The 230686-nt window shown below is 73.3% G+C and carries 179 protein-coding genes, 10 tRNA genes and 7 pseudogenes (2 of these 196 cut by a window edge); 99 read left to right on the forward strand and 97 right to left on the reverse strand.

Features of this window, described 5'->3' with window-relative positions:
* Together ACW14Y_RS21240 and ACW14Y_RS21245 are read left to right on the forward strand one after the other, a co-directional pair.
* Nucleotides 1-191: the end of a response regulator gene (locus ACW14Y_RS21240; protein WP_266271776.1), read on the forward strand. 460 nt of this gene lie to the left of the window's left edge; only the last 191 of its 651 coding nucleotides appear in the window; its start codon lies beyond the left edge, outside the window; its stop codon occupies nucleotides 189-191.
* Nucleotides 188-1327 (forward strand): sensor histidine kinase, encoded by a 1140-nt coding sequence (locus tag ACW14Y_RS21245; protein ID WP_327073762.1) that lies wholly within the window; start codon nucleotides 188-190, stop codon nucleotides 1325-1327. The genes ACW14Y_RS21240 and ACW14Y_RS21245 overlap by 4 nt, the downstream gene beginning before the upstream one ends.
* 108 nt (nucleotides 1328-1435) lie before the next feature.
* On the opposite strand, the gene ACW14Y_RS21250 is transcribed toward ACW14Y_RS21245, so the two are convergent.
* Nucleotides 1436-1519 (reverse strand) — tRNA-Leu (locus ACW14Y_RS21250).
* A gap of 417 nt (nucleotides 1520-1936) precedes the next feature.
* Here ACW14Y_RS21250 and ACW14Y_RS21255 point away from each other — a divergent pair.
* The 6 genes from ACW14Y_RS21255 to pknB all read left to right on the forward strand — a co-directional run bounded on the left by ACW14Y_RS21255 (nucleotide 1937) and on the right by pknB (nucleotide 10608).
* Entirely contained in the window at nucleotides 1937-2812 is an 876-nt protein-coding gene (locus ACW14Y_RS21255) for an FhaA domain-containing protein (RefSeq protein WP_266270597.1), read from the forward strand.
* Nucleotides 2813-2825: 13 nt separating this feature from the next.
* Complete coding sequence (locus ACW14Y_RS21260; protein WP_266270599.1) at nucleotides 2826-3362, forward strand: FHA domain-containing protein FhaB/FipA; 537 nt, start codon at nucleotides 2826-2828, stop codon at nucleotides 3360-3362.
* 53 nt (nucleotides 3363-3415) lie between these two features.
* Nucleotides 3416-5104: a PP2C family protein-serine/threonine phosphatase gene (locus ACW14Y_RS21265; protein ID WP_456982945.1), complete on the forward strand. Its 1689-nt coding sequence runs from the start codon at nucleotides 3416-3418 to the stop codon at nucleotides 5102-5104.
* Nucleotides 5105-5231: 127 nt separating this feature from the next.
* Nucleotides 5232-6701, forward strand: coding sequence for an FtsW/RodA/SpoVE family cell cycle protein (locus ACW14Y_RS21270; RefSeq protein WP_380312168.1), 1470 nt, complete (start codon nucleotides 5232-5234; stop codon nucleotides 6699-6701).
* Nucleotides 6698-8155, forward strand: a complete 1458-nt coding sequence (locus tag ACW14Y_RS21275) for a peptidoglycan D,D-transpeptidase FtsI family protein (protein WP_380312166.1) — start codon at nucleotides 6698-6700, stop codon at nucleotides 8153-8155. The genes ACW14Y_RS21270 and ACW14Y_RS21275 overlap by 4 nt, the downstream gene beginning before the upstream one ends.
* A 287-nt stretch (nucleotides 8156-8442) precedes the next feature.
* Entirely contained in the window at nucleotides 8443-10608 is a 2166-nt protein-coding gene (pknB, locus tag ACW14Y_RS21280) for a Stk1 family PASTA domain-containing Ser/Thr kinase (protein ID WP_380312164.1), read from the forward strand.
* A gap of 247 nt (nucleotides 10609-10855) precedes the next feature.
* Here the strand turns inward: pknB and ACW14Y_RS21285 are convergent, their stop codons facing one another.
* From ACW14Y_RS21285 to ACW14Y_RS21305, 5 genes are all read right to left on the reverse strand, one after another.
* Nucleotides 10856-11680, reverse strand: a complete 825-nt coding sequence (locus tag ACW14Y_RS21285; RefSeq protein WP_380392946.1) for a class E sortase — start codon at nucleotides 11678-11680, stop codon at nucleotides 10856-10858.
* Between the two features lie 35 nt (nucleotides 11681-11715).
* Nucleotides 11716-13095: a class E sortase gene (locus ACW14Y_RS21290; RefSeq protein WP_456982949.1), complete on the reverse strand. Its 1380-nt coding sequence runs from the start codon at nucleotides 13093-13095 to the stop codon at nucleotides 11716-11718.
* Between the two features lie 5 nt (nucleotides 13096-13100).
* Nucleotides 13101-13763, reverse strand: a complete 663-nt coding sequence (locus ACW14Y_RS21295) for an aminodeoxychorismate/anthranilate synthase component II (RefSeq protein ID WP_380312403.1) — start codon at nucleotides 13761-13763, stop codon at nucleotides 13101-13103.
* 57 nt (nucleotides 13764-13820) lie between these two features.
* Nucleotides 13821-14000, reverse strand: a complete 180-nt coding sequence (locus ACW14Y_RS21300; protein WP_266312095.1) for a hypothetical protein — start codon at nucleotides 13998-14000, stop codon at nucleotides 13821-13823.
* A gap of 61 nt (nucleotides 14001-14061) precedes the next feature.
* The gene (locus tag ACW14Y_RS21305; protein ID WP_340631511.1) at nucleotides 14062-14817 is read right to left on the reverse strand and encodes a DUF881 domain-containing protein; all 756 of its coding nucleotides are present in this window, start codon (nucleotides 14815-14817) and stop codon (nucleotides 14062-14064) included.
* Nucleotides 14818-14937: 120 nt separating this feature from the next.
* On the opposite strand from ACW14Y_RS21305, the gene crgA reads away from it, so the two are divergent.
* Nucleotides 14938-15186 (forward strand): cell division protein CrgA, encoded by a 249-nt coding sequence (gene crgA, locus ACW14Y_RS21310; protein WP_030392407.1) that lies wholly within the window; start codon nucleotides 14938-14940, stop codon nucleotides 15184-15186.
* 386 nt (nucleotides 15187-15572) lie between these two features.
* Here crgA and ACW14Y_RS21315 read toward each other — a convergent pair whose 3' ends face one another.
* On the reverse strand, nucleotides 15573-16481 hold the full coding sequence (locus tag ACW14Y_RS21315; RefSeq protein ID WP_456982952.1) for a rhomboid family intramembrane serine protease: 909 nt from the start codon (nucleotides 16479-16481) through the stop codon (nucleotides 15573-15575).
* 275 nt (nucleotides 16482-16756) lie between these two features.
* Between ACW14Y_RS21315 and ACW14Y_RS21320 the strand changes: the two genes are divergently transcribed.
* Nucleotides 16757-17485, forward strand: a complete 729-nt coding sequence (locus ACW14Y_RS21320; protein WP_456982954.1) for a DUF5324 family protein — start codon at nucleotides 16757-16759, stop codon at nucleotides 17483-17485.
* Nucleotides 17486-17557: 72 nt separating this feature from the next.
* Here ACW14Y_RS21320 and ACW14Y_RS21325 read toward each other — a convergent pair.
* The 13 genes and pseudogenes from ACW14Y_RS21325 to dnaA form a co-directional block, all read right to left on the reverse strand.
* Nucleotides 17558-17630 (reverse strand) — tRNA-Ala (locus tag ACW14Y_RS21325).
* A 191-nt stretch (nucleotides 17631-17821) separates the two neighbouring features.
* The gene (locus tag ACW14Y_RS21330) at nucleotides 17822-17950 is read right to left on the reverse strand and encodes a DLW-39 family protein (protein WP_014137031.1); all 129 of its coding nucleotides are present in this window, start codon (nucleotides 17948-17950) and stop codon (nucleotides 17822-17824) included.
* 256 nt (nucleotides 17951-18206) lie between these two features.
* Entirely contained in the window at nucleotides 18207-18584 is a 378-nt protein-coding gene (locus ACW14Y_RS21335; protein WP_456982957.1) for a DUF6191 domain-containing protein, read from the reverse strand.
* A gap of 159 nt (nucleotides 18585-18743) precedes the next feature.
* Nucleotides 18744-18820 (reverse strand) — tRNA-Ile (locus ACW14Y_RS21340).
* 16 nt (nucleotides 18821-18836) lie between these two features.
* Nucleotides 18837-20231 (reverse strand): class I SAM-dependent methyltransferase, encoded by a 1395-nt coding sequence (locus ACW14Y_RS21345; RefSeq protein ID WP_380303718.1) that lies wholly within the window; start codon nucleotides 20229-20231, stop codon nucleotides 18837-18839.
* Between the two features lie 284 nt (nucleotides 20232-20515).
* Nucleotides 20516-21175: a DUF3566 domain-containing protein gene (locus ACW14Y_RS21350; protein WP_456982960.1), complete on the reverse strand. Its 660-nt coding sequence runs from the start codon at nucleotides 21173-21175 to the stop codon at nucleotides 20516-20518.
* Between the two features lie 236 nt (nucleotides 21176-21411).
* Nucleotides 21412-23958 carry a DNA gyrase subunit A gene (gene gyrA / locus ACW14Y_RS21355; protein ID WP_266271779.1) on the reverse strand — a complete coding sequence of 849 codons (2547 nt, stop codon included), beginning with the start codon at nucleotides 23956-23958 and terminating at the stop codon, nucleotides 21412-21414.
* A gap of 121 nt (nucleotides 23959-24079) precedes the next feature.
* The gene (gene gyrB, locus ACW14Y_RS21360; protein ID WP_380303722.1) at nucleotides 24080-26101 is read right to left on the reverse strand and encodes a DNA topoisomerase (ATP-hydrolyzing) subunit B; all 2022 of its coding nucleotides are present in this window, start codon (nucleotides 26099-26101) and stop codon (nucleotides 24080-24082) included.
* A 259-nt stretch (nucleotides 26102-26360) separates the two neighbouring features.
* On the reverse strand, nucleotides 26361-26882 hold the full coding sequence (locus ACW14Y_RS21365) for a DUF721 domain-containing protein (RefSeq protein WP_328955859.1): 522 nt from the start codon (nucleotides 26880-26882) through the stop codon (nucleotides 26361-26363).
* 179 nt (nucleotides 26883-27061) lie between these two features.
* The gene (gene recF / locus ACW14Y_RS21370; protein ID WP_266270617.1) at nucleotides 27062-28195 is read right to left on the reverse strand and encodes a DNA replication/repair protein RecF; all 1134 of its coding nucleotides are present in this window, start codon (nucleotides 28193-28195) and stop codon (nucleotides 27062-27064) included.
* Nucleotides 28196-28256: 61 nt separating this feature from the next.
* Nucleotides 28257-29153 (reverse strand): annotated as a pseudogene (gene gnd / locus ACW14Y_RS21375) (phosphogluconate dehydrogenase (NAD(+)-dependent, decarboxylating)); the annotation flags it as partial.
* 195 nt (nucleotides 29154-29348) lie between these two features.
* A complete protein-coding gene (dnaN, locus tag ACW14Y_RS21380) occupies nucleotides 29349-30479 on the reverse strand; it encodes a DNA polymerase III subunit beta (protein ID WP_093861215.1) in 1131 nt (376 codons plus the stop codon).
* Between the two features lie 954 nt (nucleotides 30480-31433).
* Complete coding sequence (gene dnaA / locus ACW14Y_RS21385) at nucleotides 31434-33347, reverse strand: chromosomal replication initiator protein DnaA (RefSeq protein WP_380303725.1); 1914 nt, start codon at nucleotides 33345-33347, stop codon at nucleotides 31434-31436.
* A 353-nt stretch (nucleotides 33348-33700) separates the two neighbouring features.
* Between dnaA and rpmH the strand changes: the two genes are divergently transcribed.
* From rpmH to ACW14Y_RS21430, 9 genes are all read left to right on the forward strand, one after another.
* The gene (gene rpmH, locus ACW14Y_RS21390) at nucleotides 33701-33838 is read left to right on the forward strand and encodes a 50S ribosomal protein L34 (protein ID WP_030392420.1); all 138 of its coding nucleotides are present in this window, start codon (nucleotides 33701-33703) and stop codon (nucleotides 33836-33838) included.
* 18 nt (nucleotides 33839-33856) lie between these two features.
* On the forward strand, nucleotides 33857-34285 hold the full coding sequence (gene rnpA / locus ACW14Y_RS21395; RefSeq protein WP_093861213.1) for a ribonuclease P protein component: 429 nt from the start codon (nucleotides 33857-33859) through the stop codon (nucleotides 34283-34285).
* Entirely contained in the window at nucleotides 34282-34653 is a 372-nt protein-coding gene (yidD, locus tag ACW14Y_RS21400) for a membrane protein insertion efficiency factor YidD (protein WP_380303728.1), read from the forward strand. The genes rnpA and yidD overlap by 4 nt, the downstream gene beginning before the upstream one ends.
* The gene (gene yidC, locus ACW14Y_RS21405; protein ID WP_380386588.1) at nucleotides 34650-35831 is read left to right on the forward strand and encodes a membrane protein insertase YidC; all 1182 of its coding nucleotides are present in this window, start codon (nucleotides 34650-34652) and stop codon (nucleotides 35829-35831) included. Before yidD ends, yidC begins: the two co-directional genes overlap by 4 nt.
* Nucleotides 35832-35915: 84 nt before the next feature.
* Nucleotides 35916-36452, forward strand: coding sequence for a Jag family protein (locus ACW14Y_RS21410; protein ID WP_266270620.1), 537 nt, complete (start codon nucleotides 35916-35918; stop codon nucleotides 36450-36452).
* Between the two features lie 175 nt (nucleotides 36453-36627).
* A complete protein-coding gene (rsmG, locus tag ACW14Y_RS21415) occupies nucleotides 36628-37473 on the forward strand; it encodes a 16S rRNA (guanine(527)-N(7))-methyltransferase RsmG (RefSeq protein WP_380303733.1) in 846 nt (281 codons plus the stop codon).
* Nucleotides 37474-37741: 268 nt separating this feature from the next.
* Entirely contained in the window at nucleotides 37742-38719 is a 978-nt protein-coding gene (locus ACW14Y_RS21420; RefSeq protein ID WP_107084124.1) for a ParA family protein, read from the forward strand.
* Nucleotides 38716-39786 (forward strand): ParB/RepB/Spo0J family partition protein, encoded by a 1071-nt coding sequence (locus tag ACW14Y_RS21425; protein ID WP_380303737.1) that lies wholly within the window; start codon nucleotides 38716-38718, stop codon nucleotides 39784-39786. The genes ACW14Y_RS21420 and ACW14Y_RS21425 overlap by 4 nt, the downstream gene beginning before the upstream one ends.
* Before the next feature lie 123 nt (nucleotides 39787-39909).
* Entirely contained in the window at nucleotides 39910-40527 is a 618-nt protein-coding gene (locus ACW14Y_RS21430; RefSeq protein ID WP_456982968.1) for a GNAT family N-acetyltransferase, read from the forward strand.
* 106 nt (nucleotides 40528-40633) lie between these two features.
* On the opposite strand, the gene trxA is transcribed toward ACW14Y_RS21430, so the two are convergent.
* From trxA to ACW14Y_RS21465, 7 genes are all read right to left on the reverse strand, one after another.
* Nucleotides 40634-40960 carry a thioredoxin gene (gene trxA, locus ACW14Y_RS21435; protein WP_045938899.1) on the reverse strand — a complete coding sequence of 109 codons (327 nt, stop codon included), beginning with the start codon at nucleotides 40958-40960 and terminating at the stop codon, nucleotides 40634-40636.
* A gap of 134 nt (nucleotides 40961-41094) precedes the next feature.
* Nucleotides 41095-42060 carry a thioredoxin-disulfide reductase gene (gene trxB, locus ACW14Y_RS21440; protein ID WP_380303740.1) on the reverse strand — a complete coding sequence of 322 codons (966 nt, stop codon included), beginning with the start codon at nucleotides 42058-42060 and terminating at the stop codon, nucleotides 41095-41097.
* A gap of 173 nt (nucleotides 42061-42233) precedes the next feature.
* The gene (locus tag ACW14Y_RS21445; protein ID WP_456982971.1) at nucleotides 42234-43226 is read right to left on the reverse strand and encodes an anti-sigma factor family protein; all 993 of its coding nucleotides are present in this window, start codon (nucleotides 43224-43226) and stop codon (nucleotides 42234-42236) included.
* The gene (sigM, locus tag ACW14Y_RS21450; protein WP_380303744.1) at nucleotides 43223-43960 is read right to left on the reverse strand and encodes an RNA polymerase sigma factor SigM; all 738 of its coding nucleotides are present in this window, start codon (nucleotides 43958-43960) and stop codon (nucleotides 43223-43225) included. The genes ACW14Y_RS21445 and sigM overlap by 4 nt, the downstream gene beginning before the upstream one ends.
* A gap of 43 nt (nucleotides 43961-44003) precedes the next feature.
* Nucleotides 44004-46055 (reverse strand): serine/threonine protein kinase, encoded by a 2052-nt coding sequence (locus tag ACW14Y_RS21455; protein WP_456982973.1) that lies wholly within the window; start codon nucleotides 46053-46055, stop codon nucleotides 44004-44006.
* Nucleotides 46056-46286: 231 nt separating this feature from the next.
* Nucleotides 46287-48821 (reverse strand): murein biosynthesis integral membrane protein MurJ, encoded by a 2535-nt coding sequence (gene murJ / locus ACW14Y_RS21460; RefSeq protein WP_456982975.1) that lies wholly within the window; start codon nucleotides 48819-48821, stop codon nucleotides 46287-46289.
* 56 nt (nucleotides 48822-48877) lie between these two features.
* Nucleotides 48878-51367: a DUF6049 family protein gene (locus ACW14Y_RS21465; RefSeq protein WP_456982977.1), complete on the reverse strand. Its 2490-nt coding sequence runs from the start codon at nucleotides 51365-51367 to the stop codon at nucleotides 48878-48880.
* A 380-nt stretch (nucleotides 51368-51747) separates the two neighbouring features.
* Here ACW14Y_RS21465 and ACW14Y_RS21470 point away from each other — a divergent pair, with 380 nt between their 5' ends.
* Entirely contained in the window at nucleotides 51748-53169 is a 1422-nt protein-coding gene (locus tag ACW14Y_RS21470) for a CCA tRNA nucleotidyltransferase (protein ID WP_380303765.1), read from the forward strand.
* Between the two features lie 103 nt (nucleotides 53170-53272).
* Here the strand turns inward: ACW14Y_RS21470 and ACW14Y_RS21475 are convergent, their stop codons facing one another.
* From ACW14Y_RS21475 to ACW14Y_RS21495, 5 genes are all read right to left on the reverse strand, one after another.
* The gene (locus tag ACW14Y_RS21475; RefSeq protein WP_456982979.1) at nucleotides 53273-54358 is read right to left on the reverse strand and encodes an LppU/SCO3897 family protein; all 1086 of its coding nucleotides are present in this window, start codon (nucleotides 54356-54358) and stop codon (nucleotides 53273-53275) included.
* A 34-nt stretch (nucleotides 54359-54392) separates the two neighbouring features.
* Complete coding sequence (locus ACW14Y_RS21480; RefSeq protein ID WP_380303754.1) at nucleotides 54393-55064, reverse strand: LppU/SCO3897 family protein; 672 nt, start codon at nucleotides 55062-55064, stop codon at nucleotides 54393-54395.
* Between the two features lie 109 nt (nucleotides 55065-55173).
* Nucleotides 55174-56511 (reverse strand): MFS transporter, encoded by a 1338-nt coding sequence (locus ACW14Y_RS21485; protein ID WP_380303756.1) that lies wholly within the window; start codon nucleotides 56509-56511, stop codon nucleotides 55174-55176.
* Between the two features lie 129 nt (nucleotides 56512-56640).
* Nucleotides 56641-57723, reverse strand: a complete 1083-nt coding sequence (locus tag ACW14Y_RS21490; RefSeq protein WP_380386572.1) for an inositol-3-phosphate synthase — start codon at nucleotides 57721-57723, stop codon at nucleotides 56641-56643.
* 127 nt (nucleotides 57724-57850) lie between these two features.
* The gene (locus tag ACW14Y_RS21495) at nucleotides 57851-58549 is read right to left on the reverse strand and encodes a PadR family transcriptional regulator (protein WP_340631109.1); all 699 of its coding nucleotides are present in this window, start codon (nucleotides 58547-58549) and stop codon (nucleotides 57851-57853) included.
* Nucleotides 58550-58901: 352 nt separating this feature from the next.
* On the opposite strand from ACW14Y_RS21495, the gene ACW14Y_RS21500 reads away from it, so the two are divergent.
* Both ACW14Y_RS21500 and ACW14Y_RS21505 read left to right on the forward strand, forming a co-directional pair.
* Nucleotides 58902-61703: a transglycosylase domain-containing protein gene (locus ACW14Y_RS21500; protein ID WP_456982983.1), complete on the forward strand. Its 2802-nt coding sequence runs from the start codon at nucleotides 58902-58904 to the stop codon at nucleotides 61701-61703.
* A gap of 191 nt (nucleotides 61704-61894) precedes the next feature.
* Nucleotides 61895-63433, forward strand: coding sequence for a glycosyltransferase family 87 protein (locus tag ACW14Y_RS21505; protein ID WP_380308111.1), 1539 nt, complete (start codon nucleotides 61895-61897; stop codon nucleotides 63431-63433).
* A gap of 33 nt (nucleotides 63434-63466) precedes the next feature.
* On the opposite strand, the gene ACW14Y_RS21510 is transcribed toward ACW14Y_RS21505, so the two are convergent.
* From ACW14Y_RS21510 to ACW14Y_RS21520, 3 genes are all read right to left on the reverse strand, one after another.
* The gene (locus ACW14Y_RS21510) at nucleotides 63467-64501 is read right to left on the reverse strand and encodes an alanine racemase (protein WP_380308113.1); all 1035 of its coding nucleotides are present in this window, start codon (nucleotides 64499-64501) and stop codon (nucleotides 63467-63469) included.
* Between the two features lie 58 nt (nucleotides 64502-64559).
* Nucleotides 64560-65678: a lipid II:glycine glycyltransferase FemX gene (locus tag ACW14Y_RS21515; protein ID WP_045938884.1), complete on the reverse strand. Its 1119-nt coding sequence runs from the start codon at nucleotides 65676-65678 to the stop codon at nucleotides 64560-64562.
* A gap of 265 nt (nucleotides 65679-65943) precedes the next feature.
* Nucleotides 65944-66243, reverse strand: coding sequence for a hypothetical protein (locus tag ACW14Y_RS21520; protein ID WP_380308115.1), 300 nt, complete (start codon nucleotides 66241-66243; stop codon nucleotides 65944-65946).
* A 299-nt stretch (nucleotides 66244-66542) separates the two neighbouring features.
* On the opposite strand from ACW14Y_RS21520, the gene rpsF reads away from it, so the two are divergent.
* From rpsF to rplI, 4 genes are all read left to right on the forward strand, one after another.
* Complete coding sequence (gene rpsF, locus ACW14Y_RS21525) at nucleotides 66543-66833, forward strand: 30S ribosomal protein S6 (protein ID WP_030304539.1); 291 nt, start codon at nucleotides 66543-66545, stop codon at nucleotides 66831-66833.
* Nucleotides 66834-66928: 95 nt separating this feature from the next.
* Complete coding sequence (locus ACW14Y_RS21530) at nucleotides 66929-67543, forward strand: single-stranded DNA-binding protein (RefSeq protein WP_380308117.1); 615 nt, start codon at nucleotides 66929-66931, stop codon at nucleotides 67541-67543.
* A 77-nt stretch (nucleotides 67544-67620) separates the two neighbouring features.
* Nucleotides 67621-67857 carry a 30S ribosomal protein S18 gene (gene rpsR, locus ACW14Y_RS21535; protein WP_030304537.1) on the forward strand — a complete coding sequence of 79 codons (237 nt, stop codon included), beginning with the start codon at nucleotides 67621-67623 and terminating at the stop codon, nucleotides 67855-67857.
* 17 nt (nucleotides 67858-67874) lie between these two features.
* Complete coding sequence (gene rplI, locus ACW14Y_RS21540) at nucleotides 67875-68321, forward strand: 50S ribosomal protein L9 (RefSeq protein WP_030392448.1); 447 nt, start codon at nucleotides 67875-67877, stop codon at nucleotides 68319-68321.
* Between the two features lie 154 nt (nucleotides 68322-68475).
* Here the strand turns inward: rplI and ACW14Y_RS21545 are convergent, their stop codons facing one another.
* Nucleotides 68476-69801 (reverse strand): MATE family efflux transporter, encoded by a 1326-nt coding sequence (locus ACW14Y_RS21545; RefSeq protein WP_380308120.1) that lies wholly within the window; start codon nucleotides 69799-69801, stop codon nucleotides 68476-68478.
* Between the two features lie 596 nt (nucleotides 69802-70397).
* Between ACW14Y_RS21545 and dnaB the strand changes: the two genes are divergently transcribed.
* Nucleotides 70398-71885, forward strand: a complete 1488-nt coding sequence (dnaB, locus tag ACW14Y_RS21550) for a replicative DNA helicase (RefSeq protein ID WP_266315679.1) — start codon at nucleotides 70398-70400, stop codon at nucleotides 71883-71885.
* A 52-nt stretch (nucleotides 71886-71937) separates the two neighbouring features.
* Here the strand turns inward: dnaB and manA are convergent, their stop codons facing one another.
* Nucleotides 71938-73137, reverse strand: a complete 1200-nt coding sequence (gene manA, locus ACW14Y_RS21555) for a mannose-6-phosphate isomerase, class I (RefSeq protein ID WP_402723135.1) — start codon at nucleotides 73135-73137, stop codon at nucleotides 71938-71940.
* 321 nt (nucleotides 73138-73458) lie between these two features.
* On the opposite strand from manA, the gene ACW14Y_RS21560 reads away from it, so the two are divergent.
* The 11 genes and pseudogenes from ACW14Y_RS21560 (at nucleotide 73459) to ACW14Y_RS21610 (ending at nucleotide 85586) form a co-directional block, all read left to right on the forward strand.
* Nucleotides 73459-74220 carry a polyprenol monophosphomannose synthase gene (locus tag ACW14Y_RS21560; protein WP_266270643.1) on the forward strand — a complete coding sequence of 254 codons (762 nt, stop codon included), beginning with the start codon at nucleotides 73459-73461 and terminating at the stop codon, nucleotides 74218-74220.
* Between the two features lie 224 nt (nucleotides 74221-74444).
* A complete protein-coding gene (locus ACW14Y_RS21565) occupies nucleotides 74445-75467 on the forward strand; it encodes an MBL fold metallo-hydrolase (protein WP_456982990.1) in 1023 nt (340 codons plus the stop codon).
* Between the two features lie 22 nt (nucleotides 75468-75489).
* A pseudogene (gene mobA, locus ACW14Y_RS21570) lies at nucleotides 75490-76059 on the forward strand (molybdenum cofactor guanylyltransferase); the annotation flags it as partial.
* Nucleotides 76060-76165: 106 nt separating this feature from the next.
* Nucleotides 76166-76450: pseudogene (locus ACW14Y_RS21575) on the forward strand (DUF6457 domain-containing protein); the annotation flags it as partial.
* 5 nt (nucleotides 76451-76455) lie between these two features.
* The gene (locus ACW14Y_RS21580; RefSeq protein ID WP_380386591.1) at nucleotides 76456-77658 is read left to right on the forward strand and encodes a molybdopterin molybdotransferase MoeA; all 1203 of its coding nucleotides are present in this window, start codon (nucleotides 76456-76458) and stop codon (nucleotides 77656-77658) included.
* Between the two features lie 77 nt (nucleotides 77659-77735).
* Nucleotides 77736-78731 (forward strand): potassium channel family protein, encoded by a 996-nt coding sequence (locus ACW14Y_RS21585; RefSeq protein ID WP_266315681.1) that lies wholly within the window; start codon nucleotides 77736-77738, stop codon nucleotides 78729-78731.
* An 86-nt stretch (nucleotides 78732-78817) separates the two neighbouring features.
* Nucleotides 78818-79795, forward strand: a complete 978-nt coding sequence (locus ACW14Y_RS21590) for an NAD(P)H-quinone oxidoreductase (protein ID WP_456982992.1) — start codon at nucleotides 78818-78820, stop codon at nucleotides 79793-79795.
* Nucleotides 79796-79945: 150 nt separating this feature from the next.
* Nucleotides 79946-80932, forward strand: a complete 987-nt coding sequence (locus ACW14Y_RS21595) for a hypothetical protein (protein ID WP_456982994.1) — start codon at nucleotides 79946-79948, stop codon at nucleotides 80930-80932.
* 386 nt (nucleotides 80933-81318) lie between these two features.
* Nucleotides 81319-81876, forward strand: coding sequence for a bacterial proteasome activator family protein (locus ACW14Y_RS21600; protein WP_380308136.1), 558 nt, complete (start codon nucleotides 81319-81321; stop codon nucleotides 81874-81876).
* Nucleotides 81877-82206: 330 nt separating this feature from the next.
* A complete protein-coding gene (locus ACW14Y_RS21605) occupies nucleotides 82207-83637 on the forward strand; it encodes a protein kinase domain-containing protein (protein ID WP_380308129.1) in 1431 nt (476 codons plus the stop codon).
* A gap of 110 nt (nucleotides 83638-83747) precedes the next feature.
* Nucleotides 83748-85586, forward strand: a complete 1839-nt coding sequence (locus ACW14Y_RS21610) for a protein kinase domain-containing protein (RefSeq protein ID WP_456982996.1) — start codon at nucleotides 83748-83750, stop codon at nucleotides 85584-85586.
* Between the two features lie 106 nt (nucleotides 85587-85692).
* Here ACW14Y_RS21610 and ACW14Y_RS21615 read toward each other — a convergent pair whose 3' ends face one another.
* Nucleotides 85693-86781, reverse strand: a complete 1089-nt coding sequence (locus ACW14Y_RS21615) for a phosphotransferase enzyme family protein (protein WP_380305829.1) — start codon at nucleotides 86779-86781, stop codon at nucleotides 85693-85695.
* 64 nt (nucleotides 86782-86845) lie between these two features.
* On the reverse strand, nucleotides 86846-87505 hold the full coding sequence (locus ACW14Y_RS21620) for a response regulator (protein ID WP_380305831.1): 660 nt from the start codon (nucleotides 87503-87505) through the stop codon (nucleotides 86846-86848).
* Nucleotides 87506-87885: 380 nt separating this feature from the next.
* On the opposite strand from ACW14Y_RS21620, the gene pdhA reads away from it, so the two are divergent.
* The 3 genes from pdhA to ACW14Y_RS21635 are packed head-to-tail and all read left to right on the forward strand — an operon-like array spanning nucleotide 87886 to nucleotide 91460.
* Nucleotides 87886-89028 carry a pyruvate dehydrogenase (acetyl-transferring) E1 component subunit alpha gene (gene pdhA / locus ACW14Y_RS21625; protein WP_030392469.1) on the forward strand — a complete coding sequence of 381 codons (1143 nt, stop codon included), beginning with the start codon at nucleotides 87886-87888 and terminating at the stop codon, nucleotides 89026-89028.
* Nucleotides 89028-90002, forward strand: a complete 975-nt coding sequence (locus tag ACW14Y_RS21630) for an alpha-ketoacid dehydrogenase subunit beta (protein WP_380305834.1) — start codon at nucleotides 89028-89030, stop codon at nucleotides 90000-90002. Before pdhA ends, ACW14Y_RS21630 begins: the two co-directional genes overlap by 1 nt.
* A 15-nt stretch (nucleotides 90003-90017) precedes the next feature.
* The gene (locus ACW14Y_RS21635) at nucleotides 90018-91460 is read left to right on the forward strand and encodes a dihydrolipoamide acetyltransferase family protein (RefSeq protein ID WP_402723139.1); all 1443 of its coding nucleotides are present in this window, start codon (nucleotides 90018-90020) and stop codon (nucleotides 91458-91460) included.
* A gap of 338 nt (nucleotides 91461-91798) precedes the next feature.
* Here ACW14Y_RS21635 and ACW14Y_RS21640 read toward each other — a convergent pair whose 3' ends face one another.
* Nucleotides 91799-92761, reverse strand: coding sequence for a hypothetical protein (locus ACW14Y_RS21640; protein ID WP_456983000.1), 963 nt, complete (start codon nucleotides 92759-92761; stop codon nucleotides 91799-91801).
* A 384-nt stretch (nucleotides 92762-93145) separates the two neighbouring features.
* Here ACW14Y_RS21640 and ACW14Y_RS21645 point away from each other — a divergent pair, with 384 nt between their 5' ends.
* Entirely contained in the window at nucleotides 93146-94381 is a 1236-nt protein-coding gene (locus ACW14Y_RS21645; RefSeq protein WP_380305838.1) for a M64 family metallopeptidase, read from the forward strand.
* A gap of 75 nt (nucleotides 94382-94456) precedes the next feature.
* Nucleotides 94457-95801, forward strand: a pseudogene (locus ACW14Y_RS21650) (MFS transporter).
* A 62-nt stretch (nucleotides 95802-95863) separates the two neighbouring features.
* Here the strand turns inward: ACW14Y_RS21650 and ACW14Y_RS21655 are convergent.
* Both ACW14Y_RS21655 and ACW14Y_RS21660 read right to left on the reverse strand, forming a co-directional pair.
* Nucleotides 95864-96700: a BRO-N domain-containing protein gene (locus tag ACW14Y_RS21655; RefSeq protein WP_456983002.1), complete on the reverse strand. Its 837-nt coding sequence runs from the start codon at nucleotides 96698-96700 to the stop codon at nucleotides 95864-95866.
* A gap of 150 nt (nucleotides 96701-96850) precedes the next feature.
* The gene (locus ACW14Y_RS21660) at nucleotides 96851-97672 is read right to left on the reverse strand and encodes a maleylpyruvate isomerase family mycothiol-dependent enzyme (RefSeq protein ID WP_380305845.1); all 822 of its coding nucleotides are present in this window, start codon (nucleotides 97670-97672) and stop codon (nucleotides 96851-96853) included.
* Between the two features lie 175 nt (nucleotides 97673-97847).
* On the opposite strand from ACW14Y_RS21660, the gene ACW14Y_RS21665 reads away from it, so the two are divergent.
* The 3 genes from ACW14Y_RS21665 to ACW14Y_RS21675 all read left to right on the forward strand — a co-directional run bounded on the left by ACW14Y_RS21665 (nucleotide 97848) and on the right by ACW14Y_RS21675 (nucleotide 100713).
* Nucleotides 97848-98645, forward strand: a complete 798-nt coding sequence (locus tag ACW14Y_RS21665; protein ID WP_380305847.1) for a carbon-nitrogen family hydrolase — start codon at nucleotides 97848-97850, stop codon at nucleotides 98643-98645.
* A 199-nt stretch (nucleotides 98646-98844) separates the two neighbouring features.
* Nucleotides 98845-99945, forward strand: coding sequence for a GntR family transcriptional regulator (locus ACW14Y_RS21670; RefSeq protein ID WP_380440199.1), 1101 nt, complete (start codon nucleotides 98845-98847; stop codon nucleotides 99943-99945).
* A 120-nt stretch (nucleotides 99946-100065) separates the two neighbouring features.
* On the forward strand, nucleotides 100066-100713 hold the full coding sequence (locus ACW14Y_RS21675) for a hypothetical protein (RefSeq protein WP_456983006.1): 648 nt from the start codon (nucleotides 100066-100068) through the stop codon (nucleotides 100711-100713).
* Nucleotides 100714-100849: 136 nt separating this feature from the next.
* Here ACW14Y_RS21675 and ACW14Y_RS21680 read toward each other — a convergent pair whose 3' ends face one another.
* Nucleotides 100850-101635, reverse strand: a complete 786-nt coding sequence (locus ACW14Y_RS21680; protein WP_375968995.1) for an SLATT domain-containing protein — start codon at nucleotides 101633-101635, stop codon at nucleotides 100850-100852.
* Between the two features lie 470 nt (nucleotides 101636-102105).
* Between ACW14Y_RS21680 and purD the strand changes: the two genes are divergently transcribed.
* From purD to ACW14Y_RS21700, 4 genes are all read left to right on the forward strand, one after another.
* Complete coding sequence (gene purD / locus ACW14Y_RS21685; RefSeq protein WP_456983008.1) at nucleotides 102106-103350, forward strand: phosphoribosylamine--glycine ligase; 1245 nt, start codon at nucleotides 102106-102108, stop codon at nucleotides 103348-103350.
* Nucleotides 103351-104049: 699 nt separating this feature from the next.
* Entirely contained in the window at nucleotides 104050-105627 is a 1578-nt protein-coding gene (locus ACW14Y_RS21690; RefSeq protein ID WP_380386551.1) for a hypothetical protein, read from the forward strand.
* A 235-nt stretch (nucleotides 105628-105862) separates the two neighbouring features.
* Nucleotides 105863-107404, forward strand: coding sequence for a N,N-dimethylformamidase beta subunit family domain-containing protein (locus ACW14Y_RS21695; protein WP_380440197.1), 1542 nt, complete (start codon nucleotides 105863-105865; stop codon nucleotides 107402-107404).
* A 118-nt stretch (nucleotides 107405-107522) separates the two neighbouring features.
* Nucleotides 107523-108422, forward strand: a complete 900-nt coding sequence (locus ACW14Y_RS21700; protein WP_380305859.1) for a phosphoribosylaminoimidazolesuccinocarboxamide synthase — start codon at nucleotides 107523-107525, stop codon at nucleotides 108420-108422.
* A 28-nt stretch (nucleotides 108423-108450) separates the two neighbouring features.
* On the opposite strand, the gene ACW14Y_RS21705 is transcribed toward ACW14Y_RS21700, so the two are convergent.
* From ACW14Y_RS21705 to ACW14Y_RS21735, 7 genes are all read right to left on the reverse strand, one after another.
* Entirely contained in the window at nucleotides 108451-109071 is a 621-nt protein-coding gene (locus tag ACW14Y_RS21705) for a response regulator transcription factor (RefSeq protein WP_266312191.1), read from the reverse strand.
* A 25-nt stretch (nucleotides 109072-109096) separates the two neighbouring features.
* Nucleotides 109097-110323, reverse strand: coding sequence for a sensor histidine kinase (locus tag ACW14Y_RS21710; protein WP_456983012.1), 1227 nt, complete (start codon nucleotides 110321-110323; stop codon nucleotides 109097-109099).
* Between the two features lie 98 nt (nucleotides 110324-110421).
* Entirely contained in the window at nucleotides 110422-111276 is an 855-nt protein-coding gene (locus tag ACW14Y_RS21715; protein WP_380386543.1) for an ABC transporter permease, read from the reverse strand.
* Complete coding sequence (locus tag ACW14Y_RS21720; RefSeq protein ID WP_456983014.1) at nucleotides 111273-112277, reverse strand: ATP-binding cassette domain-containing protein; 1005 nt, start codon at nucleotides 112275-112277, stop codon at nucleotides 111273-111275. Before ACW14Y_RS21720 ends, ACW14Y_RS21715 begins: the two co-directional genes overlap by 4 nt.
* A 164-nt stretch (nucleotides 112278-112441) precedes the next feature.
* Nucleotides 112442-112517, reverse strand: a tRNA-Gly gene (locus ACW14Y_RS21725).
* Nucleotides 112518-112556: 39 nt separating this feature from the next.
* Nucleotides 112557-112629 (reverse strand) — tRNA-Gly (locus ACW14Y_RS21730).
* Nucleotides 112630-112755: 126 nt separating this feature from the next.
* Nucleotides 112756-113073, reverse strand: coding sequence for a histone-like nucleoid-structuring protein Lsr2 (locus tag ACW14Y_RS21735; protein WP_266270671.1), 318 nt, complete (start codon nucleotides 113071-113073; stop codon nucleotides 112756-112758).
* Between the two features lie 460 nt (nucleotides 113074-113533).
* Here ACW14Y_RS21735 and purS point away from each other — a divergent pair, with 460 nt between their 5' ends.
* From purS to ACW14Y_RS21755, 4 genes are all read left to right on the forward strand, one after another.
* Entirely contained in the window at nucleotides 113534-113794 is a 261-nt protein-coding gene (gene purS / locus ACW14Y_RS21740; RefSeq protein ID WP_078879748.1) for a phosphoribosylformylglycinamidine synthase subunit PurS, read from the forward strand.
* Nucleotides 113791-114468: a phosphoribosylformylglycinamidine synthase subunit PurQ gene (gene purQ, locus ACW14Y_RS21745; protein WP_266270672.1), complete on the forward strand. Its 678-nt coding sequence runs from the start codon at nucleotides 113791-113793 to the stop codon at nucleotides 114466-114468. Before purS ends, purQ begins: the two co-directional genes overlap by 4 nt.
* Nucleotides 114468-116723 (forward strand): phosphoribosylformylglycinamidine synthase subunit PurL, encoded by a 2256-nt coding sequence (gene purL / locus ACW14Y_RS21750; RefSeq protein WP_380305869.1) that lies wholly within the window; start codon nucleotides 114468-114470, stop codon nucleotides 116721-116723. The genes purQ and purL overlap by 1 nt, the downstream gene beginning before the upstream one ends.
* 72 nt (nucleotides 116724-116795) lie before the next feature.
* Entirely contained in the window at nucleotides 116796-117623 is an 828-nt protein-coding gene (locus ACW14Y_RS21755) for a sterol carrier family protein (RefSeq protein ID WP_456983018.1), read from the forward strand.
* A 110-nt stretch (nucleotides 117624-117733) separates the two neighbouring features.
* Here the strand turns inward: ACW14Y_RS21755 and ACW14Y_RS21760 are convergent, their stop codons facing one another.
* The 3 genes from ACW14Y_RS21760 to fbaA form a co-directional block, all read right to left on the reverse strand.
* Nucleotides 117734-118591 (reverse strand): DUF3152 domain-containing protein, encoded by an 858-nt coding sequence (locus ACW14Y_RS21760; protein WP_456983020.1) that lies wholly within the window; start codon nucleotides 118589-118591, stop codon nucleotides 117734-117736.
* Between the two features lie 350 nt (nucleotides 118592-118941).
* Complete coding sequence (locus ACW14Y_RS21765; protein ID WP_266270676.1) at nucleotides 118942-119355, reverse strand: DUF3151 domain-containing protein; 414 nt, start codon at nucleotides 119353-119355, stop codon at nucleotides 118942-118944.
* 56 nt (nucleotides 119356-119411) lie between these two features.
* Nucleotides 119412-120440: a class II fructose-bisphosphate aldolase gene (gene fbaA / locus ACW14Y_RS21770; protein WP_279617254.1), complete on the reverse strand. Its 1029-nt coding sequence runs from the start codon at nucleotides 120438-120440 to the stop codon at nucleotides 119412-119414.
* 363 nt (nucleotides 120441-120803) lie between these two features.
* On the opposite strand from fbaA, the gene ACW14Y_RS21775 reads away from it, so the two are divergent.
* Nucleotides 120804-121529 carry a DedA family protein gene (locus ACW14Y_RS21775; RefSeq protein ID WP_030392495.1) on the forward strand — a complete coding sequence of 242 codons (726 nt, stop codon included), beginning with the start codon at nucleotides 120804-120806 and terminating at the stop codon, nucleotides 121527-121529.
* 92 nt (nucleotides 121530-121621) lie between these two features.
* Here ACW14Y_RS21775 and pyrE read toward each other — a convergent pair whose 3' ends face one another.
* The 8 genes from pyrE to ACW14Y_RS21815 form a co-directional block, all read right to left on the reverse strand.
* On the reverse strand, nucleotides 121622-122158 hold the full coding sequence (gene pyrE, locus ACW14Y_RS21780; protein WP_266312201.1) for an orotate phosphoribosyltransferase: 537 nt from the start codon (nucleotides 122156-122158) through the stop codon (nucleotides 121622-121624).
* Nucleotides 122159-122334: 176 nt separating this feature from the next.
* Entirely contained in the window at nucleotides 122335-123534 is a 1200-nt protein-coding gene (locus tag ACW14Y_RS21785; protein WP_456983023.1) for a hypothetical protein, read from the reverse strand.
* Nucleotides 123535-123673: 139 nt separating this feature from the next.
* Nucleotides 123674-125323, reverse strand: coding sequence for a spermine/spermidine synthase domain-containing protein (locus tag ACW14Y_RS21790; RefSeq protein WP_380438692.1), 1650 nt, complete (start codon nucleotides 125321-125323; stop codon nucleotides 123674-123676).
* Nucleotides 125324-125465: 142 nt separating this feature from the next.
* Nucleotides 125466-126002 (reverse strand): DUF2617 family protein, encoded by a 537-nt coding sequence (locus tag ACW14Y_RS21795; protein ID WP_456983025.1) that lies wholly within the window; start codon nucleotides 126000-126002, stop codon nucleotides 125466-125468.
* 444 nt (nucleotides 126003-126446) lie between these two features.
* Entirely contained in the window at nucleotides 126447-127637 is a 1191-nt protein-coding gene (locus ACW14Y_RS21800) for a pyridoxal phosphate-dependent aminotransferase (protein WP_380302190.1), read from the reverse strand.
* Between the two features lie 148 nt (nucleotides 127638-127785).
* Complete coding sequence (locus ACW14Y_RS21805) at nucleotides 127786-128352, reverse strand: type III secretion system chaperone family protein (protein WP_266270682.1); 567 nt, start codon at nucleotides 128350-128352, stop codon at nucleotides 127786-127788.
* A gap of 182 nt (nucleotides 128353-128534) precedes the next feature.
* On the reverse strand, nucleotides 128535-131141 hold the full coding sequence (gene clpB, locus ACW14Y_RS21810) for an ATP-dependent chaperone ClpB (protein ID WP_380302192.1): 2607 nt from the start codon (nucleotides 131139-131141) through the stop codon (nucleotides 128535-128537).
* A 71-nt stretch (nucleotides 131142-131212) separates the two neighbouring features.
* Nucleotides 131213-132280: a LysR family transcriptional regulator gene (locus tag ACW14Y_RS21815; RefSeq protein ID WP_380302194.1), complete on the reverse strand. Its 1068-nt coding sequence runs from the start codon at nucleotides 132278-132280 to the stop codon at nucleotides 131213-131215.
* 71 nt (nucleotides 132281-132351) lie between these two features.
* Between ACW14Y_RS21815 and ACW14Y_RS21820 the strand changes: the two genes are divergently transcribed.
* The 3 genes from ACW14Y_RS21820 (at nucleotide 132352) to ACW14Y_RS21830 (ending at nucleotide 135567) form a co-directional block, all read left to right on the forward strand.
* The gene (locus tag ACW14Y_RS21820; protein ID WP_380438694.1) at nucleotides 132352-133476 is read left to right on the forward strand and encodes an SLAC1 family transporter; all 1125 of its coding nucleotides are present in this window, start codon (nucleotides 132352-132354) and stop codon (nucleotides 133474-133476) included.
* A 608-nt stretch (nucleotides 133477-134084) separates the two neighbouring features.
* Nucleotides 134085-135119 carry a LuxR C-terminal-related transcriptional regulator gene (locus tag ACW14Y_RS21825; RefSeq protein ID WP_380302198.1) on the forward strand — a complete coding sequence of 345 codons (1035 nt, stop codon included), beginning with the start codon at nucleotides 134085-134087 and terminating at the stop codon, nucleotides 135117-135119.
* Nucleotides 135106-135567: a hypothetical protein gene (locus tag ACW14Y_RS21830; protein WP_456983029.1), complete on the forward strand. Its 462-nt coding sequence runs from the start codon at nucleotides 135106-135108 to the stop codon at nucleotides 135565-135567. Before ACW14Y_RS21825 ends, ACW14Y_RS21830 begins: the two co-directional genes overlap by 14 nt.
* 7 nt (nucleotides 135568-135574) lie before the next feature.
* Here the strand turns inward: ACW14Y_RS21830 and ACW14Y_RS21835 are convergent, their stop codons facing one another.
* From ACW14Y_RS21835 to dnaK, 6 genes are all read right to left on the reverse strand, one after another.
* Nucleotides 135575-136201, reverse strand: a complete 627-nt coding sequence (locus ACW14Y_RS21835) for a TIR domain-containing protein (protein WP_266270687.1) — start codon at nucleotides 136199-136201, stop codon at nucleotides 135575-135577.
* A 562-nt stretch (nucleotides 136202-136763) separates the two neighbouring features.
* Nucleotides 136764-137795, reverse strand: a complete 1032-nt coding sequence (locus ACW14Y_RS21840) for a TrmB family transcriptional regulator (RefSeq protein ID WP_380302202.1) — start codon at nucleotides 137793-137795, stop codon at nucleotides 136764-136766.
* Between the two features lie 203 nt (nucleotides 137796-137998).
* Nucleotides 137999-138526 carry a heat shock protein transcriptional repressor HspR gene (locus ACW14Y_RS21845; RefSeq protein ID WP_323184986.1) on the reverse strand — a complete coding sequence of 176 codons (528 nt, stop codon included), beginning with the start codon at nucleotides 138524-138526 and terminating at the stop codon, nucleotides 137999-138001.
* Between the two features lie 7 nt (nucleotides 138527-138533).
* The gene (dnaJ, locus tag ACW14Y_RS21850) at nucleotides 138534-139688 is read right to left on the reverse strand and encodes a molecular chaperone DnaJ (protein WP_380389994.1); all 1155 of its coding nucleotides are present in this window, start codon (nucleotides 139686-139688) and stop codon (nucleotides 138534-138536) included.
* Between the two features lie 158 nt (nucleotides 139689-139846).
* Nucleotides 139847-140482: a nucleotide exchange factor GrpE gene (gene grpE / locus ACW14Y_RS21855; RefSeq protein WP_456983033.1), complete on the reverse strand. Its 636-nt coding sequence runs from the start codon at nucleotides 140480-140482 to the stop codon at nucleotides 139847-139849.
* Nucleotides 140479-142326, reverse strand: coding sequence for a molecular chaperone DnaK (dnaK, locus tag ACW14Y_RS21860; RefSeq protein ID WP_380302209.1), 1848 nt, complete (start codon nucleotides 142324-142326; stop codon nucleotides 140479-140481). The genes grpE and dnaK overlap by 4 nt, the downstream gene beginning before the upstream one ends.
* 311 nt (nucleotides 142327-142637) lie before the next feature.
* Between dnaK and ACW14Y_RS21865 the strand changes: the two genes are divergently transcribed.
* The 4 genes and pseudogenes from ACW14Y_RS21865 (at nucleotide 142638) to ACW14Y_RS21880 (ending at nucleotide 148738) form a co-directional block, all read left to right on the forward strand.
* On the forward strand, nucleotides 142638-144860 hold the full coding sequence (locus ACW14Y_RS21865) for a (Fe-S)-binding protein (protein ID WP_456983036.1): 2223 nt from the start codon (nucleotides 142638-142640) through the stop codon (nucleotides 144858-144860).
* 375 nt (nucleotides 144861-145235) lie between these two features.
* A pseudogene (gene manB / locus ACW14Y_RS21870) lies at nucleotides 145236-146309 on the forward strand (mannose-1-phosphate guanylyltransferase); the annotation flags it as partial.
* Between the two features lie 281 nt (nucleotides 146310-146590).
* Nucleotides 146591-147697: a YIP1 family protein gene (locus ACW14Y_RS21875; RefSeq protein ID WP_456983038.1), complete on the forward strand. Its 1107-nt coding sequence runs from the start codon at nucleotides 146591-146593 to the stop codon at nucleotides 147695-147697.
* Nucleotides 147698-147847: 150 nt separating this feature from the next.
* A complete protein-coding gene (locus ACW14Y_RS21880) occupies nucleotides 147848-148738 on the forward strand; it encodes an alanyl-tRNA editing protein (protein ID WP_380302215.1) in 891 nt (296 codons plus the stop codon).
* Nucleotides 148739-148847: 109 nt separating this feature from the next.
* On the opposite strand, the gene dcd is transcribed toward ACW14Y_RS21880, so the two are convergent.
* Both dcd and ACW14Y_RS21890 read right to left on the reverse strand, forming a co-directional pair.
* Nucleotides 148848-149423, reverse strand: a complete 576-nt coding sequence (gene dcd, locus ACW14Y_RS21885; RefSeq protein ID WP_030392516.1) for a dCTP deaminase — start codon at nucleotides 149421-149423, stop codon at nucleotides 148848-148850.
* An 82-nt stretch (nucleotides 149424-149505) separates the two neighbouring features.
* A complete protein-coding gene (locus ACW14Y_RS21890; RefSeq protein ID WP_030392517.1) occupies nucleotides 149506-149727 on the reverse strand; it encodes a hypothetical protein in 222 nt (73 codons plus the stop codon).
* 273 nt (nucleotides 149728-150000) lie between these two features.
* Between ACW14Y_RS21890 and ACW14Y_RS21895 the strand changes: the two genes are divergently transcribed.
* Together ACW14Y_RS21895 and ACW14Y_RS21900 are read left to right on the forward strand one after the other, a co-directional pair.
* A tRNA-Gly gene (locus ACW14Y_RS21895) sits at nucleotides 150001-150074 on the forward strand.
* Between the two features lie 930 nt (nucleotides 150075-151004).
* Entirely contained in the window at nucleotides 151005-151388 is a 384-nt protein-coding gene (locus ACW14Y_RS21900) for a hypothetical protein (protein WP_456983041.1), read from the forward strand.
* 94 nt (nucleotides 151389-151482) lie between these two features.
* Here ACW14Y_RS21900 and ACW14Y_RS21905 read toward each other — a convergent pair whose 3' ends face one another.
* Complete coding sequence (locus ACW14Y_RS21905) at nucleotides 151483-155280, reverse strand: hypothetical protein (RefSeq protein ID WP_456983043.1); 3798 nt, start codon at nucleotides 155278-155280, stop codon at nucleotides 151483-151485.
* A 186-nt stretch (nucleotides 155281-155466) separates the two neighbouring features.
* On the opposite strand from ACW14Y_RS21905, the gene ACW14Y_RS21910 reads away from it, so the two are divergent.
* From ACW14Y_RS21910 to ACW14Y_RS21940, 7 genes are all read left to right on the forward strand, one after another.
* Nucleotides 155467-155655 carry a hypothetical protein gene (locus tag ACW14Y_RS21910; RefSeq protein WP_456983045.1) on the forward strand — a complete coding sequence of 63 codons (189 nt, stop codon included), beginning with the start codon at nucleotides 155467-155469 and terminating at the stop codon, nucleotides 155653-155655.
* A gap of 779 nt (nucleotides 155656-156434) precedes the next feature.
* Entirely contained in the window at nucleotides 156435-158051 is a 1617-nt protein-coding gene (locus ACW14Y_RS21915; protein ID WP_456983047.1) for a type I-E CRISPR-associated protein Cse1/CasA, read from the forward strand.
* Complete coding sequence (gene casB / locus ACW14Y_RS21920; protein WP_456983049.1) at nucleotides 158044-158607, forward strand: type I-E CRISPR-associated protein Cse2/CasB; 564 nt, start codon at nucleotides 158044-158046, stop codon at nucleotides 158605-158607. Before ACW14Y_RS21915 ends, casB begins: the two co-directional genes overlap by 8 nt.
* Before the next feature lie 74 nt (nucleotides 158608-158681).
* Complete coding sequence (locus ACW14Y_RS21925) at nucleotides 158682-160028, forward strand: type I-E CRISPR-associated protein Cas7/Cse4/CasC (protein WP_456983051.1); 1347 nt, start codon at nucleotides 158682-158684, stop codon at nucleotides 160026-160028.
* A complete protein-coding gene (cas5e, locus tag ACW14Y_RS21930; RefSeq protein ID WP_456983053.1) occupies nucleotides 160025-160945 on the forward strand; it encodes a type I-E CRISPR-associated protein Cas5/CasD in 921 nt (306 codons plus the stop codon). The genes ACW14Y_RS21925 and cas5e overlap by 4 nt, the downstream gene beginning before the upstream one ends.
* Nucleotides 160942-161697 carry a type I-E CRISPR-associated protein Cas6/Cse3/CasE gene (locus ACW14Y_RS21935; RefSeq protein WP_456983055.1) on the forward strand — a complete coding sequence of 252 codons (756 nt, stop codon included), beginning with the start codon at nucleotides 160942-160944 and terminating at the stop codon, nucleotides 161695-161697. Before cas5e ends, ACW14Y_RS21935 begins: the two co-directional genes overlap by 4 nt.
* 194 nt (nucleotides 161698-161891) lie before the next feature.
* A complete protein-coding gene (locus tag ACW14Y_RS21940; protein WP_456983057.1) occupies nucleotides 161892-164033 on the forward strand; it encodes a tetratricopeptide repeat protein in 2142 nt (713 codons plus the stop codon).
* Here ACW14Y_RS21940 and ACW14Y_RS21945 read toward each other — a convergent pair.
* The 4 genes from ACW14Y_RS21945 to ACW14Y_RS21960 form a co-directional block, all read right to left on the reverse strand.
* A complete protein-coding gene (locus ACW14Y_RS21945) occupies nucleotides 163984-165351 on the reverse strand; it encodes a hypothetical protein (protein WP_456983059.1) in 1368 nt (455 codons plus the stop codon). The two genes, ACW14Y_RS21940 and ACW14Y_RS21945, sit on opposite strands and share 50 nt — an antisense overlap.
* Nucleotides 165352-165915: 564 nt before the next feature.
* Entirely contained in the window at nucleotides 165916-166566 is a 651-nt protein-coding gene (locus ACW14Y_RS21950) for a TetR/AcrR family transcriptional regulator (protein WP_380302225.1), read from the reverse strand.
* Between the two features lie 599 nt (nucleotides 166567-167165).
* Nucleotides 167166-167810 (reverse strand): response regulator, encoded by a 645-nt coding sequence (locus ACW14Y_RS21955; protein WP_456983061.1) that lies wholly within the window; start codon nucleotides 167808-167810, stop codon nucleotides 167166-167168.
* On the reverse strand, nucleotides 167807-169129 hold the full coding sequence (locus ACW14Y_RS21960) for a sensor histidine kinase (protein WP_456983063.1): 1323 nt from the start codon (nucleotides 169127-169129) through the stop codon (nucleotides 167807-167809). The genes ACW14Y_RS21955 and ACW14Y_RS21960 overlap by 4 nt, the downstream gene beginning before the upstream one ends.
* A gap of 288 nt (nucleotides 169130-169417) precedes the next feature.
* Between ACW14Y_RS21960 and ACW14Y_RS21965 the strand changes: the two genes are divergently transcribed.
* From ACW14Y_RS21965 to ACW14Y_RS21985, 5 genes and pseudogenes are all read left to right on the forward strand, one after another.
* Nucleotides 169418-169981, forward strand: coding sequence for a GlcG/HbpS family heme-binding protein (locus tag ACW14Y_RS21965; protein WP_380302231.1), 564 nt, complete (start codon nucleotides 169418-169420; stop codon nucleotides 169979-169981).
* Nucleotides 169982-170302: 321 nt separating this feature from the next.
* A complete protein-coding gene (locus ACW14Y_RS21970; RefSeq protein WP_380302233.1) occupies nucleotides 170303-170716 on the forward strand; it encodes a YunG family protein in 414 nt (137 codons plus the stop codon).
* Between the two features lie 149 nt (nucleotides 170717-170865).
* Nucleotides 170866-171756 (forward strand): annotated as a pseudogene (locus tag ACW14Y_RS21975) (NAD(P)-dependent oxidoreductase); the annotation flags it as partial.
* A gap of 273 nt (nucleotides 171757-172029) precedes the next feature.
* Complete coding sequence (locus ACW14Y_RS21980) at nucleotides 172030-173313, forward strand: LPXTG cell wall anchor domain-containing protein (protein WP_380302235.1); 1284 nt, start codon at nucleotides 172030-172032, stop codon at nucleotides 173311-173313.
* 235 nt (nucleotides 173314-173548) lie between these two features.
* Entirely contained in the window at nucleotides 173549-174778 is a 1230-nt protein-coding gene (locus tag ACW14Y_RS21985) for a hypothetical protein (RefSeq protein ID WP_456988224.1), read from the forward strand.
* Here ACW14Y_RS21985 and ACW14Y_RS21990 read toward each other — a convergent pair.
* Nucleotides 174775-175623, reverse strand: coding sequence for an aquaporin (locus ACW14Y_RS21990; RefSeq protein ID WP_402723155.1), 849 nt, complete (start codon nucleotides 175621-175623; stop codon nucleotides 174775-174777). The genes ACW14Y_RS21985 and ACW14Y_RS21990 overlap by 4 nt on opposite strands.
* Before the next feature lie 171 nt (nucleotides 175624-175794).
* Here ACW14Y_RS21990 and ACW14Y_RS21995 point away from each other — a divergent pair, with 171 nt between their 5' ends.
* The gene (locus ACW14Y_RS21995; protein WP_380389026.1) at nucleotides 175795-176592 is read left to right on the forward strand and encodes a MerR family transcriptional regulator; all 798 of its coding nucleotides are present in this window, start codon (nucleotides 175795-175797) and stop codon (nucleotides 176590-176592) included.
* A gap of 88 nt (nucleotides 176593-176680) precedes the next feature.
* Here the strand turns inward: ACW14Y_RS21995 and ACW14Y_RS22000 are convergent, their stop codons facing one another.
* Both ACW14Y_RS22000 and ACW14Y_RS22005 read right to left on the reverse strand, forming a co-directional pair.
* Entirely contained in the window at nucleotides 176681-177799 is a 1119-nt protein-coding gene (locus ACW14Y_RS22000) for a DJ-1/PfpI family protein (RefSeq protein ID WP_456983067.1), read from the reverse strand.
* Nucleotides 177800-178070: 271 nt separating this feature from the next.
* Complete coding sequence (locus ACW14Y_RS22005) at nucleotides 178071-178379, reverse strand: hypothetical protein (RefSeq protein WP_402723157.1); 309 nt, start codon at nucleotides 178377-178379, stop codon at nucleotides 178071-178073.
* Between the two features lie 10 nt (nucleotides 178380-178389).
* Between ACW14Y_RS22005 and ACW14Y_RS22010 the strand changes: the two genes are divergently transcribed.
* The 3 genes from ACW14Y_RS22010 (at nucleotide 178390) to ACW14Y_RS22020 (ending at nucleotide 181991) form a co-directional block, all read left to right on the forward strand.
* Nucleotides 178390-179421: a hypothetical protein gene (locus tag ACW14Y_RS22010; RefSeq protein ID WP_402723158.1), complete on the forward strand. Its 1032-nt coding sequence runs from the start codon at nucleotides 178390-178392 to the stop codon at nucleotides 179419-179421.
* A gap of 216 nt (nucleotides 179422-179637) precedes the next feature.
* A complete protein-coding gene (locus tag ACW14Y_RS22015) occupies nucleotides 179638-180324 on the forward strand; it encodes a SigE family RNA polymerase sigma factor (protein ID WP_380308720.1) in 687 nt (228 codons plus the stop codon).
* The gene (locus tag ACW14Y_RS22020) at nucleotides 180321-181991 is read left to right on the forward strand and encodes a hypothetical protein (protein ID WP_456983070.1); all 1671 of its coding nucleotides are present in this window, start codon (nucleotides 180321-180323) and stop codon (nucleotides 181989-181991) included. The genes ACW14Y_RS22015 and ACW14Y_RS22020 overlap by 4 nt, the downstream gene beginning before the upstream one ends.
* A 144-nt stretch (nucleotides 181992-182135) precedes the next feature.
* Here the strand turns inward: ACW14Y_RS22020 and ACW14Y_RS22025 are convergent, their stop codons facing one another.
* Both ACW14Y_RS22025 and ACW14Y_RS22030 read right to left on the reverse strand, forming a co-directional pair.
* Entirely contained in the window at nucleotides 182136-183641 is a 1506-nt protein-coding gene (locus ACW14Y_RS22025) for an aminopeptidase P family protein (protein ID WP_380393432.1), read from the reverse strand.
* Nucleotides 183642-183851: 210 nt separating this feature from the next.
* Nucleotides 183852-185462 (reverse strand): PP2C family protein-serine/threonine phosphatase, encoded by a 1611-nt coding sequence (locus tag ACW14Y_RS22030; protein WP_456983073.1) that lies wholly within the window; start codon nucleotides 185460-185462, stop codon nucleotides 183852-183854.
* Between the two features lie 713 nt (nucleotides 185463-186175).
* On the opposite strand from ACW14Y_RS22030, the gene ACW14Y_RS22035 reads away from it, so the two are divergent.
* Nucleotides 186176-186832 (forward strand): bifunctional DNA primase/polymerase, encoded by a 657-nt coding sequence (locus tag ACW14Y_RS22035; protein ID WP_380308728.1) that lies wholly within the window; start codon nucleotides 186176-186178, stop codon nucleotides 186830-186832.
* Nucleotides 186833-187113: 281 nt separating this feature from the next.
* Here ACW14Y_RS22035 and ACW14Y_RS22040 read toward each other — a convergent pair whose 3' ends face one another.
* The 4 genes from ACW14Y_RS22040 to ACW14Y_RS22055 form a co-directional block, all read right to left on the reverse strand.
* Entirely contained in the window at nucleotides 187114-188100 is a 987-nt protein-coding gene (locus ACW14Y_RS22040) for a DUF5926 family protein (RefSeq protein WP_456983075.1), read from the reverse strand.
* A 191-nt stretch (nucleotides 188101-188291) separates the two neighbouring features.
* Nucleotides 188292-188711: a hypothetical protein gene (locus ACW14Y_RS22045; protein ID WP_380308730.1), complete on the reverse strand. Its 420-nt coding sequence runs from the start codon at nucleotides 188709-188711 to the stop codon at nucleotides 188292-188294.
* Between the two features lie 487 nt (nucleotides 188712-189198).
* Nucleotides 189199-190062: a glycerophosphodiester phosphodiesterase gene (locus ACW14Y_RS22050; protein ID WP_380308732.1), complete on the reverse strand. Its 864-nt coding sequence runs from the start codon at nucleotides 190060-190062 to the stop codon at nucleotides 189199-189201.
* Between the two features lie 305 nt (nucleotides 190063-190367).
* On the reverse strand, nucleotides 190368-191759 hold the full coding sequence (locus tag ACW14Y_RS22055; RefSeq protein WP_380438717.1) for a purine-cytosine permease family protein: 1392 nt from the start codon (nucleotides 191757-191759) through the stop codon (nucleotides 190368-190370).
* Nucleotides 191760-192085: 326 nt separating this feature from the next.
* Between ACW14Y_RS22055 and ACW14Y_RS22060 the strand changes: the two genes are divergently transcribed.
* The 8 genes from ACW14Y_RS22060 to ACW14Y_RS22095 all read left to right on the forward strand — a co-directional run bounded on the left by ACW14Y_RS22060 (nucleotide 192086) and on the right by ACW14Y_RS22095 (nucleotide 201194).
* Nucleotides 192086-193891: a S1C family serine protease gene (locus ACW14Y_RS22060; RefSeq protein WP_456983078.1), complete on the forward strand. Its 1806-nt coding sequence runs from the start codon at nucleotides 192086-192088 to the stop codon at nucleotides 193889-193891.
* A gap of 61 nt (nucleotides 193892-193952) precedes the next feature.
* Nucleotides 193953-194040 (forward strand) — tRNA-Ser (locus ACW14Y_RS22065).
* Nucleotides 194041-194250: 210 nt separating this feature from the next.
* Nucleotides 194251-195378, forward strand: a complete 1128-nt coding sequence (locus tag ACW14Y_RS22070; RefSeq protein ID WP_380308738.1) for a peptidoglycan-binding protein — start codon at nucleotides 194251-194253, stop codon at nucleotides 195376-195378.
* Between the two features lie 97 nt (nucleotides 195379-195475).
* Complete coding sequence (locus ACW14Y_RS22075; RefSeq protein ID WP_380308740.1) at nucleotides 195476-196312, forward strand: MerR family transcriptional regulator; 837 nt, start codon at nucleotides 195476-195478, stop codon at nucleotides 196310-196312.
* 61 nt (nucleotides 196313-196373) lie between these two features.
* Complete coding sequence (locus tag ACW14Y_RS22080; RefSeq protein WP_456983080.1) at nucleotides 196374-197690, forward strand: MFS transporter; 1317 nt, start codon at nucleotides 196374-196376, stop codon at nucleotides 197688-197690.
* 122 nt (nucleotides 197691-197812) lie between these two features.
* Entirely contained in the window at nucleotides 197813-199177 is a 1365-nt protein-coding gene (locus ACW14Y_RS22085; RefSeq protein ID WP_380308744.1) for an FAD-binding oxidoreductase, read from the forward strand.
* A 426-nt stretch (nucleotides 199178-199603) separates the two neighbouring features.
* Nucleotides 199604-199933: a hypothetical protein gene (locus tag ACW14Y_RS22090; protein ID WP_030392549.1), complete on the forward strand. Its 330-nt coding sequence runs from the start codon at nucleotides 199604-199606 to the stop codon at nucleotides 199931-199933.
* Between the two features lie 490 nt (nucleotides 199934-200423).
* Entirely contained in the window at nucleotides 200424-201194 is a 771-nt protein-coding gene (locus tag ACW14Y_RS22095; RefSeq protein ID WP_375983511.1) for a pyridoxine/pyridoxamine 5'-phosphate oxidase, read from the forward strand.
* Between the two features lie 135 nt (nucleotides 201195-201329).
* Here ACW14Y_RS22095 and ACW14Y_RS22100 read toward each other — a convergent pair whose 3' ends face one another.
* Nucleotides 201330-202400 (reverse strand): EamA family transporter, encoded by a 1071-nt coding sequence (locus ACW14Y_RS22100; RefSeq protein WP_380312676.1) that lies wholly within the window; start codon nucleotides 202398-202400, stop codon nucleotides 201330-201332.
* A 152-nt stretch (nucleotides 202401-202552) separates the two neighbouring features.
* On the opposite strand from ACW14Y_RS22100, the gene ACW14Y_RS22105 reads away from it, so the two are divergent.
* The gene (locus ACW14Y_RS22105) at nucleotides 202553-203431 is read left to right on the forward strand and encodes a DUF1906 domain-containing protein (RefSeq protein WP_380312678.1); all 879 of its coding nucleotides are present in this window, start codon (nucleotides 202553-202555) and stop codon (nucleotides 203429-203431) included.
* A gap of 7 nt (nucleotides 203432-203438) precedes the next feature.
* Here ACW14Y_RS22105 and ACW14Y_RS22110 read toward each other — a convergent pair whose 3' ends face one another.
* Entirely contained in the window at nucleotides 203439-203636 is a 198-nt protein-coding gene (locus ACW14Y_RS22110) for a hypothetical protein (RefSeq protein ID WP_380312680.1), read from the reverse strand.
* Nucleotides 203637-203842: 206 nt separating this feature from the next.
* Between ACW14Y_RS22110 and ACW14Y_RS22115 the strand changes: the two genes are divergently transcribed.
* Nucleotides 203843-205504, forward strand: a complete 1662-nt coding sequence (locus ACW14Y_RS22115) for a long-chain fatty acid--CoA ligase (protein ID WP_380312682.1) — start codon at nucleotides 203843-203845, stop codon at nucleotides 205502-205504.
* An 89-nt stretch (nucleotides 205505-205593) separates the two neighbouring features.
* Here the strand turns inward: ACW14Y_RS22115 and ACW14Y_RS22120 are convergent, their stop codons facing one another.
* On the reverse strand, nucleotides 205594-209349 hold the full coding sequence (locus tag ACW14Y_RS22120; protein WP_456983085.1) for a PAS domain-containing protein: 3756 nt from the start codon (nucleotides 209347-209349) through the stop codon (nucleotides 205594-205596).
* 180 nt (nucleotides 209350-209529) lie between these two features.
* Here ACW14Y_RS22120 and ACW14Y_RS22125 point away from each other — a divergent pair.
* From ACW14Y_RS22125 to ACW14Y_RS22150, 6 genes are all read left to right on the forward strand, one after another.
* Nucleotides 209530-209620, forward strand: a tRNA-Ser gene (locus tag ACW14Y_RS22125).
* Between the two features lie 164 nt (nucleotides 209621-209784).
* Nucleotides 209785-209860: transfer RNA gene (locus ACW14Y_RS22130), tRNA-Arg, on the forward strand.
* A gap of 31 nt (nucleotides 209861-209891) precedes the next feature.
* Nucleotides 209892-209967 (forward strand) — tRNA-Arg (locus tag ACW14Y_RS22135).
* Between the two features lie 319 nt (nucleotides 209968-210286).
* The gene (locus tag ACW14Y_RS22140) at nucleotides 210287-213763 is read left to right on the forward strand and encodes an Ig-like domain-containing protein (protein WP_456983087.1); all 3477 of its coding nucleotides are present in this window, start codon (nucleotides 210287-210289) and stop codon (nucleotides 213761-213763) included.
* A 185-nt stretch (nucleotides 213764-213948) separates the two neighbouring features.
* Nucleotides 213949-215250, forward strand: a complete 1302-nt coding sequence (locus ACW14Y_RS22145; protein ID WP_456983089.1) for an SPFH domain-containing protein — start codon at nucleotides 213949-213951, stop codon at nucleotides 215248-215250.
* Nucleotides 215247-216350 (forward strand): C40 family peptidase, encoded by a 1104-nt coding sequence (locus tag ACW14Y_RS22150; protein ID WP_456983091.1) that lies wholly within the window; start codon nucleotides 215247-215249, stop codon nucleotides 216348-216350. The genes ACW14Y_RS22145 and ACW14Y_RS22150 overlap by 4 nt, the downstream gene beginning before the upstream one ends.
* 57 nt (nucleotides 216351-216407) lie before the next feature.
* Here the strand turns inward: ACW14Y_RS22150 and ACW14Y_RS22155 are convergent, their stop codons facing one another.
* Nucleotides 216408-217373 carry an aldo/keto reductase gene (locus ACW14Y_RS22155; protein ID WP_380310069.1) on the reverse strand — a complete coding sequence of 322 codons (966 nt, stop codon included), beginning with the start codon at nucleotides 217371-217373 and terminating at the stop codon, nucleotides 216408-216410.
* A gap of 127 nt (nucleotides 217374-217500) precedes the next feature.
* Between ACW14Y_RS22155 and ACW14Y_RS22160 the strand changes: the two genes are divergently transcribed.
* On the forward strand, nucleotides 217501-217695 hold the full coding sequence (locus ACW14Y_RS22160; protein ID WP_380310068.1) for a hypothetical protein: 195 nt from the start codon (nucleotides 217501-217503) through the stop codon (nucleotides 217693-217695).
* Nucleotides 217696-217749: 54 nt separating this feature from the next.
* On the opposite strand, the gene ACW14Y_RS22165 is transcribed toward ACW14Y_RS22160, so the two are convergent.
* The 8 genes and pseudogenes from ACW14Y_RS22165 to ACW14Y_RS22200 form a co-directional block, all read right to left on the reverse strand.
* Nucleotides 217750-218859, reverse strand: coding sequence for an endo alpha-1,4 polygalactosaminidase (locus ACW14Y_RS22165; RefSeq protein WP_380310066.1), 1110 nt, complete (start codon nucleotides 218857-218859; stop codon nucleotides 217750-217752).
* 22 nt (nucleotides 218860-218881) lie between these two features.
* The gene (locus ACW14Y_RS22170) at nucleotides 218882-219586 is read right to left on the reverse strand and encodes a spherulation-specific family 4 protein (RefSeq protein WP_380310064.1); all 705 of its coding nucleotides are present in this window, start codon (nucleotides 219584-219586) and stop codon (nucleotides 218882-218884) included.
* On the reverse strand, nucleotides 219583-220488 hold the full coding sequence (locus tag ACW14Y_RS22175; protein ID WP_380391013.1) for an NAD-dependent epimerase/dehydratase family protein: 906 nt from the start codon (nucleotides 220486-220488) through the stop codon (nucleotides 219583-219585). Before ACW14Y_RS22175 ends, ACW14Y_RS22170 begins: the two co-directional genes overlap by 4 nt.
* Nucleotides 220489-220652: 164 nt before the next feature.
* A pseudogene (locus tag ACW14Y_RS22180) lies at nucleotides 220653-221354 on the reverse strand (nucleotidyltransferase family protein); the annotation flags it as partial.
* A gap of 72 nt (nucleotides 221355-221426) precedes the next feature.
* The gene (locus ACW14Y_RS22185) at nucleotides 221427-222419 is read right to left on the reverse strand and encodes an SDR family NAD(P)-dependent oxidoreductase (RefSeq protein ID WP_380310060.1); all 993 of its coding nucleotides are present in this window, start codon (nucleotides 222417-222419) and stop codon (nucleotides 221427-221429) included.
* A gap of 153 nt (nucleotides 222420-222572) precedes the next feature.
* Nucleotides 222573-224087, reverse strand: a complete 1515-nt coding sequence (locus ACW14Y_RS22190; protein ID WP_380310058.1) for a hypothetical protein — start codon at nucleotides 224085-224087, stop codon at nucleotides 222573-222575.
* A gap of 52 nt (nucleotides 224088-224139) precedes the next feature.
* Nucleotides 224140-225645 carry a GT4 family glycosyltransferase PelF gene (gene pelF, locus ACW14Y_RS22195; RefSeq protein ID WP_380310056.1) on the reverse strand — a complete coding sequence of 502 codons (1506 nt, stop codon included), beginning with the start codon at nucleotides 225643-225645 and terminating at the stop codon, nucleotides 224140-224142.
* Between the two features lie 104 nt (nucleotides 225646-225749).
* A complete protein-coding gene (locus ACW14Y_RS22200; protein ID WP_456983096.1) occupies nucleotides 225750-228128 on the reverse strand; it encodes a hypothetical protein in 2379 nt (792 codons plus the stop codon).
* 411 nt (nucleotides 228129-228539) lie between these two features.
* On the opposite strand from ACW14Y_RS22200, the gene ACW14Y_RS22205 reads away from it, so the two are divergent.
* Nucleotides 228540-229466, forward strand: a complete 927-nt coding sequence (locus ACW14Y_RS22205; RefSeq protein ID WP_456983098.1) for a tyrosine-protein phosphatase — start codon at nucleotides 228540-228542, stop codon at nucleotides 229464-229466.
* Between the two features lie 37 nt (nucleotides 229467-229503).
* Here ACW14Y_RS22205 and ACW14Y_RS22210 read toward each other — a convergent pair whose 3' ends face one another.
* Entirely contained in the window at nucleotides 229504-230445 is a 942-nt protein-coding gene (locus ACW14Y_RS22210; protein ID WP_380310050.1) for an RNA polymerase sigma factor SigF, read from the reverse strand.
* 176 nt (nucleotides 230446-230621) lie between these two features.
* Nucleotides 230622-230686: the 3' end of an RNA polymerase sigma factor SigF gene (locus ACW14Y_RS22215; RefSeq protein WP_380391018.1), read on the reverse strand. Its footprint extends 805 nt past the window's final position; only the last 65 of its 870 coding nucleotides appear in the window; its start codon lies off the right edge, out of view; it ends in the stop codon at nucleotides 230622-230624.

Here is a 230686-nt window from a genome sequence, read left to right on the forward strand (position 1 = left end):
ACGTGCTCGCGCTGCTGGGCGAGGGCCTGTCCAACGCCGAGATCGCCGACCGGCTGTTCCTCGGCACCGGCACGGTGAAGGACCACATCAGCGCGATCCTCGGCAAGCTCGGCGCCGCCAACCGGGTCCAGGCGGCCGTCGTCGCCCACCGGGCCGGGCTGGTACGGCCGAAGCCGAGCGACGGGGCATGAGCGACCCCTCTCCCGCACGACGTCTTCCGGCCGGGTTCACGGCGCCCTGGCTGATGATCCTGCTGCCCGCCGTCTACTCCCTGATGGACGCCGCCCTGGTGGCCCGCGGCGCCCCGCTCTGGCAGACCCTGCTGTCGGTCCTGGCCGCCGTGGCGCTGCTGTGGCGGCGCCGCTTCCCGGTCACCGTGCTGCTGCTGACGATGCCCGGCAGCTACCTCGACGACATCTGGCTCGCGCCGATCACCGCCGTCTACACGGTCGCGGCCGAACGCCCCCACTCCCGGGTGGTGATCCCCTGCGCCTCGCTCTTCGCGCTGGTGGAGTTCTTCCACTGGCCGCTCTCCGAGCAGTCCTTCGAGCCGACCCGGGACACCGCGCTGTACGTCATCCAGTCCGTGATGCTCGCGGCGGGCCCGGCCGCCACCGGTCTGCTGTCCCGGACCAGGCGCGAGCTGGCGGCCCGGCTGGACGAGCTCACCCGGGGCCAGGCCCGGGAGAGCCGGCTGCTGGCCGACCGGGTGCTCGCCGAGGAGCGCGGCCGGCTCGCCCGGGAGATGCACGACGTGGTCTCGCACCAGGTCAGTCTGATCAGCATCCAGGCGGGCGCGCTCCAGGTGTCCACCGCCGACCCGGCGGCCGCGGGTGCCGCGTCGACCATCCGCGAACTGTCCGTGCGCACCCTGGAGGAGCTGCGGCAGATGGTCGGCGTGCTGCGGGCCGGCGGCCCGAGGACCGGCGCCCCGCTGACCCCGCAGCCCAGGCTGGCCGACCTGCCCCGGCTGATCGAGGAGAGCGGACTGGCCGCCGACACCGAGCTCGCGCCGGGCGACCGTCCCTGGCCGGAGGCGGTCGAGCGGGCCGCCTACCGCACCGTCCAGGAGGCGCTCACCAACATCACCAAGTACGCGCCGCAGGCCGCGGTGCACGTCCGGATCCGGGCCCGGGGCCGACGGCTGCGGGTCGAGGTGCGCAACGACGCCCCGCCGGTCCGCCCCGACCGGATCCTGCCCGGCGGCGGTCACGGCCTGGTCGGCCTGCGCGAACGCGCCCAGCTGCTCGGCGGCTCGCTCGACGCCGGCCCGACCGCGGACGGCGGCTTCGAGGTCCGCGCCGACCTCCCGGCACCGTCCTCCTGAGACCGGCCCGCCCGCCGCCCGTGCGCGTCCCGGTGCCCGTGCGTGTCCGGTGGCGGCGCCGGGGAACAAAAAAGCCCCGCAGATCCGAAGATCTGCGGGGCTTCGCTGTGCGCGAGGGGGGAGTTGAACCCCCACGCCCTTTCGGGCACTGGAACCTGAATCCAGCGCGTCTGCCTATTCCGCCACCCGCGCATGGGTGTTTTCACCGCTTGCCGGTCGATCAGCCGATCCGCTCGGTACCATGTGGCCTTCGCGTTTCTTCGATCGGGCCACCCGTTGGGCGCCCCTTCCGACATGCAAAACAGTAGCACGACCTGCGGGTCACCTCCGAATCCGTTCCGGGGGAGGCGGAGCGCATCCGAACGGATGCCCGGCGAACAGGCGAGCGAGGGATGGCGGGCCCGCCGGACGGGTACCCCTGGCATGCTGCCGCCCGCATGCGTCACCCTGTGTGTCCGAGCCCACCCCCGGGCACCACGTGGTCCGGGAACCGTACGGATGGCCCCGGCGTGGATACGATCAGTACGGAAGTACCGCAAGTAGGCGCGACCGGATCCCCCCGGAAACCGGTCGGCAGGCAGGCGAACGAACCCTGGAAGGGGGTGCCCCATGGGAGTGCTGAAGAAGTTCGAGCAGCGACTTGAGGGTCTCGTCAACGGCACCTTCGCCAAGGTGTTCAAGTCCGAGGTCCAGCCCGTGGAGATCGCCGGAGCGCTGCAGCGCGAGTGCGACAACAACGCGAGCATCTGGAACCGCGAGCGGACCGTCGTGCCCAACGACTTCATCGTCGAACTCAGCCCGCACGACCACGAGCGGCTGAGCCCCTACTCCGGGCAGCTGGGCAACGAGCTCGCCGGCATGGTCCGCGAGTACGCCGAGGCCCAGCGCTACACCTTCATGGGCCCGCTCCAGGTGAACCTGGAGAAGGCCGACGACCTCGACACCGGGCTGTACCGGGTGCGCAGCCGCACGCTCGCCGCGGAGGAGCCGCAGCAGCAGGCCCCCGCGCAGCCGACCCAGCCCGGCTACGGCCGCCCGCCGGCCGCTCCGGCCCCCGGAGCGCCGTGGCAGCAGGGCGGCGCCCAGTACGCCGCGCCCCCGCCGCCCCCGGCCGCGCCCCCCGCGACCCCGCCCGCGCAGACCGCGCCGGCCGCCCCGGCCGGCGGCAATGTGCGCCCCTTCCCGGGCGCCGGCCACGGCACCTCGACGCGGCGCTGGATCGAGGTGAACGGCGCCCGCCACCAGATCTCCGGGAACGCCTGCGTGCTCGGCCGTTCCACCGAGGCGGACGTCCGCATCGACGACCCCGGAGTGTCCCGGAAGCACGCCGAGATCCGCCCCGGCACCCCCTCGATGGTGCTGGACCTGGGGTCGACGAACGGCATCGTGGTGGACGGGCAGCACACCCAGCGCGCTACGCTCCGCGACGGCTCTCGAATCGTCGTGGGCTCCACCACCATCGTCTACCGACAGGTCGAAGGGTAGAGCGGGCGCGGTTATGTCAGAACTGACCCTCACGGTCATGCGGCTGGGCTTCCTGGCCGTGCTGTGGCTGTTCGTGATCGTCGCGGTCCAGGTGATCCGCAGCGACCTCTTCGGGACCAGGGTGAACCCCAGGTCCTCCCGCCGGGGCGGCGGTGCCGCCGCGGCGGCGACCGCGGCCGGTGCGGCCGGGCGGGCCCCGCAGGGCCAGCCCCCGGCCGGCGGTCCGCCGACCCAGGGCGGCGGGCGCCGTCGCGGCGCCCCGACCCAGCTGGTCGTGGTCCAGGGCTCCCTGGCCGGGACCACCGTCGCGCTGCAGGGCCAGACCATCACGCTGGGCCGGGCGCACGACTCCACCATCGTGCTGGACGACGACTACGCGTCCTCCCGGCATGCCAGGATCTATCCCGACCAGACTGGGCAGTGGACGGTGGAGGATCTAGGCTCCACCAACGGCACCTATCTGGACCGTCAGCGCCTGACCGCGCCGACCCCGCTCCAGCCGGGCATGCCGATCCGTATCGGCAGGACCGTCATCGAACTGCGGAAGTAGTAGCGCATGAGGGACAGCATCCCGTCCATGACCCAGAGGGGGGCACAGGTCGCATGACCCTGGTGCTGCGCTTCGCCGCCGGCTCCCACAAGGGACTGATCCGAGAGGGGAACGAGGACTCCGGCTACGCCGGCCCGCGGCTGCTGGCCGTGGCCGACGGCATGGGCGGGGCGGCGGCCGGTGAGGTCGCTTCCTCCGAGGTGCTCGGCTCGATCGTCCGCCTGGACGAGGACGTGCCGGGCGCCGACCTGCTGACCCTCCTCGGCGACGCGGTCCAGGGCGCCAACGACCGGCTCCGGCAGATGGTCGACGAGGACCCTCAGCTCGAGGGCATGGGCTGCACCCTCACCGCGATGCTGTGGACCGGTCAGCGGATGGGCCTGGTCCACGTCGGGGACTCCCGCGCCTACCTGCTGCGGGACGGCTCGCTGGTGCAGATCACCCAGGACCACACCTGGGTGCAGCGGCTGGTCGACGAGGGCCGGATCACTCCGGAGGAGGCCGAGACCCACCCGCAGCGCTCGCTGCTGATGCGCGCGCTCGACGGCCGGGGCCAGGTCGAACCGGACCTCTCGATCCGCGAGGTGCGGGCCGGCGACCGCTATCTGATCTGCTCCGACGGCCTCTCCGGCCCGGTCAGCCACCAGACCCTCCAGGACACCCTGGGCAGCTACTACTCGCCCGAGCAGACCGTGCAGGAGCTGATCCAGCTCGCGCTGCGCGGCGGCGGCCCGGACAACATCACCTGCATCGTCGCGGACGTCCTCGACGTCGGCGCCACGGACACCCTGAGCGGCCGGTTCAACGACGTGCCGGTGGTGGTCGGCGCGGTCGCCGAGACCCCGCCGTCCTCGGCCGCCGCGGACCAGTCGATCCGCGACACCCCGGCCGGCCGCGCCGCCGGTCTCGGCCGCGGCCCGCAGGGCGCATTCGGCCCCGCCGAGGGCTACGGCGCCGGGCACCCCGACGCCGGGTTCGGCCCGGCCGGCGGCTACGAGGGCGGCTACCCGGAGGGCGGCTCCGCCGAGTCCTCGGTCCACGGGACCGAGGACTACGACGACGACGCGCCCCGGCGGCCCCGGCGCAAGAACCGGGCGCTGGCGTTCTCGCTGGTCGGCCTGGTCACCGTGGGCCTGCTGGGCGCGGGCGGCTTCTTCGGCTACCAGTGGACCCAGAGCCAGTACTACGTCGGCGCCGAGGGCGACCACGTCGCGGTCTTCCAAGGCGTGAACCAGAGCCTGGCCGGACTGAGCCTGTCCTCGGTGCACACCCCGTACAAGGACATCGAACTCAAGTTCCTGCCGCAGGACCAGCGCACCCATGTCACCAACACCATCTCGGCGAGCAGCCTCGGCGACGCCGACGACAAGGTGAAGAAGCTGGGCGAGCAGGCGGCGTTCTGCCGCCGGGTCTCCGACGTCCGGGCCACCGCCGGCAGCCTGTCCACCCCGGGCGGCACCCCGGCGACCGGTCAGCCGACCCAGCAGGCCGCCGCCGGGACCGTGGCCACGCACGCCGGGTTCCTGGCGGCGACCACCGCGCCCAGCCCGTCCGGGAGCGGACGCGCCCCGGCGGCCGGCGTCCCCACCACGACCACCCCGAGTCCGAGCACGCCGAGCACCACCGCCCCGGCCCCCGTCGTACCCAGCCAGGGTGCCGCGGCGCCGGCGGCCCCGCAGAGCGACCTGCCCGGCCTGAGCGACGAGGAGCGGCAGCGCGCCGACTCCTGCCCGAAGCCGTGACGGACGCGACCCGACATAGGCCCGGCCGGTCGTCCGAGGGCGGCCGGCACCTGAGCGAGCGAAGCGACAGAGCCATCGAGAAGCGCGTGTGGGCGGATGCCCCGGCCGAGCGGAGCGAGGCGGGAGCATGAGTACCTTCGATGTGAGCAGCGATCCGAACAGCCGGTCCGCCGGCGTTCCGGCCGACCGCGCGTCCTCGCGGCGCCGCCGCAACACCACCATCTCGCCGCAGGCGACGCCGAACCGGCGCAACACCGAGCTGGCGATGCTGGCGTTCGCGGTGCTGCTGCCGGTCCTGGCGTACGCCAACGTGGGCCTGGCGATGGACGACAAGCTGCCCGCCGGGATGCTCGGCTACGGCCTGGGCATGGGCGCGCTCGCCCTGATCGCGCACCTGCTGATGCGGAAGTTCGCGCCGTACGCGGACCCGCTGATGCTGCCGATCGCCACCCTGCTGAACGGGCTGGGCGTGGTGATGATCTGGCGCCTGGACAAGGCCGGGCCGCTGCTGCACAACAACTTCCCGGCCGCCTCCAACCAGCTGATGTGGTCGGGTCTGGGCATCGCGTTCTTCATCGTGGTGATGGTGTTCCTGAAGGACCACCGGGTCCTGCAGCGCTACACCTACATCTCGATGGCGGTGGCCCTGGTGCTGCTCGCCGCGCCGGCGTTCTTCCCGGAGCGCAAGGAGGACCTCGGCGCCAAGATCTGGATCCGGATGGGCGCCTTCTCGATCCAGCCCGGTGAGTTCGCCAAGATCATCCTGACGGTGTTCTTCGCCGGCTACCTGATGGTCAAGCGCGACGCCCTGGCGCTGGCCAGCCGCCGCTTCATGGGCCTGTACCTGCCGCGCGGCCGCGACCTCGGCCCGATCATCGTGATCTGGCTGCTCAGCCTGCTGATCCTGATCTTCGAGAACGACCTGGGCTCGTCCTTCCTGTACTTCGGCCTCTTCGTGGTGATGCTCTACGTCGCCACCGAGCGGACCAGCTGGATCGTCGTCGGCCTGCTGATGTCGGTCGGCGGCGCGGTCGCGGTGGCCTCCACCGCCAGCCACGTCAAGACCCGCATCGACGCCTGGCTCGACCCGATGGCCGCCTTCGAGCCGAAGCACCCGCCGGGGGCCACCGAGCAGATCGGCCAGGCGCTGATGTCCTTCGGCTCCGGCGGGGTGACCGGCTCCGGCCTCGGCCAGGGCCGCTCCTGGCTGATCGACTTCGCCGCCAAGAGCGACTTCATCCTCGGTTCCTTCGGCGAGGAGCTCGGGCTCACCGGCATGATGGCGATCTTCATGCTCTACGCCCTGCTGATCCAGCGCGGTCTGCGCACCGCGGTCGCCGCCCGCGACCCCTTCGGCAAGCTCTTCGCGGTCGGGCTCTCCTCCGCGATGGCGCTGCAGGTGTTCGTGGTCGCCGGCGGTGTCACCGGCCTGATCCCGCTGACCGGTATGACCATGCCGTTCCTCGCCCAGGGCGGGTCCTCGGTGGTCGCCAACTGGGCCCTGGTCGCGATCCTGCTGAAGATCAGCGACAACGCCCGCCGTCCCGGGGTGGAGCCCACCCCGACGCCCGAGATCCAGGGGGGCACCGCCTCGTGAACAAGCCGATCCGCCGGGTCTCGATCTTCTGCCTCGTGCTGATCCTGGCCCTCATGGTGCGCACCAACTGGGTCCAGGGCGTGCAGGCCGACGCCTGGGCGGGCAACAAGTACAACAAGCGGCAGGTCTACGACCGCTACGCCTACCCGCGCGGCAACATCATCGTCGACGGCCAGCCGATCACCCAGTCCACCTTCGTGGACGGCCTGCGCTACAAGTACAAGCGGTCCTGGACGGACCCGCAGATGTACGCCCCGGTCACCGGCTACTCCTCGCAGGCCTTCGGTGCCAGCCAGCTGGAGCAGCTGGAGGACGGCGTCCTCTCCGGCAGCGACGACCGGCTGTTCTTCCGCAACACCCTGGACATGCTGACCGGGGAGCAGAAGCGCGGCGGCGACGTCGTCACCACGATCAACTCCAAGGCCCAGAAGGCGGCCTTCGACGGGCTCGGCAACAAGAAGGGCGCGGTCGTCGCGCTCGACCCGAAGACCGGCGCGATCCTGGCCCTGGTCTCCACGCCGTCCTACGACCCGGCGAGCTTCGCGGGCAACGAGTCCACCGACTCCAAGGCCTGGACCGACCTCAACGCCGACCCGAACAAGCCGATGCTCAACCGGGCGCTGCGCGAGACCTACCCGCCCGGCTCGACCTTCAAGCTGGTCACGGCCTCGGCGGCGTTCGAGAACGGCCTCTACCAGAACATCGACGACCAGACCGCGACCCCGGACCCGTACACCCTGCCGGGCACCAACTTCGTGCTGAAGAACGAGTCCGACCGGGAGCAGTGCGGCAACGCCACGATCAAGTCCGGCATGGACCAGTCCTGCAACACCGTCTTCGCCAAGATCGGCGCCGACCTCGGCAAGGACAAGATGCGGGTGCAGGCCGAGAAGTTCGGCTTCAACAGCACCGTGGACACCCCGATCCGGTCCGAGAAGAGCGTCTACCCGTCCAACTCCACCCCGGACGGCACCGCCCAGGACTCGATCGGCCAGCACGACACCCAGGCCACCCCGCTGCAGATGGCGATGGTCTCCGCGGCGATCGCCAACAACGGCTCGCTGATGCAGCCGTACCTGGTCGCCGAGGAGCGCTCCGCCTCGCTGACCACCATCTCCAAGCACAGCGAGAAGCAGTTCTCGCAGCCGATCAGCCCGGCCACCGCGCAGAAGATGCAGGACCTGATGGTCTCGGTGGTCGAGAACGGCACCGGCAAGAACGCCAAGATCCCGGGCGTCACCGTCGGCGGCAAGACCGGTACCGCCCAGCACGGCGAGGGCAACGCGGGCCTGCCGTTCGCCTGGTTCACCTCCTACGCCAAGGCCTCCGACGGCCGCACGGTCGCGGTCGCGGTGGTCGTCGAGGACGGCTCCAACAACCGCGACGGCATCAGCGGCGGCCGGCTGGCCGCTCCGATCGCGAAGTCCGTGATGCAGGCCGTCCTCGGCAAGTGACGGGAACCGTGGCAGGAGCCGCGGCGGGAGCCCGCGGCGGGTGAGGGAAATGTCACGATCGGCACCCCCGGTCCGGATACCGGTCTGATATCGGCCTGCGGCCGACTCGGGTCCGGTACGGTCCGACCGGTAGCGTGTCCGCAGCAGCGGGTGTACCCGTTGCCGTCCGTGCGGTGCCGAACCGGTCCTGACCGCAGAACCATCCGGGGCCCGGGCGGCGTCACAGGGAGCGTGCGGGGACACCTACGTCACAACCTCACCGGCGGGTGAGGGAGAGGGTCGCAACTATGGAAGAGCCTCGTCGCCTCGGCGGCAGGTACGAGCTCGGCGGCGTCCTCGGGCGCGGCGGCATGGCCGAGGTGTACCTCGGCCATGACACCAGGCTCGGCCGCTCCGTCGCCGTGAAGACGCTCCGGGCCGACATGGCCCGCGATCCGTCCTTCCAAGCCCGATTCCGCCGCGAGGCACAGTCCGCGGCCTCGCTGAACCACCCCGCCATCGTCGCCGTGTACGACACCGGCGAGGACTACATCGACGGCATCTCCATCCCGTACATCGTGATGGAGTACGTCGAGGGGTCCACGCTGCGGGAGCTGCTGCACTCCGGCCGCCGGCTGCTGCCGGAGCGCGCGCTGGAGATGACCATCGGCATCCTCCAGGCCCTGGAGTACTCGCACCGGGCCGGCATCGTGCACCGCGACATCAAGCCCGCCAACGTCATGCTCACCCGCCAGGGCAACGTCAAGGTGATGGACTTCGGCATCGCCCGGGCGATGGGCGACGCCGGCATGACGATGACGCAGACCTCCGCCGTCATCGGCACCGCCCAGTACCTCTCCCCGGAGCAGGCCAAGGGCGAGCAGGTGGACGCCCGCTCCGACCTCTACTCCACCGGCTGCCTGCTCTACGAGCTGCTCACGGTGCGCCCGCCGTTCGTCGGCGACTCCCCCGTCGCGGTCGCCTACCAGCACGTCCGGGAAGAGGCGCAGCCGCCGTCCGTCTTCGACCCCGAGGTGCGCCCCGAGGTCGACGCGATCGTGCTCAAGGCGCTCGCCAAGGACCGCGACTACCGCTACCAGAGCGCCGACGAGATGCGCGACGACATCGAGCGCTTCCTCGACGGCCTGCCGGTGGCCGCCGCCCAGCAGGCCGCCGCGTACGGCATGGGCGCGGCCGGGTACGGCTACGACCAGAACGGCTACCCGCAGCACGACCCGTACGGCCAGACCAACCTGCTGCCGCAGCAGGTCCCCGGCGGTCCGACCACCGTGCTGCCGCAGGCCGCTCCGGCGGGTTACGCCGCCCAGCCCCAGCCCGGTTACGACGACGGCTACGGCCAGACCTACGCCGGCGCCCCCGGGGCCGGTGGCAGCGACGGCTACGACGACGGCTACGGCCGGGCCGGCCGGCGCGGCGAGGAGCCGCCGAAGAAGAGCAACACCTCCTGGATCGTGCTGGCGGTCGCCGCCGTGCTGGTCCTGGTCGGCACCTTCTTCGTCGCCCAGGCGATGTTCGGCAACAAGAAGGGCGGCGAGGACAAGAAGGAGGCGCCGAAGATCGCGGCGCCGGGCCTCGTCGGCAAGACCCTGGCCGAGGCCAAGGCGCTCGTCACCCAGGCCGGTCCCAAGCTGGTGCTCGCCGAGGGCGACCGGATCGCCTGCCCGGACGCCAACGTGAAGAAGGACCAGGTCTGCACGCAGAACCCGACGGCCGGCAACCAGGTCGCCGAGGCCGCCACGATCACCGTGCAGCTGTCCTCGGGTCCGGCGAAGGCCACCGTGCCCAACGTGGTCGGCAAGTCCAAGGAGCAGGCGACCAAGGCGCTCACCGACGCCGGCTTCACCAATGTGACGACGGACTACAAGGACGACGACAACGCCCCGCTGGACCAGGTGCTCACCCAGGACCCGGCCAGTGGCGCCGCCGACCCGACCGCCCCGGTCAAGCTGATCGTGTCGCAGGGCAAGGCCAAGATCAACGTGCCCAGCGTGGTCGGCCAGCAGAAGGAGGCCGCGGAGGCCGCGCTGACCGGCGCCGGCTTCCAGGTGGACTCCTCGAAGACCCAGACGACCACCGATCCCGCCAAGGTCAACACGGTCGCCTCGCAGAACCCGGCCGGCGGCAAGCAGCCGGCCAACACCAAGATCACTCTGACCATCTTCAAGGCGCCGGAGAAGGTCTCGGTCCCGCCGCTGCAGAACGTGCAGCTCAAGGAGGCCATCAAGACCCTCCAGGGGATGGGCCTCCAGTACACCGTCGTCCAGGGCCCGCAGGACCCCAACGCCACGGTGATCGCCTCCAACCCGGCGGCCGGGACCCAGGTGGACCCGAACACCTCGATCGGGCTGATGACCAAGGCGGTGGATCCGCCCAAAGGGGGCGACACACCGACCCTCCCCGGGATCCCCGGCCTCCCCACCCCCAGCAACACCAAAGGGGGACCCAACAACTAAGCCCTGGTTCCCCTGGTTCTGAGCCCCTCGGGGCCGGACCGACCGGCTGAGTTGTTCCCGGCAGTGAACGCCCGAGGGCCCGTCGACACCGCGTCGACGGGCCCTCGGGCGTTCACCGGGGCCTTGCGGGCCGCTCCCCGGCCCCGTCCAGGGCCGCCAGTGGCCCGCAGAAGCCCACGGAGGGCCTGCCGGGCCCCGGAGACGCGCGAAGGCCCCCGGGGCGTCCCCGGGGGCCTTCGCGCGGGCCTCAGCGCTGCCGCAGCTCGGCGGGCGGAGTGCGCGCGGCGTCCATGTCGTCCACCCGCACCAGGCTCCCCCAGACCGCCATCCGGTAGCGCGAGGTGTAGACCGGGGTGCAGGTGGTCAGCGTGATGTACCGGCCCGGACCGGTGTAGCCGGAGCCCTTCGGCACCGGGGCGACGATGCCGGTGTCGTACTTGGACGTCTCCGGCAGGGTGCTGTCGACCCGGTAGACGTACCACTTGTCGCGGGTCTCGACCACGATCGCGTCGCCCTTGCCGACGGCGTCGAGCTCGTGGAACTTCGCCCCGTGCCCGTCCCGGTGTGCGGCCAGCGCGAAGTTGCCGGACTCGTCCCAGGGCATCGCCGAACGGTACGGCTGCTCGTACACCCCGGCCACGCCCTCGGCCAGGGTCGCCGTGTCGGTGCCCATCCGGATCATCACCTGGTAGTCCCGGCCCATCGCCGGGACGTGCAGGAAGCCGACCCCGTCACCCGCCGCGTAGGACGGCGCGGCGGCGCCGGCGGCAGCGGCCGGCCCGGCCGACGGACCGCCGGACGGGGGAGCGGCCGGGGCGCCGGCCGCCCAGGACTCGCGCAGATGGTCCGAGGCCGCCGAGGCGGAACGGTCCGCCAGCACGTCGGTCCACCACAGCGAGTAGGTGACGAACAGGCCGAGCACCAGCCCCAGGGTGATCAGCAGCTCGCCGACGACGCCCAGGACGGCCAGTGCCCAGCCGCCCCGCCCGCGGCGTCGACGGGGTCCGCCACCGGGTTCCGGCTCGGACGACGGAGCGGCCTCCTCGGCCACCGGCTCGGTCCCCTGGGTCACGTCTCTCCCTCTGTCGTCGCCCGCCCGCCGGGCGGTCAGCCCCCCGCGAGGGCGGCCGGCTTGCCCTGGCTGCGCGGCCTTTCCTCGATCATCTTGCCAAACACGATCAGGCGCGCCTTGGAGCTGAACTCCGGGGTGCACGTGGTCAGCGTGATGTACCGGCCCGGACCGCTGAACCCGGAGCCGTTCGGCACCGCCTTGATCACGCTCACATTGGACGGCGGCGTCTCCGGAATGCCCCCGGTGACCTCGTAGGTGTAGTACGCGGTCGCGGTCTCCACCACGATCTTGTCGCCCTTGCCGAGCTGGTTGATCCGGCGGAACGGCTCGCCGTGCGTGTTGCGGTGCGCGGCCAGCGCGAAGTTGCCCGCCTTGTCGGCCGGCATGCCGGTGCCGGTGTAGTGCCCCACCAGGCCCTTGTCGAGCACGGGGGCCTTGGCGGTGCCCTCGGCGATCGGGAACTTCTGACCGAGCTTCGGCAGGTGGATGATCGCGAAGCCCTTGCCGGGCTCGAAGGTCTCCGGTTTGGCCGGGTCCGGGGCCGGCTGTCCCGGCGCCGGGGCGCCCTGGGCCGGGCCCGCGTCGAACTGCTGCTCCAGCTGGTTGCGGGCACCGTCGGCGGCCGCGTCGGCCTGCACATTGGTCCACCAGAGCTGGTACGAGACGAAGAGCAGCATCACCAGGCCGAGGGTGATGCACAGCTCCCCGAGGAAGCGGGCGAAGACCACCGCCGCCGATTCCTTGGCCCGGGGAGCGGTCGCGGCCCGGCCGCCCGCCCGGCGCCGGCCGTGCCCCTGCGCGGCGCGGCGGCGCTCGGCCCGGCCGCCCGGGGCGGGCTGCCGCGGTTCACCGGCCACGGCGGCCATGGTGACCGTCTCGGCGGCGGCGAGCACCGTCCCGGCCTCGTCCGGCGCGGCCGGCGCCGTCAGCGCCGCCTCGGCCGGCACCGGCGCGACGGGCGGTGCCGCCTGCTCGTAGACGCCCCAGCCGTCCTCGGCCCCGGGCTGCGCCGGCCAGGCCCGGTGCGCGCCGGGGCTCCCGTCCCGGTCCAGGCCGTGCTGGACCGGCTCGGCCTGGTACGGGTCGTAGGACTGGTACTGGCCCTGCTGGGGCTGCTGGCCGTACTGGCCCTGCTGAGGCTGCTGCTGGCCGAACTGGCCCGGCTGGGGCTGGTGGGGCTGCTGCTGGCCGTACTGGCCGTACTGGTCCTGCTGCGGGTACGCGCCCTGCTGCGGGTACGGTCCCGCGCCGCCCTGCGGGTACTGCTGCCCGTACGGATCCTGCTGCCCGTACGGGTCCTGCTGCTGCCCGTACGGGCCGGGGTGCTGCTCGAACGGCGCCCCGACGCGGTACGCGTCACCGCCCTCCGGGTCCGCCCCCGGCTGGTATCGCCCCTCCGGACGCACCGCGGTCACGCCGCTCAGCCCCGGCCGATCACCGGGGCGAGCCCGGCCGACCGGTCGACGGCCCGCGGGTCACCGCACTCGGCCAGCCAGTTGGCGAGCATCCGGTGACCGCCCTCGGTGAGCACCGACTCCGGGTGGAACTGCACGCCCTCCACCGCGAGCTCCCGGTGGCGCAGCCCCATGATGACGCCGCTGCCGGTCCGCGCGGTGACCACCAGCTCGTCCGGCACGGTGGCCGGCTCGACCGCCAGCGAGTGGTACCGGGTCGCGGTGAGCGGCGAGGGCAGGCCCGCGAACACGCCGCCGTCCTCGTGCTCGACCAGTGAGGTCTTGCCGTGCAGCAGCTCCGGCGCCCGGCCGACCACCGCGCCGTAGGCCACCGCGATCGACTGCAGGCCCAGGCAGACGCCGAACACCGGCAGGCCGGCCCGCGCGCAGTGGTGCACCATCTCGATGCAGACGCCGGCCTCCTCCGGGGCGCCCGGGCCGGGGGAGAGCAGCACCCCGTCGAAGCCCCGGTCGCCGTCGCGGCGCACCGCGTGCTCGACGGTCACCTCGTCGTTGCGGACCACCTCGCAGGTGGCGCCGAGCTGGTAGAGGTACTGGACCAGGTTGAAGACGAAGCTGTCGTAGTTGTCGACGACCAGGATGCGGGGCTGGGTCGGCCGGGAGGTCATGGGCGCGCGTTCTCCGAGGGGTGCGGGGACCGGGACGGGACGGGGCGGGTCGTCGGGTCAGCCGACGGCGCCGTCGCCGTTCCCGTCCACTGTGACGTCACCGAAGGGGAGCAGCGGTTCCGCCCACGGGAAGATGTAGGTGAAGAGGAGGTAGACCAGTCCCAGCACGACCAGCACCGAGATCGCGGCCTTGACCAGGATGTTCCCCGGCAGATGACGCCAGATCCAGCCGTACATGGTGCTCCCTCGACGTATTGGACTGGGGTCAAGAGTAGACCCGGCCCCCGGTGGCGGTCCGCTACTGGCCGGTGGCCGAGCGGAGGTCCGCCGTGCCCGAGTAGCCGGGCAGGGCGAGGTCGCCGCTCTCCTGCAGCTTCCAGCCCAGGCCGTAGGCCTGCACGTACTTCTGGTAGGTGCGGATCGAGGGGTCGGTGTCGACGGCGGCGCGCAGCGCGTCGGTCCGCCCGACCGCCCTGACCACGTAGGGCGGGGAGTAGACCCGGCCCTGGAGCAGCAGGGTGTTGCCGACGCAGCGGACGGCGCTGGTGGAGATCAGCCGCTGGTCCATCACCTGGACGCCCTCGGCGCCGCCGCGCCAGAGCGCGTTGACCACGGCCTGGATGTCCTGCTGGTGGATGACCAGGTCGTTGACGTCCGGCTCGCGCACCCCGGGGACGCGCGAGGTGGCGTTCGGCGGGGCGTCGTTGAGGGTGACGGTGAGGCCGGGGCCCTGGAGCGGCTCCAGCGCGGCGGCCTGTTCCAGGGCGCCCAGCCGGGCGGCGTCGGCCGGGCTGCCGCCCTGCTGCTCGGTGAGCCGCTGGGAGCGGTCCTGGAGGTCGGCGAGCTGGGCCTGGGACTGCTGGTTCTGGGCGCTGCGCTGCCGTATCACGTCGGAGAGGCTGAGCAGCGAGTTGTCGGTGCGCAGATCGGTGCCGCGGGCGGTCTGCGCGCTGATGTAGAAGAGCAGTCCGGCGAGCGCGAAGACGGCGCAGGTCAGGGCACGTCCGACAATTCGGGTGCCGGAGACGCGGGTACGGACGGGCCGAGGGGGAATCGACAAATTAGGCACCGTACCCTTATCTCCTTCGGACCCGCCGAGCCACTACGCTAACGGACGCCGCCACACCACCGTGAACCCCTGCGCGGTCACAGCGCATCGACAGGAGAGCTCCTCGTGCCGAAGTCCCGACTCCGCAAGAAGTCCGACTACACGCCGCCGACCACGGCGACGGTGAAGATCAGTTCGGGCCGCGGCTGGGTTGCCCCCTTGATGTTGGCGCTGTTCCTGATCGGTCTGGTCTGGATCGTCACCTATTACGTGACGAGTGGCAGCTGGCCCGTCGAGAGCTGGCGGAACTGGAACATCCTGGTGGGCTTCGGCTTCATCGCGGCGGGCTTCGGCGTCTCCACCCAGTGGAAATGACGTTCGGGCCCCGGCCCTGAGTTCCTCCACCGCCGCCCCGGCACGGTTCGACCCCGGGGCGGCTTCGTGGTGCGCCCGGACGGCCGGGCGGAGCCATGAGCCTCGCGGTTATCCGCTTATCTCGTTTATCCACATGGTTATCCACACTGGGGAAAAGTCCTGCGGGCCTGTGGATAACTTGCGCCGGGGGCGCTTTCCACACCGCCGCGCGCCCTCCCTCGAATTCGGGATACCCACAGCGGGACACGCGTAGAACGGCCGCCCGCACCCATCACCGGGCACCGCCTGTGCACAACCCCGCACCCGCTGTGGACAACCGTGCGGCCGTCGCACCCCTGCGCGTACCGTCCGGCGCACCCGTACGCGTACCGTCCGGCGCTGCCGGGTCACCCGCCGTAGGCGGCCATCCCGGCCAGGAGCATCACCAGCACCAGGCCCGCCACCCCCGCCAGCGTCAGCCCCTGCACCGCCGCCCGGTGCGCCCGCGGCGCGTACATCAGGCCGGCCGCGGTGAGCATCCCGGCGACCAGGCCACCGAGGTGGGCCCGCCAGTCGATGCCCTGCACCGAGAAGGTGACGATCAGGTTGAACACCAGCAGCGCGACGATCGGCCCGAGCGGCGCCCGCACCCGGCGGTACAGCACCACGGTCGCGCCCAGCAGGCCGAAGACCGCGCCCGAGGCACCCAGCGACCGCATCGAGTCGCCCGCCACCAGGAACGCGAAGGCGCTGCCGGCCAGCCCGGAGAGCAGGTAGAGGGCGAGGAACCGGATCCGCCCCAGGGCGGCCTCCAACTGCGGTCCGAGCACCCAGAGCACCAGCATGTTGGTGGCGATGTGCCAGGGCGCGGTGTGCAGGAAGACGGCGGTCAGCAGCCGGTACCACTGGCCCGGGCCCTCGGCGACGCCGTTGGTGAACGGGTACGAGGGGTCGGGGGCGAAGCTGCGCAGTTCGAGGTCGTAGGCCAGCCACGGCGTGAGCACGTAGGCGGCCAGGACGAACACCACCAGGTTGATGCCGATCAGCGCCTTGGTGACCAGCGGGTCGCCGCCGGCCGGGCGTCCGCCGAACCGGGTGGTCGCGCGCCGGACCTGCCGGCCGCCCTCCTGGACGCACTCGGGGCAGTGGAAGCCCACCGAGGCGTTCACCATGCACTGCGGGCAGATCGGCCGGCCGCAGCGCGAGCAGCCGATGCCGGTCTCCTGCTCGGGGTGCCGGTAGCAACGGGCCGGACCGGGCCCGCCCTCGGGCTCCGGAGTCCGGTCGATCGGCGGCCTGGGCTCGTCCGGGAGCATCGGCTATCCCCTTCTGCCACGACTTGCTGCGACGACACGTGCGCGCTCCCGACGGGGACCCGCCGGAACCGCCAGCCTACTGCGGCCCTACCCGCGTCCGACCGGCCCACGCACCCCCGCCCCGGACGGCTTCCCGCCCTGGCGTCCGGCCCCGCCGCCCCGGAGCGGTGCCCCGCGTACGGCCCACTCCGGCATGCCGTCGGACAAATAGGGATGCATGATCAGCATTCAGGTGGATATGTGCATATAGGACGCCACCAGGAGGAGAGACTCTCGTGACCCGTTTGGACTCGGCCCGTGAGACGGCCGGCAACTTCGCGGACAACGCCCGGCAGCAGGCCTCCCAGGCCGCCCACACCGCGCGCGTCCAGTACGACCGGCACATCGCCCCCCAGGTCGGTCACGCCTTCGCCAGCCTGCCACCGGAGGCCCAGCAGAACGCCCTCAAGGCCCTGCACCGCGCCCAGGAGAAGGCGCTGGCCGCCCGCCTGTCCGCCGCCCGGGCCGTCGAGGAGGCCCGCGCCACCGTCGCCCCCCGGGTCGTGCACGCCGTCGAGGAGGCCCGCGCCACCGTCGTCCCGGTGGCGCAGGAGGCCCAGATGCGCGGCGCCGCCGCCCTGACCGCGATGCGCGGCAACGTCACCTCGGCCGAGATCGGCGACCTCGCGGCCCGCAACGCCCGCCGGTCCTGCCGGAGCGGCTGGGCCACCGGGCTGGCCGTGGCCGGCGTGGTCGCGATCGGCAGCGGTCTGGTCGCCTGGCAGTGGTGGCGGCACCGCAGCAACCCGGAGTGGCTGGTCGAGCCGCCGGCCACCGCCTCCGCCGGCCCGGTCGGCGCGCACGCCTCGGGCACCGGCGGCAGCGCCGTGAACGGCTCGGCGGACACCCCGGCCGGGGTTGCCCCGGCGGAGGACCGGCCCGCGCCGGACCCGGCCCGGGACCATGCCCAGGCCCACGGCGACGACGACCGCCCCAAGCCGCACGACCCGCGCAAACCGCACTGAAAAAGCCCGGCGGCCGCCGACCCGAACTCGGGTCGGCGGCCGCCGGGCCGTCCACACGCGGTGGACACACTGTGGAGCTTAGGAGACTCGAACTCCTGACATCTGCCTTGCAAAGGCAGCGCTCTACCAACTGAGCTAAAGCCCCGAGGTGGCACCATGCGCACCACCGGGCACAAGCGTACCCGGTCCCGGTGCGAATCCGGCGCCCCGTCCCGGCTCTCCTGCCGTGCGGGGCCGGGAACGTCCGGCCGACCCGGTCGTCAGACCGGGCCGACCGGCCCTGGAGGCACCGTCCGGCACCTCCGAAGACTGTCGATCGTCAGATCGTCCGGGGCCTCAGCGACCGGCCGGGACCGGGTCGGTGGCCTCGGTCCACAGGTCCTGCTCGGCGCGGTCCGCCTGGACCTGACGGTAGACAAAGAAGCCGCCGAGGGCGACCAGGGCGACCAGGAGAAGCTTCTTCACCGCGGGACCTCGTCCTTCTTGCGTTGACGGACTCAGCAGCCGTGCGCCGATCGTTCCGATCGGGCCGACGAGTCCATGGTTTGTTACGAGCACGAACGGGCTGTCGGCTGGCCGGACTGCCCTTGCGGCCGATGATACACACCGGTGTCCCAATCGTGACCAGCCACCGCTGCCTCCAACCGACCCGTCCGGTCGGAGGATTGACGCCACACCTCCTGTCGTACGTTCCGCCCGGCGCAGACCCTCCGCAGGGCCGTCACCGTTCCTGCCCGAGCGGCCCCGGCACCGGGCCGGAAGCCCGGTCGGGAGCGGGCGCGGACGCCGGAGCGGGAGCCGGGGCGGACGCCGTCGGCGGCACCACCACCGCCACTCCGCCCGCGAGGTCCACCCTGGTGCGCGGCGGCGCACCCTCGCCCTCCTCGTCGCGCAGCATCAGACTGCTCTGCCGCTCGTCGAGCTGGTGCTGCTTGCCGGCCGCGAACTGCGCGTGCAGCTGCTCGAAGCCGGTCGCGGATATCTGTCCCTCCCGGCCGGTCCCCCGCCAGGGCACCAGCCGCGACCGGCGCGCCCGCAGGGCCAGCTGGTCGACGAAGGACAGCGCCACCAGCACGCAGACCAGCCCCGGAATGGTCATCGCGAAGACCATCGCCATGTGCGCCACCGCCTCGTCCGTCGGAAGCCACCGGGGGAGTCCCGGCCCCGCCCGGTACAACACCCGGGCGGGGCAGGTGGTTCCGGCTCCGGGCCGGGAAAACGCCGAAGGGCCCGGAGCATCGCTCCGGGCCCTTCGCGGTGGTGGGGCTAACAGGACTTGAACCTGTGGCCTCTTCCTTATCAGGGAAGCGCTCTAACCGTCTGAGCTATAGCCCCTTGCCGCACTGAAAGATTAGCGGACCGATCGCCGATCCCCCAAATCCGATACGCCCGGCCCTCCACCGGCGCCCTCCGGGAGCGGCAGGTCGGAGGCGGTGCCCGCGGCGGACAGCCATTCGGCGCGGGTGGCGGGCAGCCGGGCCGCGCCGTCCGCGCCGGTGCGGACCGCGAGGACCTGGTTGACCCCGATCCGGTTCTCCTCGAAGGCCAGCGCGGAGGCCGCCATGTAGAGCCGCCAGACCCGGGCCCGGCCGAGGCCGACCAGCCGGACCGCCTCCGTCCAGTGCGCCTCGAGATTGGCCACCCACTCACGCAGGGTCAGCCCGTAGTGCTCGCGGAGCGACTCGACGTCGCGCACCTCGAAGCCCGCCGCCTCCAGCCTGGACACCGTGGACCCGAGCGGGGACAGCTCGCCGTCCGGGAAGACGTAGCGGTCGATGAACGGACTGGGGCGGTACGGCTCGCCGGGGCGGTCCGGCCGGCGGGCGATCTGGTGGTTGAGCAGCCGGCCGCCGGGCGCCAGCAGCCGGTACAGGTGCTCCGCGTACACCTGGTACTGGGCCTCGCCGACGTGCTCGGCCATGCCGACGCTGGAGATCGCGTCGAACGGGCCGTCCGGGACCTCCCGGTAGTCCTGGAGCCGGATCTCCACCCGGTCCGCGAGGCCCGCCTCCTCGACCCGACGGCGGGCCAGCGCCACCTGCTCCGCGGAGATCGAGACCCCGACCGCCGTCACCCCGTAGTTCCGGACCGCGTGCAGCACCAGCGAGCCCCAGCCGGAGCCGACGTCCAGCAGGCGCATCCCGGGCCGCAGGCCGAGCTTGCGGCAGATGAGGTCCAGCTTGGCCTCCTGGGCCGCCTCCAGACTCCTGGCGGCGGGCTCCCAGTACGCGCAGGAGTAGACCATCGACGGGCCCAGCACCAGGGCGTAGAAGTCGTTGCCGACGTCGTAGTGGTGGTGGATCGCGGCGCGGTCCCGGCTGCGGCTGTGCGCCCGGCCGCGGCCGTCCGGCGCCTCCTCGGCCGGCGGGGCCGGCTGGGGGCCGATCGCACCGGCCCGGAGCAGGGCGCCGGCGGCGCGGCGGCCCCTGGCGCCCAGCACGTCACCGGGGCCGAACCGCAGCTGACGCACCTCCGGGAGTTCGGCGACGTGCGCGACGGCGCGCAGCACCTCGTACAGGTCGCTGCCCGGGGCGACGTCGAGGTCGCCCGCGACGTAGGCACGGGCCAGGCCCAGCTCGTTCGGCCGCCAGAGCAGCCGGCGCAGCGCCCGACGGTTGCGCAGCACCAGGGTGGGTGCCCCGGGCGGGCCGGCGGCACTGCCGTCCCAGGTCTGCAGTCGCAGGGGCACCGTGACCCCCAGCAGCCCGTCCAGGGCCTCGACCAGTCGCCTTGCGAGCTCCGCCACCGCGCGCCTCCGTCCTGCTGTCCCTGTACGGCCGTACCGGTCCCGACGGGTGGGTCCGGGAGGGACCGGGAGGCCTGCGGCGGCCGGGAGACGCGGAACGGGCTGACCAAGCTAAGCCCACCACCCACCCGACCCGTCCGGGAGGCGCGCCGCGCACCGCGGCTGTCACCCGAAATGCCGACGGGCCCCACCGGCTGCAACAGCCGGTGGGGCCCGCTGATTCCGCCCCTGGACGGAAACGCCCCGTGCGGGGCGGGAACTGAGCCCGGGTCACGCCCGGACGGTCAGTCCTCCTCGGCCAGGGTGAGCTCGATGCCGCCGGTGAACCCGGCCGCCGCGTTGTAGATGAACGCCGAGAGCGTGGACAGCGCGGTCAGCAGCACCACGTCGACCACGGCGATCAGCGAGGTGAAGGTCATCACCTTGCCGAAGCCCACGTAGTCCATCAGGTTCAGGCCGCCGCCGTTGGTGTCCGAACCGGTGACGTCCTTCAGCGTCTTGGCGAGCGAGTCGAAGACGCCGAGCGAGTCCAGCGTCATCCACAGCACCGCGGCCGCCACGATGATGATGATCCCGACCGCCAGCGACAGCAGGAAGCTGACCTTCATGACCGACCACGGGTCGGCCTTGGTCACCCGCAGCCGGGCCTTCCTGGTCCGTCCCAGACCGCCCGCGGCCGCCGGCGGGGCGGCCGGACGGCGGGTACCGCCGGCGGGCGTCCCGCCGGGCGGGGTCGGGCCGCCGCCGACCCGGGTGCCCCGGGGCGGGGTCGGCTGCCCCTTGGTGTAGGTGGTCGGCTGGGAGAACCCGCTCCCGCCACCCGCCGGCGCACCCGGCGGCGGGGCCGGCTGGCCGCCGTACCCAGCACCGCCCTGGCCCACACCGCCCACCGGGGGCATCAGCGAGGTGGACGCGGCCGGGTGCTCGGCCGGCGGCTGCGGCACGCCGTACCCCCCGCCGCCCTGTGCTGCGCCCGGACGGCCGCCGGTGGCTCCTCCCGCAGCACCCGTGGCTCCACTCACTGGTCCTCCCGCACTTCCCACCAGGACGGCCGCACCGCCCTGCTTCGTCACTCGTCAGCCAGCGCCCGGCGGGATTGCCCGGTACTGGTCGTCGGCCGGTACCGGCACGTCGCGCACATGTGTACGGACGCGACGGTACCGGCCGACGCGGTACGAGGTCAGGCCTGGGCGGTCTGCTCGCCCGGCGCCGTTCCCGTACCTTCGGCCGCCTCGGTGGATCCGGTGGACTCGACGCCCACCTCGTCCTCGACCGACTCCTCGTCCTCGGCCTCCGCGTTGCGGGCCATGCCCACGACCGCATCGCGCTTACCCAGGTTGATCAGTTGGACGCCCATGGTGTCACGTCCGGTTTCACGAACCTCGGAAACCCTCGTACGGATCACCCCACCGGACAGGGTGATCGCCATGATCTCGTCGCTCTCGTCCACGACGAGGGCGCCGACCAGCGAGCCCCGGCCCTCGACGATCTTCGCCGCCTTGGTGCCGTAGCCGCCGCGTCCCTGGACACGGTACTCGTCCACCCCGGTGCGCTTGGCGTAGCCGCCGTCGGTCGCGGTGAAGACGTAGGTGTCCGGGCGGACCACGTTCATCGAGAGCAGTTCGTCGTCCTCGCGGAAGGACATGCCCTTGACGCCCGAGGTGGCGCGTCCGGTCGGGCGCAGCGCGTCGTCGGTCGCGGTGAAGCGGATCGACTGGGCCTTCTTGGAGACCAGCAGCAGGTCGTCCGCGGCGGAGACCAGTTCGGCGCCGATCAGCTCGTCGTCCCGGCCCTCGTCGTCCTGGCGCAGGTTGATCGCGATCAGACCGCCGGAGCGCGGGGAGTCGTAGTCCTTGAGCGGGGACTTCTTCACCAGGCCGGCCCGGGTGGCGAGGACGAGGTAGGGCTTGTCCTCGTAGGTGCGGACGGCCATCACCTGGGCGATGTGCTCGTCCGGCTGGAAGGCCAGCAGGTTGGCCACGTGCTGGCCGCGGGCGTCGCGCCCGGCGTCCGGGAGCTCGTAGCCCTTGGCGCGGTAGACCCGGCCCTTGTTGGTGAAGAACAGGATCCAGTTGTGGGTCGTCGTCACGAAGAAGTGGTCGACGATGTCGTCCTGCTTGAGCTGCGCGCCGCGCACGCCCTTGCCGCCGCGCTTCTGCGAGCGGTAGAGGTCGGAGCGGGTGCGCTTGACGTAGCCGCCGCGGGTGATCGTGACGACGATGTCCTCCTCGGCGATGAGGTCCTCGATCGAGAGGTCGCCGTCGGAGGGGATCAGGGTCGAGCGCCGCTCGTCGCCGTACTTCTCGACGATCGCGGTGAGTTCCTCGGAGATGATCTCGCGCTGGCGGACCGGCGAGGCGAGGATCGCGTTGTACTCGTCGATCTTGCGCTGCAGCTCGTCGTGCTCGTCCATGATCCGCTGCCGCTCCAGGGCGGCCAGCCGGCGAAGCTGCATCTCCAGGATCGCGTTGGCCTGGAGCTCGTCGATCGAGAGCAGCTGCATCAGGCCGCTGCGGGCGGCGTCGGCGCTGGCCGAGGCCCGGATGAGCGCGATGACCTCGTCGATCATGTCCAGGGCGCGGAGCAGCGCGCGCAGGATGTGGGCGCGCTCCTCGGCCTTGCGCAGCCGGAAGGTGGTGCGCCGGACGATGACCTCGACCTGGTGGTTGACCCAGTGCCGGATGAAGGCGTCGAGCGACAGGGTGCGCGGCACGCCGTCGACCAGGGCCAGCATGTTGGCGCCGAAGTTGGTCTGCAGCTCGGTGTGCTTGTACAGGTTGTTCAGCACGACCTTGGCGACCGCGTCGCGCTTGAGCACGACCACCAGGCGGGTGCCGGTGCGGGACGAGGACTCGTCGCGGACGTCCGCGATGCCGGCGACCCGGCCGTCCTTGACCAGGTCGGCGATCTTCAGCGCGAGGTTGTCCGGGTTGACCTGGTACGGCAGCTCGGTGATGACCAGGCACTGGCGGCCCTGGATCTCCTCGACCTCGACCACGGCGCGCATGGTGACCGAGCCGCGGCCGGTGCGGAAGTAGTCGTTGATGCCGCGGTGGCCGACGATCAGCGCGCCGGTGGGGAAGTCGGGGCCCTTGATCCGCTCGATCAGGGCGTCCAACAGCTCCTCGTTGGAGGCGTCCGGGTGCTCCAGCGCCCAGAGCGCGCCGGAGGCGACCTCGCGGAGGTTGTGCGGCGGGATGTTGGTGGCCATGCCGACCGCGATGCCGGTGGCGCCGTTGACCAGCAGGTTGGGGATGCGGGCCGGCAGGACGGTGGGCTCCTGCGAGCGGCCGTCGTAGTTGGCGGCGAAGTCGACGGTGTCCTCGTCGATGTCGCGCATCATCTCCATGGCCAGCGGCGCCATCTTGCACTCGGTGTAGCGCATGGCCGCGGCGGGGTCGTTGCCCGGCGAACCGAAGTTGCCGTTGCCGTCGACCAGCGGCATCCGCAGCGACCACGGCTGGGCCAGCCGGACCACGGTGTCGTAGATCGAGGTGTCACCGTGCGGGTGGTAGTTGCCCATCACGTCGCCGACGACGCGGGCGCACTTGTAGTAGCCCTTCTCGGGGCGGTAGCCCCCGTCGTACATCGCGTACAGCACCCGGCGGTGGACGGGCTTCAGGCCGTCGCGCACCTCGGGCAGCGCCCGGCTGACGATGACGCTCATCGCGTAGTCGAGGTACGAGCGCTGCATCTCGGTCTCGAGCTCGACCGGCTCGATGCGCATGGTCGCCGTGGCGGCGGCCTCGGGGGTCTCGGGCTGCTCGCCGTCGGGACGGTTGTCGTCGACCACTGGTGGTCAGTTTCCTTTCACGCGGACTGGTACGTGCGGGGCCTGCGGGCAGGCGTCACACGTCCAGGAAGCGGACGTCCTTGGCGTTGCGCTGGATGAAGGAGCGGCGGGCCTCGACGTCCTCGCCCATCAGGACCGAGAACAGTTCGTCGGCGCGGGCGGCGTCCTCCAGGGTGACCTGGAGGAGCAGGCGGTGCTCGGCGTCCATGGTGGTGACGCGGAGCTCCTCGGCGTTCATCTCGCCGAGACCCTTGAACCGCTGGATCGCGTCGTCCTTGGGCAGCCGGCGCCCGGCCTCGACGCCCGCCGCGATCACGGCGTCGCGCTCGCGGTCGGAGTAGGCGTACTCGAAGTCGTCCTTGCCCCACTTGATCTTGTACAGCGGCGGCATCGCGAGGTACACGTAGCCCGACTCGACCAGCGGCCGCATGAAGCGGAACAGCAGGGTCAGCAGCAGGGTGCGGATGTGCTGCCCGTCGACGTCGGCGTCGGCCATCAGCACGATCTTGTGGTACCGCAGCTTGGACTCGTCGTAGTCCTCCTGGATGCCGCAGCCGAAGGCCGAGATCAGCGCCTGGACCTCGGTGTTCTGCAGCACCTTGTCGATCCGGGCCTTCTCGACGTTCAGGATCTTGCCGCGGATCGGCAGGATGGCCTGGGTGCGCGGGTCGCGGCCCTGCTTGGCCGAGCCGCCGGCGGAGTCACCCTCGACGATGAAGATCTCGCACTCGGACGGGTCCTTGGACTGGCAGTCGCTCAGCTTGCCCGGCAGCGAGGCGGACTCCAGCAGGCCCTTGCGGCGGGTCAGGTCGCGGGCCTTGCGGGCGGCGACGCGCGCGGTGGCGGCCTGGATGGACTTGCGGATGATGTCCGCGGCCTCGTTGGGGTTGCGGTCCAGCCAGTCGTTCAGCTGCTCGTGGACGACCCGCTGGACGAAGGTCTTCGCCTCGGTGTTGCCGAGCTTGTCCTTGGTCTGGCCCTCGAACTGCGGCTCGCCGAGCTTGACCGAGATGATCGCGGTCAGACCCTCGCGGATGTCCTCGCCGGAGAGGTTGTCGTCCTTCTCGCGGAGCAGCTTCTTGTCCCGCGCGTAGCGGTTGACCAGGCCGGTCAGCGCGGCGCGGAAGCCCTCCTCGTGGGTACCGCCGCCGTGGGTGTGGATCGTGTTGGCGAAGGAGTAGACCCCCTCGGTGTACGAGGAGTTCCACTGCATGGCGACCTCGACCGAGATCGCCTTGTCCTTGTCCTCCGCCTCGAAGTCGATCACCGAGGGGTGGACCACGTCGCCCTTGCGGGAGTTGAGGTGGGCGACGAAGTCGGCGATGCCGCCGTCGTACTTGTAGGTGACGGAGAGCGGCTTGCCCTCCTCGTCGACGTGCTCGGGGCGCTCGTCGGTCAGGGCGATGGTGAGGCCCTTGTTGAGGAACGCCATCTCCTGGAAGCGCCGGGACAGCGTCTCGAAGGAGTAGACCGTGGTCTCGAAGATGTCCGGGTCGGCCCAGAAGGTGACGCTGGTGCCGGTGAGCTCGGTGGCCTCGTGCTGCGACAGCGGGGCGGTCGGCGCGCCGACCTTGTACTCCTGGGTCCAGCGGTGGCCGTCGGTGTGGATCTCCACCGCGAGGCGGGTGGACAGCGCGTTCACCACCGAGACGCCGACGCCGTGCAGACCGCCGGAGACCGCGTAGCCGCCGTTGCCGAACTTGCCGCCCGCGTGCAGGACCGTCAGCACGACCTCGACGGCGGGCTTGCCCTGGCCCGGCATGATGCCGACCGGGATGCCTCGGCCGTTGTCGACCACACGGACGCCGCCGTCGGCCAGGAGGGACACGTTGATGGTGTCCGCGTGTCCCGCCATCGCCTCGTCGACGGAGTTGTCCACGATCTCCTGCACCAGGTGGTGCAGGCCGCGCTCGCCGGTGGAGCCGATGTACATGCCGGGGCGCTTGCGGACGGCGTCGAGGCCCTCCAGCACCTGGATGGCGCTGGCGTCGTACGACCTCTCGGCCTGGTCGGTCTGGTCTGGGATCTGGCTGGGGTTGCCGGAATCGGCCACGAAGCGCCCTCTCTGGCACAGCACGGGCCGCATCCCCGCTCCCCTACGGGCGGGCGTGCGACCACGGCGTTTCGACTCGGTTGCCACTAGCAACAGTGTTTGCCCTTCAGTCTACCGGTACGACTGACATCGATGGGCGTTTGGCAGCCTCTGAGGGCAGAAATGCCGCCCTGAATCCCCTCGGGACATGTCCCGATACTCGACCGGGGGGCTCAGAGCGCCTGGAAGGGCCGTCAGGGGTTCCGGAGGATTACGGTCCGCTCCTTCCCGGCACCCTCCGGGGTCACCCCCAGGTGTCACCCGGCCCCTTGCTGCCGGGGGCCCGCAGCCGGCCGTAACCGCGCACCGGGGCGGCCGGGCCGAGCACCTTGATCGTGCGCACCGTGCCGTGGCCCAGCTCGTGGTTCAGTCGTGCCACCAACTGTCTTGCCAGCCAGCGCAGTTGGGTCGCCCAGGCGGTGGAGTCGCACTGCACCGTGAGCACCGCCGCCTCGTCGTCGTAGGAGGTCGGGGTGCAGTGCGCGGCGATGTCGGGCCCGACGATCTGCGGCCACCGGCCCATCACCCCGCCGACCGCCGCCGAGGACTCCCAGCCGCGTTCGGTCAGCAGCCGGTTGAGCGCCGCCCCCAGCGGCACCGGGTCACGGCCGTCCGAGCGGGCCCCGCTGCGCAGACCGGTCCGCTTCGCCTCGCGCTTCTCGCGCACCTGCTCACCGCGCTGGCGGGCCTGCGCCCGGGCCGCCCGCAGCGCCGAGCGCGCCAGATCGGCACCGGTCGGCCCGGGGTGCTCCGCCGACTCGCTCACGGCGATCTCCTTATCCCCACCCTGTGGACAACGGTGAGCCGTCCAGCGTACGGGAGCCGGACGGGCCCGGGCGGCGCGGGTGGGTGTCGTACGGAGCCGTCCGGAAGCGGCCGGAAGCGGCCGGGACCGGCCCGGGCGGCCTCCGGCGGGGCGGGTGCGGCGGACGGCGAACGGCGGGATCAGGCGGTGACGCGCTGGACCGCGCCGTCGGCGACCGTGTAACGGGCCCCGGCCAGCGCCTTCGGCACGTCCTCGGCGACCGCCGCGGTGACCAGCACCTGCTCGCCGCCGGCCACCAGCTCGGCCAGCCGGTCGCGGCGGGTGGCGTCCAGCTCGGCGAAGACGTCGTCCAGGATCAGCACCGGCTCTCCCCCGTCCGAGCGCAGCAGCTCGTACGAGGCCAGCCGCAGCGCCAGCGCGAACGACCAGGACTCGCCGTGGCTGGCGTAGCCCTTGGCGGGCAGCGGACCGAGTCTGAGCAGCAGCTCGTCCCGGTGCGGGCCGACCAGGGTGATCCCCCGGTCGACCTCCTGCTTGTGGACCGTCCGCAGCGCCTGGAGCAGCTGCTCCTCGGCCTCCTCGCGGCTGGTCGGCAGCTCGCCCTCGAAGGAGCTGCGGTACTCCAGCGCGGTGTCGCCGCCCCCCGGCGCCAGCTGCCCGTAGGCGGCCCGGACCAGTGGCTGGAGGGACGCCACGAGCTGCAGCCGGAAGGCCGTGAGCTCGGCCCCGGCCCGGGCCAGATGGCCGTCCCAGACCTCCAGGGTAGAGAGGTCGGCGCCCTTGCCGCCACCGGCCCTGCGGGCCATCGCGGCGGTCTTCAGCAGGGCGTTGCGCTGCTTGAGCACCCGCTCGTAGTCCTGCCGGACCCCGGCCAGCCGGGGCGCGCGGGCGGTCAGCAGCTCGTCCAGGAAGCGCCGGCGCTCGCCCGGGTCGCCCTTGACCAGGGCGAGGTCCTCGGGGGCGAACAGCACGGTGCGCAGCAGGCCCAGCACATCGCGCGGGCGGACGTTGTCGGAGCGGTTGATCCGGGCCCGGTTGGCCTTGCCCGGAGTGATCTCCAGCTCGACCAGGGTGGAGCGCCCCCGGTCGACCACCGAGGTGCGGACCACGGCGCTCTCGGCGCCCAGCCGGATCAGCGGGGCGTCGGTGGCGACCCGGTGGCTGCCCAGGGTGGCGACGTAGCCGACCGCCTCGACCAGATTGGTCTTGCCCTGGCCGTTGGGGCCGACGAACGCCGTCACGCCCGGGTCGAGGGGAACCTCGGCCCGGGCGTAGGAGCGGAAGTCGGCGAGCGACAGGTGCGCGACGTGCATGGCGGTGGACTGCGCTCGCCTTCTGTGGAGAAGCCTCGGATCCTGTGGAGAAGCCTCGGGACTACTTCGACTCGACCGCGTGGCCGCCGAACTGGTTGCGCAGCGCGGCGATCATCTTCATCTGCGGCGAGTCGTCCTGGCGGGAGGCGAAGCGCGCGAACAGCGAGGCGGTGATCGCCGGCAGCGGGACGGCGTGGTCGATCGCGGCCTCGACGGTCCAGCGGCCCTCGCCGGAGTCGGCGGCCCAGCCCTTGAGCTTGGCCAGGTGCTCGTCGTCGTCCAGGGCGCGGACGGCCAGGTCGAGCAGCCAGGAGCGGATCACGGTGCCCTCCTGCCAGCTGCGGAAGACCTCGCGGACGTCGGTGACCTCGGGGGCGGCCTCCAGCAGCTCCCAGCCCTCGGCGAAGGCCTGCATCATCGCGTACTCGATGCCGTTGTGGACCATCTTGGCGAAGTGGCCGGCGCCGACCGCGCCCGCGTGCACCGAGCCGAAGTCGCCCTCGGGCTTGAGCGCGTCGAAGACCGGCTTGACCAGGGCGACGTGCTCGGCGTCGCCGCCGTACATCAGCGCGTAGCCGTTCTCCAGGCCCCAGACGCCGCCGGACACGCCGCAGTCGACGAAGCCGATGCCCTTGGCGGCCAGCGCCTCGGCGTGCTTGATGTCGTCGGTCCAGCGGGAGTTGCCGCCGTCGACGACCACGTCGCCGGGGGACAGCAGCTCGGCCAGCTCGTCCACGGTGGCCTGGGTGGCGGCGCCCGCCGGGACCATGACCCAGACGACGCGCGGGCCCTTCAGCTCGGAGACCAGCGCCTGGAGGCTCTCGACGTCGGAGACGTCGGGGTTGCGGTCGTAGCCGATGACGGTGTGGCCGGCGCGGCGGATCCGCTCGCGCATGTTGCCGCCCATCTTGCCGAGACCGATGAGGCCGAGCTCCATAGCCAAATCCTTACCTGTGGTGACGTCTCTGCGGGCGGCGCCGTTGCCGCGCTTCCTTGAGCCTACGTGCTGGAGCGCGAGCGCCTCCCCGCGATCGGGGCCGACCGGGGGAGGCTTCCACAGGTTTGTTCACAGGGCTGTGGGCGAACGGCCCGGCGGACCGGGATCCGGCCGGTGCGCGGACCCGGCCGGAGCGCCCGGCCGGGTGTCCCGGGCTCAGCCGGAGAGGCGGACCGGCATGATCAGGTACTGGTACGCCTCGTCGGCCTCGGCGTCCACCGCGGCCTTGCCGCTGAGCAGCGCGGGCTTGGTCGGGGTGGTGAAGCTCAGCTGGGCGAAGGGGGAGTCGATGGCCTTGAGGCCCTCCTCCAGGTAGCCCGGGTTGAAGGCGATCGAGATGGCGTCGCCCTCCAGGGAGGCGTCGATCCGCTCGGTGGCCTGGGCGTCGTCGCCGGAGCCGGCCTCCAGGGTGAGCACGCCCTCCTCGAAGTTCAGCCGGACCGGGGTGTTGCGCTCGGCCACCAGGGAGACGCGCTTGAGCGCCTCCAGGAAGGGCTGGGTCTGGATCGCCGCGATCGCGTTGAACTCGGTCGGGAAGAGGCTGCGGTACTTGGGGAACTCGCCCTCCAGCAGCCGGGTGGTGGTGCGCCGGCCGGCTCCCTCGAAGCCGATCAGGCCCTCGCCCGCGCCGCCCGAGGAGAGCGCGATGGAGACGCTGTCGCCGCTGCCCAGGGACTTGGCGATGTCCTGCAGGGTCTTGGCCGGGACCAGCGCGACCGCCGAGATGTCGGACTGCTCGGGCTTCCACATCAGCTCGCGGACCGCGAAGCGGTAGCGGTCGGTGGCGGCCAGGGTGATCCGGTCGCCCTCGATCTCGACCCGGACGCCGGTGAGCACCGGCAGGGTGTCGTCGCGGCCGGCGGCGACGGCGGCCTGGCTGACCGCGGAGGCGAAGACGTCGCCCGGGACGGTGCCGGTCGCGGTCGGCATCGCCGGCAGGGCCGGGTACTCGTCCACCGGGAGGGTCGGCAGGGTGAACCGGGAGCTGCCGCACACCACGCTGACCCGCTGGCCGTCGGTGGAGATCTCCACCGGCCGGTTGGGCAGGTTGCGCGAGATGTCGTTCAGCAGCCGGCCGGAGACCAGCACGGTGCCGGCCTCCTCGATGTCGGCCTCCAGCCCGACCCGGGCCGAGACCTCGTAGTCGAAGCCGGACAGGGCCAGGCTGCCGTCCTGCGCCGTCAGCAGCAGGCCGGCCAGCACCGGCACCGGCGGCCGTGCCGGGAGGCTGCGAGCAGCCCAGGCCACCGCCTCCGCGAGGACGTCACGCTCCACCCGGAACTTCACCGGTAACCGCCTCCTGGATCGAGCGCTCCCGCTCGCACGTCTGGTTCTTCTGATCTTGGTCTTCGCCGCGGCTGTCCGCCGAGCTCCGCCGCTCCGCTTCCAGTCGCCGAGGACAGTCTGACGTACTCCACCGACAGACGGGGCAGACGGGCGGAAGCAACTCGAACGGATGTCGGTGCCCGGTTGTCCACAGATTTCGGGCCCACCTGCTTTTGAGCAAGTCCATGGGTCTATAGGTGTAGTGGTAGTAGTAGGGCCTGTGGAAACCGTGGATAACCCTGTTTTAGCAGGTCAGGCCCGGTTTTTTGTCCACAGGACATGTGGACGGCGGCTGTGGACGAACACGGCCCGCTGTGGACGGCGGAGCGTTACCCACAGGGCACGCTGGGTATCCACAGGTTATCCCCAGCTCCGTCCCCAGATCCGGACCCGGTTATCCACGGGCCCCGGTCAACTTTTCGTGACGCCTTTCACACCTGGGCATGAACGCCCGCAGAAGGTTGTCGAACTGTGGACACAGCTGTGGACAACCTGGGGACAACCTCCCTCTTCCTGGGGACAACCGGTGGACAACCCGGACGGCCCAGTGACGGGCCGCCAATTGTCCACAGCCTGTGGACAACGGTTGTGCACAAGTCCACAGGCACCTGACCTGCGCGGAAGAGCGTAGCGGCGGCGGCCCTGTGGAGGAATTCTGGATAACTTCCGGCCGGCGGCCCTGTGGACAGTGGAGAACCCGTCCTGCCTGTGGATTTCGGCCTCGCGCACCCCGGGCGTTCGAATCCCTGGTCAGATGTTCGGCGCGGGCCCCGGACTGGCGGAGCGTCCGTCTCCGGCATCCCTGCCCCGCCGACCGGCGCCGCACACCTGTGGATATGCCGAAAGGGCGTCAGGATCGCTCCTGACGCCCTTTTCCGGCCACCCGTCGCCCGATCCCGGGGACGGGCGACGAAGTCAGCTCTTGATGCGGTTGGTGAGCTCGGTGACCTGGTTGTAGATCGAGCGCCGCTCCGCCATCAGCGAGCGGATCTTGCGGTCCGCGTGCATCACCGTGGTGTGGTCGCGGCCGCCGAACTGCGCGCCGATCTTCGGCAGCGAGAGGTCGGTCAGCTCGCGGCAGAGGTACATGGCGATCTGACGGGCCGTCACCAGGACGCGGCTGCGCGAGGATCCGCAGAGGTCGTCCACGCCGAGGCCGAAGTAGGCCGCGGTCTGCTGCATGATCACCTGGGCGGTGATCTCCGGTCCGGCGTCCTCGTCACCGCCGGGGATGAGGTCCTTGAGGACGATCCCGGCCAGCTCCAGGTCGACCGGCGCCCGGTTGAGGTTGGCGAAGGCGGTGACCCGGATCAGGGCCCCCTCCAGCTCCCGGATGTTCCGGGTGATCCGGGACGCGATGAACTCCAGCACGTCGGCCGGGGCGTTGAGTTGCTCCTGGATCGCCTTCTTGCGCAGGATCGCGATCCGGGTCTCCAGCTCCGGCGGGGTGACGTCGGTGATCAGTCCCCACTCGAAGCGGTTGCGCAGCCGGTCCTCCAGCGTGGTCAGCAGCTTCGGCGGCCGGTCGGAGGAGAGCACGATCTGCTTGTTGGCGTTGTGCAGGGTGTTGAAGGTGTGGAAGAACTCCTCCTGCGTGGACTCCTTGCTCGCCAGGAACTGCACGTCGTCCACGAGCAGGATGTCCATGTCCCGGTAGCGCCTGCGGAAGGTGTCCGCCTTGCCGTCCCGGATCGAGTTGATGAACTCGTTGGTGAACTCCTCCGAGGACACGTACCGCACCCGGGTGCCCGGGAACAGGCTGCGCGAGTAGTGCCCGATGGCGTGCAGCAGGTGGGTCTTGCCCAGCCCGGACTCGCCGTAGATGAAGAGCGGGTTGTACGCCTTGGCCGGGGCCTCGGCGACCGCCACCGCCGCCGCGTGCGCGAAGCGGTTGCTGGCGCCGATGACGAAGGTGTCGAAGAGGTACTTGGGGTTCAGCCGCGCGGCCGGCTCGTCCTTGCGGGACCCGCCGGCGGGCGGTGCGCCGGGCGGCGGGGGAACCCCCGGCACCGCGGGCCGGTCGGTGGCGCGCTCGGCCGGGGCCTTGTCCGCGGGGCGCGCGGCGGGGCGGCCGCCCGGGCCGCGTCGGCCGGCGGCGGTCCGCGGGTGCTCGCCGGGGCCGGGGCCGTAGGCACCGCCGAAGAGGTCGCCCTGGGTGGTCGAGGACGGCGGCAGGGCCCTCGGCGCGGGCCGGTCCATCGGCTCGTCGGGCTCGCGGTAGCCGGGCTGCTGCTCCTGGTAGCCGGGCCAGACCGGGCCGGCCGCCGGGCCGCCGTAGGGCGCGGGGCGCTGCTCGTAGCCGCCGGTGTCGTAGCGGGGCCGGTCGTAGTCGGACTCGTAGGGGCGCGGGTAGCCCGGGCCGCCGTAGTGGCCCTCGTCCTGCCCGTGCCGCTCGTCCTGCCGCGCCCGGTCGTCCTGCCGGTGCCGGTCGTCGTGCCGCTGCCCGCTGTCGTGCCGCTGGCGCTCGTCGTGCCCGTGGCGCTCCTCGGGCTCGTCGTGCCCCGAGGGGCTCGGGTACGGCTCCGCGGGCGCCTGGGCGGCGGGGGCGGGCATGGTCGGCATCGCGTTGGCGTCGACCATCACGGCGATCCGCACGGGGCGGCCCAGCTCGCGGGAGAGCGCCTCGGTCAGCTGCGGCAGCAGCCGTCCCTCCAGCACCTGCTTGGCCCGCTCGTTCGGGGCCGCCAGCAGCGCGGTGTCGTGCATCATCCACATCGGCTGGGTGCGTTCCACCCACTGCTTGTCCATCTCCCCGACGTCCGGGTCGCCGACCAGCCGCTCTACGACCCTCGCCCAGACCGGGACTAGGTCGCTGTTGACATCAGCCACTGGTGCACGCTTTCCAATGAACAAACCAGACAAGTCCTGCAACGGTAGTCAGCGAACAGAGCGGGATCAAGTCGTTGTCCACAGGCTGTGGGCAAACCGCCCCCGGGCGGCTGGTTTGACCCTCGTGCCCCGTCCCGCGTACCGTAACCAGGTCGAGTTGTCGATGGCCGCTGCCGCATGTCCGCGGGTCCACCCGCTCCATAAGGCGCGCAGCACGGGCGCCGTGGATTGCCCCAAACCCCAGCCGAACTGGGGTGATGGGCCGGATTTCCGTAATCGGGGAGATCACGCGGACGCACGGTGACGGCCAAGCGATCACCCGTCATCCTACGATTCACCTCAGGAGCCCCCGAGTGAGCAAGCGCACCTTCCAGCCGAACAACCGTCGTCGCGCGAAGACCCACGGCTTCCGACTGCGTATGCGTACCCGCGCCGGCCGCGCCATCCTGGCTGCCCGCCGTGGCAAGGGCCGCACCAGCCTGTCCGCCTGATCCGCACCAGAGTCTGCTGTGCTGCCCTCCGAGAATCGGCTGCGGCGGCGCCAGGACTTCGCGACCGCGGTCAAACGCGGTCGTCGGGCCGGTAAGCCCCTGCTGGTCGTCCATCTCGCCAGAGAGGACGGTTCCGGGGAGCACACCGACCGGACCAGCGACATCCGCCCGCACGTCGCCGAGGGGACTCCTTCGGCGCGTGCGGGTTTCGTCGTGAGCAAGGCCGTCGGCCCGGCGGTCACTCGCAACCTGGTCAAGCGCCGGTTGCGGCACCTTGTGCGTGATCGTCTGTCCCGGCTGCCCGCCGGTAGCCTGATAGTGGTGCGTGCGCTGCCTCCGGCCGCGTCCGCCTCGTACCAGGAACTCGAACGTGACCTGGACGCGGCGCTCAAACGGCTGCTCAAGGCCGAGCATGCTGTTTCGGCGCCGACGGGAGCAGGTCGATGAAGTACCTGCTGATGGGTCTGATCAGGGTCTACCAGTGGACCATCAGCCCACTGCTCGGTCCGGTGTGCCGCTACTACCCCTCCTGCTCGCACTACGGCTTCGAGGCCGTGCGGACGCACGGAGCGGTGAAGGGCGGCGCACTAACCGTGTGGCGCATCCTGCGCTGCAATCCATGGACGCCCGGTGGGGTCGACCATGTCCCGCCGCGCAAGCATCCGGTGTGGCACCGCCGGCTGCGGGACCGGCTGAAGGGCCGGTCCGCCGCCGACCAGCCGGTGATCATGCCCCCCGCCGGTCCGGACCCACAGGGCCCGGCGACCATTGGCCCTGTGGGGCCGATTCCAATGTCCAAGGAGCCTGACCGGTGACCTTCTCCTTCCTCAACCCCTTGTACACAGCGGTGTCCTGGATCATCGTCCAGTTCCACTCGCTGTACAGCCACGTCTTCGATCCGAACGGTGGCTGGGCCTGGGGTCTGGCCATCGCCTCGATGGTGGTCGTCATCCGGATCTGCCTGATCCCGCTCTTCGTGAAGCAGATCAAGGCGACCCGGGCCATGCAGGCGATCCAGCCGAAGATGAAGGCCATCCAGGAGCGGTACAAGAACGACCGCCAGCGCCAGTCCGAAGAGATGATGAAGCTGTACAAGGAGGCGGGTACCAACCCGTTCTCCAGCTGCCTTCCGATCATCGTGCAGGCGCCGTTCTTCACCGCGCTCTACGGCGTGCTCGCCAAGGTCGCCGACGGCAAGCCGATCGGCGTGATCGACGGCACCCTGCTGGAGAGTGCCCAGCAGGCCCACATCTTCGGTGCCCCGCTCTCGGCGACCTTCGTCGGCAGCAGCGAGGTCAGCGTCAAGATCGTCGTCGCCGTGATGATCATCCTGATGTCGCTCTCGCAGTTCATCACCCAGCGCCAGCTGATGACGAAGAACATCGACCTCACGGTGAAGACGCCGTTCATGCAGCAGCAGAAGATGCTGATGTACGTCTTCCCGATCATGTTCGCCGTGATGGGCATCAACTTCCCCGTCGGTGTCCTGGTCTACTGGCTGACCACCAACATCTGGTCGATGGGCCAGCAGCTGATCGTCATCCGCAACAACCCGACGCCGGGCAGCAAGGCCTGGGACGAGCGTCAGGACCGGCTGAAGAAGCAGGGCCGGCTGAACCCGGACGGCTCGGTGATCCAGGGTCCGCTCTGGGGCCTGCTGCCGGCGAAGAAGTCGGCCGCCACCGCCGAGGCCGTGGTGGAGGAGTCGGTGCAGGTGCGCCGCCAGCAGCCGCGGAAGCAGACCAAGTCGCAGCGCCAGCACGGTGCCGGCCAGCCGGCGAGCCTCACCAAGGACGCCCCGGCCGAGCAGCCCGCGGACTCGGTGCCGACGGACTCGGCGTCCGCGGACCAGACCGACACCGCGAGCACCGGTGCGGCCGGTACCGCCAAGCAGACCGCGGCCCGTCCGGCGGGCGCCAAGCCGGCCGGGACCCGTCAGCAGGGCGGCCGACAGCAGCCCAAGCGCGGCGGGCAGCGGCCGAAGAAGAAGTGACCGGCCCGGTCCGAACCGCCTCCGCGGCCCCCTGAACCTCGTTACCGGCCCACCAAGCGGGCCCATCCCCGAAGGAGTCCATCAGTGACGGAAGGCACCACCTCCGCCGTCGAGGCCGAGGCCGAGGCCGCCCCCGGCGCCGACGAGAACATCGTCGTCCGCCTGGAGCAGGAGGGCGACATCGCGGCGGACTACCTGGAGGGTCTGCTCGACATCGCCGACCTCGACGGTGACATCGACATGGACGTCGAGGGCGACCGGGCCCTGGTCTCCATCGTCAGCGACGGCAACGACCGGGCCCTGCATCGGCTGGTCGGCCAGGACGGCGAGGTGCTGGAGGCGCTGCAGGAGCTGACCCGGTTGGCCGTCCACCGGGAGACCGGCGAGCGCAGCCGCCTCATGCTGGACATCGCCGGCTTCCGGGCCCGCAAGCGCACGGAGCTGGCGACCCTCGGGTCCCAGGCCGCGGAGCAGGTGAAGAGCTCCGGGGAGCAGGTCAAGCTGCGTCCGATGACCCCGTTCGAGCGCAAGGTCGTCCACGACGCGGTGGCCGCGGCCGGTCTGCGCAGTGAGTCGGAGGGCGAGGAGCCCCAGCGTTGCGTGGTCGTGCTGCCGGCCTGACGGCCGGGCGACCGCCGGCCGCCAGGGCGGCCGGCATGCGACACCAGGACCCGACCCCGTCCGCCACGCGCGGGCGGGGTCGTCGTCCCTTCGCGGGGCGCTGGCCCGGCGAGAGATGTTTCACGTGAAACGGTGCAGGAGCGGGTCGGTGGATCCGGGGAGCGGAGAGGTCGAGATGGACACGGAGAGCGTGCCTGCCGGAGAGCCGGAGTCGGGGGCCGGTGGTCCGGACGCCGGGAGCGCGCCCGCGGGCGGGCGGCCGGCGGTCGAGCCGCCGCCGGCTCCGCCGGCCGTCGCCCGGGAGGTCTTCGGCGAGCGGTTCGACGCCGCCGTCCGCTACACCGAGCTGCTGGCGACCGAGGGCGTGACCCGGGGGCTGATCGGCCCGCGCGAGGTGCCCAGGCTCTGGGACCGCCACGTGCTGAACTGCGCCGTGCTCGCCGAGCTGCTGCCGGCCGGGACGACGCTGTGCGACGTCGGCTCCGGCGCCGGGCTGCCCGGCATCCCGGTGGCGCTGGCCCGCCCGGACGTCTCGGTGACCCTGCTGGAGCCGCTGCTGCGCCGGACCACCTTCCTGGAGGAGGTGGTCCGCGAGCTCGGTCTGGAGAACGTCACCGTGCTCCGCGGCCGGGCCGAGGAGATGGTCGGCAAGGTCGCGGTGGAGGTGGTGACCGCCCGTGCGGTGGCGCCGCTGGAGCGGCTGGCCGGCTGGGGCCTCCCGCTGCTGAAGCCGTACGGCCAGATGCTGGCGCTCAAGGGCGACAGCGCGGAGCAGGAGCTCTCCGACTCGCGGGCCGGGCTGGCGAAGCTCGGCGGGGTGGAGTGGTCGGTGATCTCGGTCGGCGACGGCACCCTGGAGACCTCGACCCGGGTGATCCAGGTCAAGGTCGGCGAGAGCCCGGGCGGTGTGCGGGCGGCGACCCGTCGGGCCAAGGCCGCGGCCAGGGCCGGCCGGGCCGGTGCCGGTGGCGCGACCCGCGGCGGCGACCGCACCCGCAACCCGCGGCGGCGTCCCCGCTGACACCCGGGTGTGACCCGACACGGGCGGGTGGTCCTCGGACCACCCGCCCGTGGTCGTTCCCGGCCCTCGCCGAGCCCGTCCGACGTTCCGGTGACGGGAGGGCGGCCGGCGGGACGACCAGAGGTTCACCGGAGTGTCGCATCGTCAGAATTCCGACATTGCGGGCATGGTGTTTCACGTGAAACGTCGCTCTCTGCTCTCGGGAATCCTCGCCCGCAGCCGGGCGGTGACTGTTGCCGCTCCGGTTTCACGTGAAACACTGAGTCCCATGCAGGACTCGGAGACCATCGACCAGATCGATGACACGCCCATCGCGCGTGCCGCCCAGGCTGCGGTCCAGGCCATCGGCCGAGCGGGCGAAGGACTGCCCCGGCCGGCCACCACCCGGGTGATGGTGGTGGCCAACCAGAAGGGCGGGGTGGGCAAGACCACCACCACCGTCAACCTCGCCGCCTCGCTGGCCATGCACGGGCTGCGGGTCCTGGTGGTCGACCTCGACCCGCAGGGCAACGCCTCGACCGCGCTCGGCATCGACCACCACGCCGAGGTGCCCTCGATCTACGACGTACTGGTGGAGGGCAAGCCGCTGGCCGACGTGGTCCAGCCGGTGGTCGAGGTCGAGGGGCTGTTCTGCGTCCCCGCCACCATCGACCTGGCCGGCGCGGAGATCGAGCTGGTGTCGCTGGTCGCCCGCGAGAGCCGGCTGCAGCGCGCCATCGCCGCGTACGAGCAGCCGCTGGACTACATCCTGATCGACTGCCCGCCCTCGCTGGGCCTGCTGACGGTCAACGCCCTGGTCGCCGGCCAGGAGGTGCTGATCCCGATCCAGTGCGAGTACTACGCGCTGGAGGGCCTCGGCCAGCTGCTGCGCAACGTCGAGCTGGTCCGGGCGCACCTCAACCCGGCGCTGCACGTCTCCACGATCCTGCTCACCATGTACGACGCCCGGACCAGGCTGGCCGCCCAGGTCGCGGAGGAGGTGCGGACGCACTTCCCGCAGGAGGTCCTGCACACCGCGATCCCGCGCTCGGTCCGGATCTCGGAGGCGCCCAGCTACGGTCAGACGGTGCTCACCTACGACCCCGGCTCCACCGGTGCGCTCTCCTACCTGGAGGCCGCCCGGGAGCTGGCGCTGCGGGCGGTGTCCGCCGCGGGCGGCGGCTCGTTGGTGGGGCAGCAGCGGGACGGTTCGGGGCAGCAGGGCGCCCCGGTGGCACAGCACGGTACGACGGAGGGCAATCGGTGAGTGGTCGCAGGGGTCTGGGACGAGGGCTCGGGGCGCTGATCTCCCCGGTGGCCCCGACAGCCGGAGGAGCCGGGGGCGCGGCGCAGCCCGCGGCCCCGGTGGTCCCCGGCGCGGCATCGCCCACGGCGGTGCCGACGCTGCCCTCGGGCCGGGGCACGCTGGCGGCCAAGGCCGCCGCGGAGAGCCTGCGGGAGCAGGCCGCCGCCGAGGCGGAGCTGGCCCGGGTGGAGGGGGCCTACTTCGCCGAGCTGCCGCTGGACGCGATCACCCCCAATCCGCGTCAGCCGCGCGAGGTGTTCGACGAGGACAAGCTGGCCCAGCTGGTCGCCTCGATCAAGGAGGTGGGCCTGCTCCAGCCGGTGGTGGTGCGCCAGTCCGCCCCGGGGCGCTTCGAGCTCATCATGGGCGAGCGGCGCTGGCGGGCCTCCCGGGAGGCCGGGCTGGAGCAGATCCCGGCGATCGTCCGGGCCACCGAGGACGACAAGCTGCTGCTGGACGCCCTGCTGGAGAACCTGCACCGGGCGGAGCTCAACCCGCTGGAGGAGGCGGCCGCCTACGACCAGCTGCTGCGGGACTTCTCCTGCACCCATGACGAGCTGGCGGACCGGATCGGGCGCTCGCGTTCGCACGTGTCCAACACCCTGCGGCTGCTGAAGCTGCCGCCGGCGGTCCAGCGGCGGGTGGCCTCGGGGGTGCTCTCCGCGGGCCACGCCCGGGCACTGCTGGGGGCGCCGGACCCGGAGCGGCAGGAGGAGCTGGCCAAGCGGATCGTCGCGGAGGGCCTCTCGGTGCGGACCACCGAGGAGATCGTCGCGCTGATGGACCGGGAGGAGCGGCCCAAGCGCCAGGCGCCCAAGGCCGGGAAGATCCTCTCGCCGGCCTTCAACGATCTGGCGAGCCGGCTCTCCGACCGCTTCGAGACCCGGGTGAAGGTCGAGGTCTCGCAGCGCGCCGGCAAGCTCGGCAAGGGCAAGGTGGTGCTGGAGTTCGGCTCCGTGGAGGACCTGAACCGGATCCTGGACAGTCTCGCGCCCGGTGAGGACGGACTGCGGCTGTCGCAGGGCTGAGCCGGGCCGATCGCGGCACGCGATGGGTGCATGTTCCACGTGGGCGCTGTTTCACGTGAAACATGCACCCATCGGCATTCGGGGGGAACGCTCGACTGTGGAGTGGACGAGGAGGTGCGGGGCATGGGACGCCGGATCGTTCCGTTGACGCTGGACAACCTCGCGGACCTGCCGTCGACCTGTCGCTCCTGTGTGTTCTGGGAGCTGGACCCGGTCAGCGGCCGGGCGGCGGTGGAGTCCGGCAAGCCCGAGCTGGAGAAGGAGGGGTGGATCTCCGCGGTGCTGCTGGAGTGGGGGTCCTGCGGCCGGGTCGTCTACGTGGACGAGCAGCCGGCCGGGTTCGTGCTCTACGCCCCGCCCGCGTACGTGCCGCGTTCGCAGTCCTTCCCGACCAGCCCGGTGGCCTCGGACGCGGTCCAGCTGATGGTCAGCCGGGTGCTGCCGGGCTTCCAGCGGCAGGGGATCGGCCGGGTGCTGGTGCAGACAGTGGCCAAGGACCTGCTGGGCCGGGGGTTCCGGGCGATCGAGGCCTTCGGGGCGGTGGGACGGCAGCCGGTCAGCTGTGTGCTGCCGACCGAGCACCTGCTGGCGGTGGGCTTCAAGACGGTCCGCCCGCACCACCGCTACCCGCGGCTGCGGCTGGAGGCGCGGACCGCGCTCTCCTGGCGGGGGGACGTCGAGGGGGCGCTGGAGCGGCTGCTGGGCGGCGGTCGGAAGGAACCGGCGCTGCGGCCGTTCTGAGTGGTCGCGCGGGCCCGGAGCCGGAGGCACCGGGGGACGGGGACAACGGACGAGGGCGGGACTCCCGGTGGGGAGTCCCGCCCTCGTGGCGTTCCGGGGGACGGACCTAGATCAGGCCGTCCAGCTCGCGCAGCAGCGCGGCCTTCGGACGGGCACCGGTGATCTGCTTCACCGGCTCGCCGTTCTTGTAGAGGATCAGGGTCGGGATGGAAATCACGTTGTACGTCGCGGCGGTCTGCTGGTTCGCGTCGACGTCGAGCTTGGCGATGGTGAGCTTGTCGCCGTGCTCGGCCGCGATCTCCTCCAGGACCGGGGCGACCTGACGGCACGGGCCGCACCATTCGGCCCAGAAGTCGACGAGAACGGGCTTGTCGCTCTTGAGGACGTCCGCATCGAACGTCGCGTCGGTCACGGTGGTGGTGGCGCCGGCCACGGTCACTCCTAGGGGTCAAGCGGGCGAGGGGCTGCCAGGTCTACAACACCGCACGGGGCGGATCTGTTTCGTCCCGGCGGGGACGGGTGTGTTCCACGTGGAACACACCCGTCCGGACGGTGGATCGCTTCGGGTCAGACCGCGACGGTGGCGGCCTGGGCCTCCAGGTCGGCCAGCGAGGCCAGGTAGCGCTCGGCGTCCAGGGCGGCGGAGCAGCCGGTGCCGGAGGCGGTGATGGCCTGGCGGTAGGTGTGGTCGACGACGTCGCCGGCGGCGAAGACACCCGGGATGTTGGTGCGGGTGGAGGGGGCCTCGACCTTGAGGTAGCCCTCGGCGTCGAGCTCCAGCTGGCCCTTGAAGAGCTCGGTGCGCGGGTCGTGGCCGATCGCGATGAACAGGCCGGTCACGGGCAGCTCGCGCAGCTCGCCGGTGGTGGTGTCGCGCAGGGTGACACCGGTCAGCTTCGGGTCGCCGTGGATGGCCTCGACCGCGCTGTCCCACTCGAAGCTGATCTTCTCGTCGGCGAAGGCGCGCTCCTGCATCGCCTTGGAGGCGCGCAGGGTGTCCCGGCGGTGGATCACCTTGACGCTGCGGGCGAAGCGGGAGAGGAAGGTCGCCTCCTCCAGGGCGGTGTCGCCGCCGCCGACCACCGCGATGTCCTGGTCGCGGAAGAAGAAGCCGTCGCAGGTCGCGCACCAGGAGACGCCCCGGCCGGACAGCTTGTCCTCGTTGGGAAGCTCCAGCTTGCGGTGCTGGGAGCCGGTGGTGACGATCACCGCGCGGGCCTTGTGGACGTTGCCCTCGGAGTCGGTGACGGTCTTGATGTCGCCGGTGAGGTCGACCGAGACGATGTCGTCGGGGATCAGCTCGGCGCCGAAGCGCTCGGCCTGGGCCCGCATGTTGTCCATCAGCTCGGGACCCATGATGCCGTCCCGGAAGCCCGGGAAGTTCTCGACCTCGGTGGTGTTCATCAGCGCGCCACCGGCGGTGACGGCACCCTCGAAGACCAGGGGCTTGAGGGAGGCGCGGGCCGTGTAGAGGGCGGCGGTGTAACCGGCGGGGCCGGAACCGATGATGATCACGTTACGGACGTCGCTCACTGCATCTCCTGGTTCGCATCGCGACCCGCGTTTGCTGCGGGGAGGGCGGTCCTGCTCCGCCGCCCGGGACAACGACTGACCAGTGTCTCGCATTCCCAGGGGGATCAGTACCAGCCGACCGCACTGTGGGAGTGTCGCGCGGCCCGGGGCATGGATCGCACGGGAACCACCGGTCAGGGTCGGGGGACGGTCAGATGGCGCAGAACCGGTCCGCAGTCCGGGGCGCGGAGGTAGACGTCGAGCAGCCCGGGGCTGCCCGGCAGGGCGTACACCAGGAGGTCCGCGGCCGCGCCGGCGTAGCTGCCCCGGTCGGTGGCCAGCAGGGCGGCGGTGCTGGGCGGCGGGCAGGCCGGGGTGGAACGGTTGCCGCCGACGAGGCCCTGGTCGCCCTCCGCGGGCGGTACGGCGGTCGCCCCGGGGGCCTTCGAGGACTCGGTGGCGGGGTCCGAACCGGCCCCTGAACCGGGGACGGATCCGGGGCCCGATCCGGGGCCCGCGGAGGGCTTGACCGGGCGGGCGGTGCCGGAGGCGGCGAGCAGCTGCCCGACCTGGGCGGCGAGCAGGTCGTCCCGGTAGACCGTGCCGTCGGGGGAACGGTCGGTCCTGGCCCCGGCGGCGGAGCTCTCCGGGGCGGCCGTGCCGGCGGCGGGGGTGGCCGCCGCGTCGGCGGTGGCGCTGAGGTCCTGCCGCCCGGAGGAGGACAGGGACAGGAAGGCGCCCCCGAGGCCGAGGACGAGCAGCGCGGCGGCCGAGCCGAGCAGCAGGCCCCTCCGGCGCCCGCGCCGGGCGCGTCCCGGGCCGGTGCCGGCGGCGGGGCGGGCCGGAGGGGCCTTCGGCGGGGTGCCGGGCGCGGGTCGGGCGGCGGGCACGGCCGGCGCCGCGGCGGGCGCGGTGGCAGGCGTGGGCGCTGCGGCGGCGGCCGCCAGGGCGGCGTCGATCCGGGCGGCGACGTCGGAGGGCAGGGCCGGGGCCTCGGCCGCGCCGAGCAGGTCCCGCACCTCGGTGAGCGCGTCGACGGTCTCCCGGCAGTCGGCGCAGCCGGCCAGGTGCTCCCGGAGCGCCTCGGCCTCGGCGGGGGCGAGCAGGTCCTCGGAGAGGTCGGCCAGCTCGTCGACCGAGGGGTGCGGTCCGGCGGTGGGGTCGGGGGAGGAGGGCGGTGCCGTCATCGCGTGCTCGCGTCTCCTTCCAGAATCGGCCGGGCCGGATCGGGGGCTGTTCCTGTGACGGTGCGACGGCCGGGTGGGTTCCCCGACGGTCGGGAGGTGTCGTCCGAGGGCGGTGTTTCACGTGAAACACCGCTCCCCCGCGAACCCGGTCCCGGCTCCTCGCGCAGGTGCCGGACGAGCGGCAGCAGCCGGGCCCGGCCCCGGGCGCAGCGGCTCTTCACCGTACCCACCGGCACCCCCAGCAGCTCGGCCGCCTCGGCGACCGGATAGCCCTGCATGTCGACCAGGACCAGCGCGGCCCGCTGCTCGACCGGAAGCTCGGCGAGCGCGGCGGACAGCTCGCGGTGCACCTCGGCGCGCACCACCGGGGAGTCGGCCGGTTCGGCCGAGCCGACCAGGGCGTCCAGCCGCTGCGGATCGTCGTCCAGCGGCTTGGTCCGGCGGGTGGCCGCCCGGCGGGCGCGGTCCAGGCAGGCGTTGACCACGATCCGGTGCAGCCAGGTCGTGACGGCCGAACGGCCCTGGAAGGTGTGGGCGGAGCGGAAGGCGGAGACCAGGGCGTCCTGGAGGGCGTCGGCGGCCTCCTCGCGGTCGCCCAGGGTGCGCAGGGCGACGGCCCAGAGCCGGTCCCGGTGGCGGTTCACCAGCAGGCCGAAGGCCTCCCGGTCGCCGCCGACGTGCCGGGCGAGGAGCGCCGCGTCGTCGTCGGCCCGCTCCGGTCCGTCCTGCGCCACGTCCACCCCTCGTCGTTCGTACCCCGCCACCGCGCTCGGCGGGTCAGCCGAAGACCTTCACGTCGCCGAGGAAAGCCTGGTACTTGCCCGGGTTGGGACCGCCGTCCGGATTCTTGGACAGGTTGGTCAGCCAGATCAAGAGATAGCGGGTGGTGACCGGGCTGTCCAGGTTGTACTCGACCGCGGTGCCGGCCTTCTTCCCCAGGACGGTGAAATCACCCGGCTTGGCGGTCTGCGCGTTGCCGACGTTCTTGCCGGGCATCCGGAGCTCGGCCGTGGTGGCGGTGCTCCACTTGAGGGTCACCTTGGAGACCGTCTGCGCCGAGCCGAGGTCGAGCAGCAGCCCGGTGCCCTCCTTGGTGCCGGGCTTGGACCCGAACGCGTCGTTGTACCAGTTGGTCTGCCACTCGCTGGCCGGGTCGTCGTCGATGGCCTTGGGCAGGCTGGCCGCGCCGTCCGCCTTCTCGCCCAGCGGGTTGTAGGACACCGCATCCTTGACCGGGATCGGAGCCGGGTCGTGGGTGGCCGCGTGGGCGGTGGGGGTGGCGGAGGTGGAGCTGGCCTGGGGGGAGGCGACGGCCGTGCTCCCCGTGCGCAGGTTGTCCACCAGCTGCCAGGAGGCGACGCCGATGGCGCCGAGGGCGACCGCCGACGCGGTCACCTTGACCACCGTGCGCAGCCGTCGTCCGCTGCGCCGCACCGGGGCGGCCACCGGGGCCGGCGCGGTGCCGGGGGCGGCGACCACCCGGGTCGGGTTGGGCGCGGTCGGCAGCGCGTGGGTGTTGTGGCGCGGCGGGCTGGTGAAGGCCGGCAGCTCGGGCTGGGGCGGGCGGATGCGCGGCATCAGGGCGATCGCGCGGGCCAGTCCGTCGGGGGTGGTGATCGGTTCGGCGTGGTGCGGGGGGTGGTCGAGCAGGGCTCTGGCGGCCAGCTCGGACAGGCCCTTGTGGACGCCGGCGCGGACCTGCTCCGGCGCCACCTCGCGGAGGTTCCTGGGCAGGCCCTTGAGGTCGTAGCGGTCCTCGGGGTAGGGCCAGCGGTGGGTGAGGGCGGCGAACAGCAGGGCGCCGATGGCCCGGGTGTCGACGCGCTCGGCGTCCTCCCCGCCGCCCTCGACGCCGAGGCCGCGCAGCGCGGCGTCCACCGCGATGCCGTTGATCCGGTACTGGCCGCTGTCGGTGCGCAGCACGCAGCGCGGGGTGAGCCGCAGATGGGCCTGGCCGCGCCGGTGGGCGGCGGCCACCGCGTCGGTGACCTGGCGGACCATCTGGTAGGCCTCGTGCGGCTCCAGCGGGCCGTCGGCGAGCAGCTTGGCGAGGTCGGAGGCGTGCGGCAGCCACTCCCGCACCACGTAGACCAGCTCGCCCTCCTGGACGGCGTCCAGGACCTGGACGAAGCGCGGGTCGCCGAGCAGGGCGGCGGACTTGGCGGCGGCGAGCACCTTGCGGGCGCGCTGGTGGCCGGAGGCCATCAGGTGGACGCCGACCGCCCGGCGGAGCTTCTCGTCGACCGCGCGCCAGCTGCTGAAGGTCTCGGTGGAGGAGATGCACTCCTCCAGCCGGTAGCGGTGGCCGATCATGTCGCCGCTGCGCCGCTGCGGGGCGGGCAGGGTCTGCGGCAGGGTGGCGGTGTCCCGGGGGTCGTGGGTCGGCTGCGGGTCCCGCGGGGGGCGCTTGGCGGGTGCGGCGGCGGCCGGGGCGGGTTCGGTTCGGGTGGCGGCGGCGTCGCCCGAGGCGAGTTCGGCGGCGATCTCGGAGACCGACAGCGGGGCGGTCGTCTCCGGGGTCGGCTCGCCCGGGGCCGGAGCGGTCGTGGCGGGGGTGCTCGCGGCCGGAGCGGCCGGAGTGCTCGCGGTCGGAGCGGCCGGAGTGCTCGCGGTCGGAGCGGCCGGGCGCGCGGCCCGGGTCTCGCCGTCGGTGGTCCCGGCAGCCGCGCCGCTGTCGGTGCCGCCGCCGTCCTTCTTCGCGGGGGAGCCGGCCGAGGTGGCCCGGGCCGTGCCGTCGGCGAGTTCGTCGATCGCCGCCGCGAGCGCGGCCTCGTCCGCCGCCCCGTCAGCTGCCGATGTGTCGACGACCGCCTTGGTGCCATCAGCCACCGTGGTCCTGCCTCCCCTTGTGTCGCCCCGGGCCTGAGAGAGAGTCGTTGGAGCGCATCGGCGGGTGACTCCGGTGCTCCAGGACAATTGTGCCCACTGTTCTCCACCGGGTACGACCGCCGAAAGGTCCGCGCGGTTGCCTGATGGTGGAGAGATGTGGTGCAGATCCGACGTCGGGCCGCCCTGCCGGTCCCGGGACGACCCGGGGCCCGGTGGCGGCCCGACCCCGGTTCAGCGGCCCAGTCGGCCGCGCACCATACCCAGCATGGCGTTGAGTTCCTCGATCCGCAGCCGCTTCGCGATGATCACGAAGACGGCCAGCTGGAGTCCGCCGGCCAGGACGACCGTCAGCACCGCGCCGGCCCAGCCGCCGACGACCCTGGTGACCGCCAGGCTGACGGCCAGACCGACCACCGCGGCCGGGACGGAGGCCGTCGTGAGGCGGGAGTAGGTCTTGCCGATCCGCTTGGTGTCCAGCCCGCCGATCTTCTTCTTCAGCTTGGGCACGGCGACCGTCACTCCGATGGCGTACGCGAGGCCGTAGCCGAACGCCATCCCGGTGACCGTCCACTCCGGGGGCAGCAGCACCCAGCAGAGCAGCGAGAAGCCGGCCTGGCAGGCGGCCACCCACACGGTGTTGGAGAACGGGGTGCGGGTGTCCTCGTAGGCGTAGAAGCCGCGGAGCATCACGTACTGCGCCGAGTACGGGATCAGGCCGAGGGCGAAGGCGGAGAGCATCAGGCCGACGTTGCGCGCGTTGTCCAGGGCGGTGTCCCCGCCGCCCACCGCGTAGATGGACTGGCCGATGGCCGGACCGAGCGCCAGGAAGAGGAACGCGGCCGGGACGACCGCGACGGCGGTGGTGCGCAGTCCGTAGGAGATGTCGTCGCGGACGGCGCCGGCGTCCTCGTCGGCGGCCGCGCGGGACAGCCGGGGCAGGACCGCGCTCATGATCGAGACGGTGATGACGGCCTGCGGGAGCTGCCAGATCAGCAGCGCGTTGGAGAAGGCCGCGAGGCCGACGCCGCCGTGGCCGCCCGTTTCGGCGTCGGCGCCGGCGGCGGTGGCCAGCTGGGTGATGACCAGGTAGCCGGCCTGGTTGGCGAGGACGAAGAAGAACGTCCACTTGGCCAGCCGGGCGGCCTTGCCCAGGCCGTGCCCGCGCCAGTCGAAGCGCGGCCGGAAGGAGAAGCCGGCCGCCCGCAGGTACGGGATCATCGCCAGGGACTGCACGGCGAGGCCCACCAGGGTGCCGATGCCGAGCAGCCGGACGCCCTCGGGGCTGATCGTCTCCGGCTTGACGTGGGTGCCGTCGAAGCCGCCGTAGACCCAGATGTAGGCGCCGAAGGTGAAGATCACCACGAGGTTGTTGAGGACCGGGGTCCACATCATCGCGCCGAACCGGCCCCGGGCGTTGAGGATCTGGCCCATCACCACATGGATGCCCATGAAGAAGATGGTCGGCAGGCAGTACCGGGCCAGGGCCACGGTGGTGTCCGCGCGGGCCGGGTTCTCCATCATCGGGTGGGCGATCAGCTGGACCAGCACGGGTGCCCCGAGCACCGCCAGGAAGACCACGCCGGCCAGGCCGACCATCACCAGGGTGAGCAGCCGGTTGGCGTAGGCGGTGCCGCCGTCCGCGTCGTTCTTCATGCTGCGGACCAGCTGCGGCACGAAGACGGCGTTCAGCGCGCCGCCGCCGATCAGGATGTAGAGCAGGGTCGGCAGGGTGTTGGCGGCGTTGTAGGAGTCACCCATCACGGCGATGCCGATCGCGCCGGCGATCACCATGGTGCGCAGGAAGCCGGTGCCCCGGGAGACCAGGGTGCCGGCCGCCATGATCGCGCTGGAGCTCAGCACCGAGGCGATCTTGCCGCCGGCCGCGGGCTGCGCGGCGGGGGCGGCCGGAGCGGCGTCCGCGGGGCGGGCGTGCTCCTCGGCCGCGAGGTCGGCGAGCGGCTCCACGGCGGGCGGCAGCTGCACCGCGGCCACCTGGAGGGTGGCCTCCTCCTCGGAGAGCGGCGGGTCGAACTCGATCGGTGGGACGAACGGCCTGGCGCCGTCCTGCCCGCCGTGGCCGTACGGGGCCTGCGGCCCGTGCTGCGGCGCGTGCTGTCCCGGGTACGCGCCGGCCGGGGGGAACGGCGCGGGCGGGACGGCGGCGGCCGGCGGCTGCGCGCCGGGCTGCTGCACCGGGTGCTGCTGGGCGGAGTGCTGCTGGGGGGACGCCTGGGCCGGCGGGCGCGGGGCCTCGGCCGTGGTCCGGGCGCCGCCGAACAGCGAGTCCACCCCGACGTACTCGGTGGACTCCGAGTCCCAGGCGGAGTGCGCCGGTCCGGGCTGCCACTGCTGCTGCTGTCCGCCCCAGCCCTCGGCCGGGGGAACCGCCGCCGCGGGGGCGGCCGGAACGTGCTGCTGCTGGGGCCGGTCGTCCCGCCAGTCCGCCCCCGCGGGGGTGTCCCAGCCGGGCTGGACCGGGGGCACCGGCGGGCCGAACGGCGTCGGCGGCACCGGCGCCGGGTAGTCGCCGCCCTGCGGCGGCAGCTGCGGCGGCACGTCGTACGCGGCCACCGGCTGCTGCGGCGCGGCGGGCGGGGCGGTCCGCAGACCGTACGGGTCCGGCTCGCCCGGACCGTCGCGGTACGCGTCGGCCGCGTACGGGTCCTGGGCGTAGGTGTCGGCCACGTACCAGTCGCCGGACGGCGACTCGGCCCCGGGGCGGCCCTCTCCGCGGCCCGGAGGCCGCTCCTCGCTGCGCCCGGTCATGTCACCTCTTCGCTGTCGTGGGGAGGCCGCTCCGGAGTCGGGCGGTATCGGCGCTGTCAAGGACCAACCTTCTCATCACTGGTGGCCCGATCCCGGCCATCCGCGCTGCTGTCGCGCGGTGTCCGCGCCGCTCCGCGTGGTTCCGGCCGTTCCGGGCCGGCCGGGCGGTCCGCCTCCGCGGCGCCGGCGGCGGCCCCGGGGCCGTCCCCGCCCTCGCCCCGGCCGGGTCCGTCGGTGCCGTCCGGGCCGCTCCCGCCGTCCTGCGGGGCCAGCGGCGCGTCGCCCTCGTCGCCGTGCGCCACCCGCCGCTTGCGCTGGCGGACGAACCGCAGCGCGGCGAGCAGGAGCAGCAGCGCGCCGCCGCCGAAGACGTAGAGCACCCCGTTGGTCACGGAGGTGACCTGGACGGTGAAGGTCACCGGCTCGCCGTACTTCTGCGGGTTCGGCCCGGTGGTGTAGAGCTGGGCGGTCATGCTCACCGGCCCGTTGTTCTTCGCCTCGGCGGGGAAGCGCAGGGTGACGCTCTGCGAGGCGGGCAGCACCAGTTCCTCGGTCGGCAGCTCGACCCGGAGCCGGTTGGGCTGGGCCGGGGTGAGGACCAGCTTCAGGTTGGTGACCGTCTGGGTCAGGTCGTTGCGGACGCTGACCTGGAGCACCCCGGTGTCGCCCGCGAAGGTGATCTCCCGCTTCGGCGGCACCTTCACCGCGCCGGTCAGCTCCTTGAGGTAGCGCTTCACGCCCTCCCGGTAGTCGGCCCCGGCCGAGCCCTCGGTGCGCCACTCGGTGGACAGCGAGCGGACCATGGCCGCGCTGAACGGGCCGCGCACCCGCTGCGGCAGGGTCAGCACCCGCATCAGCGTGTCCAGGTCGGTCTGGATCCGGGTGGTGGTGGTCAGGTCGAACGCGGACAGCTCCGAGTCGCGGGCCCGGGCCGGGTAGTCGCCGGGGGCCGGGACGGTCGCGTTGGCCTTGGGGTCCGCCGGCAGCTGGGCGAGGGCGTCCAGCTTGACCGGCTCCACCCACTTGCCGTCCTGGGCCGCCTGGAGGGCGGTCGCGAGCACCTTGGCGCCGTCGGCGTCGAGCTCGCGCGGCGGCATCACCAGCAGGCCGCGCGGGTTCTGCGGCTCCTGGCGGGAGATCACGAAGGTCTCGGCGAGGAACCGCTGGACGGCCCGGGTCTGCTCCTCCTGGGTCGTGAGCCCGCCTTCGAACAGCGAGGAGATCAGCTGGTCGGCGACCAGCGCGGTCTGCCCGTTGCCGATCTGCCGGGTGGCCGAGGGGGTGTACTTCAGGGTGTCGGACTCGGGCATGCTCCCGCCGTTGACCAGCACCAGGTTGTTGCCGGTGCGCTGGGCGACGCCGGCGATCCGCTGGTCCAGGTAGCCCCGGTAGGGCCAGGCGACATCGGCCCGGGTGTCCACCGACAGCCGGCCCTCGACGGTCAGCTGCCCGGCGGTGGCCGCCTTGCCGAGCGCGGTGTCGATGCCCTCCAGCTCGGGGGCGTTGTGCGCGATCGAGGCGAGGTCGGGATCGGCGTACGGCAGCGCCACCACCTGGCTGCCCGGCTTGGCCACGGCGGCCCGCAGCTTCTCCAGCCAGGCGGTGGCGGCGGCGGTGCCGGTGCCGGGGACGGTGTTGTCCTCCTTGGCCGCGTTGCCCGAGGTGCCGGGCTTCTGCACCACGTAGCGCTTGGTCATCGCGAACGCGGTGTCCAGCAGGTCCGGGTCCACCACCCAGGTCAGCCCGGTCAGCGCGGCGCCGGTGTCGACCAGCGCGTACAGCCGGCCGCCGGGGGCGAACTCGGTGGCCAGGCTGTCGTCCCGGAGCACCGGGACGGTCTGGTCGTTCTCGGAGAGGGTCTGCGCGGCCAGGACCGGGGCGTGGACCAGCGGCCAGAGGGTGGTCACCTTGGACGGCTGGGCGTCGGCCGGGGACGGGTTGTAGGGCAGGAAGCTGCGGGCGATGCCCAGCGGCCGGTCGCGCTGGTTGTCGGCGGTCGAGCCCCAGACGTCCACCGCCAGCTCGTACACGCCCTCGCCGGAGAACTGCAGGTCGGCGACGGCGACGCTGAGGGTGTACGGCTGGCTCTGGCCGGGGCCGAGCTCGTTGAGGGCGTACTGCGGGCTGTCCATCGAGATGCCGTCCGCGTTGAGCGGGACGCTCCGGGAGGACACCGAGGCGAGCTCGCTGCGGGTGGTGAGCGGCTTGCTCGGCCAGGGGCGGCGGACGGCCGCGTGCGCGGACTTCAGCACCGACCTGCCGGCGTTGGTGACGTGCCCGGTGATCGTCACGGTGCCGCTCTGGACGGCGACCGGCTTGCTCACCGACTCGATGGTCATGGTCACCGGGAGTTCGGCGCTGACCGCCGTGTCGGCGACCGGCCTGGTCCCCCCGGCCGGGGCCGCGCCGGCGGAGCCGCCGGGCAGCGCCGAGGCGAGCACCAGCGCGGCGCCGAGCGCGCCCGCCAGCCGCCGGACGGTTCGTCCCAGGACCCGCCCGGGGCGCCGGTCCGGCTCCGGACCGGGGTGCCGTGCCGGCTCACTCACGCGGTTCGCCCTCGCTCACGGGTTCGCCCTCGCCGTTCTCGATCGCTGCTGCTGCTGCCGTGCTGCTGCGGATGTTCCGTCGGCCGTGGGATGCCGTGAGGAGCAGCCGTGAAGAAAATGTGGTGGCCCGGTGTCCCGGTGGCCGTGGCGGCGCACAGCACCGCGGCCCGTGCTCGGTGCATCCGGACTCGTTCCACCGGCATGGTAACGATGTGGTGAGGGGTGCGGTGTTGCGGGCCGGGGAGTGAGCCGGTGGAAACACGCGGGCGACGGGGCCGTCGGGCCACGTACCCTTGTGAGCCGTGTCCACTGCCAATGAGCCCACCGCCCACCCGACCGGCGCCCATCATTCCAGTTCCGCCGTCCAGGTCGTCCCCGGCCTGAGCGAGGCCCAGACCCTGGGTCTGCAGGAACTGCTGCGGGTCTCCCCGGTCGCCGACGAGATCGCCCGCCGCTTCCAGGCGGCCGGGCACCGGCTCGCGCTGGTCGGCGGCTCGGTCCGGGACGCCCTGCTGGGCCGGCTCGGCAACGACCTCGACTTCACCACCGACGCGCGTCCGCAGCAGGTGCTGAAGCTGGTCAAGGGCTGGGCCGACGCGGTCTGGGACGTCGGCATCGCCTTCGGCACGGTCGGCGCGCGCAAGGACACCCCCGAGGGCTCCTTCCTGATCGAGATCACCACCTACCGCTCCGAGGCGTACGACCGCACCTCCCGCAAGCCCGAGGTGAGCTACGGCGACACCATCGAGCAGGACCTCGTCCGCCGCGACTTCACGGTCAACGCGATGGCCGTCGACCTGCCCGGCCGGGCCTTCGTCGACCCGCACCGCGGCCTGGACGACCTGGAGGCCCGGGTGCTGCGCACCCCCGCCACGCCCGAGGAGTCCTTCTCCGACGACCCGCTGCGGATGATGCGGGCCGCCCGGTTCGCCGCCCAGCTGGACTTCGAGCCGGCCCCCGAGGTGGTCGCGGCGATGACCGCGATGGCCGAGCGGATCACCATCGTCTCCGCCGAGCGGGTGCAGGCCGAGCTGAACAAGCTGCTGCTGGCCGCGCACCCGGTCAAGGGCCTGCGGCTGCTGGTCGACACCGGCCTGGCCGACCACGTGCTCCCGGAGCTGCCGGCGCTGCGCCTGGAGCGGGACGAGCACCACCGGCACAAGGACGTCTACGAGCACTCGCTGACCGTCCTGGAGCAGGCCGTCGACCTGGAGCGGGAGGGCCCCGACCTCACCCTGCGGCTGGCCGCGCTGCTGCACGACATCGGCAAGCCGCGCACCCGCCGCTTCGAGCAGGACGGCCGGGTCTCCTTCCACCACCACGAGGTGGTGGGCGCCAAGATGACCCGCAAGCGGATGCGCGACCTGAAGTACTCCAAGGAGCTCACCGAGGACGTCTCGCGGCTGGTCGAGCTGCACCTGCGCTTCCACGGCTACGGCGGCGGCGAGTGGACCGACTCGGCGGTGCGCCGCTACGTCACCGACGCCGGCCCGCTGCTGGAGCGGCTGCACAAGCTGACCCGCTCGGACTGCACCACCCGGAACCGGAAGAAGGCGGCCGCGCTCTCCCGCACCTACGACGGGCTGGAGACCCGGATCGAGGAGCTCAAGGAGCAGGAGGAGCTGGACGCCGTCCGCCCCGCGCTGGACGGCAACCAGATCATGGAGCTGCTCGGCCTCAGGCCCGGCCCCTCGGTCGGCAAGGCGTACAAGCACATGCTGGAGCTGCGGCTGGAGCACGGCCCGATGGAGCACGACGCGGCGGTCGCCGCGCTGCGCGACTGGTGGGCCGCCCAGCAGTAGCGGGCGCGGTGCCGCGAGGGGTGGTCCCGGGTCCTCCCGGGGCCACCCCTCGTCCGTGCGCGGGCGGTCGGCGCGGCCCCGCGCCCGGGCCCGCGCGCCCGGCTCAGAGCTTCTTCAGGCAGAGCACGAAGCTGAGCGCCTCGGTGCTGGAATCACGGGTGTAGGTGCTCTCGGCACCGGTGACGTTCTCGCAGGCCTTGTCGTTGTCGCTGGTCCCGTAGACCTTCTTGAGCACCTTGTACTGGGCCTTCGGGTCGTTGCAGGGCAGCATGGTGATCCGCGGACTGGCGTCGTGGGTGGCGGTGGTGCCGTTCTCGTTGCGCAGGCAGTCGCCGGCCTTGGCGGTGTCGATGTCGCTGGCCACCTTGGTGGCGGACGGCGTCGGCAGGGTGATCGTCGGCACCGGGACCGCCGGGACCGTCGCCGCCGGGACGGACGGGGCGGTCGGCGAGGGGAAGGCCGGCGTCGGGAAGGCCGGCACGGTCACCGAGGGCATCACCAGCGGACGGTAGGGGTCGTCGTGCTTGGTGGAGGCGAAGAGCGCGCCGGTGGCGATCAGGACGATCCACGAGACGATCCCGAGCACGGGCAGCAGCAGCATGAAGATGTGCGGCCGCTTGGTGAGCGGCACGCCCGGGTCCAGCTGCGGCCCGTGGGTGCCGGGCGCCGGCGGCGGCAGGTCCTTGATCCTGTTGTGGGCGGCGAGGTTCCGCAGCAGGGTGACCACGGTGAAGATGCCGGAGAGGTAGCTCCACCAGCCCTGCACCAGGGTGCGGGCGGACATGTCGCGGACCACGGCGGTGCCGCAGGTGCGGCAGAACGGTCCCGGCTGCTTCAGGAACCGCATGATGATGATGATGCCCTGGTGGCCGCGGACGGTGGTCTCGACGGCCGGGAAGCCGCCGCAGAACCGGCAGACCGGACCGCCGTGCGGGGCGTAGCCGGCCGGTGCGGGGTAGCCCCCGGCCTGCGGCGGGTACGCGTAGCCCCCGGGCGGGGCCTGGGCGGGCGCGCCGTAGCCGGGTGCGGCCGGCGGCGGCGGTGCGGCCGGGTAGCCGTAGCCGGCCGGGGCGGGGGCTCCCGCCGGCTGCGGGGCCGGCGGGCCGGCGTACGGGTTGCCGGTGGCGTACGGGTTGGCGCCGTCGGCGGGCGGCGGCGAGCCGTACGGCATCTGGGGCGGAACGGACAAGGGGATCCCCCGGGGAAATTCAGGTGGTGGACGGTCAGGACTTCTTGACCGGCGGGACGCCGGCGAGCGGGCCGAGGCAGAGCACGTAGCGCTTCTTGTTCCAGCGGCGGCCGCTCTTGCCCGAGACGGTGCTGGTGGTGCCCGCGGTCTCGCGGCACCTGCCGGTGTCGGTGGTGGACTCGAACTTGGCGAGCACCTTGAAGTTCGCCTTGCCGTCGGTGCACTTGACCACCGAGACGTCGCGCGAGCCGGAGGCCTTGACGCAGTCTCCGGCCTTGGCGCTGCTGACGCTGGGGTCGCTGACGAAGTAGCCGACGATCAGGGCGATCACGCCCAGGACCAGGCCGACCGCCTTCAGCCGGGCCTTGCCGCGGCCCTTGGCGGCCGGCCCGGGGTGCGGCGGGGCCGGCGGGTAGCCGTGCGGCGAGGCCTGCCCGTACGGACCGGGCGCCTGCGGGGCCGGCGGGTACGGCGCGGGCGGGTAGGGGCCCTGCGGATGGACGGGCTGCGGGTGGACGGGCTGCGGGTAGGGCTGGGCCGCCTGCGGCGCACCGGGGTAGCCGTAGCCGGGCGGGGGCGGCGGGGCGCCGTAGCCCGCGGGCACCGGCTGCGGCTGGCCGTACGGCTGGGGAGCCGGGGGACCGTAGGGCTGCGGCGCGGCGCCGTAGCCGGGAGGCGGGCCGTACGGACTGGGCGGTGTGCTCATCAGATTGTCCCCCGAGACAGAGTGCTGCCACTGCGACAGATCTGACGTACCTTAGCGACTCGGAACGACGCCGCCGGGGCGCAGGGGCCGCCCGGGCGGACGGCCGTGGTCAGCGGGCCGGGTCGCCGGGGAGCGGGCCGGTACGGCGGGCCGCGCGCAGGTAGAGCGCGGCCGAGGCCGCGTACACCAGGGCGACGCCGGCCACGACCGTGACCGAGCGGCCGGAGAGCGGCAGCACCAGTGCGGTGACCAGTGCGGCGGCCACGAAGGCGACGTTGAAGAGCACGTCGTAGATGGCGAAGATCCGGCCCCGGAACTCGTCCTCGACCGACTCCTGCACCACGGTGTCGGCGCAGATCTTGGTGCCCTGGGTGACCACGCCGAGCAGCAGTGCCGCGATCAGGCAGGGCACCAGGCTGAAGCCGAGGCTGAGCACGGGCACGAAGACCACCGGGGCGGCCAGACAGAGCGTCATCCAGCCGGCCAGCCCGAGCCGGCGGCTGCACCAGGGGCTGATCACCGCCGCGATGAAGAACCCGGCGGCGGAGAGGCCGACCGCCTGCCCCAGGGTGGCCAGCCCGGCCGCGCTGTCCGCCGGGTCGTTGAAGGTGTACCGGGCGAGCATCACCACGACGACGATCAGCACGCCGTAGCAGAACCGGGCGGCGGTCACGGCGGCCAGCGCGTGCGCCGCCGGGCGGCGGTCCCGCACCAGATGGGTGACGGCGGCCCGCAGCTCGCGGGCGGCCTGGGCCAGGGCCTGGCCGATCGCGGGGCGGCCGGGGTGGTTCCCCGGGCCGAGCAGGTCCTTGTCCATCCGCAGCGCGGCCAGCGCGGCGGACAGGTAGAGCAGCGCGGCCAGGCTCACCAGGGCGGCGTCGGCCCGGGGGCCCGGCGCCATCACCTGGTGCAGCAGGAAGCCGAGGCCGCCGCCGCAGGCCGCCGCGACGGTGCCCAGGGTGGGCGAGAGCGCGTTGGCGGTCACCAGCTGCTCGGCCCGCACCACCCGGGGCAGCGCGGCGGACAGTCCGGCCAGGATGAACCGGTTGAGCGCGGTGACCAGCAGCGCGGAGGCGAAGAAGAGCCAGGTCGGCGCCTGGACCAGAAGCAGTCCGGCGGTGAGCAGGCCGAGCCCGAAGCGGGCCAGGTTGCCCAGGTAGAGCACCTGCCGGCGGCGCCAGCGGTCCAGCAGGACGCCGGCGAAGGGGCCGATCACCGAGAACGGCAGCAGCATCACGGCCAGCACCGAGGCGATGTCGGCGGGCGAGGACTGCTTCTCGGGGGAGAAGACGACGTAGGCGGCGAGCGACACCTGGAACACGCCGTCGGAGAGCTGGGACAGCACCCGGGCGGTCAGCAGCCGCCGGAAGTCGCGGCCCCGGAGCAGGCCGAAGAGCGTGGCGCGGTGCGCGGCACGGTGGGTACTGCCGTTATCGGTGATCGCCACCCGCTCAGGGTGCCATGGATCCGGGCGCTGTTTCACGTGAAACATTCCCCGGGAAAAGGTGAACGGGCCCGCGGTCGTGGACCGCGGACCCGTTCGGTGCTCAAGGACTCAGCACGGGGCGGAGCGAGCTCAGCGCTCGACCTCGCCGCTGATGAACTTCTCGACGTTCTCGCGGGCCTCGTCGTCGAAGTACTGGACCGGCGGGGACTTCATGAAGTACGAGGAGGCCGAGAGGATCGGGCCACCGATGCCGCGGTCGAGGGCGATCTTCGCGGCGCGCACGGCGTCGATGATGACACCGGCGGAGTTCGGGGAGTCCCAGACCTCGAGCTTGTACTCGAGGTTCAGCGGGACGTCGCCGAACGCGCGGCCCTCGAGGCGGACGTACGCCCACTTGCGGTCGTCCAGCCAGGCCACGTAGTCCGAGGGACCGATGTGGACGTTGTTGGCGCCCAGCTCGCGGTCGCGGATCTGCGAGGTGACGGCCTGGGTCTTGGAGATCTTCTTGGACTCCAGGCGCTCGCGCTCGAGCATGTTCTTGAAGTCCATGTTGCCGCCGACGTTCAGCTGCATGGTGCGCTCGAGGACGACACCGCGGTCCTCGAACAGCTTGGCCATCACGCGGTGCGTGATGGTGGCGCCGACCTGGGACTTGATGTCGTCACCGACGATCGGCACACCGGCCTCGGTGAACTTGTCCGCCCACTCCTTGGTGCCGGCGATGAACACCGGGAGGGCGTTCACGAAGGCGACCTTGGCGTCGATGGCGCACTGGGCGTAGAACTTGGCGGCGGCCTCGGAGCCCACCGGCAGGTAGCAGACCAGGACGTCGACCTGGGCGTCCTTGAGGGCCTGGACGACGTCGACCGGGGTCTCGTCGGACTCCTCGATGGTCTCCCGGTAGTACTTGCCGAGGCCGTCGAGGGTGTGACCGCGCTGGACCGTGATGCCGGTCGGGGGCACGTCGCAGATCTTGATGGTGTTGTTCTCGGACGCCGTGATGGCGTGCGCGAGGTCCTGGCCGACCTTCTTGGCGTCGACGTCGAAGGCGGCGACGAACTGCACGTCACTGACGTGGTAGTCACCGAACTGGACGTGCATCAGCCCGGGGACCTTGCCGGCCGGGTCGGCGTCCTTGTAGTACTCGACACCCTGCACCAGCGACGTGGCGCAGTTGCCCACACCCACGATGGCTACGCGAACCGAACCCATTCCCGGTTGCTCCCTGTGATCTCATGAGCGCCGCCGAAGGTCGGCGGTACTCGTCCTGCTTCTTCGATGACTGCAAACGGGCGCATGACGCGCCCACTCCTGCCGCGCGCACGGGGCTGACGCGGTCTCAGCGCTCCTGGGCGGAACGCCCCGGGCGGTCGTGCGGTGGCCCGGGCGGGTCCGCGGACCCGTCCTCCTGGCCTCGGCCGTCCGAAGTCTGGGGTACTGCGGAGCCGGTCCCGTCGGCGGGCGCCCCGGTCCGGCCGGAGCGGTTGGCCCGCTCGGTCTCGATCAGCTCGTTCAGCCAGCGGACCTCGCGCTCCACCGACTCCAGTCCGTGCCGCTGCAGTTCGACCGTGTAGTCGTCGAACCGCTCGCGGGCCCGGGCCAGCGAGTTGCGCATCCGCTCCAGGCGCTCCTCCAGCCGGCTGCGGCGGCCCTCCAGGACGCGCATCCGCACGGCCCGGTCGGTCTGACCGAAGAAGGCGAAGTGCACACCGAAGTGCTCGTCCTCCCAGGCGTCCGGGCCGGCGTCGGCGAGCAGCTCCTCGAAACGCTGCTTGCCCTCGGCGGACAGCCGGTAGACGATCTTGGACCGCTTGCCGTTGAGCGCGGTGGCCGGCACGTACTCGACGTCCGGGTTGTCCTCGACCAGGAAACCCTGGGCCACCAGGCTCTTCAGACAGGGGTAGAGCGTCCCGTACGAGAAGGCGCGGAACGAGCCGAGCAGGACATTGAGCCTCTTGCGCAGCTCGTAACCGTGCATCGGGGCGTCGTGGAGCAGTCCGAGAACGGCGAACTCCAGCACTCCTGAGCGTCTGCCCACTGCCTTCGTCCTCCCCTCTCCGGTCGGTCCGCGACCCGCCTCGATCGGCGTTATGCCGTTCCGATGTATCGGCTCGATATATCGAGAACAGTAAGCCTGGGTCCGCGCAGGGGCAAGGGGGACGCGCGTGAAGGTGATCACAAGACGACGCGCGGGTGTGCTTGGCAACGGGCGTGTAATGATCTGTTGCCGTTTTGCGGTTATTGGCGATTGATGCCCGATTAGTTCGGATTCGGAGCTGCGTACGCTGTCGCGTGTGCACGAGGACCACCTCCGGGGTTAGGGCGGTTACGGGCATCGGACGTGGACCCTGCCTTCAGGCTCGACCGGCCTGGCGAGGAGTAGCTGGAAGATGAGCGAACGACGGCGCAGGTCGCCCGGCGGCGACGGTCGCCCGCCGGGTGACGGCAACGGACGGTCGGAAGGAGCCGGGCGCGACGAGCTGGGCTCGGCGGGTCTGGGCCGACGGCGCCCGCCGGGTACGCGGGACACCGCCCAGCAGCCCCGGATGACCCGTGCCGAGATGCGGAAGGCCGCCCAGAAGGGCGGGCGCCGCGGGGACGGGACGGCCGCCGGTGGCGCGGCCGCCGCCGGGGGCGGCACCCCCGGCAAGAAGCGGTTCATCGACTACCCGCGCTTCGGCAAGCAGGGCGTCCGCCGCTGGCTGCCCTCCTGGCGGCAGTGGCTGAGCGCCGTGCTGCTCTTCGCCGCGGTCTGCGTGGGGGCGGTCTTCTACGTCTACCAGAGCACCAAGATCCCGCCGCTGAACGCCCTGGTGAACGACCAGAACAACATCTACTACTGGGCCGACGGCACCGAGATGGTCCGCAAGGGCGAGACCAACCGGCAGATCGTCGAACTGGGCGACATCTCGCCCAACCTCCAGAACGCGGTCATCGCGGCGGAGAACGAGACCTTCCGCACGGACAGCGGCATCGACCCCAAGGGCATGCTGCGCGCGGTGGTCAACATGGCGAAGGGCGGCCAGACCCAGGGCGCCTCGACCATCACCCAGCAGTACGTCAAGAACGCCTATCTGACCCAGGAGCAGACTCTCAGCCGCAAGGTGAAGGAGTTCTTCATCACCCTGAAGGTCAATCAGGAGTACGAGAAGCCCGACATCCTCAAGGGCTACCTCAACACCAGCTGGTTCGGCCGGGGCGCGACCGGCGCCCAGGCCGCCGCGCAGGCGTACTACGGCGTCAACGCCAAGGACCTCGACCTGTGCCAGAGCGCCATGCTGGCCGCCCTGCTCAAGGGCGCGTCGTACTACGACCCGACCATCAAGGCGAACCAGGCCCGCGCCGAGGAGCGCTGGAAGTGGATCCTCGACCGGATGGTGGAGACCAAGAACACCACCGCCGAGGAGCGGGCGAAGTGCACCGCCTTCCCCACCCCGATCAAGCAGGTCCCGTCGGCCAATATGAACGGTCAGATCAGCTACATGGTCGAGACCGCCAACAAGTACGTGATGGCCAAGGACCCGACGATCGACCAGCGGGCGATCGACAAGGGCGGCTTCAAGATCTACACGACCTTCCAGAAGGAAAAGGTCGACGCCCTGAAGAAGGCCGTGGACGACGTCAAGGCGGAGACCCTCAACGTCCAGAAGCGCCCGAACAACGACAACTTCGTCCAGTTCGGAGCCTCCAGCATCGTCCCCGGTGACGGCGCGATCGTCGCCATCTACGGCGGCGAGGGCGTGGAGAACGGGAACTTCGGCAACAACGCCGACGCCCAGGGCGTCCAGGTCGGCTCGACCTTCAAGCCCTTCGTGCTGGCCACCGCCATGCAGTCCGGCGTGCTGACCGCGACCGACGACAAGGGCAAGCCCAAGCGGATCAACGCCGACAGCCGCTACCTGTCCGACGACCTCTCGGAGATCCGCAAGCCGGACGGCTCGCTGCTGCTCGGCGACGACGGCAAGCCGTACCGGCAGAAGAACGAGGAGAAGGGCAAGCGCGGCTACGTCTCGCTGCGGATGGCCATGCAGTACTCCTACAACGTGCCCTTCGTGCAGTTGAACCAGGACGTCGGCGGCCAGAACGTGATGCAGATCGCCGAGGCGCTGGGCATCCGCAAGGAGAGCATCGAGAAGGAGTCGAAGACGGCGACCTTCCCGCTCGGCGTCTCCACCGTCAGCCCGATCCGGATGGCCGACGCCTACGCGACCTTCGCCGCCAGCGGCAAGCAGGCCGAGCCCTACTCGGTCACCAAGGTCCTGGTGGACGGCAAGGAGCGGGCCGGCTTCGGCAAGCACGAGACCAAGCAGGCGGTGGAGGCGGTGGTCGCCGACAACATCACCGACGTGCTGGTGAACGTGGCGCAGAACGGTACCGGTAAGAAGACCAACACCCTCGGCCGCCCGGTGGCCGGCAAGACCGGTACCACCGACGAGAACAAGTCGGCCTGGTGGGTCGGCTACACCCCGCAGCTGGCCACCAGCGTGGCGATGTGGCGCGAGGACCCGAACGCGCACGAGCGGCTCTCGCTGAACGGCACCGGCGGCAAGGACTCGGTGCACGGTGGTGACGTCCCCGCGGACGTCTTCACCCGGTACATGAAGGCCGCGCTGGCCAACGAGAAGAAGCTGAACTTCCCGACCCCGCAGCCGGTCGGCTCGCAGGTCGACTCCTCGGGCGCGCCGAGCACGGCGAGCGCGGTGCCGACCCCGACCACGAGCGAGACCGTGACCGCTCCCCCGGTCGACCCGAACGCCGGTCAGCCGACCCAGCCGCCGGTCACCCAGGGGCCGGCCTGCGTCCCGGGCGTCGACTGCCCGGGCACGGTGCCCACCCAGCCCGGCCCGACCAAGACCAACCCGAACCCGGGCGGCGGGACGACCGGTGGCGGCGGTACCAACGGCGGCGGTACCAACGGTGGCGGCACCAACGGCGGCACGACCGGTGGTGGCGGTACCAACGGCGGTACGACCGGCGGTGGCGGTACGACCGGCGGTGGCACCACGCCCTCGCCCAGCTGCCTGCTCGGTCCGATCGGCTGCAGCACGCCGACCCAGCCGACGACCCCGACCACCGACCCGGGCGGCGGGGCCGGCGGCGGTGCGGGCGGTGCGACCGGTGGCCCGACCACCAGGCCGCCCAAGCCGTCCACCTCGCCCTCGCCGGGCGGCGGCAGCGTCGCGGTGCCGTAGGACACGGTGACCGGAACGGCGGTGGCAGGCTCTCGGGAGCCTGCCACCGCCGTTTCGCCGTATTCGGAGCGATTCGTGCCGGTACCCGGGCCCCGGGAGGGTGGCCGGGGCCGGTCCCGGCCACCGGGGTCCGGGGAAAAGGGGCAGGGGCCTCCTCGTACGGGCGGGCGGGGTGCGGCAGGATGTCCGCCATGACGTCCAGCACTCGTGAGGAAGAGGACCGGGCCGCGCCGGCGGCCGGTCCGCAGGCCAACACCGTGGTGGTGCCGGCGGACGAGGACCCGGTCGCGGCCGCCGGCAGCGAGGTGATCGGCGGTCCGCCCGGACGGCGCGCCCTGCTCGGCGTCTCCTGGTGGATCCCGGCCCGCTTCCTGGCGCTGGTGGTGATCGTGGTCTCGGTGCTGGGCATGGCGCAGAAGCTGCCCTGCTACAACGCCGCCTGGTTCCAGCCCGGCTCGCCGCAGTACGTGCACGCCTGTTACAGCGACATCCCGCACCTGTTCTCCGGGCGCGGCTTCGCGGCCGGACTGCACCCCTACGTGGACCGGATCCCGGGCACCTCCGGGGATCTGCAGTTCCTGGAGTACCCGGTGCTGACCGGCCTGTTCATGCAGGTCTCGGCCTGGCTGACGCCCGGCGGCGGCGCCCTCCAGGACCAGGAGCGCTGGTTCTGGACCATCAACGCGGGCCTGCTGATGGCCTGCGCGGTGGTCGCCGTGGTCGCGCTCTCCCGCACCCACCGGCGCCGCCCCTGGGACGCGCTGATGTTCGCCCTGGCGCCGGTGCTGCTGCTCAACGCCACCGTCAACTGGGACCTGCTGGCGGTCGCGCTGGCCGCCGTCGCGCTCGCCTGGTGGTCCGGCTCGCGACCGCTCTGGGCCGGTGTGTTCATCGGGCTCGCCACCGCGGCCAAGCTCTACCCGTTGCTGCTGCTCGGCCCACTGGTGGTGCTCTGCTGGCGGGCCGGGCGCGGGCGCGACCTGCGGGCACTGCTCGGCGGCGCGGTCGGCGCCTGGCTGCTGGTCAACCTGCCGATCATGATGGCGAACTGGCAGGGCTGGTCGACCTTCTACGTCTTCAGCAAGCACCGCACCGAGGACTACGGCTCGCTGTGGCTGATCCTGATGCAGAACCGCGGCGTCGGACTGGCGAACCTCGACACCTTCATCGCCGTCCTGATGCTGCTGAGCTGCGCGGGGATAGCGTGGCTCGGGCTCGCGGCGCCCCGCCGGCCGAGGGTGGTCCAGCTGGCCTTCCTGGTGGTGGCCGCGTTCGTGCTCCTCAACAAGGTGTACTCGCCGCAGTACGTGCTCTGGCTGCTGCCGCTGGCGGTGCTGGCCCGGCCGCGCTGGCGGGACATCCTGATCTGGCAGGCCTGCGAGGTGCTCTACACCCTGGGCATCTGGTCCCACCTGGGCTTCGTCACCGGCGCCAAGCAGCACGGCCTCGGCGAGTCCTGGTACCACTTCGCGATCGTGCTGCACCTGCTCGGCACGCTCTACCTGGTGGGCCTGGTAATCCGCGACATCCTGCTGCCGGACCGCGACCCGGTCCGCTGGGACGGCAGTGACGACCCGTCCGGAGGGGTGCTCGACGGGGCCCCGGACGTGTTCGTGCTCGGCAGCGCCCGCCGGCTGCGCGAGGAGGAGAGCTACGCCGGGTACGCGCCGGCCGGCCCCGAGGCGTGGCTGGAGGAGCCGCCCGCCGCGGAACCGGCCGAGAAGGTCTGACCGGGTCGGCCCCCGCGGGGGCCGACCCCGGCCTCAGCGGTCGACCACGCGGTCGAAGTGCGTGGTGGTGTGCCGGACCTGGAGGCCCAGCTCGTCGCCGATCACCGGCGGCTCGCTCTCGCCGTCCAGGAGCAGCAGCGACACCTGCATGTGCGGCGGCTCGGCGAACCAGAGCTGCTTGCCCGCCCAGTGGTACGGCGACTTGGTCTTGTTCACGGTGGCCAGACCGGCCCGGGCGATGCCCTTGGCCCGCGAGGACATGCCCTGGACGTACTTGGGCGCCTCCAGGCCGATGCCGTGCGCGGTGCCGCCCGCGACCACCAGCAGGTGGCCGTCGGCCGGCGCCGGGTGCTGGCGGTAGCCGTAGCGGTCGCCCTTCTTGACCGGGGTCACGTCCAGCACCGTGGCCCTGACCTCCAGCGCGCCGTGGTCGCCCAGCCAGAGCCGGGTGCCGATCCGGGCCCGGAAGACGGTGCCGGGGAAGCGCTGGGCCAGCTGCTCCATGCCCGCCGCGCCGAGGTGGCTGACGAAGACGGTGTGCACCGGGAGACCGGCGGCCCGGGCGGTCTCCACCCAGTACGCGACCTCGTCGACCGGGCTGGAGCCGTCCGGCCGGTCCATCGGCAGGTGCAGCGCCAGGCCCTCGAAGGCGATGCCGTCCAGCTCGGCGGCGACCGCCGGGAGGTCGGCCGCCGAGACGCCGTGCCGGCGCATGGTGGTCATGCACTCCAGCACGACCCGGGCGCCGTGCAGCGCCCGCACGCCGGCCACGTTGGCCACCGTCCGGATCACCCGGGCGTGCGGCAGCGGGAGCGCCTCCTCGCCCACCCGGTAGGGAGTGAGCACCAGCAGCTCGCCGCCGTACCAGTCGGCCGCGTCGGCGGCCTCGTAGGCGGTGCCGACGGCCAGCACGCCGGTGCCGAGGAGGGTCGCCTCCTCGGCCAGGCGGTGGTTGCCCAGTCCGTAGCCGTTGCCCTTCGCCACCGGCACCAGGCCGGGGAACTCGGCCAGGACGGAGCGCTGGTGGGTACGCCAGCGTTCGGTGTCGAGATAGAGCGACAGCGTCATCGGGTCATCTCCCAGGGGGTGTTGGGCACGGCGGCTCGGGGGCTCGGCGGGGTGCTGCTCAGCGGCGCGACATGTAGAGGTCGAGGGCCTTGTGCAGCAGCTTGTTGAGCGGGAAGTCCCACTCGCCGAGGTACTCGGCGGCCTGGCCGCCGGTGCCGACCTTGAACTGGATCAGGCCGAACAGGTGGTCGTTCTCGTCCAGGGTGTCGGAGATGCCGCGGAGGTCGTACACACCGCCGCCCAGTGCGTAGGAGTCGCGCATCATCCGCCACTGGATCGCGTTGGACGGCTTGACCTCGCGCTTGTGGTTGGCCGAGGCGCCGTAGGAGTACCAGACGTGCTCGCCGACGACCAGCATCGTGGTCGCCGCCAGCGGCTCGCCCTCGTGGTAGGCGATGTACAGGCGCATCCGGTTCGGGTCCTCGGCGGTGAGGGCGTTCCACATGCGCTGGAAGTACGACAGCGGGCGCGGGGTGAACTTGTCGCGCTCGGCGGTCACCAGGTAGAGCTGGTGGAAGATCGGCAGCTCGTCGTAGCCGCCCTGGACCACCTCGACGCCGCTCTTCTCGGCCTTCTTGATGTTGCGGCGCCAGAGCTGGTTGAAGCCCTTCTGGATGTCGTCCAGCGAGCGGTTGGCCAGCGGCACCTGGAAGACGTAGCGCGGCTGGACGTCGCCGAAGCCGGCGCCGCCGTCCTCGCCCTGGAGCCAGCCGGCCTTGCGCAGCCGGTCGGCGACCTCGAAGGCGCGCGGCTCGTACCAGTCGGCCTCGATGTCGCGCAGGCGCTTCGCCTCCTTGCCGGCGATGGCCTCCTTGATGGTCGGGGCGTTCCAGCGGCGGATGACCACCGGCGGGCCCATCTTCACCGAGAAGGCGCCCTGGGACTTCAGGTGGGCGAGCATCGGCTGCAGCCAGCGGTCGAGGTCGCGGTCGAACCAGTCGATCACCGGGCCCTCGGGCAGGTAGGCGAGGTAGCGCTTGACCTTGGGCAGCTGGCGGTAGAGCACCAGGCCGGCGCCGACGAGCTGGTTGTTCTGGTCGAACCAGCCGATCGACTCGGTGCGCCACTCGGCCTTCACGTCGCCCCAGGACGGCACCTGCATGTGGCTGGCCGAGGCGCGGCTCCTGATGAAGGCGAGGTGCTCCTCGCGGGTGATCGTCCTCAGGCGCAGGCTCATGCTCGGTGCTCCTCGTCGGTCGGGCTGCGGTGGGCCCCGTGTTCTCGGGCTGACCCTATCGTCCGGGGTTCCTCCGGCCGTGGGTCCCGTCGGCTGCTGGGCTCGCCGCGGTGGATCTCGTCCGCCGCGGGTCGTCCGCCGCGGCCGTCTGCTGCGGTGGTCTGCTGCGGTGGTCTGCTGAGGGCACGGCGGCGCCCCCGCGGCGTACCGGTCCGTCGAAGACAGATACGCCGCGGGGGCGCCGGGGGTTCCTTACGGGGTGGGGCTAGCCCCAGAGCCCGCCGCGGGCGATACCGAGGTAGAAGCCGATCGCCGAGGCGCCGAGCGTGATCATCAGGACGAAGCGCTCGGCCGTGGTCACGGAGATGTACATCCCCAGCAGGCCGGTGACGATCCCGAACAGGCCGGTCCACGAGGTCAGCAGATGCAGGTTGTGGAAGAACGAGGTGGTGAAGGCGATCACGCCCAGTACGGCGGTGACGCCGACCAGGGTGTTCTCGCGGGGGTGCGGGTGGCCGTCGGTGTTCAGGGTGAGGGCAGGCATGCGGTGGACGGTCTGGGCCATGTGTCCCACCTCCTGGCGTGGAGACGAACGAGCAGGAAACCCGTTCCGTCCAGATTGCGGCGGTTGGGTCGGTCTCACAACCCCTATGCGTTTTGTTCGTCCGTCCGGGTGCGGGTAGGGTGGGTCGTCTGCACTGGTGTAGCTGTGCCCTCCGCTGCCCTCTTTCGGGTGAACGGGGACGGGCTGTCCGACCCGGCCGCTACGGTGGCCGAAGTCGGCACTGCACCGGTGTCGACGCTGCACAACCCTCCTGCCACGGAGAGACCGTGGCCGTTGAGTCCAAAGGAGGTGGGTTACTCATGCGTCACTACGAGGTGATGGTCATCCTCGACCCCTCGGTCGAGGAGCGCGCCGTTTCCCCCCTGATCGAGAGCTTCCTGGCTGTCGTCCGCAACGCGGGCGGCAAGGTCGAGAAGGTCGACACCTGGGGTCGCCGCCGTCTGGCCTACGAGATCAACAAGCAGTCCGAGGGCATCTACTCGGTCATCGACCTCCAGGCCACGCCTGAGGTCGTCAAGGAGCTCGACCGCCAGATGGGCCTGAGCGAGTCGGTTCTGCGGACCAAGGTCCTGCGCCCGGACACCCACTGAGCCACCTCTGAGGCCTTCGGGTCTCGGGTAGCTCGCGTCCGCTGTTTCACGTGAAACAGCGGTGAACGGACATCTTCCCGAGAGGTCATCACCACATGGCAGGCGAGACCGTCATCACCCTCGTCGGCAATCTCGTCGACGACCCCGAGCTGCGCTTCACCCCGTCGGGTGCGGCGGTCGCGAAGTTCCGCATCGCGTCCACCCCCCGCACCTTCGACCGTCAGACGAACGAGTGGAAGGACGGCGAGAGCCTCTTCCTCACGTGCAACGTCTGGCGGCAGCCGGCGGAGAACGTGGCCGAGTCGCTGCAGCGCGGCATGCGCGTCATCGTGCAGGGCCGACTGCGCCAGCGGTCTTACGAGACCAAGGAAGGCGAGAAGCGGACGGTCTTCGAGGTCGAGGTCGACGAGGTCGGTCCGAGCCTGCGCTCGGCGACCGCGAAGGTCACCCGGGCCAACCGGTCCGGTGGTCCCGGCGGCGCCCCCGGCGGCGGCGGCTTCGGCGGCGGCCCTCAGGGCGGCGGCCAGGGCGGCGGCAACTGGGGCGGCGGTGGCGGCCAGCAGGGTGGCGGCTGGGGTGGAAACTCCGGTGGCCAGTCCGGCCCCTCCGACGACCCGTGGGCGTCCAGCGCTCCCTCTGGTGGAAACCAGGGCGGCGGCAGCTGGGGTGCCCCGGCCGGTGGCGGCTTCTCGGAAGAGCCCCCGTTCTAAGAGCTGACAGATTTCGTGCGGCCAGGGGCCCGGCGTCGTGAGACGCCGGCCCGGTCGTGAACCCAATGGAGCACACAATGGCGAAGCCGCCTGCTCGCAAGCCGAAGAAGAAGGTTTGCGTCTTCTGCAAGGACAAGGTCAACTACGTTGACTACAAGGACACGAACCTGCTGCGGAAGTTCATCTCCGACCGTGGCAAGATCCGTGCCCGCCGGGTCACCGGCAACTGCACCCAGCACCAGCGTGACGTCGCCACGGCCGTGAAGAACAGCCGTGAGATGGCGCTGCTGCCCTACACCAGCACCGCGCGCTAAGAGAGGGTGACCGAATAATGAAGATCATCCTCACTCACGAGGTGCCGGGTCTCGGCTCCGCCGGCGAGGTCGTCGAGGTCAAGGACGGCTACGCCCGCAACTACCTGGTCCCGCGTGGCTACGCCATCCGCTGGACCAAGGGTGGTCAGAAGGACGTCGACGCCATCCGTCGCGCCCGCAAGATCCACCAGATCCAGACCCTCGAGGCCGCCAACGAGGTCAAGGGCAAGCTCGAGGGCGTCCAGGTCAAGCTGGCCGTTCGCTCGGGCGACGCCGGCCGTCTGTTCGGCTCGGTGACCCAGGCCGACGTCGTCGAGGCCATCAAGGCCGCCGGCGGCCCGGCGGTCGACAAGCGCGCCGTCGCGATCGCCTCGCCGATCAAGACCGTGGGTACCCACAAGGTCTCGGTCAAGCTGCACTCGGACGTCCAGGCCAACCTGGACATCGCCGTCGTCGCCGCCTGATCAGCGACAACGCCGTAGCAGTGGCCGCAGGGCCGGTCTCCCCCTCGGGGGAGGCCGGCCCTCGGTCGTTCCGGGGGCCGGCCAGGTACGGCGCGGTGCTCCCGGGCTCTGCGGGGGCCGGGGTCTCGGCTCCGGACGGCGCCGGGCCGGGGGCTCAGCTCCGGACGGCGCCGGTGACCAGCCACTTGCCGCCCCGGGCCCGAACGACCAGGAAGCCCGCGCGGACCAGCATGAAGAGGTTCAGCGCCCACCAGAGCCCGGCCAGACCGGTGCCGCTGGCCGGTACCGCGAGCGCGGCCGGGGCGAACACGACGAGCGTGGCGAGCATCGCCAGGGCCAGGTAGGTGCCGTCCCCCGCGCCCATCAGCACGCCGTCCAGGACGTAGACCAGTCCGGAGACCGGCTGGCAGAGCGCGAGCAGCAGCAGGACGGTGTTCAGCTCCTGCTGCACGGCCGGGTCCGGGGTGAACAGCGGGACGTACAGCGGCCGGGCGACCACGACCAGCACGCCCAGCACCGCCCCGGCGCCGACGCCCCACTCGATCATCCGCCGGGTGGCCGCCCGGGTGCCCGGGACGTCCGAGGCCCCCAGGTAGCGGCCGATGATGGCCTGGCCGGCGATCGCGATGGAGTCCAGCGCGAAGGCGATGAACAGCAGCACCGTCATCGCGATCTGGTGGGCGGCGATCTCCTTGTCGCCGAGCCCGGCGGCCACCGCGGTGGCGATCATCAGGATCGCGCGCAGGCTCAGGGTGCGGACCATCAGCGGCCCGCCGGCCCGGGCGCTCGCGCGTATCCCGGCGGCGTCCGGCCGGAGCGAGGCGCGCTCCCGGCGGGCCCCGCGCACCACCACGAACACGTAGACGGCGGCCATGCCGGTCTGGGCGATCACCGTGCCCCAGGCCGAGCCGGCCACCCCGAGCCCGGCGCCGTAGACCAGGCCGACGTTCAGCCCGAGGTTGGCGGCGAACCCGGCCACGGCCACGTACAGCGGGGTCCGGGTGTCCTGGAGGCCGCGCAGCACTCCGGTGGCGGCCATCACCATGAGGACGGCCGGGATGCCGAGCGCGCTGATCCGCAGATAGGTCACCGCGTACGGGGCGGCGGTCGCCGAGGCGCCGAGGGCGTCGGCCACCCGGGGGGCGAGCAGCAGGGTCAGCGCGACCACGGCGGCGGAGAGCGCCAGGGCCAGCCAGATGCCGTCGATGCCCTGCTGGATCGCGGCCCGGCGGTCCCCGGCGCCGATCCGGCGGGCGACCGCGGCGGTGGTGGCGTAGGCGAGGAAGACGAAGACCCCGGTCGCGGTGGTGAGGGCGGCCGAGGCGACGCCGACACCGGCCAGCTGGGCCGTGCCGAGGTGGCCGACGATGGCGGAGTCGGCCATCAGGAAGAGCGGCTCGGCGACCAGGGCGCCGAAGGCGGGGACGGCGAGGGCGAGGATCTCCCGGTCGTGGCGGCGGCGGTCGGCGGTGAGGGTCATGGGGTCCAGGCTACTCATCCACAGGTAAGTGCCGCCAGGGGATTGCACAGCTTACTCGTACGCCTGGGCGACTGGGCCGTCCGGGTCTGTGTCCACCGCCACCCGACTGTGTGTGAAGAATTTCTCATGCACAGGCCCTGGAGGAGGGAATCCCAGGTCAGCGAGTTGACGGTGGATCGATGGTCTGGTTATCCACAGGGCTTTCCACAGGGGCGTCCACAGGTTTGCGGTACTTCTCCACAGCCATCGGGCGCTCGTCCACACCCCCTGTGGATAACCGCCTTGGCCGAAAGGCTCCCGGCGCCTTAGCGTGGGGCCTCCGGCCGACACTCCCACCCGCCCCGGCGTCCGATTTGTCGGTGCGGTGGCGTAGAAATGCGGTGGCGGGGAGTCGGGCTCCGCTCCCTCCCGGCCGCCACCGGCAAGGCCCGCTCCAACTCGCACCACTCGCTGATCGGGGAACACGCGTGACCGGCCCCCAGTACGACGACCACGACGCCCCGCCCCCGCCGGAGGACGACTGGCAGGGTGCCGACGACCCCTTCCCGGTCGGTGCCTTCGCCGACGCCCCCTTCCCGGACGGTCCCGGCGACCGGCTGCCGGTCTCGCGCGCCCGCGGCAACGGCCAGGGCAAGGGGGAGGGCGGCGGCTTCCAGAAGGGCGGCAAGGGCGGCTCCGGCGGTTCGGGCGGTTTCCAGCGGGACGGCAAGCGGCGCCAGGGCGGCGAGGACGAGCGCTCCGGGGAGGGCGGCCTGGAGGGCTTCGAGCGGGTCCCCCCGCAGGACCTCGCGGCCGAGCAGTCCGTCCTCGGCGGCATGCTGCTGTCCAAGGACGCCATCGCCGACGTGGTCGAGGTGCTCAAGCCCGCCGACTACTACCGCCCCGCGCACGAACTGGTGCACGGCGCGATCCTCGACCTGTACGCGCGCGGCGAGCCGGCCGACCCGATCACCGTCGCCGGTGAGCTGACCAAGCGCGGCGAGCTCCAGCGGGTCGGCGGCCCCGGCTACCTGCACACCCTGGTCAACTCCGTCCCGACCGCCGCCAACGCCGAGTACTACGCGCAGATCGTGCACGAGCGCGCGGTGCTGCGCCGGCTGGTCGAGGCGGGCACCCGGATCGCGGGCATGGGCTACGCCGCCGAGGGCGACGTCGACGAGATCGTCAACGCGGCCCAGGCGGAGATCTACGCCGTCACCGAGCAGCGCACCAACGAGGACTACGCGCCGCTCGCCGACATCATGGAGGGCGCCCTCGACGAGATCGAGTCGATCGGCTCCCGCAACGGCCAGATGTCCGGTGTCCCGACCGGCTTCGCCGACTTCGACGCGCTCACCAACGGGCTGCACCCCGGCCAGATGATCGTCATCGCGGCCCGTCCCGCGATGGGAAAGTCCACCCTGGCACTGGACTTCGCCCGGGCCTGCTCGATCCAGCACAAGCTGCCGAGCGTGATCTTCTCGCTCGAAATGGGCCGCAACGAGATCGCCATGCGTCTGCTCTCCGCCGAGGCGCGGGTGGCGCTGCACCACATGCGCTCCGGCTCGATGACGGACGACGACTGGACCAGGGTCGCCCGCCGGATGCCGGACGTCAGCGAGGCGCCGCTGTTCATCGACGACTCGCCGAACCTGTCGATGATGGAGATCCGCGCCAAGTGCCGCCGGCTCAAGCAGCGCAACGACATCAAACTGGTCGTCATCGACTACCTCCAGCTGATGCAGTCCGGCGGCTCCCGCCGGGCCGAGAACCGTCAGCAGGAGGTCTCCGACATGTCGCGAAACCTGAAGCTGCTGGCCAAGGAGCTGGAGGTGCCGGTGATCGCGCTGTCCCAGCTGAACCGTGGTCCCGAACAGCGCACCGACAAGCGGCCGATGGTCTCCGACCTGCGTGAGTCCGGCTCGATCGAGCAGGACGCGGACATGGTCATCCTGCTGCACCGCGAGGACGCCTACGAGAAGGAGTCCCCCCGCGCGGGCGAGGCCGACCTCATCGTCGCCAAGCACCGCAACGGCCCGACCGCGACCATCACCGTGGCCTTCCAGGGCCACTACTCGCGCTTCGTCGACATGACCCGCGACTAGGGGTTGTCGGACCCCGGCCCGCCCCGGCCCGCCCCGGGGCGGTACGGACGGCTCAGAGCGTGACGGTGGCCCGGAAGACGGTGGCGTCGGTGCCGGTCAGCCGGACCGGGGCGCCGGTGGCCGGGAGGAAGGCGGATTCGCCGCGGGCCAGCTCCAGCGTGCCGCCGTCGGCCGAGGCCAGCCGGGCCGCGCCCGCCGTGCAGAGCAGGATCTGCGGCGCGTCGCCGAGCAGCGTCCGCTCCGCGCCGTCGAGGACGAAGCGGGAGAGCCGGAACTCGTCGATCGGCACGGGGTAGAGCTCCTCGCCCGGCGTCCCGTCCACCGCGACCGGCAGCAGCGGCTCCGGCGCGGTGGCGGCGAACACGACCACCTTGAGCAGCTCCGGCACGTCGATGTGCTTGGGGGTGAGGCCGGCCCGCAGCACGTTGTCCGAGTTGGCCTGGAGCTCGACACAGACGCCGTGCAGATACGCGTGCGGGACGCCGGCGCCCAGGTAGAGCGCCTCGCCGGCGCGCAGCAGGACGTGGTTGAGCAGCAGTCCGGCGATCAGCCCGCGGTCGCCGGGGAAGTCCCGGGCGATCCGGACGTACGGCGCGTACGGCCCGTCCGGGTCCTCGGCGGCCGCCTTGCCGATCGCCTCGGCGGTGTCCCGGACCACGGCCGCGGCGGCCGGGCCCTCCAGGCCGAGCGCGGCGGCCAGGGCGCCGCTGAGCGCCTCGGACTCGTCCTCGGCCCGGAGCGGGGCGATCACCGGCTCCAGCGCGGGGACGCCGAGACCGGCCAGCAGAGCGGCCGCGTCGGCGGGCCGGCGGAAGCCGCACAGCCCGTCGAAGTCGCCCAGGGCGCAGATGAGTTCGGGCTTGTGGTTGGCGTCCCGGTAGTTCCGGTGCGGGGCGTCCAGCGGGATCCCCAGGGCGTTCTCGGCGGCGAAACCGGCCCGGGCCTGGTCGAGCGAGGGGTGGGCCTGGATGGAGATCGGGATGCCCGGGGTGAGGACCTTGAGCAGGAACGGCAGGGTGGGCCCGAACCGGGCCACCGAGGCGGCCCCCAACTCGCCCTCGGGGTCCGCGGCGATCAGCTCGTCCAGCCGGCGCGGCCCCTCGCCCCGGTCGGCCCGGGAGGGGTCGCCGGGGTGGGCGCCCATCCAGAGCTCGGCCTGCGGTTCGCCGGTCGGCTCCTGCCCGAGCAGCTCGGGGAGCGCGGTGACGGATCCCCAGGCGTACGGGCGGACGGTGTTGACGAGCTTGTCCATGGGCGCGGTCCTGCTCCTTTGCTGCGGTGGGCTGGCGGGCCTCGCCGCCGGGCGGCGCCCCGCGGGCGGTGCCGACGGTGGGCATCCGGGCAAAGGCCGGGCATCGACCCTAGCCGACCGGTGCCTCCGCAGGGGAAACGCCGGAGGCCGGTGGGGAGTGCCTCGGGCGGCGGGTCGGTGGGAGAACGCGGTAGTAGGATGCCAGGACCCAGTGTTTTCCACAGTGTCCCCCAGTCGGCGGGTGCCGGCCGGGACTGTGTGTCCTGATGAGTGCGGGCAACGGTGACTGGCACTTCCCGCCACCGGCCGAGAGGTTAGTACGTGACCGTCAACCAGCAGAGTTTTGCTGATCTCGGCCGGGTGCTGGTGATCATCCCCACCTACAACGAGGTGGAGAACGTCGAGCGCATCGTCGGCCGGGTCCGCGCCGCCGTCCCCGAGGTGCACATCCTCGTCGCCGACGACAACAGCCCGGACGGCACCGGTGAGCTCGCCGACAAGCTGGCGGCCGAGGACTCCCACGTGCGCGTCCTGCACCGCAAGGGCAAGGAGGGCCTGGGCGCCGCCTACCTGGCGGGCTTCCGCTGGGGCATCGACGAGGGCTACGACGTGCTCGTCGAGATGGACGCCGACGGGTCCCACCGGCCCGAGGAGCTGGACCGGCTGCTGACCGCGCTGCGCGGCGCCGACCTGGTGCTCGGCTCGCGCTGGGTGCCCGGCGGCCGGGTGGTGAACTGGCCGAAGTCCCGGCTGCTGCTCTCGCGGGCCGGCTCGACCTACTCGCGGCTGATGCTCGGCGTGCCGATCCGGGACGTCACCGGCGGCTACCGGGCGTTCCGCAAGGAGACCCTGCTGGGCCTGGGCATGGACGAGGTCGCCTCGGCCGGCTACTGCTTCCAGGTCGACCTGGCCTGGCGCACCGTGAAGGCCGGCTTCAAGGTGGCCGAGGTGCCGATCACCTTCGTCGAGCGGGAGCTGGGCGCGTCCAAGATGAGCCGGAACATCGTGGTCGAGGCGCTCTGGCGGGTGACCTCCTGGGGCGTCGCCGACCGCTTCGCCCGGCTGACCGGCAAGAAGCGCTGACGCCGCCGGGCCACCCGGACACGTGAGCGGGAAGGCGTGCCCCTTCGGGCGCGCCTTCCGCGTTTTCGGCGTGCCCTGCTCCCATGCTGTAGGGCGCGAGGCCCGGTCGTGCCGGGGGCCGCCGTACTCGCCGCCACCACACACCACACACCACCACCGCCACACACCGCCACCACCGCCGAGCCGGACCGAGACCGGGGCAGCCGAACCAGAGGGAGCAACCAGTGACGCCGTCCCCGTCCGAGCAGAACACCGCCGAGGCGCCGGTCCGGCCGCTGGAGGTGGCCGTCTTCACCGGCCCCGAGTCGGCCTTCTTCGCCACCTCCACGCTGATCCTCGGCGAGCGCACGGCGATCCTGGTCGACGCCCAGCTCACCCGCAGCGCCGGTCGCGAGCTGGCCGAGTGGGTCGCGGGCAAGGGCCGCCGGCTGCTCGCCATCGTGGTCACCCACCACCACCCCGACCACTACTTCGGCGCCGAGGAGGTGCTGCGGCTCTTCCCGGACGCCCGGCTGCTGGCCGCGCCGCCGGTCGTGGACGGCATCCTGCGCACCGCCGCCGCGAAGGTCGCCCAGTGGAAGCCGGTGTTCGGGGACGACATCCCGGACCACCCGCTGGTCCCGGCCCCGCTGCTCCCCCAGCCGCTGATGATCGACCGGCAGGCGATCCCGGTGCTGCTGCTCGGACAGGGCGACTGCGACGGCTCCACCGTGGTGCACGTGCCCAGCATCCGGACCGTGATCGCCGGCGACTTCGTCTACAACGGCACCCACGTCTGGACCGCCGACACCACGCCGGAACGCCGCACCGAGTGGATCCGCAACCTCGGCCGGATCGCCGAGCTCGGCGTGGAGCGGGTGATCGCCGGACACCGCGCGCCCGAGCAGGGGGACGACGCGGCCCGGGTGCTCGCCTTCACCGGGGAGTACCTGCAGGACTTCGACCGGCTGCTGGCCGAGCACCCGGACGACGCGGAGGCACTGGCCGCGGCCGTGAACGAGCGGTACGGGGAGCTGACCCTGCCGGCCGTGCTGGAGCTGAGCGCGGCCGCCAACACCGCCGCCGCCCCGGCCGCGGCCGAGGAGGCCGGCGACGTCGCCGAGGAGGCCGCCGACGCGGCCGAGAAGGACACTGACGTCGCCGAGGAGGACGCCGTCGTCGCCGAGGAGGACGCGGAGGAGGCGGCGGACGCCGAGGAGGCGGCGGGCGCGGGCGACGGGGAAGCGCCCGGCCGTACCGCCGGCTGAGCCGACGGCGGATACTGGCGGCATGACGCCGTACGACGTGATCGTCCCGGCCGGGGGAGCCGCCCGTCGGCTCGGCGGCGAGGACAAGCCGGCCCTGACCGTCGGCGGCACCACCCTGCTGGACCGGGTGCTCGCCGCCTGCGCGGACGCCGGGACCACCGTGGTGGTCGGCCCGGCCCGGCCCACCAGGCGCCCCGGGGTCCGGCTGACCCGCGAGCGGCCGCCCGGCGGCGGACCGGTGGCGGCCGTCGCGGCCGGTCTCACCGAGGTCACCGCCGAACTGGTGCTGCTGCTCGCCGCCGACCTGCCGTTCCTCGACGAGCGGACCGTCCACCGACTGGTCACCGCCCTCGACGAGGCCGGGCCGGACACCGAGGCGGCCGTCCTGGTCGACGCCGCCGGCCGCGACCAGCCGCTCGCCGCCGCCTACCGCACCGCCGCCCTGCGCACCGCGCTGGCCGCCGCCGGGGACCCCGCCGGCCTCCCGCTGCGCCGCCTCACCGGCTCCCTGCGCACCCTGCGGCTGGCCGACACCGACGACGTCACCTACGACTGCGACACCTGGGAGGACCTCGCCCGGGCCCGGGAACGCGACGGCCGGTAGCAGTCCCGACCCCGTTCCTCACCCCGCCCGGCACCCGGGTGTGCGGGAAACGACGCGCGGCGCTCACCGGGCAAACATCCCGGGGAAACCGCCGATCAGGCAGCATGTCCGCATGGAGCGCACGCTGGATGACTGGATCGCCGAGGCCTGTACCGAGCTGGGCATCGACCTGGACGTCGACGTCAAGGGTCTGCTCGACCTGGCCCGGGTGGTCGCCCACGGGGTGGACCGGCCCGCCGCCCCGCTGACCACCTTTCTGATCGGGTACGCCGCCGCGCAGGGCGGCGGTGGGCCGGAGGCGGTCGCCGAGGCGTCCCGGCGGGCCGCCGCGCTCGCCGAGCGCTGGGCCGCCGCGGCCACGGACCAGGGACAGCCGTGAGCGCGGTGGAGGACCTCGTCGTGCTCGACCAGCCGCCGGCCCCGACCGGCCCGACAGGCTGGGCGGCGGCCCGGGAGACCGCCCGCCGGGCCGGCCGGCCCGGGTCCGCGCCCCCGCGCGTCCCGCTGGCCGAGGCGCTCGGCCGCACCCTCGCCGAGCCGCTGACCGCGCTCACCGACCTGCCCGCCTTCGACACCTCGGCGATGGACGGCTGGGCGGTGGCCGGCCCCGGCCCCTGGCGGGTGTCCGGCCGGCTGCTGGCCGGGCGGCCCGCGGATGGCCCGCTGGCCGACGGTGCCGCCGTCGAGATCGCCACCGGTGCCCAGCTCCCCCCGGGCGCCACCGCCGTGCTCCGCCGCGAGCACGGGGAACCGGACGGACCGCTGCTGCGCGAGCGCGCCCCCGGCGCGCTGACCACCGGCCAGGACGTCCGGCCGCGCGGCCAGGAGTGCCGTCGCGGCGAGGAACTGCTCCCGGCCGGGACCAGGATCGGTCCGGCCGTGCTCGGCCTGGCCGCGGCCGGCGGCCACGACCGGCTGGCGGTGCACCGCCGCCCGGTGGTGGAGCTGCTGGTGCTCGGCGACGAACTGCTCGGCTCCGGACTGCCCCGGCCCGGCCTGGTCCGGGACGCGCTCGGTCCGCTGCTGCCGCCGTGGCTGCGGGCGGCCGGCGCGGAGACCGGCGAACCGCGCGCCGTCCGCGACGACTTCGGACTGCTCAGGGACGCGCTGCGGCACTCCACCGCCGATGTGGTGGTCACCACCGGCGGGACGGCGGCCGGTCCGGTGGACTTCCTGCACCGGGCGCTCGCCGAGGTGGGCGCCCGGCTGCTGGTGGACGGGGTCGCCGTCCGCCCCGGCCATCCGATGCTGCTGGCCGAACTGCCCGGCGGGCGGCACCTGGTGGGCCTTCCGGGCAATCCGCTGGCCGCGGTCGCGGGGGCGGTCACACTCGCCCTGCCGCTGCTGCACGCGCTGGCCGGGCGCGGTCCCGGCGAGCCGGTCCGGGCCGTCGCGGTCGCCGCCCTGCCCGGGCATCCGGTGGACACCCGGCTGCTGCCGGTCCGGCGGACCGCCCACGGGGTGGTCCAACTCCCCTACGACGGACCGGCGATGCTGCGCGGGGTCGCGCTGGCGGAGGCGCTCGCCGTGGTGCCGCCGGGCGGCGCGGCGGCCGGCACCGCGGTCGAACTGCTGGAGGCACCGTGAGCGCCGGCGGGGGACGGGGGTTCGGCCGCTTCTCCGGCCGCGCCTCGGCCGAGGCGGAGTCCTGGGCGGACGCCGGGATCGTGCTGCCCGCCCGGCGCAGCGCCCCGGCGCTCCGGCAGGTGGGTTTCCGGCTGCTGCTGGCCCTGGCCGTGCTGGTGGCCACCACGCTGATCGTCTGGCTGGACCACGAGGGCTACAACGACAACGCCGGGGGCGGGGTGAGCCTGCTGGACTCGGCCTACTACGCCACGGTGACGCTCTCCACCACGGGCTACGGTGATATCACGCCGTACAGCGACACCGCCCGGCTCACCAACATCTTCGTGATCACCCCGCTGCGGGTGCTGTTCCTGATCATCCTGGTCGGCACCACCCTGGAGGTGCTCACCGAACGCACCCGCCAGCAGTGGCGGTTGAACCGCTGGAGGTCCACCGTGCGCGAGCACACCGTCGTGATCGGCTACGGAACCAAGGGCCGCAGCGCGATCGACACCCTGCTCCTGCAGGGGGTGCGCAAGGAGGAGATCGTGGTGGTCGACCCGCAGCGCAAGGCGGTCGACCAGGCCGCCCAGCACGGTCTGGTGGCCGTGCTCGGCGATGCCACCAGGACCGACACCCTGCTGCGGGCCGGACTCCCCACCGCCGCCCGGGTGGTGGTGGCACCGGAGCGGGACGACACCGCCGCCCTGATCACCCTGACCGCCCGCCAGCTCACCCGCACGGCGACCGTGGTGGCGGCGGTGCGCGAGGACGAGAACGCCCCGCTGCTGCGGCAGAGCGGCGCCGACGTGGTGGTGACCAGCTCCAGCGCGGCGGGCCGGCTGCTCGGGATGTCGATGCTCAGCCCGCACACCGGCGCGGTGATGGAGGACCTGCTCACCTACGGCGACGGCCTGGACGTGGTCGAACGCCCGGTGACCCGGGCCGAGGCCGGGCACAGCCCGCGCGAGTGCGAGGACCTGGTCGTCGCGGTGGTCCGCGGCCGACGGGTGATCAACTACACCGAGCCGGAGGCGCAGACGCTCCAGCTCACGGACCGGGTGATCGTCATCAAGTCGGCCTCCCCGGCGTAGGGTTGCCCGTCCGGCGGGCCCGGTCGCGGTCCCGTCCGGCGGGTTGGACGGCGCTCCGGCCGTCGGGGCGCAGTAGCGTCGGGCCCATGCATGCGATGACGATTCCTGAACCCGGCGGGCCCGAGGCGCTGCGCTGGGCGGAGGTGCCGGACCCGGTGCCCGGGGAGGGCGAGGTCCTGGTCGAGGTGGCGGCCACCGCCGTCAACCGCGCCGACCTGCTCCAGCGGCAGGGTTTCTACGATCCGCCGCCGGGCAGTTCGCGCTATCCGGGCCTGGAGTGCGCGGGCCGGATCGCCGCGCTGGGGCCCGGGGTGGCCGGCTGGGCGGTCGGCGACGAGGTGTGCGCGCTGCTGGTCGGCGGCGGCTACGCGGAGCGGGTCGCGGTGCCGGTCGGCCAACTGCTGCCGCTTCCGAAGGGGCTGACGCCGGAGCAGGCCGCCGCGCTGCCGGAGGTGGTCTGCACGGTGTGGTCCAACGTCTTCCTCACCGCGCGGCTGCGGCCCGGCGAGATGGTGCTGGTGCACGGCGGCGCGAGCGGCATCGGGACGATGGCGATCCAGCTGGCCAAGGCCGTCGGCGCCCGGGTCGCGGTGACGGCGGGCGGCCCCGAGAAGCTGGCCCGCTGCGCCGAACTGGGCGCCGATGTGCTGATCGACTACCGCGAGCAGGACTTCGTCGAGGTGCTCGGGGAGGCCACCGGCGGCGCCGGGGCGGACGTGATCCTGGACATCATGGGCGCCAAGTACCTGTCGCGGAACGTGGACGCGCTGGCGGTCAACGGCCGGCTGGTGATCATCGGGCTGCAGGGCGGGGTGAAGGGCGAGCTGAACCTCAACACGCTGCTGCGCAAGCGCGCCGCGGTGATCGCGACCAATCTGCGCGGCCGGCCGCTGGCCGAGAAGGCGGCGATCGTGGCGGCGGTGCGCGAGCACGTCTGGCCGCTGGTGGAGTCGGGCGTGGTCCGGCCGGTGGTCGACCGGGTGCTGCCGCTGGCGGAGGCGGCCGAGGCGCACCGGGTGCTGGAGGGCGGGGCGCAGGTCGGCAAGGTGGTCCTGAAGGTCTGAGACCGCGGGTCCGGCGGGTCCGGGGGCCTGTCGGGCGCCCGGGCCCGCCGTACGACATGCCCGGAATGTCGGACTGTGTGAGTCTGGACGGGAGCTGTCCCGCCGCCGACCCCGCCCAGCGCGGTCGGCCGTCGCGGAAGGACCTCGACCGTGCCCGCACCCTCGTCCGCGTTCCTCGGGCCGCTGCCCGCGGCACTGGCGCCGCACCCTTCCCCTTCTCCCCGTCGCAACGGTTCTCCCGGTCGCAACGGTCGGCGGCTGCTGGCGGTGGCGGTGCTCGGGCTCGCCGTGCCGCTGGTGCTCGGGCCGGCCGCGATCGCGCTGCCGAGCACGCCGACCGGTGCGGTCGGTGCCGCTCCCGTCCCCGTCGCCGCCCCCGAACCGTCGGAGCGGCCGGGGGCCCCGGCGCCGTCCGGGTCGGCGGGGCCTTCGGACGGGCTCTCCCCGGTGGCCTCCCCGGAGCCCCGGCCGGAGCCGGAGCCGGACCCGCGGCCACAGCCGCAGCCGCAGTCGGAGCCCGATCCGGAGCCCGAGCCGGAGCCGCAGCAGGAGTCGCAGCAGCCGTCCGCCGGTCCTGAGCCGGAGCCGACGGCCGTCGCGGAGACCTCCGCCGAGCCGGCCGCGTCCGAGCCCTCCCCCGCCGAGCCGTCCTCCCCGGGGCCGGCCGCTTCGGCGTCGCCGTCCTCGGTCGTTCCCGCCGCCACGGCGGTGGCGTGGCAGACGGTCGGCCGGGTCCGCCCGGGTCCCTCCTGGGCCGACCGGGAGCAGCGCCACGGGCGCCACCGCCCGGCCTCGGCGCCCGAGCGCGCCGGGTCGGCCCCCGAGGGGGCGCCGGACCTGGGCCGGGCGCGGGCGGCCGAGCAGGCGCCGGAGCAGCAGGTCGCCGCGGCGGACGCCGCCCCGGGCCCGGCGGCCGGGGGTGCCGACGGCGCGGTGGAGCAGGCCGTGCCGGACGACGGCTCCGGCGGCGAGACCCTGGCACTCGGCCGGCCCGGGCCGCAGGCGGTGCTGGTGGGCCCGGCCCTGCTGCCCACCCGCTGGGACGACGCGGCCACCCGCCAGCTCCCGCTGGGAGCCGGTCTGGGCCTGATCGGCTGCGGTCTCGGCCTGATCGGCCTGCGGCTGCGTCGGCACTGACCGTCCCGGCGGGCGGGGCCGGGCAGGGGCGTCCCGGTGCCCCGGGCCGCAGCGTCGGTCCCGGTCCGGCCGCGTCGGCACTGACCGCGTCCCGGCGGTCGAACGCGCGCCGGACCGGCCGGACCGGTGCTCGGACAGGGGCGTCCCGGTGTCCCGGACCGGGGGCGGACTGAGTATCCGTACGGATACCGCCGCCCCGCCCCCGGGCGTAGCGTCGTTCCCGGTCGCGTTCGCGGTCGCGGGCGCGCGGCCGGTCGTGGCACCGGCGGCGGGACGGGGCGGGGCGGGTGGGTCGGGGGCCTCCTCCCCGGCAACCCCAGTGAGGGAGAATGTGGTTCATGACGAATCCGATGAACGAGTACTCGTCGCAGGACTTCCACCAGGCCATGGGCGGGCAGTCGCAGGACGGCCAGAAGGTGCTGATCGTCGGACCGGACGGGCTGCCGGTGGGTTCGGCGACGGCCGGCCCGATGGGGGACGGCGGCGACGGTCCGCGTGAACTGCCGGTGACCGAGATGGTCGAACAGCCCGCCAAGGTCATGCGGATCGGCAGCATGATCAAGCAGCTGCTGGAGGAGGTCCGGGCGGCTCCCCTCGACGAGGCCAGCCGGGCGCGGCTGAAGGACATCCACGCCAGCTCGATCAAGGAGCTGGAGCTGGGCCTGGCCCCCGAGCTGGTGGCCGAGCTGGAGCGGCTGTCGCTCCCGTTCACCGAGGACTCGATCCCGACCGAGGCCGAGCTGCGGATCGCCCAGGCGCAGCTGGTGGGCTGGCTGGAGGGCCTGTTCCACGGCATCCAGACCGCGCTGTTCGCGCAGCAGATGGCGGCCCGGGCGCAGCTGGAGCAGATGCGGCGGGCGCTGCCGCCCGGCCTGAACGGTGGGGAGCCGGAGGGGGACGAGCCCGGCGAGGGCCGGGGCATCCGCTCCGGTCCGTACCTGTAGCCGCCCCGCTCGCAGGCGTCCGCGCACCCGTGGACGTCGGCCGTACCCGTACCGCCGAAGCCCCGACGGGGCGGCACGGCACGGGGCACGGTCGGCCGTCCCGGCGGCGCGGGCACTACCGACCGGTACCGGGTCGCGACCTGGACACAGTGTCGGCCCTGGGCCGTTCGGTGTCCGCGCGAGCCGATACCCTGACCCCCTGTCGCAGTCCGGGCGAGCGTCGCGGCAGGGGTCGGGCAGGCCAGCGGGCCGGGCCCGGAGAACACGCACGGACGAGACCGAATGTCACGGTCGCGGCGGTACGGCCGCGCCGAGGGGGAGCAGAGGACCATGAGCGAGCACGGCAACGCGGCGGCCGAGGGCTACTCCCTGGGCAACGGGCGGTACGTGCTGCAGCGGGTGCTGGGCGAGGGCGGCATGGCCTCGGTCCACCTCGCTTACGACAGCGTGCTGGACCGGCAGGTCGCGCTGAAGAGCATGCACGCCGAGCTGGGCCGGGACGACTCGTTCAAGGAGCGGTTCCGCCGCGAGGCCCAGGCGGTGGCCCGGCTGGAGCACCCGAACATCGTCACCGTCTACGACAGCGGCGAGGACATCGCCCAGGACGGCTCCAGCACGCCGTACATCGTGATGCAGCTGATCGACGGCAAGGGCCTGCGGGACGCCATCAACGAGGCGGTCGGCCAGCACGGCGCGATGCCGGTCGAGGAGGCGCTGCGGGTCACCATCGGTGTGCTGAACGCGCTGGAGGCCTCGCACGACATGGGCCTGGTGCACCGCGACATCAAGCCCGGCAACGTCATGTTCGACCGCAAGGGCAACGTCAAGGTCATGGACTTCGGCATCGCCCGCGCGCTGGAGAGCGGGGTCACCTCGATGACCCAGACCGGCATGGTGGTCGGCACCCCGCAGTACCTCTCGCCCGAGCAGGCGCTGGGCAAGCCGGTGGACGCCCGCTCCGACCTCTACTCGGTCGGCGTGATGCTGTTCGAGATGATCACCGGTCAGCTGGTCTTCGACGGCGACTCGGCCTTCTCGATCGCGTACAAGCACGTCCAGGAGGAGCCGCCGGCGCCGTCCACGCTCAACCCGCGGCTGGCCCCGGCGGTCGACGGGTTCGTCGCGACGGCGCTGCGCAAGGACCCGGCGCACCGCTTCCCGAGCGCGGCGGCGATGCGGGACGAGGCCGAGCGGCTGATCGCGGCCGGCAAGGGCGGCGGCAGCCCGCTGGCGGCCAGCAACCCGCTGGTGATCACCGACGGTCCGCGGTCGGTGCACGCCGCGCCGCAGGCGCCGCAGACCCCGCAGCCGTTCGCGCAGCCGCAGCCCTTCCAGCCGCAGCCCTTCCAGCAGCACGCGCAGCCGCAGGCCTTCCAGACGCCGCCGCCGGCGTTCCAGGCGCCGCACACGCCGCACCCCTTCCCGCAGCCGCAGCCGTTCCAGACGCCGCCGCCGGCGTTCCAGGCGCCGCACACCCCGCACCCGTTCCCGCAGCAGGCGCACACCCCGCCGCCGCACCCGATGCCGGCGCCGCCGTTCCAGCCGCAGCCGGTGCCCGCGTCGAACAGCGGTGGCTGCTCGACCGCCCTGGTGATCATCGGCATCATCGTCGGGGTGATCGTGCTGGCGGTCATCATCATCGCGATCGTGGTCAACCGGGCCGAGGACACCTCGAAGAGCGGGTCGACCAGGGGCGTCTCGGGCGCGGCGGCCACGGTGCTGCGACTGGACGGCCAGGCCGACCGGAATGGCCTGCTCTGACGGATTCCACCCGGAACACGCGTGCTCCGGGGGTCGGCCGGAGGCGGTAGCGTTCGGGGACACGAGCGACAGGGCACCGCGATCCGAGCGAAGGCCCGGGGCGAGGAGCGATGGCACAGACGCAGCATCCGGACGACGACGGGGCCTGGGCGACCGGTCCGGGCGGCGGGGCCCCCAGGATGCCCGAGCCCGGTGGCGACGCGGCCACGACCGCGCTCCCGCCGTACGGCGGCCCGCAGACGCCCGGCCGGGGCACCGCCGCGCCGCTGGGCACGGTCGGTGACGGCCGCTACCGACTGACCCACCGGCTCGGCCGGGGCGGCATGGCCGAGGTGCTCGCCGCCCAGGACGTCCGGCTCGGGCGGACCGTCGCGGTGAAGCTGCTCCGCGGTGAACTGGCCCAGGACGAGATCGCCCGGCTCCGCTTCACCAGGGAGGCGCACGCCGTCGCGGCGCTCAACCACCACGCGATCGTCGCGGTGTACGACACCGGCGAGGAGTACGTCGGCGAGGAGTCGACGCCGTACATCGTGATGGAGCTGGTCGAGGGCCGGACCGTCCGCGAGCTGCTGGTGGACGAGGAGGAGCCGCCGGTCGACCAGGCGCTGATCATCATCGCCGGGGTGCTGGAGGCGCTCGCCTACAGCCACCGGCACGGCATCGTGCACCGTGACATCAAGCCGGCCAACGTGATCATCACGACCACCGGCGCGGTCAAGGTGATGGACTTCGGCATCGCCCGGGCGCTCACCGGCACGGCCTCGACCATGACCCAGACCGGCATGGTCATGGGCACCCCGCAGTACCTCTCGCCGGAGCAGGCGCTGGGCAAGCCGGTCGACCACCGCTCCGACCTGTACGCGGCCGGCTGCATGCTCTACGAACTGCTGGCGCTGCGGCCGCCGTTCACCGGCGACACCCCGCTGTCGGTGGTCTACCAGCACGTGCAGGACATGCCGGTGCCGCCCTCGCAGGCCAATCCGCGGGTCCCGGCCGGCCTGGACCACCTGGTGCTGCGCTCGCTCGCGAAGAACCCGGACGACCGCTTCCAGGACGCGGACGAGTTCCGCGCGCACATCGAGCACGCGCTGCGCGAGCTCACCGGCGGCACCGGCGGCTGGCCGCTCGGCGCGACGGCCGGGCTGGCCGCGGCCGGCCAGGGCCACGGCGGGATGCCCCCGCTGGGCGCGGACGAGACGGCGGTGCTCGGGGCGGGTGTCCCGGGCGACCCGACGGCGATGCTGCCGTACCAGGTGCCGGGCGGCCCGCACACGCCGTCCTCCGGCTACCCGTCCTACGGCGGCGGAGGCGACGGTCCGGACGACGGGCAGGGCGGCGGACACGGGCGCGGCGGCGGCCGGCGCGGTCCGTGGCGCTGGGTGGCCGCCGTCGTGGCGGTGGTCGTCGCGGCCAGTGCGGGCATCGCCATGGCACTGAGCGGCAACGACAACGGCGGAGGCGGCGGCGGGAAGCCGAGCGACCTCGGCCCGAGCACCGGGGTGGTGTCGACGGCGCCGGAGGCGACCACGCCCAGTTCCGGTTCGACCACGACCACGGCCCCGAGCGGCCAGAACTCGCGTCGTCCGCAGCAGCCGCAGACGACCGACACCACCAACAACGGCGGCAACCAGACCCAGCCGCCGAGCCAGCCGACCGGAAAGCACTCCAGCAGCCCGGCGGCGCCGACACCGAGCACGACCGGCAGCAAGGCGCCGAGCCCGAGCATGTCGGCGTCCGGGACGGCCAGTGCTCCGCCGACCAACACCCCGACCACGGGGACGGGCGGCGGCGCGACGACGCCCCCGGCCACGGCCCCGCCGGCGACCAACCCGCCGCCGACCGGCGGCGGCAGCCAGACGCCGCCGGCCGGGGGCGGTGCCGGGGTGCCGCCGCGCGGCACCGTTCCGAAGCCGCCGACCGGAGCGCCGGTCACCCCGGCCGCTCCCTGACGGATCCGGCCCGCCCCCGGCCGTGATCGGCCGAGGGGGTCCGGCCGGCCGTTCCCCGTGCGGGTCCGGTAGGCCGTTCCCCGTGCGGGTCCGGCCGGCCGCGGGGTCAGTTGGCGAAGGCGTCCAGGACCTGCTCGTACTCCTGGCACCACCACGCCAGCTGGCCCGCCGAGGCGGGGTAGAGCGGGTCGGCCCGGTGGTCGCCCCGCTGGTAGCGCCACTGGAGCATCCAGAAGTCGTTCAGCCGCTCCCACCAGACCCGGTGGGTGGCGGCGGCCAGGTGCTCGGCGGTGGCGGCCCCGGTGGCCCGGTAGGCCTGGGACCAGTGCCGGACCCGGACGAGGTCCAGCACCCCGGTGACGCGGTCGTTGAGGACCAGGGTGGCGGCGCGGACGGCCTCCTCGGCGCGCGGCTGGCGGCCCAGCTTGTCCCAGTCCAGGACGGCCGCGATCCGTCCGTCCCGGTGCAGCAGGTTGAGCCCGTGGAAGTCGCCGTGGGTCCAGCCGGTGGGTGGGGCGGCGCCCGGGGCGGGACGCCGGTGGGCGTGCTCGGCGAGCAGCTCCAGCCGTTCGTCCAGCCGGCGCTCGACCAGCGCGTCCAGTTCGCCGTGCGGGTGGTGCTCGCGGGCCCGTTCGCGCAGGTCGTGGGCGAGCGCGGAGCTGTCGAGCGGATCGGCGCTGCGGTAGCCGGAGGGTTGTGCGACGGGCGCGCAGACCTCGTCGAGGGCGCCGTGCAGCCGGCCGAGCAGCGCGCCCAGCTCGGCGCACTGCGGCGGGGACAGCTCGGTCCCGTGGCGGTGCCCGCCGTCCACCCAGGGGAAGAGGGCGAACAGCCGGCCGCCGAACGGGGCGATGGTGCCGGTCCGTTCGGCGAGGGCGAGCGGGGGCTCGACGGGCAGGCCCAGGGCGGCGAGGGCGGCCATCGCCCGGTGGTGGGCGGCGACCGCCTCGCGGCCGGCGGTCGCGGCGTCGACGTAGCACTTCAGGAAGTAGCCGCCGGCCTCGGTGGTGACCCGGTAGCCGCGGTTCAGCAGGCCTTCGGCGACGGGTTCGGCGGTGAGCAGGCGGCCCACCCGGTAGCGGCGCAGGACCTCGGCGAGCGCCGCGTGGGGGACGGGAGGGCTGAGCGTTCCTATCGGGGGTGCGGTGAGGTCGGGACGGGCTGGTGCACAGGCAAGGGTCTGGCTGAAAGTCACAGCCAGAGGTTAGGACCTCTCGGCGGGGGTCCTTGACAGGTCGTCAGTTGTGTGCTTCGCCGTATCAGTGCTGCTGGTCCGCCTGGTGCCGCGCCACGAACGCCGCCGCCTGGGTCCGTCGCTCCATCCCCATCTTGGCGAGCAGACTGGAGACGTAGTTCTTCACCGTCTTTTCGGCGAGGTGCAGTTCATTGCCGATCTGACGGTTGGTCATCCCTTCGCCGATCAGGTCCAGAATGCGGCGCTCCTGCTTGGTGAGCTGGGAGAGCCGTTCGTCCTCCTTCTCGCCGCCGTCCCGCAGCCGGGCCAGCACCCGGCTGGTGGCGATCGGGTCGAGCAGTGACTTGCCGGCCGCGACGTCCCGGACCGCGGTGATCAGATCGGTGCCGCGGATCGCCTTCAGCACGTAGCCGGAGGCACCCGCCATGATCGAGTCGAACAGGGCCTCGTCGTCCGAGAACGAGGTCAGCATCAGGCACTTGATCTCCGGCATCCGGGACCGGATCTCCCGGCAGACCTCGACGCCGTTGCCGTCCGGCAGCCGGACGTCGAGCACCGCGACATCGGGGTGGACGGCGGGGATCCTGGTCAGCGCCTCGGCCGCGGTGCCGGCCTCGCCGACCACCTCGATGTCCTCCTCGACGGAGAGGAGTTCATGGACACCCCGCCGGACCACCTCGTGGTCGTCGAGGAGGAATACCGTGATTTGTCCGTTATCAGTCACGCGCAAAGCCTCCCATATCACCCTACGAAAGACCTCCCGCCCGTACCGCGCCGGGGTCACGATCCGGCCAGAGCGGTCGAAACCGATGCCGGTAACCCCCTTACGCCGGAGCCTCCGCCCGGATAACGTGCGCTGGTGTCCTGAACGCGACCGAATTGAGAGCTGCGCCACACGCGCGGTTTGTAGACCCCGAACAAGTAGGACGTCCTAGCGCAGACGCGTCGAGGACGGACGCTGGGTAACGTTCTCGTGAGGGACGCCGTCGGAAAAGGATCACCACCTGCCCCGCTGCGGGTGCGCACACCCACGCGCGCCCCGCGAGGCGGTGACCGGACCGGTCACCGGCGACCCCGGGCGGCCGGACAGACCGAGGAGTGAACGTGACCGTCAAAAGCACGGCGAGGGCCCGCAAGAAGGCTGCCCCCGGCGTCCGCGCCACGGCCAAGGACGCCCAGCCGGAGCTCGTACAGCTGCTCACCCCGGAAGGCGAGCGGGTCGAACACCCGGACTTCCCGCTCACCGTGGAGGCGGACGAGCTCCGGGCCCTCTACCGTGACCTGGTGCTGGTGCGTCGCTTCGACGCCGAGGCGACCTCGCTGCAGCGCCAGGGCGAGCTGGGCCTGTGGGCCTCGCTGCTGGGCCAGGAGGCGGCCCAGGTCGGTTCCGGCCGCGCGATGCGACCGGGCGACTACGCCTTCCCCACCTACCGCGAGCACGGCGTGGCCTGGTGCCGCGACGTCGACCCGCTGAACCTGCTCGGGATGTTCCGCGGTGTGAACCACGGCGGCTGGGACCCGAACGAGAAGAACTTCCACCTGTACACCATCGTGATCGGCGCGCAGACCCTGCACGCCACCGGATACGCGATGGGCATCACCAAGGACGGCGCCGACGACGCGGTGATCGCGTACTTCGGCGACGGCGCCTCCAGCCAGGGCGACGTCAACGAGGCCTTCACCTTCGCCTCGGTCTACAACTCGCCGGTGGTCTTCTTCTGCCAGAACAACCAGTGGGCGATCTCCGAGCCCACCACCACCCAGACCAAGATCCCGCTGTACCGCCGGGCCTCCGGATTCGGCTTCCCGGGCATCCGGGTCGACGGCAACGACGTGCTGGCCTGCCTCGCGGTGACCCGCTGGGCCCTGGAGCACGCCCGCACCGGCAACGGCCCGGTGCTGATCGAGGCCTTCACCTACCGGATGGGCGCGCACACCACCTCCGACGACCCGACCCGCTACCGGGCGGCCGACGAGACCGAGGCCTGGAAGGCCAAGGACCCGATCACCCGGCTCCGCACCCTCCTGGAGAAGGAGGGCCTGGCCGACGAGGAGTTCTTCGCCTCGATCGAGGCCGAGAGCGAGCAGCTCGGGCTGCGGGTGCGCGAGGGCGTGCGCAGCATGCCGGACCCCGACCCCACCCTGATCTTCGACCACGTCTACGCGGAGCCGCACGCGCTGGTCGATGAGGAACGGGCCGAGTACATCGAGTACGCGGCCTCCTTCGAGGCGGGGGAGAACCACTGATGGCCGGCCAGCTCAGCATCGCCAAGGCGCTCAACGGGGCGCTGCGCAAGTCGCTGGAGAGCGACCCGAAGACCGTCCTGATGGGCGAGGACATCGGCAAGCTCGGCGGCGTCTTCCGGATCACCGACGGCCTGCAGAAGGACTTCGGCGAGGACCGGGTGATCGACACCCCGCTCGCCGAGTCCGGCATCATGGGCACCGCGATCGGCCTCGCGCTGCGCGGCTACCGCCCGGTCGTGGAGATCCAGTTCGACGGCTTCGTCTACCCGGCCTTCGACCAGATCGTCTCCCAGCTGGCCAAGATGCACGCCCGCGCGCTCGGGCACGTCAAGATGCCGGTCACCGTCCGCATCCCCTACGCGGGTGGTATCGGCGCGGTCGAGCACCACAGCGAGTCGCACGAGGCGTACTTCGCCCACACCGCCGGTCTGCGGGTGGTGACCCCGTCCAACGCGCACGACGCGCACTGGATGCTGCGCCAGGCCATCGAGTCGGACGACCCGGTGATCTTCCTGGAGCCCAAGCGCCGCTACTGGGACAAGGGCGAGGTCGGCGACTCGGCCGACCTGGGCCTGCACGACGCGCGGATCGTCCGCCCCGGTGCCGACGCCACGCTGATCGCCTACGGGCCGATGGTCAAGGTCTGCCTGGAGGCCGCCGCGGCCGCCGAGGAGGACGGCCGCCGGCTGGAGGTCGTCGACCTCCGCTCGCTCACCCCGGTCGACTTCGCCGCCCTGGAGGAGTCCGTCAAGCGGACCGGACGCGGCATCGTGGTGCACGAGGCCCCGGTGTTCCTGGGCATGGGCGCCGAACTGGCCGCCCGGCTCACCGAGCGGTGCTTCTACCACCTGGAGGCGCCGATCCTGCGGGTCGGCGGCTACTACGCGCCGTACCCGCCGTCCCGGGTCGAGGAGTCCTTCCTCCCCGACCTGGACCGCGTGCTCGACGCCGTCGACCGCGCGTTCGCGTACTGATCCCGGGGAGCGCTGATGACCACCGAAGTTCGCTCGCTCCGCGAGTTCAAGATGCCCGATGTGGGCGAGGGCCTGACCGAGGCCGAGATCCTCAGCTGGTACGTCAAGCCGGGTGACACCGTCACCGACGGGCAGGTCGTCTGCGAGGTGGAGACCGCCAAGGCCGCCGTGGAGCTGCCGATCCCGTTCACCGGGGTCGTCGAGCAGCTGTTCTTCCCGGAGGGCGCGACCGTCGACGTCGGCACCGCGATCATCTCGGTCGCGGTGGCTGGAGCGGCGGGGGCGCCCGTCGCCGCCGCTGCCGTCGCCCCGGCGGTCGCCCCGGCCCCGGCGCCCGTCGTCGAGGCCACCGAGGCGCCCGAGCCCGAGCGGCGCGAGGTGCTGGTCGGCTACGGTCCGCGGACCGGCGGCAGCCAGCGCCGGGCGCGGCGCACCACGGTCACGGCCACCGCCACGGCGGCCGTGCCGACTCCGGCGCCCGCTCCGGCGCCCGTCGCGGCCCCGGTGCCGGTGGCGGCCGTCGAGGTGTCCGGTGACCGGCCGCTGGCCAAGCCCCCGGTGCGCAAGCTCGCCAAGGACCTCGGGATCGACCTCCGGGCCGTCACCCCGACCGGTCCGGACGGCGTGATCACCCGTGACGACCTGCACGCCCACGCGGCGGCCGCCGCCGCCCCGGCGCCGGCCCCCGTCGAGGCCCCGGCCGCCGAGCCGGCCGTCGCCGCCCCGGTGTCGACCGCCGTGGTCCTGCCCGGCGCGGGCGACGTCCGGGTGCCGATCAAGGGCGTCCGCAAGGCGACCGCGCAGGCGATGGTGGCCTCGGCCTTCACCGCCCCGCACGTCACCGAGTTCGTCCAGGTCGACGTGACCCGGACGATGAAGTTCGTCCGCCGGCTCAAGGAGAGCGGCGAGCTGGGCCGGGACGTCCGGGTCAGCCCGCTGCTGCTGGTCGCCAAGGCGCTGCTCACCGCGGTCAAGCGCCACCCCGGGATCAACGCCCAGTGGGACGAGGCGGCCCAGGAGATCGTCATCAAGGGCCAGGTGAACCTCGGCATCGCCGCGGCCACCCCGCGCGGTCTGATCGTCCCCAACATCAAGGACGCCGGCGCCCGGACCCTCTCCGGCCTGGCGGTCTCGCTCGGCGAGCTGATCGAGACGGCCCGCCAGGGGAAGACGGCGCCCGGCGACATGCAGGGCGGCACGATCACGATCACCAATGTCGGCGTCTTCGGCGTCGACAGCGGCACCCCGATCCTCAACCCCGGCGAGGCGGCCATCCTCGCCTTCGGGGCGGTCCGGGAACTGCCGTGGGTGCACAAGGGCAAGGTCGTCCCGCGTCAGGTCACCACGCTGGCCCTCTCCTTCGACCACCGCTTGGTGGACGGCGAGCTGGGTTCCAAGGTGCTGGCCGACATCGCGGGCATCCTGGAGCACCCGAAGCGCCTGATCACCTGGGGCTGAGCCACCGGGAAGACATGAAGGGGCCCGACTCCGCACCGCCGTGCGGAGTCGGGCCCCTTCGTTCTGCGGTCCCGGCGGGGCTCAGGACCAGGCGGTGTCGTCGTCGGTGCGGTCGACGGCGGTGGTGTGCCGGCGGGTCTGCCCGTGGGTCTGCTCGTACATGGCGCGGCTCCAGGTTTCGTCCTCTGATGTGTGGGACGTCCGACTCCGGGCGGGGTTGTCGCCGTTCCGTCGGGAATTCCGCAGCACCCACGGCGGAGGCCCTCCCCCGGCGCCGGTGCGGCGCGGAGGAGGGCCCCGGAGCGGTCCGTCGTTCGTGGACGGCGGCGGCGTCCGGGTCAGCGCCGGGCGCGCAGTCGGCGGACGGTGAGCACCATGCCCGCGCCCAGCGCGGCGACGCCGGCGGCGATGCCCGCGAGCAGGCCGTTCGGGGTGTCGGCGCCGGTCTGGGCGAGCTCCGGGGTGCCGGCCGGCGCGGTGGTGGCCGGGGCGGCGGAGGGGGTGCTCTTCGGTGCGACGGGCGCGGCCGGGGCGGGCTTCGCCGTCTCCTTGGCGGGCGCCGCGTCGGCGGCCGGCTTGGCCGTCTCCTTGGCCGTCTCCTTGGCGGGGGCCGGCTTCGGGGCCGGGGAGGCCTTGGGGTCGGCGGGCTTGGCGGTGGTGGTCGGGGCGGGCTTGGACGTCTCGGGCAGGTCCACCAGGAAGGTGCGGCCGGCACCCCTGCCGTGCTGGACGGAGCCGACCTCCACCGCGGTGCCGACACCGAACGACTTCACACGGGCGGCCTTGTCCAGAAGCGTGACCCGGAAGCGGAAGCTGGCGGTCCGACCGTCCGCGAAGTCCTGGATGGTCAGCGAGCTGGTGTCCGCGACCATCGCGGGGCCGCAGGGCTGCTTGAGCGCGAGCTTCTTCCAGCCGTTGGGCGTGGCGGCCTCGACCGTGTACTCCGAGAGCCTGTTGCCGGACTTGCTGTCCACGTAGAGCACCGGGTGGACATCCCGGTACGGGGCGCCGGTGGAGTTGTTGACGGCGATGGTGACCTCGACGGGCTTTCCGGCCGTGGCGCTCTGGCCGTCCTCCTGGGGGTTCGTGAAGGCGACGGAGATGTCGCCGTGGTGCTCGGCGGCCCCGGCGGCCGCGGCCCCGCCGGCGGCGGACACCGACCCGGCCCCGTCGCAGGCCCAGGACGACTCGGCGGTCAGCAGCTGGACGGAGCCGGCGAGCAGGACGGTGGCGGCGACGGCCGCGACGCGGCGGCGGACGACGGTGTTCTTCGCGGAAGCGGGCATGATGGACGTGCGCATGACAGGACCCCCCAAGGTCTGGTGTCGTGATGGTGGTGAGTGGTTTCGAAGGTGGCCGGATCGCCCCGTCGCGTCGGAAGCGCCCCCCCGGCCTGGCCGGTCATGCTCTCTCCCGCGTCCTTCGCTGGTACAGACAGCGATCCGGGGGTGGCAGTTCCAGGACGAACCAAAGATTCTCATGACTATTTTCGGTGATTCCAAGGTCACGGCTGGTGATCGAGAACCGCCTGGTTGGACTCATAGGTATGACTGGTCAGATCCTTGTCGTTCGGCCAGCTCGGTGACTTTTTCGCTGTTCCGTGAGGACGACACGCCGGGGCGGGTACGTCTTCGCGTCCACCACCCGGGCGACGCGGGTGACCGGAACGTCGAGGACGCACCCGTATGCCGCCTGGCAACCCTGGCCGGATCGTCCGGAGTCTGGCCGCGCTCGTGCTGGTGTCCACCGCCGTACTCCCGGCCGCGCTCGAACTGGCCGGCCCCTCACCGTTCGGGGTGATCGGGGCCGGTGCCCCGGCCGACCGCGCGGTCCCACCGCACACCTCGGCGCAGCACGCCGATCTGCGCACCGCCGGGGACGCGCCGACCGTCGACATACGGCGGACCGGCGACCCGGCCAACCGGATCACCCTCGTCCTGCTCGGCGACGGCTACACCGCCGAGGAGCAGGACGTGTTCCGCGAACAGGCCGACCGGGCCTGGCGCGCGCTGATGGAGATCGAGCCGTTCCGCAGCTACCAGGGGTTCTTCAACATAAGGCGGGTCGAGGTGGTCTCCCCGGTCTCCGGCATCGCCGAGACCGAGAGCCGCGGCCGCAGCCCCGCCACCCCGCTCGGCATGCACTTCTGGTGCGAGGGCACCGCCCGGCTGCTCTGCGCCGACGAGGACGCGACGGCCCGGTTCGCCGGGCGCGGCGAGGGTCCGCAGTACCTGATCGCGCTGGCCAACTCCACCGAGTACGGCGGCGCCGGCGGCACCGGGGTGACCACCCTGGCCGGCGGCAGCCCCGACGCCGGCCGGATCATCCAGCACGAGATCGGGCACACCGTCGGCGACCTCGGCGACGAGTACGACAGTGCGCCCGACGACGCCGACTACCCCAACCTCTCCACCGAGAACGCCGACGACATGCGCCGCAAGCAGTCCAAGTGGTGGCGCTGGCTCGGCGCGGAGTCCCCCGACGGCGCCGGGACCATCGGCGCCTACCGCAGCGCCAACGGCATCTACCGGCCCACCCCGGACTCGGTGATGCGCACCCTCGGCGGGGCCTACAACCTGCCCTCCCGGGAAGCGATCATCGAGGAGATCTACCGCCGGATCCGGCCCACCGACACCGCCGTACCGGCCCCCGGCGACGTCACCGGCCGCCCCCGGCTGGAGGTCCGGCCGGTCCCGCTGACCGGTGCCCGGCAGCTGCGGGTGGACTGGACGGTGGACGGCGTCCCGGTCGAGCCGCAGGCGGCCGACCGCAGCTGGCTGGACACCGCGTCCCTGCCGCTGGAGCCCGGGCACGCGGCGACCGTCACGGCGACCGTCCGGGACACCACGGACTGGGTGCGCGACGAGGCCTTCCGGGAGCGCTACATGACCCGCTCGGTCTCCTGGACGGTGCCCGGCTGAGGCGGGGCGGGAGGCGGACCGGGGTGGCCCCCACCCCTGGGCATCCAATGATGGGATGACTAATCTGGGGCCACTATGACCGTGGAGCCAGCCCGTTCAGCCCGCCCCCTGTCCGCCTCCGCTCCTCGCGCCACAGCCGACCGCACCGGCGGCCCCGACGCCGCCCCCCGGCAGCCGCCCGGGGGCCGGGCCGCCTGGATCGCCTGGTCCATCGGGGCCAGCGTCTACGTCCTGGCCGTCATCCACCGCACCAGCCTCGGCGTGGCCGGCCTGGACGCCGCCGACCGCTTCGGCATCGGCGCTCTCCACCTTCTCGATCCTCCAGGTCCTCGTCTACGCGGCCATGCAGATACCCGTCGGCGTGCTGGTCGACCGGTTCGGCCCGCGCAAGGTCCTGCTGCTCGGCGTCCTGCTGCTCAGTACCGGCCAGCTTGCCTTCGCCTTCTCCGACGCCTTCGGCCCCGCGCTCGCCTCCCGGGCCGTGCTCGGCTGCGGCGACGCCATGACCTTCATCAGCGTGCTGCGGATCGCCGCCCGCTGGTTCCCCGCCGCGAAGAACCCGCTCGTCGCCCAGCTGACCGGCCTCGCCGGGATGAGCGGCAACCTGGTGACCACCGTCGTCCTCGCCCAGGCGCTGCACAGCGAGGGCTGGACGCCCACCTTCACCGCCATCGCCCTGCTGGGCATCGCGGTCTTCGCGCTCGTCGCGCTCTTCCTCCGCGAGTCGCCGGAGGGCCCCGCCCCGGCCGCCCCGGCGGACGGGCGGCCCCGGGCCGCCGTCGGCCGACAGGTGCGGGACGCCTGGCAGGAGCCGGGCACCCGGCTCGGGCTCTGGATCCACTTCACCACGCAGTTCCCCGGCAACGCCTTCGGCCTGCTGTGGGGCCTGCCCTACCTGGTCCAGGCCCAGGGCATGACCCGCACCGAGGCCGGCGGGCTGCTCACCCTGCTGGTGCTCGCCAACATGAGCTTCGGCTTCCTCTTCGGCCGGCTGCTCTCCCGGACCTCCCGGGCCCGGATGCCGATCGTGCTCACCACCATCGGCGTCACCTCGCTGCTGTGGGCGGTGACCCTCGCCTGGCCCGAGGGGCACCCACCGCTCTGGCTGCTGGTCGCGATCATCCTGGTGATGGGCAGCAACGGCCCCGCCTCACTGGTCGGCCTCGACTACGCCCGCGCCCGCAACCCCGTCGAGCGCCTCGGCACGGCCTCCGGCATCGTCAACATGGGCGGATTCATCGGCACGATGATCACCCTGTTCGGCATCGGCGTCCTGCTCGACGTCCTGACCCCGGCCGGGGCGGACGGGTACTCGGCGAGCGCCTTCCGCTGGGCGTTCTGTTGGCAGTACGTGCCGATGGCGGTGGGCACGGTGATGATCCTGCGGCTGCGGCGGAGGCTCTCGGCGGTGGCGGCGTAGGGTTTTTGACCTGCGGAAATGGGGGTAACCCTCAGTCTCACTGATGGTTACCCCCATTCTCGTCAGCCTCGGTACTCGCGCATGAACTCGGCGATCTGCGGTGGTGTGCCGAAGATCCGTGCACCGTGCATCTCCACGAGTACGTTCTCGTGGCCGCCGACGGGTGTGGCTCCGGGTTCCGGCCCGGACCGGGCCTCGTCCCGCATCCGGACCAGGTCCACGATCCGCAGCTTCGGGCAGCCCGGGACGACCCGGCTGCCCCGGATCCCGACGTGCTCCCCGCCCGGGCACTCGAAGTACGGGCCGAACGGTGGCCCGCTGTCGTCCTGGCCGGGCAGCCGGAGACGCATCTCCCCGTGTTGGCAGTGGACCGTGCCGTCGGAGTGGACGGTCAGGCCCGGCCAGTCCTCGTGCTCGATCCGCGCGACGACGTACACCTGCTGCCCGATCGCCTCGCTGAGCGTCTCCGCCATCCGCCGCTGCTGGGTCGGGATGTCGGTCTCTCCGTGCCGGACAGAGGGGAGAAGATCACCGCTGACCCACTCCTGGAACGGCTTGGCGCTCGGTTTGTTCGAGCGCATGATCAGCTTGTAGAGGCCGGCTTCGCTGACCACGTTCAGCAGTGGATTGCCGCGCTCGTAGGGTTTATCACCTGGGGAAACGCGATTAACCTTCCCGAAAGTTAGGTTAATCGCGCGCGAGTTGACGACTCGTGTGTGTTCGAGTCCGACAACCTGACGGACCCGGCTCGGGTTCATGCGACCTAGCACTGTGCACACGTCCGCCGTGACGAACCACGGCTCGCCGTCGATCATCACGACCCTGATCGGCTGGCCCGTGACCGGGAAGCTCGACCGGACCAGCTCCATCCGCCCCTGCACCGTCTGTTCGTCGTCCATCTGGACGCCCCTCCTTCTTCCGGGTGACGCTGCCCGGAACAACGACGGCGAACAGGGGGGGGGTATTGGTTCCAACATGGCGTACGGGAGCACGAGGCGCACTCGCCCGGCGCGCACGGTCCGTGTACGCCGGGCGAGTGAACGGAAGGACTACGGGGTGACGGAGAAGTTGGCCAGGACCCGCTCGGCGAGCTCCCGGTCGCCCTCGACGATCACCGAGCCGGGACGGCCCCGGCCGCAGGCGAGGCGGACGTAGGTCTCCCAGTCGAGGGTCAGCTGGACGTCGGGGGCCAGGCTGATGGACTCGTCCACGCTGCCGCGCCCGGAGGAGTCGACCCGGACGGTGCGCAGGAACTCGACCGGCCCGGTGACGTCGACGACCACGGTGCTGCCGGCCGGGGCGCCGACCCGGTTGGCGACGACCTTCGGCAGGCCCTGGAGCAGGACGTCGCGGGAGACCAGCGCGGCCGGCGAGTCGAGGTTGCCCGGGGTGCCGAGGGCGCGGCGGAGGTCCTGCTCGTGCACCCAGACGTCGAAGGCGCGCAGCCGGAGCAGCTCGTGGTACGGGATGTCGCGGCTCTGCGGGCCGGCCGGCCAGCGGACCGGCTCGTTCGGCATCTGCTTGGCGTTCCGCAGCGCCCGGGAGCGGCGGATGATCGTGTAGTCCAGTTCGCCGGTCATCTCCAGCGCGGTGTGGCAGCGGCGCTTGTCGACGGGCAGTTCGAGGTAGCGGGCGGCATCGGTGGTGACGTGCATCAGGTCGCGGGGCAGCGAGTGGATCGGGCGCGGGTCGCCGAGGAGTTCGGACTCGACGGCGATCACGTGCGAGACGACGTCGCGGACGGACCAGCCGGGGCACTCGGTGGCCCGGTTCCAGGAGCCCTCCGGGAGGGGGGCCACCAGTTCGGATATCGCCTCGATGGACTGCGTCCACGCGTCGGTGTACGCCTGCACGGTCTGGTTGTCCGTCACGGGAATCTCCGGCCCTCCGTCAGCTGCCTTGCCACGCGTGTCCGCGCGTTCCGGGACCGGCCGGGAAGGTCCGGGTCCCGGGCGCACACGCTAACCGCACGTTACGCTGCCCGGTGAGAGCAGGGCAGCGCTTTCGGGTGACGATCGTAGGACTCTTGCCGTGGACGGTGGTACTGTGCGCGCTTCATTGATCCAACTCGTGGTCTCCGACACGGAGCCCCCGGCCGAACGGCGGGCCCGAGCGGCCGCCCTGGTACGGGCCCAGCAGGGATCCGACCTGGTGGTCCTGCCCGAACTCTGGGCGCTCGGCGGCTTCGCCTACGACCTCTGGTCGGACGGCGCCGAGGCGCTGGACGGGCCGACCTCGGACGCGATGGCGGCGGCGGCGAAGGCGGCGGGCGTCTGGCTGCACGCCGGTTCGATCGTCGAGCGCGATCCGGACGGGCCGATCTACAACACCTCCCTGCTGTTCGCCCCGGACGGCGAGCTGGTGCACACCTACCGCAAGATCCACCGCTTCGGCTTCGACAGTGGCGAGGCGGTGGTGATGGGTGCCGGGCAGGAGATCGTCACCGCGGCCACCGACGTCGGCACGCTGGGCCTGGCGACCTGCTACGACCTGCGCTTCCCGGAGCTGTTCCGGGCGCTGCTGGACGCCGGTGCGCAGGTGCTGGTGGTCCCGGCGGCCTGGCCGGCGCGGCGGCGGGAGCACTGGACGCTGCTGAACCGGGCGCGCGCGGTGGAGGAGCAGGCGTACGTGCTGGCCTGCAACACGGCCGGCACGCACGGCGGGGTGGAGCAGGCCGGCCACAGCATCGCGGTGGACCCGTGGGGCCGGGTGCTGGGCGAGGCGGGGCCCGGGGAGGAGGTGCTGACCGTGGAGTTCGATCCGGCCGAGGTGGCCAAGGCCCGGGCGGAGTTCCCGGTGCACCGGGACCGGCTGCTCGGCATCCCGGCGCCGGTCCAGCGCTGACGGCACCCCCGGAGGGGCCGGAGCGGGGCACGGGCGGGCCCGGAGTGCGGACCGGGCGGGCAGGGCGCGGGCAGACGCATGTGGGGGGCTTGTACACAGCCGTGTCCTTTTTGAGAAGATGAGCCCTCGTCGTGTTACCAGCCGTTCTTCCGCCGGTCTGTCCCGTCAGGCCGCCAGCCCGCCCGAGGAGGTCGCGCGCATGTTCGGCACCGGCGCGGGCGGCAACCGTCCCGTGATCCAGCGCAACAGCCTGCGCGAGCAGATCGCGGGCGCGCTGCGCGAGGAGATGATGGCCGGCCGGCTGGCGGCCGGGCGGAACTTCACCGTCAAGGAGATCGCCGAGCTCTACGAGGTCTCGGCGACCCCGGCCCGCGAGGCGCTGGTCGACCTCTCCGCGCAGGGGCTGCTCCGGGCCGAGCACCACCGGGGCTTCACCGTTCCCGAGTTCGGCTGGGACGACTTCCGGGAGATCTTCGAGTCCCGGGTGCTGATCACCGACAGCTACTTCCGTCGGCTGGCCGTGAACCCCGGCCCGCCGGACGACAGCCGGCTGCCCTCGCTGCGCCGCCGGGCGGACGCCGCGGTGCGGGCGGCCCGGGCGGGCAACCTGGACGTGATGGTGGGCTGCGACCGCCGGTTCTGGCAGGAGGTGGCCGGCCTGCTGGGCAACCGCCGGATCGCCGACTACCTGGACTGGCTGCGGGTGCAGTCGTGGATGTTCGCCGCGCGGTACCTGCGGTCGATGCCGCAGCTGGGCGGCGTCTGCTGGGACAGCCACCTCGATCTGGTGGACGCGATCGAGGCGCGCGACGTGCCGCGCGTGCACCGGATCGTCTGCGAGTACAACCTCTTCACCGTCGGACTGCTGGCCGAGCTGGCCGGGCAGCAGGTGGAGTCGGTCGGGGTGCTGCCGCTGCTGACCGGTCGCCCGGTCGCCGCCCCGGGCGGTCCCGGGGCCGAGGACGGGCCGGCGGCGGCCGGGGCGCCCCGGACCGGTGAGGACGCGGGGGCGGGGAGCGCTCCGCGGCCGGAGGGCGCCGTGCAGACCCCGAGGAGCCGGGGGAGCCAGGGGAGCGCCGGGTCGGAGCAGTCGGAGCCGGGTACCGCGCACCACCCGGCGGAGCCGGGCCGGGAGCGCGACCTCGGCCGCGAGCTGGGCCGTGAACTGGGCCTCGGCCTCGGCCTGGTGCCGCAACCGAGGTCGGTCCCGTACGGACGGTTCGGCCGCCGCCTGCCCGAACCGCCGTCCGGCCAACTGCCCGAGGGACGGCCCGATCCGCATCGCGCGCCGGGCCGGTAGGGTGGGCGGTCGTTCGTCCCGGCCGCTCCTCGTACCGACCGTCCGGGTACCGACCCCCGTCCATCCGCCGTCCGCCGCCGCGCGGCCGGTTCCCGCCGCCCGGAGAGGAAGAGCCGGCCCATGGCCTGCGACCTCTGGCTCGTCCCGCTGGTGGACGTACTGAGCCACAGCCCCGACAACCCGTTCCGGGACGACCTCGCGCTCTACAACCAGGTGCTGGCCGAGAACGGTCTGCCCGAGATGCCGGTCTACCGGTACGTGCCGGGACTCAGCGGGGCGGTCGAGCCGATAGCCGCCTTCGACTACGACTCGCTGCACTTCCTGCGCCGGGCCTACCTGCTGGGCCTCACCGGCCTGGACATCACCCCGGTGGACGCGCTGGGCGGGGACTACGAGCAGCTGCTGGAGATGTTCGAGAGCAGCGCCGAGCAGTCGCACCTGGTCTGGCACTTCGACCACGCCGGCGCCTACGTGCCGATCGAGTTCGCCGCCCCGCTGGTGGAGGAGTCGCTGCTGGCCTCGGGCGGACCGCTCGGCTCCAGCCACGGGCTGCTGCGCGAGCTCCAGGCCGTGGCCCCGGCGCTGGGCATCGACCCGCTCGACCCGCCGGCGCCGACCAGGCCGCTCGGTCCGACCGGTCTGGAGCAGCCGTTCGGTCCGCCGCTGGACGACCTGCACCCGTTCGCCCGGGAGCGGCACGCCTGGGCGGGCCTGTACGCGGCGGCGACCCGGAGCCTGCACCAGGGCTCGATGATCGTCTTCGCCTGAGCCGAGCCCGAGCCTGAGCCGAGCCGGAGTCGATCCCGAGCCCGAGTTCGGCCCCGAGCCGATCCCGATCCCGAGCCGATCCCGAGTTCGGGCCCGAGCCGGAGTCCGGGCCCGAGCCCGGACCGCCCGCCCGCCGCTACCGCAGCGGGCCCTCCGGCGGCCGCTGGCGCGGCATGGTGGGCCTGGCCCCCGGCGGCGGCAGCACCCGGACCTGGGCCCCGACGCCCGGCTCGGTACGCCCGCCCCAGCTGCCGGAGGCCTGGGTGGGCAGCCGGGTCATCCCGGCCCGGAACTCCAGCATCCACTCCGAGGTCTCCGTGCGGACCATGTCCGAGACGTCCTCGCAGAACCGCCGCAGCACCCCGAGGCACCGCTCGGCGGCCTCGCCCGCCGTCCCCTCGGTGGGGCCGAGCACCTCCCGGACGCACTCCGAGGCCCAGTCGAACTGGAAGGCCTCCAGCCGGCGCTGCAGCGCCTGCGCGGTGGAGACGTCGCGCATCCAGCCGGAGGTCAGTCCGAACGCCCGGTCCGCGCCGTAGCAGGCACCGGCCAGCGCCAGCCCGACGTAGCCCCAGTCGGCGGCGTGGGCGACCGTCCCGGTGAGGTCGACCAGCGGGGCGGTGACCCCGCCGACCGCGAAGCCGGTCGTGCCGAAGCGCAGCAGCCGGGCCCAGCGGCGCTTCCAGATCCGGTCCCGGCGGTACCAGTCGATCGCCTCGACCGCCCGCTCCTCGGACCAGCGGTACAGCTCCTCCAGCCGCTCGGCGGGCTCGCCCCAGTCCCCGAGCGGGAACTGGCGGGCGCTCAGGTCGGACCGGCGGCGGGTCGACGCGCGGGGCGCGAGGGTCGCGGCGGGCGGATCCTCCTCGCCGATCTCCTTGCCCCAGGCACTCTCCTCGGGCTGCATTTCCGGCTGGCTCACCTGTGGGGCTCCCTGTGGCGGGCGGACGGCTGGTCTGGCTGGTCCCGACTCTGCGCGGACTGACGTGTCGTCGGCCTGACGGCCGGTGAAACGCCGGACAACGCGCCGAACACGCCGCCGTTCCGGGGCGGGTGCGGTGTCCCGGGGCGGCACCGCCGGCGGGTCGCCGACGGTGGTCCAACAGCACTTCTTACCGCCAAATGGCTGACCGTGGGGGCGCTTCACCAATGATCGTTATCGGATTCGGCCACCGGATCCCGAGGTGGGAGGGTTGCGGCGGTCGGCGGGATTTCACCCGTCCGAGGGAGCCGTCGGTGACCCGCTGTCCTGACCCGGGCACCGAGGGGCGACTCCGGCACCCCCGGACTGGACGATCCTCCGAGGCCGTGCGTGTACCCGACCCCCTCGATCGTCTCTTCCTACGGGACCGGAGAGCGGCCGGAACCGGCCACCGACTACCCTTACCCAGCGTGAAGGTCCTCGTCATCGGCGGCGGCGCCCGCGAACACGCCCTGTGCCGCTCTCTGTCCCAAGATCCCGCCGTGACCGAGCTGCACTGTGCCCCGGGCAACGCCGGGATCGCGCAGGTGGCGACGGTCCACCCGGTCGACCAGCTCGACGGCGCGCAGGTCACCGCGCTCGCCGTGCGGCTCGGCGCCGAACTGGTCGTGGTCGGCCCGGAGGCCCCGCTGGTCGCGGGCGTCGCCGACGCCGTGCGCGCGGCCGGCGTCCCGGTGTTCGGCCCGTCCGCGGAGGCCGCCCTGCTGGAGGGCTCCAAGGCCTTCGCCAAGGACGTGATGGCCGGCGCCGGCGTACCCACCGCCCGCTCCTACGTCTGCACCACCGGTGCCGAGGCCGCCGAGGCCCTGGACGCCTTCGGCCCGCCCTACGTGGTCAAGGACGACGGCCTGGCCGCCGGCAAGGGCGTCGTGGTCACCTCCGACCGCGCGGAGGCGCTGGCCCACGCCGAGGCCTGCGAGAGGGTGGTGATCGAGGAGTACCTGGACGGTCCCGAGGTCTCGCTGTTCGCGATCACCGACGGCATCACCGTCCTCCCGCTCCAGCCCGCCCAGGACTTCAAGCGCGCCCTGGACGGCGACCAGGGGCCCAACACCGGCGGCATGGGTGCCTACTCGCCGCTGCCCTGGGCCCCCGAGGGCCTGGTCGAGGACGTGCTGGCGACCGTGCTGCAGCCGACCGTGGACGAGCTGCGCCGCCGCGGCACCCCGTTCTCCGGCCTGCTCTACGCCGGTCTGGCGCTGACCTCGCGCGGCACCCGGGTGATCGAGTTCAACGCCCGCTTCGGCGACCCGGAGACCCAGGTCGTGCTGGCCCGGCTGCGCACCCCGCTGGCGGGCGTGCTGCACGCCTCGGCCACCGGCACCCTGGACCAGCTGGAGCCGCTGCGCTGGGACGAGGGCGCCGCGGTCACCGTGGTGATCGCCGCCGAGGGCTACCCGGCCGCGCCGCGCACCGGCGACCCGATCGAGGGCCTGGCCGAGGCGGAGGCCGCCGACGGCACCGCGTACGTGCTGCACGCCGGGACGAAGGCGGACGGCGACCGGGTGCTGAGCGCCGGGGGCCGGGTGCTGTCGGTCACCGCGACCGGCGTCGACCTCGTCGAGGCGCGCGAGCGGGCGTACCGGTCGGTCGGGCGGATCTCGCTGGCCGGCGGTCAGCACCGCGGGGACATCGCCCTGAAGGCCGCGCAGTAGCGGCCGCCCGCCCCCGTTCCGTCCCCGGGCCCCCGGCACGCCTCCGCGCGCCGGGGGCCCGGGCGTTCCGGACCGCGCCCGGCCGCCCCGGTGGCGCCCCGGCGGCGGCCGGACGGCGACCGTCGGCGCGGCTCCGCGGGCCCGCCCCGCGCGAGCCCCGGCGCGGACGCCCGGCGGGCCCCCGGCACCCTCCCCCGCACCCCGGGACAACCCCCATGGCCGCAGCGCCCCCCGGCGTTTCCGGGCCGGGTGGGACGGGAGCGACACCCGGTGCCGCCACACCGTTCGGTCCCCGGAATCCAGCCCATCGAGTGACAGCGACCGCATCCGGCTGACGTAACCGGCCGCCCGGCCTTATGGTGCGCTGGACCACGGCACCACAGGTCGGGCCGCTTCCGGCCGCCGCCGGGTAAGGGTGGTCGTGCGGGGGGATGCTGGACGGCGTCCGGCCGGACCGGACCCGCCGGGCGCTTCCCGGGGGCGGCCGTCCGGTTTTCGGGCGGTGTCACCGGGACGAGTGGAAACCGGGGCGATCCGGAACACCCACCCGCACCCGGGCGTCGAAAATGTCGGAAGCGCCACGCAGCATGTACTACCGGGGCTCGGACACCACCGTTTCCCGGTCGGAACTGATCGTTTCGAATCGGCTCAGGGCCCCGTCACGGGTGTCCCGGGGCTCCGAAGGGGGTGCCGCACCGTATGGCCGCTGTCGACACCGCGCGCGCTCACGCCCAGGCGGTCCTGCGGATCCGAGGGCTCGCCCTGGCCGCCGCCGCGCTGCCCGCCGCCACCGCGGTGGTGCTGCTCGCCGGCCGGTTCACCGGGCGGATCGGTGCCCCCGGCTCCCCCGACGGGGCGGGCTGGGACATCGCCCGCTGGACGGTCTGCGCGGTGGCCGCGCTGACCCTCCTGGTGGCCGGGCTGGCCGCCCGCGCCTACCGCCGGGCCGTCCCTCCGCAGACCCCGGCCGTGCCGCTGGACCGCGCCCAGGCCCCCGAGCTGTACCGGCTGATCGACGAGCTCGCGGACCGGCTGGAGGTCCCCGCGCCGTCCGCCGTGGCGCTCACCCCGGACTGCGACAGCTGGCTGGAGGACGTCCCCGCGCCGAGGCCCCGCCGCTCCCGGGCGGCCGGCCACGAACCGACCGCCCCGGTACTGGTCGTCGGTTCGCCGTTCCTCTGGTGGATGCGCGCCGGTGAGCTGCGGGCCCTGCTCGCCCCGGTGGTGGCCGGCACCGCGGCCGCCGCGGACCCGGAGATCGCCGCCGCCCGGCACTTCCTGCGCTCGCTGGACGCCAGCCTGGACGCCGGCCCCGCCGACGGACCGGCCGGCCTCCCCGGGGGCTGCGCCCCGCGCCCGCCCCGCCGGGGCCCGGTCGCCCTGACCGACCGCCTCACCGACCGGATCACCCGCCGGCTGCTGGGCGCCTGCCGCGAGCACGCCGCCGAGCTGGAGCGCTCCGTCGCCGGCTGGGCCTCCGAGCAGGCCCGCGGCGTCGACTACGGCCTGCGGATCGCCGCCCAGGAGCAGGTCGGCCTCGCCTACGCGGGCTGGGACCGGCTGCTCACCCGGGTCGCGCTGCCCGCCTGGCGGCTCGGCCGGCACCCCGCGCACCTGAACGCCGGAGTGGTGTCCGCGCTCACCGAACTGTCCCGGCGCGACCGGCTGGCCGACGGCTACAGCAGCCGGCTCGGCGACCGCCCGGCCTGCGACCTGCTGGAGGAGCCGGGCGAGGTGGACGCCGCGGTCTCCCGGCTCGCCGCCGAGCTGTTCTTCGGGGCGCCCGCCTCCGGTGCCTGGCGCGAGCTGGAGTGGGTCGACTACCCGGCCGAGGTGGTGGACGCCGGCTGGCGGGCCCGCGCCGCCGCCCTGCAGTCGGCGCTTGACCTGCTCGCCCCGCAGGCCCGCCCCGGCGCCCCGACGCTGACCCGGCTGCTGGGCCGGCTGGCCGACGGCGACGGCGAGCGGCTGGCCGCCGCGCTCGCCGCCCAGCTGGCCCGCACCACCGCGCCCGCCCCGCTGCTCGAACCGGTCCGGTCCGGGCGGGACGTCCTGGTCGACCACGTCACCGCGATGGTCTGCTGCGCCGCCGTGGACACCGCGGGCGCCGTCCCCGGTCTCGACTGGCTGGACGGCCCGGTGCTGCTGCTCGGCGGGGTCCGCCGCACCGACCTGGCCGAGCCGGTGGCCCAGGCCGTCGAACAGGGCCAGGACGGGCCCCTGCGGGCCTGGCTGGACGCCGCGGACGTCCGGCTGGAGAAGCCGGTCCGGCTCTGACCCCGCCGCCGACCGGCCCCTCGGGGGCGCGAGCTCCGAAGGTGAGCGCCCCCGGTCGGACCGGCCGCCCCGGGTCTTCGCAGGCCGGAGGCCGTCCGTCCGTCGGCCCGGAAGATTCCCGCCACTAGTTGCTACCGTGGGGTGACGCAGCGCCAGCACGGTGTGGTGTATTAGACCGCACGCACATCCGGGAGGCACGTGCCAACCGGCGAAGGTGCACCTGGGAGGGGCGCGCGTGGGGACCGAACTCAACCGCCGCTGGGAGTCCGGGACGCACGCGCACAGCGTCTCCGACCCCTTCGGTCAGGGCCCGCTGCCCTGGCTCCGCAGCCCGGACCAGTACGTCGCCGGTGCCGAGGGCGACGAGGTGCCCTGGTACGTCTCGGTGGACGCGCCCGGGCAGCGCCCGCTCTCCGCCGGGGTGCGGGGCAGACCGGCGGTCGGCAGCCCGCTCGGCGCGAACGACGAGGAACAGCAGATCAAGGGCTTCGCCTCGGCCGGGGTGGTCCGCCCCGGCGGCTCGGTGGACCTGCGGGTCACCGTCAACCCGCCCCGCGAGTTCACCGTCGACGTCTTCCGGATCGGCCACTACGCGGGCGACGGCGCCCACCACATGACGTCCAGTCCGCTGATCGCCGGGATGTCCCAGCCGGCCCCGATGGTGGTCGGCCGGACCGTCTCCTGCCACCACTGGTGGCACACCTGGCGGCTGCAGATCCCGCAGCACTGGCGGCCCGGCGCCTACGTCGCCGTGCTCACCACCGCCGACATGCTGCACCGCAGCCACATCCCCTTCACGGTGCGGGACTTCGAGGACCAGAACCGCTCCGCCGAGCTGCTGCTGGTGCTCCCCGACGTGACCTGGCAGGCGTACAACCTCTTTCCCGAGGACGGCCGCAGCGGCGCCAGCCTCTACCACGCCTGGGACGGCGGCCGGCTGGTCGGCGAGCCCGAGGCGGCCGTCACCGTCTCCTTCGACCGGCCGCACGCCACGGCCGGGCTGCCGCTGCACGTCGGCCACGCCTACGACTTCATCCGCTGGGCCGAGCGCTACGGCTACGACCTCTCCTACGCCACCGCCACCGACCTGCACGCCGGCCTGGTCGACGCCTCCCGGCACCGGGCGCTGGTCTTCCCGGGCCACGACGAGTACTGGTCCGAGCCGATGCGCCGCGCCGCCGAACGGGCCCGGGACGGCGGCACCTCGCTGGTCTTCCTCTCCGCCAACACCATGTACTGGCGGGTCGAGCTGAGCCCCGGTCCGTCCGGGGAGCCCAATCGGATGCTCAACTGCCGCAAGCGCCAGAAGGTCGGTCCCGGCAGCCCGGCGGCCGGGGTGCCCGGCGCCGCCAGCGCGCTGTGGCGCGACGCCGGCGAGCCCGAGCAGCACCTGCTCGGGCTGCAGTACTCCGGCCGGGTCGCCGCGCCGGTCCCGCTGGTCGCCCGGCACACCGCGCACTGGCTCTGGGCCGGCACCGGCGTCCAGGAGGGCGAGGAACTGCCCGGGCTGGTGGCCGGCGAGGCGGACCGCTACTACCCCAAGGTCGCCCTGCCCGAGCACAGCGAGCGGGTGCTGCTCGCCCACTCCCCGTACCGGGACCTGTCCGGCCGCACCCGGTACCAGGAGACCTCGCTCTACCGGGCGCCCAGCGGCGCGTACGTCTTCGCCGCCGGCACCTTCGCCTGGTCGCCCGCGCTGGACCGCCCGGGGCTCACCGACGAGCGGATCCAGCGGGCCACCGCCAACCTGCTGGACCGGCTCTGCAAGAACGGCTGACCGCCGCGGCCCGGGGTCCGGCCCCCGGGCCGGGCCGGTGCCCATGACAGACTCGACCCCAGTGACCTCCCCTTTCGCGCCCCACGCCCGCGAACGACCCCTGAGGACTGAGACGATCTTGAGCGGATTTGTCACCAAGCCCGAGCCGGTCCAGGTGCCCGGCCTGGTCCACCTGCACACCGGCAAGGTGCGCGACCTGTACCGCGCCGAGTCGGGTGAGCTGGTGATGGTCGCCAGCGACCGCACCTCGGCCTACGACTGGGTGCTGCCCAACGAGATCCCGGACAAGGGCCGCATCCTCACCCAGCTCTCGCTGTGGTGGTTCGAGCGGATCGCCGACATCGTGCCCAACCACGTGGTCTCCACCGAGGTCCCGGCCGGCGCCCCCGCCGACTGGAAGGGCCGGACCCTGGTCTGCCGCAGCCTGGAGATGGTGCCGGTCGAGTGCGTCGCCCGCGGCTACCTGACCGGCTCCGGCCTGGAGGAGTACCGGGTCTCCCGCACCGTCTGCGGCATCGCGCTGCCCGAGGGCCTGGTCGACGGCTCCGAGCTGCCCGCCCCGATCTACACCCCCGCCCTCAAGGCCGAGGTCGGCGAGCACGACGAGAACGTCACCTACGAGGAGACCGCCCGCCGGATCGGCGCCGAGCTGGCCAACCAGCTCCGCCGGACCACCCTGGACGTCTACTCCCGGGCCCGGGACATCGCCCGTGACCGGGGCATCGTGCTGGCCGACACCAAGTTCGAGTTCGGTCTGCTGGACGGCGAGCTGGTGATCGGCGACGAGGTGCTCACCCCGGACTCCTCGCGCTTCTGGCCGGCCGACGAGTGGGAGCCGGGCCACCCCCAGCCCTCCTTCGACAAGCAGATCGTCCGCGACTGGCTGACCTCGCCGGCCTCCGGCTGGGACCGGAAGAGCGAGCAGCCGCCGCCGGAGCTGCCGGCCGAGGTGCTCGACCGGGTCCGCGCCAAGTACGTCGAGGCCTACGAGCGGATCACCGGCCTGACCTGGGTCTGAGACCGGGCGGGCGCCCGCGGGCCGGCGGTCAGATCCAGCCGTGCTCGCGGGCGATCCGCACCGCCGCGTGCCGGTTCTCCGCGCCCAGCTTGGCGACCGCCGAGGACAGGTAGTTGCGCACGGTGCCCTGGGAGAGCGAGGCGCGTTCCGCGATCCCGGCGATCGAGGTGCCGTCGGCGGCCAGCTCCAGCACATCGGTCTCGCGCGGGGTCAGCGGCGTCTCCCCGGCGGAGATCGCGTCCGCCGCGAGCTCCGGGTCCACGTACCGGCCGCCGGCCCGGACGGTCCGGATGATCCCGGCCAGGTCCGCTGCGGAGACGGTCTTCGGCAGGAAGCCCCGGACCCCGACCTCCAGCGCCCGCTTCAGGTAGCCGGGGCGGCCGTGACCGGTGACGATCATGCAGCGGCAGTCCGGCAGCAGCGCGCGCAGCCGGGTGGCCACCTCGATGCCGTCCAGACCGGGCATCTGGAGGTCCAGCACCGCGATGTCCGGCCGGTGCGCCTCGGCCATCGCCAGCGCCTCCGGGCCGGAGGCCGCCTGGGCGACCACGGCGATGTCCTCCTCCAGGGCCAGCAGCGCGGCGAGCGCGCCGCGGATCAGGTGCTCGTCGTCGGCGAGCAGGACGCGGACGGGCGCGGGGTCGGTCATCGGCGGGCCTTCCGTACGGCGGGGGTCAGAGCGGGACGCTGGCGAGCAGCCGGAAGAGCCCCGGCCCGGCCTCCGGGACGGTCAGCTCGCCGTTCTGGGCGGCGAGCCGTTCCCGCAGGCCGCTCAGGCCGGTGCCGCCGCCCTGGGAGGGCAGCGGTACGGCCGGCACCCCGTCATTCTCCAGCTCCAGCAGGACCCGGTCGCCCTCGCGGCGGAGCCTGATCGAGCAGTGGCCCGCCTCGCTGTGCCGCAGCACATTGGTGGTGGCCTCGCGGATCACCCAGCCGAGCACCGACTGGACCGCCTCCGGCAGCGCCTCGGCGTGCTCGCCGAGGTCGATCTCGCAGGCCACGTCGGCGGAGCGGAGCACCGCGCGGGCGCCGACCGCCTCCGCGTGCAGGGCCGCCGTGCGGTAGCCGCGGACCACGTCGCGGACCTCGCGCTGGGACTCCTGGGCGATCTGCTGCACCTCGGCCATCTGCTCGGCGGCCTCCGGTCGGCCGCGCCGGGCCAGCTGGACGGCCAGCTCGCTCTTGAGCGCGATGGTGGTGAGGTTGCGGCCCATCACGTCGTGCAGGTCGCGGGAGAACCGCAGCCGCTCCTCGGCGACGGCCAGCCGGGCCTGGGCCTCGCGGGCGGTGTCCAGCTCCTGGACCACGGACTGGAGCCAGGCGAAGCTGCGGCAGCTGCAGCCGATGAGCAGCATGACCAGCCCGCTGCCGGTCAGGACCCCGAGCGAGGTGCCGAGGGCGGCGCCGGTCAGCAGCAGCGCGGGGAGGACGGCGAGCAGCGCGGCCGCCCCGGCGAGGGCCGCCCGGAGCGGACGCAGCCCGACCGAGGCCGGGCCGAAGGCGGAGAAGAGCATGGTGCTGGCGACCGGGGCGGTGAAGGACACCAGCTCCCCGCCGTTCGCCGTGTCGACCCGGGGGCCGAGCAGCAGCAGCGCCCAGGAGCCGGCCACCGCGAGGCCGCCGTTGAGGGCGAGCCAGCGCAGGTGGTCGGTGGGCCGGTTCAGGTAGTGGTCCAGCGAGGTGCGGTAGGCGCGCAGGGTGACCAGGGTCTGGGCGAGGCCGAGCACCAGGGCGACCCTGGAGGCCGGGTCGCTCCCGGAGTCCGGGTCGGCCAGATTGATCATCACGGTGAGCGGCAGCGGAGCCAGCGCCATCAGGTAGAGCGACCAGCGGAGGTAGAGCTCGGAGCGCTGGGGCTTGGAACGGCCCCGCCACGCGCGCACCGGATTCACGACACCCATCTCTTCCGCTCCCCGTTCCGTCATGATCGTGCTGCGGCCTTCTTATCAGAGGTCGAACGGGGAGCGGGCCTTCGGATCTGTACCGGGCGGACGGACGCTCAGCGGCGCGGCTCCCAGCGGAAGTACCGGACGGCGCCCCAGACCGCGAGGGCGAGCCAGACGCTCCCGGTCACCAGGTGCGGAGCGGCGGTGGCCCAGGTCCCGGCGAAGCCGGTCGGGGCGGCCGAGCCGTCGGTGCCGAACCAGCCGACCCGGACCAGCTGGAAGGCCGGGGTGGAGGGCAGCAGCCGGCAGATGTCGGCGAGGCGCTCGGGCATGACCTCCAGCGGGACGAACAGCCCGGAGCCGAACTGGGTGAGCAGCAGGACCGGCATGGTGGTGATGCCGGCGCTCTCCACAGTCCGGGTGAAGGCGCTGGAGACGGCGGCCAGTGCCATCAGCGTGGCGACCGCCAGGGCCAGGCCGACCACCAGCAGCAGCGGGTTGACCGGTGCGGTGAGGTGCAGGGCGGCGGCGCCGACGACCCCGATCACCCCGCACATCAGCAGGGCCAGGCCGACCGAGGGGACGGCGGTGCCGACCAGGATCTCGAGGTCCCGGGCCTCCCCGGTGCGCAGCCGCTTGAGCACCAGCTCGCCGCGGCGGGCCACGTAGGCGGCGGTCAGGTTGTAGTAGACGACGAAGGCCAGCACCATGCCGACCGCGCCGTTGACCAGCAGCGAGTCGACGTCCAGCCCGGGGCTGCTCTCGGCCTGCTGGTCGAGCACGTTCTTGAGCCCGCCGATCAGCAGCACCGGCAGCAGGAGGGCGGTGAACAGGGCGGTCCGGTTGCGGAGCAGCAGGACCCCCTCGGCCCGGCCGAGGGCGAGCAGCCGGCGGACGACGGTGCTCCGCGGGCCGGTGTCGGAGGACCGGGTGCGCTGCGGACCGGCGGTGGTGGTGGCGGTGGTCATCGGGCGAGTCCGATCAGCTTGCGGCGGGCGGGGGGAGCGGCGGGGGTGTCGGCGGGGGGCCGGTGGCCGGCCTCGGAGGCGATGGCCAGGAAGGCCTCCTCCAGCGAGGCGCTGCGGGCGTCGAGGGCGCCGAGCGCGATCCCGTGCCGGTCGGCCCAGCCGAGCAGCTCGGTCAGGGTGGCCTGGAGGGCGGGTGTCCTGACGCTGACCTTCCGGCCGTCGACGGTGACGGTGGCGCCGGCCAGCGGCGGGAGGGAGGTGCCGGTGAACGCGGGGAGCTCGAAGCCGATCCGGGACGGGCGCCCGGCGATCACCTCGGCCACCGTGCCGGCCGCGACGATCTGTCCGCCGTGCATGATCGCCAGCCGGTCGGCGAGCTCCTCGGCCTCCTCCAGGTAGTGCGTGGTGAGCAGCACCGTGGTGCCCTCGGCGCGCAGCTCGCGGACCAGCTGCCAGACGGAGGCGCGGGCCTCCGGGTCGAGGCCGGTGCTCGGCTCGTCCAGGAACAGCACCTCGGGCCGTCCGAGCAGGGCCATCGCCAGGTCGAGACGGCGGCGCTCGCCGCCGGAGAGCTGCTTGACCCGGACCCCGCGGCGGTGGCCGAGGCCGACCAGCTCCAGCGCCTCGTCCAGGGGGCGGGCGTGGCTGGTGATGCCGGCCCAGGCGCGGCCGGTCTCGGCGACGGTGAGGTCGCCGGGGAAGCCGCCCTCCTGGAGCATGATGCCGATCCGGGGGCGGACGGAGGCCCGCTCCCGGTACGGGTCGTGCCCGAGCACCCGGACCCGGCCCCCGGTCGGGACGGCGAGGCCCTCGACGAGTTCCATGGTGGAGGTCTTGCCCGCCCCGTTGGTGCCCAGCAGGGCGAACAGCTCGCCCCGGCCGACGGTCAGGTCGACGCCGCGGACCGCGTGGTAGCGGTTACTGCCGGTGCCGTAGTGGCGGTGCAGGTCGGTGACCTCGATCACGTGGTCGCCGGCGGCGTGGGGCTGGCTCGTTTCCATGCCCCAAGCCTTCCGCCGACCGGGCCGCGCGGGCAGTGCGCGGTCTCACCGGAACCCGGTGCGGATCCACGGGTGGGCGATGACAAATGTCATGGGTGCCTCCCGGATTCCGCCGGGAGCGGGAAACGCCGAAGGGCCCTCTCTTCCGAGAGGACCCTTCGTACTGGAGCGGACGACGAGATTCGAACTCGCGACCCTCACCTTGGCAAGGTGATGCTCTACCAACTGAGCCACGTCCGCAGGATGTAACTATTGAGTTGTACTGTGCTCGCTACTGCGAGCGGACGACGAGATTCGAACTCGCGACCCTCACCTTGGCAAGGTGATGCTCTACCAACTGAGCCACGTCCGCCTGGTGCCTGAGGCACCTGCCGCCTCTCCGGATCTCTCCGTTGCGGCGACGAGGAATACTCTACAGCATCTTTCGGGGTGGTCGCCCCACCCTTCTGCCGAGGGCGGGACGACCGGGACCGGGTGGTCAGTTCGCCTCGGCGAAGGACTCGTAGACGTGCTTCGGGATGCGGCCGCGGGCGGGCAGCTCCATGCCGCGGGACTGGGCCCAGGCGCGCACGGCGGCCGGGTCGGGGGTGAGGGCGGTGCGGCGGAAGGACTTTCCGGTACGGCTCTGGCGGCGGCCGGCCGCGACGAACGGGGCGAGGGCCTCCCGCAGCTTTTCCGCGTTGTCCACGGACAAATCGATCTCGTACGACTTCCCGTCGACGCCGAAGTGGACGGTTTCTGCGGCCGCGCCGCCGTCCAGGTCGTCGGAGAGCGTGACAACTACACGCTGAGCCATGGGTGTCAATCCTCTCGGGCAATTCGGCCGACAAGGGTGCGGGTGCGCCCCGGGGCCTGATGTGCACCCTTCGCGCAAGCGCATACGGGCAGGCCGGATGGCCGTGCCGGATACGCAGCACTCGCCGCGGCAGGTGGCCCTATTCTGCACCCGAAGCGGGGAGAAATCGAAGAGTCCGGCTTTCTTTTCCGGATATTCACGTGTCTTCGCCGGGTGCCGGATACCCGTGCACTCGACTGGCCGATCTGTCCGGAGTGCCGGTATTCGGGTGCTCTTCGGTGGTTCTCGCGGGGGTTCCGGAATCCGGCGAAAAGGGGCACCCGGCGGGGGGTGGCGGGCAGGTGGAGCCCTTGTGGCGTAAGGGTCGTCGGTCTACGCGCGTCACCGTCCCCGGCCAGCAAACACGCTCGAAACCCCCGGTAGTCTGGAGTTCCCCCGCCTCACGAAGACACCACCGGGAGTGCCAGTGGCACGCGTCGTAGTCGACGTCATGCTCAAGCCGGAGATCCTCGACCCCCAGGGACAGGCGGTGCAGCGCGCACTGCCCCGTCTCGGATTCACCGGGATCTCCGACGTCCGCCAGGGCAAGCGTTTCGAGCTGGAGCTGGAGGGCCCGGTCGACGACGCCGCGCTCGCCCGTATCCGCGAAGCCGCCGAGACCTTTCTCGCCAACACCGTGATCGAGGACTTCACCGTCCGCGTCGAGGAGGACGGCAAGTGACCACCCGCGTCGGCGTCGTCACTTTCCCCGGCTCCCTCGACGACCGCGACGCCCGGCGCGCGGTCCGCCTGGCCGGCGCCGAGCCGGTCGCCCTCTGGCACCGTGACAAGGATCTCCACCAGGTCGACGCCGTCGTCCTGCCGGGCGGATTCAGTTACGGCGACTATCTGCGCTGCGGTGCGATCTCCCGGTTCTCGCCGGTGATGGAGACCGTCATCGAGCAGGCCCGGCTGGGAATGCCCGTTCTCGGTATCTGCAACGGCTTCCAGGTGCTGTGCGAATCCCACCTGCTGCCCGGCGCGCTCACCCGCAACGACTCGCTGCACTTCGTCTGCCGCGACCAGAAGCTGCGGATCGAGAACAACGGCACCGCCTGGACCCGGGATTACACCCCCGGGCAGGAAATCGTCGTGCCGCTGAAGAACGGCGAGGGCCGCTTCGTCGCCGACGAGCGGGTCCTGGACGAGCTGGAGGCCGAGGGCCGGGTGGTCGCCCGTTACCTCGACGTCAACCCCAACGGTTCGTACCGTGACATCGCCGGCATCACCAACGCCGCCGGCAATGTCGTCGGTCTGATGCCGCACCCCGAGCACGCCGTGGAGCCGCTCACCGGTCCCACCACCGAGGGCCTGGGCTTCTTCACTTCCGTACTGAAGCAGCTGGTGAACGCCTGATGAGCCTCGACACCGTCAAGAACGCCGAGCAGACCCCGGACGCCGCCCAGCCCTGGGCCGAGCTCGGTCTCAAGCAGGACGAGTACGCCCGGATCCGGGAGATTCTCGGCCGCCGCCCGACCGGCGCGGAACTCGCCATGTACTCGGTCATGTGGTCGGAGCACTGTTCGTACAAGAGCTCCAAGGTCCACCTGAAGCAGTTCGGCGACAAGAAGCCCGAGACGGACGCGATGCTCGTCGGCATCGGCGAGAACGCCGGTGTGGTCGACGTCGGCCAGGGTTACGCGGTCACCTTCAAGGTCGAGTCGCACAACCACCCGTCGTACATCGAGCCCTACCAGGGCGCGGCCACCGGCATCGGCGGCATCGTCCGCGACATCCTCGCGATGGGTGCCCGCCCGGTCGCCGTGATGGACCCGCTGCGGTTCGGCGCGGCCGACCACCCGGACACCCGGCGCGTGCTGCCCGGCATCGTCGCGGGCATCGGCGGCTACGGCAACTGCCTGGGCCTGCCGAACATCGGCGGCGAGGTCGTCTTCGACTCCTGCTACCAGGGCAACCCGCTGGTCAACGCGCTCTGCGTGGGTGTCATGAAGCACGAGGACATCCACCTCGCGCAGGCCTCCGGCGCCGGCAACAAGGTCGTCCTGTACGGCGCCCGCACCGGCGGCGACGGCATCGGCGGCGTCTCGGTGCTCGCCTCCGAGACCTTCGACGACAGCAAGCCGGCCAAGCGCCCGGCGGTCCAGGTCGGCGACCCGTTCCAGGAGAAGCTCCTGATCGAGTGCACCCTGGAGATCTTCCGGGAGAAGCTGGTCAAGGGCATCCAGGACCTCGGCGGCGCCGGGCTGTCCTGCGCCACCTCCGAGCTGGCCTCGGCCGGCTCCGGCGGCATGCGGATCGACCTCGACACGGTGCACCTGCGCGACCACACGCTCTCGCCCGAGGAGATCCTCATGAGCGAGTCGCAGGAGCGCATGTGCGCGATCGTCGAGCCGGACAAGATCGACCGCTTCCTGGAGATCTGCGAGAAGTGGGACGTCATCGCCAACGTCATCGGTGAGGTCACCGACGGCGAGCGGCTGGAGATCTTCTGGCACGGCGAGCTCGTGGTGGACGTGCCCCCGCGCACCGTCGCCCACGAGGGCCCGACCTACCAGCGTCCGTACGCCCGCCCGAGCTGGCAGGACGCGCTGCAGGCCGACGCCCCGACGGCCGAGCGGCTGGCCCGCCCGACCACCGGCGAGGGCCTCAAGGCGGACCTGCTGAAGCTCGCCTCGCACCCGAACCAGGCCTCCAAGTCCTGGATCACGGACCAGTACGACCGGTACGTGCTCGGCAACACCGTGCTCTCGCACGGCGAGGACTCGGGCATGATCCGGATCGACGACGAGACCAACCTCGGCGTCTCGGTCGCCACCGACGGCAACGGCCGCTACACCAAGCTGGACCCGTACACCGGTGCCCAGCTGGCCCTCGCCGAGGCGTACCGCAACGTCGCGGCCGGCGGTGCCAAGCCGCTCGCCGTCTCGGACTGCCTCAACTTCGGCTCCCCCGAGGACCCGGACGTGATGTGGCAGTTCGCCGAGGCCACCCGCGGTCTCGCCGACGCCTGCCTGACCCTGGGCACCCCGGTGACCGGCGGCAACGTCTCGCTGTACAACCAGACCGGCGAGGTCGCCATTCACCCGACCCCCGTGGTCGCGGTGCTCGGCGTCATCGACGACGTCACCCGCCGCACTCCGATGGCGTTCGCCGAGGAGGGGCAGCTGCTCTACCTGCTCGGCGACACCGAGGACGAGCTGGGCGGCTCGGCCTGGTCGCAGGCGGTCCACGACCACCTGGGCGGCCTGCCGCCCAAGGTCGACCTGGAGCGCGAGCGGCTGCTCGGCGAGATCCTGATCGCCGGCTCCCGGGACGGCATGGTCGACGCCGCGCACGACCTCTCCGACGGCGGCCTGGGCCAGGCGCTGGTGGAGAGCTGCCTCAAGGGCGGCCGGGGTGCCCGGATCGTCGTGCCCGAGGGCCTGGACCCGTTCGTGTTCCTGTTCTCCGAGTCGGCCGGCCGCGCTGTCGTGGCCGTGCCGCGCAGCGAGGAGCTCCGGTTCAACGACATGTGCACCGCGCGGGGCCTGCCGGCCGTCCGCATCGGTGTGGTGGACGGCGACTCCCTGGACGTCCAGGGGCAGTTCACCGTCCCGCTGGCGGAGCTGAAGGACGCCCACACCGGCGTCATCGAGGCCCTGCTGGCCTGATCGGCAGCACGGCCGCCCGAGGGGCGGACGGTCCTTCCCGGACCGTCCGCCCCTCGGCGTATGTTGGGCCCCATGCCTGCCAAGTCCCGTACCTACCAACCCGCGAAGGTGCGCGCCGCGCTCGCGGCGCAGACCGGGGCGCTGCGCGACGCCGTCCGGGGGCTGTGCGAACGCCCCGACGCCGAGCAGTGCCTGGCCCGGCCGACCCGGCTCGGGGAGTGGCGGGTGCGCGAGCTGCTGGCGCACCTCGCCGTCCAGATCGAGTGGCTGCCGGCGCATCTCGACGATCCGGTGGAGGGCCGGGCGCCGCTGGACCTGCCGCGGTGGGCGGAGCGGGTCGGCGCCCTCGCCCCGCTGCTCGACGAGCAGGCCAGGGCGCGGTCGGCGGAGGGGTTCGACGGTGACCCGGCCTCGGTGGCGGCGGCCTTCGACCGTGCCGCCGACGCGCTGCTCGGCGCCCTGGCCCGGCCGGAGGCGGCCGATCCGGCCCGGCGCTTCGAGATCCGGCTGGGTTCGATGGCGCTCACCGAGTTCCTGGTGACCAGGCTGGTCGAGACCGTGGTGCACGCCGACGACCTGGCCGAGGCGCTCGGCCCCGACGCCTTCCCGCACGACCGGCAGGCGGTGGCCGCCGTGACCAGGATGCTCGCCGACGCCTTCGCCGAGCTGGTGCCGGGCGGCGCGGTGGAGCTGCGGGTGCCGCCGTACGCGGTGGTGCAGGCCGTCGAGGGGCCGAGGCACACCCGGGGCACCCCGCCGAACGTGGTCGAGACCGATCCGCTGACCTGGATCCGGCTGGCCACCGGCCGCGCCGACTGGGCGGAGGCGGTCGACTCCGCCGTGGTGTCGGCCAGTGGCGAGCGCAGCGACCTGCGGACGTACCTGCCGGTACTGGGCTGAGCGGTCCCGCTCCGGCCCGAACGACCGGCCCGAACGACCGGCCCGAACGACCGACCCGAACGACCGGCCCGACCGGCCCGAACGACCGGCCCGACCGGCGCCGGCAGGCCTCAGGGGACGGCGGGACCGCTCAGATAGCCGCCGTCGGCGCTGTACGGCCAGGCGTTGGCCGTACAGCCCTTGAGACCGTAGATCTGCTGCATCATCGCGGGCGCGGGCTTTCCTGGGCCGGGGCAGCCCTCGTGGCCGTGGCCGATCCGGTGGCCGACCTCGTGGTTGATCACCAGGGCGCGGTACTCGTCGATGGGACCGCTGAACTGGGGCGAGCCGATGGTCCAGCGCTTGACGTTGACCACCACCTGGTTGCCGACGTTGCAGTTCACCTCGCCGTGGGTGTCCAGTCCGGCCGCGCCGCAGATCCGGTCCACGGTGGCGGCGGAGGCGATCTTCACGGTGAAGTCGTAGGCACCGGAGGAGACGAGCTGGAAGCCGTTCCGGCGGTCGTTGGTCCAGCCGCGCTTGTCGGCGAGGATGCCCTGGATCTGGGCGGCGGAGGCCGTCGGGTCGATGCCGATGCCGTCCTCGACCTCGACCCGGTAGCGGCGGACGGTGCCCCGGCCGACCGGGTCGGCGGAGCCCTGGGCGACGGTGAAGGTGCCGGCGCCCTTGGCCGGTGGGGTTTCCGGGCCGCCCGGCTGTGGGGTCGCGGCGGGCGCGGGCGGAGCCGCGGGGGCGGGCGGGGCGCTGGGCGTGACCGGCGCCGGGGCGGCGGCCGCCGGGGGCCCGGACGGCGGCGCCGAGGGCACCGGGGCGGCGGGCGTGGACGCGGGCGGGGCGGCGGCGGTGCCGTCCGGCGGGGCGACCCTGGCCTGGGCGGTCCGGTCGGCGCCGGGCAGGGCGTCGGGGCGGTTCAGGGTGAACAGGGTCCCGCCCAGGATCAGCACCGCGGCGACCAGCGCGGTGAGCATGCCGGGCCCGAGCCGACGGCGGGGCGGGCGCCTGCGGCGGGAGCCCGCCGCGCCGCGGGGCCGACCGCCGGATCCGCCCGTGCGGCGCGCTGGGCGCCCCCCGGGGCGTGCGTCGGTACGGGAACGGCGGGCGGGACTGCTTGCGGGCACGCTGGGGCTTTCTGTCGACCCGTGGGGCCGCGAAACCTCGAACTGACGTGCGCGCCCCCCTGGCCAGCCCACCCTGGCATGGCGGACCGGTGAATGTCCACGTACGGGATGTGCACAGAACGGACAAAAACCGCCCCCGGTGTCCTGTCGGGCACCGGGGGCGGCGGGTCACGAGCGGTCGGGGCACCGACCGTCGGGCGTCAGCCCAGGGTCGCGGCGGCAGTCGGCGAGCTGTCCCGGAGGAACTGCGAGCAGCGCTCCGCCTCCTCCTTCTCCTCGATCGCGGCGGCGGCCCGGCCGAGCGCGTGCAGCGCCCGCAGGAAGCCGCGGTTCGGCTCGTGCTCCCACGGCACCGGGCCGTGGCCCTTCCAGCCGCTGCGGCGCAGCGAGTCCAGGCCGCGGTGGTAGCCGGTGCGGGCGTAGGCGTAGGACTCCACGACCCGGCCGGCCGCGAAGGCGTCGTCGGCGAGCTGGGCCCAGGCCAACGAGGAGGTCGGGAACTTCGCGGCCACCTCGGCCGGGGAGGCGCCGCCGGCCAGCAGCTCCAGCGGGCCGGGCTCGGCGGGCAGGTGCGTGGGGGCGGGACCCCCGAGGAGGTTCTCGTGAATGCTCATGCCCCCCAGTGAACCACCGGGGGGCACGAGTGCAGGACCACTGGGGGCAGGGCCCGCTACTTCAGGCGGTTGCCCGCCGAACGCAGCTGCTGGGCGGCCTCCAGCACGCGCGCGGCCATGCCGGCCTCGGCGAGCTTGCCCCAGGTGCGCGGGTCGTAGGTGTTCTTCCGGCCGACCTCGCCGTCGACCTTCAGCACGCCGTCGTAGTTCTGGAACATGTGCGCCACGACGGGGCGGGTGAAGGCGTACTGGGTGTCGGTGTCCAGGTTCATCTTCACGACGCCGTTCTCCAGCGCGGTGGCGATCTCCTCGGCGGTCGAGCCGGAGCCGCCGTGGAAGACGAAGTCGAACGGGTCGTTCTTGCCGTACTGCTTGCCGATCGCGTCCTGCAGCTCGCGCAGCAGCTCCGGCTTCAGCACGACGTTGCCCGGCTTGTAGACGCCGTGCACGTTGCCGAACGAGGCGGCCAGCAGGTAGCGGCCCTTCTCGCCCAGGCCCAGGGCCTCGGCGGTGCGGACGGCGTCGTTGACGGTGGTGTACAGCTCGTCGTTGATCTCGTGGGTGACGCCGTCCTCCTCGCCGCCGGTCGGGGTGATCTCGACCTCAAGGATGATCTTGGCCGCGGCGGCCTGGGCGAGCAGCTCCTGGGCGATGGCCAGGTTGTCGCTCAGGGTCTCGGCGGAGCCGTCCCACATGTGCGACTGGAAGAGCGGGTTCTGGCCCTTGGCGACGCGCTCGGCGGAGACCGCCAGCAGCGGGCGGACGTAGCCGTCCAGCTTGTCCTTCGGGCAGTGGTCGGTGTGCAGCGCGACGGTGATGTCGTACTTGGCGGCGACGATGTGCGCGAACTCGGCGAGGGCGACGGCGCCGGTCACCATGTCCTTGTTGTGCTGGCCGCCCAGGAACTCCGCGCCGCCGGTCGAGATCTGGATGATGCCGTCGCTCTCGGCCTCGGCGAAGCCGCGCAGCGCGGCGTGCAGGGTCTGCGAGGAGGTCACGTTGATCGCCGGGTAGGCGAACTTGCCCGCCTTGGCCCGGTCCAGCATCTCGTTGTAGATCTCGGGAGTTGCGATGGGCATGCGAATCCGCTCCTGTCGGTGTGCGGCGTACGGACGGTGCTGTCCGACGCTGTGTACGCCTGGTGACGACTCCGGGGTACCGGGGCCGGTGCGCGGCTCTGCGTGCGGCTTGACCGGTACCGAGGTCAGAGGCAGCGGCCGCGGAGCGGCGATGAGGGTGTTCGCCACCGCGGGCCGGTCGCCGGTGCCATCCTCCCAGAATGCCCACCGCCTCCACCATGCGGCCCGCCAGTCGGGACGGCCGCCCCCGGCAGCCCGCCGTTCGGAGGCCGTGCCCCGGGCACGGCGGTGACGTGCGACGAAAGGATGAGTACCCACCGACCCCCTGGGGCGAGGCTCGAACAAAGACGGGCCCGCTATCCTGCGGCCGTGGACTACAACCAGCTGGCCGTCAATCTGCTCGACGCCAAATCACTGATCTCGTCCCTCGGTGCGATCGGGCTGATCGCGATCATCTTCGCGGAGACCGGCCTGCTGGTCGGGTTCTTCTTCCCGGGTGACTCGCTGCTCATCATCGCGGGTGTCGCCGCGTCGAGCGCCGCCTCGTCGGTCCTCGGCGAGGGCCACCGACTGCCGATCGCCACCCTGCTGATCGGGGCGCCGATCGCGGCGATCGCCGGGGCCCAGCTCGGGCACCAGATCGGGGTGAAGGTCGGACCGAAGATGTTCGACAAGCCCGAATCGAAGATCTTCAAGCGCGAGTACGTGCAGAAGGCCGAGGAGTACTTCAACCGCTTCGGCCCCGGCAAGGCCGTCGTGCTCGCCCGTTTCATGCCGATCGTCCGGACCTTCCTGAACCCGGTCGCGGGCACGCTGGAGATGCCGGCCAGGACCTTCTTCCTCTGGAACGTCGTCGGCGGCGTGCTGTGGACCGAGTCGATGCTGCTGATCGGCTACTTCTTCGGTGACGCGCTCGCCCCGGTGATCGACAAGTACCTGATCCCGGCCGTGCTGCTGATCGTGCTGCTCTCCATCTCGCCGATGCTGGTCGAGGTGCTGCGCGAGCGCCGGAAGAAGAAGGCCGCCGGTCCGGAGGCCGAGAACGCCGACGCCGACGCCGTCCAGGCCGGCGGCGGCCGGCACCGCCGCGGCTGAGCCTTCCACCCAGGACAACGGCCGGGGCCCGGCGCTGTTTCACGTGAAACAGCGCCGGGCCCCGGCCGTTCGGTCGTGCGGGGAGCCGGGGCTCAGAGGCCCAGGTCGTCCAGGTTGTACGCGGTGACGTAGGGCAGGCCCTCGGCCTCGACCGCGGCGGCGCCGCCGCGCTCGACGATCACCGCGACGCCGACCACCTCGGCGCCCGCCTCGCGCAGGGCCTCGACGGCGGTCAGCACCGAGCCACCGGTGGTGGAGGTGTCCTCGACGGCCAGCACCCGGCGGCCCTTGACCTCCGGGCCCTCGATCCGGCGCTGCAGGCCGTGCGCCTTGCCGGCCTTGCGGACCACGAAGGCGTCCAGCTCACGGCCGCGCGCGGCGGCGGCGTGCAGCATCGCGGCGGCGACCGGGTCGGCGCCCAGGGTCAGCCCGCCGACGGCGTCGTACTCCAGGTGCGCGGTGGCGTCCAGCATCACCCGGCCGACCAGCGGAGCGGCCTGGCCGTCCAGCGTGATCCGGCGCAGGTCGACGTAGTAGTCGGCCTCCTTGCCGGAGGAAAGGGTGACCTTGCCGTGGACGACGGCCTTGTTCTTGATCTGTGCCAGCAGGGCGTCGCGGTCGTTGCTCATGGACATTCAGTCTAGGGCCTGTATTCGGGCCCCCGCCTGCGGTGCGACGCCGGGGCACCCACGCCCCCGGCCTTCGCTCGGGGGGAGACGCCCCGCCCGCCCTCCGGGCGGACGACGGGGGTCCGAAGGCGGACCCTGAGCCTGCCCCGGCCCGGGGCCGGTCGGCGGGTGGCGGGTCAGCGGCGGCGGCGCAGGGCCCTGACCAGCACGACGGTGCCGCCCAGCAGGGCCACTCCGCCGCCGATCATCCACGGCACCGTGCTGCGGCCGCCCACTCCGGGGACCACGATGCCGCCGGCGTCGCCGCCCCAGCGGGAAGCCGCCCGGGCGCGGGCGCTGCGGGCCGGCAGGGCGGGGGCGTACGGGCCGCGCGGCGGGGCGTGGTCGACCTCCTCGGCGGAGCGGCCGACGATGCTGCGGCGGACCGGGCCGCCGAGCACCGGCTCCGGCTCGTAGCCGAAGGGCGGCTCGGCGGGGAGTTCGGCGGAGACCTCGCGCTCGGTCCCGGCGGCGGGCGCGTCGGCCCCGGCCCCGCCGGCGGCGGGCTCGTCGACGTCGTCGGCCTCGTCCGGGTCGCCCAGCGGCAGGCCGAAGCGCTCGGCGTCGGCGTCGGAGAAGGCGATGAGGTCGGAGAGGTCGTCGTCGAGGTCGTCGCCGGGCTCGTCCTCGCGGTCCTCGTCGAGGGCCTCGTGGCGGTTCTCCAGGAACACCACCGTGGCCGAGTCCTCGGAGTCCTCCGGGGAGTCGGAGTCGCCGGTCTCGTCGGTGTCGTCGGTGTCGTCGGAGGCGTCGGTGTCGTCGGAATCCTGGACGTCCTCGGCGGCGTCCGGCTCGGTCCCGGTGACGGTGTCCGCTCCCGCGTCCGCGTCCGCCTCCGCGTCCGTCCCGGTCCCCGTCCCGCCCTCGGCGTCGCCGTCCGCCTCCGCGGTGCCGTCCGGCGAGGCCAGGGCGGCGGCGAAGCGGTCCAGCAGCCGGCGCCCGGCCGCGTCGAGCGTCTCGCCGTCGAACTCGGTCAGCCGCCCGGTGGCACTCAGGTCACCGGTGAAGCGCACCACCGAGGTGCCCTGCTCGGTGCCCTCGGCGACGCTGATCCGGACGGTGGCGGTCGCCTCGCCGCTGCCGCGCGCCTCCTGGCCCTCGGCGAACGCGGTCAGCACGCCCTCGCGGCCCTCGATCAGTGAGAGCACGCCCTTGTAGGTGATGCTGGAGGTGCCGATCCGAAGCTTCAGCCGGCCCCCGATCTCCTCCGCCGGGCCACCGCCGACGGCGGCCGGTTCGGTGCTCAGCCCCGGCACGGAACGCGCCAGCAGCGCCGGATCCTGCAGGGCCTGCCTGACCTGCCCGGCCGGCATCGGGACGACAACCTCATGCTCCATGCCACGGAGCCTACCGACCGAACCCGCGCCCGGCCCCGCCCTGTCCCCTACCTGTCGCCGTGGCTCGTCCGCCCGCCGCCCGCCCGCCGCCCGGCCGTCGACCCCCGAGCGCCGGGGGCCGACGGGGCGGCGGATCCGGTCAGCGCGGGCCGAGCAGGGTGAGGGCGGCGGGCGGACGGAGCGGCCGCAGCGCGGTGAGGCGGGCGGCGGAGGCGCGCAGGCCGTCCGCGGTGAGGGCGCGGGGCGGCGGTGCGTCTGGGGAGAGGGTGAGCGGCGGTTGGGCGGCCGCGGCGAGCAGGAAGCTCTGGCTGCTCGCCGGCCCCGGCCGGCAACTGGCCGTCGCGCCGCCCGCGACGGCGTACGGGACGGTCCGCAGCCCGGCCGCCCGCAGCCCGGACTCCACCTGCCACAGCCCCTGCCGCCCGGGCTGCTCCTCGCCGCCGCGCACGGCGAGCCGTCCGCCCGGGGCCAGCAGCCGGGTGGTGAGGCCGTAGAACTCCTGGGAGTGGAACTTCACCGGTCCGCCGTCGGCGGGGGCGGGCAGGTCGGCGAGGACCACGTCGAAGGACTGGCCGGGCGAGGGCCGGACACCGCGCAGCCAGTCCAGCGGGTCGGCCTCGGCGGTGCGCACCCGGGGGTCGTCCAGGGACCGGCCGGAGAGCGCGGCGAGGCCCGGGTCGGTGCGGGCGAGCCGGGGGAGCTCCGGGTCCGGGTCGACCACCAGGACCGAGCGGACGCCGCTGTGCCGCAGCACCTCCCGGAGCGCGAGCCCGTCCCCGCCGCCGAGCAGCAGGACCCGTCCGTCCGGCCCGGCGGCCATGGCGGGGTGGACGAGGGCCTCGTCGCCCCGGTAGGCGTCCGGTCCGCAGACCGCGAGCCGGCCGTCGACGTACAGCCGCAGCGGGCCCTCGGCCGGGCCGGTGAGCACGATCTCCTGGTCGCGGTTCTGGCTGACGGAGCGGATCTGCCCGCCGTACAGGGCCTGCCGGGCCGCCCGTTCGACCGCGCCGGACCACAGGGCGGCCGAGGCGAGCAGGGCGAGGACGAGCGCGCAGCCGCCCCAGAGCAGCCGCCGGGCCCGGGGGTCCGGTTCCTCGCGGAAGAGCCAGAGCACCAGGGCGCCCCCGGCGACGGCGTTGACGGCGCCGGTGACCAGCGCGCCGCTGCCGGGGCCGAGCAGGGGCAGGATCAGGAACGGGAAGGCGAGGCCCCCGATCAGCGCGCCCACGTAGTCGGCGGCGAAGAGGTCGGCGGCGGCGCGTCCGGCGTCCTCGCGGCGGATCCGCTGGATCAGGGTCATCAGCAGCGGGATCTCGGCGCCGATGAGGACGCCGATGAGGCAGGTCAGGCCGACCATCGCGGCCTGGTAGCGGCCGATCCAGGCCCAGCAGGAGTAGAGCGCCAGTACGGACAGGCCGCCGGTGAGGGCGAGGGCGCACTCGACCAGGGCGAAGGCGGTGGCGGGCCGTCGGGTGAAGCGTTTGGCGAGCAGCGAGCCGAGGCCCATCGCGAACACCATGACGGAGAGCACGACCGAGGTTTGGGTGACCGAGTCCCCGAGCAGATAGTCGCCGAGGGCCACGAGTTCCAGCTCGTAGACGAGTCCGCAGGCCGCGCAGACGAACGCGGCGAGCAGCACCACCGCCCGGGCGAGCTCGGGGCGGGCACGCAGGCGGGACCGACGGCGGGCGGGCAGGGAGGTCAGGCTCCGCCCGGGCCGGGGTGGGCTGCCGTCGTCGAGGTCGAGGCCCGGCTGTGCGGGGGGCGGACCGACCGGATGATTGATCACGAACAAACGCTAGGCGACGTTCGGGACGGACGGCTGCGCCCATTCGACGGACAGGGCGGTATCGCAGGTTGACGAATCGTTCCTGCGTACGAATGGAGGCACACGGCCGGGGCTATCGACGGCCGGGTGGGGCCGGTGCCGGTCATCGGGCGACCACCAGCGAGGAGCGGGTGCAGACCAGCCGCCCTTCCTGCGGATAGGCGTGCCAGGTGCGCCAGAGCAGGCGGTCCACCCCGCCCTGGGTGACCAGCGCGGTGAAGGCGCTGGGGTCGCCGGGGAAGACGCCGGCCAGGCCGCGCGGGTGGCCCTCGACCAGGGCGAGCAACTCCTGCGCGCGGGCGGCGAAGTCGTGCGGCGGGAGGGCCTCGATCCGGGCCGCGAACTCGTACTCCCAGCCGTCGACCTGCTTGGCCACCCGGGCGGGCAGCGGCGTCCGGCGGCCGGGCAGGCAGGCGACGGTCTCCAGGCAGTGGCCGGGGCCGGCGGCGATCACCACCTGGTGGGAGGCGCCCAGCAGACGCAGCTGGAGGGTGCCGGACGGGCCGGGGTGGCCGGGGTGGCCGGGGCCGTCGAGTCTCAGGTCGCGGACCGCGAGGGCGGGCAGCGGCTCGCCGCCCAGGCACCAGGCCAGGTCACCCGCGCGGGTGTCCGTGTAGGAGGTCTGCAAAGTGGTGAGCATGCTCGGCTCCGCGTTTCAGCTCCGTGCGCGCCCTCCGAGCAGCAGCGAGTGGGCCCGGGTCAAGGCGGGGCTGTTCGTGGCTGTGCGGTCCAGGGCGCGGCCGACCGTGGAAGGAAGGATTCCGGCTGGAGATTCAGCAGCAGAGAAGCACGAATACGCCGGGTCCGTCGGTGATTTACCCAACTTTGTCAAGCATTCACCGTTTCGAGCACATCGGCTTCGCTGCTCTGATCGACCCGGTGTGCGACTGTGCACCGCGCGCGCCTTTCGCCCCGGCCCGCACGCCGTGTGCGCGGCTCGCACGCTGTTCGCACTACGCGTGCGCCCTCGCCCCGGACCCGCCGGGCGCACGGTAGCAGCCTCCGGCGGAACCCTGCCGCGCAGGCACGACGGATTGCCCGGCAGGCAGTAAATCCACCACCTGCCGGGAGAATTGACGAATCGTCAGGACGTGCGAGAGGTCCGGTCGACGGGACGGAGCCGGGTCAGTCGGTCGACCGCCTCCTCCAGCACGTCCACCCGCTTGCAGAACGTGAAGCGCACCAGCGGGCGGCCCGCGTCGACGTCCTCGTAGAAGACGGCGTTGGGGATCGCCACGACCCCGCAGCGCTCGGGCAGGCCGCGGCAGAACTCGATGCCGTCCTGCTCGCCCAGCGGGGTGATGTCGGTGGTGACGAAGTAGGTGCCCCCGGGGCGGAAGACCCGGAACCCGGCCGCTTCGAGGCCGTCCGAGAGCAGGTCGCGCTTGTGCAGCAGATCGGCGCGGAAGCCGTCGAAGTAGCTGTCGGGGAGGGCGAGGGCCTCGGCGACGGCGTACTGGAACGGGCCGGCGCTGACATAGGTCAGGTACTGCTTGGCGGTGCGGACGGCGGCGACCAGCTCGGGCGTGCCGGTCACCCAGCCGACCTTCCAGCCGGTGAAGGAGAAGGTCTTGCCGGCCGAGGAGATCGAGACGGTGCGCTCGCGCATGCCGGGCAGGGCGGCGATCGGGTGGTGGGCGCCCTCGAACACCAGGTGCTCGTAGACCTCGTCGGTGACCACCAGGAGGTCGCGCTCGACGGCGAGTTCGGCGACGGCGGCGAGCTCCTCGGGGGAGAGCACGAGACCGGTCGGGTTGTGCGGCGAGTTGAGCAGCAGCAGCCGGGTGCGGGGGGTGACCAGGGAGCGCAGCCGGTCCAGGTCGGGGCGGAAGTCGGGGGCACGCAGGGTGAGCGGGACCCGGACCGCGCCGGCCATCGCGATGCAGGCGCTGTAGGAGTCGTAGAACGGTTCGAGGGCGATGACCTCGTCACCGGGCTCCAGCAGGGCGAGCAGGGCGGCGGCGATGGCCTCGGTGGCGCCGGCGGTGACCAGCACCTCGGTGTCCGGGTCGTAGGCGAGGCCGTAGCGGCGCCGCTGGTGCGCCGAGATCGCGGCCCGCAGCTCGGGGACGCCCGGGCCGGGCGGGTACTGGTTGCCGCGCCCGTCGCGCAGCGCCCGGACGGCGGCCTCGCGGACCTCCTCGGGACCGTCGGTGTCGGGGAACCCCTGGCCGAGGTTGATCGAGCCGGTGGCGGTGGCCAGCGCGGACATCTCCGCGAAGATCGTCGTACCGAGCCCGTCCAGACGACGGTTCAGCAGCGGCCTCGCACCCATCACGGCTCCTCGTACCTCGGTGTCGGCGGTGGTCGGGCCCGTCCCGGGGCCCGGTCGGGCCCATCCTGGGGCCGGAGGGGCCCCGGGGACAAGGACGGCCCGCCACCGGGCGTCGGTGGCGGGCCGTGAGCGGGGGTTCCCCGCGGGCTCAGTTCTCCTCGGAGCCGTCGGCGGAGGGCTTGTCCTCGCCGCCCTCGCCCTCGATCTCGTCCTGGAGGCCCAGCCGCTCGACGATCCACTGCTCGAAGCCGACCGCGGCCTGGGTCCAGTTGGCGGTGGTGGTGACGAAGTAGTCCAGGTTGACGCCGGTGCCGACGATCATCTGGGCCTCACCGATCAGCCGGACCACGCCGTCCTCGTGGGTGTGGGTGTAGACCTTGGGCCACAGGGTCTCCCGGTTCCACTCGTCGATCAGGTCGAGGATCTCGCCCTTCTTCTCCAGCGGGTACGCGCGGTCGTAGAACGCCCGGACCGCGAAGAGCTCCTTCTGCTCGCCGCGGAACATGTAGTAGACGCGGAAGCCCTCCCAGGGAGCGGTGAGGTCACCCTCCTCGTCGACCACGTGCTTGAGCTGCATCTGGTCCAGCAGCTGGCCGACCAGGGCCTGGTCCGGGACGATGATCGGCGGCGGGCCGGCCGGTCGGCCGCCCTGACCGCCGGGCTGACCGCCCTGCGGCGCGCCGAAGGACGGGATGGACGACGGGTCGATGCTCATGGGGTCCTCTTCCTCAGTGCACGTGGTGGTCGGCAATGAGAGGCCGCCCTTCCGAGTCCATCCTGCCTCATCCGGGCCCCACCTCACAGGGGTGCCCGCAAGAGGCGACGGCATGGCCGGATCATGGTGCGCCCCCGGGTGATCCGGGGGCGCGGCGGGCCCGGTCGGCCGGTCCCGGAGGGTCATTTCTCCAGTGGTCCGCGGGCACGCACGGTGAGCCGGTCGCCGGTCTCGTCCCGCTCGACCAGCACGGTGTCGCCGTCGTGCACCTGGCCCGCCAGGATCGCCCGGGCCAGCTGGTCGCCGATCGCGGACTGCACCAGCCGGCGCAGCGGCCGGGCGCCGTACGCCGGGTCGTAGCCGGTGAGCGCCAGCCAGTCCCGGGCGGCGGCGGAGACCTCCAGGTCGAGCCGCCGGTCGCGCAGCCGCTCGGCGAGCCGGGCCACCTGGAGGTCGACGATCCGGGTCAGCTCGGCGGTGCCGAGCGGGTCGAAGACCACGATGTCGTCCAGCCGGTTGAGGAACTCCGGCTTGAAGGCGGACCGCACCGACTCCAGGACGAGGTCCTTCTTCCGCTCGTCCGGGGTGGTCGGGTCCACCAGGAACTGGCTGCCCAGGTTGGAGGTGAGGATCAGGATCGCGTTGCGGAAGTCCACCGTGCGGCCCTGGCCGTCGGTGAGCCGGCCGTCGTCGAGCACCTGGAGCAGCACGTCGAAGACCTCGGGGTGGGCCTTCTCCACCTCGTCCAGCAGCACCACGCTGTACGGGCGGCGGCGGACCGCCTCGGTGAGCTGGCCGCCCTCCTCGTAGCCGATGTACCCGGGCGGGGCACCGACCAGTCGGGAGACGGAGTGCTTCTCGCCGTACTCGCTCATGTCGATGCGGACCATCGCCCGCTGGTCGTCGAACAGGAAGTCGGCCAGGGCCTTGGCGAGTTCGGTCTTGCCGACGCCGGTGGGGCCGAGGAAGAGGAAGGAGCCGGTCGGGCGGTCCGGGTCGGCGATGCCCGAGCGGGTGCGCCGCACGGCGTCCGACACGGCCTGCACGGCCTCCGGCTGGCCGATCAGGCGTCGGCCCAACTCCTCCTCCATGCGAAGGAGTTTGGAGCTCTCGCCCTCCATCATCCGGCCGGCCGGGATGCCGGTCCAGGACGCCACCACATCGGCCACGTCGTCCGGGCCGACCTCCTCCTTGACCATCGAGTCGGAGGTGTCCTCGCCGGCGGCGCGCTCCTGGGCGTCGGTGAGCTCCTTCTCGGCGGCCGGGATCTCGGCGTACATCAGCTTGGAGGCGCGCTCGAAGTCGCCGTCCCGCTGGGCGCGTTCGAGCGCGCCGTGCAGGTCCTCCAGCCGCTCCTTGAGCTCGCCGACCCGGTTCAGGCTCTTCTTCTCCTGCTCCCACCGGGCCGTGAGCACGCTCAACTGCTCGTTCTTGTCGGCGAGATCGCGGCGGAGCTTGGCCAGCCGGTCGACCGAGGCCGGGTCCGACTCCTTCTCCAGGGCCAGCTCCTCCATCCGCAGGCGGTCGACGGAGCGCTGGAGTTCGTCGATCTCGACGGGCGAGGAGTCGATCTCCATCCGCAGCCGGGAGGCCGCCTCGTCGACCAGGTCGATCGCCTTGTCCGGCAGGAACCGGGAGGTGATGTACCGGTGCGAGAGGGTGGCCGCGGCGACCAGCGCGGCGTCCGCGATCTGCACCTTGTGGTGCGCCTCGTACCGGCCCTTGAGGCCGCGCAGGATGGCGATCGAGTCCTCGACGTTCGGCTCGCCGACCAGCACCTGCTGGAAGCGGCGCTCCAGGGCCGGGTCCTTCTCGATCCGCTCGCGGTACTCGTCCAGGGTGGTGGCGCCGACCATCCGCAGCTCGCCGCGGGCCAGCATCGGCTTGAGCATGTTGCCGGCGTCCATCGCGGAGTCGCCGCCCGCGCCCGCGCCGACCATGGTGTGCAGCTCGTCGATGAAGGTGACGACCTGGCCGTCGCTCTGCTTGATGTCGTTGAGGACGGCCTTCAGCCGCTCCTCGAACTCGCCGCGGTACTTGGCCCCGGCCACCATCGCGCCGAGGTCCAGCGAGACCAGCCGCTTGCCGCGCAGCGACTCCGGCACGTCGCCGGCCACGATGCGCTGGGCCAGGCCCTCGACCACGGCCGTCTTGCCGACGCCGGGCTCGCCGATCAGCACCGGGTTGTTCTTGGTCCGGCGGGAGAGCACCTGCACCACCCGGCGGATCTCCTGGTCCCGGCCGATCACCGGGTCGAGCTTGCCGTCCCGGGCGGCCTGGGTGAGGTCGGTGCCGTACTTCTCCAGGGCCTTGTAGGTGCCCTCGGGGTCCGGCGAGGTGACCCGGGCGCTGCCGCGGACGTCCTTGAACGCGGCCAGCAGCGCCTTGGCGGTGGCGCCCTGCCGCACCAGCGGCTCGGCCACCGCCCCGCCCTCGGCGGCCAGGCCGACCAGCAGGTGCTCGGTGGAGACGTACTGGTCGTCGAGGTCGTCGGCGCGCTTGCCGGCCTCGGTCAGCACGGCCATGGTGTCGCGGGCCAGCTGCGGCGCGGCGACGGTGGAGCCGGAGGCGCTGGGGAGCCCGGCCAGCTGCCGGCGCGCCTCGGCGTCGATCGCGGACACGTCCGCGCCGACCGCCTCCAGCAACGGTTTGGCGATGCCCTCGGGCTGTTCCAGCAGGGCGATCAGGATGTGCACCGGTTTGACGTCCGGGTTGCCGGCCGCGCCGGCCTGCCGGATCGCGGCGGACAGGGCGTCCTGCGTCTTGGTGGTGAACTTGCTGGCGTCCACTGCTGGGGGGTCCTCCCTCGTCGAGCTGATGTCTGCTCTCTACAGCATGCACTAAGTTGAGTCTATTCCGCTCAACTTTTGCGTGAACGGTCGGGGCGGGCCCGCAGAACGGGCCGCTCGCTCCGCGCGGCCGCCCCGGTCGCGCCGGCCGCCGTGCCCGTCCCGGTCGGTGGCCGGGCCGCCGACCTCGGCGGGAGGCTCCGCGCCTGGGCCATCCTCGCCTGGTGCGTCCCCGCCGTCCGCCGGGTCAGCGCCAGCAGGTCCCGGGCCGGTCCGGTCGGCCGCTGCCCGGACGGCCAGACCGCCCGCAGCGGCCGCCGCAGGTCCAGCTCCTCCGCCAGCCGCACCGCCACCAGCCGCCGGGTCGCCAACTCCTCCACCACCGCCAGCTCGCTCAGGCAGACCGGCCCGGCGCCGGTCATCGCCGCCGCCTTCAGCGCCGTCGACGAGGCCAGCTCCAGCCGGGGCGGCGCGGCGCCGCCGTACGGGGCCAGCGCCATCTCCAGCACCTCCCTGGTTCCCGAGCCCGGCTCGCGCAGCACCAGCGGGGTCGCCGAGAGCTCCGCCCCGGACAGCGGCGCGCGCCGCCGCGCCCACGGATGGTCCGGCGCCACCACGACCACCAGCCGGTCCGCCGCCACCACCGCGCCCGCCAGGCCGGCCGGCGGCAGCGGCCCCTCGACGAAGCCCAGGTCGGCGTCCCCGGCCAGCACGTGCCCGGCCACGTCCGCCGAGTTGGCGGTGCGCAGCGTCACGGCCGTCCCCGGATTGGTCGCGTGCAGCGCCAGCAGCCAGCCCGGCATCAGGTACTCGGCGACGGTCAGGCTGGCCACCACGGTCAGCCGGGCGTCCCGGCGCTCGCGCAGCGCGTCGATCCCGGCGTCCAGCGCCTGCGCCGCCTCCACCACCTGCCGGGCCCACTCGACCACCAGCCGGCCCGCCTCGGTGGGCCGGGAGCCGCGCGGGGAGCGCTCCAGCAGCGGGACGCCGATCTGCCGCTCCATCCCCTTGATCCGGGCGCTGGCGGTCGGCTGGCTCACCCCGATCTCGGCGGCGGCCCGCCCGACACTGCCCAGCCGGGCCACCGCGAGCAGCAGCTCCAGGGCACCGATTTCGGGGACGCGCGGGGAGAGGGGCATAGATTCAGGCTATGCCCTCATAGAGCGGGCGGCGCTACCGGCGGCCGACCTCCCGGGGGACGGTTGATGCCATGGTCACCCTGCTCAGCGCCGCTCCCCCCTTGTCCGTCCGGGCCCGTCTCGCCGACCGGGCCCGCCGCCTCGACCTCTCCCAGCTCACCCCGAACTGGTACGCGGTGGTCATGGGGACCGCGATCGTGGCGAACGGCGCGGCGGCCCTCCCGGTCCGGTGGCCCGGCCTGCTGGGGTTCGCCGAGGTGGTGTGGGCGCTCGGACTGGCCGCCCTGCTGCTGCTCGGCACCGCCCGCGCGGTCCACCTGACCCGGCACCGCGAGGCCGCCAGGGAGCACCTGCTGGAGAACCCGGCCACCGCCGTCTTCTACGGCTGTCCGCCGATGGCGCTGCTCTCGGTCGGCCTCGGCACCCTGACCGTCGGCTCCCGGGTCCTCGGCACCGGCCCGGCCGTCGCGATCGACCTGGTGCTGTGGACGGCGGGCACGCTGTACGCGCTGGCCGTCGCGGTCGGCATCCCCTATCTGATGATCACCCGGCACAAGGTCTCCCCGCTCGGGGCCAACCCGACCTGGCTGCTGCCCGTGGTCGCCCCGCTGGTCGCCTCCGCCGCCGGCCCCGCGCTCGTCCCGCACCTGCCCGCCGGCGGCGCCCGGGAGGCCCTGCTGTACGGCTGCGCGACGCTGTTCGGGATCGGCCTGCTGGCCACCCTGGCCCTGCTGCCGGTGGTGCTCACCGGCCTGGTGCACAGCAAGCTCTCCGCCCTGGCGCTCACCCCGACCCTGTTCCTGGTGCTCGGCCCGCTCGGCCAGTCCACCACCGCCGTGCACCAGCTCGCCGACGCCGCCGGCCCGGTCCTCCCCGGGCTCGCCCCGGTCGCGCTCCCGCTGGCCGAGCTGTACGGCGTGGCCGTGATCGGCGTCGCGATGCTGTGGCTGCTGCTCGCCCTCGCCGCCAATCTGCGCGCCCGGCGGGCCGGGATGGGGTTCGGGATGACCTGGTGGGCGTTCACCTTCCCGATCGGCACCTGCGTCACCGGGGCCGCCGCGCTGGCCCGGCACACCGGCTTCGCCGGGTTCACCGGGCTCGCCGTCGGCCTGTTCGCGCTGCTGCTGGCGGGCTGGGCGCTCGCGGCCGGCGGCACGGCCCGCGCGCTGGCCGACGGACGGCTGCTGGCCCGCTGAGGCCCGCCGGGACCGGCCCCGACGGCCCCGCAGTACCGCCGCCGACGGCCTCCCGCGTCCGGTTTTCCGGACTCCGCGCGTCCGCCACCGACCGGACGGGCGGTCGGAGAACTTCCGCCACACCTCGCTGACCTGGACCTTCGCAGGAACCGGCAGCGACCCGCGGCGGTCGGGGCCGGTCCGGTGCTGCAGGTTTCTGCAATTGCGAGAACATGCAGCAGGGCGGCACTTGTTCACCGGCCGTCACGCTGTGAGGGTGGAGCCACGCCAGGTCGACCGGGCAACCGCAGCCCGACGACGGTGACTTGCTCTTCATTGCTGGATGCGACCGGCACGTCCGCACGTGCCTGCATATCGGGGGGGAAGAGCGCCGGCCGGGACGCCATGTGTGGTGATGGCCCCCGGGACCGGAGCCGGCGAGGCGTTGCTGCTCCGCCTCGCCGGAGGCACTGTGACCGCGGCGTGGACCGACGGCTCCCCGGACCCGTGTGCGACGGCACCCGGGGTCCGGGGGCCCGTCGGTCCCCAGTAGCGTGAGGGCCACCGGCCGCCGCGCGGCGCGCGAGGAGCACCAGACCCCCGAGAGAACCCGGCAGGGAGCGTTCGACGTGACGTTCGGAGCGACGGCCGATCCGAAGGACACCCCGGGCGGCACCCCTGACGGCGAGGGCACGACCGGCACCGGAGCGACCGCCGGCGAACCCGACGAGACCGCCCGCGGCCTCTACCTGGCGATCCTCGCCGACGGCGGCCGCATCCGCGTCGCCGACGTCCCCGAGGCCGACCGGGAGGCCGTCCGCCGGCTGGTCTCGATCGGCCTGCTGATGCCCAACCCGATGGACGCCTGCTACACCGCCGTGAGCCCCCGCTCGGTCAGCGACCGGCTCGGCGCCGAACTCCGCAGCGAGGCCACCCGGCTCCTGGTCCGCGCCGAGAACCTCCCCGGCACCCTGGACGCCCTCACCCGCGCCTACGACGCGATGCCCCGCCCGCCCGAGCGCTCCGGCGGCGCGGTCTACATCGAGGGCCACATCCACATCCGGCACCGGATCTCGCAGCTGGTCTCCGACTGCCGCACCGAGGTCCTCACCGCCCAGCCGGGGCCCCGCCCGGCCGACGCGCTCAAGATCGCGATCCAGCAGGACGTCCAGCTGCTCCGGCGCGGGTGTTCGCTGCGCACCATCTACCAGCCGGTCGCGATGTCCGAACCGCCCGCCCTCGCCTACGCCGAGGAGGTCACCCGGCGCGGCTCGCTGATCCGGATCCTGGACGAGCCCATCCAGCGGCTGATGATCTTCGACCGCTCGGTCGCCGTGATCTCCGCCTCGGACGACCACAGCACCGCCGCGTTCATCACCGACCCGGCCGGGATCGCCTTCATCGTCAACGCCTTCGAGCGCGACTGGTGCCGCGCCGACGCCATCGGCCGCTCCGCCGCGCCCGGCCGGGGCGCCGCCCACAGCGCTCCCGAACGCGTCGGCCGCCTCCTCGCCCGGGGCCTCACCCAGCGCGCCGTCGCCACCAGGCTGGGCCTGAGCGAACGCACCGTCGCCGCCCACATCTCCCGCCTGCGCGACCGCTACGGTGCCCAGACCCTCTTCCAGCTCGGCTGGCTGATGCGGGGCGGGCGTGACGACGGCTGACCCCGCCGTCGTCACGGGCTCGGGGGCGCTGAACACCTCCGGCTGCGGCCGCCGGGAGCTCCGCCCGTCCGTGCCGTGCGAGGGCGGCCGGGGCGCGGAGATCGACGCCGGCGACTCCGCCGCGCCGGAACGCCCGGTCGAGCCGGGACCGTCGGTGGTGGACGCCTCCTGCGGCCCGGTCGGTCCGCGGGCGGTCGCCGACCGGATCGGGGCGGGGGACCGTTCGACGGGAGCCCCGCCGACGGCCGAGGGCGTCGACCGGATCGCGCCCCCAGCCGGTTCGGCGGGGAGCGCGGGTCCCGCGCGGCGGGCGGTCGCCTCGCGGCCGGGGCGCAGCGAACGGACCGTCACCGCTCGCACCGCCCGGCCGCGGGAACGCCACGACGCGGGGAAGCCGTTCCGGCTCGGCCGGCGGACGCCGGAATCCCGGACGGGGACCGGTGCCTGACCCGCGATCAGCCGGCGGCCGCGCCGGTGGGCCAGTAGCCGGTCGGGCCGACGGCCGGGGGCTGCTGCCGGGGGACGGTGAACTGCTCGCCGGGGGCGGTCCAGAAGCCCTCGCGCAGGGAGAGCGCCATGCCGGCCCAGTCGAGGGCGGTCTCCACGGTGTGGTGGAGCGCCTCCTGGGACCAGGTGTCGTCGAAGACCAGCGGCAGGACGGGGGCGACCTGCTCGATGGTGGCGATCAGCGGGTTGTGGGTGATGGCCTCGTCCACCAGCAGGACGATCGGCTTGCGCAGGGCGGACGCCCAGCCCAGCTCCAGGCTGACGCCGGCGGAGAGCGGTGCGCCCACGTAGGCGAAGACCAGGTCCGCGGACTGCAGCGCGCGGAAGTCCGACGGCACCCGCGGCTCGGGGGCGCGCCCGGCGACGGTCCAGGCGTCACTGTGGTGGGCGCTGTAGACGGCGGCACCACTGCGGAGAAGGGTGGTGCGGAGGGTCGTCAGCCGCGTCCGGCTGGCGAGAGTCACCACGCTGTCCGCCGGCCCGGTCAACCGCATCAGCGGCGCGGCCAGGAAGACTCGTGCACGCCGACCCTCGTGGGCCTGGCTGTCATGGTGACGCAGGTAGGGCTCAGTCATGTCGACTCCGGGGAGTGGCTGATCGGGTTCACCAGGTCCGGCAGGGTTGGGTCAGGGGTTCCGATCGGCGTGGCTGCGGTCTCCGCTCGAGGGGCGGGGCCGAATGGTGAATTGAAGGTACATCGGCAAGTGTGGTGAGCTTGCCGGGACCATCGGGAGCGAACTGATCGTCCATCGTGCGGGGCGGCCGAGTCCACTGCTTCGAGGTGGCATCTGACTGCCTGGCATGGAGATGACGCACTTCTGCGCAGGGGGCATGTGGCGCGCGCGTTCGAGCTGGGGCATTATGTGGTCGATTGCTCAGCTGTTCCCATTGCTCGATACCTTGCGACTACTCAGGAAGGCGTGATCGCATGCTTCGCCTGCGCCGGCACGTTCGCATTGTGGCGGCTTCGATCGCTGCCGTTGTAGCAGTATTGACCGCGAGCAGCCAGATTGTCTCGGCAGCTTCCGGCCAGCGGCCCGCGTCGCACAGCCCCGCGTCCTCGGAGCTGCGGACGCTGGCACTGACGGACAGCGACAGCAACTGGACCTGAGCCGGTCCGTCGGGGGGCTCGCCGGGTCAGTCGGTGACCTGGTCCAGCCCGTCCGGCCGGCTCTCGGGGTGACCGTGCTGAGGGGTTCGGGCCAGCACGTATCCGAGCTGGAACAGTGAATCGACCTTGTAGTCCTCCCGCATGTCCGCTATGTGACGTGCGAGGGTGCGTTCGCTGATGCCGAGACTCCTGGCTATGACGCGGTGGCTGGTGCCCTTCAGCAGCAGATCGATGATCGTCTGCCGCAGGCGTGAGATGACTTCCTGGGGTACCGCTCGGGCGCCGTCGAATTCGAGTGCGCGGTTCCAGTTGCGCTCGAAGATGTCGGAGACCAGATAGCTGATGATCGCCCTGTCGTGAATGAACGCGGCCACATTCAGGTCGTCGGCGACGGGAATGATGGCGGTCCGCCGGTCGACGACGATGAGTCGCGTATAGGGCTCGTCCAGCGTGCGGACTTCCCCGCCCCCGTCCGTGATCGCCAGGACGTAGTCCCTGGTGGCCGGGTGGTAGCGGGTGCTCGGGTGGTAGATCGTCCGGAACGAGGCGCCTCTCTGGAGGAGGGCCAGGTCCCGGTCCCGGCTGCTGGCGAGGGCCTCCGGGGGGCGGGGACCGCCCGGCTGCGCGGCCAGGAACTCCTCGGTACAGCTGGTGGTCAACTGGCCCAGCCGTTGGTTGATCAGCACTTTTCCGCGCACGTACTCGATGCTGCCGCCGGTCTGCTTCGGCGTGTGGAAAGCCTCGGTCAGGTCCTTCAGGTCGATCGGCAGTGCCTCGGCCCGGGAGAGCAGGTCGAGGGCCCGGCGCTGCCAGGAGGCGATGAGCCCGGACGAAAGCTGCTGGGGGTCCACGGCGACGAGGACGTGGGGATCGTCCGTGTCCGGCACCACCAGGCCGATGTCGAGAAGCTCCTGAAGGTACTCGGCGTCGGCGGCCTCCCGGTTTTCGGGCATCAGGCGACCGTGGGTGTGCAGGATGTCGAGATACAGCTTGCGCGCATTATCCGAAAGGACGCCGAGACCGCCTGAAGTGAGTCCGGGATCGGCCGGGTCGCTCATCTGCGGCTCCCTGGTGTCGGATAGGGCTGTGTGAAGCCGGGGCTCCGACTTCGACGGGGATCTTGGACAGAGCCTTCGAGGGCCGGCATCGGTGTTTCTCGATCTGCTGTTGCCTGCACCGAGCACTCTCTCACCAAACGCCGCGCCGCCGGCACCCCCCGGCCAGGGGGAAACCGGCGGCGACGGTGCCGCGGCGCGGGAGGTCAGCGCTTGGGGCGCCAGACCACCAGGGCGCTGGAGTGCGGGGTGGGCGGCTGGTAGGGGACCAGGTCGCGGCGGTAGGAGGCGTGGATGGTGGCCTCGCGCTGCTGGAGCGCGGTGGCCGCGCCCTCCAGGGAGTCGGCCAGTTCGGCGATGCGGGACTGGAGGGCGGTGACCTGGTTCTCCAGCTCGATGATCCGCTTGATGCCGGCCAGGTTGATGCCCTCGTCCTGGGAGAGCCGCTGGACCTCGCGCAACTGCTGGATGTCGCGCGCGGAGTAGCGTCGGCCCCGGCCGGCGGTGCGGTCGGGGCAGACCAGTCCGAGCCGGTCGTACTGGCGGAGGGTCTGCGGGTGCAGACCGGAGAGCTCGGCGGCCACCGAGATCACGTAGACCGGGGTCTCCTCGGTGAGCACGTAGTGGGGCTGCGGGGCGCTGCGGCGCGTGGTGCGACGGGCGCCGCCGCCGGGAAGGCCACCACCGGGAAGGCCGTCACCGAGGCCGGGTCCGATGGGTTCGTCGGGGATCATCTGGTCGTCACGCTCCCTTCGCCGCTCTGAACAGGGCGGCTCGTGGGTCGTCGGAGGCGGTCGCCTCGCGGTACTGCTCCAGTGCGGTCAGCGCGTCGCCGGTGACGGTCTGGGGCACCACGACCTCCACGGTGACCAGCAGGTCGCCGCGGGTGCCGTCCTTGCGGGTGGCGCCCTTGCCGCGGGCCCGCAGGGTCAGGCCGTTGGCGCTGCCCGGGGGCAGCTTGAGCTTCACCGACGGGCCGTTCAGGGTCGGCACCTCGATGGTGCCGCCGAGGGCGGCCTCGGGGAAGGTGACCGGCACGGTCACGGTCAGGTTGTCGCCCTTGCGTCCGAAGACGGGGTGCGGGTCGACGTGCACGGTGACGTAGAGGTCGCCGGGCTGGCCGCCGCGCTCGCCCTGGGCGCCCTTGCCCTTGAGCCGGATCCGCTGGGCGTCCTGGACACCGGCCGGGATCCGGACCTGCATGGTGCGGGCGGAGCTGGCCCGGCCGCTGCCGTGGCAGTCGGTGCACGGGTCGTCGACGATCATGCCGCGGCCGCGGCAGTCCCGGCAGGGCTCGGAGAGCGCGAACGCGCCCTGGCCCCGGCTCACGGTGCCGGAACCGACGCAGGTCGGGCAGACCCGCGGGGTGGTGCCGGACTTGGCGCCGGTGCCGTTGCAGAGACGGCAGGGGGCCTGGCTGGTCATCCGCAGCGGGACGGTCGCACCGTCGACGGCCTCCTCGAAGGAGAGCGTCACCTCGGTTTCGACGTCGGAGCCGCGCCGCGGCTGGGCCTGCCGGCCGCCCCGGTTGAAGAGGCCGCCGAAGACGTCGCCGATCCCGCCGCTGCCGCCGCCGCCCTGGCTGCCGTTGAACAGGTCGCCGAAGTCGAAGCTGTAGCTGCCGGTGCCACCGGGGCCGCCGGAGCGGAAGCCGCCGTTGGCGAAGAGGGTGCGGGCCTCGTCGTACTCCTTGCGGCGCTTCTCGTCGGAGAGGACGTCGTAGGCCTCGGAGATGTCCTTGAACCGCTCCTCGGCCTTGGTGTCGCCCTTGTTGGCGTCGGGGTGGAACTCGCGCGCCAGCTTGCGGTAGGTCTTCTTGATCTCTGTGGCGCTGGCGTCCTTCGGCACGCCGAGGACCTTGTAGTAGTCCTTCTCCACGTAGTCCTTGCCGCTCATGGCCGACGCCACCTCCCGAGGTCCATCGTCACAGTGCTGTCAACGGTCGGAACCCGGCCAGTGGTGCCGGGGACCCTCGACAGCGCGCTGCGGAGCCGTCCGCCGTACTGGCCGGCGTACGACTCCGCAGCGCAAAGGTTGTCAGCTGTCACCGGTGGTCAGCTGTCCGAGCCACCGTCGGCCTGGTCCTTCTTCTCCCCGCCCTTGGCGGTGTCGGCGTCCGGGCCGGGCGCGGTCTGGGTGCCCGGCTGGGGCTCCGCGACCGCGACCATCGCCGGGCGGATGATCCGCTCGCCGATCCGGTAGCCGGGCTGGAGGATCTGGACGCAGGTGTCCTCGGTGACCTCCGAGGAGTAGCTGTGCATCAGCGCCTCGTGCATGGTCGGGTCGAAGGGCTCGCCCTCCTTGCCGAACTGCTGCAGGCCCAGCTTGGCGACGACCGTCTCCAGCGACTCGGCGACGGACTTGAAGCCGCCCGTCACCTCGCCGTGGTCACGGGCCCGGCCGATGTCGTCCAGGACCGGGATCAGCGACTCCAGGATGTTGGAGACGGCGATCTCGCGGACCGTCAGCCGGTCGCGCTCGACCCGCTTGCGGTAGTTCTGGTACTCGGCCTGGAGGCGCTGGAGATCGGCGGTGCGCTCGGCCAGCTGCTTGGCCGTGGCGTCCCCCGAGGCGAGGCCCGCCTCGGTGCCCTCGGCACCGGCGGAGGCGGCCTCCTCGGCGGCCTTGATCACGGCCTCCTCGGCGGCGGAGTCGTCGCCGGGCTCGGCACCCTGCGGCTTCTCCGTCATGCCGCACCGCCCTTGGGCTTCTCGTCGTCCACGATCTCGGCGTCGACGACGTCGTCGTCCTTGGCACCGGCGTCACCGGCGTCGCCGGCCGCGCCCGCCGCACCGGCGGCGTCGGCGTTGGCGTAGAGCGCCTGGCCGAGCTTCTGGGCGGTGGTGGAGACCTTCTCCGAGGCCTCGCGGATCGCCGCGATGTCGTCGCCCTTCAGGGCCTCCTTGAGCTCGCCGATGGCGGTCTCGACCTCGGTCTTGACGTCGGCCGGGAGCTTGTCGGAGTTGTCGGCGATGAACTTCTCGGTGGAGTACACGAGCTGCTCGGCCTGGTTGCGGGTCTCCACGGCCTCGCGGCGCTTGTGGTCCTCCTCCGCGTACTGCTCGGCCTCGCGCATCATGCGCTCGATGTCGTCCTTCGGCAGCGCGGAGCCACCGGTGACGGTCATCTTCTGCTCCTTGCCGGTGCCGAGGTCCTTCGCGCCGACGTGCATGATGCCGTTGGCGTCGATGTCGAAGGTGACCTCGATCTGGGGCAGGCCGCGGGGGGCCGGCGGCAGGCCGGTCAGCTCGAACATGCCGAGCTTCTTGTTGTACGCCGCGATCTCGCGCTCGCCCTGGTAGACCTGGATCTGCACGGACGGCTGGTTGTCCTCGGCCGTGGTGAAGATCTCGGAGCGCTTGGTCGGGATCGTGGTGTTGCGCTCGATCAGCTTGGTCATGATGCCGCCCTTGGTCTCGATGCCGAGGGACAGCGGGGTGACGTCGAGCAGCAGGACGTCCTTGACCTCGCCCTTGAGGACACCGGCCTGGAGCGAGGCGCCGATGGCGACGACCTCGTCCGGGTTGACGCCCTTGTTGGCGTCCTTGCCGCCGGTCAGCTCGCGGACGAGCTCGGCGACGGCCGGCATCCGGGTCGAGCCGCCGACGAGGACGACGTGGTCGATCTCGGAGAGGGCGATGCCCGCGTCCTTGATGACGTTGTGGAACGGGACCTTGCAGCGCTCCAGCAGGTCCGAGGTGAGCTGCTGGAACTGGGCCCGGGTGAGCTTCTCGTCCAGGTGCAGCGGGCCCTCGGCGGAGGCCGTGATGTAGGGCAGGTTGATCGAGGTCTCGGAGGACGAGGACAGCTCGATCTTGGCCTTCTCGGAGGCCTCGCGCAGACGCTGCAGCGCCATCTTGTCCTTGGACAGGTCGACGCCGTGGCCGGCCTGGAAGACCTTGACCAGGTGGTCGACGACCTTCTGGTCCCAGTCGTCGCCACCGAGGTGGTTGTCACCGTTGGTGGCCTTCACCTCGACGACCCCGTCGCCGATCTCCAGCAGCGAGACGTCGAAGGTGCCGCCGCCGAGGTCGAAGACCAGAATGGTCTGGTCGTCCTTGTCCAGGCCGTAGGCCAGGGCGGCCGCGGTCGGCTCGTTGACGATGCGCAGGACGTTGAGGCCCGCGATCTCACCGGCCTCCTTGGTCGCCTGGCGCTCGGAGTCGGAGAAGTACGCCGGGACGGTGATGACGGCGTCGGTGACCGTCTCGCCCAGGTAGGACTCGGCGTCGCGCTTCAGCTTCTGCAGGATGAAGGCGCTGATCTGCTGCGGGTTGAAGTCCTTGCCGTCCAGCCCGATCTTCCAGCTGGTGCCCATGTGGCGCTTGACCGAGCGAATGGTGCGGTCCACGTTGGTGACCGCCTGGCGCTTGGCCACCTCGCCGACGAGCACCTCGCCGTTCTTGGCGAAGGCGACGACGGACGGCGTGGTCCGCGCGCCCTCGGCGTTCGTGATGACGGTGGGCTCGCCACCCTCCAGAACGCTGACGACCGAGTTCGTCGTGCCGAGGTCGATGCCGACCGCGCGTGCCATCGTAAATACCTCCACGGAAGAGTTGAGCTTTACAGGCTCAAGGATGCATGACGGGCCGGGACGCGTCAACAGCTATGAGTCCGGAGCGCTCAACTTTGGTGAGCCGCGGACGGCTGCGGCGGCCGCCGGGACACGGCCGGGGTGCCCCCGGGCGTGCGTTCACGTGACTGCCGCCATACCTTGAGCATCTTCAGGAGAAGTGGTGCCCGGCGGTAATGTCCGGGCCGTCGGCCCAGGAAGTTACCGACGAGTACACTGCCCCGGAGACACCGCACACCCGTAACAAGCAAGCCGCAGGAGACGGAGAGCCGATGCAGCTAGCAGCGATCGTCATCTCGCTGGTCACGTTCGTGGTCGGCACCGCGCTCGCCGCTCGTGCGGCGCTGTACATCTACCGGGTGGTGCGGACCGGCCAGCCGGACGCCGCCCGGTTCGGGCAGCCCGCCCAGCGGGCGAAGACCGTGGCGGTCGAGTTCGTCGGCCACACCCGGATGAACCGCTGGGGGATCGTCGGCGTCGCCCACTGGTTCGTCGCGGTCGGCTTCTTCACCCTGGGCCTGACCCTGCTCACCGCGTTCTTCCAGCTGTTCGACGCCGAGTTCGTGCTGCCGGTGCTCGGCGGCTGGCTGCCGTACGAGCTCTTCACCGAGCTGGTCGGCACCTTCACCACGCTGGGCATCGCCGCCCTGATCGTGATCCGCCTGCTGAGCCTGCCCGGCCGGGCGGGCCGCAAGTCCCGCTTCGCCGGCTCGATCGCCTGGCAGGCCTTCTACGTCGAGTACACGATCCTCGGCATCGGCCTGTGCATCATGATCCTGCGCGGCCTGGAGGGCGCGCTGGAGGGCGTCGGCTCCTACGAGGCCAAGTACCTGATCTCCTACCCGCTGGTGGCGGCCTTCCGCGGCCTGTCCCACGGGACCCTGGAGAACCTGGTCTACGTCTTCGCGATGCTGAAGATCTGCACCTCCTTCGCCTGGGCGATCACCATCGGCATCAACCCCTCGATGGGCGTCGCCTGGCACCGCTTCCTGGCCTTCTTCAACATCTACTTCAAGCGCGCGGAGGACGGCTCCACCGCGCTCGGCGAACTGCGCCCGATGACCAGCGGCGGCGCGCCGATCGACTTCGAGGACCCGGCCGACGACGCCGTCTTCGGCGTCTCCCAGGTCGAGCACTTCTCCTGGAAGGGCATCCTCGACTTCTCCACCTGCACCGAGTGCGGCCGCTGCCAGTCGCAGTGCCCGGCCTGGAACACCGGCAAGCCGCTCTCGCCGAAGCTGCTGATCATGAGCCTGCGCGAGCACGCCTTCGCCAAGGCCCCCTACCTCCTGGCCGGCGGCGGCAAGGACGCGGAGGGCGAGGAGAAGGCCACCGCCGAGCAGCTGGCGGACGTCCCGGCGGCCGCCCTGGCCGAGGCCGAGCGCCCGCTGATCGGCACCGCCGAGGAGAACGGCGTCATCGACCCGGACGTGCTGTGGTCCTGCACCACCTGCGGCGCCTGCGTCGAGCAGTGCCCGGTCGACATCGAGCACATCGACCACATCGTCGACATGCGCCGCTACCAGGTCATGATCGAGTCCTCGTTCCCCACCGAGGCCGGCACCATGCTCAAGAACCTGGAGAACAAGGGCAACCCCTGGGGCATGGCCACCAAGGCCCGTCTCGACTGGGTGAAGGAGCTCAAGAAGGAGACCGGCATCGAGGTGCCGGTGATCGGCGAGGACATCGACCCCGCCGAGGTCGAGTACCTGTACTGGGTGGGCTGCGCCGGCGCCCTGGAGGACCGCGCGAAGAAGACCACCAAGGCCTTCGCCGAACTGCTGCACACCGCGGGCGTGCAGTTCGCGATCCTCGGCAAGGAGGAGTCCTGCACCGGTGACTCCGCCCGCCGCCTGGGCAACGAGTTCCTCTTCCAGATGCTCGGCGCGCAGAACGTCGAGACCCTGAACGCCGCGCTGGAGGACGCCCCGGTCAAGCGGATCGTGGCGACCTGCCCGCACTGCTTCAACACCATCGCCAACGAGTACCCGCAGCTGGGCGGCCACTTCGAGGTCATCCACCACACCCAGCTGCTGCAGCACCTCATCGACGAGGGCAAGCTCGTGCCGGTCAACCCGGTCGAGGGCCTGATCACGTACCACGACCCCTGCTACCTGGGCCGGCACAACAAGGTCTACAGCCCGCCGCGCGAGATCATGGACAAGGTCCCCGGTCTGCGCCAGCAGGAGATGCACCGCCACAAGGAGCGCGGCTTCTGCTGCGGCGCCGGCGGCGCGCGGATGTGGATGGAGGAGCGCATCGGCAAGCGGATCAACACCGAGCGCGTGGACGAGGCGCTGTCCCTCAACCCCGACATCGTCTCCACCGCCTGCCCGTTCTGCCTGGTCATGCTCTCCGACTCGGTGAACGGCAAGAAGAACGAGGGCGCGGCCAAGGAGCACCTGAAGGTCGTCGACGTCGCCCAGCTGTTGCTCGACTCGGTCAAGGCGGTCCCGCCGGCCGAGGCGGAGGAGCCGCAGACGGTCGACGCCTGAGCGGCGTCCCGCCCGACGGGGCCGTGAACCGGCCCGGTTGTTCGACAGTTCTGCAACAACCGCCCGGCCCGGGGGGTGCCACCGGCATCCGCCCGGGCCGGGTGTTTTCCGGCATCCGCCCGGGGTTTTTCCGGTGACGGCCCCGGGCTTTCCCGGTGACCGCCCCGGGTCTTCGCGGCCGGCGCCCGGTCCCGTCCCGGGCGCCGGGGGCAGGACCACCGCGCGGCGCTCCTGTCAGAAGGAAATACAGTAGGCGCCGGACCGGCCGTGAGCCGGTCGATCCGTTCCGGCCCCCGGAACGGCGTACACCACACCGACGGAGGTATCGGCCCGCCGGGCCGGGCCGCACAGAGCACAAGGGGAACAGCGCAGACCATGACCGAGGCGATCATGCTGGTCGGTGGTAAGGGCACGCGACTGCGTCCGCTGACCACCCACACCCCCAAGCCCATGCTGCCGGTGGCAGGCGTCCCGTTCATCGCGCACCAGCTGGCGCGCGCGGCGGCGGCCGGGGTCACCCGCGTGGTGCTCGCCACCTCCTACCTGGCCGAGGTCTTCGAGGACCACTTCCAGGACGGCACCCCCTACGGCATCGAGCTGGTCTACCTGACCGAGCGCGAGCCGCTCGGCACCGGCGGCGCCATCCGCAACGCGGCCACCGGGCTCACCTGCGGCCCCGACGAACCGGTCCTGGTCTTCAACGGCGACATCCTCTCCGGCGTCGACATCGCCGCCCTGCGCGACGGCCACGTGGCCGCCGGGGCCGACGTCACCCTGCACCTCACCCGGGTCGAGGACCCGCGCGCCTTCGGCCTCGTCCCGACCGACGAGCACGGCCGGGTGCTGGAGTTCCTGGAGAAGCCGGAGACGCCGGAGCAGATCGTCACCGACCAGATCAACGCCGGCTGCTACGTCTTCACCCGCTCCGTCATCGACCGCATCCCGACCGGCCGCGAGGTCTCCGTCGAGCGCGAGACCTTCCCCGAGCTGCTGGCCACCGGCGCGCTGCTGCGCGGCGTCGTCGACACCTCGTACTGGCTCGACCTCGGCACCCCGGCCGCCTTCGTCCGGGGCTCGGCCGACCTCGTGCTCGGCAAGGTCGACTCGCCCGCCGTCCCCGGCCCGACCGGCGACGCCCTGCTGCTGCCCGGCTCGACCGTCCGGCACGGCGCGGTGCTCAGCGGCGGCACCGTGGTCGCCGAGGGCGCGGTGGTCGAGGCCGGCGCGATCGTCGAGGGCAGCGTGATCCTGCCCGGTGCCGTCATCGGTGCCGACACCCTGGTCAAGGACTCGATCGTGGGCGCCTTCGCGACCGTCGGCGACCGCACCGCGCTGGACGGCGCGGTGATCGGTGACGGCGCGATCGTGGAGTCCGACAACGAGCTGCCGAACGGCATCCGGATCGCCTGCGGCACCCTGCTGCCGGTCGGCGCGGTCCGTACCTCGGCCGGCCCGGGCGGGTGCCCGGCCGGTACCAGCGCCGCGGCCTCGGTGCACGGGCCGAAGGTGGCCGTGGGGCAGTAGCGCGCCGCCGTGACCCCTGCGGCGGTGGGGCCGTGACCCCCGCGGCGGTGGGGCCGTGACTCCGTTGCGGTGGCCGTGACTTCGCGGCGGTGGCCGTGACTTCGCGGCGGTGGCCGTGGTCCCGCGGCAGTAACAGGCTCGCTGCAAACCGGACCCGGTCCGGTGCCCGGCCACCGGGGTGCCCGCCGGGCGGGTACCTTCGGAACGTGGCTGGCAATCGATACGACAGCGGTCAGGGCGCCGACCCCCGTGGCGGATGGTCGGCGCCCCCGCAGCAGCAGGCGGCGCCCGGGGGGTACGGGCAGACGGACGGACCGGAGTACTTCACCGGTCCGCAGCAGGGCCCCGGCGGCCCGTCCGCCCCGCAGGGCCCGACGGACCCGTACGGTCCCGGCCCCCGCTCCCCGTACGCCTCGCAGCAGGACCCGTACGGCGGGCAGCGGGGGCCGTACCCGGGGCAGCAGCCCTACCCGGGGCCGGGGCAGCCGGGGCAGCCCTACCCGGGGCAGCCGGGACAGCCGGGGCAGCCGGGGCAGCCGGGGCGGCCCTACGGCGGGCCTCAGCGGGACCCGTACGCGGCCGACCAGCCCGGTCACACCCGGGCCTTCCCGGTCGGCGCCGACCCGTACGCGGGCGAGCCGTCCTCCTACGCCCCGGAGCAGCCGCCGTACTCCGACGGCTACGGGCAGCAGGGTGAGGCCCAGGGGTACGGCGACGACAACGTCGCCGTCTACCGGGCCGGCGGCCAGTCCGCGCCGCAGGCCACCGGGCCCAGGCCGAGTTGGCGCGAACTGCTGACCGGGCTCTTCCGCACCCCCACCGCGATCTTCGACCGCACCCGCGACCACCAGGTCTGGCTGCCCGCCGTCACGGTCTCCCTGCTCTACGGCGCCCTCGCCGTGCTCGGCCTCGGCATGACCCGCGACGACGTGGTCAACTCGACCTTCACGGTGGCGCTCACCGCGCTGCTGGCGGCGGCGATCGGCTTCACCCTGGCCGGCGGCATGCTCGGCGCGGTCACCTACGCGCTGGCCCGGCAGTTCGGCGGCGACGGCCCGTGGCAGTCCACGGTCGGCCTGGCCGTGCTGATCGGCTGGGTCACGGACGCGCCCCGGCTGGTGCTGGCGCTGGTGCTGCCGGCCGACAACCTGCTGGTCCAGGTGGTCGGCTGGGCGACCTGGCTGCTCTGCGCGTTCCTGCTGACCAGCATGGTCCGCCGGGTGCACGACCTGCCCTGGGGCAAGGCGGCCGGTGCGGCGGCGCTGCAGCTGCTGGCGCTGCTGGTGCTGATCAAGCTGCCGACCCTCGGCTGACCCCGTCCCCCTCCCGGGCGCGCCCCCGGACCTCGGGGACAATGGAGCACGGGCCTCGCCTCGCGGGGCCCGTTGCCGTTGCCCGGGCCGTCCCGCTCGGGCCGCGCTGTTCGTCCTGTCCAGTACACCCTCACCCGCACGGAGCCAGGCATGACCCTCCCCACCACGCACGTCAGCTTCCCGGCCGGGGCGGTGACCGGCGAGTCGACGGTGCTCGCGGTGCACCCGCTGGACGGCGGCCGGTACGCCGTGGTCACCGGGGCGACGCCGTTCCACCCGCTCGACCACACCTGGCCCGACCAGCCCGCCGACCTCGGCACGCTCACCGTGGACGGCGTCGAGCTGGCCGTCGTCGACTGCCTCACCGGCGCGGTCGGCCCGGACGGCGGTCAGGTGCTCGTGGGGGCCGACATCCCGGTCCGGCGCGGCGACGAGGAGTGGTCCTGGCTGGTCCTGCACGTGCTCGCGGCCGACCCGGGCGACATCGTCGGCCGGACCGCCGCCCTCGCCGTCGACGCGGGCCGCCGCGGGGCGCTCAGCGCCTCCCACAGCGGCTGCCACCTGCTCGCCCTCGCCCTCAACGAGGCGCTCGCACCGCGCTGGCGCAAGGACCCGGGCCGCACCGACGCCTTCGGCCACCCGGACTTCGACAGCCTCGCCATGGCGAGCTCGGTGATGGACACCGAGGCCAGCACCGACACCTACCGGCTCGGCAAGTCGCTCCGCAAGAAGGGCTTCACCGCCGAGGCCACCGAGGAGTTCCCGGCCCTCGCCGACGCCCTCCCCGAGCTGACCGAGGCCGTCAACCGCCGGCTGGCCGGCTGGGTCGCCGCCGACGCCGCGGTGCGCATCGACGTCCCCGGCCCGGAGCTGACCGCCCGCCGCGAGTGGAACTGCGAGCTGCCCGAGGGCGCGGCGCGGATCTTCTGCGGCGGCACCCATCTGCACCACCTGGGCGAGCTGGCCGAGCTCCGCACCGAACTGCGGCTCTCCGAGGACGGCAGCGAGCTGGTCGCCGTCACCCGCCCGAAGCGGGCCTGACACGGCGGCGGGCGGCCACCCCGTCCAGGGTGGCCGCCCGCGCCGTTCGTCGTTACCGCTTCGTCGTTACCGCTTCGCCGTGGCCGTTTCGCCGCTACCGCTTCGCCGCTCAGACCTCGGAGCGGTGGAAGTTCAGGTAGGAACGGGACGGCGTCGGGCCGCGCTGCCCCTGGTAGCGCGAGCCGTACCGCTCCGAGCCGTACGGGTGCTCCGAGGGCGAGGAGAGCCGGAACAGGCAGAGCTGCCCGATCTTCATCCCCGGGTAGAGCTTGATCGGCAGGGTCGCGACGTTCGACAGCTCCAGCGTGACGTGCCCGCTGAAGCCGGGGTCGATGAAGCCCGCCGTGGAGTGCGTCAGCAGACCGAGCCGGCCCAGGCTGGACTTGCCCTCCAGCCGCGAGGCGACGTCGTCGGGCAGCGTGATGACCTCGAAGGTCGACGCCAGCACGAACTCGCCCGGGTGCAGGATGAACGCGTCGTCGCCCTCCGGCTCGACCAGCCGGGTCAGGTCCGGCTGCTCCTCGGAGGGGTCGATGTGCGGGTAGCGGTGGTTCTCGAAGACCCTGAAGAAGCGGTCCAGTCGTACGTCGATGCTCGACGGCTGGACCATCGCGGGGTCGAACGGGTCGATCACCACGCGGCCCTTGTCGATCTCGGCCCGGATGTCCTTGTCAGAGAGCAGCACGCTTCGAGGTTACGTGCACGACGCGGCCCCGGACGAATCGCCCGGGGCCGCAACCGTCACATCTCTCCCACGACCGCCCTTGTCAGGCGAGGAACTCCGCGGCCTCCAGCCGCAGCGCCCGGGCCAGTTGCGGCTCGGACAGCTCCCGTACGTCGGCCAGCACCGAACTCCTCAGCCGCCCGCACTGCGGGCACCGGATCAGCCGACCCGGTCCCAGCCGGCCGGCGCCGAGATTCTGCATCGGGAACGTGGTGGTGCTGAACAGGTGCCCCTCGGCACAACGAACGACGGCGCGCTGCTCCATCGATCCCCTTCCCATCCTTACCCCGGTACTCACCCGTACTCGTCGCCCCGAACGGCGGAGCCCCGGGACCAGCGTCACATTAGGGGAAGTTCCGGACATTCCACACCAAGGCTCGCCGCCCGCACCCACCGCCGGGGCAGTCTCACGCGGCCCACACAGTACGCCTCCACCCCGACCCCGCGCGGCTCCGCCACGACCTCCGGCCACCTGTGCAACGACCGTCACGGATGGGGTACAGTGAGGACAGATCGAGCGTCTCTGACGACTCGTCAGGCGGGCGTAGTTTAATGGTAGAACATGAGCTTCCCAAGCTTATAGCGCGAGTTCGATTCTCGTCGCCCGCTCCAGTAGTAAAGGCCCAGCTCAGGGACATGATCCCCGAGCGGGGCCTTTTGCGTTTCTGGGCTCCCGTGCCCCCTGTGTGCCTCTACGGCCGGTCGGGCGGTGTCGTGCCCCGACCGAGAGCATCGTTGATCGCGGCGCCCATGCCGGCCGCAATCTTTTTTGTCCCGCTCGCTGGTCGCGTGCTGGTGGATCAGCGCGGCCCGGACGGAGGTGTGCCCTATGCGAGCCAGTGTTGCCGAGGAATTAGGTTGCGTGGCGCACGTCAACCATGCGCATACGAATCTATTGCGCGCGGGCGTAGTTCAGGATCCAAGCAAGTCTGTGGGTGAGGGCTTCCAGTCCGCGGGCAACTGGTCAGTACAAGCTGCGTGGAGTTGTAAGGGCAGCGCGAGCGTGAAGGGTGGATCGGGCAGACCACCTCATCGAATTCAAGCCGGAGGCGGTCGAGGGCAGATACGCGTGGTTTCAGGAGAGTTGAGACAGTAGGGCGAGAGGTGACCGTTACGAGTTTCGCTGCTTGTTCAAGGGCGCGCAGCGCGCGGCCTGCTGCTCGCCGCCGCTCCTGTCTTCGCCCCGCTTCGGGGGCGTCCGGTCGTGCCCGTCGAGCGTGCGGCCGGGGGATGCCGAGGTTGGAGCCCCCGGGGCTGGGGGCGGTCGGCTCCACGGTTTACCCACCTCCCAGGCTCGGGGCCCGAGTCGAGCAAGAACGGGGGCCACTCGGCCGAATTGCGGTCAGGCCCAGAGAGTCCTGACCGAGTCGCAGCAGCTTACGGCCCTCCGATCATGCTCGACCCCAAACCAGGCAGGACACCGGCCAAAACCGCTCCACCACCCGAGCGGTAACGTGCGAGCGGCGACGTGCTGGTTCACAACGTGGGGGATGCATGAGGACGAGTGGTGGAGCTGACGGCCCTGTCCGGGTCTTGCGGCCCTTGCGTGTCGCGGGGATTGGCCTGCTGCTGGGTGTCGCAGCGTTCGGAGAGCGGCTACCAACATGGCGCGGTGACCGCTACTACATCTTCTGTCACGCTTCGTCCTCGGTTGACCGCATCACTCACGTGGCCCTGTTTCTCGTGCTGCTGGCCTGTACATCGGCGGTGGTGGGCGGCATCGCTCTTGCGCGGTTCAAGCCCCGAACAGCGGTCCCAGCTGTTTCCTGCCTTGTCGCTGTCGTTGCGCTTTTGATGGCTGCGGATGGCGTCGACGCCTATGGCGAACGCGAGGCCCAGAAAGTAGCGGCCCAAGGGCGAGCGGAGAGCACGTGCGACTACGTGGTGCCCATTTACTCGGTGACGCCGGGATGGTTCTGGTGGTGATCCGTGCCACCCGTCCACGCTGGCCGTTCTCGTGGACCCAAGCTTGAAGCGCGAGTTCGATTCTCGTCGTCCGCTCCATAGGTAAAGCCGCAGGTCAGCGACCTGCGGCTTTCGTGTTTCCCGGGCCGGTCCGGGCCCGGGGGGCTGTCGGCCGTGGTTCGGCGGCTCCGGGCGTCCACCGGGCGGACCCGGTATCCAGGTGCGCGGTGATCAGTGCGCCCAGGAAGTGGAGGGAACCCGGTGCCAGCTGCGGGAGCAGCGGCACCGCCTGGGCCCAAGCGCCGTCCGCGAGTGAGGCGTGGAGGAGCCCCCGGGCTGCCGCCCTGTCCGTGTCCCTGCCGCCGAGTGCATGGGTGAGAGCGAGGCAGAGCTCCAGGGTGCCGTTCTCGGGTTCCTCGACCGGGAGAGCTGCCGGTGTCCCCGCCAGGACCCGTGCTGCGGCGGCCAGTGCGGTGGCTCGTGCTGTCGGGGTTGCTGCCGCGTCGGCGGTGCGGCGGGCGGCCGCGGTGTCGCCGTCGAGGGCACTGAGGAGAGCGAGTTCGGGGTGGGGGGTGCGTTCCGGACGGAGGGAGCGCAGCCATGCGTCCGGCCCGTCCGGGGCACGGGCCTGCGGGGGTGTGCAGCCGAGGCGGTGCAGCAGGGAGAGGACCACCGCGGAGTCGGTGTCCCAGGACTGACAGGGCCGGTTCGTGAACTCCGCGGCGAGTGCGATGGCCCGGGCGAGCTCCGGGCCGGGACGCCCCGGGTCGGGGAGGGTGAGCAGGAGCGCTGCCAGGGAGGGGAGTTGGCCGATCGGGCTGCCGGCCTCGATGCGCCGTTGCGCCAGCCGCACCGCGGGTGCGACGAGCTCGGCGGCGCGCTCCGGGGCGTTCTGGGCGAGTCCGGCGGCGACCAGGAGCAGGGCGCGTCGCGTCCGCCCGGCGCGGACGGAGGAGGGGGTCGTGGTGTCGGCCGGGTCCTCCGTACGGGCCAACGACACTGCCGCGTCGGCAGCCCCCGCATGGGCGAGGGCCTGGGCGACTGCTGCCCGGACGGCGAAGTGCGGGGTGCGCGGCATCAGCCGGGCCGCCTCGCGGGCGTACGCGGCCGCCTCCGCTGTGCGGCCACCGAAGGAGCAGCCCAGGGACAGTGCGGCGTACTGCCGGGCGCAGGGCCGGACGAGGCGCTCGGCCTGCGCGAGCTCTCCGGCGGTGCCCAGGGCGCGGATCAGGTCCTCCGTCGAGCCGCTGCACAGGACGACCGGGGCCGTGGGGAGCGATTCGTCGAGGGCTGCCGCCACCTGCTCGCGTCCGAGTTCGAGGTTGCCGCTCTGCAGCAGTTGCTCCGCGTACTGGAGGCGGGTGACCGGGCGGGGGAGCGCCTCGGCGTCCTCGGCCGGCGGCTTCGGGGCGGGCACCTGCTCCGGGGGAGGAGAGCGACGGGTGGTCCGGGCGCCGCTGCGGGCGGCTCCGGTCGCACGCCGCTGAGCCGCCAGGGCGTCGCGTCGGGCGTCCTGCTCCCTCCGCCGGTCCAGGCGCTGTTCCTGCTGTGCCGCGAGGCGGGCCGTGTCCTCGGCCGCGACCCGCGCGGCGACCGCCGCGAGGAAGGTTTCCGCCCGTTCGAAGAGGTCGTCGTCGAGTACGCCGGTGCGGACTCCCCGGGCGAGTGCGGTCACGAGCAGTACGGCATCGCGATGGGGTGTTCGGCCGAGGCCGATCGCGGTCTCGGCGCGGGCCATGCGTTCCACCGTGGCGGAGAACTCGCGGCCCCGGTGGGCCTGGTCGGCGGGGGTGGGATCCAGCCGGACCAGTGCGGTGAACAGTCGGTCCCGCGCGGCCCTGAGGACGGCCTCGGCCGGGATGCGGCGGCCGGTGGTGGTGGCCAGGGCGTGGGATCCGAGCGCGAGCACGTCCACGACGGCGAGTCCGTCGACGAGGGTCAGGTTCTTGCAGAGGGCTTCGATACGGTCCAGGTTCGGGATGCTGCGGGACACGGAGAGGCGGGCGATGGTCGCCCAGATGTCCACGGCGACCGCCTGGGCCCGGGGGGTGATCAGGCCGAGGTCCTCGGCGTGTTCCTCCAGGGCCTCGACGAAACGCCGGTCGCCGCCCTCGGCGAGGAGCTCCGAACCCCGGACCAGTGTGTCCAGGTCGGCGGCACCGCTGAGCAGCACGGCCCGGTACAGCGCCCTGGCCTCGGTCCTCCGGCCGGACGACGCCAACGCGTCCGCCGCCCCGGCCACGTCCGCGCAGGCATCCTGGAAGACGCCTCCGGCACGCGGCGTGAAGCGGCCCGCGCGCACCGTCCAGTCGGCCGCTTCCAGGGCGATCGCGGTGGCGTCCGGGTGCCGGGCCCCTGCTGCCTCGACCGCCACCTGGGCCAACCGGGCGGCCCGCCGTACGAGCTGCGGCTCCGAGCGGGCCACGCTGCGGGCACGGGGCACGTCCCCCAGCCGGGCGAGGAGGACGGGTGCCCTCGGCGGGACCTCCCCCACGCGGCGCTGCATGAGGTCCAGCGATGCGGCCAGTCGGACAGCAGTGTCGATGCCGGGTGGTCCGGGAGGGGCGGCTCCGGCGGGACCGCCGCTGAAGGAGCGCAGCTGATCGAGTGCGAGCCGAGGCCCGAGCGTACCGGCGACCCGTAGCTGTCGTGACGGGTCGAGCAGGACGTGTCCTCGTTCGCCGAGGTCGGCCGACGGTCCCGGCCACTCTGTCAGCAGGTACGGTGGAGCGCCCTCGGGCCAGCCGGCCGCGTGCCAACGGTTCGCCCAGGCCCGGAGTCCATGGGTGAGGCGGTCGGTGAGCGGCCGGTCCCAGCCCGCGCGGATCGCGTACGCCATGTTCTGGTGGCTCAGCAGGTAGGTGCCGGCGGAAGCGTCGTTCGAGATGATGCAACGATGCCTCCTGCCGCCCAACAGGCCGGTCAGCTCTTCGACGGAGGCGCCGGCCAGGTCCGCCAGGTCGGACGCCCGCAGGCCGCCCCCGTCGTCGGTCAGGGCGAGCAGATCGGTGACGGCCCGGCCCAGGCCGGTGGCGCGCAGCCGTTCCAGGTCGGCGAAACCCGTCTGTTCGACCTCATAGGCCCGGTCGCCGATCAGGAGCGGGCGAAGACACTCACGCAGGCGCAGCGGATGCCCGTCCGGGACGTCGGCGGGGAGCGGTCCGCTCAGCCGGCTGGAGACGACGATGCGGACGTTCGCCGGGGGATCGGCCGGGAGCAGGGCGGCGATGCTCCCGGTTGCGGCCGGTGGTGCTCCGACGGCGGGCCAGGCGAGGTCCTCGTCCAATCCGTCGACCAGGAGCACGAGTTGCCGCCTGTTCTGTCGGCTCCTCGCGGTTGCCTTGGCCAGAAGGTGGGCGAACCTCGCTTCCTCGGACCGCTTCCTGCGGGGCGCATCCACCTCGAACTGCTCGCCGAGGGCCTTGAGGAACCCGCTGCGGGAGTTCGTCCCGAGCGCATCGGACAGGACGCAGCTCAGGACATCGGCGTTGTCACGCGGCGGCGACCAGGCGGTGAGCAACGCTGTTTTGCCGACCGGAAGTTCGTTGTGCCACCACAGGTACGAGGGGGCGTGCGGCGACCGGTCCGCGACGAACGCGTCCATCGCTGCGCGTTCGCCGGTTCTGTTGCGCTGGTTCGGGGCGGTCGGTGATTCGCTCCGGGCCTTGGAGGTCTCCCCTTGAGCTGCTTCGAGAACGGCCTCCCATTCCTCGCGGGAGTGGAGGGCCGGGCCGTACAGGCTTTTGGGGCCGTCCAGTCGGTCGACCAGGCTCCAGAAGGCCGCCGTGGCGTCCGGAGCGGCCTCGCCCTGGTGCCAGTGCCGGAGTGTCGACTCCGGCAGCGCATCGTTCGGAACGAGTCGGGCAGCGGCCCGCAGGCCGACACCGCGCGTGGCGAGCAGGTTCCGCAGCATGAGGCCAAGACGTCGGCGTGCTTCCCCGGGAGCTGATTCCCTGACCAATTCCGCTCCCGCGTCGGTGAATAAAGGGCCGCTGAGCTGCGGATACCTGGCCAGGAGGTGGAGGCGCACCAGCACTCCGCCGGAAGCTGGGCCCATCGACCACGGGCCGCACACGGCCCCCGACCGAAGGACCTCGCCATGACCGTGCTTTCCGTGCTGACCCAGGACGCAACCGCCGCCGCCGTGCTGGCCGCTGGAGCCGGTCTGCTGTACGGGATCGTACTCGCGATCGTCGCCCTGGCATCGGTCCTGGCCCGCACCTCGGCCCGCCGCCGCGACGCCCGCTCCACCCTGACCATCCTCACCCGGCGCCGTCGGCCCCGTTGAGGCAGCGCTCGTAGCGCAAGAACATGCACTGACTGCTGTCTATTTCCCAGAACTCGACAGCAGTCAGCAGCAGGCTGACGATGCAACACGCTGGGCGATCAGCCTGCGCGTTGGAGGTGGCGGCTTCTGGGAGACTTGCAGGCGTGCGGAACGTGGGACCGCGGTCTCGGCAATGTCTGCCCCGGGCATCGGGGTCGGCATCGTCGAGACGAAAGGACATGGGATGTCTGCGGGATCACGCAATTGGAGCTGGTGGAGCGAGCTGTTGCTCATCTGGTTCGCGTCGGTTGCATCCGCACTGACAGTCCAGTTGCTGAACCACCTTCGGTAGAAGGTGGGCCGCTCTCGAAGCACCGAGAGCTTCGAGAACGGCTTCCAGCCTGGCTGTTGGGTCCCGCCCCGCTCGAACGGGGTGGGACCCGACTCGGAGCGCAGTGGCATCCGGTATCAGTCGGGCTGGACGGCCGATTGAATCGGCAGTGTCTCAGTCTACGGCTCGCCTTCTTCACCTTGTGGGTCGGGTGCAGACGTGGTGGCATCCTGACCGCGTTGCGGAAGAGGAACTCCCGCATCCAGCGGGAATGGCCCGTCGACGGCAGCAGCAGCTTGCTGGGTAGGGTTTCCCCGCGTGTGCGGGGCCGGTCCGGTGCTCGGTTGCCCCGATTCGGGCAGCCGAGTAATCCGGTCGTTCCAGCTACACGGTCCGATCCCGGGTGCTAGCGTCTGATTCAACGCGGGATTGCCGATTCCCGTTCCAAGAAGCCAAATCATATGAAGTGATGGGCAGATCCTTGCCGCGAACGCATCCTTCGGCCCCGGTTGAGCCGCGCCTCACTTGGGACCCCAGGCGAGAGCCGTGTATTCCCGCTGTTGCGTCCGGCGGCGAGACGGTCAAGCTTTCGTTGTGCGAACTCCTTGACGAAGCAGACAGTTTGACGACAATTGACTGTCGCACTCCCGGTGAGACCGTGGCCGTCATCGAGTTTCTCATGGCCGTCTGCTTCGCCTCCCGTATCTGCCCCGCCACCCCGGAGCAGTGGCGGGAATGGCTGTATATCGAAGGCAGTCTCCGGGCAGCGGCCGTATGGCTGGCCGGCGAGCCGAACGAGCATTGGGACCTGTTCCACCCCGAGACGCCCCTCAGCCAGAACTCTCTCCTTGCCGGCTCGTTCGAGGAGAGCGGCACCGGTACGGCGCAGTTGGTCATCGAGCGGGCCGGGGACTACAACCAGTTCTTCGACCACCACCACCTGGAGGACGGCGAGCCGCTCGCCGCGGCCGATGCCTTTCGGGCCGTCCTCACCCAGCATGTGTACGGGACGTACGGGCGGGCGAGGATCACCGGGAAGATACTCGGACCCACCGTCACCAATCTGGCCACCGGTCGGTTGCAGGGGCGGATCCGCGTCGTTCCGCTCGGGCGTACGTTCGGCGAGACCATGCGGCTCAACCTCTATCCGCTGGAAGGGGACCCAGGCGGGCTCAACACCTCGTGGACCAGTGGTTCCGTCACTCGACGGGACTTCGACGCGAAGGCCTGTCCCCGGGTGCCGGAGGGCCCCGCCGATCTGCACAGCGCACTTGGCCGCTCCGTCCTGCTGCGGCCGACCCGCGATGCGGACGGCGCGATCGTGGTCGACCGGGTGCTGGTCGGCGCCGGTGAGGTACTGGACCTCGCCCCGGAGCCGCACCTCCAGGACGCCGTGTTCAGCCGTACCACCGCAGGAGAGGTCAAGCCGCTGTGGCCGTCGCCCACCCGTGCCCTCTGGCAGGAGGCGCACGCGCTCTACAGCGCGGTGAAGGAGGGGCAGCCGGGACTCTACGAGCGGCTGCGCTCCCTGTTGCCCGACAAGGAACGCCACGCCGAGCCCTACCAGTTGTGGGCGGTCGGCCTCATCTCCAACAAGACCCTGCCGGTCTCCTGGACGGACGGCTACTTCCCGTACGCCCCAGCCATGGAGGCGCACCTCTATCGGGCCTCCCTGCGGGGCTCGCGTATCGCCGAGTACCTGGCGTGGAGCCTCAAGCGGGCAGCCCTGCGCGCCTCGGAGCGGCTCCACCCGGCGATGGGGCCGGCTGACGAGGTCCGGCAGATGTCCCGGTTCGACGCACGGTGGATGTTCTGGCCGGAAGCGGCGAAGCCCTTCGAGCACTTGCTGGACACGGTGATCGACGAGGCCTTCGACAACCCCGACGATCCGGTGGCGACTCCTCTCGAGGAGTACGCACGGACCCTCACCGACCTGGCCCGCACCTACCTGCTCTACCGCCTGGACACCCTCCCTCCCAACCAGCGCGGCTTCCAGGCCAGGGCCGAGGCCCTGCAACTCTTCGAGACCGACATCGGCCACCCCAAGGCCCCGGCCGAACTCCGGGGGGAGACCGCCCATGACTGAGGTCAATCCCCGCGACGGCCGCCCCGTCGAGGAAGCCTTCCCGCACGACAGCGCCGCCCTCGTCGCCTGGCTCACCACCCTGGTGCGCAACCGCGAGTACGGCACGCTCGCCGACCTGCGTCGTGCCAGGGGCAGGACGAACGCGCACATCCGGGCCGGCTGGTACGGCGGCGAGGCCCACCGCGACCTGTTCGAGCAGATGGCCTTCCTTTTCGCGCTCTACCACCAGGGCCGTTCGACGCCCGCCTACGGCTTCGGCAGCCTCGGGACGGCTGCGGCGCGCATCGGTGACGGGGTCGGCCGGGGCCCGGCCAATCCGGGTGCGCAGCGGCTGGTGGACCGGGTGGTGGTGAGCCGACGGGTGCCTTGGCGGCATTTGCAGCACGCTGTCGTCCGGCTTCGGTCCTGCGACCAACTGCCGCCGTCCTGGGCCGAGCTCACCGAGGACCTGATCCTCTGGAACGACCGCAGGGCCCGTATCCCGTACCGGTGGTCGGTGGACTTCCACGCTCCGTTCCACCGGGGCCGGACGCCCGGGAGTACGCGACAGGACTGACCGGCCCAGCCCGGCCCGGGCCCAGCCAGACACGACACGTGCACCACTCCGACCGATCAGAAGGACGCGACCGCGTGACCGCAGACGCCCGAAGCCCGTTCCTCTCGCTCCACCTCCTGGAGACGCTCGTCGCCGTGCTCCCGGTCAGGGACGAGAACGGTCAGCCCAAGTCCCTGGTGTACGGCGGGTTCGAACGGCACATGATCACCAGTCAGGCCCGGCGGCGCGCCGAACGGGTCTACGCCCGCAACCGCGCCAACGCGGGGATCGGCGCCCTCGGCGGGCGGAGCATGGGGACCCGGACACGGGAGTGGGCACTGCTCACGGCGGCCGAACTGGCGTCCGGGCACGGATGGGACAAGGAAGAGGCGCTGATCACCGCGCGCGCCGTGATCGAGGCGAGCGGACTGAAGTTCGGCGACCCGGCGAAGAAGACGGTGGCGAACCTGACCAAGGTGCTGATCTTCGCGCCCGCCGACGCCGGGACCAGGATCGCCCGGTACATCGCCGCCAACGCCGACGAACTCCGGCTGTGGCGCGACAGCTATCTCGCCGCTCAGAAGAAGCCCGCCAAGAAGCCGCGCCGCAGCGCGGCGACGAGCGGGGAGGAGCCCGAGGGGCAGGAGGCCGAAGCCGGCGCGGCGTCCGGCACCGCCGGCCTTCCCGCTCTGCCGAAGAGCGCGCGCGACGCTGTCCTGCTCGCCATCGCACCCCGGGACGCCGTGGACATCGCCCTCTACGGGCGCTTCCTCGCCGAGATCGCCGACTCGCCCAATGTCGACGGCGCCGTGCAGACCGGTCACGCGTTCACCGTGCAGGCCGCCGAGCAGATCGAGGACTTCTACGCAGCGGCGGACGACGCCAAGCTCGACCGGCGGCGCAACGCGCTGAGCTTCCTCGACACGGCGGACGACGCGGGCGCGGGCATGACCGGGTACCAGTCGCTGATCTCCGGGACCTTCTACCGGCACGCCGTCCTGGACCGCCGGCAGCTGCGCGCCAATCTCCGCCGGGCCGGCATGGAGGCCGCGGAGGCGGAGGAGGCGGCGACCGCGGCGGAGGAGGAGTTCGTCCACGCGTTCGTGGAGGCGTTCCCCGAGGCGAAGAAGAACTCCACCGCTTCCACCGGATCGCTGCCGGCCCTGGTGCTGGCGTTCGAGGGCGAGCGCCCGTACAACTACGCCGCCGCGTTCCAGAACCCCGTGGACGAGAACCCCGAGAGCGACGGCGGCGAGGGTCCGGCCGGGCAGGCGGCGGTCCGGCGGCTGATCCGGCACCATCTGTTCGTCAGCAAGCGGCGCGAGGACCTGCGGTCCGCCCGCGTCCTCACGTATGCCCCGGAGATCGCCGACCTGCTGGATGCCGCCGAGCTGACGGGGGTCGTGGACGTGGTGGACTCCGTGAAGGGCCTCACGCCGTGATCGACGCAGCTGCCCCGGTGGCGGAGGCGGGGGAGGCACCGCAGCACGTGCTGCTGATCCGGTTGGCCGGGCCGCTGCAGTCCTGGGGCATCAAGGGCCGGTTCGCCCAGCGCGACACCCACACCCGGCCCACCAAGTCGGCAGTGATCGGGCTCTGCGCGGCAGCTCTCGGCCTCGACCGGGAGGACCCGCTCGACGAACTCGGGTCCGTCCTCTTCGGAGTGCGCGCCGATCGTCCCGGAACACCGGTGCGGGACTACCACACCGTCGGCGGCGGGACCTATCCCGTCCGGCCCCGCGACCTGGTGACCGACCACCGCAGGGCGGCGGTGGTGGAGGCGCTCGGGGAAGCGGTCGGAGACACCGGCGACGGTGCGACCGCATCCTTCGGCAGCCACGCGCTGGCCTCCTGGTACGGCGCGCCGAAGAAGATCGCGGCGGACCCTCGCTCCGGTGTGCTGGTCGCGGGGGAGGTGAGCCGGCACGCCATGATCACCGAGCGCTGGTACCTGTCCGACGCGGCTTTCCTCGTGGGCCTCCAGCACGCCGACCGCGCCCTGCTCGAACGGATCGCGCACGCGCTGGAACACCCGAAGCACCTGCTCTGGCTGGGCCGCAAGTCGTGTCCGCCCTCGGGCGACCTCTTCGTCGGCCTCACCCCCGGCACCCTGCCGGAGGTCTTCGCGGGCAGGGCCCTGCTCCCGTCCGCCGACGACGGCGAACGGGTCCCGTCGCCGGAGAACGGCGGGACCCGGTGGGCCTGGATCGAGAGCCCGCAACCGCTGCCGGGCGTCGGGCCGGTCCGCGACCAGCCCGGGCGGTTCCTCGCCGACGGCCCCGTCCACCGGCAGCGCTGGGAGTCCCGGCACCGCATCACGATCGCTCCGAACGCCACCGAATGGGACATCATCCCGTGAACAACCCCCGCAGCACCGAGCCCGTCCCCGCCGGGAGGGCTGCCCGGTTCGTCACCACGCACACGCTGATCACGCTGGACGCCAGGCACCCCTTCACCGCGAAGTCCCTGATCGACGCCCAGGACATGCACCGGACCGTGATGAGCGGATTCCGGGGCTGGGTGGAGGACGGCAGCCGGGACGCCCGGGCCCAGATGAAGGTGCTGTCCAGCTGGACCGTGGACCTGCGCAGTGCCCGGCTCTCCCTGGTCGTGCAGTCCGCCGTCCCCGGAGACTGGAGCGGCCTGCCCCGTGCGGCCCTGGTCGAGCCGCCGCACAGCCTGGTGGTGGACCGCACCTTCCGCACCGGTGACCGGCTCGACTTCCGTACCGTCGTCAACCCGGTCAGCAGCCGACCGGCCGGGCCACCGACATCCGGTGGCGGCAGTACCGGAGGCAGGGGTGTACGGGTGTCGCACACCCGCCCGGACCATGTGAAGGCATGGTTCGCCCGCCGTCTCCAGCCGGCCGGGGAACCACCGGTGGCCCCGGACGGCGTGGTCCGGTTCGGCGCGGACGCGGACACCGAGAGGCTGGCTCTCCGTATCCTGCCGAAGGTCTCCAGCCAGGGGCCCCACAAGGGCCTGCTCATCACCCGGGCCGAGGTTCGCGGCACCCTGACCGTCACCGACCCGCAGGCACTCACGGCCGCGCTCACCCAGGGCGTCGGCCATGCCCGCGCGTACAGCTGCGGGTTGATCCTGGTCCGGTGACGCCCTGCCCGGTGGCGCGGTCGAGCGCGCTCGACGCCCACCGGGCGCGGGCCGGGACGGTGGTGGGGGTTCGGATCCTCCCCCGGTGGTGGGGTGGTCGGAGGTCCTTCGGCGGGGTGGTGGGGCAGGCTACCGTGGGGCCGGATGCAACAGGTCGGGGCATTGGAGAACCTCTGCCTCACGGAGGACCGGGGGTGGGGGCGGTGGATCCGCTGTCGTTGTCGATGGTGACGGCTTTCCTGGGTGCGGCCGGGGCGGGGATGGCCAACGAGGCGGGGAAGCGGGCCTGGGAGACGGTGGGCGGGCTGGTGGCCCGGGTGGTGGGGCGGGAGGTGCCGGCGCCGGTGGGGGAGGCCGAGCGGGAGGCGGTGGCGGGGCTGCTCGTGGCGGAGGCGTCGCGCAGTCCCGAGCAGGCGAGGGCGCTCGCCGCGGTGATGAGTGGCAGGGGTGCCGGCGGGGCGGCGGCGCACGGGGTGCCGCGGCTGTTGCCGGCCTCGGCGCGGTTCTTCACCGACCGGAAGGGGCCGTTGGCGCTGCTGGACCGGGAGGCGGACCGCAGGCCCGACGGTCTGCCGAAGGTGGCCGTGCTGCACGGTCCGGCGGGGATCGGTACCAGTGCGCTCGCCTTCCACTGGGGCGGCCGCGAGGCCGGCCGGTTCCCGGACGGGACCTTGTACGCGGACCTCCGGGGCGGTTCGGCGAGTACCGCTCCGACGGCCGCGACGGTCCTGCGGCACTTCCTGCTGCGCCTGGGCGTGCCGGCGGAGTACGTTCCGCCCGCGGTGGAGGACCGGGTCGACCTCTTCCGTTCCCTGTTGTCCGGCCGGCGGCTGCTGGTCGTGCTCGACCACGCGCAGTCGGCGGCCCAGGTCGATCCGCTGATCACCGCGGCGCCCGGCGTGTTCACCCTGGTCGTCGCCCGTCGTCCGCTCACCGGGCTGGACGCGGTCGCCGTCTCCGTCGGGCCGCTGTCCGACAAGGACGCCAAGCGGCTGCTGGCGGAGCTGGCGGGGCGGTCCGCGATGGCGACGGCCCGCGCCGCGCTTCCCTCGGTGCTGGAGCGGTGTGCCGGATCCCCGTTCGCGCTGCGGGCCGTGGCCCCGTACCTGGCGACGGGGTCGTTGGGCGCCGACGAGCGGGCGGACTCCCCGAGTTCGCTGCCTCCGGTGCGGGCGGTCGCCGAGGAGGCCTACCGGCGGCTCGGGGCGGAGGCGGCGCGGATCTACCGGCTCGGGTCGCTGCGGCCCTGGCCCTCGCTGAGCGCGGCCGCGGTGGCGGCGACGGCCGAGGTCCCGGAGGAGGACGCGGGGCGGGCGCTGGCCGAACTGGCGGAGCTCCAGCTGCTGGAGAGCACCGGGGACGGTCGCTACCGGTACCGGCCGGCGGTGCGTGCGCACGCGGAGGAGGCCGCGGCCCGCGAGGACGGCCTGGCGGGTTGCGCGGCGGCCGTGGCCCGCGCCGCGGACTGGTACCTGCGCTTCGCCGTCCGTGCCGACTACGCGGCGTTGAAGGAACGTTGGCACCTCGGCCCGCTGTACGCCGAGCTGGGTCCGGGGCCGTACGAGGACGAGGGCGCAGCGGTCGCCGCGCTGGTCGCCGAGGCGGGCAATCTGGTGGAATCCGTGCTCGCCGCCGAGGAGTTCGGCCGCTTCGACACCGTGTGCCAGACCGTCGAGGCGCTCTGGGCCGCGCAGTTGAAGGCCGGCTGCCACGATGTTCTGCTGCCCGCGCTGAGGGCCGGGGCCCGTACGGCCGGCCGGCACTGCCCCGGGACTCGGACGGCCGGCCGGATGCGCATCCAACTCGCCTTCGCCCTCATGGAGTTGCGGCAGGACGAGGAGGCGGAGCGCGAGCTGCTGTCGGCCGCGTCGGACGAGGCCCTGGCCGGGCACGCGCGCGGCCGGGCGACGGCGGTCGAGTCGCTGGGGCTGCTGCGGCTGCGGCAGTGGCGGTTCCGGCAGGCCCTGGAATGCTTCGAGGAGGCGGACGGGCTGCTGGGTCGGATCGGCCCGGCCGACGACGGCGCCGCCGATGTGCCCCGGGCCCGTGCGCTGCTGCACCGGCACCGGGGGCGGGCGCTGAGGGGGCTCGGCCGGTTCGACGAGGCGGATCAACGGCTGGCCACGGCAAGGGAGTTCTTCCGCGAGAGCGGCGAGCGCTACAACACCGCCCGGGTGCTGACGGATCTCGCCGAGCTGCACCTCGACGCGGCCGACCGCAGCGGGGCGCTGCCACTGGTCGACGAGGCCGTGGCGCTGCTGAGCAAGGAGAACGCCACCGTCCACCTCACCTACCTGGCCGGGCTGCGCGCCCAGTGCCTTCCCGGTCGATCGTGATGCGGACCCGCGCGAGGTGGGTGCCGGTTGCGACGGTCAGGGTGGTGGGCGCCGGTGCCACGGCCGCGGGGCCGGAGTGCAGTCGTGCGAGCAGCGCCGAGGCGTGCACGGCCGGGTCGCCCGCGCTGTCGGAGGTCAGCCGGCACCGCAGTCCGCCGCGGTGCAGCACCTCGCACTCGCGGGGGCCGGTGATGTAGGCGGCGAGCGAGGCGGACCGGTACCGGTCGAGCACCTCGGCCGCCCACTCCCCGGGCGAGCCGAACCGGGGGTCGTCGGCCTCGCCGTACCGGAGGACGATGTCGGCCGACTCCAGCACGCCGGGATCGAGGGTGTCCTCGTGCACGGCGAGGTGACTCCCGGCCTCACCCTCGGCCCCGGCGCCCTCGGCCCCGGCGTCGTCGGGTTCGTGCCGGGGTTCGGCGTAGCGCCGGACGGCGACGGTCCCGTCCGCGGCGGTACGGGTGTGGACGAGCAGGGGCGCGGTGCGGAGCGGCGGCTCGTACGGCGGCAGCGGCAGCGGGTCGAGCACGGCCGGGGCGGCCGGCTCGGTGATGCCGATCAGCCGGTAGAAGAGGCCGCGGAGCAGGGCCGCGGACTCCCCCGGGGCCGAACTGGTCAGCTCCGTCGGCCCGTTGGCGGGGCGGTGCTCGGACAGCAGCCGGTCCAGCTGGGGCGGCAGCGCCCGGTACGGATCGAGCCGGGGCGCGGACCGCACGAACGCCGCGACGGGTGACTCCGTCCCCAGGGCCTCCGGGTCGGCGGCCCCCAGCAGGACGGGGGTTCCGCAGGCGGCGGCGTAGTAGCTGACCGAACCGAAGTCGCCCAGGACCACGTCCGCGGCGATCAGTGCCTGGCGCCAGCCTTCGAGCGGGTCGACGAGGGCGAGCCCGGCCCGACGGGCCCGGTCCAGCCAGAGACGGATCTGGCCGGGGCCGTGGCCGTGCCAGATGTTCGGGTGGAGGACGGCCGCCACCCGGTACTCGTCGGCGGGGAGTTCGGAGGTCAACCGGGGCAGCAGGAGCGGGAGGACGTCCTCGGGGCCGGAGTCACCGAAGAGCGAGGTCGGGTTCCAGGTGGAGTTCAGCAGGACGAGGCGCTGCCCGGGATGTACCCCCAGCGCCCGCCGGTACCGGTCCCGGTGCTGCCGGGCGGCGAGGATGCGGTCGAAGCAGGGATCGCCGGCCAGTACGGCGGTCGGCAGGGCCTCGGGACAGGACCTGGCGAGCCGGTCGATCTGCTCGGGGTGGGAGAAGACCATGGCGTCCGCGATCGGGGCGCCCGCGGAGGTGAGGATCCACTCCGGCCCGAGACCGAACACGGTGTCCGGTGTCCGGTGTCCGGTGTCCGGTGTCCGGTGCGGTGAGCGTCTTATTGTATCCGACACCGTGCGAGAGGACCGTCAACGTGCCTTTGAGCTGGTCGAGTTGCCCGCCGAAGCTGGCCGATATCGCCAGGTCCGCGGGGGTCGAGAGGGCCTGCTCCCAGGGCAGGACCGGGACGCCCACCGAAGCCAGCAGCTCCGCCACGCCCGACTGGAACGGCGACGAACCGGTGCAGGTCGCCAGTACCTGGATCCGCAGGTCGTCGCGGAACAGTGGAAGCACATCGATCAGCCGCGTCGCCGCCGTCACGTTGTGGACGACCAGCAGGACCCGCCGGCACCGTCCGCGAGTGGCCCACCGGGCCGCGTCGGGCCCCACCGGTACGCGAACCCAGTGCTTCAGGTCCTCGCCCACGCTGTCTCCCAGCCCTTCCGGTCCGAGTCCCCTGCCGCCGTCGTGTCCGATCTTGGAGTCGGAACTTCCAACGTATCGCGTCGAGGGGTGAACCCCCGGCCGTCCGGTCGCCGCAGCCGCCCGAGCCGCCCGGGCCGCCCGAGCCGTCAGGGGCGGGGGTAGAGGCGGAGGAAGGCCTGGACTCCGGTGGTGACGGTGGTGTGCAGGGCGGCGTCGGAGATGGGGACGGCGCCGTAGAAGGACTGGTCGGCCGCGCCGCTGAAGGTGAGCAGGGTGAAGTGGGTGGCGGCGAGGTCGGGGTCGCCGAGGGTGAGCAGGTCCTGGGAGGCGAGGCGGACGAGGTGGTCGGCCAGGTCGCGCTGGGACGCGAGCGGGCCGGCGGCGAGCCAGGCGGCGAGGACGTCGGGCGGGATGTTGCCGGCCTCCGCGCGGATGGTGCGGCCGAGGGCGTAGTGCTCGCCGGCGGCGAGGACGGCCTTGGCGCGGTCGACGGCGAAGGCCGTGAGATCGGCCTCCAGGTCGACGATCTTGTGCAGATGGCGGTCGGCCAGGCCGGCGATGATCTCGGTGAGTTCGCCGGCGGTCTCCAGGGCGACGGAGAGGAAGAGCTTCTCCTTGTCGCCGAAGTGGTTGTAGATGGTGCGCTTGGACACGCCGGCCTCGGAGGCGATGGCGTCGACGCTGGCCCGGGTGTAGCCCTCGCGGCCGAACACCGTGCTCGCCGCGCGGGCGATGGCCCGGCGCTTCTCGGGCATGCGGCGTGAGCCGGTGGTCGGTGCCGGGTTCGCTGTGCTCATCGGGCGGGTTCCCCTCCTCGGCGTGTTGCACTACCCGGTGCAGTTTACCTGGAGGGGTGTGAAGTGCGGACGGTGGTGAAGGCCGAAAAAGGGATGCCATGACGGAGAGCGGCGGACAGAGTGGCGGACGGAGCGACGGGCGGGGCGGCGAAAAGGGCTCCGGAAGAGGTCCGCAGGAGGTCCGGAATGGGCTCGGAAAGCAGGGAGGCGCGGAGCGAGTCCCCCGGACCCGCTCCGCGCCGCGTCGACGCGCGGCTGTTCGCCGCTCCCCCCGACCACCCCGGACTCCACCGTCCCCCCTGGCAGCACTCTCCGGCGAGAGCGTTCCGCACAGGCCCGGCAGGCCCCCTTTGCTGTGGGGCGTCGTTGATCGTTACGGTAACAAACCGCATGGTTGGTTTGTCAATACCTCTCATCCATGAAACATCCACAATCGGGGATGGCCGTCCGGTTGGCAAGAGGTGCCAAGGGACGGCCGGGGACAGCCGGAAGCGGCTGATGGGATCGGTCGTTCGGGTGCCGGGGGATCCGGGGCGGAGGTTGCGGCCCGGCGGTTCGGAATACCGATATTCCGAACGGATTGTCGGTATTCGCTGGCGTCAGCGCAGCAGGCGGCGCTCCTTGGCGACCGCCACCGCGCCCGAGCGGGTGTCGACGCCCAGCTTGTCGTAGATCCGGCCCAGGTGCGTCTTCACCGTCGCCTCGCTGATGAACAGCGCCCGGGCGATCTCCCGGTTGCCGAGCCCCTGGGCGAGCTGGGCGAGGATCTCCGTCTCGCGCTCGGTGAGCTGCGGCGCCGGGGCCCGCATCTGCGCCATCACCCGGGAGGCGACCGGCGGCGAAAGGACCGTGCGGCCCTGGGCGGCCGAGTGCACCGCGGCGAACAGTTCCTCCGGCCGTTCGGCCTTCAGCAGATAGCCGGTGGCGCCCGCGCCGATCGCCCGGGTGATGTCGGCATCGGTGTCGTACGTGGTCAGCACCAGGACGTGCGGTGCCTCGGGGGCGGCGGTGATCCGCCGGGTGGCCTCCACCCCGTCGATGCCGTCGCCGAGCTGGAGGTCCATCAGCACCACCTGCGGGGCCAGTCGGGCCGCGAGCTCGACCGCCTCCTCGCCGGTGCTCGCCTCGCCGACCACCTCGATGTCGCCGGCGCTGGCCAGCAGGGCGAGCAGACCGGCCCGGACCACCGCGTGGTCGTCGCAGACCAGCAGCCGGACCGGGGACGGGGCGGGGGTGGGGTTCATCGGACGGCTCCTGGGCCCTGGCGACGGTCGGTGGCATCGGGGGCATCGGGGGCATCGGGGGCATCGGGGGAATCGGGAGCGAGGGGAACGGCGGGGGTGAGCGGAACGGCGGGGGTGAGCGGAACGGCGGGGGTGAGCGGGACCGCGGCCGAGACGACGGTGCCCTCGCCGGGGGCGCTCTCCACGGTCAGGGTCCCACCGAGCTGGCGCAGCCGGGCCCGCATGGCGGGCAGGCCGTGGCCCCGGCTCCCGGCGGGGGCGGTGTCGTCGGGGGAGAAGCCGCGGCCGTCGTCGGCGATGTCCAGGACGGCCTGGTCGCCGAGGAAGGAGAGGGTGAGGGCCGCGGCCGAGGCCCCGGCGTGCTCGCGGACGTTGGCGAGCGCGCCCTGGGCGATCCGCAGCAGCGCGGACTGCGCGGCCGCCGGGAGCGGCACCGGCGCGCCGTCCAGGTGGAAGCGGACCGGCAGCCCGCTCTCGGCGGACTCCCGTTCGGCGAGCGAGCGCAGCGCCCGGTCGAGAGTGCGGCCGTCGGCGAGTTCGGCGGGCGCGAGGTCGTGGACGAAGCGGCGGGCTTCGGCGAGGTTCCGGGCGGCCACCTCGGCGGCGGTCCGGACGTGGCCCCGGGCGGTCGCCGGGTCGCCGTCCCAGGTGCGGTCGGCGGCCTGGAGCAGCATCTGCTGGCTGGAGAGGCCCTGGGCGAGGGTGTCGTGGATCTCCATGGCGAGCCGTTCCCGCTCGGCCAGCGTTCCCTCCCGCCGTTCGGTGGCGGCGAGTTCGCGCCGGGTGCGGACCAGGTCGGCGATCAGCGCCCGCTGCCGTTCGGCCTGCCGCTCCATGTAGAGGAAGACACCGGTGGCCAGTGCGGCGACGGCGGGCGGCAGCAGCAGGAGGTTGGCGTCGGTCGCGCCGGGCAGCCGGACCTCGCCGACCACCACCAGCAGGGTGAGCGCCGCCACCAGGGGGATGGCCGCGCGCGTGGGCAGGGTGCGCAGGGCCGTGTAGACCAGCGGCACGGCGCACCAGGAGAAGCTCGGCGCGAGCAGCACCAGGACCACCCAGAGCACGGTCACCACGGCCAGCGGCCAGGCGGGTCGACGCTGCCCGGGGGCGGGCGGGCGGCGGTGGGCGAGCCAGGAGCCGAGCGGCTGGACGACGGCCAGCGCGATGCTCAGGCCGAGCACCCAGGGGATCCGCGGACTGCCCGGGTGGTGGGTGAGGAAGCGGCTCAGCGAGGTGGCGAGCAGCAGCAGGAACGCGGAGTCGAGCAGGACGGCCAGCCGGCCGGCGTCGGGGTCGAGCGGGGGGCCGGGGTGGTGCACGGGGCCGCTCCTCGCTCGTTCGTTTCCGGTGGCCGGTGGCCGGTGGCCGGTGGCCGGTGGCCGGTGGCCGGTGGTCCGCACGGTCCGTCGCGGTGCCGGCCGAGGCCCCGGCCGGGGCGATCCCTCGATGGTGACCCGTCCGGTCCGGGGACGCATCAGCCGATCGGCTGACGGGTCCGTCGTCCATCATGCCCGCGGGAGCTGTCCGGACCGCCGATGCGGTGGCGGGGGCCGTCGCCGGAGGATCGATTCCGTTCCCAGCGACACCATCCGACGAGGAGCCGGACCATGAAGAAGATCTCCGTTCGCACCAAGGTGCTGACCGGTACCGTCGCCGCCGCCGCGCTGGCCGCCGCCACCCTCGGCGCCGTCTCGGCCAGTGCCGACGCCACCGACACCCCGTCCGTCGCCGCCGCCGCGGTCAAGGCCGACACCCAGAACAAGAACCTCGCCCAGACCACCGGTCTGACCATCGACGCCGCCACCAAGGCCGCCCAGGCCACCCTGGACGCGGCGGCCAAGGCCGGTCAGAAGGTCTCGGTGGCGGTCGTCGACCGTGACGGTGTCACCCGGGTGCTGCTCAAGGGCGACGGCGCCGGCCCGCAGTCGCCGGAGTCGGCCGTGCGGAAGGCCTTCACCGCCGTCTCCTGGAACGCGCCCACCTCCGAGCTGGCCAAGCGGCTCGCGCAGGCGCCGAACCTGAAGGACATCCCGGGCACCCTGTTCCTGGCCGGCGGTGCGCCGGTGCAGTCGAAGGGTGCGCCGGTCGCGGGTATCGGTGTCGCGGGCGCCCCCAGCGGCGACCTGGACGAGCAGTTCGCGCAGGCGGGCGTCGAGGCGCTCGGCAAGTGACACCCGGCGGGTGAAGGACGCGGGGCCGGAGCACGCGCCGGAGCGGACCCCCGACCGCTCCGGCGCGCACCGGCCCGCTTCACCCGCAGCGCGCCCGCGTCCGCACCCGCGGCGCGCCCGCACCCGCAGCGCGCCCGCGCCCGCACCAGCGGCGGGCCCGTCCGGGTGGCGGTCGGGGCTTCGGCAGCCCCGGAACGGCCCCCCGGCCGGTGCCCCACGGGCTCCCCGTACGGGTGAAGGTCACCCGGGTCGTCGCAGAACACGGGCACTTTGGCCGAAAAGCCGCTGCCGCTGTCGGTGCCGCGTGGCAGGCTTCCCGCTATGACGGCGTGGACCCTCAACGACATCGAACGTGCGATCCGCTCCTCCTGGGGTGTCGACACCTGCGCGCCCGAGGACCAGGCCCACTGGCGTCCCGACAATCCCGCCCACGGCCAGTGCCGGGCGACCGCCCTGGTGGTGCACGACCTGCTGGGCGGCGAGCTGATGATGGGCGAGGTGTACGTCGGCGGGGTCCGGACGGACCTGCACTGGTGGAACCGGTCCGCCGCCGGTGCCGAGGTCGACATGACGCGTTCCCGCTTCGGCCCGGACGAGGAGGTCGGCCCCGGCCGCCCGGTCGCCCGCCCGCAGCGTCCGGGCCGGCTCCAGGTCCAGTACCAGCTGCTGCGCCACCGGGTGGCCGCGCGGCTGGAGGCGGTAGCGGCGGACGGGCACCGCGCGGCGGCCGCCTGACCGCACCCGGCCCGAGGGCCCTCGGCCCGACGGCCCGGTCGCCCGACCCCCCGTGAGCCCGATCAGGTCGGCCGACGGGCCGACGGGCTGACGTACAGTCGGTTGCTCGTGGTCGGACGACCGGTCCGTCCGCCGGGCGACAGCGGGAGTGTGCGATGAGCGGGACGACGGTCGGCTTCGTCGGACTGGGCGCGATGGGCCGGGGCATGGCCGGCAGCCTGCTGCGGGCCGGGTACACCGTCCGGGTGTGGAACCGCTCGCCCGAGCCGGTCGCCGAGATGGTCGCCCTGGGCGCCGAGGCGGCCGAGGGCCTGGCCGAGGTCTTCGCGGCCGACGCGGTCGTCTCGATGCTCGCCAACGACGAGGCCGTCGAACGGCTGCTGCTCGACCCGGTCCTGCTGGTGGGTGCCGCGGCCACCCTGCACGTCAACATGGCCACCGTCTCGGTCGGCCTGGCCGAGCGGGCCGAGGCCCTGCACGCCGAGCACGGCATCGGGTACGTCGCCGCGCCGGTGCTCGGCCGTCCGCCGGTGGCCGCCGCCGGGGAGCTCAACATCCTGGCCGCCGGGACCCCCGGGACGCTGGCGGCGGCCGAACCGCTGCTCGCCGCGATGGGCCGGCGGGTCTGGAACTTCGGCGAGCGCCCGGCCCAGGCCAACACCGCCAAGATCAGCACCAACTTCCTGCTGGCCTGCGCGATCGAGTCGATGGCGGAGGCGTGCAGCCTGGCCGAGGCCAACGGGGTCCGGCCGACCGATCTGATCGAGATGCTCAGCGGCACCCTCTTCCCCGGCCCGGTCTACTCCGGGTACGGCGCGATGGTCGCCGAACGCCGCTACGAGCCCGCCGGGTTCAAGCTGCCGCTGGGGCTCAAGGACGTCGACCTCGCGCTCACCGCGGGCGCCTCGGCGCGGGTGCCGCTGCCGTTCGGCAGTGTGCTGCGGGACGCGTTCCTGGACGCGCTCGCGCACGGGGACGGCGAGAAGGACTGGGCGGCGGTCGCGGCGGTCGCGCGCCGACGGGCCGGGCTCCCGGCGTAGCTCCCCCGCGAGGCGCACTTTCCCCCACCGTGTACCAAGCACCCGCAACCCCCGTACGGCGGAGGGCAAAAGGCCCTTTCCGTCGCAGAGTCGGTCCAACCGGACAGAAAACGCCCTGGTGCCGTTCCAAACCGGCACCCACCTTCCGGGACGGCGGGGGCCTTCGGTAGTCTCCGTCGGACTTTCAGCCTTCGCGGGGGGATCGCGGCTCGGACAACCGCCGGGTCCACCCGCGCTCCCGGGCCGCGCCCGGACACTCTCGTGAGGTTTCCCTTGTCCATCTCCATACCTCGCAGTCTGGCCCTGGCCGGCGCCGCCGCGCTCGCCGCCTCGATGGCCCTCACCGGCGCCCAGGGCGCTGTCGCCGCCGCCACCGGCTCGCCCTCGGCCTCCGCCGCGCCGCAGGCCGACAAGGCCGCCCACCGCCAGCTCGACCTGTCGCTGGACGGGGTGCCGGGCACCTTCGTCGCCGGTGGCGATTCGAAGCAGTTCAGCTTCACGATCGACAACAACACGAAGACGGACTTCGTCTTCTACCCGCTGCTCAAGTTCAAGAACGCCCAGGACACCCTGGAGGCGAAGGACCTGAAGGTCGAGTACCAGCTGCCCGAGGCGCTGGACAAGACCAAGGCCTGGCACCCGGCCGGGGCCGCGCCGGGCGCCGAGTCCGACGACGACGGCGTGCTGTTCCTGCTCGCCAAGCTCCAGGGCGACGGCAACCCGGACTTCGAGGACTCGCTGCTGGCCGTCACCAAGGGCAGCAGCCTGACGGTCGCCGTCCGCGTCACCGTGGCCAAGGACGCGCCGCGCGGCAACGCCGGCGTGGTGCCGGTGGTCTTCTCCGCCGAGGCCGAGGGCAAGAACCCGACCGGCGAGGCCGAGTTCAGCTGCGACGGCATCCGTGGCAAGCGCTTCAAGATCGTGGCCGAGGGCCCGGTCAAGCCGAGCCCGACCGCCACGCCGTCGACGACCAAGCCGACCACCCCCAGCACGAGCCCGACGGTGAAGCCGACCGGCAGCCCGAGCACCAGCACCTCGCCGTCGCCGAGCGCGTCGACGACCCCGAGCACGCCGGTGACCCCGTCGACCTCGGCCACGCCTTCCACGACGGCCACGCCGTCGACCACGGCGACGCCGTCGACGACCGCCACCCCGTCCACCACGGCGACGCCGTCGACGACGCCTTCGACGACGGCCACCCCGTCGGCGACCGCGACCCCGTCGACCTCGGCCTCGCCCTCGGAGAGCGCCACCGCGACGCCGAGCGGGAGCACCTCGCCGAGCGCGCCCGCGACCGCCGCCCCGTCGAGCCCCGCGCCGACCCAGGACGACGCCGCCGGGCCGATCGACTTCCCGGTGAGCGTTCCGAAGATCAAGCCGCTGCCGATCACCCCGGCGGGCGTCGCCAAGGCCAAGTCCAACGCGGACAAGGCGCTCGCCACCACGGGTGGCGGTGACGACACCACCGCCATCGCGATCGCGGGCGGCGCCGTCCTCGCGGCCGGTGTCGGCACCCTGGTCGTGCTCCGCCGCCGCCGCACCGCGCAGCAGGGCTGAGCCCGGACCGCCCCGGCACCGCGCCGAGGCACACCGCCTGAAGCGGACCGCCCGTGACCCCGTACCCCGGGGGCACGGGCGGTTCCGTTCGGTCGCCTAGGATGACCGGCCGAGGGGGCGGCACGGCGGACGAGGTACTGGGGTGCGTGGAACGGGCGCGGGGCGCCGGGAGCGGTCGGGGCGGCCGGGACGGGCCTGGACCGACTACGAGGCGGCCACCGGCCGGATCGCGGGTCTGCCGGTGCGCAGACACCACGTCCTGCTGCTGGCCTGGACGGTGCTCTGGTTCCTGCTGGTCGAGCCGAGCGGCGGCTTCTCCTGGCACTACCTGCGCCAGGGCGAGGAACTGCTCTTCAGCGACCGGTCGGACGGCGGTCTCGCCCTCTACGCCCACCACCCGGAACTGCAGATCGGCCCGGTCAGTCTGGCCGTGGCCCGGCTGTTCGCACCGTTCCCGGGGCACGCCGGCGAGGTGCTGGCCGAGGCGGTGATGTCCGGTCTCGGGCTGGCGATGCTGGTCCTGGTGGGCCGCACAGCCGCCCAGTACCACCTGGGCACCGGCACCAACCACCGTCGGCTCCAGCAGCGGCTGCTGGTCGCGGGCCTCGCGTTCATCCCGATGTGGGTCGAGGTGTCGGTCCGCTTCGCGCACCTGGACGACGTGCTGGCGCTGTTCTTCACCACCCTGGCCGCGCACGAGCTCAGCCGGGGCCGGGCCACCTCGCTCGCCGTGTTCCTGGCGCTGGCGGTGGACTCCAAACCGTGGGCGCTGGCGTTCGCGCCGCTGATCCTCGCCCTGCCCAGGGCCAGGTGGCTGCGGACGGGGCTCTGGTTCGCCGGGCTGGTGGCGGTCGCCTGGCTGCCGTTCTACCTGGGTGACCTGGACACCGTGGCGGCCGCGAAGTTCACCATCCCCAACCAGACCGCCTCGGCGCTGCGCTGGTTCGGGGTGACCGATCCGACGACGCCCTGGTGGGACCGTCCGGCGCAGTTCGCGCTGGGACTGGGCCTGGGCAGTCTGGCGGTGTGGCGCGGCCGCTGGCCGGCCGTCGTCCTGCTCGGGGCGGACGCCCGGATCCTGCTCGACCCGAGCGTCTACACCTACTACACCGCGTCGATCATGCTCGGCACGCTGCTCTGGGACACCGTGGGGCAGCGGCGGCTGGTGCCCTGGTGGAGCTGGATCGCGCTGGTCGCGCTGTACGGGGGCACGCTGTTCCTGCCGTCCGACCCGGCGCGCGGACTGGTCCGGCTCGCCTTCGTGGTGGTGTCGGCGGGGTGCGTGCTGCTCCTGCCCGCCCAGCGGCGGCGCGGCTCCGGCCGCCGTCCCCCCGGCCGGGGCGGTCCGGACGGCGGCCCCGGTGGCGGCCTCCCGCAGCAGCGGACGGGCCGGCGGCGGAACGGCCGTCGACGGACCGCGCCGCCCCCGGCGCCCAGGCCGACGGCGAGCGTCCAGGCACCCTAGGGTGCGGGCTCCCGGCCGTCGAACAGCAGCGCCGCCAGGCCGATCCCGGCCGCCGCTCCCGCGCACTGGGCGAGGACGAAGCCGGGGACCGAGCCGGGCGCGATCCCGGTCCAGCCGTCGGTGAGCGCCCGGCCCAGGGTCACGGCCGGATTGGCGAAGCCGCCCGAGGAGGTCGACCAGCAGGCCGCGACCACCCAGAGCCCGACCAGCCCCGGGACCAGCCGTCCCCGCCCGGCGGCCGTCGCCCCGGTCACCACCAGCAGCAGGGTCCCGGTGGCCAGCGTCTCGCCGAGCCACAGCGCGCCGCTCCCGCGCGGCAGGGCCGACGGCCGGAACGCGGGGTGTCCGAACATCGCGTCGGCCAGTCCGGTGCCCGCCACCGCGCCGACCGTCTGCGCGACGGCGTACCCGACCGCCTCGCGCAGCGGCAGCCCGGCGGGGGTGCCCCGGCCGGTCCACCAGGCACCCGCGGTGATCAGCGGGTTGAGGTGCCCGCCGGAGACCGGGCCGAACAGGGTGATCAGCACCGTCAGGGCCGCCGCCGAGGCGCCGACGTTCGCCAGGAAGCGCAGCCCGGCGTCGGAGGTCAGGGCGTCCGCCTGGTGGCCGGAGCCCACCACGACGACGGCCAGCAGCGCGGTGCCGACCAGTTCCGCCGCCAGTCGGCGGCCCGGCGGAGGTGCGGCGGCCGGCGGGGAACCGGTCGCCAGGACGGCGGTCGGCGGGAAGTCGGGCTGCGGGGAGTTCGGCTGCGGGGAATCGGGCTGCGGCAGGGCCGGTGGCGGGGAGTCGGTCGGCGGCGTCGGCCTCGGCAGTGGCGTTCCGGACGGTACGGGCGTGGTCACGCGCACATGCTGGTGGCCGTCCCCCCGTTCCGGCAATTGGCCGGACCCCACAAACCGGCGCCCGCCCGGCCCGGCCGGATCGGAGACTCCTCCACCGGCACCCGACACTGGACTTGACCCTCACGCAACGGGAGGAGGCAGGGTCGTGGTCAGCAGAAAGGGAGTACCCCGATGAACAGCGGAGACGAGGACGGCCGCACCGGCCGTACGGTCGGCGCGGTGGCGCGGATCGCCAAGGTGACCGTCCGGACCCTGCACCACTACGACGAGATCGGCCTGCTGTCCCCCCGGGGCCGGACGCCGGCCGGCTACCGCCGGTACGACGAGGCCGACCTCGGCCGGCTGCAGCGGATCCTGTTCTACCGCGAACTCGGGTTCCCCCTGGAGGAGATCGCGGCCGTTCTGGACGACGACTCGGTGAGCCCGAGCGAGCACCTGCGGCGTCAGCACCAGCTGCTGACCGACCGCATCGCCCACCTCCAGAAACTGGCCGCGGCCGTCGAACACGCCATGGAGGCAGAGAAGATGGGGATTCAGCTGACCCCGGAGGAGAAGTTCGAGCTCTTCGGCGAGCACTACCGCGAGGAGTGGGAGGCCGAGGCCGAGCAGCGCTGGGGCGACACCCCGGCCTGGGCGGAGTCCCAGCGCCGCACCGGCGGCTACGGCAAGGGCGACTGGCAGCGGATCAAGGAGGAGGCGGACGCGCTCAACGCCCGCCTGGCCGAACTGTTCACCGCCGGCGAGCCCGCCGACGGCGGCCCGGCGATGGACCTCGCCGAGGCGCACCGGCAGCACATCCGCGACAACTTCTACGACTGCACCTACGAGATCCACCGGGGCCTCGCCGGGATGTACGTGGCCGACCCGAGGTTCACCTCGGTCTACGAGCAGCTCGCCCCGGGCCTGGCCCAGTGGCTGCACGACGCCATGCTCGCCAACGCGGCCTTCCGTACGGGTGGGCAGGGCTGACTCCGGGCGGCGCGGGGGCCGGGCCCACGGGGGACCCGGGCCCGCGCGGGGGCCGCGCCGCGCCGCGGGGTCCCGTCGCGCCGAGGGCTCACGCCGCGCCGCGGCCGAAGGAGCGGCGGTAGGCCGTCGGGGAGGTGCGCATGACGCGCCCGAAGTGGTGTCGGAACGTCGCGGCGCTCTCGAACCCCACCGCTCCGGCGATCTCCTCGACGGTGCCCTCGGGCGCCTCCAGCAGCGGCAGGCTGGCCGCGACGCGCTGGCTGATCACCCAGCGCATCGGACTGGTGCCGTTGCGGGCGGTGAAGTGACGCAGGTAGGAGCGGTCGGACATCCGGGCGGCCCGGGCCAGCCCGGTGACCGTGAGCGGGTCGGCCAGGTGGTCCAGCGCCCACTGCATCGAGCGGGCGACACCGTCGTCCTCCTCCTCGACCGGCCGGACGGCGGCCTCGATGAACTGGGCCTGGCCGCCGTCCCGGTGCGGCGGCACGACGAACCGGCGGGCCACGCTGTTGGCGACCCTGGCACCGTGGTCGCGTCGGACCAGGTGCAGGCAGAGGTCGATCCCGGCCGCACTGCCGGCGCTGGTCAGCACCGATCCGTTGTCCACGTAGAGCACGTCCGGGTTGACCCGGACGGCCGGGTGGCGCTGCCGCAGCAGTTCGGCGTACCGCCAGTGGGTGGTGGCCTCGTGGCCGTCGAGCAGACCGGCGGCGGCCAGCGCGAAGGCCCCGGAGCAGATCGAGACGATCCGGGCGCCGCGCTCGTGCGCGGTGCGCAGCGCCTCGACCAGGGCGGGGGAGACCGCCCCGCCGAAGGCGTTCGGCACGCCGGGGACCACCACGGTGTCGGCGGCGGCGAGGTCGTCGAGGCCGTGTTCGGCGGTGAGGGTGAACCCCCCGACCGAGCGGAGCGGTGTGCCGGGGCGGTCGGCGCACACCCGCAGCCCGTACCAGGGGGCGGCCAGCAGTCCGCTCAGCTCGGGCCGGGCCAGGCCGAACACCTCGACCACGACGCCGAGTTCGAACGGGGTCATGCCGTCGAAGGCGTAGACCGCGACCTCGTGCACCGGCTCCGGCCGCCGTCCGATGCTGACGGCCACCGGGCCGGTGCCGGTGCCGGAGGCCGGGTCGGCGGCCGGGTCGGTGACGGCGGTGACGGCGGTGGCGCCGACGGCGGTCGTCGGACCGGTCGGGTACTGCTCGGCCATGGGACCCCCTGCGGACGGGTGGTGGCGGAATTCCGGTGAGTGTAGCCGTTCCGGCCAGTTCGAAATTTCCTTCGAAGCACCCACAACTCCTGGCGAGGATGGGCGTCTGAAAGGGTGAGGGCCGATCCGGCGCGGGCACGACCGCACCGGTGCCGGGTCTCGCTCAACCGGCCGAGTCCGACTACCACGGGGAACCCACCATGCGTCCGTCCACTGTCCGGCGTCTCGTCAGGACCGTTCCGCTGGCGGCCGTCGTCGCCGGTGCGGCCGGCTACGCGCTGCTTCCGGCCGAGGCCGGCGCGGGCGCCCGGCCGGCCCGGTCCGCGGCTGCGGCACCCTCGGGCGTGGCACTCGTCGCACCGGTGGCCGACGCGCGGTCCGCCCCGGAGGGGACGTCGCCCGCGGCGGCGTCGGCACCGGGTGCGACCGCCCCGGCCGGGACGCCGGGCCCGGCGGGCAGCACGTCGGCCGTACCGGCGGGATCCGTCCCGGCCGCGCCGACCGCGCCGGCCACCGCGAACGGGCCGGCGTCGGCGAGCGCCTCGGCGTCCGCCGCGCCGAAGCCGGCCGAGCCCCCCAAGGACGTGCCCGTGCCCACCGGGACCGCCCGCCCCGCGAGCCCCACGACGGGTCCCGCCCCGGTCACCACTCCGAGCGGTGGCCCGGCGCCCACCACCGGCGCCACCCCGAACTGGCCGGAGGAGATGCCCTCCGCGGTCGGCGAGCGGGTGGACGTCGCGATCCGCTCGCTCAGCGGGGCCTGGGAGATCCGCGGCGGCGGCAGCTACTTCGAGTTCGAGGTGACCTGGAGCAACGCCACCGACCGGCGCTTCGACGAGATCGTCCCGGTGGTCCGGGTGCTCCCGTTCGACTACCCGGCCGCCGTGGCGCGGCTCGGTGCGACGGCGAAGGGCATGCTGGACCGCAAGGACATCGACGAGTGGCGCGAGGTCAAGCCGGACCAGAAGGGCGTGGACAGCGGGCCCCAGCAGGGGGCGTTCGCACTCGACCCGGGCGAGAGCCGGGCCGTCCGCTACCGCCTGACCCTGGGGGCCGACAGCATGTCGGGCCGGCTGCCGATCCAGGCCGACGCCTACGTCGGGCGCGGGGCCAAGGCGGTGTCGGTCGGCGGCACCCAGGCGCGGATGAACGTGACCACGGGCCAGCCGGTCCTGTTCTCGGCGACGAAGGCGACCGACATGACCGTCGGCCGGATCCCCTCCGAGCTGCGGGTGGAGCTGTCCAACCTGGACGCCACCGGCAACCACCTGGTGGTCCCGGTGGTCAGGGTGACCGACCCGCTCGGCCGGAACACCACGCACGGCCTGGTGCCGGGCGACCTCTCCGCCGAGGTGCTGGTGAACGGCGAGTGGCGCCGGCTGTCGGGCGCGCTCGACGCCGACGGCCAGGTCCGCTTGGACACCACCGTGCTGACCCGGGTGCTGGTGCCGGGCGAGACGGCCGTCTACCCGTTCCGCTTCAACCTGCCGAAGGGCTGGAACGCCGGCAGCGGGCTGGAGTTCACGGTCGGCGGGACGGCCGACGGCGGCGCCCTCCCGACCCAGAAGGCCCGGCCGAGGATCACCTGGATGGCGGAGGACACGCCGAAGGCGACCTCCTAGCGCGTGTCGTCCGGACCGCGCCGGACCGCGCACCGACGGTCCGGCGCACGACCCGGCGAACCGGCGTCCACCGGCCGGCGCACGCCAGGCCCGGTACGACGGGCCGGTACGACCTGCTCGGCGGGCCCGGTCGTCCGACCGGGCCCGCCACCCCATTGACGATGTCCTGACGCACCGGCGGGAGCCGGGCCGCGGTCGGGGGGAAAGCGAAGACGGATGTCCATGGCCATCGGGCGGGCCGCCCAGGCCGCCCAGGAGCGGGGGTTCGGCCTCCGTCGGCTGCTGGCGCTGCTGTTCGGGGCCCGGGAGACGCAGGGCGCGGGCGAGATCCTCGACGTCCCGGTCGCCGCGCAGACGGCCGGCCAGCGCCGGGCCGGGTTCCGGCTGCTGGCCGGCGGTGGCCGGACCCGCGAGGCCGGGCCGACGCTGACCGAGCTCTACCTCACGCACCGGCTGAGCCTGGTCCGGCTCGCCGTCCTGCTGGTCGACCATCAGGACCAGGCCGAGGACGTCGTGCAGGAAGCTTTCGCCAAGCTGTACCAACGGCACGGAGACGAGCTCGACGACCTCGACAACGCGCTGGCCTATCTGCGCACGGCCGTGGTCAACGGGGCGCGCTCGGTGCTGCGCCGCCGCCGCACCGCCCGCGAGTACGTGCCGCCGCACGAGGCGGACGCGCCCTCGGCGGAGGACCACGCCGTCCTCCACGACGAGCACCGGCGGGTGCTGGTGGCCCTGCAGGAGCTGACCGCGCGCCAGCGCGAGGTGCTGGTGCTGCGCTACTGGTCCGACCTGTCGGAGTCGGAGATCGCCGAGATCCTCGCGGTGTCGCGCGGCACCGTGAAGTCCACCGCGAGCCGGGCCCTGGACGCCCTGGAACGGAAGCTGGGGGACGCCCGATGAGCGACGACCGGCGTCCCACGTCCGACCACGAACCGACCGGCGACGCGCCCGACCCGCAGCGCCCCGCTCCGAAGCGCCCCGACGGCGACGGCCCGAAGCGCCCCGCCCCCCAGCGCCCCGACAGCGACGGCTCGAAGCGCCCCGACCCGCAGCGCCCCGACGGGGACGGCCCGCGCGGCAACCGGGGTGCGGCGGGCGGCGCCGGTACCGGCGTCACCGCCCCGGTCGGCGGCGAGTCGCCGATGGAACGGCGGCTCCGGGAGGCCCTGGCCGCCCGCGCCGCCCGGATCACTGCCCAGGACCTGCGCCCGGCCGATCCGCCGAAGGGGCCCCGCAACCGCAGGCGGCCCGCCTACCTGGTGGGCCTGCCCCTGATGGGGCTCGCCGCGGCCATGATCGTCGGCGTGCTCACCGTCCCCAGCGACACGCTCGCCGACAAGGGCGACGACGCGCCGGCGGCGACGATGAGCGACGACCCGGTGCCGACCCGGGGCGCCGACGGGGCGTCCCCGACCGGCTTCCCCGCACCGCCCGCCGACGACCCCGCCCAGCCGGTCGGGGGAGCGGCCCAGGGGACGTCCGGAGACCCGTCGGCCGCCGCCCCGGGCACCGCCGCCGGGGCCGGCACCGGGACCGCGCCGATCCTGCCCCACCAGGAGGGGGAGGCCCCCGCACCGCCGGGGACCGGGGCGGGAGCACCCTCCCCGCCGCCCGGTGGCGCGGCGGCCGGAGGGCAGTCCGTCCGACCGTCCTCGGCGGCGCCCGCGCCCTCGGGCACGGTCCGCCGGGGCGACGGCGTCGCGCTGAGCTTCGAGGGCCTGACGGGGACGGAGGCGATCGTCGGCGCCGGCCCGACGACCTTCTCGGTGATCTGGCGCAACACCACCCAGCGGCTGTTCGACGCGGTGGCCCCGGTGGTGTCGGTCCGGACGCTCACCGGCGCCGTCCGCTCCGGCCGGTCGGTGCGCGGCCGGCTCCAGCGCGAGGAGGAGGGCGGCGGCTGGACGGATGTCCCGCTGACCGTGGGTTCGGGCGCCTACCTGGCCTCGGGCGACGCGGCCGCGTTCCCGCTGGGCCCGGGGGCCTCCCGGACGCTCCGCTACCGGCTGGACCCCTCGATCGACAGCGCGGAGGGGACGCTGCTGATCGAGGCCCTGGCCGTGCTGTCGACCACGCCGGAGCGGTTCGAGGAGGGGTCGGCGCTGGCGCCCCTGCTGCTGACGAGCGCCCCGGCGGCCAGCCGGATGGCGCCGGAGCTGAGGCTCAACTTCACGCCGAGCGACGGGGTGGCCGGCGGGCGGCCCAGCGCGTTCGCGATCACCATCGCCAATCCGGGGGCGGCGCCGCTGGCCTCGGTGGTGCCGACCCTGGTGCTGACCGGCGCGGACGCGGCCAGGGCCGTCGTCGAGACCAGGTACGGCGCCGGCGTCGGGGTCCGCCGGCTCCCGGTCGCGCCGGACGGCAACGGGCAGCTGGTGGTCGACACCTCGCTGCTGGAACGGCTGATCCGTCCGCACGAGTCGAAGTACCTGGAGTTCCAGGTCAGCGTCCCGGAGGACTGGAAGCCCAACGCCGACTTCGCGGTGGTCGTGGGGGCCAGGGGCGACGGCCGGGACGCGCCGCCGGTGGTGATCCAGCCGAGGTTCACGGCGGCGGCCGACTCCTGACCGCCCGGGCCCTGACCGCCCGGGCCCGCGGCTCGGCGGCCGCCCACCCGCGACGAGGCCGCGGCGGTCCGGCCCCCACCGCTCGGGGGCCGGACCGCCGACGGCCGGGTCGTCCGGGGCGCGACCGCCCCGAGGTGTGGTTCGTCAGCCCCGGTCGAACGAGGCCATCCACGCCTCGACGTCCTCGGCCCGGCGCGGCAGGCCGGCCGAGAGGTTCTCGTTGCCGTCGGCGGTGACCAGGATGTCGTCCTCGATCCGGACGCCGATGCCCCGGTACTCCTCGGGGACGGTCAGGTCGTCCTGCTGGAAGTAGAGACCGGGCTCGACGGTGAGCACCATGCCCGGCACCAGCAGCGCGTCGACGTGCTCCTCGGTGCGCGAGTGGGCGCAGTCGTGGACGTCCAGGCCGAGCATGTGGCCGGTGCCGTGCAGGGTCCAGCGGCGCTGCAGACCGAGCTCCAGCACCTTCTCGACGTCGTACGCCGAGGCGTCCAGCAGGCCCCAGGCGAGCAGCCGCTCGGCGAGCACCCGCTGCGAGGCGTCGTGGAAGTCGCGGAAGCGGGCGCCGGGCTTCACGGCCGCGATCCCGGCCTCCTGGGCGTCGTAGACCGCGTCGTAGATCTTCCGCTGGAGCTCGTCGAAGCGCCCGTTGATCGGCAGGGTGCGGGTGACGTCGGCGGTGTAGAGGGTCTCCGTCTCGACCCCGGCGTCCAGCAGCAGCAGCTCGCCGGGGCGGACCTCGCCGTCGTTGCGCACCCAGTGCAGGGTGGTGGCGTGCGCGCCGGCGGCGCAGATCGAGCCGTAGCCGACGTCGTTGCCCTCGACGCGGGCGCGGCGCCAGAAGGTGCCCTCGATCCAGCGCTCGGAGGTGGCGACGGCCTGGCCAAGCTCGCGCACGCAGTCGGTGAAGCCGTTGACGGTGGCGGCGCAGGCGGCGCGCAGCTCGCCGATCTCCCACTCGTCCTTGACCAGCCGCAGGCCGCTCAGGAACTCCTTGAGGCGGGCGTCCTCGTCGGCGTCCAGCACGTCGGCGAGCGCGGCCTCCAGGCCGGCGTCGTAGCCGCGCACGATCCGGGTCGGCACGCCGTCGGCGGCGCGGTCGGCCAGCTCGTCGGCGGCCTTGCGGACGTCGCGGACCGGCAGGCCGAGCAGCTGCTCCTGCTCGGTGAGGCTGTGCCGGCGGCCGACCCACAGCTCGCCGTAGCCGTCGAGCCAGAACTCGCCGTTCTCGCGGTCGGAGCGGGGCAGCAGGTAGAGGACGAAGTCGTGGCCGGTGGCACCGGTGGGCTCGGCGACCAGCACGGCGTCCTCGGTGCGGTCACCGGTGAGGTGCACGTACTCGCTGGACGCGCGGAAGCCGTAGTCGGTGTCGTTGGAGCGGATCTTGAGGGTGCCGGCCGGGACGACCAGGCGCACGCCGGGGTGGGCGGCGGAGAGCGCGGCCCGGCGGTCGGCGGCGTAGCGGGCCTGCGGGACCGGGGTCAGGCCGTGCAGCTCGGTGTCGGCCCAGCCGGACTTCATCGACGCGGCGAGTTCGTCGGAGACCTCGGAGTAGAGGCCGTTCTTGCGGCCCTTGAACTGCTGCGGTTCCTCGTCGCCGCCGATGGCCTCGGGGTTCTCGGCCACCGCCGGGGTGCGGTCCTCGGTCACGTACGTCGCCTCCTTGCGCGTGGTGCCGCCCGGGGCGTGTCGGATCACGACACGGGTGGGCGGCCGTGCGTCCATGGTACGGACGCCCGGCCGTTCACCCGTTCGGGCCTTCACCCGTTCGGGCCGGGCCTTGCGGCGCACGGGCGGCACCGGGGCGGGACGGCGGTCGGCACCGGCCGGGTGCCGACCCCTGCACCGGTGCCGGCGCCGTCACTCGAAGCGGGCGGCCAGCAGCATCAGGTCGTCGGTGGCCGGAGCCGGGGCGCCGGGGCGCCGGGGGGAGGAGCCGCCGTCCCGGCCGGCGGGGTCCTGGCCCGCCGCGCGGCGGTCGGCCCGCTGCCGCCGGTCGGCGTCCCGCTCGGCCGCGGCGGCCAGCAGGTGGGCGCAGAGCCGCTCGGGGTCGGTCCGGACGTCCCGGGGGGCGTCGGCGGCGGCCCGGCGCAGATCGGCCTGTCCGGAGTGCAGGGTCTGGCCGAAGCGGCGGGCCAGCCCCTCGGTGTAGAGGATCAGGGTGTCCCCGCGCTCGGCGGTGAACTCGACCCCGGGCGCCTCCCAGCAGGAGAGCATGCCGAGCGGGGCGGAGAGCGAGGTCTCGACGAACTCGGCGCCGTACCTGGTGACCAGCACCGGCGGGCAGTGGCCGGCCCCGGCCAGGGTGACCCGGCGCTCCTCCGGTTCCACCCAGGCGTAGACGGCGGTGGCGCTGCGGGTCGGCTCGGTGGTCTTGAGCAGCAGTTCGAGGTCGCCCAGGACGGACACCGGGTCCTCGCCCTCCAGTACCGCGTACGCCCGCAGCGCGGCCCGGACCCGGCCCATCGCGGCGGCCGCGCCGGGCGCGGAACCGGGGCCGGCGCCGGGGCCGTCGCCGGAGACCGAGCCGACGGTCAGCCCGACGGTGCCGTCCGGCAGCGGGATCGCGTCGTACCAGTCGCTGCCGCAGGAGCGGTCGAGTCCGGCCGGGACGAGCCGCGCGGCCAGCCGGAGCCCGCCGGGCTGCGGGAGGCGGTCGGGCAGCAGGCCGCGGCGCAGTGCCTCGGTGGTGCGCCGGACCTTCTCCGCGTCCAGCTGCTTGGCCAGCAGCGGCGCGGCGACCTCGGAGTAGCGACGGGCCAGTTCGCGGCGGCGGTCGGTGGGGTCGGCGGGGCCGTCGTAGAACCACAGGGCGGCGGCCAGCGGGCCGTCCTCCTCGGTGGCCAGCGGCAGGCCGTAGCAGCCGCCGAGGCCGAGCTGCCCGGCGAGTTCGCGCAGCCGGGCGCCGATCGCCGGGTCCTCGGCGAGGTCGTGCGACCGCACCTCGGCGGGCCGGTCGTGCTCGCGCAGCAGCCGGGCGAGCAGGCTCTGGTCGGCCGGGACGGTCTCCAGCGCGCCGAGGCTGGCGCGGTCCAGGCCGAGCCCGAGCGGCTGGCTGGGGCCGCCGCCGGGCAGCACGGTGACCAGCAGGGCGCGGTCGGCGCCGAGCAGCGCGGTGCCGGAGGCGAGCACGGCGTCCAGGGTGGCGGCCAGGCCGCGGGCGCGGGCGAGCCGCTCGGTGTGCTCGTGCAGGCTGGCGAAATCGGACAGCCGTCCGGCCAAACGGTCCTGCGCACCGGTCGACGCCGGAGCCGTGCCGTCGGGAGCGGCGTCCGGTGCGCCGGGGGCCGGGGGCGCGCCGTCCTCGGGGCGGCGGTCCGGGCCCTCGGGCCGTCCGGGGGACGGCTGGCCGGCGGCGGCCGGGGCCGGGGCGGCGCCGTGGAAGCCCGGCGGGTCGAGGACGGAGAGCCCGCTGGTGCCGCCGGGCTCGACCGGCTCGGAGGACGCCGACGGTGGGGGGGACTCGGTCATGCCGCCACTCCTGACGCGGTGGTACGTGTCACGCGGATCATGCGGAACCCCCCGGGAAACGGCCGTTCTGGAGCGAGTACGGCCAAAGGGGCGCGTTTCGCCTCGATTCGCTACTACTCGTCATTGATCGACAGCAATGCCACCACTTCTACACAGGCCATTCGGGGCATGTCCAGAGTCATGACAAGGCGGGTGGCCGGTTCCGGGCCTGGTGGGCCCGGTCGGGGGGCGCGTTCTGCTCCGCGCGCGCCGGTCGGTCGCGCCACGGTCCGGCGGGGCGCGACGGCTCCGCCCGGCGGGCATGGAGCGGCCGGTGAACGGGCAGAACCGAGGGGACGGTTCCGGCGGCCGTCCGGATCGTATGCCTTTACCGCCGGCCGGCCGGGCCGGCCGGAAGCGACTCACTCGTACGGTGGAACCAACCGCGCCCGGGCGGCGTCCATCCGGTCGCATACGGGATTCTCGTTCCAAGGGCTGTTCTATTCCGCGGCCCTTTCACATCGTGCTCCACCGCGTGCTCCAGGCCCGCGCCGCAGTTCGCACCGCCGTCCGCACCGCCGCTCGCCCTGCCCGCCGTTCGGCCCCGGCCCGGCTCCCGGTCCGTTCCCTCCGTCCGGTTCGCGGGCCGTCCGGCGTCCCCGGCCGGTGGCGGCGGCCGGCCCGGCGGCCGCGGGTCGGAGCCTTCGAGCGGTCACGGAAAGGAACGGGTGCCAATGCGTGACAACCCACTGCGCGACGACCCGAGGAACCGGTCGGCGGCCCGGGCGGCCCGGCTGGCCGGGGCCCTGTCGGCAGCCACCGAACACCGCTGGCCCGTGGTCCCCGGAACCGTCCTGCTCGCCGGCGGAGTCTGCTCCTGCGGCGACCCGGACTGCCCGGTGCCGGGGGCCCACCCGCACGACCCGACCCTGCTCGCGGCCACCACCGATGCCCGGATGGTGCGTTGGTGGTGGGAGCGGCGCTGCCCCGACGCCCCGGTGCTGGTCGCGACCGGCCGGACGGTCTCCGCGGTCAGCCTGCCGGCGGCGGCCGGGGCCCGCGCGCTCGCCTATCTGGCGGCGCTCCGGCTGCGGCTGGGCCCGGTACTGGCGATGCCCGACCGCTACGCGATGCTGGTCGCCCCCTACTCGCTCGACGCGCTCGGCGAGATGCTCGTCCAACTCCCCTGGGTGCCGGGCTCGTTGCGCTACCACGGGAGTGGCGGATTCCTGCCGCTGCCGCCCGGTGGCGGGGCCGGTGACCGGGTGCGCTGGGTGCTGCCGCCCCGTCAGGGCGCCGACGGCGGCGTCTGGCTGCCCCAGGTCGGTCCACTGCTGGGCGAGTTGGTGGACGCGGCGGTCCAGCTGGACAGTGGCCGCTCGGCCTACTGACGGCGCGGCCGGGCCGCTGCCCGCGCGGTGCGACCGGGGCGCCCGGCGTATCGATCGGGCACGGCCGACCCGCCTTGGCGTGGGATGTTCGGAAAAACAAAAGATCCGGCCGCTGGCGACGGGGGATGCACCAGCGACCGGACTCTTTAGACAGTAACAAGGATCCGCGCCCGCGCCAATTTCCAAGACGCCGTCGCAGCCCGGAAATTGCGGGTTACGGGCGACAATGTGACGCGTATCACGTCGAACGGGCGGGTGGCCGCGTTCCTTGCGACCCGCCTTTAGTTCAGGGTGACCTGACGGTTCACCAGGTTGGCGCGGGCCCGCCGCTCGTCCGCGGTCAGCGGGGCCGGGTCGGCCAGCGTCGCCGCGAGGAGCTCGGCGAACTCGGCGGCCGGCTTCTCGCAGTCGGCCGCGGTCATGTCGACCGGCAGGTCCCAGACCGGCACCGTCAGGCCGTGCGCCCGGAACGAGCCGACCAGCCGGGTGTCCGGGCCGAGCGAGGACTTCTCGGCGGCGGTCAGCCGGGCCAGGGCGTCCAGCAGATGCTCCTCCGGCACGGTCATCACCCAGCGCAGGTGGTTCTTGTCCGGGGTGCCGCACCAGTAGGCCGAGTCGAGGCCGGCGAGCTTCTCGGTCGGGATCGCCGAGGCGTTGGCGCGCTCCAGCGAGGCGGCCACCTCACCGGTGGCGGTCTCGGCGTCCTCCAGCCAGAACTCGAAGCCGGTGTGCACGGCCGGCTCGAAGGCGGCGGCGGGGTCCAGCAGGTCCTGCAGGCGGCGGCCGCCCGGCACGGTCCGGCGGGCCGGCACCGGCGAGCCCGGCTCGGCGGCCAGGGCCAGCTCCAGGGCGTCCCCGAGGTCGCGGCTCAGGTCGCCGGAGGAGGACTGGGTCTGCAGGCCCAGCAGGATCGAGCCGTCCTGGCGGCGCAGCGCGGGCCAGGCCAGCGGCAGCACGGTGGCCAGGGTGACCGACGGGACCTCGCCGTTGGCGCTCTCGGCGACCCCGGCGGCCAGCGTCAGCGGCACGGTGGCGGCGGGCACCAGCTCGCGCAGCGCCACCCAGTCCGCCTCGCCGGCCAGGCCCTCGAACGGGCGGTGCACGAGCTCCTGGACCGCGTGCGAGGCCTCGCGGCCGTGGCAGGCCTTGTAGCGGCGGCCCGAGCCGCAGGGGCAGTCCTCGCGGGCCCCGACCACGGGGATGTCGCCCGTGACGGCGGGGGTGGACTGGCTGCGCTGCGGCGCCTTCTTGGCGGCCTTCTTGCCCATGGTGCGGCTCTCCCGGGAACGGTGGTGTTGTGCTCCGGGCAGCCTACTGACGTTCCCCGGGAGTGTGGCGCACACCGGGACGCGGGCACGGCCCGCCGCCGGGCGGGGCCGGGCGCCGACCGGCCGCGCGGCGGGCGCCCGCGCGGTCCGGAGCCGTCCGTCGGCCTCAGGCCTCCCGGTGTCCGCCGGCCTCAGGCCTCCCGGTGTCCGCCGGCCGTCCGCCGGGCGTGCCGGGCCCGGGCCGGCAGGGCCGCCCACACCGTCACCTCGCCCGGGGCGTCGCGCACTCCCCAGTCGCTCGCCAGCTGGTCCACGATGCTCAGCCCTCGGCCGCCGTGCGAGGTCAGCGAGGGGCTGGACGGCGACGGCCGGGTCGGCGAGCCGCCGTCGGTCACCTCCAGGGTGAGCACCCCGTCGGCGTGCATCTGCCAGCGCACCAGTACGCCGCCGCCGTCCGTGTCGGGCTCGCCCGGGGCGGCGGCCGGAGCCGCCGGGCCGACGGCCCGGGACGGTCCGCCGACCAGCAGCGGTTCCGCCGCCTCGGCACGGGCGCCCCGGCCGAGGGCCGGCAGCGGCCCGAGCGGCCGGGCGTAGCGACAGGCGTTGCTCAAAAGTTCGGAAAGGATCAGAACAGCATCATCAATGACCGGTTCCGGTATCTCCCGGTCTCCCAGATCTCGACGCAGTCGGCGCCGTGCGACCCCGACACTCGCTGGGCCGTGCGGCACTGCCATGGTCGATGAAGTCGGCACTTCACGCGCCACCATCAACGCCACCCCCGGACCTCCTTCAGCGTATGCCGAGGGATGGATGCCCCTTGGCAATACGTCGGAAACGACCGCGCGGCGATCCCGCGCGGTCATTTCAGGCCGGTGTACCGAGGGTGCGCGACAGGTGATTCCGCGCTCACCCTCCGTCGTGAAACTGTATGAATTGCGGCAGAAATCGTTGCCGAAAGGTTTGAGTCCCTACCAAGACGGTCAGCTTGTCACGGTGGTTGAACGGTTCACCACGGCTTCACGGCCTGCCCGTGCGCCACGGCACGGCTCGACGCGGTACAGCGCTGCCCGACTCGGCGCGCCGCAGGACGGCGGACCGTCACCGGCCGAGCTGGGCCAGGACCTCCGCCGGGCGGTTGGTGATGATCGCCGACACACCGAGCTCCAGGCAGAGCTCGACGTCGGCCGGATCGTCGACCGTCCACACGTGCACCTGGTGGCCCAGTTCGAGCAGCCTGGTCACCAGCCCCGGCCGGGCCCGCACCAGGTCCATGCCGGGACCGGCGATGCGCGCCCCGCCCGGCAGCGCCGCGCCGGGGCGCAGCCGCCCGCGCAGCACCAGACCGCGCTCGAACAGGAACACCCTCGGGTACTGCGGCGCCGCGGCCGCCACCCGGGCCAGCGCGACGGAGGAGAAGCTCATGATCCGGGCGTTGACGCCGTGGCCCGCGCCGGTCCCCGCCGCCTCGGCGCCCCGGCCCCCGGCCCCGGTCGCGCCGCCGATGCCGAACCGGTCCAGCATCCGCAGCAGCTCGGACTCCACCCGGCCGCGGAACCGCACCGGGTGCTTGGTCTCGATCGCGAGGTCCACCGGCCGCCCGGAGTCCACGACCAGCTCCAGCAGGCTCTCCAGCCGCAGCACGCCGCGCAGCTCCGGGTCCTCGCTCGGCCGGCCGGTCTTCCAGGCGCCGAAGTCGTGCGCCTCCAGCTCGGCCAGGGTCATCGCGGAGACCGTGCCCCGGCCGTCCGAGACCCGGCCGATCCGCCGGTCGTGCACGCAGACCAGCTGTCCGTCGGCGGTCACCCGGACGTCGCACTCCAGTGCGTCCGCCCCCTCGGAGAGCGCCCTGCGGTAGGCGGCGAGGGTGTGTTCGGGCAGGGCGTGCGAGGAACCGCGGTGGGCGATCACCTGGACGGGCCGAGTGGTGCGGGCCGTCACGGGCGAGACATCAGGGCTGGTCACGCCCTCCACGATAGGCGGCGGAAGTGACACGGAGGCGACGTCGGCCCCAACCCGGAGGGCCGACTTCGTCACTCCGTCGCGCGGCCGGGGTCGTTCCGGCCGGTGCGGCGGCCGGTGCCGGGGCCGGTACCGCGGCCGGACTCTCGCGGTCGTTCCGCGGTCGTTCCGAGCGGCGTTCCACCGGTGTTCCGTGGGCGTTCCGAGGTCGTTCCGCCGGAATTCCACGGGCATTCCGCGGCCATTCCGGCGGCACCTCGCCGCGGCCCCCGCCGCGACCCTTCCGGCGGCCGCCCCGGCCCCGCCGGTCAGCGCGTCTCGGCGGCGGCCCGGCCCCGGGTGAACGGGGTGAGCGCCCAGGTCGCCAGGGCGGGCACCAGGAAGCCGAACAGCGAGGCCGAGGTCCACTCCTGCGGGGTGAAGTGCAGCAGCTCCTGCGCGGACGTCCAGAAGTCCGTCCACCAGCCGGCCACCGCGGTCGGCGCGATCAGCTGGTAGACCGCGAAGCCCAGCGCCCACGGCAGCAGCATCAGCCAGCGGGACGGTGCCTGGTCCGACAGGTCCCAGCCGCGCCGCCCGGCGCCGAGGAAGTAGTCGACCGCCAGCACCGCGAACATCGGCACGAAGACCGAGCCGATCAGCCCCAGGAAGGCGTAGTACGAGTCGGTGAACGCGGTGATCTGCAGGGCGAGCACGGTGATCAGCGCACCGGTGCCGCCGGTGAGCACCCGGCGGTCGACCTTCGGCAGCAGGTTGTGGATCGACATCGCGGTCGAGTAGACGTTCGCGAAGGACTGGTCGGTCTCGCGCAGCACCAGCACCAGCAGGAACAGCCAGCCCGCCCAGACGCCCAGGAAGGAGTCGAAGATCCGCTCGGGGTCGCCGTCCGCCTGCAGCAGCGCCATCAGGCCGAGCACGTAGCACCAGACCTGCGCCACCGTGTAGCCGGAGAAGCTGCCCCAGAACGCCGAGCGCGGGGTGCGCGAGTGCCGGGTGTAGTCGGCGGCGAGCGGGACGAAGGAGATGGACACCGCGATCATCGCGTCCGTCGCCCGCAGGAAGCCGTGCCAGTTGCCCGCGCCCGGGTCGGCGACGCCGTTTCGGCCGAGCTGGACGGTGAAGTAGACCATCGCGACCGCCACCGCGACGGCGACGAAGCGGCGCAGCACGGCGATCGCGCCGAGCGGCCAGATGGTCAGCGCGGTGGTGATCGCCCCGGCCAGCACGACGAAGAGCCAGCGGTAGCCCTCGGTGCCGACGACGGTCTGCGCGCCGAGCGCGATCGTCAGCAGCTCGTACACGCCCCAGCCGATGCACTGGACGATGTTGAGCACCGTCGGCACGTAGGACAGCCGGGTGCCGAACAGTCCGCGCAGGGTCGCCATGGCGGGCGCTCCGGTGCGGGCGCCGATCAGCGCCGCGACCCCGAGCATCGCCGTGCCGACCACGGTGCCGGCCACGATCGCGGTCACCGCGGCGGCCAGCGACAGCTCGCTGCCCTTCGCGCCGAGCACGGTCGCGGCGGTGGTGAAGCCGATCAGCGAGACGCCGAGGTTCATCCAGAGCGCGAAGTGGTCGCGGAAGCGGAGGGTGCGGGGAGGCTCGGTGTCGAGCACCAGCGGGGCCTCCACCCGGGCCGGGGGCTCCAGGACGGCGGTGGCCGAGGACGGGGACGACGAGGACGTCGAGGCAGGCGGCATGGCCGATATCTCCCTACGCCGGCATTACCCGGACAGGTTCCGGCGGTCTGCGCCCCCTCGACGGTCCGTCCACGGATCCCGTGGCGTACGGTCGACCGGCGCACTCTCAGCCTGGTGGGTCCAAGCTCCCGCGTGTCAGTTCGGAGCGACAGGCTAGCGGGCACGGGGAGGAACGCCAAGGCCAGGGGGTCGGACGGGCGGCGCTCGGGGCGTCCGTCTGGTCGGGCTAAGGATTCTTATGAGTTCTTCAGAAGGCTCCTTACGGCAATCGAATCGAGTGTGCGAAAAACTATGGTTGTTGGTCCTGTCAGCGATGGAGGTCGTCCGTGAGCACCGAGCGCGAGGTTGGGTCCACCGGGCCGCAGGGGGAGCAGCCCTCCGGCGGCCAGGGGGTGGTGGGTTCCCCGGCTGACGGTCCGGCGCAGCAGAATGCGGCCGGCCCGTCCCCCGCTGCGGAGCAGTCGGCTCCGGCCGCCGAGGGGGGTTCCGGCGGGTTCACGCCCACCGTGGCCTTCGGCAAGCTGACCGCCCCCGAGCCGGCGGTCCCGCCGGCCCCGGTGCCGGCGCCCGCCGCACCCGCCGCACCCCAGGCCGTCGAGCCCGGCTACCTGGACGCCCCGCCGCCGGTCCTGCCGCCGGCCCCGGCCCCGGCCGCGCCCGCCGCCGCCCCGGCCGCCCCGCACGGCGGCAACCCGTACGCGACCCCGGCCCCCGGCACCCCGGTGCCCCCGGCCCTCGCCGCGCACGACCCGTACGCGGCGCCGTCCGCCCCGCACGACCCCTACGCGGCGCCCGCCGCGGCCCAGCCCGACCCGTACGGGACGCCCGCCGCCCCGCCGGCCCCGGGCGCCACCGGGCAGCACCACCACCCGTTCGGCGCAGGCCAGCCGCTCGGCGGCTGGGGCTCCCACGACATCACCCCCGGCGCGCCCGGGGCCCCCGGTGGTCCCGGCGGTCCGCTCGGCTACCCGGGAGAGTACCCCGGCGCCGGCGGCCCCGGCGGCCCGCGCAAGAAGCGCGGCGGCCTGATCGCCCTGGTCGCGGCCGTGGCCCTGGTGGCCGGTGTGGCGGGCGGCGCGGTCGGAGTGGCCGTCGCCGACCGCGACGACACCTCCGTCAGCGCCAAGGCCGACCGCAGCTCCACCACGGTCCAGGCCAACAACACCCAGAAGAACGAGCCCGCCCCGGGCTCGGTGGCCGGCATCGCGCAGAAGGCGCTGCCCAGCGTCGTCACCATCAAGGCCCAGGGCAACGGCGAGTCCGGCACCGGTACCGGCTTCGTCTTCGACACCGAGGGCCACATCCTCACCAACAACCACGTGGTGGCGCCCGCGTCCACCAGCGGCGGCAAACTGACCGTCAAGTTCGCCGACGGCAGCTCCTACGGCGCCTCCGTGCTCGGCCGCGCCGAGGGCTACGACGTCGCGGTGATCAAGCTCGACAGCCCGCCCAAGGGCAAGCTGACGCCGCTTCCGCTGGCCGACTCCGACAAGGTCAACGTCGGCGACTCCACCATCGCCATCGGTGCCCCGTACGGCCTGGAGTCCACCGTCACCACCGGCATCATCAGCGCCAAGGACCGCCCGGTCGCCTCCGGCGACGAGACCGGCGCGCAGGCCTCGTACATGAACGCGCTGCAGACCGACGCCTCGATCAACCCCGGCAACTCCGGCGGTCCGCTGCTGGACTCCTCGGGCGCGGTGATCGGCATCAACTCCGCGATCCAGTCCAACGCCTCCAGCAACGGCCGGGCCGGCTCCATCGGCCTGGGCTTCGCGATCCCGGTGAACCAGGCCAAGTGGGTCGCGGACACCCTGATCAAGACCGGCAAGCCGGTCTACGCCAAGCTCGACGTGCTGCGCAACGACGACTACAAGGGCGACGGCGCGCAGATCCAGACCCGCGACATCCAGGGCCAGCCGGCCGTCACCCCCGGCGGCGCCGCCGACCAGGCCGGCCTCAAGCCGGGCGACGTGATCACCAAGCTCGGCGGCAGCCCGATCGAGAACGGCCCCGCCCTGGTCAGCAAGATCTGGACGCACAAGCCGGGCGAGACCGTCGACGTCGAGTACACCCGCAACGGCCAGACCGCCACCACCAAGGTCACCCTCGGCACCCGCGTCGGCGACTGACCCCTGCCCCGGAAACCCGGTGCACCGAACCCCACCGGACCCGTTAGGCTGACCTCCGCCTGGAGAGCTGCCCGAGCGGCCTAAGGGAACAGTCTTGAAAACTGTCGTGCGGTGACCCCGTACCGTGGGTTCGAATCCCACGCTCTCCGCCGGTAGGAGAAGAACCACCTGCTCAAGGCGGGTGTCGACCTCAGGGTCGGCACCCGCCTTTGTGCTTGTCGGGGGTGGGGCGGGTGGGGAGGTGCCCCGTTTTCACCTGAACGGGGGGTTTGTGGGGGAAACGTCGTTCCGGGGAGGGCCGGGTCTCGTGTGTTCGGGCGTAGAGGGCGAACTGCCCTGGGCCCGGCAAGGAGAGACGGATGGCCTGGTACCCCGGCGCGGAGAAGATGGAGCTCCAGCCAGAGTCGGACGAGCAGCCGGCGATCACGCCGACGCAGGTGATCTTCCACAGTGTGGCGGCGCCGTGGACGCCGCGGCGGATGTACGAGTACTGGCGGGACTCGACCAACCTGGAGTCGCACTTCGGGGTCGGATACGACGGCGGCGTGGGGCAGTTCGTCGGCACCGAGACGCGGGCCGACGCCAACATGGGCGCCAACCGCAGAACCGACGGCACCGGCGCGGTCAGCGTGGAGACGGCCAGCGACGACGCGAGCACCGACCCCTGGACGGACGCCCAGGTCGCCGCCCTGGTCGCGCTCGGGGTGTGGCTGCACCAGCGGCACGGGATCCCGCTGCGGGTCTGCCCGCGGTGGGACGCGCCCGGCTTCGGGGTGCACCGGATGTTCCCGGAGTGGTCGGACGGCGGCACGGCCTGCCCGGGGGACGTCCGGGCCCGGCAGTTCCGCGAGGTGGTGCTGCCCGGCATCGTCGCCGCGGCCGGCGGCGCGCCGGTGCCCACGCCGCGCGGGGACTCCGGACCGGCCGGCGACACCGGGCCGGCCCGCTACCGGGTCACGATCAACGGGCTGGAGTACGGCTACGGCGCGCACGGGCCGCAGGTCCGGGAGGTCGGCGAGGCGCTCGTCCGGCAGGGCTTCGGCCGGCACTACGCCTCCGGTCCGGACGAGGACTGGCGGGACGCCGACACCCTCAACTACCAGGACTTCCAGCACAGTCTGGGGTACTCGGGGTCGGACGCCGACGGCGTGCCGGGCGAGGGGTCGCTGCGCCGGCTGCTGGGCCGGCTGCCCTCGCCGCGCCGGGTGTCGCTCGCCCACGTGGTCGCGGCCGCCCGCACCGACCCGGGCGCCGAGCAGGGGCACCAGACCTACGGGGGCGAGGTGCGGATCGTCGAACAGGCCCTCGCGGACGAGGGCTTCCTGGAGCAGCGCTGGGTGGACGGCTCGCTCGGGACCCGGACGGTCCAGGCGTACGCGGCCTTCCAGCGCAGCCTCGGCTACGCGGGGGAGGACGCCAACGGGGTCCCCGGCCAGCGGAGCCTGCGCACGCTGGGGGACCGCCGGGGGTTCGACGTGACCGACTGAGCGCCGCCCGCCGGGGACGGCGAAACCGGCGGTGGCTGGATCCTCCGGGCACGGGGCTTGACCATGACACCGTGTGAGGGCCTGCACTGGAGGGACCATGTTGAACATCGGAGACTTCGCCAAGCACGGCCGGGTGTCGGTCCGGATGCTGCGTCACTACGACGCCATCGGGCTGGTCCGGCCGGCCCGGGTCGACCCGTCGAGCGGCTACCGCTGCTACGAGGCGGCCCAACTCGCCCGGCTCAACCGGGTCATCGCCCTCAAGGAGCTCGGCTTCACCCTGCACCAGGTGCGGGCCGTGCTGGACGAGGAGGTGGACCCGGCGGAGCTGCGCGGGATGCTGCGGCTGCGGCGGGCCGAGCTCGCCGCGGCCATGGCCGCGGACGCCGAACGGCTGGCCCGGGTCGAGGCGAGGCTCCGGACGATCGAGAGTGAGGGGACCATGTCCGCACAGGACGTCGTGGTGAAGCCGCTGCCGTCGGTCCGGGCGGCCGAGCTGGCCGGTGTCGCGGCGAGCTACGAGCCGCAGGACATCGGGCCGGTGATCGGCCCGCTGTTCGAGGAGCTCTGCGGCCGGCTGGCGGCGGCCGGTCTCGTGGCCGCCGGTCCGTCCGTCGCCCGGTACGAGGACACCGGGGACGGCGACGGCTCGGTGCTGATCCGGGTCGCGGTGCCGGTCGCGGCCGGGACCACCCCGGCCACGGGCGAGGAGCACGGCTTCGCGGTGGTCGACCTGCCGGCCGTCGAGGCGGCGGCGACGGTGGTGCACCGGGGCTCGATGGACGAGTCGCTGGGCTCGTTCCAGGTGCTGGCGCGGTTCGTCGAGGAGAACGGCTACCGCTCGGCCGGCTACGCCCGGGAGCTCTACCTGGAGTGCCCCGAGGACCCGGCGGGCTGGGTGACGGAGCTGCAGGAGCCGGTGGTGCGCGCCTGATCCGCGCCCGACGGCCCGGCGTTTGCCCTGAAGCCGGTCGAGGGTCCTAGCGTCGGCGCGCATGACGACCACGGGTTCCCTCGCGACCGGCGCCGACGCGGCCGATCCCTCCGCCCCGGCCCGCCCGGGTCGGCCGGCGCTGCCTGCGCCGTACCTGCGCTGGCTCGCCGGCGCGCAGCTCGGGGCCCTGGGCGACGCCGCCCTCGCCTTCGCCCTGGGCTGGGCCGCCGCCGCGCACGGCGGGGCCGCCGCCGGACTGGTGCTCACCGTGATCACGGTGGCCCGGACGGCGCTGGTCCTGCTCGGCGGCGCGGTGGCGGACCGGCTGGGCGCGCGCCGGGTGATGCTCGCCGGGGACGCGGTGATGCTGGCCGCGACGCTCGTACTGGCGGCCTCGGCCGGACTCCGGGGCAGCCCGCTCGGGCTGCTGCTGCTCGCGGCGCTGGTGATCGGCGTGGTGGACGCGTTCTACCTCCCGGCGAGCGGGTCGGTGCCCCGGCTGCTCGTGGCCGCCGAGCAGTTGCCGCGGGCCCTGGCCCTGCGGCAGGCGGGCGGTCAGCTCGCCGCCCTGTTGGGGGCACCCCTCGGCGGCGCGCTGGTCGCGGCGGGCGGGCTGCCCGCGGCGGCGCTGGTGGACGCGGCGAGCTTCGCCGTCCTGCTGCTGGTGCTGCTGTTCCTGCCGGTGTCCGACCCGCGCCGGGTCCCGGCGGCCCGCGCCCGTGCCGGCACCGGCGCCACCACCGGCACCGGTGCCGGCCCGGACGAACGGCCCGGGCTGCTGCGGGAGGCGGCCGCCGGGGTGCGGCTGGCGGCGGGTGACCGCTTGCTGCGGTCGGCACTGCTGCTGGCCGGGGCCGCGGCCGGGGCGGTGCTGCCGGTGGTCTCGCTGCTCGGACCGCTGCTGGCCCGGACCGCCGGGTGGGGCGCGGGGGCGGCCGGTCTGGTGGCGGGCGGCCAGGGGGCGGGCGTCCTGGTGGTCGCGGCCCTGCTCGCCCGCCGGGGCTCGGGGGACGGCCGGCCCCGGGGCGGGGCGGGTGCGGCGGCCGGGCTCTGCGCCGCCGCCGCGGGCGTCGCGCTGCTGGCCGCGGCGCCGGTCCCGGCGGTGGCCGCGGCCGGCGGGCTGCTGACGGGCGCGGGGTCGGGGCTGTTCGTCGGCCGACTCGCGCCGCTGCTGCTGGGAGCCGCGCCGGACACCCATCTCTCCCGGGTGCAGGCCCTGCTGACCCTGGTGCAGAGCGCCGCGCTGGTGCTCTCGACCGGGGCGCTCGGCCTGCTCGCCGACACGGCCGGACCCCGGCTGCCGATCGCCCTCTGCGCGCTGGCCGCCGGCGCCGCCGGGCTCCTCGCCCTGGCCTCCCCGGTCCTGCGCCGGTCCTGACCGCCCCGGGCCTGAGCCGGGCCCGACCGCCCCGGGCCCGACCGCCCCGTGGGTACTTGCCGCTCGGGCGGACGGCGGGCAGAGTGCGAGTCCGGGACGGGCGGCGGAGGGCGGAAGCGGCGATGAGTGACCTGACGGACCGACTGGCGGAGGGCCTCCCGCCCGGGGCGATGGCCGTGGACCCGGACGTGACGGACGCCTACCGGCACGACATGGCGGACTTCTGCCCGGCCGGAACCCCCGCCGTGGTGGTCTTCCCGGAGACGGTCGAGCAGGTGCAGCACGTGCTGCGCACCGCCACCGCGCTGCGCGTCCCAGTGGTCCCGCAGGGCGCCAGGACCGGTCTGTCCGGCGCGGCCAACGCGGTCGACGGCTGCATCGTGCTGTCGATGCTGCGGATGAACCGGATCCTGGAGATCGACCCGGTGAACCGGATCGCCGTGGTCGAGCCGGGGGTGGTCAACGCCGAGCTCTCCCGGGCGGCGGCCGCCTCGGGGCTCGCCTACCCGCCCGACCCGTCGAGCTGGGAGTCCTGCACCATCGGCGGCAACATCGGGACCGGCGCGGGCGGGCTCTGCTGCGTCAAGTACGGCGTGACCGGTGAGTACGTGCTCGGCCTCGACGTGGTGCTGGCCGACGGACGGCTGCTGTCCACCGGCCGCCGGACGGCCAAGGGCGTGGCCGGCTACGACCTGACCCGGCTGCTGGTCGGCTCCGAGGGCACGCTGGGGGTGGTGGTCCGCGCCGTGCTGGCGCTGCGGCCGGCCCCCGCCCCGCAGCTGGCGCTGGCGGCGGAGTTCCCGAGCACGGCCTCGGCGGGCGCGGCGGTCTGCGAGGTGATGGCGCGCGGCTTCACCCCCTCGCTGATGGAGCTGATGGACCCGGTGAGCGTGCGCGCGGTCAACGAGCTGGGGCGGATGGGCCTGCCGGAGTCGACCCGGGCGCTGCTCCTGGTCGCCTTCGACGGCCCCGACCGGGTGGCCGAGCTGGCCTCGGTCGGCGAGCTGTGCCGGGCGGCCGGGGCGACCGAGGTGGTCCCGGCCGAGGACCAGGCCGAGTCCGAACTGCTGCTGGAGGCGCGCCGGCTGGCGCTGCCCGCGCTGGACCGGCTGGGCACCACGATGATCGACGACGTGGCGGTGCCGCGCTCACGGCTGGCCGAGATGCTGGAGGGGGTCGCGGCGATCGGCGAGCGGCACGGGCTGACCATCGGCGTGGTGAGCCATGCCGGGGACGGCAACACCCATCCGATCGTCATCTTCGACGCGGCGGACCCCGAGCAGTCGGCCCTGGCGCAGCGCTCCTTCGACGAGATCATGGCGCTGGGGCTGGAGCTGGGCGGGACGATCACCGGGGAGCACGGGGTGGGGCTGCTCAAGCGGGAGTGGCTGGCGCGGGAGCTGGGGCCGGTGGCGATGGAGCTGCAGCGGCAGCTGAAGGCGGTCTTCGATCCGCTGGGGATCCTCAATCCCGGCAAGGCGGTTTGACCGCCCCCCGGGGCCGGGCACCGAAGGTATTGTTCTCCGGATTTTCAGACTGTCGCAGGATGGCCGGAATTATCGACACGGTAGCGTGACCGCACCTGGCGGGGGCGTGTTTGTTCCGCCGCACGCCAGGGTGGTGCGCCGGGTTGTCCGTGTGCCCCCTTCACGCCTCCCCTCGATCGCTCGGTCGTGTCCGACCGTTCGGGCGACATCGCAGGTCGGCGGCGGTGTGTCGGCGGGCTTCCAGGATCGGCCGCAGTTATGCGCGGGGCTGCTGGATATCACGCTAAAGGGCGAAAAGGGCACCGGGAGGTGGTGCTTTGTCGATTTGTTGCGGAAGTCTGTGACCCGGCGTCGCAGCCCGCAGGTGTTCGTCTGGCCGGCGAACTCCCGCACCCATTGCACGATTACCGTTTCTTGGAGGCTCCCATGGCTCGCAACCGAATCCGCCGTACCGCCGGTGTGCTGCTCGCCGCCCCGCTCGCGGCCGGACTGCTGCTCGCCGGTGCCGGCGCCGCCGCCGCCGACAACGGCGCGCTCGCCAACGACGGGTCCAACAGCGGTGTGGTGTCGAACGTCGGGACGGGCAACGTCTTCGGCTCGGTCGACGGGAACTACATCTCCAACCAGCAGACCGCGACCGGCTCCGGCGCCTCGAACCAGGCCAACACCCTCGCGGTGAAGGACAACTCGGGCACCATCCTGGCCGGCCAGTCCAACAAGAACTACAGCATCGTCTTCGCGCCGATCTTCGGCTGAGCACCCGGGCGATCGGGCACCGGGGAGCCCCGGGTGCCGGCACCGACCGGGAGCCGTCGACGGCGGGGGCGCCGTCGACGGAGCACCGGGGCCGGCCGGGGCGGACGCGGGTGGGTTGAGCACCCGCGACGGGTCCGGAGCGGACCGCGAAGCGGATCGGAAGAAACCGCGATCGGAACGGATCGCACAGCGCGCAACCGGGCAGCGGAAAGGGTCACCGCGAACCGGTCCTGTGGGCGGCACCGAGTTTCGGTGCCGCCCACGGGCGTATCCGGGCGTGTCCGGACGAGCCGGGCACGCCCGGCCGCGCAGGGGGGCGGGCCGGGCGTCCCCGGGGGCGTCCGCGGGCGGACCGGTGCAGGGCCCGCGCCCTGACTCGTCACCGTGCGGCGGTACGGTTGCGCTCCGACAGTGCACCCCCGAGCCCGGCGCCCCCCGGTGGCCCGTCCGGCGAGGGGCTGCGGCGGCGGCAACCGGAAGGAAGGGCGCGATGGCAGCCGAGGACGAGGACCTGAGCGGCCCGGGCGGGACGACGCCCGCACCCGGTCCCGGGTCGGGCCCGGAGCCGCGCCCGGAAACGCGGTCCGAGCCCCGGTCGGTGCCCGAGCTGATGCTGGGCCGTCCGCCGATGGCCCGCCCGCTGCCGGGCTTCGACACCGGGGCGGCCCCGGCCGAGCCCGGCCCGCTGTTCGTCGACTGGCTCGCCACCGCCCTGGACGCCGGGGTGCTGGACCCGCAGGTCTTCACCCTCTCCACGGTCGACGCCGACGGCCTGCCGGACGCCCGCGTCCTGGTGCTGCGCGACGTGGACGCGTCCGGCACCGGCTGGGTCTTCTCCGCCGCCGCCGACAGCCCCAAGGGCCGCCAGCTCGCCGACCACCCGGCCGCCGCGCTCACCGTCTACTGGCCCCGGCTGGGCCGCCAGGTGCGGGTCCGCGGCACCGTCGAACGGGCCGCCGACCTGGTCGCGGCGGCCGAGTTCGCCACCCGCTCCCCGGACGCCCGGATCGGCGCGCTGGTCGGGCGGCAGAGCGAACCGCTGGCCTCGCCGGCCGAGTACGAGGAGGCGGTGGCGGTGGCCCGCCGCCGTCTGGAGGCCACCCCGGACGCGGTCGCCGCCGGGCACGCCGTCTACACGCTCTGGGCGCACGAGGTCGAGTTCTGGCAGGGCGAGGCCGAGCGCCACCACGTCCGCCTCCGCTACACCAGAACCGGACCGGTGCTCACCCCGGAGTGGTCGCGCACCCTGCTCTGGCCCTGACGCGGCCGGAGCACCGGAGGTGTCCGGAGCGCCACGGCGGACGGCCGGGGCACGCATCAGGTCGATGCGCGCCCCGGCCGTCGGTCGTCCTGCTCGTTCCGCTGATCCCGCTCGTCCCGGTGCCGTCCGGTCGACTCAGCGCCGCCCGGTCAGGGTGGCCCCGACGCTCGCCACCACCACACAGCCGATCCCCGCCAGCTGGGCGGCGCCCAGCAGCTGTCCGAGCACCACCAGCCCGACCAGCGCGCTGACCGCCGGCTCCAGGCTCACCAGCACGCTGAACACCCGCTGGGGCATCCGCCGCAGCGCGGTCATCTCCAGCGCGTAGGGGATCACCGGCAGCAGCAGGGACACCCCGGCGACCGCGAGCAGCAGCACCAGCGGCGAGGCGTCCGGCGCCGACAGTCCGTCCCAGGCCTCGCCGAGCCCGAACGGCGCCACCACCAGCGCGCCGACCGTCATCGACACGGCCAGCCCCTGGAAGCCCTGGAACGCCGCCCCGACCTTGTCCGTGAACAGGATGTACGCGGCGTAGCAGGCCGCCGCCCCGAAGGCGCAGAGCAGGCCGACCGGGTCGAGTCCGGTCCCGCCCTCCCCGCCCTCGCCGAGCAGCGTCAGCAGCGCCACCCCGCCGGCCGCGAGCAGCGCCCAGAGCAGGTGGCTGGCACGGCGGGCGAAGAACAGCGCCACCGCGAGCGGGCCGAGGAACTCGATGGTGGCGGCGGTGCCCATCGGCAGCCGGTCGATCGCCCCGGCGAACAGCAGGGTCATCCCGGCCGAGGCCATGCCGAGCAGGCCCGCGGCGGCCAGGTCGCGCGGCCGGAGCCCGCGCAGCCGGGGCCGGGTGACGGCGAGCAGGACGACCGCCGCGAAGCCCAGCCGGAGGAAGGTGGTGCCGCTGACCCCGAGCGGGCCGAACAGCGGCTTGGAGAACGCGATCCCGGTCTGCACCAGGAACATCGCCGTCAGACAGAGCAGCGGCGCCGGGATGCTCTCCGGGCGCCGCAGGAAGTTCGGGAACCGTCGGCCGGACGGTCGGCCGGTTCGCGGGTCCGGTGGCAGCCCCTCCGCGGGCGCCCCGCCTCGTCGCCATCCGCCCCGCTCGCCGGCGGGCTCGCCCTTGGGGGCGGGCGGCATGACAAGCGCCTCGGCGACGGCGGCGGCCGTCGTCGGGGCGGAGGTTTCGCTGAGGTGGGGCGTGGGCATGGAGGTGAGTTTGCCGTAAGGAGCCACTGGGCAGCAAGCTCGTTACAAATATCGGGACGGATACGGACGGGTGCGTCCGAAAGGGTGGGCTTTTCCGGCGTGCACGGCGCGGCTGCCGCGGTTGTCCGACGTTCCGTCAGTATCAAGGCGGCGTGCGCTATCTCCGCCCCGCGGCCCTCGCCGCCGCCTCCTTCGTCCTGCTGCTGGCCGCCGGCGGTCCGGGCGCGAGCGCCGACGAGACCGCACCGGTGGTCACCGCCGCCCCCCGGATCCGGGCCACCGTGCTCCCCGACCGGTTCGGCCCGCCCGCCGCCCGGGCCCGGGACCTCTTCACCGGCGCGGCCTTCGACGCCTGCACCGCGCCGCCGCTGGAGACCATGCGGGCCTGGCGCGACTCCTCGCCGTACGGGGCGGTCGGCATCTACACCAGCGGGAGCCAGCGCGGCTGCGCCCAGCCGAGGCTGGGCGCCGACTGGGTGCGGCAGGCCAGGGCGATGGGCTGGCGCTTCCTGCCCGTCCACGTCGGCCTCCAGGCCCCGTGCAGCGAGCTGAGCCGCAAACCGAAGCGGATCGATCCCGCCCGGGCCGTCCAGCAGGGCCGGGAGGAGGCGGTCGAGGCGGTCCGCGGCCTCGACGCGGTCGGGCTCGGCAAGGGCAGCCCGGTCTTCCTGGACATCGAGGCCTACCCGTCGCGCGACCCGGCCTGCGGGCAGGCCGTGGTCGACTTCACCCTCGGCTGGACCCAGGCCCTGCACCTGGCGGGCTACGGCTCCGGCTTCTACTCCAGCCTCGATTCCGGCATCGCCGACCTCGCCGCGGCCGCCCGGGCCGGCAGTACGCCGCTGCCCGACACCCTCTGGTACGCCCGCTGGGACGACCGGGCCGACACGGCGGGCGGCGGGGCGCTCGCCCCGGACCTCTGGGCCCTGCGCCAGCGCGTCCACCAGTACCGGGGCAATGTCGAGGAGACCTACGGCGGCGCGACGCTCACCGTCGACCGCAACCAGGTGGACGCTCCGCTGGCCGGCTGAGGCGGCGTCACTCCCGCAGGGCGAGCCCCAGGAAACCCAGGCCGCCGCAGTGGCGGCAGGTCTGCGGGATGAGTCCGGTGCCGGTCCGGCCCGCGCGCAGGCCCATCCGCGCCTCCGTCCGCACGCCCTCCGCGCAGCACGGGCACGGCATCCGGGGCCCGGTCCGCAGCGGCCCCGCCGGTCGGTCGTCACGCCCGTCACCCATGCCCCCAGTATCCCGCCCGTCCCGGCGGCCGTGATCGGGGCAACTGTGCCGGAATGCTGACAGCGGGGGTGCGGCGCGGCACAATCGGGCTCTACTGCCCCGTATTACCGCCCAGTAGCCGGTCTCCGGCCGGGCCGGGGGCCCAGCCGGCCTCCGGTCGGGCCGGGGCAGCACCGCCGCAGTGCAGCCCAGGTCGAGGAGGACCCGTGTTCAGCACGATGCAGGACGTTCCGCTCACCGTCGCCCGAATCCTCGAACACGGGGCGACCGTCCACGCCCGCTCGACCGTCACCACCTGGGACGGCACCGGACCGGTGGTCCGGACCTACGCGGAGGTCGGGGCCAGGGCCGCGCGGCTGGCCTGGGCCCTGCGGGACGAGCTCGGCGTCACGGAGGACGACCGGGTGGCCACCCTGATGTGGAACAACGCCGAGCACCTGGAGGCCTACCTCGCCGTACCGGCGATGGGCGCGGTGCTGCACACCCTCAACCTGCGGCTCCCCGCCAACCAGCTGTCCTTCATCGTCGACCACGCCGCCGACCGCGTGATCATCGTCAACGGCACCGTGCTCCCGCTGCTGGCCGCCGTCCTGCCGAGGCTGGCCCCGACGCTCAAGCACATCGTGGTCAGCGGCCCGGGCGACCGCTCGGTGCTGGCCGGCTTCGCGGGCGGCGTGCACGACTACGAGGAGCTGATCGCCGACCGGCCGGCCGAGTACCCCTGGCTCACCGACATCGACGAGCGCCGGGCCGCCGTGCTCTGCTACACCTCCGGCACCACCGGCGACCCCAAGGGCGTCCTCTACAGCCACCGCTCGGTCTACCTGCACTGCCTCCAGGTCAACACCGGCGACAACTTCGCCTTCACCCCGCGCGACACCGCCCTGCCGGTGGTGCCGATGTTCCACGTCAACGCCTGGGGCATCCCGCACGCCGCGTTCATGTCCGGCGCCAACCTGCTGATGCCGGACCGCTTCCTCCAGCCCCGGCCGATGGCCGAGATGATCGCCGCCGTGCGGCCCACCGTCAGCGCCGCCGTGCCGACGATCTGGAGCGGGCTGCTGGACGAGCTGGACGCCGGCGACTACGACACCTCCAGCCTGCGGATGGTCGTCATCGGCGGCTCGGCCTGTCCGCCCTCGCTGATGAAGGGGTACGAGGAGCGCCACGGCATCCGGGTCATCCACGCCTGGGGCATGACCGAGACCTCGCCGCTGGGCTCCTTCGCCCAGCCGCCCGGCGGCCTCACCCCGGAGGAGGAGTGGCCCTACCGGGTCAGCCAGGGCATCTTCCCGGCCTCCGTCGAGGCCAGGCTGATCGGCCCGGGCGGCGAGCGGATGCCGCACGACGGGGTGTCGGCGGGCGAGCTGGAGGTGCGCGGCCCGTGGATCGCGGGGGCGTACTACGGCGGTGCCGGGCAGGACCCGGAGCGCCCGGACGACAAGTTCTCCGAGGACGGCTGGCTGCGCACCGGCGACGTCGGCACCATCACCCCGGACGGCTACCTGACCCTCACCGACCGGGCCAAGGACGTGATCAAGTCCGGCGGCGAGTGGATCTCCTCGGTGGACCTGGAGAACCACCTGATGGCGCACCCGGAGGTGGCCGAGGCCGCCGTGGTGGCCGTGCCGGACGAGAAGTGGGGCGAGCGCCCGCTGGCGACCGTCGTGCTGCGGCCGGGCGCCACCGTCGGGCTGCCGGAACTGCGGGCCTTCCTGGCCGGGCGGATCGCGTCCTGGCAGCTGCCCGAGCGCTGGGCGCTCGTCGAGGCGGTGCCGAAGACCTCGGTCGGGAAGTTCGACAAGAAGGTGATCCGCGCCGACTACGCGGAGCAGAAGCTGGACGTCACGCTGCTCGGCAAGGAGTGACACCCGGCGGGACACCCCCGCCGGAACCGCCAGGGCCGGCCGCCCCCTGAGGAGGGGGTGGCCGGCCCTGGCCGTTCGTTCTCGCGTGCTCAGCCGGCGGCGGCGACGCCCGCCTCGCCCATGGCGCCGATCCGCCCGAGCAGGTCGACGATCCGGGACTGCACGTCCTCGCTGGTCGAGCGCTCGGCGAGGAAGAGGATCGTCTCGCCGGTGCGCAGCCGGGGCAGCTCGCGCGGGTCGAGGTCCACCGAGGTGTAGACGACGAGCGGGGTGCGGTGCAGCCGGTCGTTGGCGCGCAGCCAGTCCAGCAGGCCGACCCGGCGGCGGCGGATCTGGAGCAGGTCCATCACCACCAGGTTGGGCTGGACGCTGCTGGCCCGGGCGACGGCGTCGTTCTCGTCCACCGCGTGCTCGACGTGCATGCCGCGCCGCTCCAGGCTGCCGATCATCGCGACGGCGATGTCCGGGTCGCTCTCGACCAGCAGGACGCGCGGGGCGTGGTTCTCGCCGTCGCGCGGGGCGAGGGCGCGCAGCAGTACGGCCGGGTCGGCGCCGTACGCGGCGTCCCGGGTGGCCTGGCCGAGACCGGCGGTGACCACCACCGGCACCCGGCTGTTCAGCGCGGCGGTGCGCAGCGACTGCAGCGCGGTGCGGGTGATCGGGCCGGTCAGCGGGTCGACGAAGAGCGCGGCGGGGAAGCCGGAGACCTGCGCGTCCACCTCCTCGCGGGAGCGGACGATCACCGGGCGGTAGCCGCGGTCCTGCAGCGCCTGGCTGGTGGCCGGGTCGGGCTCGGGCCAGACCAGCAGCCGACGCGGTCCGCCGTCGGGGGCGGGCGCGGGCACCGGGCGCTCGACGGTCGTGCCGCCGCCCGCCGGGGGGAGCGGCAGGGCCGCCGGGGCCGTCGGCGTGGGCGCGGCGGGCAGCTCGGCCATCGGTCTCGGCGCGGTCCGGCCCTCGGCGGGGGCCGGCGCGGGGACGGGCGCGACGGCGGCGACCGGGCTCATCTGGGCCCCCGGCCCCGATCCGCCGGGCACACCGGGCAGGCCGGTGCCGCCGAGCGGGCGCGGCGGGGCCAGCTCACCCAGGCCGGTGCCGACCGGCCGAGGTCCGGCACCGCCCTCGCCGCTCTCGGAGCGGTCGCCGTCCGGCAGCGCCAGGGCCGCCGACGGCAGTGCGGGCAGTGCGGCGGGCGCGTTCGCTCCGGCGCCGTCGGGCGCGGCCGGGCCGCCGTTCTCGCCACCGGGACCGGGCGGGACGGCCAGCCGTCGGCGGCGGCCGGTCGGCGTGGGACCGGCGGCCTCGGCCGGAGCCGGGGCCGGACCGGCCGGCAGGGCGTGCTCCAGTCCGGGGTAGACCGGGGCCTCGGGCACGCCGGGCAGGGCGAAGCCGCCGGAGGAGTCCTCGTTGCCGGGCAGCGCGCGACGGCGCCGGGACGGCCGGGGCTCGGTGCCGGACTCGTCCGGACGGCCTGCGGCGTCCGGACCGACCGAGCCGTCCCGGTTGCCCGGGTTCTCCTGACCGTCCTGGCCGGCGGCCGGCTCCTCCGGGGAGGGGCCGGGGCCGAGGGCGATCGGGGTGCGCGGACCGGCCGGGGCGTCGGCGGTCCGGCGCTCGACGTCCGCGCCGGTGGCACCGTCGCCGGGGTCCCGGTCCGGGCGTCCGGCGTCGACCGGAACGGCGTAGGCGGTGCCGGAGCGGCCGTCGTCCTTGCCCCAGGGGTCGCTCTGCGGGTCGTTCGGGCCGCCGAGGCCCTGCCGCCCGTACGCGGGGTCGTTGCCGGTGCCGTTCCACTGCTCGGGGACGGCGCGCTCGATCCGGGCCGGGGCGTTCGGCCACTGGTCGGCCGGGATGTCCGGGTGGGTGCCGGGGGCGGGGGCGTCCTGGGCGGCGTCGAGGTCGGCGGTCGGCTGCTCGACGGCGGGGCGCCCGCGGCGGCCCCGGCGCTGCTCGACGACCGGCGCCGGGTCGGTGCCGGGCTCGGTGGCCGGGTCGGCCGGCGGACCGTCGGGGGCGGCGGTCGCGGAGTCGCCGCGCCCGCCCTCCCGGGCGGTGCCGTCCGCCGGGGTGGCGGCGGAGCCGCGACCGGCCCCGGGCCCCGCCGTACCGGGACCGCTGGCCGGGGCACTCCCGGCCGCCGGCTCCTCGGCGCGCGCGGTGGGCAGCTGCGGGATGCCCGGCAGATCGGGCAGGACGGCGCTGTCGCTCTCCTTCGGCCGGTCCGAGCGGCCCTCGGCACCCGCGCGCTCGGCGGCGGCCTTCGCGGCGACCGGGTCCAGCGGCAGTTCGACGACATAGGTGGTGCCGGCGCGGCCCGGCAGCTCGTGCGGCTGGAGCACCCCGCCGTGGCGCTCGACCACCGCGCGGGCTATCGGCAGGTGGACGGGGCTGCCGCCGCGCCCGGGGCCGCGGATCTCCACCCGGGCGACCTCGCCGCGCTGGGCGGCGGCGAGCACCACGGCCGGGGTGTCGCCCGCGCCCGGCGGCAGGGCCGGGGTGCCGGGGGCGGCGAGCCCGGGGGAGGGCAGCTCGGGCTCGGCGTCCAGCGACAGGCCGACCCCGCTGACGTCCGCGACCAGGTGCGCCAGCGCCTGGGCGAGCCGCTGCTCGTCGGCGATCACCTCGACGGCGGCCGCGTGCACGGAGAACCGCACCCGCCCGGCGCCGACCAGCTCGCCCGCGTGCTCGACGGCCCGCCGGACCACCTTGTCCAGGGCGACCGGGACCCGCTCGGCGGGCTTCGGCCCGCCCTTGCCGTCCGCGTCCGCGGTGGCGCTCTCGCCGGCCTCGGAGCGCTGGTGGGCCAGCACACCGTCGATCAGCTTGCCGAACCGGCGGCACTCGTCGGCGAGCCGGCGCAGCGTCCAGTTGGCCTCCGGCCAGAGCTGACCGGCCGGGTCGGCGGCCAGCGCGTCGATCCGCCGGTGCAGCGCGGTCAGCGCGCCGCCGAGCTCGCTCTCCAGGACGGCGGTGAGGTGCTCGTTGCGGGCGACCAGCGCGAGTTCGCGGCTGCGGTCGGTGAAGGTCATGACCGCGCCGACCAGCTGGTCGCCGTCCCGGACCGGGGCGGTGGTGAGGTCGACGGTGACCGGCCGGCCGTCCTTGCGCCACAGCACGGTGCCGCGCACCCGGTGCTTGCGGCCGGAGGTCAGGGTGTCCAGCAGCGCGGACTCCTCCAGCGACAGCGGGGTGCCGTCGGCCCGGGAGTGCTGGATCAGCGGGTGCAGCTCACGGCCGCCCAGCTCGCTGGCCCGGTACTCCAGGATGTGCGCGGCGGCCGGGTTGACCAGCACGCAGCGGCCTTCGAGGTCGACGCCGAGCACGCCCTCGGCGGCGGCCCGCAGGATCATCTCGGTCTGCTTGTGCTGGCGGCGCAGCTCGGCCTCGACGCCGAGCCGGCCGGTCAGGTCGCGGACCAGCAGCAGGAGCAGGTCGGAGGAGCGGGAGCCCTCGCGGTACGGGTCGTAGGGGACCAGCGAGGAGACGGCGTAGCCCCGGCCCTCGCCCGCGCCGGAGCCGTCGTCGTCGAAGTCGTTGCCGGAGACCTCGACCGGGAAGGTGCTGCCGTCGGTGCGCCGGGCGGTCATCCGGACCGGGCGGTCGAGGGCCTCGTCCTCGCTGCTGGCCGGGCGCATCGAACCGGGGATCCGGCTGGGGTCGAACTCCGGCAGGAGGTCGAGGACGCCCATGCCGACCAGCGAGGTGCCGGGCGCCTGGAGCGCCTGTACGGCCGCGGTGTTGGCATCGACGACCGTGCCGTTGCTGTTGACCAGCAACAACGCATCGGGCAGGGCGTCGAGTATGGCGGCGAGGCGAGCAGCGCCTCGGATCGGCCTGCTGCTCACGTCGACAGGTCTCCTCGGCTTCAGGGCAGCTCACTCCGGAGAGGGCAGTATCTCATTCTTCTTTGCGGCGGGGACGACCCGCCTAGTAACGTTGTCGGCGGTTGGTGCCGGGCCCCCGGGTTGTGGCATCATCACAGGCACAGGGAACGGGTCCGCGCACGCGGGCTTGGTCCATGTGGAGGAGGCTTCGCCTAGTCCGGTCTATGGCGCCGCACTGCTAATGCGGTTTCGGGGTTATTCCTGATCGAGGGTTCAAATCCCTCAGCCTCCGCAGCCGGGAGCCCCGTCGACGATCTTGTCGGCGGGGCTCTTCGCATGTCCGGGGCGCGTCGGCCCGGGGCGCCCGAGGTGCCCGGATCAATCGATTTCGTCCCGCGCCGCAGGTCATGTAATGTTGTCCCCGCACCGCCCCGCTGGCAACGTTCACCAGGGCGAGCGCTCATAGCTCAACGGATAGAGCACTTGACTACGGATCAAGAGGTTGCAGGTTCGAATCCTGCTGAGCGCACCAAACCCCGCAAGACCGGATCCGTCCGGCCCTTGCGCTCATAGCTCAACGGATAGAGCACTTGACTACGGATCAAGAGGTTGCAGGTTCGAATCCTGCTGAGCGCACCAGAAGAGAACCCCCGGCCCTGGTGGCCGGGGGTTCTTTCGTTTCCGTGATTCCGCTGCCCCTGCTTCTGTCACTGCCCCTGCCCTGCTCCGGGCGGGCGTGGGCCGCCCGTCCCGCGCGGGGGCCAATGGGTGGAATGCGGTTCTTTCGGGTACATCCCGTCCTGCCGGGGGCCTGAGGCTGCCAATCGGGTGTCATACGGCCAACAGTGCAAGTGTCGCGGTATGACCGGACCAGGATCGTGATTCCGTTTTGTCACATCTTGTGTCCAGACTGCCCGGTCATCCAGGCCGCCCGGCAGCCGATGTGAAGGAGAGCCGGATGAACCGACAGTTCCCGGCTGCGGCCGGTACCGCCGCGGTCCTGGCGGCCGGGCTGCTGATCGGTTGGAACCCGCCGCCCTCGGCCGCCCAGCAGACCCCCGGCAGCTGGAGCGCCGAGCGCGGCGCGGTGCTGCCCTCCGGGCTCTCCGTCCGACTGGACTTCTCCGCCGACCCCGGGATGTCGGTCACCGCCGGCCCGGGGAAGCTGGCGGACCGCGCCGGCGGCGGCCGTTCCCGCACGCTCTACGCCGACGGACTCCGGCCCGGAGATCCCGCGCAGTCCTTCCGGATCTCCGAGGACCGTCCGCAGACGGACGGTTCCTGGCGCACCGTCGGAACGCTCCGGCTGGCCTTCTCCCGGGCCGTCCGCAATCCCCGGCTGCACCTCAGCGGGCTCGCCGGAATCACCACCGGGAAATCGGGTTCCACCGGCACCGCGACCAGACTCGTCCTGACCGGCGGCTCACCGGCCGCCCCCACCCTGGTCAACCGCACCGACTGGCCCGGCTGGACGGTCGACGGCAACACACTCGCCCCCGCCCGGGCCGACGGCGGCGCCGACGGCGACCCCGGCTCCGCCGCCGAGGGCAGCCTGGAGCTGGCCGGGACCTTCCGCACGGCGGTGTTCCGGGTCGAGCGGCGTTCGACCGCCCGGGCCGGTTCCACCACCGCCCCGGCCCCGCTCACCCAGGCTTACACGGTCACCCTCGACGAGGGGGTCGGCACCGCCCCGCAGGGTTACGGCAACGCCTCCCACCTGCTCTCCGACCTCTACCTGGGCGGTGACGCCGCCACCCAGGGGGCCAAGGCCGACGGGCGGCCCGGCTGGCTGTTCCGGCGGTCCGACGCCGGGCGGGCGGACGGCGGCACCGGTGGCGGGGACGGCGGGACGGGCGGCGGGGACGGGTCCACGGGCGGCGGCAGCGGGGAGGGCGGCGGGGCCAATCCGCCACCGCCGCAGCTCCAGCCCGGCCGGGGCGAGTACCAGGGCGCCGACCCGGCCGTCGGTTACCCCGCCGAGGCGGCGATCGGCCACGACTACCGGCTCACCGTCCCGGTCGCCGTCGGCGACTCCTCCGCCACCCTGGCCGGCTGGGTCGACTTCGACCGCGACGGCCGCTTCGACCCCACCGAGCGGGTGCAGACCGAGATCGCCCCCGGCGAGCGCAGCGCCTCGCTGGACTGGACCGTCCCCGCCGACGCGGCCTCGGGCGAGACCTGGGCCCGGCTGCGGATCGGCCGGGACGCCGCCCAGCTGGTGCCGGCCGGCGGCTTCGCCGACTCCGGCCAGGTCTCGGACCAGCGGATCAGGCTGACCGTCGGGGCCGCCCGCCCGGAGATCGCCGAACCGGTCGACGGCACCACCCTCGCCGACGCCCGACCCCGGTTCGCCGGCGAGGGCGCGGTGGCCGGCGCCACCGTCGAGATCCGCGAGGGCGACACCGCGCTCTGCCGGACCAGGGTCGCCCGGGGCGGCGACTGGTCCTGCCGTCCGGACACGGCGCTGGCCCCGGGCCCGCACAGCCTCACCCCGGTGGAGACCACCGGCGGTGGCGTGGTGCTGCGCGGCGAGCCGGTGCGGATCACCGTCAAGACCGCGCCCCCCGGCGCTCCGGTGCTGACCCTGCCCGAGTTCACCAACGACCCGGGGCTGCAGCTGACCGGCACGGGTGAGCCGGGCAGCACCGTGACCGTGGTCGACCGGTCGGCCGGAACGCGCGAGGGGGCCGTCGGGGGCGGCGGCTCCGGCGCTCAGGGGACCGACCTGTGCAGCACGGGGGTCCGGGCCGACGGCGGCTGGTCCTGCCTTCCGGTGGAGAACCTGGCGGACGGTCGGCACCGGCTCACCCCGACCGCCGCCGACCCCGCCGGGAACCGGACCCCGGGCCGGGCGGTCGAGCTGGTCGTCGACACCGTGCCGCCGGACCGTCCGGTGCTCACCGCGCCGACCGCCGGGGAGACCCTCCGGGTCGCCAGGCCCCGGCTCGCCGGGAGGGCCGAACCCGGGGCCCAGGTGCTCGTCACCGCGCGGCCGGAGCGCGCCGCCGAGACCGCGCGGATCGTCGCCTGCGGGACGACGGCGGCCTTCGACGGCAGCTGGGCGTGCACGGCGAACCGTGATCTGCCGGTGGGGGAGCAGTGGCTGGTCGTCACCGCGACCGACCTGGCGGGGAACGGGACGGCGGCGGAGGCCGTGGCGGTCACCGTCGCTCCGGCGGGCGGGGCGGTCACGCCCGCGCCCACGCCCGCGCCGGAGGCCACGCCGGACGTGACTCCCACGGCGGCGCCGTCGGTGACTCCCGCGGTGACCCCGTCGGCGACTTCCGCGGTGACCCCGGCTCCGACGGCGAGCGCTGTCCCGACGCCTTCGGTGACGCCCACGGCGGTGCCGGTCGTGCCGTCGGCCTCGCCGTCCTCGGCCGAGCCCACGACATCCGCGCGTCCCACGCCCGCGCTCTCCCCGTCCCCGACGGCCTCGCCCTCGGTGCCGGTGTCGCCGACCCCGGTGGTGCCGTCGACCCCGTCCGTTCCCTCCACTCCTTCGGTGCCGTCGCCGACCGTCGCCGAGCCGGTCCTCGATCCTGTCCTCGTCCCCGTCCCGCCGGGGATGCTGCCGATCGTCGTACCGCCGGTCACGGAGGTGGTGGGGGCGCCGGTGGCGGCCTCGCCCTCGCCGGCCGCGGCGCCGGTGACGGTGGCTCCGGTCGCCGGCGGTCCGTCCCCGGCCGCGTCCGTCCCGGTTCCGTCCACGCCGTCCACGCTGTCCACCCCGTCCCCGACGGCCCCGCCCTCGGTACCGGCCCCGCCCTCGGGACCGGTGTCGCCGACCCCGGTGGTGCCGTCGACCCCGTCCGTTCCCTCCACTCCTTCGGTGCCGTCGCCGACCGTCGCCGAGCCGGTCCTCGATCCTGTGCTCGGTCCGGTCCCGCCGGGGCTGCTGCCGGTCGTCGTACCGCCGGTGGCTGCTTCGCCGTCGCCGTCGCCGACGGCGGCGCCGGTGGCGGTGGCTCCGGTCACCGGCGGTCCCTCCCAGGCCGTGTCCCCGACCGCTTCCGCCCCGACATCCCCGAGCCCGAGCGTGAGCCCGAGCCCGAGCCCGAGCCCGAGCGTGACCGCATCCGCGAGCCCCGCCCTCACCGCTGTCCCTACTCCCACGGCCACTTCCACCACCGCCGCGACCCCGAGCCCGACCGCGACGGCGGCCGCCGTCCCGGCCGGTGCGGACCCGGATCCGGCGGACGTCTCCGCCCCGGACCGGGACCGTTCCGACCGGGCCCGGGGGCCGGCCGCCCCGCCCGAGCGCGGACAGCAGCGGGCGGCCGAGCCGGTGGACCCCTCGTCGCCGGTGGCTGCCGACCGGCAGCGGTCGGACGCCTGGCGCGGTGCGTTCGCCGGGATCCTGCTGGTGCTCACCGGGATCGGGCTGATCACCCGTCGGGTGCTCGCCCGGGGTACCGGGGCCAGGCGGCGCTGAACCGCTCCCACCATCCGCTCATGTGCCTGCGCGTCAGCTCCGGCTTCGGATGATTCGTCAGGAAATGTCGACACACATAAGCTCAAATGTCGCATTTGATGACGTATGAACTTAGCCTGACTCTGGCACTGCCCGTCAGATCCGGGCCGCCCGTTGCGCGACACACTGAACCTGAGGATCCGTGCATGGACGTCACCCGCGACTCTTCGCAGCGACCCGACCACCTGCCCAAGGCCCTTCCCCCGGCACTGCCGGAACGTTCCGCCTCCGGCTCCAGCCCGCTCGCCAAGGTGTTGCGGACGTCCGGACCGGCCGACAGCGGTCCACCGACCACTCCGCTCGCGGTCCTCCCCGGGCCCGCCGGATCCTCCGCCGATCCGCGCGATCCGCTGGAGGCGGCGGAGCCGGCCGCCCGCACGGTTCAGGTGGCCCCGCCGCCACTACCGGTCGGGGACCCTTTCCCGGTCGCGGAGGCGGTCCCGGCCGGGACGCCGGCCGCCGCCACCTCGCGCCGGCCGCCGCGCGCCGACCAGGCGCTCCGCGAGCGGAACGCGGCCGGCCTGCCCGGCTGGCTCGCGCTGCTGGCGCTGCTGCTCGGCGCGGCCGCCGTCCTGCTCGTACTGGTGCGCGACGGAGTCGTCCCGCACTGGGACGCGCTGCCCGATCTGCGCGCGGACGCCGTCCGCGCCAGTGGCCGGGCCGAGGTGACCACCCGTTCGGTCGCCGCCGTGACCGCCGCCGGGCTGCTCGTCGTGCTGGCGCTCGCCGGGTTGCTGGCCAACGCCGGCGGCGAGACCCGGGTGCTCACCCGCTGGGGCCGCTACCGGGGCACCGTCCGCCGCACCGGCCTGGTCTGGGTGAACCCGCTGCTGCGCCGTCGCCGGGTGGACGTCCGGCTGCGGCACTGGCGCAGCGAGCCGGCCAAGGTGGTCGACCGCACCGGGACGCCGATCGTGGTCCGGCTGCTGATCGTGTGGCGGGTCAAGGACACCGCCCGGGCGGTGCTGGCGATCGAGGACCACGAGAGCTATCTGCGGGAGCAGGTCCAGGCGGTGCTGACGCGGACCGCCTCCATCCTGCCCTGCGACAGCAACGCGGCTCCCGGACCGGCGCTGCGCGACGGCCAGTGGTTCGCCGACGAGTTGACCCGGGCGCTGGCCGCCGAGGTGGCCCCGGCCGGGCTGGAGGTCTACTCGGCGCAGCCGCTGGCGCTGGACTACGCGCCGGAGGTGGCCGAGTCGATGCGCCGGCGCCGGCTGGCCGATCTGGACGCGGGCCTGCGCACGGTGCTGGTGGACGACGCGGTGGAGGCGGCGGCGCTCGCGGTGCGCCGGCTGGAGCGGGCCACCGCGCACGAGCTGGACGAGGCCGCCCGGAGCGCGCTGATGGAGCACCTGCTGGTCGCCTTCGTCGCCCCGGCCGGAGTGGCCGCCTCGGTACCGCCCCCGGCCGCCCGGGCCGGGCGGAAGGAAGGACGACCGGCATGAGGATAGCCAGCGGCACGGACGTCGGCCTCGCGTTCGCGGAGGGGACCGCCGACGGGTTCGCCGAGCTCGACGCGTTCGACGGATTCGGCGGTGTCGACGCCGACCGGGGCACCGAGGGCCAGGACGGTTTCGAGGGCCTCGACACCCAGGACGGTTTCGAGGAACGCCTCGGCGGCGCGGGCTGCGGCTGCCCGCACTGCGCGGCCCGGCCGCGCACCGCCCGAACGGCTCGGCCGTCCGGGGGCGCCCGAATACACCGGGCGGTGCGCACCGCCTGCCTGGCCACCACCGTGCTGGCCGGTGCCGGGGTGGTCGGACTGACCGCCGGTGCCGGGGCCGCGCAGGCGGCGCCGGGCAAGCAGGGCTGGGACGGTTCCAAGTACTGGTTCAAGAACGCCCGGGGCGAGTGGCGCTGGACCGGCCACTACAGCGTGTACCTGAAGGCCGTGGGCGGCTCCGGCTCCTCGCCCTCCGCCGGTGGCCTGTCCACAGCCGTTGTCCCGACCGGCTCCACGGGTTCCACCGGCTCGACCGGCTCGACCGCGCCCACCGCGCAGCCGGTCGTTCCCGAGGCAGCCGTCCGGTCCGCCGGACCGCGCCAGGGCTGGGACGGTTCCAGGTACTGGTTCAGGAACGCCCGGGGCGAGTGGCGCTGGACCAGCCACTACGACATCTACCTCGACCGCACCGGCGGGTCGGGCGGCGGGACGCAGACCCAGGACCGGATCCCCTCCGCGGACCGGGCGGAGTCGGTGATCGGCTACGCGCTGGCCCAGCTCGGCAAGCCCTACGTGTGGGGCGGCGACGGTCCCTCCGGCTACGACTGCTCGGGGCTGGTGCAGCAGGCCTTCCGGCGGGCGGGCGTCAACCTGCCGAGGGTGGCCGACGACCAGTACGCGGCGACCACCCCGATCGCGCAGGACCGGCTGCGCCGGGGCGACCTGCTCTTCTGGTCGGACAGCGGCCGGGCCTCGGGGATCCACCATGTGGGGATCTACCTGGGCGGCGGGAAGTTCGTCGAGGCGCCCCGGCCGGGGAAGACCGTCCGGGTGTCGGTGATCAGCAGCGGCTTCCTGCCGACCCACTTCGGCCGCCCGTGACGGCGGCGGCCCGCGTCGTCCACAGCCTGTGGACGACGCGGGCCGCGGGGGCGACGGTCAGGCGGAGGCGTCGTCCAGCAGCGCGATCTGCGCCGGGGTGAGCTCCAGCGCGGCGGCGGCCAGCAGCGGCGGGAGCTGGTCGACGGTGCGGGCGCTGGCGATCGGGGCGGCGACGGTCGGCCGGGCGGCGAGCCAGGCCAGGGCGACGGTGGCGAGCTCGACCTCCTGCTCGGCGGCCACGGTGTCGAGCGCCTCCAGGACCTTGGGGCCGCGCGGGCCGTCCAGGTAGCGGCCGGCCCCCTCGGCGCGGGCGCTGGTCACCGAGGTGCCGCCCGGGCGGTACTTGCCGGTGAGGAAGCCCGAGGCCAGCGCGTAGTAGGGGACGGTGGCGAGGCCGTGCGCGGCGACCACCTCGGCCAGCGGGCCCTCGAAGGTGCCGCGGGAGACCAGGTTGTAGTGCGGCTGGACGGCCACGTACTTCGCCAGGCCCTCGCGCTCGGCGAAGGCCAGGGCCTCGGCGAGCCGCTCGGCGCCGATGTTGGAGGCGGCGACGGCGCGCACCTTGCCCTCGCGCACCAACTCGTCCAGGGCGGTGACGAACTCCTCCACCGGGGTGTCGTCGTCCTGGTGGGTGTAGTAGAGGTCGATGTGGTCGACGCCGAGACGGCGCAGGGAGCCCTCGGCGGAGGACTTGATGGTGGCCGCGCGCAGCCCGCGCGCCTCGGGGTGCAGCCCGACCTTGGTGGCGACCACGACGGAGTCGCGGTTGCCGCGACTGCGCAGCCAGTTCCCGATGATCGTCTCGGACTCGCCGCCGGTGTTGCCCGGGACCCAGGAGGAGTAGGTGTCGGCGGTGTCCACGAAGTTGCCGCCGGCCGCGGCGTAGGCGTCGAGGACGGCGAAGGACTCGGCCTCGTCGGCGGTCCAGCCGAAGACATTGCCGCCGAGGGAGAGCGGGAACACCGAGAGCTCGGAGTCACCGAGCTGCGCGTAACGGGGGGCGTCGCTGCGGGAATCGGTCATGGTCCGAGTCAACCCGATCGGTGGGGCGGGCATTCCGGGGTCGTGGGGGACTTCACATGCTTGTCGCACTGTCGTAGTGCGGAGACCGGGTGTCGGGGCGGTCCGCGGATTCGTTAGAGTCCCTGCCATGGCTGACAACGACTACGACCCCGCCGGCAGCACCCAGATGTTCCGGGCCTTCGTCGACGAGACCCCGGCACCCCAGGCGCCGGGCTCCGTCAACACCTACGGCGCCAGCGGCGGCCGTACGGGCAAGATCGCGGCGATCGCCGTGGCCGTGCTCGTGGTGGTGGGTGCCGTCATCTGGCTGGCGGTCAAGTAACCCTCGTGGCTGCTCGCCTGGCGGACCGGCGGCCGCGCGGCCGCCGTCCCTGCGTCAGCAGGGCTTCCGCCAGGCGTCCAGTTCGAGCTTCTTCTGCATCGAGCTGAAGCCCAGGGCCTTGGTCTTGGCGCAGAACCGGTCCGTGCCGAGCTTGTACTCGACGTGGAACACCGCCTTGCCCGCCTGGATGAAGGGCGAGAGCCGGCCGCACTCGTCGAACTGGGCGCACTCCTCGTTCACCGCGAAGTCGAAGTCGCCCAGCAGGGCGGGGACCTGCTCCAGGTCGTTCTTCAGGCCGATCGCCAGGCCGCGGTCGTGGGCGAGCCCGGCGAGCATGCGGTTGTAGCGGAGCTGGTCGTCCGGGGTCAGCGGGAAGCCGCTCTTCTGGTTGTACGCCTCGATGGTGTCGGGTTCGACGGCGTCGAAGCCCTTCTGCCGGCACATGTCGAAGCGGGCCGCCATCAGCGGCTTCAGCTGGTCGAGCTTGCGGATGTCGAACCACTTCTCGCCCTTCCAGCCGTTGCTCGTGCCCTGGAGGGCCTGGGAGAAGGCGGCGGCGTCGGGGCGGAAGTCCTCCCAGGAACCGGCGTTGATGTAGCAGATCACCTTGCGGCCCTTGGCGTGCAGCGCGGCGACCACGGAGGCGTCGGTCTCGAAGCCGTCGATGTCGTAGACCGGGACGTCGACGGACTGGTCGACGCCGCCGCCGAGTTGCCACTGCCAGGCGAGGCCGGGGGTGGGCTGCCAGCGGGCCCCGGCGGGGGCGGCCGGGGTGCCCGGCGTGTTCGGGGTGCCGGGGGCGGCCGGAGTGCCGGGGGTACCGGGTCCGGTCGGGGTGCCGGGCGTGACCGGGTGGCCCGGAGTACCGGGAGCGCTGGGGGTGCCCGGCACGGAAGGCGTGCCCGGGGTGCCGGGCGGGACCGACGGGGTGCCGGGGGCCGGCGCCGTCGGCGAGCCCGGGTCGGCGGGGGAGGACGGGGCGTCCGGGGTGCCGGGAGTGCCCGGGACGGGGGCGGCGGTGGCCGCCGGGGGCTGCGCGCCGGTGGCGTCGGCCGAGGGGTCGTCCTCGTCCTCCGAACCCGAACTGCTGCACGAGGTCGCCAGCAGGGCGACGGCGGTGGCAAGGGCGAGGGCGGCGGCCAGGGGCCGGGTGCGGCGGGTCACGGTGCTCGAACTCCGAGTGGGGTCAGGTGGGTTCGGTGACGGGCCGACCGACGGTCAGCTCGTGCGGCAGGGTGCGCCAGGGGTTGTCCCCGGTGCCCGGTACGGCGCAGCCGACGCCGGCCCGGCGGGCGGCGATCAGTGCGACCGCCTCCCCGGAGCGTTCGACGGGCACGTCGTAGACCAGGTGGCAGAACCGGGCGGCGGCGTGCCGGCCGGTCCACAGCGGCAGGGCCAGCTCCTGGTACGCCGACCAGTCGCCCTCGAAGGTGACCAGCAGGTCGGCCAGGCCGACCTCGGCGTAGCCGGGGTCCGGGTGGTCGCCGTGGCCGAACACCACGGTGGTGCAGCCGGCGGCGCGGGCCGCGGTGGCGAGGCGCCGGTAGTGCGGCAGCGCGCCGGGCGCGGCCGACACCTGGTCGAGGTAGACGCCGGTGATGCCGTGGCGCTGACGGTAGGTCAGGATGTCGTTCACCACGGCGGCGTGCGGCCGTCGGCCGTAGTCGGTGTCGGCGTAGCCGAGCAGCGGCAGGCCCGCCTCGCGGAGTTCCTCCGCGGCCTCGGCGAACACGTGGTCGGGGTCGCCCGGACCGTCGGCGAGGTTGAGCACGACGGCGGCGATCCGCTTCGGGTCGGCGGCGGCGACCGCCTGCCAGGCCGCCGGGTCCACCGCGGGGTGGACGTACAGCGGCACCAGCAGGCGGCCGTCGTGGTGGCTCGCGCCCGTCATGCGGTGACCAGCGGTTCGGTGGAGAGCCAGAGGTCGCGCAGGGTCTCGTCGAGCCCGGTCTCCGGGTGCCAGCCCAGTGCCGCGGCGGCGGCCGACACGTCGGCCTGCTGCCAGGACACGGCGGCCGAGCGCTCGGAGCCGGCGCCGCTCTCGTCGATCCGGCCGGCGAAACCGGCCGCCGCGACCAGGCCCTCGGCGATCGCCCGGACCGGCCGGGCCTGCCCGGAGGCCAGGTTGAGCAGCCGCGGCAGCGGACCCTCGGCGGCCACCGCGAGGGCGACCGCGCGGGCGATGTCCCTGGCGTCGACGAAGTCGCGGTGGGCCGAGAGGTCCCCGACCCGCACCACCCCGTCGGTGCCCTCCGGCGCGGCCCGGCGCAGCTCGGCGGCGAGCCGGCCGGGCAGCGAACCGGCCGGGGCGCCGGGGCCGACCGGGTTGAACACCCGGAGCACCACGGCGTCCAGCGGCGAGCCGGCCACCGCGAGGGAGCCGGCCAGCTTGGTGGCGCCGTAGACGCCGACCGGTCGGGCGTCGGCGTCCTCGGCGAGCGAGCTGCCGGGGGCGCAGACGCCGTACTCGCCGGCCGAGCCGATGTGCACCAGCCGGGCCTTCGGGGCGCCCTGTTCGAGCGCCTCGCAGAGCACGGCCGGGCCCCGGGCGTTGACCTCGGCGAGCTTGACGGCGCTGCCGGCCACCGCACCCGCGAAGTTGACCACCGCGTCCGGGGCGTGCGCGGCCAGTTCCTCGCCGAGCGGGCCGGCCTGGGCGGTGGCCAGGTCGAGCCGCAGGTCGTGGTCCGGCCGCCGTCCGGCGGTCAGGACGGTGGCACCCGGCAGGGACCGCAGGGCGGTGGCGGCGTGGCGGCCGAGGAAGCCGTCGGCGCCGAGCAGCAGGATCCTCACGCGGCCCGTCCGTCGTTCTCGGGGCCGGTGGGCACCGCGGCGGCCGACTGGCCGTCGGCGGCGTCGACGGCGGTGCGGGCGGCGGGGACCGACCGCTCCTGGCCGTTCGGCACCGCGTACAGGCCCTCTCCCGCGACGGGACCGGCGGTGGCCGGCTCGTCGGGGAGCAGCAGCGAGCGGTTGAGCGAGAACTCCGCGTTCGCCCGGTCGTAGTCGTCCGGGCGGCCGATGTCGAGCCAGTAGCCGTCGAACTCGTAGGCGGACGGCGGGGTCTTGGCGGCGAGCAGGTCCAGCACCAGCTCGTCGAAGCCCAGCGGCAGCCCCGGGGTGTACTTGGCGAGCGCGGCGCGGGAGACGCCGTACACGCCCATCGAGACCCGGTAGTCGATGCTCGGCTTCTCCTGGAAGCCGGTGATGGCACCGTCCTCGGCGGTCAGCACGCCGAAGTCGATCTTCACCTGGCGGGCGTAGGTGGCGATGGTGAGCGGGGCCCCGGACGACTCGTGGTGCTTGAGCACCCCGGCGAAGTCCAGGTCGGTGAGGACGTCGCCGTTCATCACCAGGAAGTTGTCCGGCAGCCGGTCCTGCATGGTGAGCAGCGGACCGAGGGTGCCGAGCGGGCTGTCCTCGACGGCGTAGCCGACCCGCAGCCCCCACTGGGAGCCGTTGCCGACGTAGGCGCGGATGATGTGGCCGAGGTGGCCGATGGCCAGGGTGACGGTCTGGAAGCCCGCGGCGGCGAGCTGGCGCATCACGATCTCCAGGATCGCGTGCTGGTCGCCGATCGGGACGAGCGGCTTGGGAAGCGCGGTGGTGTACGGGCGGAGTCGGACGCCCTTACCGCCGGCCAGGATCACTGCGTGCATGGTGGTTCCCCCACGGAAGTCGATGCGACAAGGGACCTTCGGTGCCGGGAGCGGCCGGAAGGCGGGACCGGGTCAGACGTTGTAGATGTCGGTCTTGTAGCGAGCCAGGTTCGACGGGTCGCGGAAGAACTCGATGGTCTGCTCCAGCCCCTCCTCCAGGGAGTACTGCGGGGTCCAGCCGGTGGCGGCGCGCAGCCGGGTGGCGTCGGCGACCAGGCGCATGACCTCGGAGTTGGTCGGGCGGATGCGCTGCTCGTCCTCCTTGACCGTGACGTCGACGCCCATCAGCTTGCCGACCAGGGAGACCAGGTCACCGACCGAGATCTCGCCGCCGGTGCCGGCGTTGAAGGTGCGGCCGACGACGGACTCGGCGGGGGCGGTGCCGACGGTGCGGAAGGCCAGCGCGGTGTCCTTGACGAACATGAAGTCACGGGTCGGGCGCAGGTCGCCGAGGGTGATCTCGGTCTCGCCGGCCGCGAGCTGGGCGATCACGGTCGGGATGACGGCGCGCATCGACTGGCGCGGGCCGAAGGTGTTGAACGGGCGCAGGGTGACGACCGGGGTCTCGAAGCTGGCGTGGTAGCTGTCGGCCAGCCGGTCCCCGCCGGCCTTGGAGGCGGCGTACGGGGACTGGGTGTTGATCGGGTGGTCCTCGGAGATCGGCACGGTCTGCGCGGTGCCGTAGGTCTCGCTGGTCGAGGTGTGCACCAGACGGGGGATGTCGAGGTGGCGCACGGCCTCCAGGACGTTCAGGGTGCCGGTGACGTTGGTCTCGATGTACGAGTGCGGGGCCTGGTAGGAGTACGGGATCGCGATCAGGGCGGCCAGGTGGTAGACCGCCTCGGTGCCCTTCACCAGGCCGTTCACGGAGCCGGGGTCGCGGACGTCGCCGAGAACGATCTCGACGGAGTCCAGCACCTCCTTGGAGAGGGTCTCCAGCCAGCCGAAGGACGAGAACGAGTTGTACTGGACCATCGCGCGGACATGGTGCCCGTCGGCGACCAGGGCCTCGACGAGGTGGGAGCCGATGAAACCCTCGGCTCCGGTGACGGCGACGCTGCTCATGGTGATTCGCTTCCTGTGTCTTTCGGGGACGTGTACTGCACGGACCGGCCGGGTGTGGTGACGGTGGTGACCCGGCCGGAGGTGGTTCGGTCGGTGCTGGTTCCGTGGTGCGCTGTTCAGCTGTTCAGCGGTGCCGGTTCAGCGGGCCCCGCATCAGCGGTGCTTGGTGGTGCGGCCGAGCACGGGCCCGGCGAGGGCGGTGAGGACTGCCGCCGCGGCCCCGCAGCCGATCAGCTGCAGGACGGTCGGGTCCGCACCGGTCAGCAGTCCGGCGCACTCGGCGCCCGCGGCTGCCAGACAGATGAGGGCGGTGCTCCAGCTGAGCCCGAAGGCGTTCAGCAGCAGCGCCAGCCAGAGCGAGCCGCCCAGCAGCAGCAGCGCGCCGAGCTCCGGGACGCCCAGCGCCGGGGCGCCTGGCCAGAGCACGGTGGCGGCGGCGTCGAGGGCGGCCACGGTGGTGAGGTAGATGAAGAGGCAGCCGAGCAGCACACCGCCGGTGCGGCGGGCGAACTCGACCGGGGTGTGACTGGTGCGCAGCGCGGCCACGGCCATCGCCCGGTAGCGGAAGAGCAGCCACTCGGCGAGTCCGAGGCTCAGCGTCAGGGCGATCATGGCCGGCCCCGTCGGGCTGGTCGAGACGCCCTCGGCGCTCCCGGTGCGCACCGCCTGGTGCACGGTGACACCGAGTCCGGCGATCAGGGTCAGGGTGCCGACCGCGAGGCCGAACAGCAGGTGCGGGAGCTCCTTGAACAGCGGCAGCCGCAGCGGGACCGGTTCGGCCTCGCCGCGTCGGCAGCGCAGCAGTTCCCGGGCGGCGAGCCAGACCGCGAGGCCGAGCGAGGCCAGCAGCACCGCGGTGCGGACGACCTGCGGCACGTCGACGGCGAGCACGACGCCCGCTCCGACGGCCGACGGTGCCAGCGCCAGCAGCAGGAACTTCTCCCGGCCGAGCACCAGCAGCACGGTGGCCGCCGCGAGGTAGCCGGACTGTCCGGCGGCGAAGCACAGCGCGCCCAGCGGTCCGCCGACGACATAGCCGGCGACGGCCGCGGTCAGCGCGCCGAGCGGCGCCCCGATCGCCAGGCAGGCCGCGGCCGACCGCCGCCGCCCCCGGCCCAGCCAGGCGTAGGAGCGGTGGGCCAGGGCCTGGTTCCAGGACCAGCTGACCAGGGTCGCGACGGACAGCGCGAGCATGCCCGAGGGCAGTCCGAAGCGCATCCGGTCGGCGGCGAAGAGGTTGGCGCCGAGCAGGTAGCCGAGGCCGGGCAGGGCGAACACCAGGCCGCGCACGACGCACCGCCAGGGGTCGGCCCGCCAGGGGTTGGCGAACTCGGCACTCGGTCCGGGGTAGCGGCGCTCGACCCGTTCGAACAGCTCCTCGGCGAGGGTGAAGGAATCGGGGCGGCCGTACAGCAGGGCCGCCTGCTCGTCGGAGAGGCCGTCGGACTCCAGGATGGCCGCGATCTCGTAGGGGTGGACCGCGTCCGCGCAGATGTCGCGCAGCCGCTCGGCGAGCTCGTCCAGCGGGTCGGCGGAGAGGTCGAGCTGCTCCGGCACCGGTGGGCGCTGGGGCGGCAGGGTCGGGCGGCGTCGCTTGAGCGGCAGCACCCGCAGCTGGACGGTCTCGTCGACCGCCTCGCCGGGAACCAGCCGCAGGGGCCCGCTCATGCGGTCACCTCGCGATACGCGCGCCGGTCGATGATTCGCTCGGTGCCCTCGCTCATGCGGTCACCTCGCTGCGCTCCTGCTCGGCCGCCTGCTCCCAGTCCGGGTCCGGCGGGCCGTCGGTGACGGCGACCACGCCCTCGGGGAGCCAGCGGGCGGTGCCCAGCAGCTCGGTGTAGATGCCGCGGAAGCCGTCGATGTTCTGGCGGAGGGTGAACTGGTCGATCACCCGCAGCCGGGCCTGCTCGCCGAGCCGGGCCCGGCGCTCCGAGTCGCGCAGCAGCTCGATCGCGGCCGCGGCCATCGGCTCGGGCTCGCGCGGGGGGACGACCAGGCCGGTGTCGCCGACCGCCTCGCGCACACCGCCGACGTCGGTCGAGACGGTGGCGCGGCCGCAGGACATCGCTTCGATCAGGGTGAACGGGAAGCCCTCGCTGATCGAGGAGAGCATCACCACGTTCCCGGCCGCGTACGCGTCGGTGATGTCGGCGACCCGGCCCTCGAAGACCACCGAGTCCCCGGTGCCGAGTTCGGCGGCCAGCGCCTCGCACTTCTCGCGGTACGCCTCGCCGCCCTTGGGGGTGCCACCGAACAGCCGCAGCCGGGCGTCGGGTATCTCGCGCCGGACGATCGCGAACGCGCGTATCAGCGTTTCGAGGTCCTTGATCGGGTCGACCCGGCCGGCCCAGCTGAGCGTCGGGGTCTCCGGCTCGGGACCGGCGGGCGGGAAGGCCGCCGGGTCGACGCCGTTGTACACGGTGCGGATGTGCGTGGAGGGCGTGCCGCCGCGCTCCTCCCAGCGCCGGTTGTACCGGTTGCCGGGGGTGACCAGCGCGGCCCGCCGGTAGCTCTCCTCGGCGAGCATCCGGTAGAAGCCGAGCAGCAGCGCCTTGACCGGCCAGCGGTACGGGCCGGTGCGGTAGCCGAGGTAGCGCTCGCGCAGGTAGATGCCGTGCTCGGTCAGCAGAAACGGTACGCCGTACTGCTGGGAGGCGATCAGGCCCGGCAGGGTGGCGAGGCCGCCGCTGGCGGCGTGCGCCACGCCGTCGCGCGGCGGCTCGACCGAGAGCGGCCGCAGGGCGTGCTCCAGCAGGTCGGTGGCGTTCAGCGCGTCGTGCATGGTGGGCCGGGAGACCGCGGTGGTCAGGTACTCGCGGGTCCACACGTGCTGCAGGGTGCGCAGGGCGCGCTCGCTGCGCAGCGCCGGGCTGAGCAGCCCGCGCCGGGCGAGGTCGGCGAAGCCGTACAGCTCGGTGCCGAAGTGGGTGGTGTAGACCGGGTCCAGGATGGAGTGCAGGAAGCGCTCGTACGCGTTGAGGAAGCGGCGCATGTCCTTGCCCCGCGGTGCCTTGCCCTCCGAGGCCGGGCCCCACAGCGGGGCTGTGGTGACCGACCGCACGTTGGCGGGCAGCTCCCAGGCCAGTGCTTCGTGTCCGGTACCGGTGACGGCGATGATGTCGAACTCGACGTCCGGCATGCCCTGTACGAGTTGGTCGCACCAGACACTCACACCGCCGTGCTGGTGCGGGTACGTCCCCTCGGTGAGCAGGGTGACGCGCATTCCTGTCCCCCCTCCTGTTCTTGCCTCAAGCTCCCGGCCGATGCGGCCGGTGGGTGGTGCCGGTGGCGGGCCGGGGGAGCCGACCCGCCACCGGGTTCACCTGTCTAGCGGGTGCCGGACGTACCGGCGGTCTTCTTGACGGGTTCGGCCTTCCCCCCGGAGGCCTTGCCGTGCTGTGCGGTGTCGCCCTTGCCGGCGGCCTTCCCGGTGGTACCGGTCGCCTTACCAGCAGTGGTACCAGGAGCGACGTTCTTGCCCGCCACCGGGGCCCCACTACCGGGGACCAGGGTGGGCGCGTCGGTGCGGTCGGTGTCGCCCGGACCGGCCGGGACGGCGTCCGCGGTGCCCTGCGGGACGACCTTGGTGTCGGCCGGGGCCGGAGCCGCGACGGACTTGGCCGCGACCGACGGGCTGACCGGAGCCGGGGCGGCCGGCGCGGCCGGCAGCTGCAGCTGGACGGCGCTCTGCAGCTGGCCGGGCTTGACCCAGCCGGACAGCGAGCCCGCGTAGGCGGTGCCGAAGGCGGCGGTGCCGATCGCGAGCTGCTGGACCGTGCCGGTCGGCATGGTGGCCTGGACCTGGACGCCGGACGGGGCGCTGACCCGGACCGCGTTGCCGACGCGGTAGGCGGTGACCTGGCCGTTGCTGACGGCGCTGCTCCAGGCCGCGCGGCGCTGGAACTCCAGACCGAGGTCCTTCTGCGCCAGGTTCACGACCGGGGTGTTGTCGGCGTGCAGCGAGCGGTAGGTCGAGAGGACCTTCTCCAGCACCGGGTAGACGATCCGGTCCTCGGACAGGTTCGACTGGTGGATGAAGTGCGGCCGCGGGTCGTTGTTCAGCACGTGGCCGAGGTCGATCCGGGCCTCCAGCGGCACGATGTACGACTGGTAGCCGGTGTTCACGTCGAGCGGGGTCGGCAGGCAGGTGGAGTTGGCGTTGTTCTCGCAGACGCCGCTGCCACCGTTGGCCGCGCTGGTGTAGATCCAGTTGTACTCGTCGGTCTCCTCCTTCGCCGTGGCGGCGTTGTAGAAGACGTTCATCGGGTACCGCGGGACGGTCAGCGCCGCGCCGACGGCCCGCTGGGCGGGCTCGCGGGAGGCGTCGCTGGCGGTCCACTTGACCCCGTTGGCGGCCAGCGACGGGGCCAGGTACGGGTTGTCGCTGGTCTCCTGCGGGGCGGTCAGCAGACCGGAGTGCTCGCCGGTGACGAGCTCGGACTTGTCCAGGGCCAGGCCCCGGGCGGCCGCCCAGTCGAGGTTGTTCTTGATCTGGGAGGTGATGGTGGCCTGGTCGACCCAGACGGTGCTGCCCGCGGCGTTCTTGGTGCACTTCCACGGGACCACCGAGACGTCCTGGAGGCAGCCCAGGTACGGGTGGGTGTAGGTGTGGTTGACCCAGCGGTAGCTGCTCTGGTCGGCGATCATCTGGTCGACCACCGGGTCGGTGGTCGTCTCGTGGTCGGCCTTCCAGTCCTCGCTGCCACCACCGTTGAACACCATGTCCATGGTGAAGTTGTGGTCGAGCTGCCACTGCTTGGCGAACTGCGCGTCGGCGACCGTCATCCGGATCGGGTTGGCCGTCTCCGGGGTGCCGGGCGGGCAGGTGACGTCACCGGGGGTGCACTTCAGCACGGTGTCCCAGCGGTCGTCGGCCAGGAAGACGTCGTCGACGTGGGCCGCGAAGTAGTTGCGGTCGTAGCCGAGGTGGACGCCCTGGGTGATCCAGTCGACGATGCCTCGGGCCAGCAGCCGGTACTGCTGCTGGTACTGGTTGTAGACGAAGGTGACGACCAGTTCCTTGCGGCCGTCGTGGGCGTACTCGCCGACCAGCGAGCCCTTGGCGGTGCTGCCGGGTATCGGCACCTCGACCAGCGGCGTGAAGCTGGAGCCGGCGGGCAGGTCGGTCCTCGGAGTGGACAGGTAGCCGTAGCTCTCCGAGATGGCCGGGTCGTTGTCCTCGAAGGGTATGGTGCCCTTGAGGTACCCGAACGATCCGCCCAGGCCCGAGGCGGTGACCTGGCCCTGGAAGCCGTCCAGGGTGCCCATGTAACCCGGGTTGACCGCCCAGTTCAGGCCGACGTCGGGACGGGCGTAGGTGTAGGCGTCGACCTGACGGACACCGAACGCCGCCTCGTACGCGGCGATCGCGGCCATCTCGGCCGAGCCGGCCGTGAACGGGTTGTCGTTCGGCAGGACGATGCCCTGGTACTTGCCGCGCGGCTGGCCGTTCAGCGTGTCGCTGAGGAAGGCCGCGTCGATCACCGGACGGCCGGCGTCGTTGAGATCGACGAGCTTGTACGGGGTGCCCTGGCTCTTGAGCTCGGCCGCGATGGCGGCCGTGGCCGGACCGCCGTCGCTGATCACCAGCACGGTGAGGTCGATCCGGGGCGTAGTGGTGGCGCCGTGCGCGAGGGACGACTGCAGGCCACCGGCCAGCAGAACGGCTGCCGCGCAGGCGGCAACTCTTCGGGTCGCTCGACCCATGTTGTCTTTCCTCCCCTGGGCAGGGCGCTCCGCTGCTCGCGTTCACCTGCCCGTAGCTGTTCGAGGGCAGCAGGCTGCCCGCCGCCCATCCTGGTGGAACTTGCGTTCCTGGCGGGACCGAATGGGCAGGAGTGCAGCGAATCTGTTACCAACGTTCATGGTCGGGCCATGAGGGCGCTGATTGTGGCCGAAACCGTGCCGACTGCGCAAATAATCAATTAAAAATTAAAGCCTGGAACCGAGCGTTACCGCTGCTCACCCATCGTGTGAGCCGACGGATGAACCGGACCCTACACTGGCCGCGTTGCCCGTGACACTCTTGCACATCCTGCCGTTTTGATGGGCAGGTTCATGCAATATCGCTCACGGTTGTGCCATGTCACCGTCCGAATATCCAATGGGGGGCGCAGCGTGACCGATCAGCCGACCGGGGCCGCCGATTTCCCGGCCGCCCGCAGCCTGGGCCTGTTCGGTGCCGTGAACGCCCGCGACCTCGGCGGCTACCGCACGTCCGAGGGGCTGGTGCTCCGGGCCGGCGTCGCGCTGCGCAGCGACGGCCTGCACCGCCTCACCGACGAGGACCTCGGGCGGCTGGCGGGGCTGGGCCTTCGCCGGATCGTCGACCTGCGCAGTCGGGACGAGGTCCGCGAGGCCGGGGCGGACCGGACGGCCGACGGCATGACTCTGCATCACCTGCCGGTTTTCGCGGCGGACTTCGACATCCACGCGACCCTGCGCTCGGCGCTGTCCGAACCGGACCCGGCCGGGCAGCGCGCCCTGCTCGGCGACGGGCGCGCCGGGGCGATGATGACCGGCCTCTACCGGTGGTTCGTCACCGATTCCATTGCCCGCGAACAATTCGCCCGGGTGCTGAGGCTCCTGGCCGAACCGGGTGCCTCGCCGCTGCTGTTCCACTGCTCGGCCGGAAAGGACCGGACGGGGTGGACGGCGGCGGTACTGCTGACCGCTCTGGGGGTGGACCGGGAAACGGTGTTCACGGATTATCTGCTTACCAACGAGCGTTCCGCCGCCGTGGTCGGGACCGTCCTGGAGAGTCTGCGGGTCCGCGGTCTGATGAGCGAGCCGGAGCTGCTGCTTCCGGTCTTCCGGGCCGAGCGGCACTACCTGGCGGCGGCCTTCGAGGAGGTCGGGGCCGGCTGGCCGGACTTCGACGCGTTCTGGGTGGACGGCCTCGGGCTGGACGCGGGCGTGCTGGCGGGCCTGCGGGCCAATCTGCTGGAGCCCGGCGCGCCGTCGGACCTCGTGGCCCCGGTGGGCGCGACGGCCCCCCGGGCGGCCGCGGAGCCGCCCCTGGGCGCCGGCGCGCCGGAGGCCTGAGCCGGCCCCCGGCCCACTGCCCGACGGCCGGCCCGGCTCAGCCCTCGGTGGTCAGGCCCGCGCGCAGCTGGGTGAGGGTCTTGGTGAGCAGCCGGGAGACGTGCATCTGGGAGATGCCGATCTCCTCGCCGATCTGGGACTGCGTCAGATTGCCGAAGAACCGCAGCATGATGATCCGGCGCTCGCGCGGCGGCAGCTTGGCCAGCAGCGGCTTGAGCGACTCCCGGTACTCCACGCCCTCCAGCGCGAGGTCCTCGTAGCCGAGCCGGTCGGCCAGCGGGCCCTCGCCGTCCTCGTCGCTCGGGCTGGAGTCCAGCGAGCTCGCCGTGTAGGCGTTCCCGACCGCCAGGCCCTCCACCACGTCCTCCTCGCTGACGCCGAGGCAGGCGGCCAGCTCGGCGACGGTCGGGGAGCGGTCGAGCCGCTGGGCGAGCTCGTCGCCGGCCTTGGTGAGCGCCAGCCGCAGCTCCTGGAGCCGCCGGGGCACCCGCACCGACCAGCTGGTGTCGCGGAAGAAGCGCTTGATCTCGCCGACCACCGTCGGCATCGCGAAGGTCGGGAACTCGACCCCGCGCTCCGGGTCGAAGCGGTCGATCGCCTTGATCAGGCCGATGGTGCCGACCTGGACGATGTCCTCCATCGGCTCGTTGCGGCTGCGGAACCGCGCCGAGGCGTAGCGGACCAGCGGCAGGTTGAGCTCGATGAGGGTGTCGCGGACGTAGGTGTGCTCGGTGCTGCCCGGATCGAGGGCGCCCAGCCGCACGAACAGCGAGCGGGAGAGCGTCCGGGTGTCGAGTCCGGAGGCCGGCGCTCCGGCGTCCGGCGCGGCTCCGGTGTCCGCCGCGGCCCCGGGGCCCGGCGGCGTCCCGACGTCCGGCGCCGTTCCGGAGTCCGGTGCGGTCCCGGCCCGCTGGAGCGGGATCTGCGCGGCGGAGGCCGCTTCAGCGTGGATCTCCGCAGTGCCCAGGTCTCCGGACATGCACCCACCCCCTCGTGACTGACGGTCCAACGGGTGCCGCCGGGGGAACGTTCCCGTGCTCCCGGCCGGCCCTCTTCCCCCCTCCATACCGGCTCACGCTCCCCGGCAAACCCGAACGTCGCAAGATGTCACGCGGTGGTGACGCCCCGTTGTCGGGCCGTGACGCGGCGGGCCGGTCACTCGTCCCAGGAGTTGCCGGTCCTGAGCCTGGTCAGGATCCGGGACAGCAGCCGGGAGACGT

It is taken from the genome of Kitasatospora sp. cg17-2, from assembly GCF_054031055.1.

What these genes read in the sequence shown, in the direction of transcription:
- ACW14Y_RS21245 (WP_327073762.1), top strand. Translation starts at nt 188, where the DNA reads ATGAGCGACCCCTCTCCCGCACGACGTCTTCCGGCCGGGTTCACGGCG.
- ACW14Y_RS21255 (WP_266270597.1), top strand. Translation starts at nt 1,937, where the DNA reads ATGGGAGTGCTGAAGAAGTTCGAGCAGCGACTTGAGGGTCTCGTCAAC.
- ACW14Y_RS21260 (WP_266270599.1), top strand. Translation starts at nt 2,826, where the DNA reads ATGTCAGAACTGACCCTCACGGTCATGCGGCTGGGCTTCCTGGCCGTG.
- ACW14Y_RS21265 (WP_456982945.1), top strand. Translation starts at nt 3,416, where the DNA reads ATGACCCTGGTGCTGCGCTTCGCCGCCGGCTCCCACAAGGGACTGATC.
- ACW14Y_RS21270 (WP_380312168.1), top strand. Translation starts at nt 5,232, where the DNA reads ATGAGTACCTTCGATGTGAGCAGCGATCCGAACAGCCGGTCCGCCGGC.
- pknB (WP_380312164.1), top strand. Translation starts at nt 8,443, where the DNA reads ATGGAAGAGCCTCGTCGCCTCGGCGGCAGGTACGAGCTCGGCGGCGTC.
- ACW14Y_RS21295 (WP_380312403.1), bottom strand. Translation starts at nt 13,763, where the DNA reads ATGACCTCCCGGCCGACCCAGCCCCGCATCCTGGTCGTCGACAACTAC.
- ACW14Y_RS21300 (WP_266312095.1), bottom strand. Translation starts at nt 14,000, where the DNA reads ATGTACGGCTGGATCTGGCGTCATCTGCCGGGGAACATCCTGGTCAAG.
- ACW14Y_RS21315 (WP_456982952.1), bottom strand. Translation starts at nt 16,481, where the DNA reads ATGCTCCCGGACGAGCCCAGGCCGCCGATCGACCGGACTCCGGAGCCC.
- ACW14Y_RS21335 (WP_456982957.1), bottom strand. Translation starts at nt 18,584, where the DNA reads ATGACCATTCCGGGGCTGGTCTGCGTGCTGGTGGCGCTGTCCTTCGTC.
- gyrA (WP_266271779.1), bottom strand. Translation starts at nt 23,958, where the DNA reads ATGCGCATCGAGCCGGTCGAGCTCGAGACCGAGATGCAGCGCTCGTAC.
- recF (WP_266270617.1), bottom strand. Translation starts at nt 28,195, where the DNA reads ATGCACGTCGCGCACCTGTCGCTCGCCGACTTCCGCTCCTACGCCCGG.
- yidD (WP_380303728.1), top strand. Translation starts at nt 34,282, where the DNA reads ATGAAGTACCTGCTGATGGGTCTGATCAGGGTCTACCAGTGGACCATC.
- rsmG (WP_380303733.1), top strand. Translation starts at nt 36,628, where the DNA reads ATGGACACGGAGAGCGTGCCTGCCGGAGAGCCGGAGTCGGGGGCCGGT.
- ACW14Y_RS21420 (WP_107084124.1), top strand. Translation starts at nt 37,742, where the DNA reads ATGCAGGACTCGGAGACCATCGACCAGATCGATGACACGCCCATCGCG.
- ACW14Y_RS21430 (WP_456982968.1), top strand. Translation starts at nt 39,910, where the DNA reads ATGGGACGCCGGATCGTTCCGTTGACGCTGGACAACCTCGCGGACCTG.
- ACW14Y_RS21445 (WP_456982971.1), bottom strand. Translation starts at nt 43,226, where the DNA reads ATGACGGCACCGCCCTCCTCCCCCGACCCCACCGCCGGACCGCACCCC.
- murJ (WP_456982975.1), bottom strand. Translation starts at nt 48,821, where the DNA reads ATGACCGGGCGCAGCGAGGAGCGGCCTCCGGGCCGCGGAGAGGGCCGC.
- ACW14Y_RS21480 (WP_380303754.1), bottom strand. Translation starts at nt 55,064, where the DNA reads ATGAGCACACCGCCCAGTCCGTACGGCCCGCCTCCCGGCTACGGCGCC.
- ACW14Y_RS21490 (WP_380386572.1), bottom strand. Translation starts at nt 57,723, where the DNA reads ATGGGTTCGGTTCGCGTAGCCATCGTGGGTGTGGGCAACTGCGCCACG.
- ACW14Y_RS21500 (WP_456982983.1), top strand. Translation starts at nt 58,902, where the DNA reads ATGAGCGAACGACGGCGCAGGTCGCCCGGCGGCGACGGTCGCCCGCCG.
- ACW14Y_RS21505 (WP_380308111.1), top strand. Translation starts at nt 61,895, where the DNA reads ATGACGTCCAGCACTCGTGAGGAAGAGGACCGGGCCGCGCCGGCGGCC.
- ACW14Y_RS21510 (WP_380308113.1), bottom strand. Translation starts at nt 64,501, where the DNA reads ATGACGCTGTCGCTCTATCTCGACACCGAACGCTGGCGTACCCACCAG.
- ACW14Y_RS21515 (WP_045938884.1), bottom strand. Translation starts at nt 65,678, where the DNA reads ATGAGCCTGCGCCTGAGGACGATCACCCGCGAGGAGCACCTCGCCTTC.
- ACW14Y_RS21520 (WP_380308115.1), bottom strand. Translation starts at nt 66,243, where the DNA reads ATGGCCCAGACCGTCCACCGCATGCCTGCCCTCACCCTGAACACCGAC.
- rpsF (WP_030304539.1), top strand. Translation starts at nt 66,543, where the DNA reads ATGCGTCACTACGAGGTGATGGTCATCCTCGACCCCTCGGTCGAGGAG.
- ACW14Y_RS21530 (WP_380308117.1), top strand. Translation starts at nt 66,929, where the DNA reads ATGGCAGGCGAGACCGTCATCACCCTCGTCGGCAATCTCGTCGACGAC.
- rpsR (WP_030304537.1), top strand. Translation starts at nt 67,621, where the DNA reads ATGGCGAAGCCGCCTGCTCGCAAGCCGAAGAAGAAGGTTTGCGTCTTC.
- rplI (WP_030392448.1), top strand. Translation starts at nt 67,875, where the DNA reads ATGAAGATCATCCTCACTCACGAGGTGCCGGGTCTCGGCTCCGCCGGC.
- ACW14Y_RS21545 (WP_380308120.1), bottom strand. Translation starts at nt 69,801, where the DNA reads ATGACCCTCACCGCCGACCGCCGCCGCCACGACCGGGAGATCCTCGCC.
- manA (WP_402723135.1), bottom strand. Translation starts at nt 73,137, where the DNA reads ATGGACAAGCTCGTCAACACCGTCCGCCCGTACGCCTGGGGATCCGTC.
- ACW14Y_RS21590 (WP_456982992.1), top strand. Translation starts at nt 78,818, where the DNA reads ATGCATGCGATGACGATTCCTGAACCCGGCGGGCCCGAGGCGCTGCGC.
- ACW14Y_RS21600 (WP_380308136.1), top strand. Translation starts at nt 81,319, where the DNA reads ATGGGCGGGCAGTCGCAGGACGGCCAGAAGGTGCTGATCGTCGGACCG.
- ACW14Y_RS21605 (WP_380308129.1), top strand. Translation starts at nt 82,207, where the DNA reads ATGAGCGAGCACGGCAACGCGGCGGCCGAGGGCTACTCCCTGGGCAAC.
- ACW14Y_RS21610 (WP_456982996.1), top strand. Translation starts at nt 83,748, where the DNA reads ATGGCACAGACGCAGCATCCGGACGACGACGGGGCCTGGGCGACCGGT.
- ACW14Y_RS21630 (WP_380305834.1), top strand. Translation starts at nt 89,028, where the DNA reads ATGGCCGGCCAGCTCAGCATCGCCAAGGCGCTCAACGGGGCGCTGCGC.
- ACW14Y_RS21635 (WP_402723139.1), top strand. Translation starts at nt 90,018, where the DNA reads ATGACCACCGAAGTTCGCTCGCTCCGCGAGTTCAAGATGCCCGATGTG.
- ACW14Y_RS21640 (WP_456983000.1), bottom strand. Translation starts at nt 92,761, where the DNA reads ATGCGCACGTCCATCATGCCCGCTTCCGCGAAGAACACCGTCGTCCGC.
- ACW14Y_RS21645 (WP_380305838.1), top strand. Translation starts at nt 93,146, where the DNA reads ATGCCGCCTGGCAACCCTGGCCGGATCGTCCGGAGTCTGGCCGCGCTC.
- ACW14Y_RS21655 (WP_456983002.1), bottom strand. Translation starts at nt 96,700, where the DNA reads ATGGACGACGAACAGACGGTGCAGGGGCGGATGGAGCTGGTCCGGTCG.
- ACW14Y_RS21670 (WP_380440199.1), top strand. Translation starts at nt 98,845, where the DNA reads ATGTTCGGCACCGGCGCGGGCGGCAACCGTCCCGTGATCCAGCGCAAC.
- ACW14Y_RS21675 (WP_456983006.1), top strand. Translation starts at nt 100,066, where the DNA reads ATGGCCTGCGACCTCTGGCTCGTCCCGCTGGTGGACGTACTGAGCCAC.
- ACW14Y_RS21690 (WP_380386551.1), top strand. Translation starts at nt 104,050, where the DNA reads ATGGCCGCTGTCGACACCGCGCGCGCTCACGCCCAGGCGGTCCTGCGG.
- ACW14Y_RS21705 (WP_266312191.1), bottom strand. Translation starts at nt 109,071, where the DNA reads ATGACCGACCCCGCGCCCGTCCGCGTCCTGCTCGCCGACGACGAGCAC.
- ACW14Y_RS21710 (WP_456983012.1), bottom strand. Translation starts at nt 110,323, where the DNA reads ATGGGTGTCGTGAATCCGGTGCGCGCGTGGCGGGGCCGTTCCAAGCCC.
- ACW14Y_RS21715 (WP_380386543.1), bottom strand. Translation starts at nt 111,276, where the DNA reads ATGACCACCGCCACCACCACCGCCGGTCCGCAGCGCACCCGGTCCTCC.
- ACW14Y_RS21720 (WP_456983014.1), bottom strand. Translation starts at nt 112,277, where the DNA reads ATGGAAACGAGCCAGCCCCACGCCGCCGGCGACCACGTGATCGAGGTC.
- ACW14Y_RS21735 (WP_266270671.1), bottom strand. Translation starts at nt 113,073, where the DNA reads ATGGCTCAGCGTGTAGTTGTCACGCTCTCCGACGACCTGGACGGCGGC.
- purL (WP_380305869.1), top strand. Translation starts at nt 114,468, where the DNA reads ATGAGCCTCGACACCGTCAAGAACGCCGAGCAGACCCCGGACGCCGCC.
- ACW14Y_RS21755 (WP_456983018.1), top strand. Translation starts at nt 116,796, where the DNA reads ATGCCTGCCAAGTCCCGTACCTACCAACCCGCGAAGGTGCGCGCCGCG.
- ACW14Y_RS21760 (WP_456983020.1), bottom strand. Translation starts at nt 118,591, where the DNA reads ATGCTCACCGCGCTGGTCGCCGCGGTGCTGATCCTGGGCGGGACCCTG.
- ACW14Y_RS21765 (WP_266270676.1), bottom strand. Translation starts at nt 119,355, where the DNA reads ATGAGCATTCACGAGAACCTCCTCGGGGGTCCCGCCCCCACGCACCTG.
- pyrE (WP_266312201.1), bottom strand. Translation starts at nt 122,158, where the DNA reads ATGAGCAACGACCGCGACGCCCTGCTGGCACAGATCAAGAACAAGGCC.
- ACW14Y_RS21785 (WP_456983023.1), bottom strand. Translation starts at nt 123,534, where the DNA reads ATGGAGCATGAGGTTGTCGTCCCGATGCCGGCCGGGCAGGTCAGGCAG.
- ACW14Y_RS21795 (WP_456983025.1), bottom strand. Translation starts at nt 126,002, where the DNA reads ATGCTCACCACTTTGCAGACCTCCTACACGGACACCCGCGCGGGTGAC.
- ACW14Y_RS21800 (WP_380302190.1), bottom strand. Translation starts at nt 127,637, where the DNA reads ATGGGTGCGAGGCCGCTGCTGAACCGTCGTCTGGACGGGCTCGGTACG.
- ACW14Y_RS21805 (WP_266270682.1), bottom strand. Translation starts at nt 128,352, where the DNA reads ATGAGCATCGACCCGTCGTCCATCCCGTCCTTCGGCGCGCCGCAGGGC.
- ACW14Y_RS21815 (WP_380302194.1), bottom strand. Translation starts at nt 132,280, where the DNA reads ATGCCCCTCTCCCCGCGCGTCCCCGAAATCGGTGCCCTGGAGCTGCTG.
- ACW14Y_RS21820 (WP_380438694.1), top strand. Translation starts at nt 132,352, where the DNA reads ATGGTCACCCTGCTCAGCGCCGCTCCCCCCTTGTCCGTCCGGGCCCGT.
- ACW14Y_RS21835 (WP_266270687.1), bottom strand. Translation starts at nt 136,201, where the DNA reads ATGACTGAGCCCTACCTGCGTCACCATGACAGCCAGGCCCACGAGGGT.
- ACW14Y_RS21840 (WP_380302202.1), bottom strand. Translation starts at nt 137,795, where the DNA reads ATGAGCGACCCGGCCGATCCCGGACTCACTTCAGGCGGTCTCGGCGTC.
- ACW14Y_RS21845 (WP_323184986.1), bottom strand. Translation starts at nt 138,526, where the DNA reads ATGATCCCCGACGAACCCATCGGACCCGGCCTCGGTGACGGCCTTCCC.
- dnaJ (WP_380389994.1), bottom strand. Translation starts at nt 139,688, where the DNA reads ATGAGCGGCAAGGACTACGTGGAGAAGGACTACTACAAGGTCCTCGGC.
- grpE (WP_456983033.1), bottom strand. Translation starts at nt 140,482, where the DNA reads ATGACGGAGAAGCCGCAGGGTGCCGAGCCCGGCGACGACTCCGCCGCC.
- dnaK (WP_380302209.1), bottom strand. Translation starts at nt 142,326, where the DNA reads ATGGCACGCGCGGTCGGCATCGACCTCGGCACGACGAACTCGGTCGTC.
- ACW14Y_RS21865 (WP_456983036.1), top strand. Translation starts at nt 142,638, where the DNA reads ATGCAGCTAGCAGCGATCGTCATCTCGCTGGTCACGTTCGTGGTCGGC.
- ACW14Y_RS21880 (WP_380302215.1), top strand. Translation starts at nt 147,848, where the DNA reads ATGACCCTCCCCACCACGCACGTCAGCTTCCCGGCCGGGGCGGTGACC.
- ACW14Y_RS21890 (WP_030392517.1), bottom strand. Translation starts at nt 149,727, where the DNA reads ATGGAGCAGCGCGCCGTCGTTCGTTGTGCCGAGGGGCACCTGTTCAGC.
- ACW14Y_RS21905 (WP_456983043.1), bottom strand. Translation starts at nt 155,280, where the DNA reads ATGCTGCGGAACCTGCTCGCCACGCGCGGTGTCGGCCTGCGGGCCGCT.
- ACW14Y_RS21910 (WP_456983045.1), top strand. Translation starts at nt 155,467, where the DNA reads ATGACCGTGCTTTCCGTGCTGACCCAGGACGCAACCGCCGCCGCCGTG.
- ACW14Y_RS21915 (WP_456983047.1), top strand. Translation starts at nt 156,435, where the DNA reads ATGGGCAGATCCTTGCCGCGAACGCATCCTTCGGCCCCGGTTGAGCCG.
- casB (WP_456983049.1), top strand. Translation starts at nt 158,044, where the DNA reads ATGACTGAGGTCAATCCCCGCGACGGCCGCCCCGTCGAGGAAGCCTTC.
- ACW14Y_RS21950 (WP_380302225.1), bottom strand. Translation starts at nt 166,566, where the DNA reads ATGAGCACAGCGAACCCGGCACCGACCACCGGCTCACGCCGCATGCCC.
- ACW14Y_RS21955 (WP_456983061.1), bottom strand. Translation starts at nt 167,810, where the DNA reads ATGAACCCCACCCCCGCCCCGTCCCCGGTCCGGCTGCTGGTCTGCGAC.
- ACW14Y_RS21965 (WP_380302231.1), top strand. Translation starts at nt 169,418, where the DNA reads ATGAAGAAGATCTCCGTTCGCACCAAGGTGCTGACCGGTACCGTCGCC.
- ACW14Y_RS21970 (WP_380302233.1), top strand. Translation starts at nt 170,303, where the DNA reads ATGACGGCGTGGACCCTCAACGACATCGAACGTGCGATCCGCTCCTCC.
- ACW14Y_RS21995 (WP_380389026.1), top strand. Translation starts at nt 175,795, where the DNA reads ATGAACAGCGGAGACGAGGACGGCCGCACCGGCCGTACGGTCGGCGCG.
- ACW14Y_RS22000 (WP_456983067.1), bottom strand. Translation starts at nt 177,799, where the DNA reads ATGGCCGAGCAGTACCCGACCGGTCCGACGACCGCCGTCGGCGCCACC.
- ACW14Y_RS22015 (WP_380308720.1), top strand. Translation starts at nt 179,638, where the DNA reads ATGTCCATGGCCATCGGGCGGGCCGCCCAGGCCGCCCAGGAGCGGGGG.
- ACW14Y_RS22020 (WP_456983070.1), top strand. Translation starts at nt 180,321, where the DNA reads ATGAGCGACGACCGGCGTCCCACGTCCGACCACGAACCGACCGGCGAC.
- ACW14Y_RS22030 (WP_456983073.1), bottom strand. Translation starts at nt 185,462, where the DNA reads ATGACCGAGTCCCCCCCACCGTCGGCGTCCTCCGAGCCGGTCGAGCCC.
- ACW14Y_RS22035 (WP_380308728.1), top strand. Translation starts at nt 186,176, where the DNA reads ATGCGTGACAACCCACTGCGCGACGACCCGAGGAACCGGTCGGCGGCC.
- ACW14Y_RS22040 (WP_456983075.1), bottom strand. Translation starts at nt 188,100, where the DNA reads ATGGGCAAGAAGGCCGCCAAGAAGGCGCCGCAGCGCAGCCAGTCCACC.
- ACW14Y_RS22055 (WP_380438717.1), bottom strand. Translation starts at nt 191,759, where the DNA reads ATGCCGCCTGCCTCGACGTCCTCGTCGTCCCCGTCCTCGGCCACCGCC.
- ACW14Y_RS22070 (WP_380308738.1), top strand. Translation starts at nt 194,251, where the DNA reads ATGGCCTGGTACCCCGGCGCGGAGAAGATGGAGCTCCAGCCAGAGTCG.
- ACW14Y_RS22075 (WP_380308740.1), top strand. Translation starts at nt 195,476, where the DNA reads ATGTTGAACATCGGAGACTTCGCCAAGCACGGCCGGGTGTCGGTCCGG.
- ACW14Y_RS22080 (WP_456983080.1), top strand. Translation starts at nt 196,374, where the DNA reads ATGACGACCACGGGTTCCCTCGCGACCGGCGCCGACGCGGCCGATCCC.
- ACW14Y_RS22085 (WP_380308744.1), top strand. Translation starts at nt 197,813, where the DNA reads ATGAGTGACCTGACGGACCGACTGGCGGAGGGCCTCCCGCCCGGGGCG.
- ACW14Y_RS22090 (WP_030392549.1), top strand. Translation starts at nt 199,604, where the DNA reads ATGGCTCGCAACCGAATCCGCCGTACCGCCGGTGTGCTGCTCGCCGCC.
- ACW14Y_RS22095 (WP_375983511.1), top strand. Translation starts at nt 200,424, where the DNA reads ATGGCAGCCGAGGACGAGGACCTGAGCGGCCCGGGCGGGACGACGCCC.
- ACW14Y_RS22100 (WP_380312676.1), bottom strand. Translation starts at nt 202,400, where the DNA reads ATGCCCACGCCCCACCTCAGCGAAACCTCCGCCCCGACGACGGCCGCC.
- ACW14Y_RS22110 (WP_380312680.1), bottom strand. Translation starts at nt 203,636, where the DNA reads ATGGGTGACGGGCGTGACGACCGACCGGCGGGGCCGCTGCGGACCGGG.
- ACW14Y_RS22140 (WP_456983087.1), top strand. Translation starts at nt 210,287, where the DNA reads ATGAACCGACAGTTCCCGGCTGCGGCCGGTACCGCCGCGGTCCTGGCG.
- ACW14Y_RS22145 (WP_456983089.1), top strand. Translation starts at nt 213,949, where the DNA reads ATGGACGTCACCCGCGACTCTTCGCAGCGACCCGACCACCTGCCCAAG.
- ACW14Y_RS22150 (WP_456983091.1), top strand. Translation starts at nt 215,247, where the DNA reads ATGAGGATAGCCAGCGGCACGGACGTCGGCCTCGCGTTCGCGGAGGGG.
- ACW14Y_RS22155 (WP_380310069.1), bottom strand. Translation starts at nt 217,373, where the DNA reads ATGACCGATTCCCGCAGCGACGCCCCCCGTTACGCGCAGCTCGGTGAC.
- ACW14Y_RS22160 (WP_380310068.1), top strand. Translation starts at nt 217,501, where the DNA reads ATGGCTGACAACGACTACGACCCCGCCGGCAGCACCCAGATGTTCCGG.
- ACW14Y_RS22170 (WP_380310064.1), bottom strand. Translation starts at nt 219,586, where the DNA reads ATGACGGGCGCGAGCCACCACGACGGCCGCCTGCTGGTGCCGCTGTAC.
- ACW14Y_RS22185 (WP_380310060.1), bottom strand. Translation starts at nt 222,419, where the DNA reads ATGAGCAGCGTCGCCGTCACCGGAGCCGAGGGTTTCATCGGCTCCCAC.
- ACW14Y_RS22190 (WP_380310058.1), bottom strand. Translation starts at nt 224,087, where the DNA reads ATGAGCGGGCCCCTGCGGCTGGTTCCCGGCGAGGCGGTCGACGAGACC.
- pelF (WP_380310056.1), bottom strand. Translation starts at nt 225,645, where the DNA reads ATGCGCGTCACCCTGCTCACCGAGGGGACGTACCCGCACCAGCACGGC.
- ACW14Y_RS22200 (WP_456983096.1), bottom strand. Translation starts at nt 228,128, where the DNA reads ATGGGTCGAGCGACCCGAAGAGTTGCCGCCTGCGCGGCAGCCGTTCTG.
- ACW14Y_RS22210 (WP_380310050.1), bottom strand. Translation starts at nt 230,445, where the DNA reads ATGTCCGGAGACCTGGGCACTGCGGAGATCCACGCTGAAGCGGCCTCC.